Origin of the sequence: Polaribacter sp. WD7 (genome assembly GCF_003335085.1) — a bacterium.
Classification (GTDB): domain Bacteria; phylum Bacteroidota; class Bacteroidia; order Flavobacteriales; family Flavobacteriaceae; genus Polaribacter.
The window spans coordinates 1-230686 of record NZ_QPEJ01000015.1; the positions used below are offsets into that span (position 1 = coordinate 1).

The 230686-nt window shown below is 30.7% G+C and carries 204 protein-coding genes, 1 tRNA gene and 1 pseudogene (1 of these 206 cut by a window edge); 109 read left to right on the forward strand and 97 right to left on the reverse strand.

All coding sequences use genetic code 11. From position 1 onward, the window contains the following. Positions 1 to 115 precede the first annotated feature (115 nt). Positions 116 to 514: pseudogene (locus tag DUT90_RS02575) on the forward strand (leucyl/phenylalanyl-tRNA--protein transferase); the annotation flags it as partial. A gap of 15 nt (positions 515 to 529) precedes the next feature. Here the strand turns inward: DUT90_RS02575 and DUT90_RS13320 are convergent. The 5 genes from DUT90_RS13320 to DUT90_RS02595 form a co-directional block, all read right to left on the reverse strand. Then, positions 530 to 679 carry a hypothetical protein gene (locus tag DUT90_RS13320; RefSeq protein WP_181858129.1) on the reverse strand — a complete coding sequence of 50 codons (150 nt, stop codon included), beginning with the start codon at positions 677 to 679 and terminating at the stop codon, positions 530 to 532. A 30-nt stretch (positions 680 to 709) separates the two neighbouring features. Then, positions 710 to 2545: a YcaO-like family protein gene (locus DUT90_RS02580; protein WP_114425161.1), complete on the reverse strand. Its 1836-nt coding sequence runs from the start codon at positions 2543 to 2545 to the stop codon at positions 710 to 712. A gap of 179 nt (positions 2546 to 2724) precedes the next feature. Continuing rightward, positions 2725 to 3132 carry a large-conductance mechanosensitive channel protein MscL gene (mscL, locus tag DUT90_RS02585; RefSeq protein WP_181858141.1) on the reverse strand — a complete coding sequence of 136 codons (408 nt, stop codon included), beginning with the start codon at positions 3130 to 3132 and terminating at the stop codon, positions 2725 to 2727. Between the two features lie 55 nt (positions 3133 to 3187). Then, positions 3188 to 4285 carry an alanine racemase gene (alr, locus tag DUT90_RS02590; protein WP_114425163.1) on the reverse strand — a complete coding sequence of 366 codons (1098 nt, stop codon included), beginning with the start codon at positions 4283 to 4285 and terminating at the stop codon, positions 3188 to 3190. A gap of 38 nt (positions 4286 to 4323) precedes the next feature. Then, positions 4324 to 4968, reverse strand: a complete 645-nt coding sequence (locus tag DUT90_RS02595) for a thymidine kinase (RefSeq protein WP_114425164.1) — start codon at positions 4966 to 4968, stop codon at positions 4324 to 4326. A gap of 100 nt (positions 4969 to 5068) precedes the next feature. Here DUT90_RS02595 and DUT90_RS02600 point away from each other — a divergent pair, with 100 nt between their 5' ends. Both DUT90_RS02600 and DUT90_RS02605 read left to right on the forward strand, forming a co-directional pair. After that, complete coding sequence (locus tag DUT90_RS02600) at positions 5069 to 5857, forward strand: hypothetical protein (RefSeq protein WP_114425165.1); 789 nt, start codon at positions 5069 to 5071, stop codon at positions 5855 to 5857. A gap of 30 nt (positions 5858 to 5887) precedes the next feature. After that, entirely contained in the window at positions 5888 to 6871 is a 984-nt protein-coding gene (locus tag DUT90_RS02605) for a glycosyltransferase family 4 protein (protein ID WP_114425166.1), read from the forward strand. A 110-nt stretch (positions 6872 to 6981) separates the two neighbouring features. On the opposite strand, the gene DUT90_RS02610 is transcribed toward DUT90_RS02605, so the two are convergent. Continuing rightward, positions 6982 to 7329 (reverse strand): arsenate reductase family protein, encoded by a 348-nt coding sequence (locus DUT90_RS02610; RefSeq protein ID WP_114425167.1) that lies wholly within the window; start codon positions 7327 to 7329, stop codon positions 6982 to 6984. A gap of 42 nt (positions 7330 to 7371) precedes the next feature. On the opposite strand from DUT90_RS02610, the gene DUT90_RS02615 reads away from it, so the two are divergent. Together DUT90_RS02615 and DUT90_RS02620 are read left to right on the forward strand one after the other, a co-directional pair. Then, positions 7372 to 7827, forward strand: a complete 456-nt coding sequence (locus DUT90_RS02615) for a DinB family protein (protein ID WP_114425168.1) — start codon at positions 7372 to 7374, stop codon at positions 7825 to 7827. Positions 7828 to 8006: 179 nt separating this feature from the next. Next, a complete protein-coding gene (locus tag DUT90_RS02620) occupies positions 8007 to 9155 on the forward strand; it encodes a cystathionine gamma-synthase (protein ID WP_114425169.1) in 1149 nt (382 codons plus the stop codon). 80 nt (positions 9156 to 9235) lie between these two features. Here the strand turns inward: DUT90_RS02620 and DUT90_RS02625 are convergent, their stop codons facing one another. From DUT90_RS02625 to DUT90_RS02635, 3 genes are read right to left on the reverse strand one after another with little or no spacing between them, the layout of a single operon-like run. Continuing rightward, entirely contained in the window at positions 9236 to 10027 is a 792-nt protein-coding gene (locus tag DUT90_RS02625; RefSeq protein WP_114425170.1) for a THC0290_0291 family protein, read from the reverse strand. A gap of 57 nt (positions 10028 to 10084) precedes the next feature. Then, positions 10085 to 11710 (reverse strand): Ig-like domain-containing protein, encoded by a 1626-nt coding sequence (locus DUT90_RS02630; RefSeq protein WP_114425171.1) that lies wholly within the window; start codon positions 11708 to 11710, stop codon positions 10085 to 10087. Between the two features lie 56 nt (positions 11711 to 11766). Then, complete coding sequence (locus tag DUT90_RS02635; protein WP_114425172.1) at positions 11767 to 12453, reverse strand: ComF family protein; 687 nt, start codon at positions 12451 to 12453, stop codon at positions 11767 to 11769. A gap of 126 nt (positions 12454 to 12579) precedes the next feature. Between DUT90_RS02635 and DUT90_RS02640 the strand changes: the two genes are divergently transcribed. Beyond that, positions 12580 to 14121, forward strand: a complete 1542-nt coding sequence (locus DUT90_RS02640) for a glycine--tRNA ligase (protein WP_114425173.1) — start codon at positions 12580 to 12582, stop codon at positions 14119 to 14121. Positions 14122 to 14188: 67 nt separating this feature from the next. Here DUT90_RS02640 and DUT90_RS02645 read toward each other — a convergent pair whose 3' ends face one another. Further along, on the reverse strand, positions 14189 to 14662 hold the full coding sequence (locus tag DUT90_RS02645) for a cation transporter (protein ID WP_114425174.1): 474 nt from the start codon (positions 14660 to 14662) through the stop codon (positions 14189 to 14191). Between the two features lie 92 nt (positions 14663 to 14754). Here DUT90_RS02645 and DUT90_RS02650 point away from each other — a divergent pair, with 92 nt between their 5' ends. The 5 genes from DUT90_RS02650 (at position 14755) to DUT90_RS02670 (ending at position 19488) form a co-directional block, all read left to right on the forward strand. Beyond that, on the forward strand, positions 14755 to 15627 hold the full coding sequence (locus DUT90_RS02650; RefSeq protein WP_114425175.1) for a DMT family transporter: 873 nt from the start codon (positions 14755 to 14757) through the stop codon (positions 15625 to 15627). A gap of 119 nt (positions 15628 to 15746) precedes the next feature. Continuing rightward, entirely contained in the window at positions 15747 to 17948 is a 2202-nt protein-coding gene (locus DUT90_RS02655) for an ATP-binding protein (RefSeq protein WP_114425176.1), read from the forward strand. A gap of 2 nt (positions 17949 to 17950) precedes the next feature. Further along, positions 17951 to 18364, forward strand: a complete 414-nt coding sequence (locus DUT90_RS02660) for a response regulator (RefSeq protein WP_114425177.1) — start codon at positions 17951 to 17953, stop codon at positions 18362 to 18364. Positions 18365 to 18371: 7 nt separating this feature from the next. Next, a complete protein-coding gene (locus DUT90_RS02665; protein ID WP_114425178.1) occupies positions 18372 to 18932 on the forward strand; it encodes a response regulator in 561 nt (186 codons plus the stop codon). Beyond that, positions 18913 to 19488, forward strand: a complete 576-nt coding sequence (locus DUT90_RS02670; protein ID WP_181858130.1) for a biliverdin-producing heme oxygenase — start codon at positions 18913 to 18915, stop codon at positions 19486 to 19488. The genes DUT90_RS02665 and DUT90_RS02670 overlap by 20 nt, the downstream gene beginning before the upstream one ends. 53 nt (positions 19489 to 19541) lie before the next feature. Here DUT90_RS02670 and DUT90_RS02675 read toward each other — a convergent pair whose 3' ends face one another. Continuing rightward, on the reverse strand, positions 19542 to 21587 hold the full coding sequence (locus tag DUT90_RS02675) for a pitrilysin family protein (protein ID WP_114425180.1): 2046 nt from the start codon (positions 21585 to 21587) through the stop codon (positions 19542 to 19544). Positions 21588 to 21611: 24 nt separating this feature from the next. Next, positions 21612 to 22931 (reverse strand): pitrilysin family protein, encoded by a 1320-nt coding sequence (locus DUT90_RS02680; RefSeq protein WP_114425181.1) that lies wholly within the window; start codon positions 22929 to 22931, stop codon positions 21612 to 21614. Between the two features lie 265 nt (positions 22932 to 23196). Between DUT90_RS02680 and rplU the strand changes: the two genes are divergently transcribed. The 11 genes from rplU (at position 23197) to DUT90_RS02735 (ending at position 32887) form a co-directional block, all read left to right on the forward strand. Further along, on the forward strand, positions 23197 to 23865 hold the full coding sequence (rplU, locus tag DUT90_RS02685) for a 50S ribosomal protein L21 (RefSeq protein ID WP_114425182.1): 669 nt from the start codon (positions 23197 to 23199) through the stop codon (positions 23863 to 23865). A gap of 40 nt (positions 23866 to 23905) precedes the next feature. After that, positions 23906 to 24166: a 50S ribosomal protein L27 gene (gene rpmA / locus DUT90_RS02690; protein WP_114425183.1), complete on the forward strand. Its 261-nt coding sequence runs from the start codon at positions 23906 to 23908 to the stop codon at positions 24164 to 24166. 200 nt (positions 24167 to 24366) lie between these two features. Beyond that, positions 24367 to 25599 (forward strand): 3-deoxy-D-manno-octulosonic acid transferase, encoded by a 1233-nt coding sequence (locus DUT90_RS02695; protein WP_114425184.1) that lies wholly within the window; start codon positions 24367 to 24369, stop codon positions 25597 to 25599. A gap of 3 nt (positions 25600 to 25602) precedes the next feature. Further along, on the forward strand, positions 25603 to 26160 hold the full coding sequence (locus DUT90_RS02700; protein WP_114425185.1) for a YeeE/YedE family protein: 558 nt from the start codon (positions 25603 to 25605) through the stop codon (positions 26158 to 26160). Between the two features lie 3 nt (positions 26161 to 26163). Beyond that, positions 26164 to 26577, forward strand: coding sequence for a YeeE/YedE thiosulfate transporter family protein (locus tag DUT90_RS02705; protein WP_114425186.1), 414 nt, complete (start codon positions 26164 to 26166; stop codon positions 26575 to 26577). Beyond that, a complete protein-coding gene (moaA, locus tag DUT90_RS02710; RefSeq protein ID WP_114425187.1) occupies positions 26578 to 27570 on the forward strand; it encodes a GTP 3',8-cyclase MoaA in 993 nt (330 codons plus the stop codon). It abuts the gene before it with no gap. 52 nt (positions 27571 to 27622) lie between these two features. Beyond that, entirely contained in the window at positions 27623 to 28810 is a 1188-nt protein-coding gene (locus DUT90_RS02715) for a molybdopterin molybdotransferase MoeA (protein WP_114425188.1), read from the forward strand. A 214-nt stretch (positions 28811 to 29024) separates the two neighbouring features. Beyond that, on the forward strand, positions 29025 to 29498 hold the full coding sequence (gene moaC / locus DUT90_RS02720) for a cyclic pyranopterin monophosphate synthase MoaC (protein ID WP_114425189.1): 474 nt from the start codon (positions 29025 to 29027) through the stop codon (positions 29496 to 29498). Further along, a complete protein-coding gene (locus DUT90_RS02725; RefSeq protein WP_114425190.1) occupies positions 29491 to 30597 on the forward strand; it encodes a molybdenum cofactor guanylyltransferase in 1107 nt (368 codons plus the stop codon). Before moaC ends, DUT90_RS02725 begins: the two co-directional genes overlap by 8 nt. Before the next feature lie 136 nt (positions 30598 to 30733). Further along, complete coding sequence (locus DUT90_RS02730) at positions 30734 to 31108, forward strand: rhodanese-like domain-containing protein (protein WP_181858131.1); 375 nt, start codon at positions 30734 to 30736, stop codon at positions 31106 to 31108. A 6-nt stretch (positions 31109 to 31114) separates the two neighbouring features. Next, positions 31115 to 32887, forward strand: a complete 1773-nt coding sequence (locus DUT90_RS02735; RefSeq protein WP_258848486.1) for a MutS-related protein — start codon at positions 31115 to 31117, stop codon at positions 32885 to 32887. Between the two features lie 4 nt (positions 32888 to 32891). Here DUT90_RS02735 and mfd read toward each other — a convergent pair whose 3' ends face one another. Continuing rightward, the gene (gene mfd / locus DUT90_RS02740) at positions 32892 to 36230 is read right to left on the reverse strand and encodes a transcription-repair coupling factor (RefSeq protein ID WP_114425191.1); all 3339 of its coding nucleotides are present in this window, start codon (positions 36228 to 36230) and stop codon (positions 32892 to 32894) included. 232 nt (positions 36231 to 36462) lie between these two features. On the opposite strand from mfd, the gene DUT90_RS02745 reads away from it, so the two are divergent. Beyond that, positions 36463 to 37011 carry a hypothetical protein gene (locus DUT90_RS02745; RefSeq protein WP_147266194.1) on the forward strand — a complete coding sequence of 183 codons (549 nt, stop codon included), beginning with the start codon at positions 36463 to 36465 and terminating at the stop codon, positions 37009 to 37011. Between the two features lie 55 nt (positions 37012 to 37066). Here the strand turns inward: DUT90_RS02745 and DUT90_RS02750 are convergent, their stop codons facing one another. Beyond that, complete coding sequence (locus DUT90_RS02750) at positions 37067 to 37543, reverse strand: DUF255 domain-containing protein (RefSeq protein ID WP_114425193.1); 477 nt, start codon at positions 37541 to 37543, stop codon at positions 37067 to 37069. Between the two features lie 3 nt (positions 37544 to 37546). Next, positions 37547 to 39895, reverse strand: a complete 2349-nt coding sequence (locus DUT90_RS02755) for a TonB-dependent receptor (protein ID WP_114425194.1) — start codon at positions 39893 to 39895, stop codon at positions 37547 to 37549. A 101-nt stretch (positions 39896 to 39996) separates the two neighbouring features. Here DUT90_RS02755 and DUT90_RS02760 point away from each other — a divergent pair, with 101 nt between their 5' ends. From DUT90_RS02760 to DUT90_RS02805, 10 genes are all read left to right on the forward strand, one after another. Beyond that, on the forward strand, positions 39997 to 40653 hold the full coding sequence (locus DUT90_RS02760; protein ID WP_114425195.1) for a metal-dependent transcriptional regulator: 657 nt from the start codon (positions 39997 to 39999) through the stop codon (positions 40651 to 40653). Further along, positions 40650 to 41486 carry a ZIP family metal transporter gene (locus DUT90_RS02765; RefSeq protein ID WP_114425196.1) on the forward strand — a complete coding sequence of 279 codons (837 nt, stop codon included), beginning with the start codon at positions 40650 to 40652 and terminating at the stop codon, positions 41484 to 41486. The genes DUT90_RS02760 and DUT90_RS02765 overlap by 4 nt, the downstream gene beginning before the upstream one ends. A 114-nt stretch (positions 41487 to 41600) precedes the next feature. Beyond that, on the forward strand, positions 41601 to 44726 hold the full coding sequence (locus tag DUT90_RS02770) for an exodeoxyribonuclease V subunit beta (protein WP_114425197.1): 3126 nt from the start codon (positions 41601 to 41603) through the stop codon (positions 44724 to 44726). A gap of 48 nt (positions 44727 to 44774) precedes the next feature. Next, positions 44775 to 45968, forward strand: coding sequence for a glycine C-acetyltransferase (gene kbl / locus DUT90_RS02775; protein WP_114425198.1), 1194 nt, complete (start codon positions 44775 to 44777; stop codon positions 45966 to 45968). Positions 45969 to 46070: 102 nt separating this feature from the next. Then, complete coding sequence (locus tag DUT90_RS02780) at positions 46071 to 47426, forward strand: OmpA family protein (protein WP_114425199.1); 1356 nt, start codon at positions 46071 to 46073, stop codon at positions 47424 to 47426. Positions 47427 to 47658: 232 nt separating this feature from the next. Beyond that, positions 47659 to 49014, forward strand: coding sequence for an OmpA family protein (locus DUT90_RS02785; protein WP_114425200.1), 1356 nt, complete (start codon positions 47659 to 47661; stop codon positions 49012 to 49014). A gap of 181 nt (positions 49015 to 49195) precedes the next feature. Beyond that, positions 49196 to 50704 carry a F0F1 ATP synthase subunit beta gene (gene atpD, locus DUT90_RS02790; RefSeq protein ID WP_114425201.1) on the forward strand — a complete coding sequence of 503 codons (1509 nt, stop codon included), beginning with the start codon at positions 49196 to 49198 and terminating at the stop codon, positions 50702 to 50704. Between the two features lie 46 nt (positions 50705 to 50750). Next, a complete protein-coding gene (locus DUT90_RS02795) occupies positions 50751 to 51044 on the forward strand; it encodes a F0F1 ATP synthase subunit epsilon (RefSeq protein WP_114425202.1) in 294 nt (97 codons plus the stop codon). 83 nt (positions 51045 to 51127) lie between these two features. Further along, positions 51128 to 51523, forward strand: a complete 396-nt coding sequence (rbfA, locus tag DUT90_RS02800) for a 30S ribosome-binding factor RbfA (protein WP_114425203.1) — start codon at positions 51128 to 51130, stop codon at positions 51521 to 51523. A gap of 9 nt (positions 51524 to 51532) precedes the next feature. Further along, positions 51533 to 52735 (forward strand): ABC transporter permease, encoded by a 1203-nt coding sequence (locus DUT90_RS02805; RefSeq protein ID WP_114425204.1) that lies wholly within the window; start codon positions 51533 to 51535, stop codon positions 52733 to 52735. Between the two features lie 7 nt (positions 52736 to 52742). On the opposite strand, the gene dusB is transcribed toward DUT90_RS02805, so the two are convergent. Beyond that, positions 52743 to 53741 (reverse strand): tRNA dihydrouridine synthase DusB, encoded by a 999-nt coding sequence (gene dusB, locus DUT90_RS02810; RefSeq protein WP_114425205.1) that lies wholly within the window; start codon positions 53739 to 53741, stop codon positions 52743 to 52745. Between the two features lie 127 nt (positions 53742 to 53868). After that, positions 53869 to 55092, reverse strand: a complete 1224-nt coding sequence (locus tag DUT90_RS02815) for a M20/M25/M40 family metallo-hydrolase (RefSeq protein ID WP_114425206.1) — start codon at positions 55090 to 55092, stop codon at positions 53869 to 53871. 239 nt (positions 55093 to 55331) lie between these two features. Here DUT90_RS02815 and lepA point away from each other — a divergent pair, with 239 nt between their 5' ends. Continuing rightward, a complete protein-coding gene (lepA, locus tag DUT90_RS02820; RefSeq protein ID WP_114425207.1) occupies positions 55332 to 57128 on the forward strand; it encodes a translation elongation factor 4 in 1797 nt (598 codons plus the stop codon). A gap of 82 nt (positions 57129 to 57210) precedes the next feature. Here lepA and DUT90_RS02825 read toward each other — a convergent pair whose 3' ends face one another. From DUT90_RS02825 to DUT90_RS02845, 4 genes are all read right to left on the reverse strand, one after another. Further along, positions 57211 to 57711: a hypothetical protein gene (locus tag DUT90_RS02825; RefSeq protein WP_258848487.1), complete on the reverse strand. Its 501-nt coding sequence runs from the start codon at positions 57709 to 57711 to the stop codon at positions 57211 to 57213. 67 nt (positions 57712 to 57778) lie between these two features. Then, entirely contained in the window at positions 57779 to 57928 is a 150-nt protein-coding gene (locus DUT90_RS13550) for a LytTR family transcriptional regulator DNA-binding domain-containing protein (protein WP_114425622.1), read from the reverse strand. Between the two features lie 339 nt (positions 57929 to 58267). Next, the gene (locus DUT90_RS02840) at positions 58268 to 58630 is read right to left on the reverse strand and encodes a DUF2237 family protein (protein WP_114425209.1); all 363 of its coding nucleotides are present in this window, start codon (positions 58628 to 58630) and stop codon (positions 58268 to 58270) included. A gap of 111 nt (positions 58631 to 58741) precedes the next feature. Continuing rightward, positions 58742 to 59440 (reverse strand): zinc metallopeptidase, encoded by a 699-nt coding sequence (locus tag DUT90_RS02845; protein ID WP_114425210.1) that lies wholly within the window; start codon positions 59438 to 59440, stop codon positions 58742 to 58744. Between the two features lie 89 nt (positions 59441 to 59529). On the opposite strand from DUT90_RS02845, the gene DUT90_RS02850 reads away from it, so the two are divergent. From DUT90_RS02850 to DUT90_RS02875, 6 genes are all read left to right on the forward strand, one after another. Continuing rightward, positions 59530 to 60570 (forward strand): asparaginase, encoded by a 1041-nt coding sequence (locus DUT90_RS02850; protein WP_114425211.1) that lies wholly within the window; start codon positions 59530 to 59532, stop codon positions 60568 to 60570. Positions 60571 to 60785: 215 nt separating this feature from the next. Then, positions 60786 to 61508, forward strand: a complete 723-nt coding sequence (locus tag DUT90_RS02855) for a MotA/TolQ/ExbB proton channel family protein (protein WP_114425212.1) — start codon at positions 60786 to 60788, stop codon at positions 61506 to 61508. 6 nt (positions 61509 to 61514) lie between these two features. After that, on the forward strand, positions 61515 to 61985 hold the full coding sequence (locus DUT90_RS02860) for a hypothetical protein (protein ID WP_114425213.1): 471 nt from the start codon (positions 61515 to 61517) through the stop codon (positions 61983 to 61985). Positions 61986 to 61989: 4 nt separating this feature from the next. Then, positions 61990 to 62613 (forward strand): biopolymer transporter ExbD, encoded by a 624-nt coding sequence (locus DUT90_RS02865; RefSeq protein ID WP_114425214.1) that lies wholly within the window; start codon positions 61990 to 61992, stop codon positions 62611 to 62613. An 18-nt stretch (positions 62614 to 62631) separates the two neighbouring features. Then, complete coding sequence (locus tag DUT90_RS02870; RefSeq protein WP_114425215.1) at positions 62632 to 63102, forward strand: biopolymer transporter ExbD; 471 nt, start codon at positions 62632 to 62634, stop codon at positions 63100 to 63102. Positions 63103 to 63167: 65 nt separating this feature from the next. Next, positions 63168 to 63899, forward strand: a complete 732-nt coding sequence (locus DUT90_RS02875; protein WP_258848488.1) for a porin family protein — start codon at positions 63168 to 63170, stop codon at positions 63897 to 63899. Here DUT90_RS02875 and DUT90_RS02880 read toward each other — a convergent pair. The 10 genes from DUT90_RS02880 to rplM all read right to left on the reverse strand — a co-directional run bounded on the left by DUT90_RS02880 (position 63894) and on the right by rplM (position 74177). Beyond that, entirely contained in the window at positions 63894 to 64493 is a 600-nt protein-coding gene (locus DUT90_RS02880; RefSeq protein WP_181858132.1) for a hypothetical protein, read from the reverse strand. The genes DUT90_RS02875 and DUT90_RS02880 overlap by 6 nt on opposite strands. Continuing rightward, the gene (rpoN, locus tag DUT90_RS02885) at positions 64493 to 65950 is read right to left on the reverse strand and encodes an RNA polymerase factor sigma-54 (RefSeq protein WP_114425217.1); all 1458 of its coding nucleotides are present in this window, start codon (positions 65948 to 65950) and stop codon (positions 64493 to 64495) included. Before rpoN ends, DUT90_RS02880 begins: the two co-directional genes overlap by 1 nt. Before the next feature lie 24 nt (positions 65951 to 65974). After that, entirely contained in the window at positions 65975 to 67411 is a 1437-nt protein-coding gene (gene asnS, locus DUT90_RS02890; protein ID WP_114425218.1) for an asparagine--tRNA ligase, read from the reverse strand. Positions 67412 to 67508: 97 nt separating this feature from the next. Further along, positions 67509 to 69887, reverse strand: coding sequence for an RND family transporter (locus DUT90_RS02895; RefSeq protein WP_114425219.1), 2379 nt, complete (start codon positions 69885 to 69887; stop codon positions 67509 to 67511). A gap of 84 nt (positions 69888 to 69971) precedes the next feature. Continuing rightward, positions 69972 to 70526 (reverse strand): ribosome recycling factor, encoded by a 555-nt coding sequence (gene frr / locus DUT90_RS02900; protein WP_114425220.1) that lies wholly within the window; start codon positions 70524 to 70526, stop codon positions 69972 to 69974. A 27-nt stretch (positions 70527 to 70553) separates the two neighbouring features. Then, a complete protein-coding gene (gene pyrH, locus DUT90_RS02905; RefSeq protein ID WP_114425221.1) occupies positions 70554 to 71264 on the reverse strand; it encodes a UMP kinase in 711 nt (236 codons plus the stop codon). Between the two features lie 134 nt (positions 71265 to 71398). Continuing rightward, positions 71399 to 72364 carry a translation elongation factor Ts gene (tsf, locus tag DUT90_RS02910; RefSeq protein ID WP_114425222.1) on the reverse strand — a complete coding sequence of 322 codons (966 nt, stop codon included), beginning with the start codon at positions 72362 to 72364 and terminating at the stop codon, positions 71399 to 71401. A gap of 48 nt (positions 72365 to 72412) precedes the next feature. Beyond that, a complete protein-coding gene (gene rpsB, locus DUT90_RS02915) occupies positions 72413 to 73192 on the reverse strand; it encodes a 30S ribosomal protein S2 (protein ID WP_114425223.1) in 780 nt (259 codons plus the stop codon). Positions 73193 to 73335: 143 nt separating this feature from the next. Then, positions 73336 to 73722 (reverse strand): 30S ribosomal protein S9, encoded by a 387-nt coding sequence (gene rpsI, locus DUT90_RS02920; RefSeq protein WP_114425224.1) that lies wholly within the window; start codon positions 73720 to 73722, stop codon positions 73336 to 73338. Then, complete coding sequence (gene rplM / locus DUT90_RS02925; protein ID WP_114425225.1) at positions 73722 to 74177, reverse strand: 50S ribosomal protein L13; 456 nt, start codon at positions 74175 to 74177, stop codon at positions 73722 to 73724. Before rplM ends, rpsI begins: the two co-directional genes overlap by 1 nt. A 230-nt stretch (positions 74178 to 74407) precedes the next feature. Between rplM and DUT90_RS02930 the strand changes: the two genes are divergently transcribed. The 10 genes from DUT90_RS02930 (at position 74408) to DUT90_RS02975 (ending at position 88136) form a co-directional block, all read left to right on the forward strand. Next, a complete protein-coding gene (locus DUT90_RS02930; protein ID WP_114425226.1) occupies positions 74408 to 77089 on the forward strand; it encodes a DUF5916 domain-containing protein in 2682 nt (893 codons plus the stop codon). A 334-nt stretch (positions 77090 to 77423) separates the two neighbouring features. Further along, a complete protein-coding gene (locus DUT90_RS02935; RefSeq protein ID WP_114425227.1) occupies positions 77424 to 78251 on the forward strand; it encodes a prephenate dehydratase in 828 nt (275 codons plus the stop codon). 40 nt (positions 78252 to 78291) lie between these two features. Further along, complete coding sequence (locus DUT90_RS02940) at positions 78292 to 79446, forward strand: pyridoxal phosphate-dependent aminotransferase (RefSeq protein ID WP_114425228.1); 1155 nt, start codon at positions 78292 to 78294, stop codon at positions 79444 to 79446. After that, positions 79443 to 80294, forward strand: coding sequence for a prephenate dehydrogenase (locus DUT90_RS02945; protein ID WP_114425229.1), 852 nt, complete (start codon positions 79443 to 79445; stop codon positions 80292 to 80294). Before DUT90_RS02940 ends, DUT90_RS02945 begins: the two co-directional genes overlap by 4 nt. Positions 80295 to 80381: 87 nt before the next feature. Continuing rightward, a complete protein-coding gene (locus tag DUT90_RS02950; protein ID WP_114425230.1) occupies positions 80382 to 81464 on the forward strand; it encodes a bifunctional 3-deoxy-7-phosphoheptulonate synthase/chorismate mutase type II in 1083 nt (360 codons plus the stop codon). 394 nt (positions 81465 to 81858) lie between these two features. Next, entirely contained in the window at positions 81859 to 82821 is a 963-nt protein-coding gene (rsgA, locus tag DUT90_RS02955) for a ribosome small subunit-dependent GTPase A (protein WP_114425231.1), read from the forward strand. Between the two features lie 3 nt (positions 82822 to 82824). After that, positions 82825 to 83277 (forward strand): D-aminoacyl-tRNA deacylase, encoded by a 453-nt coding sequence (dtd, locus tag DUT90_RS02960; RefSeq protein WP_114425232.1) that lies wholly within the window; start codon positions 82825 to 82827, stop codon positions 83275 to 83277. 115 nt (positions 83278 to 83392) lie between these two features. Beyond that, positions 83393 to 84031: a YceI family protein gene (locus DUT90_RS02965; RefSeq protein ID WP_114425234.1), complete on the forward strand. Its 639-nt coding sequence runs from the start codon at positions 83393 to 83395 to the stop codon at positions 84029 to 84031. A 224-nt stretch (positions 84032 to 84255) separates the two neighbouring features. Beyond that, the gene (locus tag DUT90_RS02970) at positions 84256 to 86172 is read left to right on the forward strand and encodes a DUF3857 domain-containing protein (RefSeq protein WP_114425236.1); all 1917 of its coding nucleotides are present in this window, start codon (positions 84256 to 84258) and stop codon (positions 86170 to 86172) included. 2 nt (positions 86173 to 86174) lie between these two features. After that, complete coding sequence (locus DUT90_RS02975) at positions 86175 to 88136, forward strand: transglutaminase domain-containing protein (protein WP_114425238.1); 1962 nt, start codon at positions 86175 to 86177, stop codon at positions 88134 to 88136. A 10-nt stretch (positions 88137 to 88146) separates the two neighbouring features. Here the strand turns inward: DUT90_RS02975 and DUT90_RS02980 are convergent, their stop codons facing one another. After that, entirely contained in the window at positions 88147 to 89169 is a 1023-nt protein-coding gene (locus DUT90_RS02980) for a metal-dependent hydrolase (protein WP_114425240.1), read from the reverse strand. A 79-nt stretch (positions 89170 to 89248) separates the two neighbouring features. On the opposite strand from DUT90_RS02980, the gene nhaC reads away from it, so the two are divergent. Continuing rightward, positions 89249 to 90718 (forward strand): Na+/H+ antiporter NhaC, encoded by a 1470-nt coding sequence (gene nhaC, locus DUT90_RS02985; RefSeq protein ID WP_114425242.1) that lies wholly within the window; start codon positions 89249 to 89251, stop codon positions 90716 to 90718. A gap of 130 nt (positions 90719 to 90848) precedes the next feature. Further along, on the forward strand, positions 90849 to 91172 hold the full coding sequence (locus DUT90_RS02990) for a GNAT family N-acetyltransferase (RefSeq protein WP_258848489.1): 324 nt from the start codon (positions 90849 to 90851) through the stop codon (positions 91170 to 91172). A 228-nt stretch (positions 91173 to 91400) separates the two neighbouring features. Here DUT90_RS02990 and DUT90_RS03000 read toward each other — a convergent pair whose 3' ends face one another. Further along, positions 91401 to 93359 carry a putative porin gene (locus DUT90_RS03000; RefSeq protein WP_114425245.1) on the reverse strand — a complete coding sequence of 653 codons (1959 nt, stop codon included), beginning with the start codon at positions 93357 to 93359 and terminating at the stop codon, positions 91401 to 91403. A 160-nt stretch (positions 93360 to 93519) separates the two neighbouring features. On the opposite strand from DUT90_RS03000, the gene DUT90_RS03005 reads away from it, so the two are divergent. Together DUT90_RS03005 and DUT90_RS03010 are read left to right on the forward strand one after the other, a co-directional pair. Then, positions 93520 to 94119: a ribonuclease HII gene (locus DUT90_RS03005; protein ID WP_114425247.1), complete on the forward strand. Its 600-nt coding sequence runs from the start codon at positions 93520 to 93522 to the stop codon at positions 94117 to 94119. Positions 94120 to 94270: 151 nt separating this feature from the next. Next, positions 94271 to 95323 (forward strand): nucleoid-associated protein, encoded by a 1053-nt coding sequence (locus DUT90_RS03010; RefSeq protein WP_114425249.1) that lies wholly within the window; start codon positions 94271 to 94273, stop codon positions 95321 to 95323. Positions 95324 to 95442: 119 nt separating this feature from the next. On the opposite strand, the gene lipB is transcribed toward DUT90_RS03010, so the two are convergent. Then, positions 95443 to 96150, reverse strand: a complete 708-nt coding sequence (gene lipB / locus DUT90_RS03015; RefSeq protein ID WP_114425251.1) for a lipoyl(octanoyl) transferase LipB — start codon at positions 96148 to 96150, stop codon at positions 95443 to 95445. Between the two features lie 144 nt (positions 96151 to 96294). Here lipB and DUT90_RS03020 point away from each other — a divergent pair, with 144 nt between their 5' ends. The 6 genes from DUT90_RS03020 (at position 96295) to pdeM (ending at position 106082) form a co-directional block, all read left to right on the forward strand. After that, positions 96295 to 99489 (forward strand): reprolysin-like metallopeptidase, encoded by a 3195-nt coding sequence (locus DUT90_RS03020; RefSeq protein WP_114425253.1) that lies wholly within the window; start codon positions 96295 to 96297, stop codon positions 99487 to 99489. A gap of 156 nt (positions 99490 to 99645) precedes the next feature. Then, complete coding sequence (locus tag DUT90_RS03025) at positions 99646 to 100044, forward strand: VOC family protein (protein WP_114425255.1); 399 nt, start codon at positions 99646 to 99648, stop codon at positions 100042 to 100044. A gap of 75 nt (positions 100045 to 100119) precedes the next feature. Beyond that, positions 100120 to 101139 carry a ligase-associated DNA damage response exonuclease gene (locus tag DUT90_RS03030; RefSeq protein ID WP_114425257.1) on the forward strand — a complete coding sequence of 340 codons (1020 nt, stop codon included), beginning with the start codon at positions 100120 to 100122 and terminating at the stop codon, positions 101137 to 101139. A 3-nt stretch (positions 101140 to 101142) separates the two neighbouring features. Then, positions 101143 to 102720, forward strand: a complete 1578-nt coding sequence (locus DUT90_RS03035) for an ATP-dependent DNA ligase (protein ID WP_114425259.1) — start codon at positions 101143 to 101145, stop codon at positions 102718 to 102720. A gap of 138 nt (positions 102721 to 102858) precedes the next feature. Then, a complete protein-coding gene (locus tag DUT90_RS03040) occupies positions 102859 to 105306 on the forward strand; it encodes a ligase-associated DNA damage response DEXH box helicase (RefSeq protein WP_258848490.1) in 2448 nt (815 codons plus the stop codon). Between the two features lie 125 nt (positions 105307 to 105431). Further along, complete coding sequence (gene pdeM, locus DUT90_RS03045; RefSeq protein WP_114425626.1) at positions 105432 to 106082, forward strand: ligase-associated DNA damage response endonuclease PdeM; 651 nt, start codon at positions 105432 to 105434, stop codon at positions 106080 to 106082. Positions 106083 to 106161: 79 nt separating this feature from the next. On the opposite strand, the gene thrC is transcribed toward pdeM, so the two are convergent. The 4 genes from thrC to DUT90_RS03065 all read right to left on the reverse strand — a co-directional run bounded on the left by thrC (position 106162) and on the right by DUT90_RS03065 (position 112760). Further along, on the reverse strand, positions 106162 to 107448 hold the full coding sequence (gene thrC, locus DUT90_RS03050; RefSeq protein WP_114425263.1) for a threonine synthase: 1287 nt from the start codon (positions 107446 to 107448) through the stop codon (positions 106162 to 106164). Positions 107449 to 107514: 66 nt separating this feature from the next. After that, on the reverse strand, positions 107515 to 108441 hold the full coding sequence (locus DUT90_RS03055; protein WP_114425265.1) for a homoserine kinase: 927 nt from the start codon (positions 108439 to 108441) through the stop codon (positions 107515 to 107517). 5 nt (positions 108442 to 108446) lie between these two features. After that, a complete protein-coding gene (thrA, locus tag DUT90_RS03060; RefSeq protein ID WP_114425267.1) occupies positions 108447 to 110888 on the reverse strand; it encodes a bifunctional aspartate kinase/homoserine dehydrogenase I in 2442 nt (813 codons plus the stop codon). 312 nt (positions 110889 to 111200) lie between these two features. Continuing rightward, positions 111201 to 112760, reverse strand: a complete 1560-nt coding sequence (locus tag DUT90_RS03065; RefSeq protein WP_114425269.1) for a hypothetical protein — start codon at positions 112758 to 112760, stop codon at positions 111201 to 111203. A 133-nt stretch (positions 112761 to 112893) separates the two neighbouring features. Here DUT90_RS03065 and DUT90_RS03070 point away from each other — a divergent pair, with 133 nt between their 5' ends. The 10 genes from DUT90_RS03070 (at position 112894) to DUT90_RS03115 (ending at position 126088) form a co-directional block, all read left to right on the forward strand. Next, positions 112894 to 114069, forward strand: coding sequence for a 2-isopropylmalate synthase (locus DUT90_RS03070; RefSeq protein ID WP_114425271.1), 1176 nt, complete (start codon positions 112894 to 112896; stop codon positions 114067 to 114069). Positions 114070 to 114176: 107 nt separating this feature from the next. Then, the gene (gene leuB, locus DUT90_RS03075) at positions 114177 to 115298 is read left to right on the forward strand and encodes a 3-isopropylmalate dehydrogenase (RefSeq protein ID WP_114425273.1); all 1122 of its coding nucleotides are present in this window, start codon (positions 114177 to 114179) and stop codon (positions 115296 to 115298) included. 353 nt (positions 115299 to 115651) lie between these two features. Continuing rightward, the gene (ilvD, locus tag DUT90_RS03080) at positions 115652 to 117328 is read left to right on the forward strand and encodes a dihydroxy-acid dehydratase (protein WP_114425275.1); all 1677 of its coding nucleotides are present in this window, start codon (positions 115652 to 115654) and stop codon (positions 117326 to 117328) included. Positions 117329 to 117338: 10 nt separating this feature from the next. After that, entirely contained in the window at positions 117339 to 119072 is a 1734-nt protein-coding gene (gene ilvB / locus DUT90_RS03085; protein ID WP_114425277.1) for a biosynthetic-type acetolactate synthase large subunit, read from the forward strand. A gap of 1 nt (position 119073) precedes the next feature. Continuing rightward, complete coding sequence (gene ilvN, locus DUT90_RS03090; protein ID WP_114425279.1) at positions 119074 to 119607, forward strand: acetolactate synthase small subunit; 534 nt, start codon at positions 119074 to 119076, stop codon at positions 119605 to 119607. Between the two features lie 10 nt (positions 119608 to 119617). Further along, positions 119618 to 121096, forward strand: coding sequence for a ketol-acid reductoisomerase (gene ilvC / locus DUT90_RS03095; protein WP_114425281.1), 1479 nt, complete (start codon positions 119618 to 119620; stop codon positions 121094 to 121096). Positions 121097 to 121168: 72 nt separating this feature from the next. Continuing rightward, entirely contained in the window at positions 121169 to 122431 is a 1263-nt protein-coding gene (ilvA, locus tag DUT90_RS03100) for a threonine ammonia-lyase IlvA (protein ID WP_114425283.1), read from the forward strand. A 129-nt stretch (positions 122432 to 122560) separates the two neighbouring features. Beyond that, positions 122561 to 124153 (forward strand): NADP-dependent glyceraldehyde-3-phosphate dehydrogenase, encoded by a 1593-nt coding sequence (locus tag DUT90_RS03105; RefSeq protein WP_114425286.1) that lies wholly within the window; start codon positions 122561 to 122563, stop codon positions 124151 to 124153. Positions 124154 to 124300: 147 nt separating this feature from the next. After that, on the forward strand, positions 124301 to 124753 hold the full coding sequence (locus tag DUT90_RS03110) for a hypothetical protein (protein WP_114425288.1): 453 nt from the start codon (positions 124301 to 124303) through the stop codon (positions 124751 to 124753). Between the two features lie 189 nt (positions 124754 to 124942). Then, the gene (locus DUT90_RS03115) at positions 124943 to 126088 is read left to right on the forward strand and encodes a BamA/TamA family outer membrane protein (protein WP_114425628.1); all 1146 of its coding nucleotides are present in this window, start codon (positions 124943 to 124945) and stop codon (positions 126086 to 126088) included. A 5-nt stretch (positions 126089 to 126093) separates the two neighbouring features. On the opposite strand, the gene arfB is transcribed toward DUT90_RS03115, so the two are convergent. From arfB to DUT90_RS03140, 5 genes are all read right to left on the reverse strand, one after another. Beyond that, positions 126094 to 126498: an alternative ribosome rescue aminoacyl-tRNA hydrolase ArfB gene (arfB, locus tag DUT90_RS03120; protein ID WP_114425290.1), complete on the reverse strand. Its 405-nt coding sequence runs from the start codon at positions 126496 to 126498 to the stop codon at positions 126094 to 126096. Further along, positions 126498 to 127085, reverse strand: a complete 588-nt coding sequence (locus DUT90_RS03125) for an AAA family ATPase (protein ID WP_114425292.1) — start codon at positions 127083 to 127085, stop codon at positions 126498 to 126500. Before DUT90_RS03125 ends, arfB begins: the two co-directional genes overlap by 1 nt. Continuing rightward, the gene (gene pnuC / locus DUT90_RS03130) at positions 127046 to 127678 is read right to left on the reverse strand and encodes a nicotinamide riboside transporter PnuC (protein ID WP_114425294.1); all 633 of its coding nucleotides are present in this window, start codon (positions 127676 to 127678) and stop codon (positions 127046 to 127048) included. Before pnuC ends, DUT90_RS03125 begins: the two co-directional genes overlap by 40 nt. Before the next feature lie 3 nt (positions 127679 to 127681). After that, positions 127682 to 128434, reverse strand: a complete 753-nt coding sequence (locus tag DUT90_RS03135; protein WP_114425296.1) for a geranylgeranylglyceryl/heptaprenylglyceryl phosphate synthase — start codon at positions 128432 to 128434, stop codon at positions 127682 to 127684. A gap of 63 nt (positions 128435 to 128497) precedes the next feature. Continuing rightward, complete coding sequence (locus DUT90_RS03140) at positions 128498 to 129124, reverse strand: 4'-phosphopantetheinyl transferase superfamily protein (protein WP_114425297.1); 627 nt, start codon at positions 129122 to 129124, stop codon at positions 128498 to 128500. A 64-nt stretch (positions 129125 to 129188) separates the two neighbouring features. On the opposite strand from DUT90_RS03140, the gene ahcY reads away from it, so the two are divergent. Next, the gene (gene ahcY / locus DUT90_RS03145; protein ID WP_114425299.1) at positions 129189 to 130502 is read left to right on the forward strand and encodes an adenosylhomocysteinase; all 1314 of its coding nucleotides are present in this window, start codon (positions 129189 to 129191) and stop codon (positions 130500 to 130502) included. A 31-nt stretch (positions 130503 to 130533) separates the two neighbouring features. Here the strand turns inward: ahcY and DUT90_RS03150 are convergent, their stop codons facing one another. Further along, on the reverse strand, positions 130534 to 131133 hold the full coding sequence (locus DUT90_RS03150) for a hypothetical protein (RefSeq protein ID WP_114425301.1): 600 nt from the start codon (positions 131131 to 131133) through the stop codon (positions 130534 to 130536). A 30-nt stretch (positions 131134 to 131163) separates the two neighbouring features. Here DUT90_RS03150 and DUT90_RS03155 point away from each other — a divergent pair, with 30 nt between their 5' ends. From DUT90_RS03155 to DUT90_RS03165, 3 genes are all read left to right on the forward strand, one after another. Next, positions 131164 to 131634, forward strand: a complete 471-nt coding sequence (locus tag DUT90_RS03155) for a DUF1569 domain-containing protein (protein WP_114425303.1) — start codon at positions 131164 to 131166, stop codon at positions 131632 to 131634. A gap of 28 nt (positions 131635 to 131662) precedes the next feature. Beyond that, entirely contained in the window at positions 131663 to 133093 is a 1431-nt protein-coding gene (locus DUT90_RS03160; RefSeq protein ID WP_114425305.1) for a DASS family sodium-coupled anion symporter, read from the forward strand. Between the two features lie 101 nt (positions 133094 to 133194). Continuing rightward, positions 133195 to 134304, forward strand: a complete 1110-nt coding sequence (locus tag DUT90_RS03165; protein ID WP_114425307.1) for a DUF2911 domain-containing protein — start codon at positions 133195 to 133197, stop codon at positions 134302 to 134304. Between the two features lie 64 nt (positions 134305 to 134368). Here the strand turns inward: DUT90_RS03165 and DUT90_RS03170 are convergent, their stop codons facing one another. From DUT90_RS03170 to DUT90_RS03195, 6 genes are all read right to left on the reverse strand, one after another. Then, on the reverse strand, positions 134369 to 135904 hold the full coding sequence (locus DUT90_RS03170; protein WP_114425309.1) for a YifB family Mg chelatase-like AAA ATPase: 1536 nt from the start codon (positions 135902 to 135904) through the stop codon (positions 134369 to 134371). A gap of 219 nt (positions 135905 to 136123) precedes the next feature. Further along, entirely contained in the window at positions 136124 to 138706 is a 2583-nt protein-coding gene (locus tag DUT90_RS03175) for a phosphoenolpyruvate carboxylase (RefSeq protein WP_114425311.1), read from the reverse strand. A gap of 194 nt (positions 138707 to 138900) precedes the next feature. Beyond that, entirely contained in the window at positions 138901 to 140229 is a 1329-nt protein-coding gene (gene tilS / locus DUT90_RS03180; RefSeq protein ID WP_114425312.1) for a tRNA lysidine(34) synthetase TilS, read from the reverse strand. A 22-nt stretch (positions 140230 to 140251) separates the two neighbouring features. Then, a complete protein-coding gene (locus tag DUT90_RS03185; protein WP_114425314.1) occupies positions 140252 to 140488 on the reverse strand; it encodes a hypothetical protein in 237 nt (78 codons plus the stop codon). A gap of 4 nt (positions 140489 to 140492) precedes the next feature. Beyond that, on the reverse strand, positions 140493 to 141797 hold the full coding sequence (locus DUT90_RS03190; RefSeq protein ID WP_114425316.1) for an anthranilate synthase component I family protein: 1305 nt from the start codon (positions 141795 to 141797) through the stop codon (positions 140493 to 140495). 29 nt (positions 141798 to 141826) lie between these two features. After that, the gene (locus DUT90_RS03195; protein WP_114425318.1) at positions 141827 to 143050 is read right to left on the reverse strand and encodes an acyloxyacyl hydrolase; all 1224 of its coding nucleotides are present in this window, start codon (positions 143048 to 143050) and stop codon (positions 141827 to 141829) included. A 92-nt stretch (positions 143051 to 143142) separates the two neighbouring features. On the opposite strand from DUT90_RS03195, the gene DUT90_RS03200 reads away from it, so the two are divergent. Then, the gene (locus tag DUT90_RS03200; protein WP_114425320.1) at positions 143143 to 143859 is read left to right on the forward strand and encodes a 3'-5' exonuclease; all 717 of its coding nucleotides are present in this window, start codon (positions 143143 to 143145) and stop codon (positions 143857 to 143859) included. On the opposite strand, the gene DUT90_RS03205 is transcribed toward DUT90_RS03200, so the two are convergent. From DUT90_RS03205 to DUT90_RS03225, 5 genes are all read right to left on the reverse strand, one after another. Then, positions 143856 to 146522: a TonB-dependent receptor gene (locus DUT90_RS03205; protein WP_258848491.1), complete on the reverse strand. Its 2667-nt coding sequence runs from the start codon at positions 146520 to 146522 to the stop codon at positions 143856 to 143858. The two genes, DUT90_RS03200 and DUT90_RS03205, sit on opposite strands and share 4 nt — an antisense overlap. Then, positions 146515 to 147147, reverse strand: a complete 633-nt coding sequence (locus tag DUT90_RS03210) for a GLPGLI family protein (protein ID WP_181858134.1) — start codon at positions 147145 to 147147, stop codon at positions 146515 to 146517. The genes DUT90_RS03205 and DUT90_RS03210 overlap by 8 nt, the downstream gene beginning before the upstream one ends. A 133-nt stretch (positions 147148 to 147280) precedes the next feature. After that, positions 147281 to 148066 carry a GLPGLI family protein gene (locus DUT90_RS03215; RefSeq protein WP_114425323.1) on the reverse strand — a complete coding sequence of 262 codons (786 nt, stop codon included), beginning with the start codon at positions 148064 to 148066 and terminating at the stop codon, positions 147281 to 147283. Between the two features lie 57 nt (positions 148067 to 148123). After that, positions 148124 to 148369 carry a hypothetical protein gene (locus DUT90_RS03220; RefSeq protein ID WP_114425325.1) on the reverse strand — a complete coding sequence of 82 codons (246 nt, stop codon included), beginning with the start codon at positions 148367 to 148369 and terminating at the stop codon, positions 148124 to 148126. A gap of 333 nt (positions 148370 to 148702) precedes the next feature. Further along, positions 148703 to 150565 carry an ABC-F family ATP-binding cassette domain-containing protein gene (locus DUT90_RS03225; protein ID WP_114425632.1) on the reverse strand — a complete coding sequence of 621 codons (1863 nt, stop codon included), beginning with the start codon at positions 150563 to 150565 and terminating at the stop codon, positions 148703 to 148705. 290 nt (positions 150566 to 150855) lie between these two features. On the opposite strand from DUT90_RS03225, the gene DUT90_RS03230 reads away from it, so the two are divergent. The 5 genes from DUT90_RS03230 to DUT90_RS03250 all read left to right on the forward strand — a co-directional run bounded on the left by DUT90_RS03230 (position 150856) and on the right by DUT90_RS03250 (position 155549). After that, positions 150856 to 151872 carry a sugar phosphate nucleotidyltransferase gene (locus DUT90_RS03230; protein ID WP_114425327.1) on the forward strand — a complete coding sequence of 339 codons (1017 nt, stop codon included), beginning with the start codon at positions 150856 to 150858 and terminating at the stop codon, positions 151870 to 151872. Positions 151873 to 151875: 3 nt separating this feature from the next. Continuing rightward, positions 151876 to 152856, forward strand: a complete 981-nt coding sequence (locus DUT90_RS03235) for a lipopolysaccharide assembly protein LapB (protein ID WP_114425329.1) — start codon at positions 151876 to 151878, stop codon at positions 152854 to 152856. Then, positions 152857 to 153627: a DUF4292 domain-containing protein gene (locus tag DUT90_RS03240; RefSeq protein ID WP_114425330.1), complete on the forward strand. Its 771-nt coding sequence runs from the start codon at positions 152857 to 152859 to the stop codon at positions 153625 to 153627. Between the two features lie 113 nt (positions 153628 to 153740). Then, complete coding sequence (locus DUT90_RS03245) at positions 153741 to 154862, forward strand: murein hydrolase activator EnvC (protein ID WP_114425634.1); 1122 nt, start codon at positions 153741 to 153743, stop codon at positions 154860 to 154862. 126 nt (positions 154863 to 154988) lie between these two features. After that, entirely contained in the window at positions 154989 to 155549 is a 561-nt protein-coding gene (locus DUT90_RS03250) for a type 1 glutamine amidotransferase domain-containing protein (protein ID WP_114425332.1), read from the forward strand. 55 nt (positions 155550 to 155604) lie between these two features. Here DUT90_RS03250 and DUT90_RS03255 read toward each other — a convergent pair whose 3' ends face one another. From DUT90_RS03255 to DUT90_RS03265, 3 genes are all read right to left on the reverse strand, one after another. Next, positions 155605 to 156093: a mechanosensitive ion channel domain-containing protein gene (locus DUT90_RS03255; RefSeq protein ID WP_114425334.1), complete on the reverse strand. Its 489-nt coding sequence runs from the start codon at positions 156091 to 156093 to the stop codon at positions 155605 to 155607. A 10-nt stretch (positions 156094 to 156103) separates the two neighbouring features. Then, positions 156104 to 156613, reverse strand: a complete 510-nt coding sequence (locus DUT90_RS03260) for an acyl-CoA thioesterase (protein ID WP_114425336.1) — start codon at positions 156611 to 156613, stop codon at positions 156104 to 156106. Positions 156614 to 156693: 80 nt separating this feature from the next. Next, positions 156694 to 157593: an SPOR domain-containing protein gene (locus DUT90_RS03265; protein ID WP_114425338.1), complete on the reverse strand. Its 900-nt coding sequence runs from the start codon at positions 157591 to 157593 to the stop codon at positions 156694 to 156696. Between the two features lie 200 nt (positions 157594 to 157793). Between DUT90_RS03265 and dprA the strand changes: the two genes are divergently transcribed. Then, a complete protein-coding gene (dprA, locus tag DUT90_RS03270; RefSeq protein ID WP_114425340.1) occupies positions 157794 to 158894 on the forward strand; it encodes a DNA-processing protein DprA in 1101 nt (366 codons plus the stop codon). 34 nt (positions 158895 to 158928) lie between these two features. Next, positions 158929 to 159996, forward strand: a complete 1068-nt coding sequence (locus tag DUT90_RS03275) for a hypothetical protein (protein ID WP_114425342.1) — start codon at positions 158929 to 158931, stop codon at positions 159994 to 159996. Between the two features lie 18 nt (positions 159997 to 160014). Here the strand turns inward: DUT90_RS03275 and DUT90_RS03280 are convergent, their stop codons facing one another. The 6 genes from DUT90_RS03280 to mutY all read right to left on the reverse strand — a co-directional run bounded on the left by DUT90_RS03280 (position 160015) and on the right by mutY (position 166133). Then, positions 160015 to 160890, reverse strand: a complete 876-nt coding sequence (locus DUT90_RS03280; protein ID WP_114425344.1) for a DMT family transporter — start codon at positions 160888 to 160890, stop codon at positions 160015 to 160017. 122 nt (positions 160891 to 161012) lie between these two features. Further along, positions 161013 to 162581, reverse strand: a complete 1569-nt coding sequence (locus DUT90_RS03285; protein WP_114425345.1) for a hypothetical protein — start codon at positions 162579 to 162581, stop codon at positions 161013 to 161015. 94 nt (positions 162582 to 162675) lie between these two features. Further along, positions 162676 to 163200 carry a gliding motility lipoprotein GldD gene (gene gldD, locus DUT90_RS03290; protein ID WP_309477128.1) on the reverse strand — a complete coding sequence of 175 codons (525 nt, stop codon included), beginning with the start codon at positions 163198 to 163200 and terminating at the stop codon, positions 162676 to 162678. Positions 163201 to 163219: 19 nt separating this feature from the next. After that, positions 163220 to 164548, reverse strand: a complete 1329-nt coding sequence (locus DUT90_RS03295; protein WP_114425349.1) for a gliding motility-associated protein GldE — start codon at positions 164546 to 164548, stop codon at positions 163220 to 163222. Between the two features lie 19 nt (positions 164549 to 164567). After that, a complete protein-coding gene (locus DUT90_RS03300) occupies positions 164568 to 164999 on the reverse strand; it encodes a single-stranded DNA-binding protein (RefSeq protein ID WP_114425351.1) in 432 nt (143 codons plus the stop codon). Between the two features lie 96 nt (positions 165000 to 165095). Beyond that, on the reverse strand, positions 165096 to 166133 hold the full coding sequence (gene mutY, locus DUT90_RS03305; RefSeq protein WP_114425353.1) for an A/G-specific adenine glycosylase: 1038 nt from the start codon (positions 166131 to 166133) through the stop codon (positions 165096 to 165098). Between the two features lie 129 nt (positions 166134 to 166262). On the opposite strand from mutY, the gene DUT90_RS03310 reads away from it, so the two are divergent. Both DUT90_RS03310 and DUT90_RS03315 read left to right on the forward strand, forming a co-directional pair. Continuing rightward, a complete protein-coding gene (locus DUT90_RS03310) occupies positions 166263 to 166553 on the forward strand; it encodes an HU family DNA-binding protein (protein WP_114425636.1) in 291 nt (96 codons plus the stop codon). A gap of 286 nt (positions 166554 to 166839) precedes the next feature. Next, positions 166840 to 168378 (forward strand): Rne/Rng family ribonuclease, encoded by a 1539-nt coding sequence (locus DUT90_RS03315; protein WP_114425355.1) that lies wholly within the window; start codon positions 166840 to 166842, stop codon positions 168376 to 168378. Between the two features lie 90 nt (positions 168379 to 168468). Here the strand turns inward: DUT90_RS03315 and DUT90_RS03320 are convergent, their stop codons facing one another. Continuing rightward, positions 168469 to 169521 (reverse strand): endonuclease/exonuclease/phosphatase family protein, encoded by a 1053-nt coding sequence (locus DUT90_RS03320; protein WP_114425357.1) that lies wholly within the window; start codon positions 169519 to 169521, stop codon positions 168469 to 168471. 136 nt (positions 169522 to 169657) lie between these two features. Between DUT90_RS03320 and DUT90_RS03325 the strand changes: the two genes are divergently transcribed. Further along, positions 169658 to 172408, forward strand: a complete 2751-nt coding sequence (locus DUT90_RS03325) for a TonB-dependent receptor (RefSeq protein ID WP_114425638.1) — start codon at positions 169658 to 169660, stop codon at positions 172406 to 172408. A gap of 13 nt (positions 172409 to 172421) precedes the next feature. Next, entirely contained in the window at positions 172422 to 173831 is a 1410-nt protein-coding gene (locus tag DUT90_RS03330) for a DUF5689 domain-containing protein (protein ID WP_114425360.1), read from the forward strand. A 76-nt stretch (positions 173832 to 173907) separates the two neighbouring features. Here the strand turns inward: DUT90_RS03330 and DUT90_RS03335 are convergent, their stop codons facing one another. From DUT90_RS03335 to DUT90_RS03350, 4 genes are all read right to left on the reverse strand, one after another. Continuing rightward, entirely contained in the window at positions 173908 to 174552 is a 645-nt protein-coding gene (locus DUT90_RS03335) for a response regulator transcription factor (RefSeq protein WP_114425362.1), read from the reverse strand. Next, positions 174549 to 175187: an ATP-binding protein gene (locus DUT90_RS03340; RefSeq protein ID WP_309477129.1), complete on the reverse strand. Its 639-nt coding sequence runs from the start codon at positions 175185 to 175187 to the stop codon at positions 174549 to 174551. Before DUT90_RS03340 ends, DUT90_RS03335 begins: the two co-directional genes overlap by 4 nt. Positions 175188 to 175276: 89 nt before the next feature. Next, on the reverse strand, positions 175277 to 175855 hold the full coding sequence (locus tag DUT90_RS03345) for a hypothetical protein (protein WP_114425365.1): 579 nt from the start codon (positions 175853 to 175855) through the stop codon (positions 175277 to 175279). Positions 175856 to 175926: 71 nt separating this feature from the next. Beyond that, the gene (locus tag DUT90_RS03350; RefSeq protein ID WP_114425366.1) at positions 175927 to 176511 is read right to left on the reverse strand and encodes a hypothetical protein; all 585 of its coding nucleotides are present in this window, start codon (positions 176509 to 176511) and stop codon (positions 175927 to 175929) included. A gap of 424 nt (positions 176512 to 176935) precedes the next feature. On the opposite strand from DUT90_RS03350, the gene mce reads away from it, so the two are divergent. The 10 genes from mce (at position 176936) to dnaG (ending at position 186306) form a co-directional block, all read left to right on the forward strand. Then, positions 176936 to 177337, forward strand: a complete 402-nt coding sequence (gene mce, locus DUT90_RS03355) for a methylmalonyl-CoA epimerase (RefSeq protein ID WP_114425368.1) — start codon at positions 176936 to 176938, stop codon at positions 177335 to 177337. A gap of 75 nt (positions 177338 to 177412) precedes the next feature. Continuing rightward, positions 177413 to 178291, forward strand: a complete 879-nt coding sequence (locus tag DUT90_RS03360; RefSeq protein WP_114425369.1) for an ABC transporter permease — start codon at positions 177413 to 177415, stop codon at positions 178289 to 178291. Between the two features lie 4 nt (positions 178292 to 178295). Then, the gene (locus DUT90_RS03365) at positions 178296 to 178538 is read left to right on the forward strand and encodes a DUF3098 domain-containing protein (protein WP_114425371.1); all 243 of its coding nucleotides are present in this window, start codon (positions 178296 to 178298) and stop codon (positions 178536 to 178538) included. 1 nt (position 178539) lies between these two features. Continuing rightward, a complete protein-coding gene (locus DUT90_RS03370) occupies positions 178540 to 179334 on the forward strand; it encodes an undecaprenyl-diphosphate phosphatase (RefSeq protein ID WP_114425373.1) in 795 nt (264 codons plus the stop codon). 22 nt (positions 179335 to 179356) lie between these two features. Continuing rightward, complete coding sequence (truB, locus tag DUT90_RS03375; protein ID WP_114425375.1) at positions 179357 to 180055, forward strand: tRNA pseudouridine(55) synthase TruB; 699 nt, start codon at positions 179357 to 179359, stop codon at positions 180053 to 180055. A gap of 86 nt (positions 180056 to 180141) precedes the next feature. Continuing rightward, on the forward strand, positions 180142 to 180498 hold the full coding sequence (locus DUT90_RS03380; RefSeq protein WP_114425377.1) for a phage holin family protein: 357 nt from the start codon (positions 180142 to 180144) through the stop codon (positions 180496 to 180498). An 87-nt stretch (positions 180499 to 180585) separates the two neighbouring features. Then, on the forward strand, positions 180586 to 181908 hold the full coding sequence (gene tig / locus DUT90_RS03385) for a trigger factor (protein WP_114425379.1): 1323 nt from the start codon (positions 180586 to 180588) through the stop codon (positions 181906 to 181908). Positions 181909 to 182082: 174 nt separating this feature from the next. Continuing rightward, positions 182083 to 182742, forward strand: a complete 660-nt coding sequence (gene clpP / locus DUT90_RS03390) for an ATP-dependent Clp endopeptidase proteolytic subunit ClpP (RefSeq protein WP_114425381.1) — start codon at positions 182083 to 182085, stop codon at positions 182740 to 182742. A 77-nt stretch (positions 182743 to 182819) separates the two neighbouring features. Then, positions 182820 to 184058, forward strand: a complete 1239-nt coding sequence (gene clpX, locus DUT90_RS03395; protein ID WP_114425640.1) for an ATP-dependent Clp protease ATP-binding subunit ClpX — start codon at positions 182820 to 182822, stop codon at positions 184056 to 184058. A 235-nt stretch (positions 184059 to 184293) separates the two neighbouring features. Further along, entirely contained in the window at positions 184294 to 186306 is a 2013-nt protein-coding gene (dnaG, locus tag DUT90_RS03400; protein ID WP_114425383.1) for a DNA primase, read from the forward strand. Positions 186307 to 186962: 656 nt separating this feature from the next. Here the strand turns inward: dnaG and nadE are convergent. After that, positions 186963 to 187751, reverse strand: coding sequence for an NAD(+) synthase (gene nadE, locus DUT90_RS03405; protein WP_114425385.1), 789 nt, complete (start codon positions 187749 to 187751; stop codon positions 186963 to 186965). A gap of 59 nt (positions 187752 to 187810) precedes the next feature. Between nadE and gldB the strand changes: the two genes are divergently transcribed. Together gldB and gldC are read left to right on the forward strand one after the other, a co-directional pair. Further along, on the forward strand, positions 187811 to 188770 hold the full coding sequence (gene gldB / locus DUT90_RS03410; RefSeq protein ID WP_114425387.1) for a gliding motility lipoprotein GldB: 960 nt from the start codon (positions 187811 to 187813) through the stop codon (positions 188768 to 188770). Then, a complete protein-coding gene (gldC, locus tag DUT90_RS03415; RefSeq protein WP_114425389.1) occupies positions 188770 to 189108 on the forward strand; it encodes a gliding motility protein GldC in 339 nt (112 codons plus the stop codon). The genes gldB and gldC overlap by 1 nt, the downstream gene beginning before the upstream one ends. Positions 189109 to 189329: 221 nt before the next feature. Here the strand turns inward: gldC and DUT90_RS03420 are convergent, their stop codons facing one another. From DUT90_RS03420 to DUT90_RS03455, 7 genes are all read right to left on the reverse strand, one after another. Beyond that, positions 189330 to 190844, reverse strand: coding sequence for an OmpA family protein (locus DUT90_RS03420; RefSeq protein WP_181858136.1), 1515 nt, complete (start codon positions 190842 to 190844; stop codon positions 189330 to 189332). Between the two features lie 68 nt (positions 190845 to 190912). Next, positions 190913 to 192037: a 2-amino-4-hydroxy-6-hydroxymethyldihydropteridine diphosphokinase gene (folK, locus tag DUT90_RS03425; RefSeq protein ID WP_114425393.1), complete on the reverse strand. Its 1125-nt coding sequence runs from the start codon at positions 192035 to 192037 to the stop codon at positions 190913 to 190915. 107 nt (positions 192038 to 192144) lie between these two features. After that, positions 192145 to 194382 carry a polyribonucleotide nucleotidyltransferase gene (locus DUT90_RS03430; protein ID WP_114425395.1) on the reverse strand — a complete coding sequence of 746 codons (2238 nt, stop codon included), beginning with the start codon at positions 194380 to 194382 and terminating at the stop codon, positions 192145 to 192147. 312 nt (positions 194383 to 194694) lie between these two features. Continuing rightward, the gene (gene rpsO, locus DUT90_RS03440) at positions 194695 to 194964 is read right to left on the reverse strand and encodes a 30S ribosomal protein S15 (RefSeq protein WP_114425399.1); all 270 of its coding nucleotides are present in this window, start codon (positions 194962 to 194964) and stop codon (positions 194695 to 194697) included. 150 nt (positions 194965 to 195114) lie between these two features. Next, positions 195115 to 195987 carry an acetyl-CoA carboxylase, carboxyltransferase subunit beta gene (accD, locus tag DUT90_RS03445; RefSeq protein WP_114425401.1) on the reverse strand — a complete coding sequence of 291 codons (873 nt, stop codon included), beginning with the start codon at positions 195985 to 195987 and terminating at the stop codon, positions 195115 to 195117. A 161-nt stretch (positions 195988 to 196148) separates the two neighbouring features. Continuing rightward, entirely contained in the window at positions 196149 to 197216 is a 1068-nt protein-coding gene (gene fbaA, locus DUT90_RS03450; RefSeq protein ID WP_114425403.1) for a class II fructose-bisphosphate aldolase, read from the reverse strand. 94 nt (positions 197217 to 197310) lie between these two features. Next, the gene (locus tag DUT90_RS03455) at positions 197311 to 199812 is read right to left on the reverse strand and encodes a BamA/TamA family outer membrane protein (protein ID WP_114425405.1); all 2502 of its coding nucleotides are present in this window, start codon (positions 199810 to 199812) and stop codon (positions 197311 to 197313) included. 69 nt (positions 199813 to 199881) lie between these two features. Between DUT90_RS03455 and DUT90_RS03460 the strand changes: the two genes are divergently transcribed. Next, positions 199882 to 200610, forward strand: coding sequence for an RNA methyltransferase (locus tag DUT90_RS03460; RefSeq protein ID WP_114425407.1), 729 nt, complete (start codon positions 199882 to 199884; stop codon positions 200608 to 200610). A 144-nt stretch (positions 200611 to 200754) separates the two neighbouring features. Here DUT90_RS03460 and DUT90_RS03465 read toward each other — a convergent pair whose 3' ends face one another. The 5 genes from DUT90_RS03465 to DUT90_RS03485 form a co-directional block, all read right to left on the reverse strand. After that, entirely contained in the window at positions 200755 to 201462 is a 708-nt protein-coding gene (locus DUT90_RS03465; protein WP_114425409.1) for a porin family protein, read from the reverse strand. Positions 201463 to 201464: 2 nt separating this feature from the next. After that, entirely contained in the window at positions 201465 to 202193 is a 729-nt protein-coding gene (ubiE, locus tag DUT90_RS03470; protein ID WP_114425411.1) for a bifunctional demethylmenaquinone methyltransferase/2-methoxy-6-polyprenyl-1,4-benzoquinol methylase UbiE, read from the reverse strand. 9 nt (positions 202194 to 202202) lie between these two features. Then, positions 202203 to 203111 carry a NifU family protein gene (locus DUT90_RS03475; RefSeq protein WP_114425642.1) on the reverse strand — a complete coding sequence of 303 codons (909 nt, stop codon included), beginning with the start codon at positions 203109 to 203111 and terminating at the stop codon, positions 202203 to 202205. A gap of 109 nt (positions 203112 to 203220) precedes the next feature. Beyond that, positions 203221 to 204645, reverse strand: a complete 1425-nt coding sequence (locus tag DUT90_RS03480) for an OmpP1/FadL family transporter (protein ID WP_114425413.1) — start codon at positions 204643 to 204645, stop codon at positions 203221 to 203223. Positions 204646 to 204680: 35 nt separating this feature from the next. After that, the gene (locus DUT90_RS03485; protein ID WP_114425415.1) at positions 204681 to 205925 is read right to left on the reverse strand and encodes a hypothetical protein; all 1245 of its coding nucleotides are present in this window, start codon (positions 205923 to 205925) and stop codon (positions 204681 to 204683) included. Positions 205926 to 206080: 155 nt separating this feature from the next. Between DUT90_RS03485 and proS the strand changes: the two genes are divergently transcribed. The 3 genes from proS (at position 206081) to rpsT (ending at position 207998) form a co-directional block, all read left to right on the forward strand. Then, the gene (gene proS / locus DUT90_RS03490) at positions 206081 to 207556 is read left to right on the forward strand and encodes a proline--tRNA ligase (protein ID WP_114425417.1); all 1476 of its coding nucleotides are present in this window, start codon (positions 206081 to 206083) and stop codon (positions 207554 to 207556) included. An 86-nt stretch (positions 207557 to 207642) separates the two neighbouring features. Continuing rightward, a tRNA-Glu gene (locus DUT90_RS03495) sits at positions 207643 to 207714 on the forward strand. Positions 207715 to 207746: 32 nt separating this feature from the next. After that, positions 207747 to 207998: a 30S ribosomal protein S20 gene (rpsT, locus tag DUT90_RS03500; protein ID WP_114425418.1), complete on the forward strand. Its 252-nt coding sequence runs from the start codon at positions 207747 to 207749 to the stop codon at positions 207996 to 207998. Between the two features lie 80 nt (positions 207999 to 208078). Here the strand turns inward: rpsT and rodA are convergent, their stop codons facing one another. From rodA to DUT90_RS03535, 7 genes are all read right to left on the reverse strand, one after another. Continuing rightward, on the reverse strand, positions 208079 to 209359 hold the full coding sequence (gene rodA, locus DUT90_RS03505; RefSeq protein WP_114425420.1) for a rod shape-determining protein RodA: 1281 nt from the start codon (positions 209357 to 209359) through the stop codon (positions 208079 to 208081). After that, positions 209340 to 211226, reverse strand: a complete 1887-nt coding sequence (gene mrdA, locus DUT90_RS03510; RefSeq protein ID WP_114425422.1) for a penicillin-binding protein 2 — start codon at positions 211224 to 211226, stop codon at positions 209340 to 209342. The genes rodA and mrdA overlap by 20 nt, the downstream gene beginning before the upstream one ends. A 495-nt stretch (positions 211227 to 211721) precedes the next feature. Next, complete coding sequence (mreC, locus tag DUT90_RS03520; protein WP_114425425.1) at positions 211722 to 212549, reverse strand: rod shape-determining protein MreC; 828 nt, start codon at positions 212547 to 212549, stop codon at positions 211722 to 211724. A 15-nt stretch (positions 212550 to 212564) separates the two neighbouring features. Continuing rightward, positions 212565 to 213593: a rod shape-determining protein gene (locus DUT90_RS03525; protein ID WP_114425427.1), complete on the reverse strand. Its 1029-nt coding sequence runs from the start codon at positions 213591 to 213593 to the stop codon at positions 212565 to 212567. A gap of 70 nt (positions 213594 to 213663) precedes the next feature. Continuing rightward, positions 213664 to 215190, reverse strand: coding sequence for a bifunctional phosphoribosylaminoimidazolecarboxamide formyltransferase/IMP cyclohydrolase (gene purH, locus DUT90_RS03530; RefSeq protein ID WP_114425429.1), 1527 nt, complete (start codon positions 215188 to 215190; stop codon positions 213664 to 213666). Positions 215191 to 215447: 257 nt separating this feature from the next. Then, the gene (locus DUT90_RS13470; protein WP_258848492.1) at positions 215448 to 215576 is read right to left on the reverse strand and encodes a hypothetical protein; all 129 of its coding nucleotides are present in this window, start codon (positions 215574 to 215576) and stop codon (positions 215448 to 215450) included. Between the two features lie 88 nt (positions 215577 to 215664). Next, on the reverse strand, positions 215665 to 216117 hold the full coding sequence (locus DUT90_RS03535) for a GAF domain-containing protein (RefSeq protein WP_114425430.1): 453 nt from the start codon (positions 216115 to 216117) through the stop codon (positions 215665 to 215667). Positions 216118 to 216168: 51 nt separating this feature from the next. Between DUT90_RS03535 and xrtF the strand changes: the two genes are divergently transcribed. The 6 genes from xrtF to DUT90_RS03565 all read left to right on the forward strand — a co-directional run bounded on the left by xrtF (position 216169) and on the right by DUT90_RS03565 (position 221199). Continuing rightward, positions 216169 to 216705: an exosortase family protein XrtF gene (gene xrtF / locus DUT90_RS03540; RefSeq protein ID WP_114425432.1), complete on the forward strand. Its 537-nt coding sequence runs from the start codon at positions 216169 to 216171 to the stop codon at positions 216703 to 216705. After that, on the forward strand, positions 216702 to 217133 hold the full coding sequence (locus DUT90_RS03545) for an exosortase F system-associated membrane protein (protein WP_114425434.1): 432 nt from the start codon (positions 216702 to 216704) through the stop codon (positions 217131 to 217133). The genes xrtF and DUT90_RS03545 overlap by 4 nt, the downstream gene beginning before the upstream one ends. Positions 217134 to 217173: 40 nt before the next feature. After that, positions 217174 to 217566: an HYC_CC_PP family protein gene (locus DUT90_RS03550; RefSeq protein WP_258848493.1), complete on the forward strand. Its 393-nt coding sequence runs from the start codon at positions 217174 to 217176 to the stop codon at positions 217564 to 217566. Positions 217567 to 217643: 77 nt separating this feature from the next. Then, positions 217644 to 219887, forward strand: a complete 2244-nt coding sequence (locus tag DUT90_RS03555; RefSeq protein WP_114425436.1) for a TonB-dependent receptor domain-containing protein — start codon at positions 217644 to 217646, stop codon at positions 219885 to 219887. Positions 219888 to 220018: 131 nt separating this feature from the next. Beyond that, positions 220019 to 220414 (forward strand): heavy-metal-associated domain-containing protein, encoded by a 396-nt coding sequence (locus DUT90_RS03560; RefSeq protein ID WP_114425646.1) that lies wholly within the window; start codon positions 220019 to 220021, stop codon positions 220412 to 220414. A gap of 68 nt (positions 220415 to 220482) precedes the next feature. Further along, positions 220483 to 221199 carry a heavy-metal-associated domain-containing protein gene (locus DUT90_RS03565; protein ID WP_114425438.1) on the forward strand — a complete coding sequence of 239 codons (717 nt, stop codon included), beginning with the start codon at positions 220483 to 220485 and terminating at the stop codon, positions 221197 to 221199. Positions 221200 to 221303: 104 nt separating this feature from the next. Here DUT90_RS03565 and groL read toward each other — a convergent pair whose 3' ends face one another. The 8 genes from groL to miaB all read right to left on the reverse strand — a co-directional run bounded on the left by groL (position 221304) and on the right by miaB (position 228167). Beyond that, entirely contained in the window at positions 221304 to 222941 is a 1638-nt protein-coding gene (gene groL / locus DUT90_RS03570; protein WP_114425440.1) for a chaperonin GroEL, read from the reverse strand. 108 nt (positions 222942 to 223049) lie between these two features. Then, positions 223050 to 223325, reverse strand: coding sequence for a co-chaperone GroES (gene groES / locus DUT90_RS03575; RefSeq protein WP_109405488.1), 276 nt, complete (start codon positions 223323 to 223325; stop codon positions 223050 to 223052). Between the two features lie 173 nt (positions 223326 to 223498). Continuing rightward, entirely contained in the window at positions 223499 to 223828 is a 330-nt protein-coding gene (secG, locus tag DUT90_RS03580) for a preprotein translocase subunit SecG (protein WP_114425442.1), read from the reverse strand. After that, complete coding sequence (locus DUT90_RS03585; RefSeq protein WP_114425444.1) at positions 223825 to 224616, reverse strand: hypothetical protein; 792 nt, start codon at positions 224614 to 224616, stop codon at positions 223825 to 223827. Before DUT90_RS03585 ends, secG begins: the two co-directional genes overlap by 4 nt. 11 nt (positions 224617 to 224627) lie before the next feature. Then, positions 224628 to 225134 (reverse strand): LptE family protein, encoded by a 507-nt coding sequence (locus DUT90_RS03590; protein ID WP_114425648.1) that lies wholly within the window; start codon positions 225132 to 225134, stop codon positions 224628 to 224630. 4 nt (positions 225135 to 225138) lie between these two features. Next, complete coding sequence (locus DUT90_RS03595) at positions 225139 to 226365, reverse strand: sigma 54-interacting transcriptional regulator (protein ID WP_114425446.1); 1227 nt, start codon at positions 226363 to 226365, stop codon at positions 225139 to 225141. A gap of 3 nt (positions 226366 to 226368) precedes the next feature. Further along, entirely contained in the window at positions 226369 to 226710 is a 342-nt protein-coding gene (locus DUT90_RS03600; RefSeq protein ID WP_114425448.1) for a hypothetical protein, read from the reverse strand. A 2-nt stretch (positions 226711 to 226712) separates the two neighbouring features. Next, positions 226713 to 228167 (reverse strand): tRNA (N6-isopentenyl adenosine(37)-C2)-methylthiotransferase MiaB, encoded by a 1455-nt coding sequence (miaB, locus tag DUT90_RS03605; protein WP_114425450.1) that lies wholly within the window; start codon positions 228165 to 228167, stop codon positions 226713 to 226715. Between the two features lie 201 nt (positions 228168 to 228368). Between miaB and topA the strand changes: the two genes are divergently transcribed. Further along, positions 228369 to 230686, forward strand: the 5' portion of a protein-coding gene (gene topA, locus DUT90_RS03610; RefSeq protein WP_114425452.1) for a type I DNA topoisomerase. Its footprint extends 181 nt past the window's final position; the window shows 2318 of its 2499 coding nt (coding positions 1-2318); the start codon lies at positions 228369 to 228371; the stop codon falls past the right edge of the window.

A 230686-nucleotide genomic window follows, 5' to 3' on the forward strand; every position in this document is an offset into this window, starting at 1 on the left:
TCGTCAGAAATCATAAGCAGAGTATTTGTTAATAAATTGAAATTCAGTACTTTAATTTACTAAATATTCTGCTTTTTTCATAATAATAAATCATCTATTTTACATCGAACTCACGTTAATTAATAAAAATACATTTATAATTACGCAAAATAAAGCGTTTGAAAAAGTAATTTACAATTGTAAAAATATCGATAGAAAAGATGGTTTTGGCACTTGGATTACAAATGATATGGAAAAAGCGTATATAGCTTTACATAAAAGAGGGGTTGCCAAATCTATAGAAATATGGCAGAATAATGAACTAGTGGGTGGTTTATACGGAGTAGAGATAAATACTATTTTCTGTGGAGAAAGTATGTTTAGTAAAGTATCTAATGCGTCTAAATTGGCCTTTATTCATTTAGTAAACAACAACAATTATAAGTTGATAGATTGTCAGGTGTATACCAATCATCTAGCAAGTTTAGGAGCTAGGGAAATAGATAGAGCTTTATTTTTAAAGTTCTTAAAATAAAATGCTAATTACCAATTAGCACTCGCCACTTTGTGCTTGAGCTTTTTTGGGATCTAGCATTATATAAGTGCCTAATGCCGTAAGAGCCGCATATTTTCCGTAATTCCCAATTTTTTTGATTGCGTCTTTTCTAGTAATTTCGTTCTGTTGTTTCTTGTTTTTCATAAAAGAATGTTTATCGCAAAAATAAATAAATTAATTTAATATCGTTGTGTTTTCATTTTTTAGGTTGTATTCTTCTTGTTTTGTTTGTATTATTTTTAATAAGCTCATCACATTAAAATATTCACAAGAATATATAAGTTTGCATTCTTCACAGTTAAAACATGTAGGAAAATTTAAGATGTGAAGAGCCTTTTCTGGATTCTCAAAATCTCTCATAACTTCATTAATAAGATGATTTTCATAAAATTGAGTCAAGATTTTAAAACTTTCTACACTGTTTTTTTTATCAATTTTTAATCTTATAAAATCTCTGAAAACAAAAAAATATAAAAAAGAAGAAATTTCATTTTCATAGGTGCTAATAAGTTTGCTAATGTAATATTCAGTTTTTTTTAAATCATGTAGTTTGTAAAAAGATAATGCTAAAAATAAATTTATTTCTAAGTAGGACAATTCGTTGTCTGTATGTGGTAGGTATTGAGAAGTTAGTATATTTTTCCAAAATTCCGAATCTATTTTCTGCCATTTTTCAATTGAAAAAATAAGTTTTGTAAATCTCTCCTTAGATAAAAAATTAATATTTAAAAGGTTATTTTTTATTTCATAAAAATCTGAAAATAAAGAGTAATCATTACTCTCTAGATACTTGATTTTACTTAAAGCAGGTATTATGACATAGAATGATGGAAATCCCAAAAATGAAACATCACGTACGTATATTTCTGAGTTTAATTTTTTTACGAGTTTTTTTAAAAAATTAATGTCTTCTTCATGAGATTTACCAAGGTTAAAATTCAACGATTTAAACTTATATGACGGCTTTATATCAAATAATTCTTTGTGATGATAACCAGAACTATTACCAATGATTTTAAGAAAGTTTAAAACGTTATTATGTTTGTTACTATTGGTATCAATATTTTTCCAGCCTTTGATTTTATTTAGTTTAATTACTTTTGACGTTTGATGAAATTCTGTTAGACATCTTTCTAAAGCAATTTCTGGTCTCAAGTCTGAAGCTGCCTTAAAATTATACCTGTGATTTTTTTTATCGACTATTAGTAGACCTATAACAGGTAAGTCTTTACCTAAAGATAAGTCTTTGATGGTGATAGTTAACCCATTAGATTCCAAATCATTTATCTTTTGAATTATAGAAAAATTATTAAAAACCTCTTTTGGTATTGTTGGTGGTGTAATTTTTTTAGTATAAATTTCTTTTACTGCATAACGTTCAAAAATTTCGCAGACACCTTGTATTATAGCTTCTTGATTAGTATTTCCTGCACACATTCCATTCGACCCAACTACTTTAAAGAGCAATTCTATTGGTAGATGAATTTTAGATTTAGAACTTATTGCGTGGAAAGGAACACATAGTAGTTCTTTAAAATTTAATTTTTTATGAATGATTTCAAGAAGTTTATCGGCATCTCTTACATCCAGTAGTTTACTAAGAAAACTAATATTTTCATTAATGTAATTTTTTGAATTATATGTTTCTTCACATGGATCGTATAAAAAGTTTAAGACCCCATTTTTATCCTTCAACTTCTTAGAAAATAAGTTGTCAGATAACTTTTCTTTTAAGGCAAATTTTTGATGATTAATTAAAATTCCATTTTGTAATCTCTCCATCAATTCTGCATAAGCACTAGCTAAAGAATATTCAAAACTTCGACCCTTTCCATTAGCGCTTATATGTTTTGTTAATAAACCAAGATTTCCATTAGATATCTTTACTGTAGAGGAGTATAAACCATTATTTTTAAAATTATATTCTTCAGTTTTAATATTTAAGTCCCCAAGTAGTTTTTTTATTTTCTCAATTGTATTACTAGGTGTATCATCTTTATAAGGTTTCATATTTTTAGTATCTATGATAATTTTTTGTAAAAAATCTTTTAGTATCGTAAAACTACTATTTTATCAAGAAAGTTCTTTTGAGATAAATCTACGATGCCTCAAAATCTAACTTTAAATTAAGATACCCTAACATAAAAAACCCAAGCATTAGCTTGGGTTTTATACGTATTAATTTTTTTTTATTTATTTTTAGCCAATAGGTCTCTTATTTCTGCCAATAAATCTTCTTGACTTGGTCCTTTTGGAGCCTCTGGTTTAGGTTCTTCTTTCTTTTTAGTAGAATTAACACCTTTTACAATTAAGAACATTACAAAAGCAACAATAATAAAGTCAATAATATTAGTTATAAAGTCTCCGTACAATACCGCTACTTCTCCAACCATTTTACCAGCATCATCGGCTACACCTTCTTTAACAATCCATTTTAGATCTTTAAAGTCAGCATTAAATATTAATCCTATTAAAGGAGAAACAATTCCTCCAGTAAATGAAGTAACCACTTGTTTAAAAGCAGCACCCATAACAAAACCTACTGCAATGTCAACAAGGTTTCCCTTCATTGCAAAGTCTTTAAACTCTTTAAGCATTCCCATTTTGTATTGATTTTTATGTATTAGTAAAACAAATGTAATAAAAAAAAATTTACATTAACACTTTCTTAACACGTTGAGAAATTGCTGTCAATGTTTCATAAACAATAGTCTCAGATGCGTTAGCAATTGCTTCTAACATTTCTTGATTGTTAAAAATGATAACTTCATCTCCCTCTTTACAATCTATTTTAGTAACATCTACCATAATCATATCCATACAAATATTTCCAATAATTTTTGCCTTTTTATTGTTAATGAGTACATACCCTTTTTTGTTGCCTAACTTTCTAGACAACCCATCTGCATGACCTACAGGAATGGTAGCAGATTTAGTAGGTCTTTTAGCTACAAAGGCTCTGTTATAGCCTACAGTTTCTCCGGGTTGAATGAAATGAATTTGAGAAATGATAGATTTTAGATTATGAGTGTTTTTTAGTTGAAGTGTTTCTTGAATATCATTACCAAAACCGTATAAACCTATACCAATTCTAACCATGTCAAACTGAGCTTTTGCATAATTTACAACACCAGAAGTATTTAAAATATGCAACATAGGTTCATAGCCCAAATGTTTGTAAAATTGCTGCGCAATGTATGCAAAATTATTAATTTGGTTAATTGTAAAATCGTGTTCCTCTATATCTTCACTAGCAGCTAGGTGAGAGAATAATGATTGTACTTTAACATGGTTTGTTTCTTTTAAAGTACTTATAATTTTAGGAATATCTGTATGCCAAAACCCAAGTCTGTTTAAACCCGTATTAAATTTTATATGTATGGGATAATTCATTAGAGGGGTTTCATCTGCCAATTTTAAAAAAGCATTAAAAATTTTAAAATTGTACAAATTTGGCTCTAAACGGTGTTTAACAATGGCAGTTAAATTTGGTATTTGAGGATGCAAAACTAAAATAGGAGTTTTTACACCAGCATCTCTAATTGCAATGCCTTCATGGGTGTATGCAACAGCAAAATAATCAACTTTGTCTTCTAAAAATTGTGCAACTTGTACACCATCACTTCCATAGCCAAAGGCTTTAACCACAGCTAAAATTTTGGTATTGGGTTGTAGTTTTTGTTTAAAATAATTTAAGTTATGCAACAATGCATTTCCATCAATTTCTAAAACGGTAACATGGTTGTTCATTGTTATACTCAATTTAATTAAGAGTTTTGTAATCTATTTTAGTCTTCAGAAGAGTTTTTTGGTAATGATTTCTTAGTAGTACCTGAAATTGCATTCTCTTTTTGCTGATTTCTAATGGCTTTATAATAAGCTGCTCTACTTAACGGTTCATATTCTTGCGTTTCTCCTAACATTACAATGTCATCATTTTGAGCTTTTCTAAAACTGTAATGAGCTAAATTTCCTGTATGTGTGCAAACTGCATGCACTTTAGTAACATACTCTGCAGTTGCCATTAGTGCTGGCATAGGACCAAAAGGATTTCCTTTAAAATCCATATCTAAACCCGCAACAATAACACGAATTCCCCTGTTTGCCAAATCGTTACAAACAGATACAATTTCATCATCAAAAAACTGAGCTTCATCAATACCAACAACGTCAACATCATTGGCAAGCAATCTAATATTAGACGAAACTGGTACGGGTGTAGAACGAATTCTATTGTCGTTATGAGAAACTACTTCATCATCATCATAGCGCACATCAACCGCAGGTTTAAAAATTTCTACACGCTGTTTTGCAAACTGCGCACGCTTTAAACGTCTAATTAACTCTTCTGTTTTTCCTGAAAACATAGAACCACAGATGACTTCAATCCATCCAAATTGTTCTGTATGATTTACGGTATTTTCAAGAAACATTTTGTAATTTTAGGCGTTAGATAATAAAATTTCTTGTTACTTTGAGTTTTAGCAAATTTAGGAATATTTACGGGTAAAAATTAAAATCAACTTACAACTTATGCACAAAAGATTAGAAACCGATTTAATGTCTCTTGCTCATGAGATTTTGAAAATGAAAGATAAAGATGATGTATTTGTTTTGAAAGAAAAATCGAAACAAATCTATGAAAAATTATCATTGCTAGCTTTTGTAGAAGAGTATGTAAATACAACCCCTAATCTTGAAGGAACTAAAGATGAATTGCTTATAAGAGTAACAAAAGGTATTGCTTTAAAAGAAACTGAGATAGCTTTAGGTGTTGATGGGGTAAAAAGCAATGAAGCGCAAGAAAAGGTAGTACATCACTTAATAGATGAACCCAAAGTAGTAGTTGAAGAAACATCTGAAAAAGAAAATACACCAACAGTTCCAGAAATCATAGAACAGCCTTTTGACGAATTGGAATCTTTAATGTTTACCCAAGAAAAATTAGAAAATATTGAAGAAAAAGAGGTGAACAATCTTACACAACCTAAAATACCAACTTTAGAAGAGGAACTAGAAGATACTATTTCTGTAGACACAATTGCTAATTTATTTGATACTCCTGCTCCTGCAAAATCGTTAAATGATAAACTTTCTACAAACATCCAGATAGGGTTAAATGATAGGATTGCTTTTGTAAAAAACTTGTTTGAGGGAAGTCAAGAAGATTTTAATAGAGTAGTATCTCAACTCAATACGTTTAAAACAGAAAAAGAAGCCAAAAAATTTATAGAAAAAGTTGTTAAACCAGATTATAATTGGTCTGACCAAGAAGAGCTAGAGGCAAGATTTATACAAATTATTACAAGAAGATTTGCCTAAATACATTTTTAAGACTTGTAAATTTTACTGTTGAAACCCATTTTAATTCATACACATTTTCATAGAAGAAGAACTGGTATAACCAGAAGTATAGAAAATGTAATGCCTTATTTTAAGGAGTGTTTTGAAACTTATGTGTACGGTTACAACGTAGACGGAAAAAAAATATTAAAATCTCAACTTAGAAAAATACTTTTTTCTAATAGCAAAGTTGTAGTGCATTGTCATAGAAATAACGAAATTTTAAAAATGTTATTTTGGCGTCTTCTAGGAGCTAAATTTACACTAATTGCCACACGTCATGCAGAAACCAAGCCTTCTAATGTAAGTGTTACATTACTAAAAAAAGCAGATAAAGTAGTAACACTTATCAATAGTATGGGCAATGCTTTAGGAATAGATAATATTGTAGTTGGCCATGGAATTAATATAGACTTATTTGTACCCAACACTTCAAAAAAAATAGCTCATATTACGCAGCAAAATCTCATAATTTGTGCAGGAAGAGTAAGAGAAGCCAAGGGGCAAATTACGTTATTAGAAGCCTCAAGCGTTTTACAAAAACACAAAAATTGGGCATTGGCTATTGTAGGCAAAGTAGACAAACCACCTTTTTTAGAATTGCTAAAAAGCATAGCTAAAAAGCACAACATTCAAAATCAAGTTTATTTTATAGACGAAACATCAGACATCATTTCCTATTATCAAGCGGCTAAAATAGCAGTGGTACCTAGTTTTTCTGAAGGCTTTTCTTTAGTTACTGCAGAAGCTATGGCATGCCAATGTTCTGTTATAGCTACAAAAAATGTAGGAGTACATTCAGAGCTAATAGCACACCATAAAAATGGCTATTTATTTGAGGCAGGTAACATAGAGGCATTACAAGAATTGCTAGAAAAATCGATAAACCAACAAATCCCCAACCTAGGTGAACAAGCAAGAGCAGAAATTGTGAAAAATTGGAGTGCTCAGAAAGAAGCTAGAGAGTTGATACAATTATATCAATCCAAATAAAAGTAAGTGAACTATTGTTATTTGTAGTATTTGACTAAAATTTTGTCAATTAAGGTATATTTTACGATTGAAATGAGTAAAATTTATATTCAGCTTAATAAAATAAAATATTAACCAATCTTCTCTTTAAGTTTTTCAATAACAGTTTTACTGTTTCCAATAAAAATATCGTTTTCAACAATAAAAACAGGACGTTTCAAAAAAGTATACTCTTCTAATAGGTATTGTTTAAAATCGGCTTCAGACAAATCTTTGTTTTTCAAATCCATAGACTTATACAACCTAGCGCGTTTATTAAACAAGGCTTCATAACTTCCAGAAAGTTTATACATTTCATCTAACTGAGCAGTGGTAATAGCATTGGTTTTAATTTCTTGCTGTTCAAAACCATCAATATTTACCTCTTTTAAAATTCTTCGGCAAGTATCACAAGTTTGTAAAAAGTAAACTTTCTTCATTTTAATCAATTATATTTACAACATCAAAATTAATAATAAAAAATGAAGATACAATTTGATGTTTTAAGAAAATCTCGCGAGCTTGTTTTAAAAGAATTAGAAGGTTTAACTATAGCGCAAATTCATACAACTCCTATAGGCTTTAAAAACAATATTGCTTGGAATGTGGCACACTTAGTTGTTACACAGCAATTACTGCACTACAAATTATCAGGGTTAAACCCTTTATGTCCAGACGATTTGATAGAAGCACACAAAAAAGGAACAATGCCAACCAAGACGTTTACAGCAGAAGAGTTTGAAGAAGTAAAAGAATTATTGGTAGCATTACCAGACACTTTAGAAGAAGATTACCAAGCAGGTATTTTTAAAAACTATCAAGAATACCCAACAAGTACAGGTTTTGTATTAAATGCTATAGAAAATGCCATACCGTTTAACAATTTTCATGAAGGAATTCATTACGGAATTATAAGATCTATTAAAAAGTTTTTGTAGAAGCTATTTCCCGCTTTCCGCACTCGCTTTTTATTCGTGCCTCATAAAAGAGCTCAAACAAATGCTACAATCGGGGCTAAACCAATCTGCTAGTTTTCAGAATTATAGTAGTTGTAAGTATCTTTAAAAACATCAGACAAAACAAAAGCTAAATTTACATTAGTACAAAAACGTAAAACATGAAATTTAATACAAAAACTATTCACGGAGGCCAACAACCAGAAGCCGCAACAGGAGCAGTAATGCCTCCCGTTTTTCTAACATCAACATATGCGCAATCCAGTCCAGGTGAGCACCAAGGGTATGAATATTCTAGAGGAGCAAACCCAACAAGAACAGCCTTAGAAAATAGTTTTGCGGCTATAGAAAATGGTACCCACGGTTTTGCATTTTCATCAGGTTTATCTGCTATAGATTGTGTTTTACGTCTTTTAAATCCTGGTGATGAGGTTATTGCAGGCGATGATTTGTATGGAGGAACATATAGAATGTTTACGCGTTTGTTTAAAAAATACGGACTAGAATTTACGTTTGTAGATATGAATTCTGTAGCCAATGTAACCAGTGCTATTACAGAAAAAACAAAACTAGTTTGGCTAGAAACACCTACAAATCCGTTAATGAAAATTGCAGATATAGCAGCAATATCATCAGCAGTAAAAAATAAAAATGAAGCTATTTTAATAACGGTAGACAATACCTTTGCTACACCCTACTTACAACAACCCTTAAATTTAGGTGCAGATATTGTAATGCATTCTGCAACCAAATATTTAGGAGGTCACTCAGATTTAGTTATGGGCGCTTTAATGGTAAAAGACCAAAAATTAGCAGAAGACATTCATTTTATACAATTTGCAGCAGGGGCAATTGCAGGACCTATGGATTCTTTTTTGGCACTTAGAGGTATAAAAACATTACACATAAGAATGCAACGTCATTGCGAAAATGGAAAAGCAGTAGCTCATTTTTTAAAGAATCATCCAAAAGTAGGTAAAGTATATTACCCAGGTTTTGAGAGTCATCCTAATCATGAAGTTGCAAAAAAACAAATGAAAGATTTTGGTGGTATGGTGTCGTTTAGATTAAAAGACCAAAGTAAAGAAGCTGCTTTTAAATTTTTAGAAAATACCCATGTATTTACGCTAGCAGAATCTTTAGGAGGTGTAGAAAGTTTGGTAAATCATCCAACCACAATGACACATGCATCTATACCAGAACCAGAACGTTTAAAAATAGGAATTACAGATTCTTTAATACGTTTAAGTGTGGGTATAGAAGATGAAGAAGATTTATTGGCAGATTTAGATAAAGCTCTAAGTTTATAAAAAAAAAGAGAGCCAATTGGCTCTCTTTTTTTTGTATTTGAATAATTTAGGGGGCTCATTCAAATAAGCTTTAGTTTTTTTTAATAGAACAGAGGTGTATTAAAGTTAAGATGGTAAACGAAACCAAACTGAATATTAACCAACCACTCATTATTTTTGTTTTCAATAACATTAGCCTGTAGTCCATCAATTTTATCAGAAAAAAAGTACTGATAATTAAACTGAGTTACCAAATCTATTTTGGGGGCTACTTTAAACCTAGCACCTAAGCCTAAGGCTAATGAAATAGCATCTCCAGGTCCTATGTCTAACGCACCGGGAAACCTATATTTTTCAGGAAGTACAGAAATATCCTCTGTCCAATCTCCTAAATCAGACCGTAAACCAGTAGTATACGAAACATATTTTACACCAAAAGTAAAATAAGGGTTTACCCAAATATCTGAATAAGGATACACAAATTCTTCTAATGGTCTATAATAATACTCTAAATGAAGACCAAGATTTAACATTCTTAAAGATCCTTTCATGGCTCTTAACTGTTCTCCTGCTTGAGAAGTAGACCTTGCCCATTTACCATGGTGCTCTAATTTAATATTACTTAAATACTGTAGTTCTGTCTTAACCATCAAATGATTATGAAGCACGTTGTTAGGATCCCATCTAAGCGTTCTATTATAGAAACTAAGGTAGTGTGCAACAGAGAAGGAAATTCCGTTGTTATTCCATTCGCTTGCAAAGTTGCCTCTTTGGCCGTAATCTGCTTGTAAACTAGAGGTGCCAACAAATACTCCAATATCATGAGTGTAGTGTTGAGCCTTAAATTCTAGAATAGAAACAATTACAAAAATAATTGTTATTAGGGGTTTCAAGATTTAGGGGTCTTAAAGTAAAATTCAAATATAATGATATTTTTATAATTACAAAATTTATTCAGATAAATTTACCGTAAATACATTACCATCAAGATAATAGTTTGCTCTTAACTCTAATTTTCCTTCAAAGTAAATAATAGTTTCAGGTTGCTTTTTTTCTAAGAAATTACCAGTATCCCATCTGCCATTTTTGTTAGTATCTATAATGGCTCTAACAAAATAAGTTTTAGGTTCTAGCATATCAAAAACTAAATTTTTTGAGGATTTTGTAACAATATTTCGTTCTATTAGCTCTTCTTTATTTTTACCAGATAAGAGATCTATAATAAGATTTTTGTTAGTTTTATTGTTTATTGTAAAGGTTATTCTACCATAATCTTCGATTTCTTTGGTGTTAAACCCAAGCTGAAGCGTGTCATTCTGTTGTGCATAGATATCTGTAAATGCAGCAGGCAAAATAGTCATCTTATAGGTTTGCTCTGGTTTTTTCTTAAAAATAAAAGCAGTTTTATTCTCTTTATCAGAATCAATTTTTTTATAAGGTACAGGTATGCTATCTTTAGTTATAAGAGTAATCTTGGTAGTGTCTACCTCTACCATAGGATTGTTAGACATAATAAATAGCGTATCTCTAAAGTTTAAAGTTCTACTTATGGTAGACTGGAGTAGTAATGAATCTATTTTCTTCTTTCTTAATTTAACTGTAACAGTATCTAAAAAATTGTCATTAGAAATAATAAAATTTAATGAATCTGCTTCAAAAGGAGTAAACCAGTAATTTAAAGTATCTGTTTTTGTTTCAAATTTTGAAATGCTTTTAAAGTTATTAGGGGTATTAGAAGTTAGTTTTACACTAAAATTTTTAGGTTCACCTTCGTATCCAAAAACAATTTTACCCTTACTTACCTCTTTGGCTCTTTTAAATTTATATTGAGAAATCTCTTTAAAAACCATTATAGGTTTGTCTATAATACTGTCTTTAGGTAATGTTATAGTATCTGAATAAAATCCTATCTTATCAGTTTTTGGGTCAAATATATAATCACTAGACTTTTCTTTTAAAGCAACCATTAGGTATTTTCCTTTTCTAAGATTGGTAAATATAAAGTTGGTCGTATCTAAAGTATTGGTAACGTAATTGGGTTTTTTTTTATAAATAATAGAATCTGTATATGCAGTATCTATTTTATAAAGTAAAACATTTGTACTTTTTAAATCTTCTGTAGTAAAAGCATCTTTTACAGTACCTGTTGTTGTTAAAGAGTCTATGTAGCTTCCTGTAGAAAATACATATTTAAAGGCTTCAAGCGTGTTGCCTTCGTTATTGTCTTCAACTGCATTTCCAAAATTAATAATATAGGTAGTATTCTCTCTGAGAGTATCTAGTATTTTAAGGCTTAATTTTTTGGTAGCAGCTCCTTGCGGAGTTATTAATAAAGGATTTTTTAAAGGTGGAGAAACAATAAGTTGTTTATTAATATCTTTAAGTTTTATAAACTCATTAAATGTAAGTTTAATTTCTTTTCCTTTAAATTCAATGGTTTCGTAAGGAGGGTTTGCTATGACAAATAACGGAGGTGTCTCATCTCTTGGCCCACCTTCTGGTCTTCCCGTTCTTGCACAACTAGTTAAAATGATTATAGTTAAACTGATATAAAAAAATCGAAAAAAAGTGTTCACTACCAAATATTTTACTACAAATTAACAATATATTTTTCATTTAAAAATCATAAAATTTATTCAGTATATGCCATGGTTAAGGTGCTAATTTTTGTATTTGTAGCTTTTAGAAGCTCTTTTGCACAAGCTTCTAAAGTTGCACCTGTAGTAAGTACATCATCAATTAATAAAATATGTTTGTTTTGTATAGAAGCTGCATTTTTTAAAAGAAAGGTTGAGTCTATGCTTCTAAAGCGTTCAAAACGAGACTTAAAGGTTTGTGTTTGAGAAGAAGAAGTTTTTATCAAAACATCATTTATAATTGGTTTTTTTAAGTAGAGACTCAATTGTTCTCCAAATTTAGTAAGCTGATTGTACCCTCTTTTTTTTATTTTTTTTGAGTGAAGAGGAACAGGTATAATACAATCTATTTCTGAAAATTCTTTTTCATCTACTAATTTTTGACCTAACCAATTTCCTAAAAAAACGCCAATTTGTTCATTTCCTTTATATTTTAATTGATGAATAAGTTTCTTGGTACTGCTTTCTTGCCTAAAATATAGTAGCGCATTGGCTTTTTCAATAGGAATTCTACCATAAAAGGTTTGGGTAATTTTGTTATTTGTATAATCTGTAAAGTTAATAATTGGTAAGTCGTGTCTACAAAACGTACAGAGTATTTCTTCATTTGGTGTTAATTGATTATCACAACCAACACACAGCTCAGGATAAAATATACCTAAAAGGTGATGTAAAATATTCATTTTTCTCAGCAATTCAGTATAAAGATAATTAAATTTTCGTGTAAAAAATTATCTTGTAAATAAGAAAACAACAAGAGTTCTTTTTTACTTGAAAAATATGAGTAAACGTTTATCTTTGCGCTCATTATGGCAAAACAAGAAGATCAATTTAAAAAAGTATTATCTCACGCTAAAGAATACGGTTATGTATTTCAATCCTCAGAAATTTATGATGGATTAAGTGCGGTATACGACTATGCTCAGAATGGAGTAGAATTAAAGAAAAATATTAGAGAATATTGGTGGAAAGCAATGGTGCAATTGCATGAAAATATTGTTGGTATAGACGCTGCAATTTTAATGCATCCAACAACTTGGAAAGCATCTGGGCATGTAGATGCTTTTAATGATCCTTTAATAGATAATAAAGATTCTAAAAAACGCTATAGAGCAGATGTTTTGGTTGAAGATTTTAGAGAAAAAATCAACGAAAAAATTAACAAAGACATTGCAAAAGCAAAAAAGCGTTTTGGAGATGCTTTTAATGAAGATGAGTTTAGAGCTACCAATACAAATGTATTGCGTCGTCAAAAACAAATAGACGAAATTACTGCAGAATTAACCAGAGTTCAAGAAGAAAATGATTTGGTTGGTTTTAAACAATTAATTGAAGACTTGGGTATCAATTGTCCTGTTTCTGGTTCTAAAAATTGGACAGAAGTAAAACAATTTAATTTAATGTTTGGTACCAAAATAGGAGCATCCGCAGAAAATTCTACTCAGGTTTATTTGCGTCCAGAAACTGCGCAAGGTATTTTTGTTAATTTCTTAAACGTTCAAAAAACAGGACGTATGAAAATTCCTTTTGGAATAGCACAAACAGGAAAAGCTTTTCGAAACGAAATTGTGGCAAGACAATTTATTTTTAGAATGCGTGAGTTTGAGCAAATGGAAATGCAATTTTTTGTTAAACCAGGCACGCAAAAAGAATGGTACGAAAAATGGAAAGAAACTCGTTTAAAATGGCATTTAAGTTTAGGAATGGGATCCGAAAATTACCGTTTTCATGACCACGACAAATTAGCGCATTATGCAGATGCTGCCGCTGATATAGAATTTCAGTTTCCATTTGGCTTTAAAGAACTAGAAGGTATTCATTCTAGAACAGATTTTGACTTAAAAGCGCATGAAGAATACTCTGGAAAAAAATTACAGTATTTTGATCATGAAGAAAACAAAAGTTATGTGCCTTATGTTGTAGAAACTTCTATAGGCTTAGATAGAATGTTTTTAGCAGTATTTTCTAATGCTTTACAAGAAGAAGCTTTAGATAATGGTACTACAAGAACAGTGTTAAAATTACCAGCAGTTTTAGCACCTTTTAAAGCAGCAGTGTTGCCACTTGTTAAAAAAGACGGCTTGCCAGAAGTTGCGCGTAAAATTGTAAATGATTTAAAGTGGGATTTTAATGTTTTTTATGACGAAAAAGATGCTGTGGGTAAGCGCTATAGAAGGCAAGATGCTGCAGGAACACCGTTTTGTATTACTGTAGATCATGATTCTTTAGAAGATGAGGCAGTAACCATAAGACATAGAGATACTATGGAGCAAAAACGAGTTGCAATTGCAGACTTAAAAGAAATTATAAAACAAGAAGTAGATGTAAAAACTTGGTTGCAAAAAATGTAGTCATAAATAATTTACAATAAAAAAGGAGTCTAAATTTAGACTCCTTTTTTATTGTAAATTGTATAAATTATGAGTTTTTATCAGCGCAACATGCCATTTTACAATTTTTTAAACAACTCATTTTACCATCATCTTTTTTAATACAACATTCTTTTTTAGCGGTGTGCAATTCGCAATTTTCTTTGCAATTATCAGTGCAAGTATGTTTTTTTTCATTCGTTTTAATAGAAGCTTTATACATACCTCCACCAGCTATACCATCTACAAAAGCTATCAACTCTTTTTTAGAGATAGCATTGGCATTGTATTGAATAGTAGCAATACTATCTTTAAAAACTACTTTAGCATCTAAAACACCTTCTTTTTTAGATAATTTTGAGGCTATAGTTTTGGCACAACCAATCTCGCAAGTCATACCAGAAATTGCTAAAGAAACTTTTTCTTTTTTAACAGGAGCGGTATTTTTGGGAGTTTCTTTTTTGCACCCAATTATTACAAAACAAGCAATAATTATAGATAGAAATATGTGTTTAATTTTCATCAGAAATTGTTATTAGAATATTATACAAATTTATAAATAAAAGAGCTTACTTTTATAGAATTGTAAGAGTTTTGTTTAAAAGTAAATTGGTTATGAATAATCATCAACAAAAATGGTTTTACCTTATTAGTCTTTCAATTGTTTGGGGGAGTTCTTTTATTTTGATGAAAAAAGCATTGTTAGGAGTAACTCCTATACAATTAGGGGCTTTACGTATTTTATGTACAGCTTTTTTTATGTTGATAATAGGTTTTTCATCACTAAAAAAAATAAAAAAACAACACTGGAAATTTATTATCTACACAGCCTTGGCAAGTACTTTTTTTCCTGTTTTTTTATTTGCATATGCTATACATTTTATAGACAGTTCCATAGCTTCAATTTTAAATTCGTTAACACCATTTAATGCTTTATTATTAGGATTCTGGTTTTTTGGTTATACTTTTAAAAAGAATCAAATTATTGGTGTTTTAGTAGGTTTGTTAGGTACTCTTGGTTTAATTTTAGAAGGGGCAGATATCAACCCTGATCAAAATTACTGGTATGCTTTATTAGTTGTAATTGCTTCTTTGGGGTATGCTTTAAATGCTAATATTGTTAAAAAATACTTGTCAGATTTAGATGCTTTGGCCATTACCACAGGAAATTTTTTATTACTAATTGTACCTACATTTGTAATTCTCTTTTGTACAGATTTTTTTATCACATTTAAAGGAACAGAAGTAGAGGTTAATTCTTTATTATGGATTGTTGTTTTGGCATTATTTGGTACAGGTTTGGCTAAGGTAATGTATAACAAAATGGTGCAAATATCATCGCCTATTTTTGCAACCTCTGTGGCTTACATTATTCCAATTGTAGCGGTTTTTTGGGGTATTTTAGATGGTGAAAAGCTTAGTTATGTCCAAGTTATAGCAGGAGTTTTAATTTTATTTGGGGTGTACCTTGTAAATAAAAATCGATAATATACCAACCTGTAGATTTATAGTGTAATTTAAAATTAATAGCTAAACATTACTTTTTTTACATTAAAAACAATATCCTATCTTTGTAAGATAACAATTTCATAAAATATTAACATATTTTGAAAGTTACAGCGTACCCTAAAGTAGTTGATTTACAAAATTGTGAAGATGAACCTATACATGTATTGCCTCAAATACAGAGTCATGGTTTTCTGCTCGTAGTTGATAAAAGCCATAAAATAATTCAATTTTCTGAAAACAGTTTGTTGGCTTTAGAAATTGAAGAAGAAAAGTTATTAAATGAAGATTTATCTACAATTTTAGAAAAAGAACAATATGTTTTTTTTAAAGAATGGGCCACAAAGCCTGTAAGTCAATATTCATTTAAAGTTAGTATTAAAGAAAAACATTTTTTATGTATACCTCATAAAAAAGATAATCAATATATTTTAGATTTTGAGTTGTATGATAACCAACAAAGTGTAAATGTACTACAACAAGATTTACTGCGTTTTTTTTCAAATTTATCCAACACTCTCACCTTACAAAATTTGTGTGATCAGACAGCTGTTCACATTAAAAGCATTACAGGGTATGACAGAGTAATGATTTATCAATTTGATAAAGAATGGAACGGATTGGTTGTTTCAGAGGCAAAACAAGAAAATCAAACTTCTTTTAAAGGTTTAAAATATCCAGCATCAGACATACCAAAGCAAGCAAGAGCGTTATTTTTAGAACAAGGCGTTCGTATAATTTCCGATGTTTATGATAATTACCATAGATTAATTCCACCTATAAATACAGAAACCAGATCATTAACCAATGTAGGTAATTCTCATTTGCGAGGTTCTAGTCCAATTCATCTAGAATACTTAAAAAACATGAAAGTGGCCGCTTCAATGAGTTGCGCTATTGTACATGAGGGTAAATTGTGGGGGTTAATTTCTTGTCATCATAACACAAAGAAATTTGTTGATTATAGAAATAGACAATCTTGCGCAATTTTGGCTAACATGTTTTCTGCACAAATAGGACAAAAACTTTCGAGCAATTATATAGAACGACTTAATAAAGCAAGTGAAATTAGAGCTGTTATTACTAAGAACATTAGTAAAAATTGGGATATTATTGAAGGGTTAACAGCACATCAAATTAACGCTGCCTCTCTATTTAGCTGTTCAGGATTTGCTGTTTTACATAATGATGAAATTGTTACCTTGGGTAATACTCCTCCTAAAAAAGAGATATTAGATATTTTAGAAAAATTACATCTTGCAAATAAATTTAATAAAGATTATTTTGTAACACAATGCTTATCTAAAGAAATAGCCTTACCAAATAAAGAGGATGAAAAGAAGTACTCTGGTATGTTTGTTTGTAAATTATCTAACGCTATACATGAGGCTTTGGTTTGGTTTAGGCCAGAACAGATAAGTGAAATAAACTGGGGTGGAGACCCACATAGTAAAGCTCTAGATAGATTGAGTCCTAGAAAATCTTTTGAAAAATGGACAGAAAAAGTGCGCAATACCTCCGTTGCTTGGACGGATTATGAAATATCTAATGGTAGGGCACTTAATAGTGATATTAAGAACGTTATCATCACTAAATTTGGTGAGTTAGAATTACTCAATAAGAAATTGTCTAATTTAAACCAAGAATTAGAAAGTTTTAGTTACAGCGTTAGTCATGATCTTCGTGGACCTCTCAGAGGTATAGATGGTTTTGCTCAAATTTTATTAGAAGATTATGGTGATGTTTTAGATGAAGAAGGCAAAGAATCTTTGCATGTTATCATAAACTCTGCTGATAAAATGAATGTTTTAATGGATGAGATTCTAAATTATAGTAGCATAAATCAACATGAAATTATTTACAATCAAATAGATGTTTATAAATTGTGCCAGGAAATAATCAAAGATTTTCGTTTGCAAAGTATATATCCAAATACTGAGTTGGTAATTAAACCAGATATATCACCTATTCATGGAGATAAAACCATGACGTATCAATTGTTTGCAAACCTTGTTACCAATGCATACAAATACTCAAGTTTACACCCCACACCTAAAATAGAAATAGGAAGTTACGTTCAAAATAAAAGTGTTGTTTACACGGTTTCAGATAACGGAATTGGTTTTGATCAAAAATATGCTCAGAAAATTTTTGGAGTTTTTACCAGATTAGAAACAGATAAGTACGAGGGTACTGGTGTTGGTCTTGCTATAGCACAGCGTGTTGTAATTAAACATAATGGTAATATTTGGGTAACAAGTAAAAAAGGAGAAGGAACAACATTTTATTTTCAATACGAATAAAAATGCAAAAAAAAACAGTAGTCTACATAGAGGATAGAAAAGAAGATATTCTTTTGTTAGAGAGAGTCGTAAAGAGAGAGTTTAATACTATAGAATTAGTTACTTTTAGCAATTCTGAAGATGTGTTAAAAAGTATCAAAAATGAAAGTTTTAATAAGCTTTCAGCAAGTGCAGTACTTATAGATATTAATATGCCAAAAATTAGTGGATTAGAATTGCTAAAAGCGTTTAGTGAAAATAAAATATATAACAAATTGCCAAAAATAATATTTAGTAGTAGTAAAGAAAGAACTGATATTAGTACAGCATACCAATATCACTGTAACAGTTTTATAGAAAAACCCAAAAGTTTTACAACGCTAAAACTAACTGTTAAAGAAACTCTTGATTATTGGCTTAATATAAACTTAAATTAATACGGTTATGATTAAGTTATCACCCAGAATTTTAATTGTAGAAGACTCATACACAGACGCAGCATTATTGCAACGTCAATTAGAAAAAATATTTGAAGAGCCAGAAATAGTAATGGCAAATTCTATAGATAATTTGAGCTTTACGACAAAAACGTTTGTACCAGAAATTATTTTTACAGATTTTGATTTAGGAAATTTTACAGCAGAAGATGTACTTATTTCTATTCGAAATCTCTTTAAAGACATACCTATTATTGTAGTAACAGGCACTATAGGTAATGAGGAAATTGCAACAAATATTATTTTAAAAAGGGCAAATGGTTTTTTTCTAAAAAAAGACATGAAAAATCTACATGTTAGAATGGAACCTTTGTTACTAGACATTTTAGAAAAAAATAAGTTTGCCTTAGCAAAAATAGCCAAAGAAAAAGAACGTTTAGAAAAATTAAACAGAATACATAGTATTTTAAAAGGAGCTGCACAACCTAATAAACCAAAAGGAGTAGAGGAGTATTACGAGAAATTATTAAAAGAGATAGAAGAAAATATTGAAACAATTATTAGATAAAGAAATACTTAAAGTACTAAAGGAAGAAACTAAACTACTACACGATATTGTAGACAAAAGTAGTGGTGCAGATAAAATTATTTCTCACACCATTAGTGTGCAAGAATTTACAAAACTTTTAGAAAAAAACTATTTAGCATATTCTCATATAGAAGCCAACATCTGTTGCTTTAAACAAGAAAATCTTGTAAAGCAAGTTTACTTTTTACCAAGAATTTCAAATTGGGTACTAAAAGACCTAAAAAAGATTTCCTTTTCATTGCTTACTAAAAATACTTCTATTTTTTTAAATAATAAATTTGAAGCCTTAGGTGCAATTTACGTAACAGAAGGTTCTTTGTTAGGAGGATTAGTTTTAGGAAAGCATCTCACAGAATGTAATCAATTATCAAATACAACCACTTTAGAGTTTTATAAGTTTGATAAAGACAGATTAATGCGTTGGGAAAAATTTAGGAAACACATGACGCAAAGTCAATTTTCTGCCGAAGAACGCAACCAAATCGTACAAGGTGCCAAAAAAACATTTAAAGCATTTATTAAGTATTTTAAATAAAAAAGCGCTTAAATTATTTAATTTAAGCGCTTTTTTATTTAAAATGCTATCGGTTATTCAAAATCTTTATCAGAAACTCCTTCATTTATTTTTATTATCTCTACTTCAAAATTTAAATCCATAGGTCCCATTTTTGCATTAACAGCGTGTGGAAATAAAACACCGTTAACTGCTTTGTAATTGCCGTATGTTGTAGGTACTTTTACTTCTCCTTGCGGCCCTTTTACAGTTCTAATTTCTTTGGTTTTTAAACCGGTGGCTACATCATAAAATATTTCTGAGCTATTGTGTTGTATTACGTAGCAGTTTTTACCATCTATAGGTTCTATTCTATCTAATTTTCCGCTAGTATAGCTCATATCTGTAAATGGTATTGTAGTCGCTTTAATTTCATCAACCTGTTCTGTAGTCATATCCATTTTTCTACCTTGTACCTCGTTGTATCCTTTTGTTCCGTTAAAAACTGTTTTTTGAAAAACTTGTCCCATTCCAGAGATAGTTTTAGACATTTTGTTAGGAGCCATCATTTTATCTTCTGCTGTAACTTCTATGCCTTGTACTTTTCCTTTAGAAACCATTAATACAGATTTTATAGCCATTACTTTGTCTTTACCACCAATAGCTTTAATGTAATTGTCAACTACTTTTTTAGCATTCATACCGTCTGGAATTGGAAATACCATTTCTGGTTTTTCAGTAGCATTAGCCTCTTTGTCAAAATATTTAATAGTATACCCTACTTTTTCTAGGTTAGGCATTACATCTATTGCCTTACCAGTTACAATTATTCTTGCTTTATCACTTTTAAAATGTTTTTTTGCTGCCTTTTGAACATCTTCAACAGTTACGGCGTTAATATTTTTGATGTAATTAGCATAAAAATTTTCTGGTAAATTATACCTGGCAATGTTTAATGCATATCTTGCAGCAGTTGCTGGTTTTTGAACATCCATAACAAAACCTCCAATATATTCTTCTTTAGCATCGTTTAATTCTTTTGCAGATACTTTATTATTTTTAATGTTGTCAATTTCTTTTTTAATCTCAACAATAGCACTGTCTGTAACTATATTTCTAACACTTGCAAAAGCTCTAAAACTACCTGTTCTTCTACTTTGAGATATGCTTGAGTAAGAGCCATAGGTGTACCCCTTATCTTCACGCAGATTGTTAAATAACCTTGCAGATCCGCCTCCACCTAAAATTTTATTAGCAAGCAATGTTGCATAGTAATCACTATCACCCAACGTTAAATTAGTTGTATTCATTACAGTAACCTCAGATTGTACTGCATTTGGCATATTCACAAAGTTAATTTCTGTGTTTTCTACGTTGGTTGGCTTTGTGTAATTTGTAGTTGGAATATCACCCGATTTCCAATCTTTAAACAAGGATTTTATTAGTTTTTTGGTCTTTTTAGGATTAATGTCTCCAATAATTACCAAATATGCGTTGTTAGGTTTGTAGTACGTGTTAAAATTTTCTTTAACGTCTGTTAATGTAATATTGTTTACAGTTTCTTTTGTAACAAACTCTCCATCAGGATGATTTTTACCATACGTTAGTGCGCTTTCAACTCTTCTCGCTGTTGTGGTAACATCTTTTTCTTGAGATTTTAATCCTTCTAGTGTTACTTTTTTCTCTTTGTCAAATTCTTCTTGAGTAAATTCAGAATTTTTAACACCATCGGCTAATAAGCCTAAAACTTCAGTAAAATATTTAGTTAAAGATCTTGCAGAAGCACCTGAACTGTAAAAATTGATATTTGCACCCAGATAATCTACTTTTTCGTTAAAATCATCTTTAGATATATTAGCGGTTCCTCTACCTAATAAACTTCCCATTATAGAAGAAACACCAGCTTTATCACCTTCTACGTATGGTGTATTATCAATGGTTAAATTTGCAGAAACTCTAGGTAATTTATGGTTTTCTACCATAATTACTTTCAGTCCGTTTTTTAATGAGAATTTGATAGTTTCTCCAAGTTTTATTTCAGGATCTGGTCCTGGTTTTGGCATTTTATTTAAATCTCTTTGGGCATTTACAGCTAAAGATGTTGCTATAAATACGATAAAAGCTATAAGTTTTGTTTTCATAATAATGTCTTGATCTTTTTTCTGTTATTGTTTGTCTTCTGGTAAATATTCTAATACTAACCTTTGGTTAGAATTTAAATATTTTTTGGCAATAGCTCTTATTTCTTCTCTAGTAATATTTCTATAAATATCTATTTCTGTGTTAATTAAATTTGTGTCTCCAAACAAAACATGATATCTGGCTAAAGAATTGGCAATACCTTCTACAGAAGAATTTGAACTCACAAAATTATTTTCAAATTGATTTTGTAATTTTTGATAATCTTTTTCAGAAATCAAATTGGTTTGAAGCTTTACAATTTCCTCATCAATTTCTTTGACCAAATCATTTAATGATACGTCTCCTAATGGAAGTGCAAATAAAATATAGGTTCCATAGTCTTCTTGACTTAAATTGATGGCCCCAGCTTGTAATGCCATCTTTTTAGTATCAACCAATTTTTTGTACAAAACAGAGCTTTTTCCACCACTTAAATAAGCAGAAATCATGTCTAAAACACGAGAATCTCTAGTTTTCATAGAAGGAGTTCTAAATGCTTGAATTATTGCTGGAATTTGAATGTTAGGATCGTATGCTTTCGCATTAATTTGTGTTGTAATTGGATCTTCTTTCGGAAAATTTCTCTCGATTTTTTCACCTCTTGGAATTCTAGCAAAATACGCGTCAATCCATTTTTTTGCTTGGTCTTTGTCAATATCACCAGCAACTACCAGTGTAGCATTGTTTGGTGAGTAATATTTTTTATTAAACGCTAAAAATTCTTCTAAAGTAGCGGCGTCTAAATGTTCCATTTTTCCAATGGTTGTGCCTTTGTATGGATGCTTTTTAAACATATGTAACTTTACGTTTTCTAAAAAACGAGAGTATGGTTGGTTGTCTACACGTAGTCGTTTCTCTTCTTTAACCACTTCATTTTGTGTATCTACACCACCTTGCTTAATAATTGGGTGCAACAAGCGTTCAGATTCCATCCACAAACCTAGTTCTAATTTGTTAGATGGAAATATTTCGTAATAATATGTTCTGTCATCTGTAGTGTTGGCGTTATTTCTACCACCGTTAGAAGATACAATTTTAAACCAATCTCCTTTATTTATGTTTTTAGTTCCTTCAAACAACAAGTGTTCAAAAAAGTGTGCCATTCCTGTTCTATCGGGTTGCTCATCTTTAGCTCCAACATGATACATTACAGAGGTAATTACAACAGGTGCAGCATTGTCTTGGTGTAATATTACATGCATCCCATTAGCTAAATCATACTCTTCAAACGCTACCTTTTGTGCATTTATACTAAATACAAACAATAAGGAAGCAAGAGATAAAATACTTTTACTTTTCTTCATTTAATTAAATTTAATCAGTTATAATTTTTTGTTTGACGCTCTTTTTATAGAAGTGTTACACAATTTTTAATTCAATTTTACGTCAAATCAAAAATAAAGAAACTCAACAAAATAAAATGTTAAACTAAAAGTAAATAAGTTGTCAATTTGTACGTAATTATTTTTTTGCGAATACATTGTTCAAAAATAAAAAATATGTATATTTGCATCCGCATTTTCAGTAGGTTAGTGCAATAAATAAGTATAAATACGCAAAACAAATAGTATGTACGCAATCGTAGAGATAGCAGGGCAGCAGTTTAAAGTAGCAAAAGACCAAAAAGTATACGTACACCGTTTACAGGGAGAAGAAGGATCAAAAGTAACTTTTGATAACGTTCTTTTGACTGAAGATAAAGGCAACGTAACTATTGGCGCCCCAGCTATAGAAGGAGCCGCAGTAACGGCGAAAATTCTAAGTCACCTACAAGGTGATAAGGTAATCGTTTTCAAAAAGAAAAGAAGAAAAGGTTACAGAAAGAAAAATGGACACAGACAAGCTTTAAGTGAGATTCAAATAGAATCTATTGCAGCTTCAGGTGCTAAGAAAGCAACTAAAAAAGCAGCTCCTAAAAAGGAAGAAGTTAAAGTAGAAGCTTCAAAGGTAGTAGCAAAAAAAGCTGCTCCTAAAAAAGTTAAGGCTGACGATTTAAAGAAAATCGAAGGTGCAGGACCTAAAGCTGCAGAAGCTTTAGTAAATGCAGGTGTAGATACTTTTGCAAAAGTAGCTAACACTGATGCTGCTAAATTAAGTGAAATTTTATCTGAAGCGAGTTCAAGATTATCTCATATAGTAACAGATACTTGGCCAAAACAAGCTGCTTTAGCTGCAGAAGGTAAATGGGACGAATTAAAAGAATTACAAGATAGATTAGACGGAGGTATTGAAAAATAATTCCTAAAAATTTAACTTTAACCTATAAAAACTCAAGAAAATGGCACATAAAAAAGGTGTAGGTAGTTCGAAAAATGGTAGAGAATCAGAATCGAAACGTCTAGGAGTAAAAATATTTGGTGGGCAAGCTGCAATTGCAGGTAACATTATTGTTCGTCAAAGAGGAACCAATCACAATCCAGGAGAAAACGTTTACATGGGTAAAGATCATACTTTACATGCAAAAGTTGATGGAGTTGTAGAATTTACTAAAAAAAGAGATAACAAATCTTATGTATCTGTTACTCCTTTTGAGGCTTAAAATTAGCTTCTTATAAAAGTATAAAGCGCTTAAACATAACATGTTTAAGCGCTTTTTTGTAATATCTATTTTAATAATACTTGTATTGTATTTTTTAGAAAATACCACGTCATAAGAGTTAATTTATTTTTTAAAATTCAAGTATTTATTCTAGTTAGCTTTTTTTCTCTTACTACCTAGTATTTCGTATTTTTACATCAATGATGTTTATCTATAATATTCTAATCTTTTTGACTTCTTTAGGTTTAAAAATTGCAAAATTTTTTAATAAAAAATTAAAGCTTTTTGTAGATGGAAGAAAAGATACGTTTACTAAAATTTCTGAATTAAAAAATCAAGATGTTATTTGGTTTCATGTTGCTTCTTTAGGAGAATTTGAGCAAGCAAGACCGATCATAGAAGAGGTCAAGAAAAAGTATAAGAATTATAAAATTCTAATTACTTTTTTTTCACCTTCTGGTTATGAGGTAAGAAAAAATTATATATTAGCTGATGTAGTTTGTTATTTACCTTTAGATTCTAAATATAATGCCAGAAGATTTGTAAAAGAAGTAAATCCTAAGTTAGTGGTTTTTATCAAGTACGAATTTTGGCCAAATTTGTTAAATGAACTGCATAAAAAAGAAATTACTACAATTTTAGTATCAGGAATTCTAAGGCAAAATCAACTATTTTTTGCATGGTATGGTGGTTTTATGAGAAAGGCTTTACAAGTGTTTGATTACTTTTTTGTTCAGGATATTGCATCGCAGAAATTGTTAAAAACTATCAATTATACAAATGTTTCCGTTGCTGGAGACACACGTTTTGACAGGGTTTCAAAAATTTTAGAACAAAACAATTCGCTTGAATTTATCAATCAATTTAAAGATAATAAATACACAATTGTAGCAGGGAGTACTTGGGCTTCAGATGAAGAATTACTGATACATTACATCAATACAAAATCATCGGAAAATGAAAAATTTATAATAGCTCCTCATAACATTAAAAGTGAGAAAATTTTAGATTTAAAAAAATTAATACACAAAAAAACGGTTTTATACTCAGAAAAAGAAGGTAAGAATTTAGAGAGTTATCAAGTTTTTATAGTTGATACTATTGGTATTTTAACCAAAATATATGCAACTGCAGATATTGCTTATGTTGGTGGAGGGTTAAAAACAGGCTTACATAATATTTTAGAACCAGCAACTTTTGGAATTCCTGTTGTTATTGGTAATAAATACGACAAATTTAAAGAAGCTGTAGATTTGGTAAGAATTGGTGGGTGTATTTCAATCAAAAATCAAGAAGAACTTGTAAAAACCTTAGATCAACTTAAAGAAGATAAAAGTTTAAGAAATTTAACAGGAATCATCAATAAAAAATACATTCAAGACAACTTGGGTGCTACACAATTAATTATGAATTATTTAAATAAAAAACTTTAACATATGGATTTTATACTACAACCTTGGGCTTGGTATGTTGGAGGGCCTTTAATAGCACTCTCCTTATTTTTATATTTTTATTTTGGTCAAAATTTTGGTGCTTCTACCAATTTTGAAACATTATGTACTATGGCTGGTGCAGGTAAAGTATCTGATTACTTCAAGAAAGATTGGAAACAAAGAGATTTTGCATTGCTTTTTGTAGTGGGTTTAATTATTGGAGGATTTATTTCGGCCAATTTTTTAACACCAAATCAAGCAATAGATGTAAATGTTAGCACTATACAAGCGTTAAGTGATTTAGGATTTACAAACATTGCAAATCAATATTTTCCTGACGAAATTTTTAGTACTGATGCATTGTTTTCTATAAAAGGATTTTTAATCTTATTTATATCTGGTGTATTGGTTGGTTTTGGTACACGTTATGCAGGAGGGTGCACTTCTGGGCATGCAATTACAGGTTTAAGTAGTTTGCAATTACCATCTTTACTAGCTGTTATTGGGTTTTTTATTGGCGGTATTATTGCGGTTTGGTTTATAATTCCTTTATTATTTTAAGATATGAAAAATATTAAATTTTTAGTTTTAGGAATCTTTTTTGCTATTGTATTAAGCAAAAGTCAAGCAATTTCTTGGTATCGTTTTTATGAGATGTTTCGCTTTGAATCTTTTCATATGTTTGGTATTATAGGTAGTGCTGTTGTAATATCTGCCATTATAATGCAATTATTTAAAAGTGGAAAGATAAAAGATGTTAATGGTAATAAAATCGTACCAAAACCAAAACAAAAAGGAGTTGTTAGAACTTTAGTAGGCGGAACTTTTTTTGGCTTGGGTTGGGGAATATCAGGAGCCTGTGCAGCACCTATTTTTGTAATTCTTGGGTTTAAATCTTTACCAGCATTGGTGTTGCTAATAGGGGCTTTGTTAGGTGCATTTATTTACGGAATTTTGAGTAAGAAACTTCCACATTAAATGAGCACATTAATAGACAATTTTGGCAGACAAATAGAGTATGTTAGGTTAGCGGTTACAGACCGTTGCAACTTACGTTGCCAATACTGCATGCCTGCTCACGGAATTGATATTGTTGCAAGACAAGAATTACTCACGTTCAAAGAAATGTATCGGTTAATACGAGTTTTGACAGAGCTGGGTATTCGTAAAGTACGTCTCACTGGTGGTGAACCTTTTGTGCGTAAAGATTTTGTAGGATTTTTAGAAATGTTGTCTTTCAATGATTTGTTAGAGGCTATAAATATTACCACAAATGGCGCCTTAATTTCGCATCATATCGCTAAAATTGAACAACTTAAAAAGGTAAAAAACATCAATTTAAGTATAGATAGTTTACAACCAGATAAGTTTGCTAAAATAACAAGAAGAGATGTGTTTCCTGAAGTGTATAAAACTTTTGAATCACTTGAAAAAAGTAGTTTGCATTTAAAACTAAATGTGGTTGTACAATCTGGTTTTAATACTGATGAGATTGTTGATTTTGTAAGATTAACAAAAGACAAAAATGTTGCAGTTAGATTTATTGAAGAGATGCCTTTTAATGGAAAAGGACAGCGTCAAATGCAGGAAAATTGGACGTTTAAAAAGATTCTGAACGAAATCAAAACAGAGTTTGATGTACAAGAGATTCCCTCAGAAAAATCATCAACATCTAGAAATTATAAGATTGACAATCATATAGGTACCGTAGGAATAATACCAGCATTTACAAGAACAATCTGTAATGATTGTAATAGAATAAGAATAACAAGTACAGGAACGTTTAAAAATTGTTTATTTGATGATGGTGTGTTTAATTTACGTGACTTTATTAGAAACGGAGCAAGCAATGAAGATTTAAAAGAACTTTTTTTAAGTCTTGTAAAAACAAAGCCAGAAAATGGTTTTATAGCAGAAGCAAATAGAAAAAAAGGAAATGTTTCTGAAAGTATGAGTACGATTGGAGGATAAAGATTTTCATATTTTAAAAAGAGAAAAGAATAGATTTATATAGTATTTATAGATGATTTCAGTAGAAGAAGCAAAAAATATTATTTTAAATTCAACTCAAAATTTTGGAGTTGAAGAAATTCCGTTTATAAATTCTGTTGGTAGAATTGTAAAAGAAGATATTGTTGCAGATAGAGATTTTCCACCCTTTAATAGAGTATCTATGGATGGTATAGCAATTGATTTTCAGTCTTTTAAAAACGGACAAAGAACGTTTGTAATAGAAGGAATTCAACCGGCGGGAAGTCCGCAAATAACACTTCAAAGTAAAGAAAATTGTATAGAAGTAATGACTGGAGCTGTATTGCCAAACAACTGCAATACCGTTATTCGTTATGAAGATTTAGAAATTAATAACGGTTTTGCAAGAGTAATACCAGAAGGTATTTGCGATGCTCAAAATGTTCACCCAAAGGGAAAAGACAGAAAGCAAGGAGACGTTTTAATTCACAAAAACAAACTCATATCAGCATCAGAAATTGGAGTTTTTGCAACAGTGGGTAAATCCAAAGCAAAAGTATCAAAACTCCCCAAAATACTAATTATTTCTACAGGTGATGAATTGGTTGGTGTTGATGAAATCCCTTTAGAACATCAAATACGTAGGAGCAATGTATTTACCTTAGTTTCTTTGTTAGAGCGATTAAATATTCCTTCAGAAACTACACATATTACAGACGATAAACCTATTTTAAAATCTAAAATTGAAGGTTTTTTAAATGAATATGACGTTTTATTATTTAGTGGCGCAGTTAGCAAAGGAAAGTTTGACTTTTTGCCTGAAGTTTTTGAAGAGTTAGGCGTTACAAAATTGTTTCATAAAATAACACAAAGACCAGGAAAACCATTTTTCTATGGAAAAACGGAGACATGTAATGTGTTTGGTTTTCCAGGAAACCCTATTTCAACCTTTGTAAATTGTTTGGTTTATTTTTATCCTTGGTATTACAACTCTGTTGGATTAAGGGTTGAAGAAGAAACTGCAATTTTAACAGACAATGTTATTTTCAAACCAAATTTATCGTACTTTTTACAGGTAAAATTAAGTGATAAGTTTGGGCATTTATTAGCAACACCAATTACAGGAAACGGTTCAGGAGATTTAGCAAGTTTGGTGAATGCAGATGCTTTTATAGTGTTACCAAAAGAACAGAACGAATTTAAAAAAGGAGAGAATTATCCTGTAATAAGATATAGGTAGCTCTGTTTTATCAGTAAATATATTTGTTGTCAGTTTGAGTAAATTTGAGAAGAATGAACAAATTTGTATCGAGAACTAATTAAATAAACTTCTTAATACAATTTCTTTTAAAATCCAAAATGACTAGAAGAGACAAAGCTTAAGATCAGTTTTTGCAAATCTTAGAAAACGAGAAATTAGTAACCAAATACATATGAAACTAAAAACTATTTAAATGAGCTTTTCACATTTAAATTCAAAGAACAATCCTAAAATGGTAAATGTTTCAGATAAGAACATTACCAAAAGAACAGCTGTTGCAAAAGCTACAATGTTTCTAGGAAAAGAAGTAATTGCTCATTTTACAAATGATGAGTTAACCACCAAAAAAGGACCCGTTTTTCAAACTGCAATTATTGCAGGAATTCAAGGAGTTAAAAAAACTTCTGAATTGATACCTATGTGCCACCCTTTATTAATCAATGGAGTAGATGTTGATATTAATATAATAGATAATGAAAATATTGAAATCTTTTGCAAGGTAACTATAGAGGGAAAAACAGGTGTAGAAATGGAAGCATTAACGGGTGTAAATATTACTTGTTTAACCATCTATGACATGTGTAAAAGTATCAGTCAAAAAATGATGATTAAAGAAGTTAAATTAGTAGAAAAAACAGGAGGAAAATCAGATATAAAAAATGTTTAAACATCAAAAACATACCAATTTAGTAAAAAGAGATAATGATATTTTTGCACCCAACGAAATTGCAATTTTAGGAACCAACTGCGCTGTTATTTCTAATTTCGTCTCTGCGGTTTCTAAAAAATTGAGTCAATATAAATTAGCTTATTTTGATGCATCACATGCAAAAGATGTAGAAATAAATCAAATTTCTGAATATACTTTTCATCATCAAGGTAATTTACAAATTACAACTACTGGAAACATAAATAAATTTGTACAACGATTGCAATTTGCACAATACGACTACGTTTTTATTAACGGAAACCACTATCAAGGTGCAAAACAGATTTTAATTTTAGATGAGGCCAAGGAAGCTTCTGTGTTAAAACGATTAGACCAATTAGATCGTATTCAGTTTATTGTAAAATTAAAAGAAGAAACAGGTTTTTTTGATGGTTTGGTTGATCGATACCCAAATATCAAAAATTGTACTTGCTATACTATTAACCAAGTTGATGCAATTGCAAATCATATTCATCATTTAATTCAAGAAAAAGTTGCACCAATAAAAGGTTTGGTGTTGGTTGGTGGAAAAAGCACAAGAATGGGGCAAGATAAGTCAGAACTAAATTACTTTGGAAAGCCACAGAAACAAGTAGCTAAAGAACTCTTAGAACATTATAATTTAGAAACATATTACTCGGTTCAAAATGCTGATAATGATAATGAAATTGCAGATACATTTTATAATCTAGGTCCTTTTGGAGGTATTTGTTCTGCGTTTCAAAAAGACCCAAACGCAGCTTGGTTTGTATTGGCAACTGATGTGCCTTTTGTAACAAAAGAGCTTTTAAAGTTGATTTTAGAAAAGAGAAATACTAGTAAAGTAGCTACTGCAATTAAAGGAAAAGGCAAAGAATTTGTAGAGCCTTTAATTACAATATACGAACCCAAAGCGTATCCTATTTTATTACAATATTTAGCACAAGGTTATTCTTGTCCTCGTAAAATGTTAATCAATTCTGATGTAGAAATTGTAGAAATTGATGATGATTTTATCAGAAATATAAATACACCAGAGGAGTTTGAAGCAGCAAAAAAAGAAATACAAAAATTATAAACGTAGCTAAAAAGCTTATAAAAATATCTTTGTTAATTTTGATAAAAAGTAGTAAAAAGGTTACAATTATTTAAATTTCAAACTATTTATCAATCAACTTCGTATATGTAGTATCTTGTAAAACTGATATTTAACAATGAAATTAAAATCTACTTTTTCTAAAAATAAAATTACAAAATTCTTTAAAATTCAGACCTATGTTAATGCTGCCTGTATAGGGCAAAATGCAGATTGGCAAATATCGCCAAAAGAATTAAAAGCAAAATTAGGAGAAAAAAATTTAGAAATTATAGCTGTTTTAGCAAATTTAAAACTGCCTTTTAAAGTACAAAAAACAATACCTATCAATCAATTTAATGCTAAAAAGATAGAAGTGGATTTTAATAAAACATATGTAATGGTTTGTCAAAGAGGGGTAAATAGTTATAGAGCTGTATCTAAACTTAAAAAAGAATATCCAGCATTAAAAGTATTAAATTTAACTGGTGGAATTTCTAGCTACAAACATTAACAGTTTATGATTGATAACCCGTTAGAATTTTATATTAGTCAACAACAAGAATTAGAGTTGACAGTATTTAAACTTAAAAAGCAACTTATTGCTATTGGTGTTTTTAGATTGTTTGTTTTTTTAATAACATTTTTTTTAATCTACCTAACTTTTGGTATGTATCCAGATGTTTTTATACTTGGTTTTTTGGGTATATGTGCATTTTCTTTTTTGGTGATACAGTATAGTAATTTCAAAAGAGCAAAAGATATTGTAGAAGCAAAAATTGAGATTTGTAAAACAGAAATTAAGGTTTTACAAGACGATTTTTTTCATTTAGATAATGGCGTGGAATTTTTAAATCATAATCATTTTTATAGCAACGATATTGATTTATTTGGTAAAGGTTCTTTTTTTCAATATACCAACAGAACTAAAACAATAGAAGGCAAACATACCTATGCAAAACTTCTAACAGAGAACATTGTAGACACTATAAGAGAAAAGCAAAAAGTTATTGAGGAGCTTTCAGAAAAAGTAAATTGGCGCCAACATTTTTCAGCCTTAGCAAGTTTGGTAAATGTAAAAAATAAATCGAGCCTTGCAAAAAAATGGCTTATTCATTACAAAACAATTTTGCCAAAATATCTGTCAATAATTCAAAGTATCTTTTCTTTAATTTCATTAGTTCTTTTAGGGTTGGTGTTTTTTAGCATTATTTCATTTTCGTATCTCTTATGTTGGTTTTTTATAGGGCTTTTTATTACGGGTAGTTATGTAAAAAAAACAACAAAACTATATGTTGATACTAACGATATCAGAGCGGTTTTTAAACAATATTACCCCCTTTTACGTGAGATTGAAAAAGAAAGTTTTGATGCAAAAAACTTATTAGAACAGCAAAAAATAATTCAATCAAAACACAAAAAAGCTTCAAAAATTTTTAAGGAATTTTCAAAAATATTAGATGCATTTGATAATAGAAATAATATTATTATAGCTGTTTTGGGTAACGGACTGTTTTTAGTAGAAATTTACAATACGTATAGAATTGAAAAATGGATTAACAAGTACAAACATACCGTAGAAAAATGGTTTGAAGTTGTGGCATATTTTGATGCTCAAAATTCTTTAGCCAATTTTAAATTTAATCATCCAACCTATGTTTTTCCTCAGTTAAAGGATACAAAAAGAATTATACAAGCTACCAGCTTAGGCCACCCTTTATTAAAGGCTAATAAAAGAGTAGCTAATGATTTTAACCTAAATGATGAGCAATTTTTTATCATTACAGGAGCTAATATGGCAGGAAAAAGTACTTTTTTAAGAACAGTTTCTTTATCTATTGTAATGGCGAATTGTGGGTTACCTGTTTGTGCAGAAAAATTTGTGTACCAACCAATAAAATTAATCACCAGTATGCGTACTTCAGATTCTTTATCAGAAGATGAGTCTTATTTTTATTCTGAATTGAAACGATTAAAATTTATTGTTGATTCAATTAAAACAGAGAAATACTTTGTCATTTTAGATGAAATATTAAAAGGTACCAATAGTAAAGATAAAGCTACTGGTTCTAAACAATTTGTAGAGAAATTAACGCAATCTAAATCTACAGGCATCATAGCAACACATGATGTAAGTCTGTGCGAATTAGAGCAGCAATTTACTACAATTAAAAACTACTATTTTGATGCAGAAATTTATAATGATGAATTGCATTTTGACTACACTTTAAAAAGTGGGATATGTAAAAATATGAATGCCTCTTTTTTATTAAAAAAGATGGATATTGTATAACAACTTACACTTTTTGCAAAGTCTCTAATGCTTTTTTTACTGAATCAATTTTAATAAAAGTAATCAACAAACGCAATCCGTTTTTAGTTTGTTTTTCTTTCATAACACAACTTTTAGAGTTTAGTTGTACATACTTTAACATCTTTGTAAATGCTGCAGTTTGGTAAAAATCACTTTGTTGATTGGCTATAAAATAACCAATCATTCTTTTTTGTTTTAAAATAATTTTTTCTAAACCTAGTTGTTTTGCAAGCCATTTTATTCTTACAGAATCTAGCAAATCTTCTACTTGTGTTGGTGTCTCGCCAAAACGATCTACTATTTCAGTTTCAAACGTTTGCAACTCTTCTTCGGTTTCTAATGTAGATAATGTATTGTACAAACTTAGACGCTCTGTAACAGAGTTTATATAATCATCAGGAAACAAAATTTCAAAATCAGTATCAATTTGCACCTCTTTTACAAATTCTTTTTGGGTGTCATTGTCACCTGTATGATACAACTCTTTAAATTCATTTTCTTTCAATTCCTCTATGGCTTCTTGTAGTATTTTTTGATAAGTATCAAACCCAATATCGTTGATAAACCCACTCTGCTCACCACCTAATAAATCTCCAGCACCGCGAATTTCCAAATCTTTCATGGCAATATTAATTCCGCTTCCTAAATCAGAAAACAACTCTAGAGCCTGAATACGTTTACGCGCATCATCTGTCATCATATGATAAGGAGGTGTAATAAAATAGCAGAATGCTTTTTTATTAGAACGCCCAACTCTACCGCGCATTTGGTGTAAGTCTGACAACCCAAAATTGTTGGCATTGTTAATAAAAATTGTGTTCGCGTTAGGTACATCTAAACCACTTTCTATAATGGTTGTAGATACTAAAACATCAAAATCATTATTCATAAAACTGAGCATTAATTCCTCAAGTTTTTTACCTTCCATTTGCCCATGCCCAATACCAATTTTTGCAGCGGGCACTAATCTTTGTAATAACCCTGCAACTTCTTTAATATTTTCAATTCTATTATGAATAAAAAATACTTGACCACCTCTAGAAATTTCATAAGAAATAGCATCTCTTATCGTTTCTTCAGAAAAACGAATTACGTTACTTTCTATAGGATGTCTATTTGGTGGAGGTGTTTTGATGACAGATAAGTCTCTTGCAGCCATTAAACTAAATTGTAAAGTTCTTGGAATGGGAGTGGCTGTTAACGTTAAAGTATCTACGTTTTCTTTAAGAGTTTTGAGTTTATCTTTAACAGCAACACCAAATTTTTGCTCTTCATCTATAATTAACAAGCCTAAATCTTTAAATTTTATACGTTTGTTTGTTAATTGATGTGTACCAATAATAATGTCTACAGATCCATCATTTACACCATCAATTGCAATGGTTTTTTGTTTAGCTGTTTTAAAACGATTTAAGTAATCAATTTTAATAGGGAAATCTTTTAAGCGCTCAGAAAAAGTTTTGTAATGTTGAAAAGCTAAAATTGTGGTAGGTACTAAAATAGCAACTTGTTTACCATTATCTACAGCTTTAAAAGCAGCTCTAACAGCTACTTCAGTCTTTCCAAAACCAACATCTCCACAAACCAATCTGTCCATTGGTTGTGCTTTTTCCATGTCTGTTTTTACATCTTGCGTAGCTGTAAATTGATCTGGAGTATCTTCATACATAAAACTACCTTCTAACTCATGTTGCATATGCGTATCTGGACCAAAGGAAAATCCTTTTTGTAATTTTCTTTTGGCATACAACTGAATTAAATTAAAGGCAATATGTTTAACTCTGGCTTTGGTTTTTTGTTTGATTTTTTTCCAAGCTCCAGAACCTAATTTGTATATTTTTGGAGGTTTACCATCTTTACCATTAAATTTAGAGATTTTATGCAAAGAGTGAATGCTTACGTAGAGAATATCTCGCTCTCCATAAATTAATTTAATAGCTTCTTGCTTTTTCCCCTGAACATCTATTTTTTGCAAACCACCAAATTTCCCAATTCCGTGATCCATATGCGTTACATAATCACCAATTTCTAATTTATTAAGTTCTTTTAGAGTAATGGCTTGCTTTTTAGCATAGCCATTTTTTAATCTAAATTTATGGTAACGTTCAAAAATTTGATGGTCTGTATAGCACACCAATTTTTGATCAACATCTACAAATCCTTGATACAATGGAAAAACTAAAGTTTCAAAATGGACTTCTTGTTCTGCGTCATTAAAAATATCATGAAAACGTTTTGCTTGTTGGTTATTAGCGCAAAAAATATAGTTGGTAAAACCTGCTTTATGGTATTCGTTTAAATTTTCTATTAATAAATTAAATTGTTTGTTAAACGATGGCTGCGGGTGAATATTGAATTTAATGAGATCATCAGTGCTATTGGTTTGGTTGTTTCCAAAATTGACCAATGTAAAATCTTGAATTTGTTGTTTTATAAAATTTCCATCACAAAATAATTCTGATGGTTTTGCATGATTCAATTCTTTAGATAAATCTTGAAAAGCATCTTCTGCTTTTTTAAAAAACTTATCTAAATTACCCGTTAGTAAATCAATATTTTTTGCAAAAATTACTGTTTTTGACGAAATATATTTAATAAAACTCTCTCTATTTTCTTGGAGTGTTTTATTCTCAACATTTGGCATAATAGAAACTTTTTTCAGTTTCTCTTTAGAAAGTTGTGTTTCTACATCAAAAGTTCTTATGCTATCAATTTCATCACCAAAAAACTCTATTCTGTAAGGTTCATCATTAGAAAAGGAGAAAATGTCTATAATACCTCCTCTTACAGAAAAATCTCCAGGTTCTGTTACAAAATCTACACGTTTAAATTTATATTCAAACAAAACTTCGTTTACAAAGTCTAAAGATAAATTTTCGCCAACAGCAACTTTTAAAGTGCTTTTTTCAAGCTCTTTTTTAGTTACTACTTTTTCAAATAAGGCCGTTGGATAAGTAACAATTATTGCTGGTTTTTTTCGTGAGTTAACTCTGTTTAATACCTCAGATCTTAATAAAACATTAGCATTGTCAGTTTCATCTATAATGTATGGTCTTCTGTAAGAGCCAGGGTAAAAAAGCACATTTTTATCCCCAAGAAGTTGTTCTAAATCATTTAAATAATAAGCAGCTTCTTCTTTATCATTAAAAATTAATAAATAGGGTTTATCTACCTTTTTAAAAGTTTCTGAAATAACAAAAGACAACGAAGAACCTACCAAATTCGAAAGCTGAAAATGGTTTTTATCTTGTTGAAGCTGTTTGATAATCTGCGCTACACTTGCAGATTGTTGATATTGATTTACAATGCTCTGCTTACTCAACTGAAATAAATTTATGCAAATATATTAATTTGATTTAGGTGTAGCTTAGTGTCTTATTTTAAATTTACTTTAAAATAGGATGCCTTCATGTTTAGTGAATTTTTAGGTTAAAATACTCAATATTTAAAACTTAACATTAAAAATAGGTATATGTGTTTTGTTTTTTAAAAGATTACAATATATTTGTTGCACAACAATTTAATAATTGTTTAACATAATTACCCCTAATATTATGAAAAAAATACACAATTACTTTGCAATTGTTTTTTTGTTTTTTGCACTGCACGCTGTAGGGCAAACAAAAGACAACAAATGGACCTTTGGTATGGACATTGCCTGGGTAAGTTACTCAGAAGCAGATAAAATAGCTGTCGGAGGTAAATTTATTAACCAAACTCCAAGATTTTCTCTAGCCAAATACATGTTTAAAAATGTGGTTTTCGTTGGTAGTGTTTCTACAGCAATTGGAGATAATCAAACATATACTACATTTGATGGTGCTGCACGTTATGATTTTGGTACATCTCAAAATAAAGTGGTGCCTTATGCCTTAATAGGTGGAAGCTTTATAAATGCAAGGATATTAACGCCAACTTTAAATTTTGGAGCAGGTAGTACTCTTTGGTTTTCTCCAAAATATGGTTTAAATGTACAGTTATTGTATAAGTTTTCTGAAGAAAGATTTAGCAGTCAGCGATCTCATATAATGCCATCTATAGGTTTGGTATACAGTTTTGGTGCTAGAGATATGAATCCCAGAATTTGGAGTAGCACGCGCTAAGATTTTAATCTTATTAAGTTTCAAATTAGATGCTTGACTTTTTTTAAGTGATGTACTATTGGCTAAGAATTTCAATTAATTTTTTGGGAGATAAATATTCAAAATATCTTTGTGTTATTTTAAAATTCTTATCCAAAAAAATATGAACAGGTAAAGAGAAAGGTTTATTGTTTCTAGAAGCCAATAACAAAGGTATTTGATGTGTAGGTCTTCTACTTTTACCTAGATTCTCATTTATATAAGAGACTCCATCAAAAACAATAGTGTCTTTAGATTCTGCATTCATTTCTACGGCATAGTATTCCTTATTTAAAATAGAAATGATGGTTTTGTTTTTAAATGAGGTTTTCTTCATTTTTTTACAAAAAACACACCAATCTGCATTAAAAGAAATGAACACTTTCTTTTTTTGAACTCTAAGAGAGTCCTCTAATTGCTCAAATGTTAGCCAGTTAATTTTTGGTTCCTGGGCATTGGATGTTGGTGAACAAAGCAGAATTAAAACACAAATAACTAAAAGAAGATTTTTCATTGATTAATGTAGTTTTCCAAATTTTAAACCAATAAAAAACGTTCTAGGTGCTCCAGGGCCATATACATAATCTGAATCTCTTGTTGCACCCACATCAAAATCATCTTGATAACTATTAAATATATTTTTAGCTCCTAAAGAGAGGGTAGCCATAAAATTTTCAGTAAAATCAAAATGAGATTCTAGTTTTAAATTAAGGTCTAAAAAAGAATTTACCTCGTTTAATTGTAAAAAGCCAGTATCGCTGACTACCAAAGGTACAATCATGCTTCCTGTATAGGTTCCTGTCAAATCTATATTAAATCTTTCATTCGGAATCCAACTAGTATTAAAATATCCATAGAAGTCTGGTGTTCTTACAAATTCGTCAACAACAATATCTTGCTCACCAAAAGTTCCATCAGTTTCAAAAATAACTTGAGGTTTATCATATTTGGTAGTCTGTAATGTTCCACCTATTTGAAATTGCCATTTGTTGTTTGGAGATGCCCCAAATTCAAAATTAGTTCCGTAAACCCTAGCACCAGATCCATTTCTTACCTCCTCTAAAATAGAACCATTTTGTAATACAGCACCTGTACTTACCAAAGTAAACGGATTTTCTAAAGTGGTATAAAATCCTTCTAGTAAAAAATCAAGTTGTAGTAAATTAATATTTTTAGAGTAATTAAGAGAACCTGTATACGCATTAGAAAATTCACTTTTTAAACCTTCACTAAGAATTACAAATTGAGGTTCTCCACCAACACTAGAAATGTGTAAATCTTCATTAAAAGCTTGTGACGCTCTAAAACCTCTAGCGTAACCACCTCTAAATTTTAAGGCATTAGTAAATTGATAAGATAAAGTTAAACGGGGAGAAATAGCAGTTTGGTTTACATCTACATTTCTTTCTATACCACCTACAGAATATATTCCGTTTACGTTAACATTGTCAATTCTAGAACCTAATAAAGCTGTAAATTTTTCTGACGGTTTCCATTCATATTGAGCGTAATTTCCAAAAGAGTTTACAGTTTGATCGATTAATCTATTGTAACCTAAAATTTCATCTCTAGTACTTGTATGATTGTATTCAGAACCAACAGTTAAGACATCATTATTCTGAAATGATTTTGTAAACTGAACCCCATTTATCCAAGCTAAATCTTTTGTGGTTCCAAAGGCATTGTTGGCAGTTATACTATCTTGCCGGGTTCTTCCTCCTCCAAGACCACCGTAATAACTATCTCTATTAGTGTTAGAAACAGAGGTGTATACTTTTATTTTGGAGGAGTCATCTTTACTAAACGCTTCGTAATCTAGACCACCAATAAATGTGTCGTGATCTAATTCCTCTGTGATATCTGTAAATTGTGGTGCTAAATTCAAGGCGTTTCCTCCTCTTCTGTACTCTTGAATGGAAGCTAAGTTTAATGAAAAACGACTTTTTTCAGTAGGTTTTAGAAATGCATTTGCACCTACGGTAGTGTTTCTCAACTCTACAAGTTCAGTAAAACCATCATTATTTGCGTCGTAACTATCTCTATTTCGGTATGTTCCAAAAAATGAGATTCCACTATTTAAATCATCAGCAACTAAAGAGTTGTTAAACGTTAAGGTTCTATCTGCAGAAGAACCATCAATTAATGCAAAATTTGTTCCAATTTCCCAAGTGTTAATTACGGGATCTTTTGTAATTACATTAACTGTTCCTGCAATTGCACTAGAACCGTACAATGCAGATCCTCCGCTTCTAACAACCTCTATTCGTTCTATAATATTTGTAGGAATTTGTTCTAAACCATAAACACCAATTAAAGAAGTAAAAATAGCTTTACTATCTAGTAAAATTTGGGTATAACCACCCCCTAAACCATTCAACCTTACTTGGGTAAAACCACAATTTTGGCAATTGGTTTCTACGCGAATTCCTGGTGCATAGTTTAATCCGTCAGCCATAGATACAGACTGTGTTGCCTGTAATAACCTTGGTTTTATTGTAGAAACAACTATGGGAGCTTTGTGTTTTTCTACACGATTTCGTGTTGCTGTAACCACAACTTCTTCTAGTCCTAGTAAATCTTCGTATAAAGTAAAATTAAGAATGATGTTTTTCTCTGGATTGATAAAAACACTTTTATTTATTTTTCGATATCCTTGATAACTTACTTCTACAATAACATTACCTTTAAGATTGTCTAATTTGTAAAATCCTTGTTCATCTGTATTTGTGCCTATTGTTCCGTTTTTTTCATATACAAAGGCATACGGAATCCCATTTCCCTTCTCAGTTGTTACTCTGCCCGATATAGATTGGCCAAACGATATGACAGAAAAAAACAATAGACTTAAACAGGTTAAAGACTTCATTATTCAATATTTTTTGACAAATATAATTTAATTTTTAGACATGTCTAAAAAAATATTTTGATAAAAATAAAAATGATATATTTGCGACAGAAAATTGAATTATGTTTACCCTTTCTGAAGAAAATTATTTAAAGGCAATCTATCATTTAGAACTAAGTTCTGATAAGGGAATTAGTACAAACGCCATTGCAGAACAACTGACAACTAAAGCTTCTTCTGTAACAGATATGATAAAAAAATTGTCTGAAAAAAAAGTAGTGGTTTATAAAAAATATAAAGGGGTAACGTTAACAAATACGGGTAAAAAAATTGCTTCTAATATTGTAAGAAAGCACAGACTGTGGGAGGTTTTTTTGGTTGAAAAGTTAAATTTTTCTTGGGATGAAGTGCATGATGTGGCAGAACAGTTAGAACATATAAAGTCTCCCAAATTAATAAATCAGTTAGATGCTTTATTGGGTTTTCCAACACATGACCCTCATGGAGATCCTATTCCTGACGAGGATGGAAATTTAAAAACAATAGAAAAGAGTTTACTATCTACATTACAAAAAAATGAAAGCGGAATTTGCGTGGGTGTCGATGATTCTTCATCAGAATTTTTACAATTTTTAGATAAAAAAGGTATCATCTTAGGCAAAAAAATAACCGTTTTAGAAAAAGAAGATTTTGATAATTCATTCGCTATTCAAATTGATGATAAAAAATTATCAATCTCAAATAAAATTGCAAACAATTTATACATAAGAAAGATATGAGCACATTTGATCAACTTGTTGCTTTTGGAAAAGAACACCCAATTCAAGCAGCTTTATATGCATCACTTTTTACATGGGGATTAACAGCAGCAGGCGCTGGTTTGGTTTTTTTCTTTAAGAAAATGAACAGAGCAGTTTTAGACGGTATGTTAGGTTTTACAGGAGGGGTTATGGTGGCAGCAAGTTTTTGGAGTTTGTTAGCGCCTGCTATAGATAACAGTCCTGGAGAAGGTTTTGTAAAAGTAATTCCATCTGCAATTGGTTTTGCAATGGGGGCTTTAGCCTTATTTGGCATGGACAAATGGCTGCCGCATTTGCATATAAACTTTAAGGAAAGTGAAAAAGAAGGTGTAAAGACTGATTGGCATAGAACCACTTTATTGGTTTTGGCTATAACCCTACATAATATTCCAGAAGGTTTAGCAGTTGGTGTACTTTTTGGAGCAGCATCTACTTTAGTAGGGGTAGAACAAACAGAAATGATCATTGCAGCTATTTCTTTGGCTATTGGTATTGGAATTCAGAATTTTCCCGAAGGTTTTGCAGTAGCAATGCCTTTAAGAAGGCAAGGTGTTAGCAGGTTCAAAAGTTTTTGGTTTGGGCAATTATCTGCAATTGTAGAGCCGATTGCTGCAGTTTTAGGTGCTTTAGCAGTTTCATTTTTTACCCCAATTTTACCTTATGCTCTTGCTTTTGCTGCTGGTGCAATGATTTTTGTAGTTATAGAAGAGGTAGTGCCAGAAACACAAAGAGACAAATATACAGATGTGGCCACATTAGGTTTTATAGGAGGGTTTATTGTAATGATGTCTTTAGATGTTGGTCTTGGATAAATCTGTAAAATTTGCAAAATAACAAAAGCAGTACTGTAAAAAAGTGCTGCTTTTCTTTTTACTTGAATCTTGTGTTTTGCCTCTAAAAAGATTATTTTGCAATAAAATTAATCTGTGCAACAACCATCTACGTTTCAAGTTTATAATGCCTCTGCCGGAAGTGGAAAAACATTTACTTTGGTAAAACAATATCTTAAAGTTTTATTGACTTCAGAAGATATTTATACGTTTCAAAAAATATTGGCAGTTACGTTTACCAACAAAGCTGCAGGTGAAATGAAAGAGCGAGTTTTGCAAAATTTAGAAGATTTTGCAGAAGGACAAGAAAACGATTTGCAACAAGTTATTTTACAAGAAATAGCAGTAGACAAAGAGATAATTAAAGAAAGAAGTGGTAAAATTTTAGATGCTATTTTGCAAAATTATTCAGCATTTTCAATTACTACAATTGATAGTTTTACCCACAAAATTATAAAAAACTTTGCTTATGATTTAGGATTGTCACTCAATTTTGAAGTGGAAATGGATGCTATTTCTTTGCTCAAAGAAGCTGTAGATGTGTTAATCTCAAAAATTGGAACTGATAAAGAACTTACCAACCTTTTAATTGATTATTCTTTAGATAAAACAGATGATGATAAATCTTGGGATATTACCAAAGATTTAAATGAGTTTGCTAAAATACTCTTAAATGAAGATGATGTAAAACACTTTAGAGAGTTGGCGGATAAAAAATTGGATGATTTTACCAATTTAAAAACAAAACTTCTTGCCAATCAAAAACAATTGCAAACATCATTTCAAAATGTAGGATCAAATTGTTTGGAATTATTTACCAAAAATAGTTTAGAACCCAAAGATTTTATGCGAGGTAGCATACCAAAGTTCTTTGCAGATATTGCTCAAAAAGGTTTCAATTTTAACTTTACAACACGAAGTGAAACAATAACAAAAGCAATTCAAAATCATCAATATTATTCAAAGTCAACCCCAGATGCAATTGCGCAGTCTATAGAAAATATTGTTCCTGATATTGTGTCATTTTATGAACAAGCAAAAGAGATATATGGTCAATTTATATTGCATAAACTCGCTCTAAAAAGTATCATACCACTGGCTGTTTTAAACAATATCCATCAAGAATTAGAAATCATAAAAACCGATAATAATTTAAGATTGAATGCAGAGTTCAATCAACTTATTTCCGACCATATAAAAGATGAGCCAGCTCCATTTATTTACGAAAGGATAGGGCAGCGTTTTCAGCATTATTTTATTGATGAAATGCAAGATACCTCTGTACTGCAATGGCAGAATCTAATTCCGCTAATAGATAATGCTTTGGCACAAGAAAATAGTACCTTACTATTGGTTGGCGATGGTAAGCAAGCTATTTACAGATGGAGAGGAGGAAAAGCAGAACAGTTTATAGATTTAGGATCTGATGGCAAAAGTCCTTTTTTTATAAATAAAGAAATTAAGCATTTAGAAACCAACTTTAGAAGCTACTCTGAAATCATACACCTTAATAACTCATTTTTTCAACACACTGCAAATTTCTTTCAAAATGAATCTTATAAGAATTTATTTTTAGAAGGAAACCAACAACTTGAAAACGCTAAAAAAGGAGGTTATGTAAGTTTAGATTTTTTAAAAAAACACGAAGATAAAGAAGAGGATAGCGTAAAGTTTCCAAAAATGGTTTTGGAGAAAATCAATGAACTTAAAAATGATTTTTTTCTGAATGAAATTTGCGTGTTAACCAGAACAAAAAAAGACGGAATTGCAATTGCAAATTACCTATCTGAAAAAGGAGTTGCAATTGTGTCTTCAGAAACTTTACTTTTACAAAATAGCAGTAAAATTAAGTTTATTATTGATGTATTACAGATTATTCAAAATCCTTCAGACGAAGAAGCACAGTTTGAAATTTTATCTTTTTTATACCAACATTTAGATGTTGAAGAAACTAAGCATCAATTTTATCAAAATCATGTAAAATTAGATAATGAATCTCTATTTCATCAACTTAAAAAATATAAAGTAACTTTTAATCTTTTTACTTTTTATCAATTACCATTTTATGAGAAAATTGAAGAAATTATTAGAGGCTTTCAGCTCATAGATACTTCAGATGCCTACATTCAATTCTTTTTAGATGTTGTTTTAGAGCAACAACGAAAAGGAACTACCATTTTAGATTTTTTAGATTTTTGGGATCTTAAAAAAGATAAATTAAGCATTGTTGCTCCAGAAAGTGCAAATGCAGTTCAAATAATGACTATTCATAAATCTAAAGGATTAGAATTTCCAGTGGTAATTTTTCCTTATGATGTAGATATTTATCGTCAAATAAATCCAAAAGTTTGGTTAGATCAATTACCCGATGAGTTTGAAAAATTTAATGAACTTTTGGTCTCTTTTAATAAAGATTTGAGTTTGGTAAGTAGTAGAGGTTTGTCCATTTATAATCAGCAAAGAGAAGAGTTAGAATTAGACGGTTTTAATATGTTATATGTTGCGCTAACCAGAGCAGTAGAACAATTGTATATTATTACAGCGTATAAAATAACTACAAAAGGAGAAGAAAATACAAATTTTTATTCGGGTGTTTTTATCAATTATTTAAAAGAAAAACAACTGTGGAATAATGAAGTATTGACATACAATTTTGGAGAAAAGGATAGAATGAGTGCAAAAGATAATAAAGAAATTATTGCAGAAGTTCAAGAAGATTTTATTTCTACTCCCTGGCAAGATCACAATCTAGTGCTACTAGCAAACTCTTCTAAATTGTGGAACACAGAACAAGGTAACGCAATAGACTTTGGTAACTTATTACATGAAATGTTGGCTAAAGTTTTTAGAAAAGAAGATGCAAATAAAGTTATTTTACAGTATCATAAACAAGGTTTTTTTAATGATGATGAGTTTAAAAAAATTAAAGATATTGTCAATAATATTGTAAACCATCCTAGGTTGAGTAATTATTTTTCCAACACTGCAATTGTATACAATGAAAGAGAAATTGTAGATGTAGATAATCAAATTATTATTCCAGATCGTTTGGTTTTTATAGATGATGAAATTGTTATTATAGATTATAAAACAGGAAAGCCCTCTAAAGAACACCATCAGCAACTTTTAAAATATGCTAAGGTTTTAGAAGCAATGAACTTTAAGGTTTCAAAAAAATTACTCGTTTACATAAATGATAAAATTCGTCTTGTTGAAGTTTAATCAATAGAAAGAAACTTTGTAACTTTGTTTTTCTTAAATTGATAAAAAATGTACGGAAAAATTAAAGATACCCTAAAAAAAGAACTACAAGAACTAAAAGAAGCAGGACTGTATAAATCTGAAAGAATTATATCTTCTTCGCAAGATGCAGTTATTAAGACATCTACAGGAGAAGAAGTAATTAATTTTTGTGCAAATAATTATTTAGGATTGTCTAATCATCCAGAAGTAATTCAAGCTGCTAAAGACACCATTGATTCTCATGGTTTTGGTATGTCTTCGGTTCGTTTTATCTGCGGAACTCAAGATATTCATAAGCAGTTAGAAGAAAAAATTGCCGATTTTTATCATACGGAAGATACTATACTATATGCAGCGTGCTTTGATGCTAACGGAGGCGTTTTTGAACCGCTACTGACAAAAGATGATGCTATTATTTCAGACAGTTTAAATCACGCCTCAATAATAGACGGAGTGCGTTTATGTAAGGCAGCCCGTTATCGCTATAATAACAATGATATGAGTTCTTTAGAAGAACAATTAATTGAGGCAAACAAACAAAATCATCGCTTTAAAATTATTGTAACTGATGGTGTTTTTTCAATGGATGGAATTGTTGCTAAACTAGATGAAATTTGTGACTTGGCAGATAAATACGACGCACTGGTTATGGTTGATGAGTGTCATGCTACTGGTTTTATAGGTAAAACGGGCAGGGGAACAGTTGAACTAAAAAATGTGATGGATAGAGTTGATATTATTACAGGAACATTAGGGAAAGCATTAGGAGGCGCAATGGGAGGGTATACCACAGGTAAAAAGGAAATTATTGAAATTTTACGCCAACGTTCTAGACCTTATTTATTTTCTAACTCTTTAGCACCAGCAATAGTGGGAGCTTCCCTAAAAGTGTTTGACTTGATTTCTAACGACACTAGTTTAAGAGACTCATTGGAATGGAATACAAGTTATTTTAGAACAGAAATGGAAAAAGCAGGTTTTGATTTGGTTGGGGCAGATGCAGCTATTGTTCCTGTAATGTTGTATGATGCTAAGCTCTCTCAAGTTATGGCAGACAAACTCTTAGAAGAAGGCATTTATGTCATAGGTTTCTTTTTTCCGGTAGTTCCTGAAGAAAAAGCGAGAATAAGAGTACAGTTGTCTGCAGCTCATACTAAAGAACACTTAGACAATGCTATCAGAGCATTTGTTAAAGTGGGTAAAGAGTTGAAAATTGTTTAGTGTTTTGTTAAAAAACTTAAAAATTTTATAAAACTTCATGAAATATAGGTTTAAGATGGTATTTTTGTTTCACTAACAAAGATTAATTCAAATAACTATAATATGAAATATTTAAAATTACTTTTTTCAGTAGTGTTTTTTTTAACAACAGTTTTCCATATCAATGCTCAAGACGAAAACAATCCTTGGGTTGTTGGTTTTGGAGTAAACTCTGTAGATATTTATAGCAATCCTGATGATTTTACGGATCAATTAAAAGATTTATTAGGTAATTCTGATTGGAACATTTTACCTGCTATTTCAAGAATTTCAGTAGATAGATACATAAAAAATGGATTTTCTGTTCAGTTAGCTGGAAGTTTGAATGAAATAACAACAGTTCAAGCAGAAAATGATTCAGATTTTTTTTATTGGGCTGTTGATGCTATTGCAAAATACGATTTAAATTATCTGTTTGGAGAGACAGGTTGGTTTGATCCTTATGTCTATTTAGGTGGTGGTTACACTTCACTAGACGGTGTTGGAGAAGTATTGTTAAATGGGGGTGTAGGCTTCAATATCTGGATTAATGAAAAATTGGGTATAAATTTTCAACACGGTACTAAAGCAGGTTTTGCAGATAAAGTAAATGCGCATTATCAAAATGCATTAGGCTTGGTAATACGTTTTGGGGCTAAAGATTCAGATGGAGACGGTATAAGTGATAAATTAGATGAATGTCCAAACGTACCAGGATTAAAAGTGTTTAAAGGTTGCCCAGATTCAGATGGAGATGGAATTAAAGATTCAGATGATGCGTGCCCTAATGTAGCAGGTTTAGCAGCAATGAATGGTTGTCCAGATTCAGATGGAGACGGTATTGCAGATAATAATGATATGTGTCCTAATGCTAAAGGAACAAAAGCAAATAAAGGATGTCCTGATGCAGACGGAGATGGTGTTTTAGACAAGAATGATAAATGTGTGTCTGTTGCTGGCCCTTCTGCAAATACAGGTTGTCCTTGGCCAGACACAGATGGTGATGGTGTATTAGATAAAGATGACAAATGTCCAAATAAGGCTGGAGTTGCATCTGAAATGGGATGTCCAGCAGGAGGAAAATTAGGTGATGCTAATGCAGAAGATTTTGAAAATGAAGTTTATTTTGAATTTGATAAAAAAATATTCAAACCAGGTAGTACCAAGAAACTTGATGAAATTGTGAAAGCAATGAAAGAGAATAAAAATGTAATTTTATTGTTAGAAGGTCATACGGATAGTATAGGTACAGAAACATATAATTACGACTTGTCTAAAGATAGAGCAAATACAGTTAGAGATTATATGATTAGAAAAGGAATAGATTCTTCAAGACTTCAGTCAAAATATTTTGGAGAAACAAAACCTGTAGCAACCAATACTACAGCAAAAGGAAGAAAAGAAAATAGAAGAGTTGAAATTAAACTTTCATTAAATTAAACTATAACATTTTTTTTAAAAAACTAGTTTAGATAATTCTAAACTAGTTTTTTTCGTTTATACGCTAATCTATTTGAAAGTTAGCAATGCAGCTTTTAAACGATAGAAGTGAGGTATTTTAAAACGCGATAAGGTCTAAATTTCAAAAAAATAGAGTTTTTATTCTATAGAAAAAATTAATTACTTACTTTTGCTACTAATAATAACGAACTTTTAATTTAAAAATTTGATAATGAAACGATTAAAATTAGCTGTGATAGCTTTGTTTACGTTGGTAACAATTAGTAGCGTAAGCGCACAGGATGAAAACAACCCATGGGCTGTAGGTTTTGGTGTTAATGTTGTAGATTTCTATAACGGATCAGACTTTACAGATCAAGTAAAAGATTTATTAGGTAATCAAGACTGGAATATCTTACCTTCAATATCTAGAATTTCTGCTGAGAAATATATTGAAAAAGGTTTTTCTATACAATTGGCAGGATCTTTAAACAAAATTGAAACAATCAGAGCAGAAAACGATTCAGACTTTTTATACTGGGCTGTAGATGCGATTGTAAAGTATGATTTAAATAACTTAATTGGTGAAACAGCATGGTTTGATCCTTTTGTTTATGCAGGTGGAGGATATACATCTCTTGATTCTGAAGGTGAATTAATGGCCAATGTTGGAGTAGGGTTCAATGCTTGGTTGAATAACAATTTAGGATTAAACTTTCAAACAGGAACAAAAATAGGTTTTGCAGACAATGTTGGGTCTCACTACCAAACAGCTCTTGGATTAGTTGTTAAATTTGGTGGAACAGATACAGATGGTGATGGTGTTTATGATAAAAATGATGCTTGTCCAGAAGTTGCAGGTTTAAAAGAATTTAATGGTTGTCCTGATGCAGACGGTGACGGAATCAAAGATTCTGATGATGCTTGTCCTAATGTAGCAGGTTTAGCAGCTATGAATGGTTGTCCTGACTCTGACGGAGATGGTGTTGCAGATAATGATGATATGTGTCCAAATGCTAAAGGAACTAAAGCAAACAAAGGTTGTCCTGATACAGATGGAGATGGTACTGTAGATAAAGATGATAAGTGTGTATCTGTTGCTGGTCCTTCTGCAAATGCAGGTTGTCCTTGGCCAGATACAGATGGAGATGGTGTATTAGATAAAGATGACAAATGTCCAAACGAAGCAGGTGTTGCTTCTGAAATGGGATGTCCTGAAAAAGTAATTAGTAATACTGCTAAAATGGGAGTTGATACTTTTGCAAAGGCAATATTGTTTAACTCTAATAGAACTAGCTTTAAGCCAGGAGTAACTAAGCAATTAGATGGAATGGCTCAGATTATGAAAGAATTCCCAAAAGCTAATTTCCTTATCAAAGGATATACAGATAATACTGGAGCTGCGTCTTATAACTTAAAGTTATCAGAAAGAAGAGCTAATGTTGTTATGAAATACTTAATTAAAAAAGGTGTTGATGCATCAAGATTAGAATCTAAAGGTTATGGTATTGAGTCTCCAATAGCTACTAATGCAACTAGAGCAGGAAGAGCTAAAAACAGAAGAGTAGAAGTTAAAGTTACTAACTAAGAGTAGCAGTAAAACAAATTATAAAATGCCTTATCATAATTGATAAGGCATTTTTGTTTTTTTACAATATAACTTTTAACCAAAAAAAACTTTTTTAATTCTAATCAAAAAATTACCTTTGCATCCTGAAAACGAGACGTAAAATTTCGTTAATAATATAATAACTATAATTAGATACATAATGTCTACAACAACAGGTAAAGTTTCTCAAATTATTGGACCAGTAATTGATGTTGAATTCAATACAGAAAATGAGTTGCCTCAAATCTACGATTCGTTAGAAATAAAAAAATCTGACGGTTCTACTTTAGTTCTAGAAGTTCAACAGCACATAGGTGAAGATACCGTTAGAACTATTTCTATGGATGCTACTGATGGTTTAAGTAGAGGAGTAGAAGTAATTGCTACAGGAAACCCAATTCAAATGCCAATAGGTAATGATATTTACGGACGTTTATTTAACGTTACAGGAGACGCTATTGATGGTCTTGGTAATTTAAAGAAAGAAGGTAAAGATGGTTTGCCAATTCATAGAACAGCACCTAAGTTTGAAGATTTATCTGTATCTACAGAAGTTTTATTTACAGGGATTAAAGTTATTGATTTAATTGAGCCGTATGCAAAAGGAGGTAAAATTGGATTATTTGGTGGAGCAGGAGTAGGTAAAACAGTTTTAATACAAGAGTTAATTAACAACATTGCAAAAGGACATGGTGGTTTATCAGTTTTTGCAGGAGTTGGAGAAAGAACTCGTGAAGGAAATGATTTATTAAGAGAGATGTTAGAATCAGGAATTATCAAATATGGTGATGATTTTATGCATTCTATGGAAGAAGGAGGATGGGATTTATCTAAAGTTGACAAACCAGGAATGAGAGATTCTAAAGCGACTTTTGTATTTGGACAAATGAATGAGCCTCCTGGAGCACGTGCTAGAGTTGCTTTATCAGGTTTAACAATTGCTGAATATTTCAGAGACGGTGCCGGAGAAGCTCAAGGTAAAGATGTACTTTTCTTTGTAGATAACATTTTTAGATTTACTCAGGCAGGTTCAGAGGTTTCAGCACTTTTAGGACGTATGCCTTCTGCAGTAGGTTATCAACCAACTTTAGCAACAGAAATGGGTGCAATGCAAGAACGTATTACATCAACTAAAAAAGGTTCTATTACATCTGTACAAGCAGTTTATGTACCTGCAGATGATTTAACAGATCCAGCACCTGCTACAACTTTTGCGCATTTAGATGCTACAACAGTATTATCTCGTAAAATTGCTGAGTTAGGTATATATCCTGCTGTAGATCCATTAGATTCTACTTCAAGAATTTTAACTGCTGATATTTTAGGAGATGATCATTACGATTGTGCTCAGAGAGTAAAAGAAATTTTACAACGTTATAAGGAGTTACAAGATATCATTGCCATTTTAGGTATGGAAGAATTATCTGAAGAAGATAAGTTAGTAGTTCATAGAGCAAGACGTGTACAACGCTTCTTATCTCAACCTTTTCACGTAGCAGAACAATTTACTGGTATACCTGGTGTTTTGGTAGATATTAAAGACACAATTAAAGGATTTAATATGATTATGGATGGTGAGTTAGATAAGTATCCTGAAGCTGCATTTAACTTAAGAGGATCAATTCAAGATGCAATTGATGCTGGAGAAAAAATGTTAGCAGAAGCATAATTAACCGCTTAAAGTTTAAAAAACTTAAAGCTATAAAGTATTAAAGATGTACTTAGAAATCGTAACACCAGAAGCTATCTTATTTTCATCAGAAGTAGATTCTATATTTGTACCTGGAGTAAATGGAGAGTTTCAAATGCTAAACAATCATGCACCAATTGTTTCTAATTTAAAAGAAGGTACCGTTAAAATTCATATTCATTCTCAATCTAGTATAGAGTTAGATGATTTACATGGAAAATTAGTGCCTCATGAAGATGATGATAAAGTGTTAACTTTAGCTATAAATTCTGGTACCTTAGAATTAAATGATAATAAAGCTATTATTTTAGCTGATTAATAATTCATATAAATACTAAAAAATCTCAAAGTGTATTTTACATTTTGAGATTTTTTGTTTTAAAAAAATTGTAAATTTACTTTATGGAAGAAACAAACAGACAACGTAAAATTGCAGGTGTTTTGCAAAAAGACTTAGTAGATGTTTTACAGAAAGCAGCTCAAAATGGTATGAAAGGTGTTATTATATCTGTATCTAAAGTTACTGTTACTTCAGATTTAGGAGTTGCTAAGGTATACTTGAGCGTTTTTCCATCAGATAAAAGAGATGTCATTATTAAAGGTGTGCAATCTAATACAGTCTTAATACGTCATGAAATGGCATCTAGAACTAGAAACCAATTGCGTAGAATGCCTGAATTACTTTTTTTTGGAGATGATACTTTAGATTATAATGAAGAGATAGATAATTCGCTTCAAGGAAAAGATGAAAACCCTATATTAAATCCAGAAATATTGCCCAAAAGACAAAAAAAATAGTTTCTTTTTTTGAAGTTTTCTCTTTACATAGCCAAAAGATACTTGTTTTCTAAAACAAGTAACAATGCTATTAATATTATTACTATTATAGCATCTTTTGGTGTTATTGTGGGTACTCTAGCACTTTTTATAGTACTATCTGGTTTATCTGGTTTAAGAACATTTAGTTATAATCTATTAGATATTTCTGATCCTGATATAAAAATTACTTCATTAAAAGGGAAAAGCTTTTTATTAAATAATAATATACAATCTCTATTAGATAAAAATGTTGATATCAAAGAAAATACAAAAGTAATTGAAGAACGCGTTTTTCTAGAATACAAAGACAAAAACGAAATTGCTTTTATTAAAGGTGTAGATGAAAATTATACTAATGTTACCAAAATTGATTCTGCCGTAACGATTGGGACTTGGCTAGATAAAAAATTTCAAAGCACTGCTGTTATTGGTGAAGGTATTTCAAGGAAATTATCTCTTGGAATTTTAAATTTTGGAGAACCTTTATCTATAATGATTCCTAAACCAGGCAAAGGTTTTATAAATCCATCTAATGCGTTTTATACACTAGATACCCAAATTACAGGTGTTTATTCGGGTACTGAAGAATTCACAAATAGATTCATTTTTGTTCAAATTGATGATGCTAGAAGACTGTTACGGTATAAAGCGAATGAAGTTACAGGTATAGAACTTAAATTAGCAGCCAAAACAAAGAATGATGATGTTTCTAGTGAACTGCAAAAACTATTAGGTAAAGATTTTAAAGTACAAACCAAAGAACAATTAAACGAAGTTTATTTTAAGGTATTAAATACGGAAACATTTGTAATTTACTTAATCTTTACACTCATCATTATTATAGCGTTATTTAATCTTATTGGTGCTATTATTATGATGATAATTGATAAAAAGAGCAATTTAAAAACGCTACATAGTTTAGGAACTTCTGTAAAGGAAATTAAAAATATTTTTGTGTTTCAAGGATTTTTGCTTACGGTTTTAGGAATGGTAGTTGGTTTGATTTTAGGAATAATCTTAGTTTTATTACAAAAACAATTTGGGTTATTTATGATAACTCAAAACTTACCTTACCCTGTAGAGTTTACATTTTTTAACTTGTTGATAGTAATGTTAACTATAATTATTCTAGGATATGTAGCTTCAAAAGTAGCGAGTAGCAGAATATCAAAAGAATTTATAGAGCGTTAACTGTTAACTATATTTCTGTAATAAGGGTGTTGCCAAATTTGGTTTCAACCTCTTTAAAAACATCAAACACATCTTTAGGATCATCAGAAGTAACCATTTTAGTTCTATACTCTTTAAAATGCGGAATCCCTTTAAAGTAATTGGTATAATGTCTTCTAGTTTCTACAACACCTAAACGTTCACCTTTCCAGTCAATAGCCATTTGTAAATGACGTCTTGCCATTTCTGTTCTCTCTACAATTGTAGGTTTTGGTAGATGTTCTCCTGTTTTAAAGAAGTGTTTTATTTCATTAAAAAACCATGGATATCCAATAGAGGCTCTACCAATCATAGCACCATCTAAACCATATTTATCACGCATTTCCATAGCTTTTTCAGGAGTTGTAACATCTCCATTTCCAAAAACAGGAATATGCATTCTTGGGTTATTTTTAACAGCTGCTATTGGTTTCCAATCTGCATCACCTTTATACATTTGCGCTCGTGTTCTACCATGTATAGAAATAGCTTTACACCCTACATCTTGTAAACGTTCTGCAACTTCAACTATTTTTATAGAGTCATGATCCCAACCCAAACGTGTTTTAACCGTAATGGGCAAATTGGTGTGCTTTACCATGGCTTCTGTAAGCGAAACCATTAAATCTATGTCTTTTAAAATTCCTGCCCCAGCTCCTTTTGAAACTACTTTTTTTACAGGACAACCAAAGTTGATGTCAATAATATCTGGTTTGGTTTTTTCAACAATTTCTACAGATTTTAACATCGATTCTAAATTGGCTCCAAATATTTGAATACCAACAGGACGTTCTTTTTCGTAAATGTCTAATTTCATGACGCTTTTAGCAGCATCTCTTATTAAACCTTCTGAAGATATGAACTCTGTATACACAACATCTGCACCGTTTTCTTTACACAACGCTCTAAACGGAGGGTCAGAAACATCTTCCATAGGTGCAAGTAATAATGGAAAGTCAGGAAGTTCTATATTGTCTATTTTTACCAAAAATCTAATTTTGTGCAAAAATAACTTTTTTATTGCTTATAAACCAATATCCTTAAAATCATAAATAATCATTATGTGAAGAGTGTATTTTAAGATTAGTAGATTATTGTGGAGTATTTTTATATTTTTAAAAATTAATTTCTTTCTCAACCTCTTTTTCATCACGTTTTACGATTACTTTTGTAGTATCTCCTTTATCAAAAACAGATAATGCACGCATATAACTCATCATATTTACAACCAAACTATCACCAAGTTTTATGACAATATCACCTTTTGTAAGTCCAGCTTTTTGTGCAGGTTTGTTTTCAGAGATACCATCAATACGCATTCCTTTTCCATCAAAAAGATAATCAGGAATTACACCCAGACCAACTTTAAATCTTGGTGTGTTTTCGCTTTCATTTTTGGTTTTTCTAAACGCAAGTTTTTTCTGATTATTTAAATTAGAAATAATATCAAAAATATAATCAGATATTAACTCCATTCCCTCGTAATTCAATTTTTCTGCATCATCGCTAGGTTTATGATAATCTTCATGTTGCCCTGTAAAAAAATGCAATACAGGAATATCTGCTAAATAAAAAGAAGTGTGATCAGAAGGGCCAACACCAGATTCATTCTGAATCAATTTAAAATTATCGTTATGAGATTTTAAAACTTGCTTAAAACTTGGCGAAGTTCCAGTTCCGTAAACCGCTAAAGTAGTATCTTTTTTCATACGCCCTACCATATCCATATTAATCATGTACGATATTTTTTTGGTATCAATTGTTGGATTTTTCACAAAATAGTTAGAACCCAAAAGACCCATTTCTTCTCCAGAAAAAGCTATAAAAAGATAATTGTTATTCGTGTTTTTGTCTTTTAATATTGTTGCTAAATGTAACATTACTGCAACTCCAGACGCATTATCATCAGCACCATTATGTACAGCTTTGATAGAGTCTTTATATAAAGATCCTTCACCTCCATAACCTAAATGATCATAATGTGCTCCAATAACAATAGTATTTTCTGCGGTATTGTCTAAAAAACCGATTACATTATTTCCTGTAATTCTTCCATCTCCATTTTCAGTAAACTTTATTTCTTCATGCGGATTCGTTTTTGACTTAAAAGAAAATGGCTGTAAATACCCATCAGTTCCTTTTGGAGATAAACCTAATTGAATAAATCGATTAGAAATATAATTTGCAGCTATTTTTTCCCCTTTTGTACCTGTTTGTCTTCCTTCCAAATCGTCAGAAGCTAAAAAAATAACGTCATCTTGTATTTTATTTTTTGGGTTGATATTAGAATTACAATGTATAAAGGCGTAGCATATAGATAACAATAGTACTTTTTTCATAGAAGCTTAGAGTTTTTATACATTTATATTGTATGGTTAAAAACGGATGAAGACAGTTTATGATTTTATTAAAAAAACATCAAATTATTTATTTTTTAGTAAAAATAATAAAAAAAGGAAAGATAGATTTTTTATGTCTTATTATGACAATAATATTGATACTCAGCTTCTTATTTTTTGAATAAAAGCTCAATTAATTGAAGTATATTTGTTGAGATAAAAAAGAAGTATATAAACGAATGAAGAATATTAGAAACTTTTGCATTATCGCACACATAGATCATGGTAAAAGTACGTTAGCAGATAGATTGTTAGATTATACAGGTTCTGTAACTGAGCGCGAAAAGCAAAATCAGTTATTAGATAATATGGATTTAGAGCGTGAGCGTGGAATTACCATTAAAAGTCATGCCATACAGATGGATTATGTTTTTGAAGGGGAAGAGTATATTTTAAATTTAATTGACACTCCAGGTCACGTAGATTTCTCTTACGAGGTTTCACGTTCAATTGCAGCCTGTGAAGGTGCATTGCTAATTGTAGATGCAGCACAAAGCATACAAGCACAAACTATTTCTAATTTATATTTGGCATTAGAAAATGATTTAGAAATTATTCCTGTGTTAAATAAAGTAGATTTGCCATCAGCAAATCCAGAAGAAGTAACTGATGATATTGTAGATTTATTAGGCTGTGAAGCAGAAGAAGTTATACATGCCAGTGGAAAAACAGGTTTTGGTGTAGACAATATTTTAAAAGCTATTATAGAACGCGTTCCTGCACCAAAAGGAAACCCTGATGCGCCGTTAAAAGCTTTAATTTTTGATTCGGTCTACAATTCTTACCGAGGAATAGAAACTTATTTTAGAGTGATAGATGGTTCTATTAAAAAGAATCAACTAATAAAGTTTATGGCAACTGGCAAAGAATATGGAGCTGATGAAGTTGGAACCTTAAAGCTAGAACAAGTTGTTAAAAAAGAAATAAAAACTGGCGACGTTGGATATTTAATTACAGGAATTAAAGCTGCAAAAGAAGTAAAAGTAGGTGATACAATTACAGATTTTGAGAACCCAACAACAGATAGTATTGATGGTTTTGAAGATGTAAAGCCTATGGTTTTTGCAGGAATTTATCCTGTAGATACAGAAGATTACGAAGAGTTGCGTAACTCTATGGAAAAATTACAATTAAATGATGCTTCTTTGGTGTTTCAACCAGAAAGTTCGGCAGCATTAGGGTTTGGTTTTCGATGTGGATTCTTAGGAATGTTGCATATGGAAATCATTCAAGAGCGTTTAGAACGTGAGTTTAATATGACTGTAATTACTACAGTGCCTAACGTATCGTATCACGCATTTACCAATAAAAACCCAGATGAAGTTGTTATAGTAAACAATCCTTCTGATTTACCAGAACCATCAAAATTAAATAGAGTAGAAGAACCTTTTATCAAAGCTTCAATCATTACAAAATCTGATTTTGTGGGTCAAGTAATGAGCTTGTGTATTGAAAAACGTGGTCAAATTGTAAATCAAACGTATTTAACTACACAAAGAGTTGAGTTGATCTTTGATATGCCTTTGGCAGAAATTGTATTTGACTTTTACGATAGATTAAAAACTGTTTCTAAAGGATATGCTTCTTTTGATTATCACCCCATAGGTATGCAAACCTCTAAATTGGTTAGGGTAGATATTTTATTAAACGGACAAACAGTAGATGCACTTTCTGCTCTTTTACATGCAGATAATGCATACACCATAGGAAAAAAGATTGTTGAAAAGTTAAAAACGTTAATACCAAGACAACAGTTTGATATTCCTATACAAGCTGCAATTGGAGCTAAAATTATAGCTAGAGAAACAACAAAAGCTTTACGTAAAGACGTAACTGCAAAATGTTATGGAGGTGATATTTCTAGAAAGCGTAAATTATTAGAAAAACAGAAAAAGGGTAAAAAGAGAATGCGTCAAGTTGGTAATGTAGAAATTCCGCAAGAAGCGTTTATGGCAGTTTTAAAGTTAAATGATTAAATTTTTCTAAAATCAAATAACATAAAAAAACCTTTTTGAGAGATCAAAAAGGTTTTTTAGTAGAATTTTACTCTCTAAATTCTTAAATTTTCTGTAATAGCGTTTCTTTTTTTTTAGGTTGTTCTTTTATGGGCTTTTTTCCTGGAAAGACTAAAGATGTACTTGAAAACGTTGTCCCAAAATTAATACTACCATAATATACTTGGCTTATGGCATCTAAAACTTGTTCTTCTGTTAGTTCTTTTAAAGGGTGTATATATACACACCATAAAACATTGTCAGAAATAGCGTATTTAACATCTAAAGCAGTGTGAAAATTGGCAATTAATGAGGCTTCTTTTAACTTGTCGTCTAAAGCATCACTATCAGATATTGGAGACATAATTCGCATTCTATTATGAGTAGAATCTGCAATGCTAATAAAAAACACATCTTTAATTTTAAAACGCCATTGACTTTTATTGCTTACAATACTGTCACTAACAGTAAGATACATTGTGTTTAGTTTGTCTATACTCATGTTTTGACTTACGATATTTTGAAAGGTGCAAAAAATAATAAGAATGAGAAGTGATTTTTTCATAATGGTTGATTTTAAAAAAAGAGTCGTTTTAGAAAGAAAAAACTTACAGTATTACTTAGTTTTCTAATCATTTTCTAAATTCAGAAGTTGTTGAAGAACTTGTCATTACCTTTTCTGTATAGTTTTTAATTGTAATTAATAGTCTGTTTTTAAAATGAGATTTTATATTTTTTATAAAATCAATATTTATAATTTTACTTCTATGTATTTTAAAAATGAATTGTTAAATAAATGAAGAAACAGTAGTAAAGATCAAAGCACAGTTCTAATCCAATTTCTTAAAACCAATATCTCAAGCAACTTTTTATCAGATTTACCATCAGAGATTTTAAAATGAAGAGGAGCAAAAAATAAATAAAAGTAAATACCCATAAAAATAGAACAATAAACAAGGCGATAATATGTAGTGTATTTTTTATGCCAAACAATTAAATTTTCTTAGTATAAGAAACCAAGATAAATAATAAGTTGTACCATCCATATTTAAAACAACCAAACCAAAATCAATCAAAAGAGAGATAGTTATATATCATTCAGGTAAGATTCCATTTGTGAGTTATATAGGGTAAGTATATTGCTTTAAAACCTTTAAAGAAGTGTATTGTAAAGATTTTATGTGGGTAGCTTCAAGAATAATGTAAGGTGCTTTCCCTGCTTTTTCTGCTTCAAGCCATCTAGATATGCAAAGGCACCATTTGTCACCAGGTTGTAATCCTGGGAAATTCCAATGAGGTATAGGAGTCGTTAAAACATTACCCTTAGAAGCAGAATATTCTAAAAATTCTTTGGTAACTATTGCGCACACGGTGTGCGTGCCATAATCTGTTTTAGTAGTTCTACAAAAACCATCTCTAAAGTAGCCTGTAGCTGGTGAAGAGCAACAACATTGTAAGGGAGTATTTAGTACGTTTAATTCCAAAAAAAATACGACTTAATTATTTTGTTAAAGATACAAAACGTTATGTACAGTTGTAAAAAAAGCTTCGATTATATTGAAGCTTTATATGTGTTATAAGTTTAGAAGTTTTACCTAATCTCTACTACCCAAAACTTGAAGCCCCCAATACAACAACATAGCTAAAGACCCTATAGCTGCAACTAAATACGTTCTAGCAGCCCATTTAAGGGCATCTTTAGAGCCTTCAAATTCTTGTTGAGTAACCATGTTTTTGTTTTTTAACCAAGCAAGTGCTCTATTACTAGCGTCATATTCTACAGGTAAGGTTACAAAACTAAATAATGTAGCTAAAGACATCATTATCAAACCAGCAACAGCAATGTAAAATCCAATTCCTGCTCCACCAGAAGCTGCTCCCATAACCAAACCACCAATAACCAGCCATTGTGAAAATCGAGAAGAAATACTAACTACAGGAACCAATTTAGAACGCATAGTTAACCAATCGTAAGCAGTTGCATGTTGTACAGCATGTCCTACCTCATGAGCTGCAACAGCAGCGGCAGCAGCATTTCGTTGATTGTATACAGCTTCACTTAAGTTAACAGTTTTATCTTTAGGATTGTAATGGTCTGTTAATCTTCCAGGAGTAGAAATTACTTTTACATCATAAATACCATTATCTGCCAACATTTTTTCGGCAATTTCAGCACCACTCATTCCGTTTCTAAGAGAAATTTCAGAATATTTTTTAAACTTACTTTTTAATCTATTGCTAACTAACATACTCACTAAAGAGATAATACCAATTAGTACATAAAATCCTATCATAATTTATTATGTTTTAAAAATTGTATTTCATTTTTGTTTGATAAATTTACAACATAAAGTATTCCAAATCAATTTTCGATTCATAAAAAATGACAAACCCGCCAAACATTCTACTTATCTATACTGGAGGAACTATAGGAATGGTTAAAGATTATAAGACAAATGCTTTAAAAGCCTTTGATTTTAGTCAGATTGTAGATAATATACCAGAATTACAGCAACTTAATTGTCATATAAAAAGTATTTCTTTTAAAGAGCCTATAGATTCTTCTAACATGAATATAAAGTATTATGTTGATATTGTTGAGCTTATAGAAAAAAACTATACTAAATTTGATGGTTTTGTTATTTTAACAGGTTCAGATACTATGTCTTACGTGTCATCTGCGGTTAGTTTTATGTTAAAGAATTTAAAAAAACCAATCATCTTTACAGGGTCTCAATTGCCAATAGGGGATTTAAGAACAGATGCTAAAGAGAACTTAATAACATCAATTCAAATAGCAGCTTCACAAGAAGATGGAAAACCCGTACTAGCAGAAGTTTGTTTGTATTTTGAATACAAATTATATAGAGCAAACAGAACTACAAAAATTAGTGCAGAACAATTTGAAGCATTTACATCTATGAATTACCCTCCATTAGCAGAAAGTGGAGTACATTTAAATTTTAACAAACATTTAATTCATCAACCTAAAAATAAGCATGATGAATTAATAGTTAGAAAACAATTAGCGAACGACATTGTAATTCTTAAGCTTTTTCCAGGTATTAGAAAAGAAGTAGTACAAAGTATTTTAGAAATACCAAACCTAAAAGGAGTAGTTTTAGAAACATATGGTTCTGGTAATGCCCCAACATCAAAATCTTTTATAAAATTGCTAGAAGATGCAATTGACAAAGGAATTAAGATTGTAAACGTTACACAATGTGCAGGAGGTAGCGTTATTCAAGGTCATTATGAAACCAGTGTAGCACTCAATAAAATAGGAGTTATTAACGGAAAAGATATCACTACAGAAGCTGCTATTGCTAAGTTAATGCACCTTTTAAATAAGAACCTTACTGTATTAGATTTTAAATTTTTGTTCGAAAAATCTATGAGAGGAGAAATCACAGAAGTTGAATAACTTCTGTATCAGTAATTTAATACAAAAAGAATTTCTGCACCCAAATACATCACATTTTTTTTTAAAGGCTCAATATTTTTTTGTTACTTGCCACTCTCAAAAGAGAAATTAAGTTTTTTTCTTTACTTTAATAGTTAAAGTAAATAACAGATTCTTTTTTTGAGTTGAAAATTTATATCTTTAACCCGTTAACTATTAAAATAATTATAACAACGATGAAAAAAGTAGTAAATATCCTAACTGTAACAGGATTTATGTTTTTTGGAGCTATTCAATCAACCTTTGCACAAGAAGCAGCTGAAGAATCAAGAACTTTTCACCAAGAATTAAAACTACGTTTTATAGAAGGTGGTCCTGTATTTATGGGGATTGTATTGGTAGCACTAATTTTAGGATTAGCTATTGCAATCGAAAGAATCATTTATTTAAATATGGCTAGTACTAACACTAAAAAATTAGTAGCTAAAGTAGATGATGCATTGAGTTCTGGTGGTATAGAGGCTGCAAAAGAAGTTTGTAGAAACTCAAAAGGACCAGTAGCATCTATTTTTTACCAAGGATTAGATAGAGTTGATGAAGGAGTTGATGCTGCAGAAAAAGCAGTAGTTTCTTATGGTGGAGTTCAAATGGGGCTTTTAGAGAAAAACATCTCTTGGTTATCTTTATTTATTGCATTAGCACCAATGTTAGGGTTTATGGGTACTGTAATTGGTATGATTGGAGCTTTTGATGCAATTGCTGTAGCAAATGATATTTCTCCAGCCGTAGTGGCAGATGGAATTAAAGTAGCCTTATTAACAACAGTATTTGGTTTAGTTGTGGCAATTATATTACAAATTTTCTATAATTACATAGTATCTAAAGTAGATAGTATTGTAAATAATATGGAAGACGCTTCTATTTCTTTAATAGATTTATTAGTTAAATACAAAAAATAAGATAGCATGGAGAGCAATAAATTAGCAAATATTATTAAAATTGTTGTTACCGTTATTGCCGTAATTGGAGCTATCTTATTAGTAAGAGTTCTAATGGCAGGAGAGCAAGAAATTACTGATAGTGTGGAGTTACAAAATAGTTTAGTAAGTCCTTTAGTATATTTTTCTCAAATGCTTTTCTTTGCGGCTGTAATTATTACAGTAATTTTATCTTTACTTGGGTTGTTTAAAAACCCAGAGAACTTAAAGAAAACTTTATTAGGTTTAGGAGTTTTTGGTGTGTTATTTATCATCGCATACTTCTCAGCAGACTCAAACGCAGTTTTAGATAATGCAGGTAAAGTTTTAGAAGGAGGAGAAGCTGGATCTAGTATCAACAAATTGGTTGGTGCAGGTATTGTTTTTAGTTTAATATTAGGAGCAATAGGTTTGGTATTCTTTTTGTACGATTTAGGAAAAGGTTTAATAAAATCATAAAAAAATGGCAAGAAGAGATACTCCAGAAATTAATGCAGGTTCGATGGCAGATATTGCTTTCTTGCTTCTAATTTTCTTTCTGGTAACAACTACTATGAATGTAGATTCTGGTGTTTCTAAGAAACTATCAGAAAAACCACCACCAGATTATGTTCCGCCAATTATTAAAGAGAAGAATATTTTCGAAGTAAATATCAACAGAAATAATGAATTGTTGGTAGAAGGTGAAAGAATGGAAATTAAAGACCTTAAAGATGCTGCACTAAAATTTATTGATAATGGAGGCGGTATAGGTAAAGTTGAAGAAGGTGTTGCTACTGGTCCTTGTAATTATTGTAAAGGAGAAAGAAGTGATAAATCTTCAGATCACCCTAACAAAGCTATTATATCTGTACAGTCAGATAGGTTAACAGAATACGGTACTTACTTAAGAGTTCAAAATGAATTACTTAGAGCTTATTCAGAGTTGCGTAATAGACTTAGTATGGAGAGATATAAAGTTCCTTTTGCAGAATTGGAAGAAGCTTACAAAGAAAATAGAGATAATGAAGGTTTAAAAAGAAGAGTTGAAGATATCAAAAAAAGTTATCCTCAAATTATTTCTGACGCAGAACCTACATCTAACTAGTTTTTAAAATATAACAATATGTCTAAATTTAGAAAAAAGAAAAAAGGAATGCCAGCAGTAAATACAGCTGCATTACCTGATATTGTTTTTATGTTGTTATTTTTCTTTATGGTTACTACAACCATGAGAGAAACAGATTTAAGAATTGAAAACCCTAGATTACCAGCAGCTACAGAAGTAAAAAAATTGGAGCATAAAAGTTTGGTAAGCACTATCTATGTTGGTAAATCAAAAACACCAGAAAAACATGGACAAAGTTTTAATAGAATTCAATTAAACGACAAAATAGCAACGGCAGATCAAGTACCTGCTTTTATTATTAACGCTAGATCTAAAGTTTCTGAAGCAGAAGTGCCTTTTATGACAACTTCAATTAAAGCAGATAGAGAAGCTAATGTAGGAACTATTATTGATATAAGATTGAAATTAAGAGATGTTAATGCACTTAAGTTAAGTTACTCAGCATCTAATTCTTCTGGAGATAATTAATACTACAAATGATATATATAAAGGGATAATTCGAAAGAATTATCCTTTTTTTATTTCATATAACTATGGCAAAGAATTTAAAAATGAAATATTGTACATTTAACAAACGTTATTTAAAAATGTTAAGAGTAGGTTTATATATTTTATTTTGTTGTATTACTACAATTTGTTATTCTCAAAGAGACTCTCTTAAATTGGGAGATAGATATGCAGAGGACCAAATTTATGCATCGGTTTCTTATGCCCAGTTTTACAATCAACCTTCTCAAATCTCTAAGAGTGATTTTTCTTTTTCATTATCAACAGGTTTTATAAAAGATATTATTTTAAATAATCGAGGTAATTTTTCTTTAGCATTGGGGGTTGGTTATGGTTTAGATTCTTTTAATCATAAACTAAAAATAGCAGAAGTAAACAACGCTATTGTTTTTAGTGCAGATAATACAATTACTAATAATGTGCTGCAATTGCATAATATAGAAATTCCTTTTCAAATTAGATGGAGGACATCTACTGCCCAAAAATATAATTTTTGGCGTATATATACAGGTGTAAAATTACTTTATAATTTAAGCAATACCTTTAAGTATTTAGATGCTAATGACACTTCATTTTTACTTAAAAATATACCAAATTATAACAAAATTCAGTATGGTTTAACCTTTTCTGCAGGTTATGACGAATTTAATATTAATGTATTTTACGGAGTATCTCCTATATTAAATAATGCTTTTATTAATAATGAACCTATAAATACTAGAATTTTAAAATTTGGTTTGATCTTCTTTCTCTTATAAAAAAAAATAGATAATTATAGGGCTAATTAAACCTAAAAAGAAACCCAAATATACTTCTTTACTAGTATGAGCTTTTAAATGTAATCTAGCACTAGCAACAATACCAGACAATAAAATTAATATAACGATTACTGGTAAAAAAGAAATACTATATAAGGAGTCTATCATTAAAAAAAAACCCAAAGAAACTCCTAATGAAAGCAAATGAATGCTTACTTTCAGTCTAAAGAAAAAAAGAATATATATGATTGTTAATCCAAGACTTGTTGCATAAAATAACAATCCGAAATCTCTAAAATTTGGAGTAGAAAATAGCGTATTACCTAAAAGATAGAATAGAATTATCATCATAGTTATAGGAATCTTCCGTTCTTTAATACTTTCTGCATGATAAGAAGTAATTACTTTTAATTTTTTAAAAAGTATAAGAATTAGTAGTGGTATAATATAGGTAGTTACAAAAGTGAGTCCTATAATAGCTAAACGTTGTTGGCTACTAAACATTTTTCTAACAAATAGAAAATAAATAAAAACACCTACAGTAGGTATTACTATAGGATGTAGAATAATAGATATGAATTTGTGAAACTTCACTAAATTTCTTTTCTTAAACGAGCTACAGGTAAATCTAATTGCTCTCTATATTTGGCAACTGTTCTTCTTGCAATAGGGTATCCTTTTTCTTTTAAAATACCAGCAAGTTTTTCATCTGTTAAAGGTTTTTTCTTGTTTTCATCTGCAATTACATTTTCAAGGATTTTTTTTATTTCTTTGGTAGATACATCTTCTCCTTGATCATTTTTCATAGATTCAGAGAAGAATTCTTTGATTAATTTTGTACCATATGGAGTAGAAACGTATTTGCTGTTTGCAACTCTAGAAACGGTAGAAACATCCATGTTAATTTGATCTGCAATATCTTTTAAAATCATGGGCTTTAACTTGCGTTCATCACCAGTTAAAAAGTAGTCGTATTGATAGTGCATAATAGTATTCATAGTCACTAACAATGTTTGTTGACGTTGTTTTATAGCATCTATAAACCATTTTGCTGCGTCTAATTTTTGTTTGATAAAGAAGACCGCATCTTTTTGTGATTTACTTTTGGTTTTAGATTCTTGATAGCCTTTTAGCATGTTGTTATACTCTCTAGAAATATGTAATTCAGGAGCATTTCTAGAATTCAACGTTAAATCCAACTCTCCATCAATAATTTTAATGGAAAAATCGGGTACAATTTGTTCTGCAATTTTATTGTTACCCGCGTAAGAGCTACCTGGTTTAGGGTTTAGTTTAGAAATTTCTTTATTTACTTCTTTAAGCTCATCTTCAGAAATATTAAATTTTTCGAGTAATCTGGTATAATGTTTTTTTACAAAATGATCAAAGGCGCTTTCTAAAATACTTATAGCTAAACTTCTTATTTTGTTGGTTTCTTTTGTTTTTAATTGTATGATTAAGCATTCTTTTAAATCTCTAGCCCCAACACCTATAGGATCTAAAGAATGTATAACTTTTGTCAGAATTTCTAAGACTCTTTCTTCTGTGGTAAAAATGTTTGCTGTAAAAGCCAAATCATCTACCAAATCTAAAATATCTCTTCTAATGTAACCACTGTCGTCTATACTACCTACTAAAAATTCTGCAATGGCTTTTCCTTCATCATCAAAGGAATACGTATTTAATTGATTTTTTAAAGATTGATGAAAACTGGTTCCTGCTGCATAAGGCATATTCTTTTCATCGTCATCAGAAGAATAGTTGTTCGCCTGAGTTTTGTAGGACGGAATCTCATCATCGCTCAAATACTCGTCTATGTTAATATCTTCTGCTTCAATTTTTTCGTTGCCAGTATCGTCATATTCATCAGCAAAATCATCCTCAAAACTATCTATTTCCTCTTTACCAGTATCTAAGGCAGGATTTTCTTCAATTTCTTGTTTTAAACGTTCCTCAAAAGCTTGTGTAGGCAATTGAATCAGCTTCATCAACTGAATTTGTTGAGGAGATAATTTTTGTAATAATTTGTATTGTAAACTTTGCTTTAACATAGACTTAAAGATACAAAAAATGGATTAAAATTCGGCATTTTGAGGAGTTCTTGGAAAAGGAATTACGTCTCTTATATTACTCATTCCTGTAACAAATTGTACCAATCTTTCAAACCCCAAACCAAAACCAGAGTGAACAGCTGTTCCAAATTTTCTCAAATCTAAATACCACCATAATTCTTCTTCAGGTATGTCTAAAGCCTTCATTTTTTCTACTAAAACATCATAACGTTCTTCTCTTTGAGATCCTCCAACAATTTCTCCGATACCAGGAAACAGAACATCCATAGCTCTAACTGTTTTTCCATCATCATTAAGACGCATGTAAAATGCTTTTATGTTTGCTGGATAATCAAACAAAATAACAGGACATTTAAAATGTTTTTCTACTAAAAAACGCTCGTGTTCAGATTGTAAATCTGCACCCCATTCATTTATTGGAAATTGAAATTTCTTCTTTTTATTGGGTTTAGAATTGCGTAAAATATCTATAGCTTCTGTGTAAGAAACGCGTTTAAAGTTGTTGTCTACCACAAATTTTAGTTTTTCTAATAAGGTCATTTCACTCCTTTGAGCTTGTGGTTTGCTTTTTTCTTCTTGCGTTAAACGTTGCTGTAAGAAGTCTAAATCATCTTTACAACTAATTAAAATAGAGTTTATTACGTTTTTAATGAAATCTTCAGCCAAATCCATATTGCCATCTAGATCCATAAAAGCAACCTCTGGTTCTATCATCCAGAATTCTGCTAAATGGCGGGTGGTATTAGAATTTTCTGCTCTAAATGTGGGGCCAAAGGTATAAGCTTTACCTAAAGACATGGCAAAGGTTTCTGCTTCTAATTGTCCTGATACGGTTAAGTTTGTTTCTTTACCAAAGAAATCTTTAGTGTAATCTATTTTTCCATCTTCGGTTACAGGTGCTTCATTATCTTTAAAGTTGGTAACTCTAAACATTTCTCCAGCGCCTTCAGCATCAGAGCCTGTAATTATTGGTGTATTTACGTAGTTGAAGTTTCTTTCTTGAAAATATTGATGAACAGCAAAAGATAATTTAGAACGAACTCTCATCACAGCACTAAAGGTGTTTGTTCTCGTACGAAGGTGTGCATTTTCGCGTAAAAATTCGAAACTATGTTTTTTGGGTTGGATAGGGTACTCATCTGGATTAGAATCGCCTAAAATTTCAATTTCAGAAACTTGAATTTCTACAGATTGCCCTTTTCCCTGACTTTCAGTTAGTGTTCCTTTTATAGCAATAGCAGCTCCGGTATTAATTCTTTTTAAAGTGTCTTCTGGTGTGTTTTCAAAATCGATAACACATTGAATATTTTTAATAGTAGAACCATCATTTAAAGCAATAAAACGATTGCTTCTAAAAGTTCTTACCCATCCTTTTAATTCAATTTTTTGTAACAATAAGGTATTATTATCTAAAATTTCTACAACGTTTGTCTTCATCATTAATATAATATTTATGTAAAAATTACATTTAAGAAGTAAAGATACTTTTTTGTAGTAAGACTAGCAATGTAGAAAATGTCAATAAAAAGATAAAATTTTAACTTTTTGTTTTAACTTCTTCTTCTGGAGGTATTATTCTCATTGAAGGTTCTTTAAAAACCTTTTTATTGGCGATTTTCTTTTCAAAAGAAAGCAATAAAGAAGGCAATAACAATAAGTTAGATACCATAGCTAATAAAAGTGTAATGGAAACCAAACCACCTAATGCTATAGTACCTCCAAAACTAGAGAGTGTAAAGGTTAAAAACCCGAAGAATAAAACAATAGAAGTATAAAACATACTTACACCTGTTTCTTTAAGAGCAGCATAAACAGAAGGTTTAACACGCCACTTATTTGCTATTAATTCTTGTCTATATTTGGCAAGAAAATGAATAGTATCATCTACAGAAATACCAAAGGCAATACTAAATACTAAAATTGTTGATGGTTTTATAGGAATATCAAAAAAGCCCATTAAACCTGCTGTTATTAGAAGTGGTAGTATGTTTGGTATAAGAGATATAAAAATCATTCTTAAAGATCTAAACATCCAAGCCATAAAAAGTGCAATTAAAATGATGGCTAATGATAATGAAAAAACTAAATTTTTAATTAAATAATTGGTTCCTTTTATAAATACTAGTGCTTTACCAGTTAAAGAAACTTCATAGTTTTTTGATGGAAATTCTTTAGCAATTACAGTTTTTAAACGCTCTTGAATAACGTCCATTTTATCTGTACCAATATCTTTCATGTAGGTGGTTATCCTAGCATATCGTCCAGTAGAATCTACAAAACTTTTGAGCATATTAGCATCATTACTAGAGTTTTTAGTGTATGCAAAAATATAACTTTGTTCTTGACTTGTAGGTAGTTGATAGTATTTAGGATTACCCTTATAATAGGCTTGTTTAGAGTATTTAACTAAATTGGTTACAGAAATAGGTTTTGACAGCTCCGGAAAGGTTTCAATGGTTTCATTTAGCTCTTCCATCTTTTTTAAGGTAGCTAGTTTCATTACTCCTTTTTCCTTTTTAGTATCCACTAAAATTTCTAAAGGCATAATACCTCCAAACTCATTTTCAAAAAATTTAATGTCTTTATAAAATTGAAGACTTTTAGGCATATCTTCTATTAAACTTCCAGATACTCTAATTTTATAGACTCCAATTATTCCTGCTATAATTACAATAACGGTGGCAAAATAGATAGATATTCTATGATTTTTTACCATTCTTTCCATCCAATCTACCACATTTTCAATCCATCTTCTTTCTAAATGATTTAAATGTTTTTTCTTTGGCAACGGCATAAAACTGTAGATGATGGGAATAATCAATAAAGCCAAAATAAAGATACTAATGATGTTTACAGAAGCTAAAATTCCGAATTCTCTTAAAAGGTTGCTTTTTACAAAAACAAAGGTTGCAAAACCAGATGCAGTTGTAATATTGGTCATTAAAGTTGCATTACCAATTTTAGAAATTACACGTTGTAAAGACTTTGCTTGATTACCATGTTTTTTAATTTCCTGTTGATATTTATTGATGAGAAATACTGCATTTGGTACACCAATTACTATAATTAGAGGCGGAATTAAAGCTGATAGTACTGTAATTTCATAACGAAATAAACCAATAAAACCAAAAGCCCAAGTAACTCCAATCATAACTACTAAAAGCGTTATAAATGTTGCTCTATAGGATCTAAAAAAGAAAAAGAATATTAGTGCAGTTATGGCTAGCGCACCAACTACAAACAATAAAATTTCGTCTTGAATGTTTTGTGCATTTAATGTTCTGATATAAGGCATACCAGAAATACGAATGTCAATTTTATTTTCTTTTTCGAAAGTTTCTATTTCAGGAATTAAAGTATTAAAAATGAAATCTCTTCTTTTTGGCGTATTTATAATATCCTTTTTAATATAAATGGCGGTTTGTAGTGTTCCAGTTTCTTTATTGTAAAGAAGATTGTCATAAAAAGGGAGTTTCTCAAAAAGTTGTTTTTTGATGTTTAAAACTTCTTGAGCTGTTTTTGGTGCTTCTTCATAGAGTGGTTCTAAAACAAATTTTCTACTTTTTCTGTCTGCTTTTAATTTTTGAATATCAGCAATAGAAATTGTAAAATCTATTTCTTCTAAATCATCAAATTTTTTAACTAAGTTATTCCAAGCATTAAACTTTTTTGGTGTAAAAATGGTGGAATCTTTTACACCAAGAATAACAAGATTACCTTCTTCACCAAAAATATCTAGAAATTTATTGTATTGCTGATTTGCAATGTGATCTTCTGGTAGTAAGTTGGCTTCAGTATATGAAAATTTCATATACTTCATTTGTGTAGCTAGTAAACCAGTTATAATGGCAATTCCTAATAAAACTAAATATCGGTTTCTTAAGATGATGCTTGCTACTTTTGTCCAGAAGTTCATTTGTAAAGTTTATTCCTTAGAAATTTAAAATAAGAGAAGTATATAACAAAAGAGAGTGTTGTAAACACTCTCTTTTGTAAATTATTAGATGGTTAAAATTTCTTTTTCTTTAGTAGCTAACTTATCGTCTATTAGTTTAATATATTTATTGGTTAATTCTTGTACATCAGCTTCAGAATTTTTTAGTAAATCCTCAGAAATATCAGCTTTTTTTAGATCGTTATTTGCTTCTTTACGAGCGCTTCTAATACCAACTTTTGCATCTTCAGCTTCAGCTTTTGCTTGTTTAGCTAAGTTTTTTCTGCGTTCTTCAGTCAGTGGTGGAACGTTAATCATAATCACATCACCGTTATTCATTGGATTAAAACCAAGATTTGCTATTTGAATTGCTTTTTCAATCTCTTGCAACATATTTTTTTCCCAAGGCTGTATGCTTAGCGTTCTTGCATCTGGTGTATTTACATTAGCCACTTGAGATAATGGAGTTTGAGAACCATAGTAATCTACCATTACTGTGCTTAACATTGCAGATGTAGCTTTACCTGCTCTAATGGTTTTTAGTTCTTTTTCTAAGTGAGCAATGGCTTTATCCATAGCTTCTTTAGCAGTGTCTAGAATAAATTCAATTTCTTCGTTCATCTTTAGTTTATTTTAAAAAGATTCTAATTATTGAGTATCAACAACAGTACCAATTTTTTCTCCAGAAAGTAACTTCATTAAATTCCCTTTTGTGTTCATATCAAATACAATAATTGGTAGTTTATTTTCTTCACTTAATGTAAAGGCAGTCATATCCATAACTTTTAGTCCTTTTTCTATTACCTGTTTAAAGGTTATGTTCTCAAACTTAATAGCATCTTTATCTTTTTCAGGATCGGCGTTGTATATTCCGTCTACACGAGTTCCTTTTAAAATTGCATCAGCATGAATTTCAATAGCTCTTAAAACTGCAGCAGTATCTGTTGTAAAATAAGGATTTCCGGTACCGGCTCCAAAGATCACAACACGTCCTTTTTCTAAATGTCTAATTGCTTTTCTTTTAATATAAGGTTCTGCTACTTCTTTAATTTCTAAAGCAGTTTGCAAACGTGTGTGAACATTTTCATCTTCTAGAGCACTTTGTAAAGCCAAACCATTAATACAGGTTGCTAACATACCCATATGATCTCCTTGAACACGATCCATACCATTAGCAGCTCCGGCAACACCTCTAAAGATATTTCCACCACCAATAACAATGGCAACTTCTATACCTTTATGTACAACTTGTTTTATTTCTTTAGCGTATTCAGAAAGACGTTTAGGATCTATCCCATATTGTCTATCACCCATTAAAGCTTCACCACTTAATTTTAGCAGCACTCTTTTGTATTGCATAGTTCTATTTAAAAGTTGTGCAAAACTACTATTTTTTTTGGAGTTTTTCTTTTTCTAGGAAATAAAAAAACCTCGCAAATTTGCGAGGTTATATATATCAGTTTAAGAAACACTGAAACAAGTTCAGTATAAAATTATCCTAATGTTACTCTTTTAAAAGAAGAAACTTCAACATCACCATATGTCTTAACATAGTCAGCTACATTTTTCTTTTCATCTTTAATAAAAGTTTGATCTAGTAAACATTGTTCTTTGTCTAATGTAGTGTTGTCAGAAACAAATCTTTCCATTTTACCTGGTAAAATTCTATCCCAGATTTTTTCTGGTTTTCCTTCAGCAGCTAATTCTGCTTTAGCAGCTTCTTCAGCTTTAGCTAAAACCTCATCAGTAATTTGAGACATAGAAATATATTGAGGTACATTTTTTAATGTTTTACCTAATCTTCCTAATTCAATGTTATCTTTTTCTATCACTGCAATTCTAGCTTCAGTTTCTGCAGCAACATATGCAGGATCAAAATCTTTGTAAGATAAAGTTGTAGCTCCCATAGAAGCAACTTGCATAGCAACATCTTTTGCTAGCGTTTCTGCATTGTCTACAACAGCAGATAAACCTACTAAAGCAGCAATTTTACCAATGTGAGTATACGCACCAACATAGGCAGCCTCTATTTTTTCAAAAGCTGTAATTTCTAATTTTTCACCAATTACACCAGTTTGTTCAACTAATTTATCAGCAACACTCATTCCTCCAAAATCAGCAGCTAAAAATTCTTCTTTAGTAGCGTAGTTTAAAGCAATGTCTGCAAATTGACCTCCTAATGCAACAAATTTTTCGTTTTTACCAACAAAGTCAGTTTCACAAGCCAATACAATAGCAACTCCTTGAGTTTTATCATCATTAATTCTTGTTACTGCAACACCTTCTGTAGATTCTCTATCAGCTCTTTTTGCAGCAATTTTCTGACCTTTTTTACGTAAAACATCAATTGCTGTATCAAAATCACCTTCTGCTTCTACTAATGCCTTTTTACAGTCCATCATACCAGCTCCGGTTGCTTCTCTTAATTTTTTTACGTCAGCAGCACTAATTTTTGCCATTTTTTTAATTTTTGTAAGAAAACAATTGTTTCTAATTATTTATTAAAATTACTTTTTTTCTTCTGTAGTTTCAGCAACTTCAGCTTTAGCTTCTTCTTTTTTAGGAGCTTCTTTTACGTCTTTTGCTTTTTCTTTATCAGCTTTTCTGTCTGATAAACCTTCTGCAATTGCATCTGTAACAAAACCTAAAACTTTGTCTATAGATTTAGAAGCATCATCATTTGCAGGAATTACAAAATCTACTTGTCTTGGGTCAGAGTTTGTATCTACCATTGCAAAAATTGGAATGTTTAATTTTTGAGCTTCAGCTACAGCAATGTGTTCTTTTTTGATATCGATAACAAACAAAGCACCTGGTAAACGTGTCATATCAGAAATAGAACCTAAATTCTTTTCTAATTTTTCACGCTGACGGTTAATTTGTAATTTTTCTCTTTTAGATAAAGCATCAAAAGATCCATCAGTTTTCATTCTATCAATAGAAGCCATTTTTTTAACAGCTTTTCTGATAGTAACAAAGTTAGTTAACATACCCCCTGGCCATCTTTCTGTAATGTAAGGCATGTTTACTGCTTTTGCTTTTTCTGCAACAATATCTTTAGCTTGTTTTTTTGTAGCTACAAATAAAATTTTACGTCCAGAGTTAGCAATCTTTTTTAAAGCTTCTGAAGTTTCTTCTATTTTAGCTGCAGTTTTATACAAATCGATGATGTGTACACCATTACGTTCTGTATAGATATAAGGAGCCATGTTAGGATCCCATTTTCTAGTTAAGTGTCCAAAGTGTACACCACTGTCTAATAATTCTTGAATGTTTACGTTTGCCATTTTTTAAATGTGTTTACTTTCTGTTTTGAAACCAATGGTTAAGTAGTCTTAAGAGTCTTAACCATTTAGATACTAAACTGTTATTAATATTTGATAACAGTCTCTTACAGTAAATAGTTGCTGATACAAGTTCAGCATAACCATTAACGTTTAGAGAACTGGAATTTCTTACGTGCTTTCTTCTGACCGAATTTTTTACGTTCAACCATTCTAGGATCACGTGTTAACAATCCTTCTGGCTTTAATACAGTTCTGTGCTCTTCGTTTATAGAAACTAAGGCTCTTGTAATTGCCAAACGAATTGCTTCTGCTTGTCCTGTTACACCACCACCGTATACATTTACTTTAATGTCATAAGACGTTAAGTTTTCTGTTAACATTAATGGTTGTTGTACTTTATATTGTAAAGTTCCTGTTGTAAAGTAACTTTTATAATCTTTTTTATTAACTGTAATGTTACCTGTACCTTCAGAAAGATAAATACGTGCAACTGCAGTTTTTCTTCTACCGATTTTGTGAACTATTTCCATTATTTATAATCGTTAAGGTTAATTGCTTTAGGTTCTTGACCTGCTTGTTTGTGCTCTGAACCTGCATAAACATACAAGTTTCTGTATAAAGCGCTACCTAATTTGTTTTTTGGTAACATTCCTTTTACTGCTTTTTCGATTAATCTTGTAGGATCTTTCTCAAACATTTCTGTCGCAGTTAACGATCTTTGTCCTCCTGGATATCCTGTGTGACGGATGTAAGACTTGTCTGTCCATTTTTTACCAGTTAGGTTAATTTTTTCTGCGTTGATAATAACCACGTTATCTCCACAATCTACGTGAGGAGTATAGTTTGGTTTGTATTTACCTCTAATTAGCTTAGCTACTTTAGAAGCTAGACGACCCAACGTTTGCCCGTCTGCATCAACTAAAACCCACTCCTTATTTACGGTAGCTGCGTTTGCTGATACTGTTTTGTAACTTAATGTGTTCATAATTACACTTTTAGTCTTTGTGCTATATTAATAATTTAATTTTTCCTTAAAAAAGGAGTGCAAATGTACCGCTTTTTATTGGATTGACAAATAGTGCGTTAGATTTATTACTTAGTTAAAAGTCTAGAATTAGAATTAACAAAAACTTAAGAGAATAGCGCTTTACTTTTGCCCTATGAAAATTGATGGTAATTTTATGTGATTGCTGTCTTTTAAATAACAATCTATTCATGAAATTTACCGCAGTTTTTGTTGTTCTATTTATTTGTTTTTCATCAAACGTTTTCACTCAGACTGAACAAGCTGTAAAAGTTCCAAAAAGAATATATACCACAAAGAGACTAATTAAAACACCTGTAATAGATGGTAAAATTAACGAAGGTGCTTGGGATGCCGTAGAGTGGTCTTCAGACTTTACAGAAAAAAACCCAGATGAAGGAACGCCACCCGCATATCAAACAAAATTTAAAGTAATGTATGATAAGAAATTCTTGTATGTTGCTATAAGAGCTTTTGATGACGAGCCAGAGTTGATTCAACAAAGATTAAGCAGAAGAGATGGTTTTCAAGGAGATCGGGTAAATGTTATTATAGACAGCTATCATGACAAAAGAACTGCTTTTGTATTTACTACAACAGCTGCAGGAGTAAAGGGAGAAGAGATTGTAAGTCAGAATGGGAACAATTGGGATGCCAGTTGGAATCCTATTTGGTATACAAATGCTGCTGTAGATGATAAAGGATACACTATAGAAATGAAAATTCCTTTTAGTCAATTGCGTTTTGGGAAAGCTAAAGAGCAAATTTGGGGTTTTAATATTAACAGAACCATTTTTAGATTACAAGAACGTTCTTTATGGCAAAGAATTCCGAACAATCAAGCAGGTTTTATTAGTGAATCAGGAGAGTTACATGGGTTAAAAAATTTGGTATCTCAAAAACAATTAGAAATTCAACCTTTTACGGTTTTACAATATGACAAATATCCAGCAGAACCAGGAAACCCTTTTAGAGATGGTAGTGATTTGACTTTAAATGCAGGTTTAGATGCCAAAATTGGAATTACAAACGATTTGACTTTAGATTTAACCATTAATCCAGATTTTGGACAAGTAGAAGCAGACCCTGGCGCTATTGCTTTAGATGGGTTTCAAATATTTTTTAGAGAACAACGTCCTTTTTTTGTTGAAAACTTCAATATTTTTGATTTTGAATTTGCTAACGGTCAAGACAATGTATTTTATAGTAGAAGAATTGGTAGAAATCCACACAGAAGCGCTAGTTTGCAAGATGGTGAGTTTGCAGACGTACCTCAAAATTCAACAATATTAGGTGCTGCTAAATTTTCTGGTAAAACTAAAAATGGTTGGTCTATTGGCGTTTTAGAAAGTGTAACGGCTAATGAATACGCTACCATAAGACAAACAGACGGAACTGAAAGAGAGCAAATTGTAGAGCCTTTAACCAACTTCTTTGTGGCAAGAGCGCAAAAAGATTTTAATAAGCGAAATTCTTTTATTGGCGGAATTTTTACAGCTACCAATCGTTTTTTGAATGGCGATTTTAATGAGCTTCATAAGGCAGCCTACACAGGTGGTGTAGATTTTCAGCACAATTGGAAAAATAGAGAGTACTACTTAGATGGTAATGTAGTTTTTAGTAAAGTTTTAGGAAGTGAAGAAGCTATTACAGCAACACAAAAAACGTTACGTCATAATTTTCAAAGAGTAGATGCAGATTATCTTTCTTTAGATGAAACAAAAACCTCATTAACAGGAACAGGGGGTAGACTCGAGTTGGGTAAAAATGGTGGAGGAAACTGGCGTTATAGTGGAGGTGCAATTTGGAGATCTCCTGAATTGGAATTAAATGATGTCGGATTTTTAAGACAAACAGATGAGATTATTCAGTTTGGAAACTTAAATTACTTATGGCAAGTTCCTACGGAAACATATAGAAATATAAACATTGGTTTCGAACAATTTTCAATATATGATTTTGGAGGTAACCTAAATAGAATAGGTTTAGAAGGAAAAGGTGAAATTAGTTGGATAAACAATTGGTGGACAGAAGGGGGTTATGGGATAAATACTAATTTTTTTGATAACTTTTTTTTAAGAGGAGGTCCAAGGTGGAAACGACCTAATACGGCTTTCGCATATCTTTTCTTTGGCTCTGACAGAAGTAAATTATTTAGCTTTACTTTAGGATATTCTAATAGACATTCTCAAGAAAGCGTTGTTGGTAGAGATCGTTTTGTAGTCAGAACCAACTATCAGCCTACAGATGCCTTTAGTATGTCTTTTAATGTTGAATATGCAAATTTATTTGACAGAACCCAATACGTAACAGAAACCGCTTTTAATAACGATGCACGTTATATTTTAGGTAGAATTCAAAATCAGACATTAACCACTACGTTACGCCTAAATTATAGTTTTACACCAGATATTTCACTTCAATTTTATGGGCAACCTTTTATTTCTAAAGGAAAATTTTCCAATCTAAATTACGTTTTAAATCCTTTAGGAAATAGTATTAATGATAGGATAGCTGTGTATGATGAAACCCAAATTTTGCTGACAGATGATGCAATTGCTATAGATGCTAACAATGATGGTGTGCAAGATTTCAATTTACCTAACGGAGGATATTTGGTAGATGAAAACCGAGATGGTGATGCTGATTATGCCTTTAGAAACCCTGATTTTTCGTTTGTACAACTGCAAACTAATTTAGTGGCAAGGTGGGAATATATTCCAGGTTCTGAATTATTTTTAGTTTGGGCTAGAGGTTCTGTAGGAAATACAGACACCGATACTGATTTGTTAAATAGCGTCTCAGACCAAGTATTCAGAGAACCAGCAAACGATACTTTTTTGGTAAAATTTACCTATCGTTTTGCTAGATGATTGAAACAAATGAACTGCTTATCTTTTCGATTTTTCAATAAAAAAGGTTTAAATTTCAATAAATTACTGAATCTTTTGGTAAATATTTAACAATATTTATCATTTTGTCAAATCTTTAATAAAAAATAAAATATAGTTTGTATATCTGAATATAATCTTTAGATTTGTCGCTCAAAACAAGAGCATTAAGATGTTAACTAACAATTTTACACGTTTCTATTTTTACTTTTACTTTTTTAGTAAAAGAAGAGACTTTGTATCATATTGTTAATCAAAACATAAAATATATAAAGTCTCGAATTAACTTCGAGGCTTTTTTTTTGATATCAAATTAATGAATAAAGTAATCGCTATACAAGGAGCAGAAGGCTCAAATCATCATAAAGTTGCTCGTGACTTTTACGGAGATAACATTCAACTAAAAGAATGCATGTCTTTTGATGCTTTGGTAGATAGTTTGTTAGATAAATCTGCAGATTTAGGAGTCATGGCTTTAGAAAATACGATTGCAGGGTCTATCATCCCAAATTATGCATTAATAGATAAAAATAATTTGCACATTATAGATGAAGAATATTTAAATATTCATCATCATTTAATGGCATTAAAAGGACAACAAATTCATGATATTCATGAAGTTTGGTCTCATCCCATGGCATTGTTGCAATGCAAAGAGTTTTTTAAACAATATCCTGAGATTAAATTGGTAGAAGATGTAGATACAGCTGAGGTAGCCAAGAGAATTTCAAAAGAAAACTTAAAAGGAATTGCAGCAATAGCACCAAAAATTGCCGCAGAAATTTTTGACTTGGCAATTTTAGAAGATGAGATACAAACCATAAAGGAGAATTCAACAAGATTTGTAATGGTACAAACCAAAGAGCCCAATAACGGAATAGATACTATTAACAAAGCTTCTTTAAAATTTCAATTAAATCATAAACGAGGTAGTTTAGCAGCTATTTTAAATGTATTGAGCGATTGTAAAATGAATTTAACCAAAATTCAATCATTACCCGTTATAGAAATGCCTTGGAAATATTCATTTTTTGTAGATGTTACTTTTGACGATTATTCAAATTATAAAAAAGCAGAGTCTATTATTCAAATAATGGCAGAAGAATTTAAAATTTTAGGAACCTATAAAAACGGCAGGCAATAGCCTAGAGTTGAACCTGTTTCCGAACCAAAAAATAAAGCAAATGATACAACCTGCTAAAAGATTAGACACCGTACAAGAATACTATTTTTCTAAAAAATTAAGAGAAGTAAGAAACCTTGTAGCTGCAGGAAAACCAATAATTAATATGGGTATTGGTTCTCCAGACTTACTGCCTTCGGCCGAAGTCTTATCGGCAATAGCCAACAGTTTACAAGATGCTACAGCACACAAATACCAATCTTACCAAGGTTTACCAGAGTTAAGAAACGCTATTTCTAGTTTTTATAACAATAAGTTTGCTGTTCACACGAATCCAGATGATGAAGTATTACCACTAATGGGAAGTAAAGAAGGGATAATGCACATTTCTATGGCTTTTTTAAATAAAGGCGATAAAGTATTAATCCCAAACCCTGGTTACCCAACATATACTTCAGTTACCAAATTAGTAGGATCAGAACCTTTATTTTATAATTTAGATCAGGCCAACAATTGGCAACCTAATTTAGATGAAATAGAAAACAAACTATTTTCTGACGATTTAACCGACGTAAAAATTATGTGGGTAAACTATCCGCATATGCCAACAGGAGCAAACGGAACGTTAGAAACCTATAAAGAGTTGGTTGCTTTTGGTAAAAAACACAATATTTTAATTGTAAATGATAATCCGTACAGCTTTATATTAAACGATAATCCTACCAGTATTTTACAAGTAGAAGGCGCAAAAGAAACTGCTTTAGAGTTAAATTCTTTAAGTAAAACTTTTGCAATGGCAGGATGGAGAGTTGGAATGTTGTTAGGGAATTCAAACTTAATAAACCAGGTTTTAAAAGTAAAAAGCAATATGGATTCTGGTATGTTTTATGGCATCCAAAAAGGAGCAATTGAAGCATTGCAAATTTCTGAAGATTGGTATACAAATCAAAATAAAATATACAAAGAGCGTAGAGCCTTAATTTGGCAGTTGGCAGATAAACTCAATACAACGTATGATAAAAATGCTTCAGGAATGTTTGTTTGGGCAAAAATACCAGAAGGAAAAAAATCTGAAGAAGTTACAGACTTTGTACTTTACGAAAAAGATATTTTTATTACACCAGGTACTGTTTTTGGAAGTCAAGGTGAAGGTTATATACGTTTTTCTTTATGTGTAGATTCAGAAACCATTAAAAAGGCAATAGCTAGATTATGAAAAATATCTATATGATTGGTATTGGTTTAATTGGCGGTAGTTTTGCAATCGACTTTAAAAAACACAATCCAGAAGTTATCGTACATGGAATTAGTAGAAAAGACGAAACACTAAACAAAGCGTTAGAATTAAAGTTGATTGACAAAAAAGCAACCTTAGATGATTTAGAAAAAGCAGATTTGGTTGTCATTTCAATTCCTGTAGATGCTACTGTAAAATTGTTGCCTACTATTTTAGATAAAATATCAGACAATACTTTAGTTATAGATGCGGGTTCAACAAAAGAAGCCATTTGTAAATCGGTTGAACATCATAAAAGAAGACGTAATTTTTTAGCATGTCATCCAATTGCAGGAACAGAAAATTCTGGACCAACAGCAGCTATATCTGGCTTATACAAAGGGAAAACAAATATTATTTGTGAAGTAGAAAAGACAACTTTTAAATTACAAGAAAAAGCTTTAGACCTTTTTAGAGCTATTGGAATGCGTATTAGATATATGGATGCAGTTTCTCATGACAAACATATTGCGTATGTTTCGCACCTTTCTCACATAAGTTCATTTATGTTAGGAAAAACAGTGCTAGAAAAAGAGAAAAATGAACGTGATATTTTTGATATGGCAGGTTCAGGTTTTGCGTCTACTGTTCGTTTGGCAAAAAGTTCGCCAGCAATGTGGACCCCAATTTTTAAACAAAATAAAAACAACGTTATAGAAACGTTAGAAGAATACATCAATAATTTACAAAGTTTTAAAGAGTTGATGCAACAAGATAATTTCTCTGAAATTTTTAACGAAATGGAGAATACAAATTATATAAAACAAATTTTAAACGGCATAAAATAAGAAGCCAAAATCGTTGAATATCAAGTTAAGAGTACATTTGTAATTCTGAGCTTGTCAAAGAATCTCAACACAAATTAATTATTAAAAATGAAGAATACAAAAGAATTAAGAACATGGTTGGATGATATGAATTTGCCACATCCACTAGTAATAGCAGGGCCTTGTAGTGCAGAAACCGAAGAGCAGGTTTTAAAAATTGCACACGAATTAAAAGATTCTGATGTAAACTATTATAGAGCAGGTATTTGGAAACCTAGAACAAGGCCAGGAAACTTTGAAGGTGTAGGTGCTTTAGGTTTAGGTTGGTTAAAAAAAGTAAAAGAAGAAACAGGTATGAAAACCTGTACAGAAGTTGCCAATGCTGCACACTGTAAATTGGCTATAGAAAATGACGTAGATTTACTTTGGATTGGTGCACGTTCTACGGTATCTCCTTTTATCATGCAAGAAATTGCAGATGCTTTACAAGGTACAGACAAAATTGTATTGGTAAAAAATCCAGTAAACCCAGATTTAGCATTGTGGTTAGGAGGTATAGAGCGTTTGTATACTGCAGGTATTAAAAACTTAGGAGCAATTCATAGAGGGTTTTCTACTTATGAAAAAACTAAATACAGAAATATACCAGAATGGCAATTGGCTATAGAGTTTCAAAATAAATTTCCAGATTTACCATTAATTTGTGATCCTTCTCACATTACAGGAAATAGAGAAATGATTCAAGAAGTATCTCAAACAGCTTTAGACTTAAACTTTGATGGTTTAATGATAGAAACTCATTTTGACCCAGATAATGCTTGGTCTGATGCTGCACAACAAGTTACACCAGATACGTTAAAGCAAATTATGCAAGATTTGCGTATAAAGAAGGAAACAAATACAGAGGTGGCTTACCAGAGTTCTTTAGATAATTTACGTGCTCAAATTAATGTTGCAGACAATCAATTGTTAGAAACTTTAGGAAAGAGAATGAAAGTTGCAGATCAAATAGGTGCGTTAAAAAAAGAAAAAAACGTTGCGGTTTTGCAATCTAAACGTTGGAATGAAATCTTAGGAAACATGATTTTAGAAGGAGAACAAAAAGGATTAAGTGAAGAGTTTGTTTTAAAAATGTTTAAAGCAATTCACCAAGAATCTATTAATCATCAAGAAAAGATTATTAACGGATAATTTTTGGGCGTTACCACAAGGGTCAGGCTTTCACTACTCACTTTTTTTGCAAAAGGCAAAAAAGAGTTCAAACAAACCGTTCAATCCTTAACGCGTATTGCTTCCAAAAAAAGCAAGTAATTAAAATTTACTTTTAGATTTTATAAAAACCCTTCAGATTTTCAAAACCTGAAGGTTTTTTTTTACGTCAAAACTATGCTTTCTAATATGTTTAATTGGTTAAAAACTAACCTTTCTATCAATACTATCACTTCCAGTAAAATTTCTTTTTCAAAAATTTTGTATCGAGAAGATTTTTAAATTTAACTAGTTCTCGATATAATTTTCTTATAAAATCGAAAATCACTCCAACTGACATTGTCGTTTTTACCTAAAATTCTGCATCTTTGTAATAATGACAGGAATCGTATATAAATCTACAGGAAGTTGGTATTGGGTAAAATCAGAGGATGGTATTTTACACCAATGCAGAATCAAAGGAAAATTTAGAATTAAGGGTATTAAAAGTACCAATCCAATTGCTGTAGGAGATAAAGTAGTTTTCGATTTAGAAAAAAAGGGAGATGAAGAAATTGGTGTCATAAAAAAAATACAAGACAGAGAAAATTTTATTGTCCGTAAGTCTGTAAACCTTTCCAAACAAACACATATTATTGCTGCAAACGTAGATCAAGTTTTTTTACTCATTACCATAAATAATCCACCAACATTTACAGCTTTTATAGATCGATTTTTAGTCACTACAAGGGCTTACAGAGTAGATACCGTTTTAATTTTTAATAAGATAGATGCCTATGAAATTGAAGAGCGAGCAGAAATATTGTATCTTAAAGACATTTATGAAGCTATTGGTTATACCTGTTTAGAAGTATCTGCAACACAACATAAAAATATAGATAAAATTAAAGAAATGATGTTAGGTAAAACATCAATGTTTGTAGGACATTCTGGGGTTGGCAAAACAACTTTGGTAAACGCTATTGAACCTTCTTTAGACCTTAAAACAAAAGAAATTTCTGAGCAACACAAACAAGGACAACACACAACCACCTTTGCAGAAATGTTTGATTTACCTTTTGATGCAAGAATTATTGATACCCCAGGGATAAAAGGTTTTGGTGTAGTAGATATGAATAAGTATGAGTTAGGAGATTATTTTCCAGAGTTTTTTGAATTAAAACAATATTGTAAATTTAACAATTGCTTGCATTTAAAAGAACCCAATTGTGCTGTTAAAGAAGCTTTAGAAGGTGAAGAAATTTCTTGGTCTAGATACAGAAGTTATTTGCAAATTATAGAAGGAGAAGAAGAAACAGAACATTATAGAACAGATATTTGGAATGAAGATGAAGAGTAACCTATGAAAATTGTAATTCAAAGAGTTTTAGAAGCAAGTGTTACTGTTGATGATAAAAAAATAGCATCAATACATGAAGGAATCTTGATTCTGCTAGGTATTGTTAATGATGACAATCAAGAGGATATTGATTGGTTAGTAAGGAAAATTATCAACCTTAGAATTTTTAACGATGATTTAGGTGTCATGAACAAATCTATCTTAGACGTTCTAGGAGATATTATTGTTGTAAGTCAATTTACCTTACACGCATCAACCAAAAAAGGGAATAGACCAAGTTATATAAAGGCTGCAAAACCAGCTATTGCTATGCCATTGTACAAAGAGTTTGTAGCCAAACTAGAAAGTGAAACCTCAAAAAAAGTGCAAACAGGTATTTTTGGCGCAGACATGAAAATAGCACTTCTTAATGATGGTCCTGTAACTATAATTATAGACTCTAAGAATAAACAATAAAGTCTCTTTGTTAAATTTCTATTAAAAATGGATTAAATATTTTCCTTGGAAAATAAATTAACCATATATTTGCCATGGAAAATAAATCCAAAAAAAAGAATCAAATCAAACAATTATGAAGAAAATAGTTTTATCGTTAGTAGTTATCGCCTCAGCTTTAACAGCTTGTAAAGAAAAAAAAGAAAAAGTAGAAGTTAAAGAAGAAGCAAAAGTAGAAGTAAAGGTTTCTGACTTAAATAACGTAGATGTAGCTGCATCAACTTTGTATTGGAAAGGTACTAAACCAACAGGTGCTCATAACGGAACAGTAGCAATTAAAGATGGAGATTTATTAATAGAAGAAGGTAGTATTAAAGGTGGCGAATTCGTAATAGACATGACGTCTATTAAGGTTTTAGACATACCTGCAGATAATGAAGGTAATGGAAAGTTAGTAGGACATTTGAGTAGTCCAGACTTTTTTGATGTTGCAAGCTATCCAACATCTACTTTTGTGATTACTAATGTAGAAAGTAAAGAAGGTAAAGTGCATGTTACAGGAAATTTAACTTTAAAAGATGTAACAAAAAGTATTACAATACCTGCAACTGTTTCTACAGAAAATGGTGTGACAACTTTTACTAGTGAAAAATTTATGGTAGATAGAGCAGACTTTAACATTAAATATGGATCAAAATCGTTTTTTGATAACCTTAAAGACAAGTTTATAGATGATAATATGGAATTGTCATTTGTAGTAAAAACAAAAGCTTAATAACCTGAAAATGAAACCTACAAAAAATATGAAAGCAGATAGACCAAAATGTGGATGTGGACTTACATCTGATAAAGATGGGTATTGTGATGGTTCGCATGTAAATAAATAGTAAGACTTCTAAATATTCATTTAGAATCAATTCAAATTCAATGATTAAGCCTAAAACTTTCAGTTTTAGGCTTTTTTTTTTAGATTTGGTGCTTACTATGATTAACAATTGCATGAAAAAGTATTTTTACATCACTATTCTTTTACCATTATTTAGTTACTTCTCTATTTGTGCTCAAGTAGTAGATTATTCCTCCTTATCAATCTCTCCCGAATTAAAAGAGAATGCAAATGCAGTAATTAGAAACCAATCTACAGAAATAATTATTGAGGATATCAATCAAATGGTAGTCAGAAAGTCTAAAACTGTTACTGTCTTAAATAAAATGGGAAATGCAGATGCGAGACTTGGAGAGAGTTATGATAATGATACCAAAATAACCAATTTATCTGTATTGATTTATAATGCTTTAGGAGAAGAAGTAAACAAGTTTAAAGAGAAAGACTTTAATGATGTTAGTGCAGTAGAAGGAGGTACTTTATACTCAGACTCTAGAGTTAAATACTTAGATTACACACCAGTTTCTTACCCTTACACTGTAGTTTTTTTATCAGAATATAAAACATCAACAACAGGTTTTATTCCATGGTGGTTTCCAGTAAATGGATATTATGTTTCTGTAGAGAATAGCTCATACGTAATTAAAAACCCTAACCAAATACCTTGGCGAAAAAAGCAATTTAATTTTGAAGGTTTTAACATAGAAGAGCAAGAATCTAAAAATGAGATAAGTTACGTTTTACAAAATCAACAAGCTTATGTGTATGAGAGAAACGCAATACATTATAGAGATTTTTTACCAAAGGTTATAATTGCTCTAGATAAGTTTCAATTAAAAGGTGTAGAAGGTAACTATTCTAATTGGAAAGAATTTGGCAAGTGGATGTACGAAAAATTATTGCTAGGTAGAAATGAATTAGATCAAGTAACTGTGGCAAAAGTAAAATCTTTAGTAGAAAGAGAAACAGACCCTATACAAAAAGCAAAAATTGTTTACGAGTATATGCAAAGTAAAACACGTTATATTAGTGTTCAAGTTGGTATTGGTGGCTGGGAGCCTATAGCATCTAACAGAGTAGATCAGGTTGGTTATGGAGATTGTAAGGGGCTAACCAATTATATGAAAGCACTTTTAGACGCAGTTGGGGTTACCTCTTATTATACTGTAGTTTACGCAGATGAAAAAAGAGATATAGATAAAGAATTTTCATCAATTCAAGGAAATCATGTTATTTTAAATATTCCAGATTCAAGTGGTAAAGATATTTGGCTAGAATGCACAAGTCAAACAATACCTTTTGGTTTTTTGGGAGACTTTACTCATGATAGAAATGTATTGGTGATAACTCCAGAAGGTGGGGTTATTAAACGTACAACATCTTATAAAGGAGAAGACAATATTCAAACTTCAAATGCAAGAATTACACTTTTACCTACAGGAGATGTAAAAGCTGTTTTAAAGAGAGTTTCTAAGGGTTTACGTTATGACGATAAGTTTAATTGGGAATCAGAATCTCAAGAAGATTTGATTAAAAAATACAAATCTGAAATTTGGAGCTATAATAATAATTTGGAAGTAGAAACTTTAGGACTACATAACAATAAAGAAGAAGTAACCTTTACAGAAAAACTAGAGATTAGTATTCAAAATTATGCAACTCTCAATGAAAATGAATTTTTATTTCGTGTAAACGTTTTTAATAAAAAAAGTTTTGTACCTAAAAGATATAGAGAAAGAAAATTACCATTAAAAATAAGTGAAGGTTATAAAGACGTTGACCAATATTCATTTGAACTGCCAAATGGTTATGTGTTAGATATCTTACCTCCAGAAAAAAAACTAACTACAAAATTTGGTAGTTACAATGTACTCTTTACAAAAGTAGACGATACCCATTTTAATTTTAAAAAAACTATAGAAATAAAAGAAGGTGTTTATCCAAAAGAAGATTACAAGGCATACAGAAGTTTTAGAAGAAGTATAGCCAAATATGAAAACTTAAGAATAGCAATTAAAAAGGAAAAATAATCATGAAAAAAATAATAGTAATAGTTTTCTTACTAAGTCAAGTTGTAGTAAAAGCACAAGATGCTAAATTTGGAAAAGTTTCTCAAGAAGCTCTAGAAGAAAAATTTTATGAGTTAGATTCTACAGCAGAAGCTGCTTACTTAATGAAAAAAAGATGGAGTTATTTTGATTATATGCCATCAGAAGGTAGTTTTCAATTATATACAGAATATCATCTTAGAATTAAAATTTATACAAAAGAAGGTTTTGATTATGCTACAAAATTAATTACTTATTATACACCAGATTCAGGAGAAAATGAATCTGTAAGTTCTATTAAAGGATATACATTTTTTCTAGAAGAGAATAATGTTATGAAAGAAAAACTGTCCAAAAAAAGCATTTTTAAAGAGAAGGTTAATGATAACTTTAGTCAAGTAAAAATAACAATGCCTAAGATAAAAGAAGGGTGTATTTTAGATTTAAAATATACAGTAACTTCTCCTTATGCTTTTTATATAGATGATGTTCAGTTTCAATTAGGAATACCAATAAAATATCTAGAAACTAAAATAGATATTCCTGAATTTTACAAATACAATAAAAAACGAAAAGGATATTACATTTTACCAGTAGTAAATAATTCTAAACCATCAAAAATTGGTGATACAGATTATACTACTGAAACTTTTACCTACAAAGGAAATAATATACCTGCTTTAAAAGATGATGAAGCATTTGTATATAATGTAGATAACTATAGAGGTGGTATAAAATTTGAGCTGGCACAGACAGATTTTCTTCAATTTCAAGGAGGTATAAAAAATTACAATACATCCTGGAGTGCTGTTGCCAAACAAATATATGATGTGTCTTCTTTTGGAGGTGAGTTAAGAAAATCTGCATACTATAAAGATGAAATTGAAGCCCTTTTGGCAACTAGAAATAACGATTATGAAAAAATAGCAGCAATTTTTCAGTACGTAAAGAAAAATATAAGATGGAACAAAAGTTATAATAAATATGCTCAAAATGGAGTAAAAAAGGCATTCAAAGAAAAAACGGGTAATGTTGCAGATATAAATTTAATGTTAACCTCTATGTTACGTTTTGCAGGTTTAGATGCAAACCCTGTATTAGTAAGTTCTAGAGGAAACGGTATTCCATTATTTCCAACAAGTAGAGGTTTTGATTATGTTATTTCTTCGGTTACATTTTCAGATGGTAAGTATTTACTTTTAGATGCAACAGAATTTTACAGTATGCCAAACCTTCTGCCAACAAGAGCTTCAAATTGGAAAGGAAGACTAGTGAAAAAAGGAGGTGCTTCTAAGTGGGTAAGCCTACAATCTAGTAAATCTGCTACAGAAGATACTACAATGATGATTAAATTTGATGAAGATTTGATTGCTCAAGGAAGAATTAGAACCAAATTTGATAACTTAAACGCGTTGCGATATAGAAGAAACTCTAATCATGTTAAAGAAGAAAGCTTGATTGCCAATTATGAAGATAAAAATAACATTGAAGTTGAAGAGTTTTCTGTTGATAATAAATTAAATATATCTAAGCCAATCGTTAGAAATGTAAAATTTGAAAGTGAAGACTTAGTAGAAGGAATAGGAAATAAATTGTACATAGAGCCCTTACTATTTTTTACTGAAAGAGAAAATCCTTTTAAATTAGATGAAAGAAAATTCCCTATAGAGTTTGATGCTAAAAGTAAAGAAGCTTATAATGTTTTAATTGATATTCCTGAAGGTTATCAAATAGAAAAGTTACCAGAACCTTTAGCTATTGGAATGCCAAATAATATGGGGATTTTTAAATATCAAGTACGTAAAATGGGTAACAAGATTAAAACGAGTTGCGTTTTAGAATTTAAAACGCCTACAATTGCGCCTCAATACTATCCTTATTTAAAAGAATTTTACAATCAAATTGTAAAAAAAGAATCTGAAAAGATTGTTTTAAGTAAAATTTAGATTTGTAAAGTTAAATCCCCTGTAAACGTTTAATAAATTTTGAAAAATCTTCTTTATTGGGTGGAGAACCATCAAAAGGTAAAATATCCCATTTTCCATTTTCAAAAAAGATTGTAAAATTAAAAACGGAGGTAGATGAATCTTCAGGGTTTAACATTGGGTAGCGTAAATCTACATATTTATAAGTACCTACTTTTTCCTTTTTAGAAAGGTTAAAGTAGTCATTACTAAACCAAGCTAAAGTTTTTAGATTAGTATCAGACATATCAATCAAATCGTGATTTTTATCAACAGTAATAATATTATCAGAAGTAGCACTTTTATCAAATAATGAATAAAAAGCTAAATGATATTGCGTTTCAGTTTCTGCAACTGCATACCATAAAATATTGTTTAAAATAGTTGGTTGTGAAGAAAAACGTTGATAGGTTATATTTGCTTTTTTAAATGATTTTTTAAAAACACTATTAATATAAAATTTATTGATAATGGTAAAAATCATATATGCAGAACTTAGGTAAATTCCTGCTTTTAGCCACCAAGTTCTTCTAATTGTTGTTCGTTTAAAAAACATCATAACAATTAAACTCAATAAAAAAGGAACAGTATAAAGAGGGTCTGCAACAGAAATATTATTAAAAGCTACCCTGTAGTTAGAAAAAGGAGCAAAGAGCTGTGTGCCATAAGGCGTAAAACAATCTAAAATTGGATGTGTAAAAATAGATAAAAAGAAAAGCCAAATCCAGTTTTTTAACGTAGTAGAACCTTTTCTTTTCCCCCAATTATAAAGCGTGTAAGTAATCCATCCAAAGAGAAAAGAACCCAAAATAGCAAAAAGAATAGAGTGCATAACCCCTCTATGAAAGGCCATGGCTTCTATTTCGTTACTATACAACCATCGTCCAATAAAAACATCTAAATCTGGTATGGTGCCGCCAATTGCTCCAAACAATAAAGCTTTGTTACCAATTTTTTTACCAAGTGCAATCTCACCACAAGCAGCACCCAAAACAATTTGAGTTAAAGAATCCATTATTGCAAATGTAAGTCAACCAAATCAATTTGCATAACACGGTCTAAAATCGTAACATTACAATACAAAAATAGAGACAATGTCAGATCAAAAAAACCTTTCTGAAATAGATATAGAAGATCAAAAACTAATAGATAACAAAGAGTTAAATTTGTTAGAATCTTTAGTTCCTGTTGTTATTTTAATGGCATTATTAGCGTACAATATCTTTTTTATAGAAGGGCAAGAGTGGTTTGGAGCGTACACAAACCAATATATTTTGTTAATGGGCGGTGTTGTTGCGGCAGTAGTAGGTTTTTTTAATAAAGTCTCTTTAAAAACAATGTTTGTAGAAGTTTGGGAGAACTGGAAAAGTGTTTTTGTACCTATTATGATCCTTTTTTTAGTGGGTGCTTTAGCGGGTACTTGGCTAGTAAGCGGTATTATTCCTGCCATGGTATATTATGGATTACAAGTATTAAGTCCGTCTATATTTTTACCAGCATCTGTAATTATTGCAGCTATAATTTCTGTAGCTACAGGAAGTTCTTGGACAACCTCTGCTACTGTTGGTATTGCTTTGGTAGGTATTGGGAGTGCACTTGGTATACCTACAGGAATGATAGCAGGAGCAGTAATTTCTGGAGCGTATTTTGGTGATAAAATGTCTCCACTTTCAGACACCACAAACTTAGCCCCAGCAATGGCAGGTACAGATTTGTTTACACATATCAAATATATGGCGTATACTACTATACCAACTATTATAGTAACACTAATAATTTTTACCATTTTGAGTGCAACAACTCAAACAACAGGTAGTACAGATGTATCTAATTTATTAGTTTCTATAGATAATACATTTCATATTACGCCTTGGTTATTTGTAGTTCCTATAATTGTTATTGCTATGATTTTAAAGAAAACGAAACCTTTGCTTGCTTTAGGTGTAGGTGTATTATTAGCAGGTGTTTTTGCGTTTATATTTCAAGGTGACGTTTTACTAAATTTATCAGATTCAAAAATAGAAACCGTTATTACTTCAATTTTAACGGACACTCAAGTGCAAACAGATAATGAAAAGTTAACAGAATTATTTGCTTCAGGAGGAATGAACGGAATGTTATGGACTATTTTTTTAATCATTTGTGCTATGGTTTTTGGAGGTGTTATGGATGCAATAGGCGCATTAGCTAAAATAACAAAGAGTTTATTAGCAGTAGCTACATCTATCTTTGGGTTGTTTGCCAGTACTGTTATAAGCTGCTTAGGATTAAACATAATAGCATCAGATCAATATTTGGCATTGGTAATACCTGGAAAAATGTTCAAAAAAGCTTATGAAGACAAAGATTTAGCTCCAGAAAATTTGAGCAGAACTTTAGAAGATTCTGGTACGGTAACATCTGTTTTAATTCCTTGGAATACCTGTGGAGCGTATCAATCTAGCGTGTTAGGAGTTTCGGTTGCAGATTACTTTATATATGCAATGTTTAACTATTTAAGTCCGTTTACAACGTTATTATTTGTCGCATTAAATATTAAAATTAAGCAGCTAATCAAACGCTAAAACGATTAGTGTTGCAAAAATAAAAGATGCAAATAAACTTACAGAAATTGCTTTAAAATTAAAAGCTTATTGGGGGTATTCTAATCATTTAATTGAGAGTTGGCAAGAAGATTTAACAATAACTTCAGTAATGATTTCTGAGTCATATATTTTTAAATTTCTAGTTGATGATACAATCGTTAGTTTTTATTTTTTAAATCCTCTAATAGAAAAATCAATAGAATTAGAAATGTTATTTGTCCTGCCAGCGTTTATCGGAAAAGGAATTGGGAAACAATTGTTAATACATGCTTTTCAAAAAGCAAGAACACTAAAAGCTAGTACTATGACATTGTTGGCAGACCCAAATGCAGTTCTTTCTTATAATTCGCAAGGGTTTTATCCAATTGACAACAAAGAAAGTTCAATCATTGGGTGTTTTTTACCTGTAATGCAAAAAGATTTAGAAGAATAGATATTAAGAGCAAAACCCAAGGTGTTCGGTGTAATAAAACATCAAACCAATCTTTAAATTGCATTCCATTCAGAGAAAAGCATGTTCATCTAAAATCCATCCTTTTTTGCCCAAAATATAAGGTGGATTAAAAGGAGCTAATCTAATGTTAAGCTAGCTATAAAAAATTTCTAGTTTAGTTTTGTTTAATTACTATCATAAAGAAATACCTTATGTATTACATTGCGACTAGATAAACCAATTCCAAACCAAACCAAAGCGTATTGTAAAATCTCTAAAAGGATAATTTGGGGCAGAAAAATAATCTCTATTGCTACTAAATCTAGAGGTAACATTGTCTATTTTAAAAAACAAACGTGTTCTTCTTACCTGTGCGTTAAAGAAAACATCAACAGTAGAAAACCCAATTTCTTGAGAGTTTTGAAGCGTAAACTCAGCAATGAGTGGGTTGTAAGCATTCATTTGGTATTTGGTAAAATACTTAAAGGTAGCACCAATATTTACCAACATTGGTTTTCCTTTAAACCAATAATCTTGGTAGTATAATGTGTTTCTTGTAACAATATCAGGTACTCTAAAAACCTCATTTCCGCTACTCACATTTTGATACATTACTGTATTGTCTAAGGCAATTTTCCAATATTTAATTTCTTTATTTACTTTAGCTTTTAAGTAAATAATTTGATCAGAAAATTGTTGCGGTAAATTATTTTCATCAAAATAAGTATAGTTATCTATATTGGTTAAGTTTACTCCAGCATTAAGCCATTTAGATTTTAAATTAAAACCCAAATCTCTTGTGTTTACATTGCTAAAATCATTCTGCCAATTGTAATCATCATATCTACTTTGGTGTAAAAGCATATTAAAATTTGGCGATTTAGAACTTAATAATAAACTTCCTTTAATACTAAAAACACTGTCTTTTTCATATAAGGCCTCACCTTTTAAAAAAGATCCAGATAATCTACTGCTCCCAGGTGTTAAATTACCAGCAGCATTTAGTTTAAAATTTTTAATTCTAGCATTCCAGTCTGCACCAAAAGAAATTGCTTTACCTGTTAACCTAGTTTTAGAAATAAGCGTATTGGTGTTTAAAATGGTATCATAACCATAAGAATAATTTGTAAAATTAACTTTTGCCTTAATTTTACCTAGAACATATTTTGAATTAAACTCTAGATTAAGTTCATTATTATTAAAAACTTCTTCTACTTTATTTTTAGAAGTTCCTGTAGGGCTTGCCTCACCAAATAATGGAGATACTGTACCTTGTATAAATCTATAATCTTTAATCTCATTGGTTAATGTATGTCCAATTTTTAAATTGCTAAAATCTTTGGTATTGGTAGAGTCTTTACTAGAGAGTAACTTATAACTTTGTTCTAGATAAAAACGGCTACTATCAAACTGATTTTCAGTATCGTTTAAATTTACATCAATTCTTGCTCTATTTTCAAAGTCAGGATCGTTGCTTTGAAAGTTTTCTATAGAACTTTCAGGCAATCCTCCACTTTCCTCATTAAAAAAATCTTGAGTAGTAAAATGTCCACGTATTTGGTACTGATCATTTTTTGTTCTGTAATGATAAGTACCCCTAAAATTTCCGTTACTTACTAAAGATCTTCTGTAGGCACCTAAAGATCTAATGCCTTTATAAGATAATGATACATTAAACCTTCTCGAAAAGTTTAAGGTAAAAATAGCATCCAAAACCTGTCCTTGTTGTAAACCCGTTCTGTACGTAATTTCTGTGGTAGGTGTAGGAACTTCGTAATACTTAATATCTTCAATATTTAAATAACTAAACTGTTTTGCTGTAAAACCAAGATCAGGAAAAAGATCTAAATTACTAAAATCATAGCCTAGGGTGGTAAACGTTTGTCCTTGGTTATGAAACTCTAACAACTCAAAATTATCTTTTCGTAACCAGTTAAATTTATAATCTTTTTGAATAGATAAAGTTGTATCTATGTAGGTGGTATCTCTATTATGAGAAAAAATTTTATAATCTGTATATTTTGTTTTACCAGATAAGGTAACTGTTATTTCACCAGAATTAGGTATACTATCATTACCGTTGTTTAGAAGGTCATTAGGATTTACAATACCATTAGCACCTTGAGAAAAACCAACCTGAAAGGCAACAAAAAGAAATATAAAAAATAAAGATACTTTTGTATTCATAGTAGATTTCTACAGAGGCAAATGTAAAATAATAAAACGAAAATATGAGTGAATAAGTATGCGTAAATCTACGAATTTATACAAGTTTTTCAATTTTTTATCAAATTGTATTCTTAAGCAAAAAAGAAGGTAAACAAAAAAGTTTTCTTTTCTTTGTACTATGCTCAAATCAAATTATAGTGGTTGCGCTTTAGAAGTAGGTACAGATGAAGCCGGAAGAGGCTGTTTGTCTGGACCAGTAGTAGCCGCTGCGGTTATATTACCAAAAGATTTTTCGCATCCGTTTTTAAACGATTCTAAACAATTATCAGAAAAAAAGAGAGATGAGTTAAGACCATTTATAGAAGAAAATGCCATTGCCTTTGAGGTCTGTTTTGTGTGGCAAGAAGAAGTAGATGCAATTAATGTGTTGCAAGCTTCTATTGCAGGCATGCATCGTTCTATAGCAAAGTTAAAAACCCAACCAGAATTTATCATTGTAGACGGTAATAAATTTAAAAACTACAAAGAAATTCCGCATAAAACCATCGTAAAAGGAGATGCAAAGTATCTAAGTATTGCCGCAGCTTCTATTTTGGCAAAAACGTATAGAGATGAATATATGGCTACAATTCATCAAGAATTTCCGCAATACAATTGGCAAAAAAACAAAGGATACCCAACCAAGCAACACAGAGCCGCAATTAGAGAGTTTGGAGTCACAAAATACCACAGAAAATCCTTTAAATTATTGCCAGAACAATTAAAGTTAAATTTTTAGAAGCTATTTCCTGTTTTCACTACTCGCTGTTTCGTACCTCAACGAGCTCAAACAAACCGTTCAATCAGGGCTAAACCTGTTTATAAACTTTTAGAAATAACTAGAATTATTTAAAAACTTAAATTATTTTTACGTTCCAAATTTTTACATGATGATTAAAAAAACCAGAGCAGAAATTACCAAGTGTATTTTACACAAAGTCGCTAACAAATTCAATAGCGGTCAAAACGTATTTTCTGAAGATTTAATTCGTTTTGATCAAGAAAGCTACGACTTAATGAAAGGGTTTTTACTAAAACCATTTGGCAACTTAACGCAAAGTTATCGCTTTACACATCATGCAGATGTACGTTTAAATGAGCTTAACAATTATGCCTCAGAAATTTTTTCAGATGAAAGTACCTTTGTAGAATATTCTAAAAACATGGTAAATCATTTATACGAGCAATCTAACTCTGCCCAAATTAAAACAGGTGATGTTATTGTTGTTTTTATAGAAGGACTAGAGTATAAAGATGTGTTAACAGAAGCTGTAGGAGTATTTAAAATTGAAAATAAAGTAGATTTTTTTCAAACCTATTTAGATGATAATGAAAGTTGGGATGTTGTGGTTCAAAAAGGAATTTCTACAAAAAGAATAGACAAAGGATGTTTAATTTTAAACACCTCAGACCCAGAAGGAACTGTAGTTTTTTCTGTAGACAACAACAACTACGATGCACAATATTGGATTAAAAATTTCTTAAGCGTAAAGCTTGCAGACGATTACAACTCGCATACTCATAACTATTTAGAGCTGTGTAAAGAGTTTTCTGAAGAAGTAATTAAACCAGAATTAGGAATGCATGAACAAGGTAATTTTTTAGCAAATACAGTAGATTACTTTAAAGAGCACGAAGCTGTAGATTACCATAATTTTAAAGATGAAGTTTTTGAAGAAGACAAACACAAAGAATTATTTGACGATTATAAAAAACACTTTGAAACCCTAAACGATGTTTTAATCAGAAATAACTTTGATGTATCTGGTGTGGTTTTAAAAAAAGAAAAAAGTAAGCTAAAAACAGAAATAAAGTTAGATACTAACATCAATATAAAGTTAGATGTAGATGCCCCAGAAGCAGCTTCAGAATACTTAGAAAGAGGGTATGATGAAGAAAAGAAAATGAAATATTACAAAGTCTATTTTAATGAAGAAAAGTAGTTTTGTTGGTTGTTGGTTGTTGGTTGTTAGTTGTTAGTTGTTATAGTTGTTAGTTGTTGAGGTTTTATTATTTACCATAAACCATAAACCATAAACCATAAACCATAAACTACCAACCATTAATCTCTAATCAAAAACTCATCAACCTCAAATAACGTTTTAAAATGCTTTAAGATTTTGGCTTTTACCTCCTCCAAATCAACTTTAGTATTCAATTCAGCTTCCATAGAAGTCACCGCTTTTCCTTTTATACCACAAGGAATAATATGATCAAAATACCCTAAATCTACATTAGCATTTAAAGCAAAACCATGCATGGTAACCCAACGTGAAGATCGAATGCCCATAGCACAAATTTTACGAGCAAAAGGAGTACCAACATCTAGCCAAACACCAGTTTCACCTTCGCTTCGTGTACCTTTAATTCCGTATTCTGCAATGGTAAGAATAATAGTTTCTTCTAGCAAACGTAGGTATTTGTGAATGTCAGTAAAAAAATTTTCTAAATCTAAAATTGGGTAACCAACAATTTGTCCAGGGCCATGATAGGTAATATCTCCACCACGATTTATTTTATAAAAATTAGCTCCTTTATCTTCAAGCTGTTGTTCAGTCAGTAATAAATTACTCAAATCACCACTTTTTCCGAGGGTGTAAACATGTGGGTGCTCTACAAAGAGAAAATGATTTTTGGTAGCTTCTGTAGCGTCATTTCTTCTATTGCTAATTTTTACATCTACAATTTCTTGAAGAAGAGAGGTTTGAAAATCCCAAGTTTCTTTATAATCTCTAAAAGATAAATCTTGAAGTAGTATGTTTCTATTCATATTTGCGACTACAAAGATAAATAATTCCTTATATTTGGTAGGTTTTTAGTCTTTTGAATAATCGTAAAACGTATGAAAATTAAATTATCCTTTTTTTTACTACTCTGTTTTCTTTTTTTGAACACAAATAGCTCACTAGGGCAAATGGTTTGGAAAAAGCTTGAAAAAGCTAGCAATACACAAGAAGCAGCAGTTTTGATGAAGACAGAAAAATTGCCAAAAAAGTATGATTTATTTTCGTTAAATACTAAAGAACTTATCATAGTAGATAATACCCAAATTGAGTTGCCTAATGCCAATGGTGGTTTTTCAAAATTTATCATTAAAGAAAGTACCAATTTATCATCAAAATTGGCAGAAAAATTTCCGATGATAAAATCTTATACAGCCTATGGTCTAGATGATCCAACAGCTGTGGCAAAGATAAGTTTAGGAACAGACGGTTTGCATGCAGTTATTTTTTCAGCAACAAGAAATACATTTTATATAGACCCTTACACAAAAGATAAAAGTACGTTTATAGCCTACAAAAGAGCCGATTTGGATGCAAGTCAAGATGAGTTTACCTGTCAAGTAGAAGAATTTGGTAAAAACTCTGCATTAGAGCAAGGTTTCTTAAAAACAGTAAACGATGGTAATTTAAGAACTTATAGAATGGCCATAGTTTGTAGTGGAGAATATGCTCAATTTCATTTAAGCAATCAAAATATTCCAGAATCGGCAACAATTCAGGTAAAAAAAGCAGCAGTTTTATCGGCCATGAATACAACTTTGGCAAGAGTAAACGGCATTTTTGAAAAAGACCTTTCTGTAAAAATGGAACTTGTAGATAATAATGATGAAATCATTTTTTTAGATGCTGACAATGATGGTATTACAGACGGAAACCCTAATACAATGATTAATGAGGTACAAACTATTTGCGATAATAGAATTGGAAATGCAAATTACGATATTGGTCATATTTTTAGTATTGGAGGAGATGGTTTAGCAAGTTTAGGTGTAGTTTGTGAAACAGGAAGCAAAGCAAGAGGTGTTACAGGAAGAAATGAACCTATAGGAGATCCTTATGATATCGATTTTGTAGTACATGAAATTGGTCATCAGTTTGGTGCTACCCATACACAAAATAGTTCGTGTCAGAGATCTAATATAAGTGCTGTAGAACCTGGTAGTGGCTCTACAATTATGGGGTATGCAGGTATCTGTTCTCCAAATGTACAAGGCAGTAGTGATGATTATTTTCACGCCGTAAGTATCGCCCAAATGCAAAATGTCATTACATCCACGGCTACATGTGCAATACTAACTGAAACTAATAACTCAGCTCCAACTGCAGATGCAGGAGCCGCATACAGCATTCCTAAATCTACGCCATTTGTATTAAGAGGTACAGCAACAGATGCAGACGGTATATCCTCATTAACCTATAATTGGGAGCAAACAGATAACGAAGCTGCAACTATGCCCCCTCTAACCACAAATACTGTAGGCCCAATGTTTAGATCTTTGCCTTCAAAAACATCTCCAAATCGTTTTATGCCAGATTTAGCGACTGTAGTTGCGGGCAATTTAGGCACAACTTGGGAAGTTTTACCTTCTGTAGCAAGAGAATTAAGTTTCTCTTTCTTAGTAAGAGATAATAATAGTAGTGGAGGGGCAACTGCTAGAGATAACGTTGTTATCACAGTTGCAGATGCAGAAGCTTTTACGGTTACTGCTCCAAGTGGAGTTGTTTCTTGGAATGCCGGTTCTTCTCAAACAATTTCATGGAATGTAGGAGTAACAAATACAGCGCCAATAAACTGCAAAAATGTAAATATTAAGCTTTCTATAGATGGTGGTTTAACGTTTCCAATCATACTAAAAGAAAACACGCCAAATGATGGTGCAGAAGAAATTTTAATACCAAACAATCCTACAGAACAGGCAAGAATTATAGTAGAAGCAGCAGATAATATTTTCTATAATATAAATACATCAAATTTCATAATTAATTCTACCGAGCCTACATTTTTAGTAGAAACAAATACTATGAGCCAAACAGTGTGTAATTCTGGAAATCAAATAGCTAATTACGAGTTAAGTGTAGATTTTATTAACGGATTTTCAGAAGAGGTTACTTTTTCTACAACAGGACAACCTACAAATGCTGTAGCAACATTTAGCCCAACATCAATTACTAATGATGGTAATGTAATAATGCAGATTTCTAATTTAGATACTGCTACAGCACAAAACTATACCATAACCGTTACAGGTCACTCTAATACAGTATCACAAAAAATAGTATTAGAATTAAATGTACAATCTAATACAATTCAAAACTCCATATTAAATACACCAGCTAATAATGCCACAGAAGTTGCGCTGACTCCAATATTAACATGGTCAGCAGATTCAAATGCGTCTAGTTATGAAGTGCAAATAGCCAATGATGTTAATTTTGTAGATATTGTTTCTAATACTACTGTTGCAACCAGTTCATTTTCAGCGAATCGTCTGTTGGGAGATACAAGTTATTTTTGGAGGGTGAAACCTAAAAATCTGTGTGGTGAGGGTAGTTTTTCTGAAATTTTTACTTTCACAACATTAACCCCTTCATACTGTATGTCAACCTTTACAGATGAACAAGGAGGTACAGAGCATATTACTAACGTAACTTTTAATACTATAAATAATAACTCTGGAAATGATACAGTAGATGGTTATCAAGATTTTACATCCTTTTCAACAAGTTTAGAAAGAGGAGGTACATATGAAGTTAGCGTAACTTTAGATACAGGAGGATTTCAAGATAAATGTATGGTATTTATAGATTGGAATCAAGATTTTGAATTTGATAAAACCACAGAAAAATACGATTTAGGAGTAGAATTTGAAAATGTAGGTACTCGAATATTCAGAATTACAGTACCTAATGATGCGCCATATGGCACTACAAGAATGAGAGTTGTCATAGAATATGAAGATCCTGATGATGGAGCAGGAGATGGAGCTTGTGATGAAGATCATCAAACAGAATGGGGAGAAACAGAAGATTATAATATTTCTATTGTTGATGTAGCTTCTATTGATGACAGTACTTTTGACGGATTTAACTTATATCCAAACCCTATAAATGGAGAATTTAATTTAAATTTTGTTACTTCAGATCAAAGTAAAGTATCTCTTCAATTGTATGATGTAAGAGGTAGGTTGATAGAAGAAAAAGAATACCTAAATATTGGTTCATTTTTCTCTAAAAAAATACTTTTTCAGAAAACAACTACAGGACTGTATTTGCTTAAAATTACAAACGGTGATGAGCAAACAACCCGAAAAATTATTTTTGAGTAAACTATTTAATGTAAAAATATGTAAGAAACGCTTTATATTCATGAAGCGTTTTTTGTTTTACCCTCAAAAGAGTCATCAATAGTAGCATATAAGCAAAGAAAAATAGTAGCTCAATTTTATTTTTGTTACAAGTTTAATACCATAAAAAATTTAATAATGAGAATACAAGCATATTTAACATTTGATGGAAATTGTCAGGAAGCATTAAATTTTTATAGTGAAATATTTAATGCTGACGTTACCAATAGAATTACTTATGAAGACAAAAAAATTGATGTACCACTATCTTTCAGAAACAAATTGCAGCATGCAGAGTTAAAAGGAAAAGGTATTCACTTCATGGCATACGATGCCTCACCAGACACTCCTCTAACACAGGGTAGTAATATGCATATGAGTGTAGATATTACCACCAAAGAAGAAGCAGAAGATATCTTTAACGATCTTTGTAAAAGAGGTACCATACACCATCAGTTTAAAGAGAGAGAATGGGGTTATTTCGGAAGATGTACAGATAAGTACGGTATCAATTGGATGGTAAATTGTAATTGTTAAAAGAATACTAATCAACACAATGGATTACATTAATTTGTAATCCATTTTTTATATTTACGAAAAGCCATATCCATTTTGAAACTTGTAAAATTCACAAAAAAAGGCATTTACTGTATTCCTGGAAAGTTTTACTTAGATCCATGGTATCCTGTAGATTATGCGATTATTTCTCACGCACATGCAGATCATGCAAGGTGGGGGAACAAACATTATTTGTGTCACCACCATTCTAAAGCAGTATTACAACATAGAATAGGTAAAGATATTTCTATAGAAAGTTTAGGTTATAAAGAATCCAAAACTATTAATGAGGTAAAGGTTAGTTTTTATCCCGCTGGTCATATTATTGGTTCTGCACAAATCAGATTAGAGTATAAAGGCTACATAGTTGTTTTTTCTGGAGATTATAAGACACAACCTGATTTTTTGACTACTCCTTTTGAACCCGTAAAATGTCACGAATTTATCACCGAAAGTACTTTTGGTTTGCCAGTTTACAAATGGAAAGAAGAAACAGAATTGCAAGAAGAATTGCAAAATTGGGTATATCAAAATCAACAAAATAATAGAACCAGTGTTTTTTTTGGGTACAGCTTAGGTAAAGCACAACGCTTACTAAAATTGTTAGAAGGTGTGGATGATATTTTTGTACATTCTGCTATTCATAATCTAAACGAAGCAATTGTTTCATCAGGTATACTATTACCCAAATCTACATTAATTACTAACGATTTTAAAAAAGACGCAATTCAAAATAAAATTGTCATTCTGCCGCCAGCATTGTTGGGGTCTAAATTATTAAAACGAATACCAAATGCAGCAACAGCTATTTGCTCTGGTTGGATGCACATTCGTGGAAACCGACGTTGGAAAGGAGTTGATGCGGGATTTGCAGTTAGCGATCATGCAGATTGGGATGGATTGCTATCTGCTGTAAAAGCAACAGAAGCTGAAAAAGTTTATGTCACTCACGGTTCGCAAGCTGTATTTTCTAAATATTTAAATGAAATTGGTATTGAAGCTCACGAGTTAAAAACGGAGTTTGGAGAAGACGAATTGGCACAAAAAGAAGAGCAAAAACAAGAAACGATATAGCAGATGAAAGACTTCTCTAATTTAATCAGTGCTATAGAAATTACCAATAAAACCAATGCCAAGATAGAAGCTTTGGTTGCTTATTTTAAAACAGCACCAGATAAAGATAAACTTTGGTTAATCGCTTTATTTACGGGTAAAAGACCATCAAGACCCGTAAAATCGACTTTGATGAAAGAATGGTGTATGGAAATTACCCAGCTTCCAGAATGGTTATTTTTAGAAAGTTATAGTACTGTAGGAGATTTAGGAGAAACGTTAGCGCTGTTACTGCCAAATCCAGAAAATCAAATTGAAAAACCACTACATATTTGGATTGAAGAACTCATCCATCTAAAAAATAAAACAGACCTAGAAAAAAAGGAATACGTTTTACATGCTTGGAATGGACTGAATGCACAAGATAGGTTGATTTTTAACAAATTGATTGGTGGAAGTTTCAGGATTGGCGTGTCTAAAAAAACGTTGGTAAATGCACTTTCTAAACTATCGGGTATAGACGGAAACCAGATGATGCACAGTATTATCGGAAATTGGACGCCAGAAAATATCACTTTTGAAGCGTTGTTAAATGGAGAGCATATCAACTACGATAATTCTAAACCTTATCCTTTTTGTTTGGCCTATGCTTTAGAAAAAGAATTAAATGATTTAGGTGACGAAGACGAATGGCAAGTTGAATACAAATGGGATGGAATTCGTGGACAAATCATCAAAAGAAAAGATGAGGTTTTTATTTGGTCTAGAGGAGAAGAATTGGTTACGCAGCAGTTTCCAGAAATCGTTGCTGCGGTCTCTCAATTTAAAGATGATTTTGTGATCGATGGAGAAATTTTAGCTATAAAAGATACTGCCGTTTTACTTTTTAACGATTTGCAAAAACGTTTAAATCGAAAAAATGTTACCAAAAAATTATTAGAAGAAGTTCCTGTAGGTTTGTATATCTACGATATATTAGAATTAAATGGTAAAGATTTACGTGCACATGCTATGGAAGACAGAAGAAATGAACTAGAACAATTGTTTCTTCAAAATAGTAGTAAGATGTTGCAATTATCAGAAGTCATTGATTTTAAAAATTGGAACGAACTAGATGAATTAAGAAATAAAGCAAGAGCTTTTAATTCGGAAGGGTTAATGTTGAAAAAGAAATCGTCAGATTATCATGTGGGCAGAAAAAAAGGAGATTGGTGGAAATGGAAAGTAGATCCGTTAACGATTGATGTAGTCATGATTTACGCTCAAAAAGGAAGTGGAAGGCGAAGTTCTAAATACACCGATTACACTTTTGCTGTAAAAAAAGAAGATAAATTGGTAACGGTTGCCAAGGCTTATTCAGGGTTAACCGATAAAGAAATTACCGAAATTTCTCGTTGGGTAAATAAAAACGCCATAGAAAAATTTGGACCTGTACGCACTGTAAAACCAGAATTAGTTTTTGAAATTGCTTTTGAAGGAATTGCATTAAGTAATCGTCACAAAAGTGGAGTAGCTTTGCGCTTTCCGAGAATGAAGCGTTGGCGAAAAGATAAAACGGTAAAAGATATTGATACGATTGAAAGTGTAAAAGCTTTAATTTAGTCTGTCATTTCGAGCGAAACGAAGTAAAGTCGAGAAATCTTTTTTATTAAGTTAAATTATTATAAGATTTCTCCATAAAATTAAAATGACCAAAAGACCATCAACGAACAACCAAAAACCATCAACCAAAAACTAATAGTGAGCAACTTCAAACAAACCCAAGGCTACCAAATCATTCAAAATTGGATGGAAGAAAAAGGACAGGCTCCTTTTGGTTTTCAGGCTCAAACTTGGGAGCGTTACCATAATAATTATAGCGGAATGGTAGTGGCTCCTACTGGATTTGGAAAAACATTTTCAGTTTTTTTAGCGGTAGTTATCGATTACTTCAATCATCCAGAAAAATACAAAAAGGGATTAAAATTGATATGGATTAGTCCCTTACGATCCTTAGCAAAAGACTTGGCAAAAGCAATGAATCAAGCGGTGGAAGAAATTGGTTTAGATTGGGAAGTTGCCGTTAGAAACGGAGATACACCGACCAATATCCGCAGAAAACAAGAGCGTTTAATGCCAGACGTTTTGTTAACAACACCAGAAACGTTACACCTGTTATTTTCCCAGAAGAAAAATTCGCGTTGGTTTAAAAATACAAACTGTATTGCTGTAGATGAATGGCATGAACTGTTGGGTTCTAAACGAGGAGTAATTACAGAATTGGCTATCGCTAGAATTCGAAGTTTGGCTCCAAAATTACGTGTATGGGGCATCACAGCTACCATCGGTAACTTAGAAGAAGCAAAAAATGTTTTAATGCCTTATCAGGGATTAAAAACAACCATGATAAAAGCCAAAGAGAAAAAGAAAATAGACATTGTTTCTGTATTGCCGGATGAAGTAGAAGAATTGTCTTGGGCAGGACATTTAGGAAAAAAAATGAGTCATAAAATCATTCCGATTATTTATGAACACAATACCACACTTATTTTTACAAATACCAGAAATCAAAGTGAATTATGGTACCAAATTATTATTGAAGAGGCACCAGACTTAATCGGTCAAATTGCTATTCACCATGGATCTATAGATAAAAAGCAACGAAATTTTATTGAAGAAGCTATTTCAGAAGGCATATTAAAAGCAGTAGTTTGTACGTCTTCTTTAGATTTGGGTGTCGATTTTAAACCAGTAGATTGCGTCATTCAAATTGGTTCTGCCAAAGGAATTGCTCGTTTTTTACAACGAGCAGGACGTAGTGGACATTCTCCTTTCGAAGTATCTAAAATGTATGCAGTTCCCACCCATTCGTTGCAATTGATAGAAGTGGCTGCTGTAAAGGAAGCAGTAAAACAAAACGAAATTGAAGCCAGGTATCCCTATGTGTTAACGTACGATATTTTGGTACAATTTTTAGTGACTTTAGCGGTAGGCGAAGGTTTTAAATCAGATGAAACTTTTGAGTTGGTTAAACAAATTCATGCATTTCATTATCTAACAAAAGAAGAATTTGATTGGTGTATTCATTTTATTACCCAAGGAGGACATACGTTGAAGGCGTATGAAGAATTTCATAAAGTAGTGCTAGATGAAGACGGTTTTTATCGGGTAAAAAGTAGAAGAATAGCCATGATGCACCGAATGAATATCGGAGTAATTGTTGGTGAAGTGATGTTGTATGTAAAATTCTTTTCGGGAGGATATATTGGAATGATTGAAGAATTTTTCTTGTCTAAATTAAAAAAAGGAGATGCTTTTGTTTTGGGCGGAAAAGTTGTGGAGCTTAAGCAAATAAAAGACATGACTGCTTTGGTAAAACGTAGTAAATCTAAAAAGGCAATCACACCAAGTTGGTTGGGAGGGAGATTACCCCTAACGTCTTATTTGACTCATTTTTTACGTTTAAAGTTAAGCGATGCCATTACTGCAAAAAAGAAAGAAAAAGAACTCAATTTTTTATTTCCTCTGTTAAAACGTCAAGAAGACAAATCGCACATTCCTAGGCACGACGAATTTTTAACAGAGCTGATTAAAACTAAAGATGGTTACCATCTATTTATGTATCCGTTTGAAGGAAGATTGGTGCATGAAATAATGGCGAGTTTAATTGCGTACAGAATAAGTAAACTAAAACCTTTAACCTTTACAATCGCTCAGAATGATTATGGTTTTGAATTGCTTTCTGATCAAGAAATTCCGATAAACGAATCTAACCTAGCCAATATTTTATCTAAAGAAAATTTAATGCAAGACATTACCGCTAGTATAAATGCCAGCGAAATGGCTTCTCGGAAATTTAGAGATATTGCAGTTATTGCTGGCTTGGTGATTCAATCGCAACCGGGTAATAGAAAAACCAACAAAAGTTTACAATCTTCATCGGGATTAATTTTTAGAGTATTAAGCGATCATGAACCCAATAATTTATTGTTAAAACAAGCGTATAATGAGGTGTTTGATTATGAATTGGAAAAAGTACGATTACAGAAAGCTTTTCAGCGAATATCTGAAAGTAAAATTATTTTGAAAGAAGCTAAAGATTTTACACCTTTGAGCTTTCCTTTAAAGGTAGATAGTTTACGAGGAACTATGAGTAATGAAGAACTCAGTAAACGTATTCAGCGCATTCAAAAACAAGCGTTAAAGTAGTTTTTATCAAGTAAACAGAATGAGGAACGAATGACGAAACATCTTTTTTGTATTAGACTCTTCCTAGGTTCTAGCCTGTTTACCTACAAAGGCATGTTCGGAATGATAAAATGATAAGAATGATTATGAAGATTGTAACTAAAAAGATACAATGCGATAACGAAACTTTAGAAATAACCAACCAAAGAGTAGTTTTTTGGCAAAAAGAAAAAGCCTTAATTTTAAGTGATTTACATATCGGCAAATCTGCTCACTTTCAAAAAAATGGTATTCCGATTCCTTCTTCTATTTTAAGAGAAGATTTATTGCGCTTAGAAAACCTAATTCTTCATTTTAAAGCCACAACTTTACTTATTGTTGGCGATTTGTTTCATGCTGAATACAATACCGATTTAGACGAATTCAAAGTTTGGTTACAACAATTTGAAAATTTGAAAATTCGATTGATAAAAGGGAATCATGATCGATTGTCAAATCGAATTTATAATCAATTTAATATTGAAGTAACTAGTAAAGAATTACAATTATGTTCACTTAAATTTGTACACGATTTTACTTCGATAGACAAAGATTATTTTACAATTTCTGGACATACCCATCCTGGAGTTTTTATAAAAGGAAAAGCAAAGCAACGCATTAAATTACCTTGTTTTCAGGTAACTAAAAACCAACTAATTCTGCCAGCTTTTAGTCTGTTTACAGGGTTAAATACTAAAGGTGCACCCAATAAGTGTAAAAATTATTGCTTTACAGATGATGGGATTTTTGAAGTTTAAATTTCAAAAAACAAGAAACCCTTCAAGATTATTAAAACCTGAAGGGTCTGATATTTAAAAATTTGTGAATCAGTGGCAGTTATTCTTTTATTAAAAAAGCTTTCAAATCTTCATAAGAAGAAGCTTTAATGGCTACTTTTTCTTTGTCAATTACTTTTTTAATTTGTTCAGGAATGCCCACTTTAACAGGAATTACGTCTTCTACAACATCTAAAAATTTTACAGGATGTGCAGTTTCTAAAAATACCCCATATTCGTTTTCTTGTAAACCATACTTTTGCAATCCTAAATAACCTACAGCACCATGAGGGTCTGCAACATAATTAGCGCTGTCGTAAATTTGCTTCATTTTTACACGAGTTTCATCGTCTGTAAAACTATATGAAGAAAATTTATTTTTTAATGCTTCAAAGTTGTTGTCAAATAACTGCTGTATTCTAATAAAATTACTTGGGTTACCCACATCCATAGCATTAGAAATAGTAGCTTTAGAAGGTTTTGGCGTGTAAATTCCTTCTTTCATGTAATTAGGTACAGTGTCGTTTACGTTGGTAGCCGCTACAAAATGTTTAATGGGTAAACCTAATTTTTGAGCTACAATTCCTGCGCAAATATTTCCAAAGTTTCCACTTGGAACAGAAAAAACAATATCTTTATGTTTTTGGTGCAGTTGTTTATAAGCGTAGAAAAAATAGAACATTTGTGGTAACCAACGCGCAATATTTATAGAGTTTGCAGAGGTTAAGGTTCTGCTAATTTCATCATCCAAGAAAGCAGTTTTTACCATGTCTTGGCAATCGTCAAAAACACCATCAACTTCAAGTGCTGTAATATTTTGACCTAAGGTAGTTAATTGTTTTTCTTGAATATCGCTTACTTTTCCCGAAGGATATAAGATAACTACATTAACACCTTTTGCACCTAAAAATCCATTTGCTACTGCACCACCCGTATCTCCAGAAGTAGCTACTAAAACAGTTACTTCATCATCATTACCTTGGTTAAAATATTCCAAGCATTTTGCCATAAATTTAGCACCAACATCTTTAAACGCCATTGTTGGTCCGTGGAATAATTCTAAAGTTCCAATATTTTTATCTACGGGAACTACAGGAAAATCAAAGGAAATTGTTTCTGCTATGATTTCTTTTAGCTTATCCTCAGGAATTTCATTGCCTACAAATTGCTTAATCGCTTCAAATGCAATTTCGTGATTGGAATAATCGGCAATATTATCAATAAATTCTTTTGAAAGTGGTGTAATGTTTTCTGGAAAATATAAACCTCTGTCTGGTGCAATTCCGTTAACAACAGCATGTTTAAATGTTGTTTTTGGTGATTTATGGTGTAAACTGTAATAGTTCATTTGTTTTTTTTTTGATTTTAATTGGTGTTTTTTGTTAGATTATGATCTAAAACAACCAAGCAATAACTACGATAATATTTTTATTCCTTTTTGATTGATTTTAGATATATGAACATCAAAATCAATCCCTATGTTTTTATAGACATTACTCATGCTTTCGGCAACTTTTTTTGCAGTTGCTTCACCCTTACTTAATGCAAATATTGAGGGACCAGAACCAGATATACCGCTGCCTAAGGCACCAGCTTTTATACATTTTTGCTTTACTTCTTCAAAACCCGGAATTAATATAGAACGATAAGGTTCTACGATTTCATCGTGTAATGAATTGCTAATTAAATTATAATCTTCTGTAAATAATCCGCTAATAAGCCCACCTAAATTTCCCATCTGTTTTACAGCTAACTTTAAGGTAACTTGTTGTTTTAATACAGATCTGGAATCTGCTGTTTTAATCTCTATCTGAGGATGAATTACTGTAGCGTACAATTCTTTAGGAGAATTTATTTTAATAACCTCTAATGAAGGTTCATAACTTCTTACCAAGGTAAAACCACCCAATAGTGCAGGTGCTACATTATCTGCATGTGCAGAGCCACTTGCTAATTTTTCGCCTTCCATTGCAAAAGATACCAATTCTTTTGTAATAAAGGGCTCTCCTAATAATGCATTAATACCAAAAACAGCTCCTGCTGCACTAGCAGCAGAACTTCCAATACCGCTTCCTGGTTTTATGTTTTTATAAATTTCAATATCAAAACCAAAATCTGAATCTATTTTTTCTAATAAAGCTAATGCAGCAACCCCAGCTACATTTTTTTTTGCTTCTAAGGGCAATGTTTGTCCTACTATTTTACTAATGGTTATGCCTTTTTCTTTGGTTTTTTTAATAACCATTTCATCACCAACAGTATCTAAGCATAAGCCTAATATGTCAAAACCACAAGATACATTAGCAATGGTTGCAGGTGCAAAAATTTTGATAGAATCCATACCTTTTAAATATTTCCTATTCTAATAATATCTGCAAAAATACCAGAAGCAGTAACATCTGCACCAGCACCAGCACCTTTAATTAATAAAGGGTTTTCTGGATATCTATCTGTAAAGAACAATACGATGTTGTCACTACCTTCTAAATTGTAAAAAGGATGGTCTGAAGGAATGTGTTGCAAACCTACATTTGCTTTTCCATCAACAAATTCGGCAACATATTTTAAGCGACAATCTTTAACATCAGCAGCCTTAAAAATATTTTGAAAGTGTGCTTCATTTTTAGTTAAAGATGCATAAAAATCATCATTGTTGTTCGTATTCAAACTTTCTTCAGGTAAAAAAGCAATCTTTTCTATGTCTCCTAATTCTAAATCATAACCACTTTCTCTTGCAAGAATCAAAATTTTTCTAGCAACATCAACTCCGCTTAAATCAATTTTTGGATCTGGTTCTGTATATCCTTCCTTTTGAGCCTGAGCAACAACATCATGAAACGTAGCATTTTCATTAAAATTATTAAAAACAAAGTTTAAACTTCCAGATAATACTGCTTGAATTTTATGAACTCTATCACCTGAATTGATAAGGTTTTTTAAAGTATCAATAATAGGCAAACCCGCACCAACATTAGTTTCAAATAAAAAAGGTGCATTGTATTTTCTAGAAACAGCTTTTAATGTTTTATAGTTGTCTAACAAAGAAGCACACGCAATTTTATTACATGTAACAACGCCTATACTTTGTCTTAAATAACTTTCATAAACTTCTGATACAGATTGGTTGGCTGTATTGTCTACAAAAACAGAATTTCTTAAATTCATAGATTTTGTTTTATTGTAGAAGTTTTCTAGACTAGTAGGTTCTCCGTTAGCCAAAAGCTCTTTCCAGTTTTTTAAATCAATTCCAGATTCATCAAAAACCATTTTTCTAGAGTTAGATAACCCTATAACTCTAACATTTAGTTTCAAATTCTTTTTAAGAAACTTTTTTTGTTGTGCCAATTGTGCTAACAAACGTTCACCTACATTTCCAACACCTGTTACAAATAAGTTTACTTGTTTTGTTTTTTCTTCAAAAAATTGTTCATGTAAAGTATTTAAAGCCTTTTTAGCATCACTTTTATTAATTACTGCAGAAATATTTTTTTCTGTAGAACCTTGAGCAATTGCTCTAATATTTACGTTATTTTTTCCAAGCGCACTAAACATTTGTCCGCTTAAACCCTGATGATTTTTCATGTTATCACCCACTAAGGCAATAATGCATAAATCTTGTTCTAAAACCACAGGATTAACCTTTTGTTGCTGAATTTCAAATTCAAAAGCTTCATCAATTATAATTTTAGCTTTAGTAGCATCTTCATCTGCAATACCAATGCATATAGACAACTCTGAAGAAGCCTGAGTAATTAAAATAATATTGATATTATGTAGTGAAAGTGCCTCAAACAACCGTTTAGAAAAACCGGGTATACCAACCATTCCACTACCTTCTAAGGTAATTAAGGTAATGTTTTCTACATGACTAATTCCTTTAATGGGTTTTTTAGTGCCTGTTTCTTTCGCTATTAGAGTTCCTTCTTCTTCAGGTTTAAAGGTGTTTTTTATTAAAATTGGAATTTCTTTTTCTAACACAGGTTGTATGGTAGGCGGGTAAATTACTTTGGCACCAAAATGAGACAATTCCATAGCTTCTTGGTAAGAAATGTGAGCAATTGGAAAAGCCTGTTTTACAACACTTGGGTTGGCAGTATACATTCCGCTTACATCTGTCCAAATTTGTAATTCTGTTGCGTTTATTGCTGCGGCTATAATAGCTGCGGTATAATCAGAACCACCTCTTCCTAAGGTTGTTGTAATATTTTCTGCTGTTTTTGCAACAAAACCAGGTAGTAAAGTAACTTGCTTCTGATTACCATTAAAGTAGTTTTGTAGGTTTGCATTTGTAGTAGCAAAATCTACAGTAGCACTTAAATATGTATTAGAAGCAACTATTAATTCTCTTGAATCTTTGTATGCTGTTTCAAAGGACAAATTAGCGGCTTTTGCTATAATGTAAGATGAAAGTAACTCACCAAAACTAGAAATCTTAGCCAATGTTTTTGGAGAAAGTTCTTGCAGTAAAAAACATCCTTCATAAATAGTTTCTAAATGATTGAACAGCTGTTTTACATAACTTATAATGCTACTTTGGTCTTGAATAGGTATTAAGTTTTTAATAACAGAAAAATGATGATTTTCTAAATCTTGTAATATTTTGGTATATTTTTCATCTTTATTTGCCGCTAAATGTGCACCTTCTATTAGTGTATTTGTGGTCTTTCCAAAAGCAGAAACTACCACTGCTATTTTTTGGTTCTTAGATGCTGTCTCTACTATAGCTAAGACCTTTTTTATGTTTTCTGAGTTTGCGACAGATGAACCGCCAAATTTTAATACTTTCATTGGTAATGAATAGTTTGTGTAATTTAAATTGTATTGAACATGTTTCATTTTAATGAAACGATAGATAACCTTTTATGATATGAATATAGTAAAACCCCTAAAGGGTAATTGTAGTATTTGTGCGATTTGTGCGCATAGAAGTACCAACTACAGAAGTAGTTATGGTTGAATTAATATGTAATGGTGCTGTATTCACAAGGCAAAAATAGCAGTATTATTTAATTTTTAGTCTTTCAGTAGTAATTATTTCTTAATTTTAACTAATTTATACAGATTTGTTAAAAATTAAAGGTTTCTAATACGTATCTAATATCATTTAGCAATTTGATTCGTTTTTTCTTTAATGATTAATGCGATAGGTTTGTTTTGAATTTTACTTTCTAGCCAAGATAAAATATCTAAATATAAAAAAGCTCTTTTTTCATAAGGATGATTTTCAAATACCTTTAATTTGGTATGAATCTTTTTAAATTCGTTTTTTATTTCATGCGGAAAAACATCACTTAAATCTCTAATGGAAGTTAAGAATACCTTTTGTACCTCCTGTAAATTTTCCATTTTTAAAAGAAATTTATAGGTATCAACAAATTGCCTTTCTAAGTCATAATCTAAACCACATTCATAGTGTGCTATAAGGTTTAAAATTCTGGCAAAACATTGTAAATCCTCTGCAGAACTTAGGTTTTTAGATTTAATGATTTTTTGTAGATATGCAATACATAACTTGTTTTTGCCCATTCCAAAGTATAAACAAGCTATTTTATAGTAGAGTAAAACAACATAATGATTGTCTAATCTGTTTTTATATTTATCTATTTTAGAATTGATGATTTCAACCAAATATTCACCTTTGTCAAAAGAACCTTCCAAAAAGTGTAAGTGTAATTTATTAGAATAAAAATACAGAAAAATTAAGAGTTCTGTATTGGTGTTCATAGGAATTAATTTCTGGTCTATCTCAGACTCAAAATGACTTAATTCTTTCTTAAAAGTAGTTAAATTTTTAATTAAAAAAGAAGCCTCTAAAAGATAATTCTTAGACTTTAAATAAAATACAGGATGTAAATTAATGAGTTTTTGGCTATTAAAAAGAGCAACACATTTACGAGCATATTTATAACTAAGTAAAAAATCTTGAATTAAAAAACTATGCCACAGATGTGCTTTGTTTAACCACAACCTTTCACGAAAACCCAATTTTTGATAATCATACTTAGGCATTCTTCCGTTAAAATAAGTATCTATAAACTTTAATTCTTTTTTATTTTTTACATACCCGTTTTGTAATAGATGACTATAGAGTTGTAATGATAAGTTAGACAACTTACTAGCAATAACATTTTGCTGGCTTAATTCTTTTGCTTGGATAGATAGTTGGTCTGCTCTATTACTTAAACTTCTTGTAATATATTGTGTTTCTATTACTTTTTCAAGCTCTACAATCTCATAGGCAATGTTTTTTTCTTCATTTTCTAAAGCCATATTTTTGGCTTTATCTAGTAATTTTAAACTTTGTTTATACAAGCCTTTTTGATACAAAACGGTAGCAAAATCTAATTGCTCTCTAATTTGAATACGTACATTTTTATGAGCAGGATTTAAGCGTAGGCTAATTAAAATTTGTTTATACAAATGAGCTTTTAAGTTAGAAAGTTGCTGCTTAGATACAATTCCGCTTCCAATAATTACTTTTTCATCATAAACCTTTAATTTTTCTAAAAATTTAAACAGAGAGAAAAATTTTGCATCAACATTACCGCCTAATCTACCTACATACAAATTAAATTGTCTCTTTTCAGATTTTGTTAAAGATTTAATTAAAACAAAAAGAGCATCATTTTGTTGATTGGCTGATGTAACACTTTTACTCATAAAAAACTAATAATTAGGTGTTTATGTTTTTTTTAATGAAATTAGAAATCGTATAGAACTGTAAAAATAACTATTTATTTTTATCTCTATACTATATATTTGATATATAAATAAGATAATCTTTACAGAAATTATGCAAGATAATAAAGTTCAAATTTTTGATACTACTTTAAGAGATGGAGAGCAAGTTCCTGGTTGTAAATTAGATACGGGTCAGAAGTTGGTAATTGCTGAAAGATTAGATATTTTAGGCGTAAACGTTATTGAAGCAGGTTTTCCTGTTTCTAGTCCTGGAGATTTTAATTCGGTTACAGAAATAGCAAAAATTGTAAAAAATGCCACAGTTTGTGGGTTAACAAGAGCTGTAGAAAATGATATAAAAGTGGCTGCAGAAGCCTTGAAATATGCAAAAATTCCTAGAATTCATACAGGTATAGGTACTAGTGATTCTCATATACAATTTAAATTTAAATCTAATAGAGAAGCTGTTATAGAGCGTGCCGTAAAAGCTGTTTCTTATGCAAAATCTTTTGTTGAAGATGTAGAGTTTTATGCAGAAGATGCAGGAAGAACAGATAATGAATACTTAGCTAAAGTTTGTGAAGCGGTAATAAAAGCAGGAGCAACTGTACTTAACATTCCAGACACCACAGGATATTGCCTACCAGAAGAATATGGTGCAAAAATGAAGTACTTACGAGAGAACGTTAAAGGAATAGACAGGGTAACACTTTCTTGTCATTGTCATAACGATTTAGGTATGGCTACTGCAAATTCAATTTCAGGAGTTATTAATGGAGCTCGTCAAATAGAATGTACTATTAATGGTATTGGAGAAAGAGCAGGAAATACAGCCTTAGAAGAGGTGGTAATGGTGTTAAAACAACATCCATATTTAAATTTAGAAACAAGTATCAATACAAAATTGTTGTATGATACAAGTATCATGGTTCGTGAGAGCATGGGAATGCCAGTACAACCTAACAAAGCTATTGTAGGAGCAAATGCTTTTGCACACAGTTCAGGAATCCATCAAGACGGAGTCATAAAAAATAGAGAAACCTATGAAATTATGAACCCAGAAGATGTAGGTGTTACTGAGAGTGCCATTGTATTAACTGCTAGAAGTGGTAGGGCAGCCTTAGCTTATAGGTCAAAAAAAATTGGTTATGAACTAACTAAATTACAATTAGATGTTGCTTACAAAGAATTTTTACAAACTGCAGATCAACAAAAAGAAGTAAAAGATGAGGATATTCATAATATTATGAAAGAAGTGAATAAAACTTCAAAAATTGCATTGCCATAGAAAAAAAATCAACCTTAAACTTTGTCTTCATTGGTAGTTGTGAGTTTTAAGTTAACTATTTAAAATAAACAGCTACCTTTGATTAGACAAACAAGAGTAAGATCATAATGAAATTTACATTCGCAGTTATCTCAGGAGATGGTATTGGTCCAGAAGTAACCAATCAAGCAAAAAAAGCCTTGGAAGCAGTTGCAGAGGTTTACAATCATGTTTTTTTATATAAAGATGCAAAGATAGGAGCATGTGCAATAGATGAAAAAGGAGTGCCGCTTCCAGAAGAAACCATAAAAATTTGTAAAGAAGCAGACGCTATTTTATATGGTGCAGTAGGAGATATCAAATACGACAACAATCCGTCTTCTAAAATAAGACCAGAACAAGGTATATTACAGTTAAGACAAGAATTAAAATTGTTTTGTAATATCAGGCCTATAAAAGCTTACAATAAACTTCTTAAAAATTCTCCTCTAAAAAGAGAGGTAGTTTCAGGAACAGATGTAGCTATTTTTAGAGAATTAACAGGAGGAATTTACTTTGGTAAAAAAGAACTGAGTAAAGACGGTAAGATAGCTTTTGATGGTTGTCAATACTCAGAAGAAGAGATTTTAAGAGTTGCACATTTGGCGTTTAAAGCAGCAGGTGAGAGAAGAAAAAAAGTAACTTTGGTAGATAAGGCAAATGTGCTAGAAACCTCAAGACTTTGGAGAAGAGTAGTTACAGAGGTTGCTAAAGAGTATGAAGATGTATCTCTAGATTTTATGTTGGTAGACAACGCAACAATGCAGATAGTTCTAAACCCAAAACAGTTTGATGTTATCTTAACAGAAAATCTTTTTGGAGATATCATTTCTGATGTTGCCACGGTTATTGGTGGTTCTATTGGTATGCTAGCAGCAAGTTCTATAGGTGAAAAACATGCTTTGTTTGAACCAATTCATGGGTCTTACCCACAAGCAGCAGGTAAAGATATTGCCAATCCGTTGGCTTCTATTATATCTGCAGCAATGATGTTAGAGTACTTGGGCTTAGAAGATGAGGCAGATGCTATACATAGAGCAGTTCAAAAATCTTTAGATTTAGGAATTACCACAAAAGACTTAAAAGCAAAAAATCAAACAGCAGCATTAACTTCTAAAGTAGGAGATTTTATTGCTGATTATATAGAGAATCAAGAAGATAGTAATATGAATTTTAAAAACATTCATATGGGACAAAGTACAATCATATAAATAATTACAATATTATTTGGAAAGTTAAATTTATTTTTCAAATATTTGAACTCACTATGATAAAACAATTTGTAAATATAATTTCTATTATCGTTGTCATCGTAATTATTACGACATGATAAGGAAGTGATATTTTTACATAAAATTTAAATAAAAACCTTCCACTAATATGGAAGGTTTTTTATTGCATTTATTTAAACGATTGGACATCATAATAGAGTATGGTTAAATAATTAAATAACAGCATTTTATGTATTATTTTTAACACTTGAAATTAAAGTATTTCATTGAATTTTATGCAAAGAAAATAGAGAAATAGAATAATTTAGTCAACAAAATTAAGATTTAATTAAATGAAACTTAACAAACATAGTAGCAGATTAACACAAGACGAATCTCAACCAGCATCTCAAGCCATGTTGTATGCAGCAGGTTTAACGGATGAAGATATGCAGAAAGCACAAGTTGGTATTGCTAGTACAGGATATGATGGAAATCCATGTAATATGCATTTAAATCGTCTAAAAGACGAGGTCAAAATAGAGTGTAATATTGCTGATATGGTAGGGTTAGGATTCAATACCATTGGTGTTTCTGATGGAATTTCTATGGGAACTTCTGGTATGAATTACTCACTAGTTTCTAGAGATATTATTGCAGATTCTATGGAAACTGTAATGAACGCTCAAAGTTACGATGCATTAGTGGCTATTGTTGGTTGCGATAAAAATATGCCTGGAGCCATTATGGCAATGTTACGTTTAAATCGTCCATCAATTATGATGTATGGTGGTTCTACTGCATCAGGTAAATACAAAGGTAAAAAATTAAATATAGTTTCTGCTTTTGAAGCATTAGGTCAAAAGGTAGCAGGAGAAATTGATGAAGCAGAATATAAAGAAATTATTAAAAGAGCAATTCCAGGAGCAGGAGCTTGTGGGGGTATGTATACTGCAAATACAATGGCTTCTGCTATAGAGTGTATGGGATTTGCATTGCCTTACAATTCATCTATTCCTGCTGAGAATCCTAACAAATTATCAGAAGCAGAAAGAACAGCAAGAGCTATTAAAAATTTACTAGAGTTAGATTTAAAACCTTTAGATATCATCTCTAAAAAATCTATAGAAAATGCAGTTACTTTAGTTAATGCTTTAGGAGGTTCTACCAACGCTGTATTACATTTTTTAGCGATTGCGCATGCTGCTGATATCGATTTTAAGTTAGAAGATTTTCAAAGAGTTTCTGATAGAACACCTTTAATAGGCGATTTAAAACCTTCAGGTAAATACTTAATGGAAGATGTTCATGGAATTGGAGGAATTCCTGCAATTATGAAATATTTATTAGATAATGGGTATTTGCATGGAGATTGTATGACGGTTACAGGTAAAACATTAGCCGAAAATTTAGCAGATGTAGAAGCAATTGAATTTGAAGAACAAGATATTGTATATCAAAAAGAAAATGCATTAAAGAAATCTGGAAACTTACAGATCTTATATGGAAATCTTGCTGAAGAAGGGGCAGTGGCCAAAATTTCAGGAAACGAAGGTTTATTGTTTGAAGGAAAGGCAGTAGTTTACGATGGTGAGCAAGCTGCAAATACAGGAATTTCAAACGGAGAAGTAGAAAGAGGAGATGTGGTTGTCATTAGGTATGTTGGACCAAAAGGAGGCCCAGGAATGCCAGAAATGCTAAAGCCAACATCATTAATTATGGGAGCAGGTTTAGGGAAATCTGTAGCATTAATTACAGATGGTCGTTTCTCAGGAGGTACTCATGGTTTTGTTGTGGGTCATATTACACCAGAAGCTATTAATGGCGGAGCTATTGGGCTCATAGAAACAGGAGATAAAATTAGAATTAGTGCAGAAGATAACACTATAAATGTTTTAATTTCTGATGAAGAATTGGCAGAAAGAAGAGCAAAATGGACAGCTCCTGAGCCAAAACATAAAAAAGGAATTTTATATAAATACGCAAAAACTGTAGCATCCGCATCTAAAGGATGTGTTACAGATGCTTAAAAATAAGAATATGGATACACAAACCATAAAAACAGCACAAAAATCTACCAAAGCTACAGAGCGTATTTCTGGTAGTGAGGCCATTGTAAGATGTTTGATAGAAGAAGGTGTAGATATCATCTACGGTTATCCTGGAGGAGCAATTATGCCTGTATATGATGAATTGTATAAGTATCAAGATAAAATTCATCACGTTTTAACAAGGCATGAGCAAGGTGCAACACATTCTGCTCAAGGATATGCAAGAATTTCTGGAAAAGTTGGAGTAGCTATGGCTACTTCTGGACCCGGAGCAACCAATTTAATTACTGGTATTGCAGACGCACAAATAGACTCTACACCAATGGTGTGCATTACTGGGCAAGTACCATCACATTTATTGGGTTCAGATGCATTTCAAGAAACAGATATTGTTGGTATTTCTACGCCAGTAACAAAATGGAATTGTCAAGTAACCAGAGCTGAAGATATTCCTGTAGCTATTGCAAAAGCATTTTACATAGCAAAAAGCGGAAGACCAGGGCCAGTTTTAGTAGATATTACTAAAGATGCGCAGTTTAACGAGTTTGATTTTTCGTATGAAAAGTGTACAAAAGTTAGAAGTTACAATCCTGTACCAAAAACAGATATTACAAAAGTAGAAGCAGCAGCACAATTAATTAACAATGCAAAAAAACCATTAATTGTTTGGGGGCAAGGTGTAATTTTAAGTGAAGCAGAACAACAATTAAAAGCAGTTGTAGAAAAAGGAGGGATTCCTGCAGCTTGGACTATCTTAGGTGCCTCTGCAATTCCAACTTCTCATCCCTTAAATGTAGGTATGGTAGGTATGCATGGTAATTATGCACCCAACATGTTAACCAATGAATGCGATGTTTTAATTGCTATAGGAATGCGTTTTGATGATCGTGTTACGGGTAGTTTAAATACCTATGCAAAACAAGCTAAAGTTATTCATTTTGAAATTGATCCTGCAGAAATTGATAAAAATGTAAAAACTGATGTAGCTGTTTTAGGTGATGCAAAAACAAGTTTAGACATGTTATTGCCAATACTAGATAAAAAAGAACATAAAGATTGGCATCAGCAATTTAAAGATTTATATGCTATAGAATATGATAAGGTAATTAAAGATGATATTCATCCAACCAAAGAAGGTTTAACAATGGGTGAAGTTTTAAAAGAAATAAATAGTCAAACAAAAGGAGAAGCCGCAATTGTAACCGATGTAGGTCAGCACCAAATGGTAGCGTGTAGATATGCAGATTTTAACGTGTCAAAAAGTAACATTACTTCTGGAGGATTAGGTACTATGGGCTTTGGTTTACCAGCAGCAATTGGAGCAAAAATGGCAGCACCAGAGCGCGAGGTAGTTTCTATTTCTGGTGATGGAGGATATCAAATGACTATTCAAGAATTGGGTACTATCTTTCAACAAAAAGCAGCGGTTAAAGTAGTGGTGTTAAATAATGACTTTTTAGGTATGGTACGTCAATGGCAGCAATTATTTTTTGACAAACGTTACGCCTCTACAGAAATGGTAAATCCTAATTTTGTAGCCATTGCAGAAGGGTATTATATCAAAGCAAAAAAAGTAACAAAAAGAGAAGAATTGGCAGATGCAGTAGCAGAAATGATAGCAAGTAAAGAAGCGTATTTCTTAGAAGTTTGTGTAGAGAAAGAAGACAATGTATTTCCAATGATTCCATCAGGAGCAAGTGTTTCAGATATAAGATTAGAATAAGATGAGTACAGAAGAAAAACAGCTTTATACAGTATCAATTTATACTGAAAACAATATAGGATTGTTGAATAGAATTTCAGCAATCTTTCAAAGAAGACATATTAATATAGAAAGTTTAAATACTTCTCCTTCAGAAATAGAAGGCGTTTCTAAATTTATAATTGTTGTAAACGTAACAGAAGATAGTATTAAAAAAATTATTGGTCAAATAGAAAAACAAGTAGAGGTAATAAAAGCTTACTACCACAGTCTTGATGAAATTATTTATCAAATAACAGGTTTATTTAAAATTAAATCAGAATTGTTATTTGAAGAGCGCCAAATCCAAAATATTATTAAAGAAAGTAACGCAAGAATAGTTACTGTAAATAAAGAATTTTTTGTTTTAGAAAAAGCAGGGAAGAAAGAAGAGGTTGTAGATTTATACAACCAATTAAGTCAATTTGGTATCATGCAATACACAAGAACAGGATTAATTGCTGTTACCAAAGAAGAAATGAAAATATCATCATTATTACAAACATTCAACAATTAAATATACAACAATGTCAAATTATTTTAACACACTAACATTAAGAGAAAAATTAGAGCAGTTAGGAAAATGTCGTTTTATGGACGCTTCAGAATTTGAAGGCGGAGTAGCAGCATTAAAAGGAAAGAAAATTGTTATTGTGGGCTGTGGAGCTCAAGGTTTAAACCAAGGGCTTAACATGAGAGATTCTGGTTTAGATATTTCTTATGCATTACGTCAAGCAGCTATAGATCAAAAAAGAGATTCTTTTGTAAATGCATCTTCTAACAATTTTACTGTTGGTACTTATGAAGATTTATTACCATCTGCAGATTTAGTAATCAATCTTACTCCAGATAAACAACACACCAATGTTGTAAAAACGGTAATGCCGTTAATGAAAAAAGGAGCAACATTAAGTTATTCTCACGGTTTTAACATTGTTGAAGAAGGAATGCAAATTCGTGAAGACTTAACTGTAATTATGGTTGCACCAAAATGTCCTGGTTCTGAGGTTCGTGAAGAATACAAAAGAGGATTTGGAGTACCAACCTTAATTGCTGTTCACCCAAATAACGACCCAGAAAATAAAGGTTGGGCACAAGCAAAAGCTTACGCAGTTGCAACAGGTGGTCATAGAGCTGGTGTATTAGAATCTTCTTTCGTAGCAGAGGTAAAGTCAGACTTAATGGGAGAACAAACTATTTTGTGTGGTTTGTTACAAACAGGTGCAATTTTGTCTTTTGATAAAATGGTAGAAGAAGGTATAGATGCTGGTTATGCTGCAAAGTTAATTCAATACGGTTGGGAAACTGTAACAGAGGCTTTAAAACATGGTGGTATCACAAACATGATGGACAGATTGTCTAACCCTGCAAAAGTAGAGGCTTTTAGAATTTCTGAAGAATTGAAAGACATCATGCGTCCATTATTCCAAAAGCATATGGATGATATTATGACCGGTCATTTCTCTAAAACAATGATGGAAGATTGGGCAAATGGTGATGCTAATTTATTAAAATGGAGAGCTGCTACAGGTGAAACTGCTTTTGAAAAACAAGAAATAACTTCTGATGAAATTTCTGAGCAAGAGTATTTTGATCATGGTACGTTACTAGTTGCTTTTGTAAGAGCTGGTGTAGAATTAGCGTTTGAGGCAATGACAGAATCTGGAATTATAGAAGCATCTGCTTACTATGAGTCTTTACACGAAACACCATTAATTGCAAATACAATTGCACGTAAGAAATTATTTGAGATGAATCGTGTAATTTCTGATACTGCAGAATATGGTTGTTATTTATTTGATCATGCGTGTAAACCTTTATTAACAGACTTTATGAAAACCGTTTCTACAAACGTAATTGGTAAGTCATTTAGTTCAAATAATGGTGTAGACAACCAAGAGTTAATTAAAATTAACGCAATTATTAGAAATCATCCAGTAGAAATTGTAGGAGAGCAACTTAGAGCTTCTATGACAGCTATGAAAGTAATAAAATCTGAAGCTTAATAACTAAGATTTTTAATCATAATAAACCTGTCAGAAGTAAAAACCTGACAGGTTTTCTTTTATATTAGAGTTATGTACACCAACCCAACTTATTTTCCAACGGTAGACAATGTAAAGAAAGCAGCTAAAAACTTACACGGAGTTGCTTCTAAAACTCCTTTAAGTAAAAATAATAACCTTTCTAAACAATTTGATGCAAGTGTTTTCTTTAAAAGAGAAGATTTACAAGTAGTTCGGTCTTATAAAATTAGAGGAGCTTATAATAAAATGTCTTTTTTAAGTGATGTTGAAAAGCAACGCGGAATTGTATGTGCAAGTGCAGGAAATCATGCACAAGGAGTAGCGTTGTCTTGTAAGTTGTTGCAAATAAAAGGAACTATTTTTATGCCATTACCAACTCCAAATCAAAAGATAGAACAAGTAAAGATGTTTGGAGAAAATTTTATTGAGGTAATTATAGAGGGAGATACATTTGATGATGCTTACAATGCTGCAAAGGTAGAATGCGATCAAAAAAATAAAACTTTTATTCATCCTTTTGATGATGAAAAGGTTATTGAGGGGCAAGCAACAGTTGGTTTAGAAATTTTAGAGCAAATTAATGGTAATATTGATTATGTTTTTGTGCCTATTGGAGGAGGAGGATTATCATCAGGATTGTCATCAATATTTAAAGAATTATCACCAAAGACAAAAATTATTGGTGTAGAACCAGAAGGAGCCCCATCAATGTTAACCTCTATCAACAATAATAAAAATACAATTTTAGAGAAAATAGATCCGTTTGTAGATGGTGCAGCTGTAAAAAAAGTAGGAGCTTTAAATTTTGAAATCTGTAAGAAGAATTTGTATGAAGTAATTACGGTTCCTGAAGGAAAAATCTGTCAGACCATTTTAGATTTATACAATAAAGATGCTATTGTAGTAGAGCCTGCAGGGGCATTAAGTATAGCCGCCTTAGATTATTTTGCTGATGATATTAAAGGTAAAAATATAGTTTGTGTAGTTAGCGGAAGTAATAATGATATTACTAGAACTGCAGAAATTAAAGAACGAGCCTTATTGCATGCGAATTTAAAACACTATTTTATTGTAAAATTTCCTCAAAGAGCAGGAGCGTTAAAAGAATTTGTGGTAGAAATCTTAGGTCCCAATGATGACATTACGCATTTTGAATATACTAAGAAAAATAATAGAACAAACGGAGCAGCTGTGGTAGGTTTAGAACTAAAATCGGCTAAAGATTTGGTACCATTAATTCAAAGAATGAAAGACAATGATTTCTTTGGAGATTATTTAAACGATAAGCCAGATTTATTTCAGTTTTTAGTTTAAAACAGCAAGACTAAATTTTACGAAAACTCGAAATCATTTTCGTTAATAATTGCAAATATCTAGCAATAACCTACAATTTTTTGCTAATTTCGTTGAAAAATATCGACTAAAATTGATAAAAAACAATTTATGAAAACTAACTTTCAAGAAATACCTGATAAGTATCAAGTTACAGAATTAAAACATCAAAAAACTTATTTGGTAGGAGGAGAATTAAAAGAATGGAAAGGTGAAATGGCAGAAGTATATTCTACAATTTCATCTACAGAAAAATACAAACCTACACTTTTAGGTACCGTACCAAACCTAACAGAAAAGGAAGGTCTAGAGGCCTTACATTCTGCATATAGAGCTTATGATAAAGGTCAGGGTTTATGGCCTACAATGCGTGTTGCCGATAGAATAGAATGTATGGAGGAGTTTGCTTCTCAAATGAAAACAAAACGTGATGAGGTTGTAAAGTTATTAATGTGGGAAATTGGAAAATCTTTACCAGATTCTCAAAAAGAATTTGATAGAACTGTAGAGTATATTTACGATACTATTGAAGATTATAAACAAATGGATAGAGACTCTGCTAAGTTTGAAAAAAACAGTGGAGTATATGCACATGTAAGACGTGGACCAGTTGGAGTTGTTTTGTGTTTAGGGCCTTACAATTACCCATTAAACGAAACGTTTGCACTGCTTATACCTGCCCTAATTATGGGTAATACGGCTATCTTTAAACCTGCAAAACATGGAGTATTATTATTATCTCCATTAATGGAAGCATTTCAAAACTCTTTTCCAGAAGGTGTAGTAAATGTTATCTATGGTAGAGGTAGAGTTTTAGCAACTCCTATAATGAAAACAGGTAAAATAGATGTGTTGGCTTTAATTGGTAATAGCAAATCTGCTAACGCTATACAGGCAAATCATCCATACAAAAATAGGTTACGTTTAGTATTAGGTTTAGAAGCTAAAAACCCTGGAATTGTATTACCAGATGCCGATTTAGATTTAGCAATTAATGAATGTGTTACAGGTAGTACTTCTTTTAACGGACAAAGATGTACTGCATTAAAAGTATTGTATGTACATGAGCATATTGTAGATAAATTTAATAAACGATTTGCAGAAAAAATTGATGCTCTAAAATTTGGAAATCCTTGGGAAGATGGTGTAAAGTTAACTCCACTACCAGAACCAGGAAAACCAGCATATATTCAAGAGTTGATAGATGATGCTAAAGAAAAAGGTGCAAAAATTATTAATAAAAAAGGAGGAGAAACTACAGATAATTACATTTTTCCTGCAGTAATATATCCTGTATCTAAAGATATGAGAGTGTATGAAGAGGAACAATTTGGTCCTATTATACCTATAGTTTCTTTTAAGAATATTCAAGAGCCTTTAGATGACATGGCAGAGTCTAATTATGGGCAACAAGTAAGTGTTTTTGGTAGTGATGTTAGAACTTTAGCTCCTTTAATAGATACCTTGGTAAACCTTGTATGTAGAGTAAACTTAAATAGTGCAGCACAAAGAGGTCCAGATGTGTATCCATTTACAGGTAGAAAAGATTCTGCAGTTGGTACTTTAAGTGTGCATGACGCTTTACGTTCTTTTTCTATTAGAACTTTTGTAGCTTCTAAAGATACAGAATATAACAATGCAATTTTAGAAGAGTTATTAGATAAAAAAGCATCTAACTTTATAAGTACAGATTACCTTTTGTAAGAAAAAAAACATATAAATTTTTTAAAACCTCGCTTTTAGCGAGGTTTTTCATTTGCAATATTTTAAATGAGTACAGATTTAATTTGTATGAGTTCAGTAAAGAAATCCATCTAATTTACCTTTGAATTGAACTTAAAAACAAATAAAATGAAAACTATAAAGATATTAGTAGTGGCTGCAACAGTGGCGTTTACATCTTGTAATACAAAAAATGAAAAAACAAACATAGAGCTAAAAGATGGTACAAATGTATATTACAATGCATATGATGAAACAGCATTATCCATTGACGGATGGAACGCTTTTGCAGATGCTAATGAAACACTGTTAGGTTTAGATAAAAAATCTTATGAAATTTCAACAGAACGTATAGAAAATTTAGATGAATCAATTACTAATCTGTCAGGTACAATTCCTGCATCTTTAAAGACAGAAGAAGTTTTAGAAGATATAAGTGATGTAAATGAAGAATATAGAAAATTGGTGGATGAGCTAAATGAACCCCAAAAAAATATAAAACAAAATATAGAAGAATTGGTAGAGAAGTTTGACGATTTACGTGAAGAACTAAATGAAACTGTAGAAGATTATGTTTCGTAATTAATGGTTATGTGATTAAAAGGGAGGCTATGTGGTCTTCCTTTTTTTTTTTTAATTAAACCATAACAATTAACAAAAATTTTATATGAGTTAATGTAAAGGTTAATGACCATTTATTTTTGTACAAAATTATATACAATCATGAAAAATTACCTCTCAAAAATTACACTAAAAACCACAATACTATTAATGACACTATTTCTTTGCATTAGTTTTTTAAGAGCACAAGAAAAGAAAAAATCTAGTGGATTAGACAACTTTGTAGAAACATTTACTTTTTATCCAAATAAGAATAAAGTAGCGCAAGACTCAACCCTATACCTTTCAAAAATTATTACAGCTCCTATTATTAGTTATTCACCAGAAACAAGTTTAGGTTTTGGCCTTGGAGCAAAATATTTATTTAAATTTAAAGGAAGTGGAGAGGAAACAAGAACTTCTAATATGCCCGTTTCTTTATTATATACTTTAAACAATCAGTTTTTTATCTATTCTGGATTTGAGATTTTTACAAACCAAGAAAAGTGGGTCATTTCGGGTAATATTGCTTTTCAAAATTATCCAAGGTTTTACTACGGAATAGGAAGAAATACACCAAAAACAAATGAAGAAATTTATGATAACTTTCAAGTTCTTGTAGAACCTATTCTTTTAAAAAGAGCGTTTGCAAGATATTTATTTTTAGGAGGTGGTTTTAGATTTAATAAAATTTATGATACTGAAGTAGAACCTGGTGGATTGTTAGATACAAACAGACCTTCAGGTTTTGACGGTTCTACATCAACTGGTTTAGAATTGGCATTATTGTACGATAGTAGAGATAATATCTTAAATGCTTCTAAAGGATGGTATTTTGAACTTACTAAAGGTTTTTATAACACCTCTTTAGGCGGTACGCATAACTTTGATTTAACTCGTTTTGACCTACGTCACTATATAAAAGTTTCTAAAAAAAATGATGATGTTTTGGCTTTTCAAGCTGTAGGACATTTTTCTAATGGAGATGTCCCTTTAGCAGAACTTGCTCTATTAGGAAATGAGCGTATTATGAGAGGATATATTGAAGGTAGGTTTATAGAAGAAAATTTAGTAGCGGCTCAGGTAGAATATAGAAAAACATTTAAAGATAGTCGTTTTGGTTTTGTAGCTTTTTTAGGTGCAGGAGACGTATTTAACAAATCAAGAGATCTAAAAGTTAACGACTTAAAATTGAATTACGGAGCAGGTTTACGCTTTATGTTAGATAAAAAAGAAAGATTAAATATAAGATTTGATTTTGGATCAGGTAACGAAACAGATGGTAATTTCTATATCAACATTGCAGAGGCGTACTAGTTTTTTTAATCGAGTCGTGGTTTTTTGCGCAACGCTTTTTTAACACCAACTTTTTTCTTAGCTTCTATTCTTTTTTTAATAGCTGCTTTAGTAGGTTTTGTTTTTTTTCTTTGCTTTGGAAGAATTAAATTAGTTTTTATAATTGTTAAAAAACGAGCAATTGCGATGTCTTTATTTCTATGTTGAGATCTAGTTTCATCACAAAAGGTAATTAAAACATTTTCTTTACTTAATCTAGATTGTAATTTGGTTTTTAATAAACTTTTTTCTTGAATAGATAAAGCAGCAGAGTTTTCTAAATCAAAAGTCAGCTCTATTTTAGAAGAAACTTTATTTACATGTTGCCCACCAGCACCAGAACTTCTAATAGCTTTAAATGTAATTTCTTTTAAAAGTGTTTCTGTGTTCATTACGTAAGTGGGTTAGCGAAATTAAAACCAGATAATAATCTGTCAATTGCCTTTACTGCTTTTTGTAAACGTTGTGTTTTAGTACCTTTTAATACAATGTAAGGTCTGTCGTGTTCTTTTAACGCCTTTTCAAAAGCAGTAAACATTTCTAAACGTTGTTGGGGTCTATCACGTAAATCATCTGCAACCCAAGGTGTATCAATATACGTCAAAAAATAAAGATCATATTGGTTTTTTCTAGCGGCTTCGTCCAAGCGCTTATCAACAAAACCATCATAAAACTCCTGAGAATATACCTTGGTCTCAAGCAAATCTGTATCACAAATTAAAACTGTATTAGCTTTTTTAGTCAATTTATTTTCTAGATTCATTTGACCAATAGCAATCGGAATTATATCTTCTTTTTCACAAATTTTACGTTCATTGTCCCATTTTTCTTGCAAATATGTTCTCGCATATTCCGGTACCCAAACGGTATTGTAATGGCGAGCTAAATCGCGAGAAAGTGTAGTTTTTCCCGTAGATTCTGGTCCAAAAAGAACAATTTTTACAATGTTGTTGGGTTCTTGATTAAGCTTTTTTTCCATGAGATATACCCAAAGATAGCAATAAAAGTAAAACCGAAATACTGAAAACTTGTAAACGTAAATCCTTTATAGAAATATAAAGGAACAGAAATTATATCTCCTACAATCCAAAATACCCAGTTTTCAATTTTACGTTTTGCCATCAACCACATACCTACAAAGAAAATTGCTGTGGTTAATGTATCTACATAAGCTACCCAGTTTGTCCATTTATCAAACGTAGAATAGACCAAATAAACAAAAAATAAGGTAGCTATAAATATAAATGCAGCTGTTTTTTGTTCTTTTTTAGTAGTTTTAGAAATAGGAGTAACACTGGTTTTGTCTACTTTTCGAGTCCAAATATACCAACCGTAAATACTCATAACAAAGTAATATCCGTTTATCATCATATCTCCTAAAAGTTGCCATTTTAAGAGTAGATAAACAAATAATAAAGTACTTACCATGCCTGTAGGAAATACCCAAATTTTATTTTGCTTAGAAAACCAAACCGATAAAAAACCAAAGACTACAGCAATAATTTCAAGAACAATATCTACAGTCTCGTAAGTATTATATTGCTGAAAAAAGAAATCTAAAATTGCAGACATTTCTTATTTTTTTAATTGCTCAAAAAAACGCGCGTCATTTTCAAAAGCAGTACCAATAACCACTAGATCTGCACCTGCACTAAAAGCATTTTCTAATTGATGTTTGCTGCGAATACCACCACCAACAATTAGAGGAATAGATACATTGTTTTTTACGGTGGTAATAATAGCGGTTTCTACAGGTATTTTAGCGCCACTTCCTGCTTCTAAATACATAAGTTTTTGCCCTAATAATTCTCCTGCAAGAGCAGTATGTAGTATTAATTCTTGATTATTTTGAGAAATGGGTTTGGTATTGCTTACTTTTTGAGTTGCTGTTTCTTTAGCGCCATCAATTAAAAGATATCCTGTAGATATAATTTCTAAATCTGTATTTTTTAAAACAGGAACTGCTTTAATTTGTTGCTCAATTAAATATTCAGGATTCCTGCCAGAAAGCAAGCTTAAAAATAAAATTCCGTCTGCTTTGTTTGTAATTTGAGACACATCACCAGGAAACAAAAGTACAGGTAAATGAGTAACTTGTTTAATAGCAGAAACAACTTTTTCTGTTTGGTTGTGTATGTCTGTACTGCCACCAACAAAAATATGTGTTGTTATAGATTGATGCACTTTTTCAAAAAAAGCAGGAATAGTGTTAATTTCAATCTTTTCAGGATCAATTAAAACAGCCAAAAGTTTTTTGTTCTCTTTTTTGGCTTGTACAATGTTTTTGTAGATGTTCACGAATGCGAAAATAAGAAGTTCTCTATACATTTTTCCTTATTCTTCAGAAAAACACTCTAACTAACAGTTTACCACTAGACTTTACAACTATTTTTAATATGCAAAAACACAGGTAAAACCTTCAAACTCTAAAAATTCAACAGTATAAGAATTTTTATCACCATTAAACCGAATTTCACCCGAAGTTTTACCATCATCAAATTTAAAATTATCAATATAAATATGGTGTAAAAACAACAGTTTTTTCTTACCATAAATTTTATACAAACTCTCTTTTGCACCCCAAACAATGGTCAATTTAGAAATCATAGCATCAACGTTAGCTATCGTTTTGTATTCTTCAATTGGAGTAAATTTATGTGCTATTTTTAAAATCTTTTCACGCTGTTTTTCAATATCAATACCAACTTCAGTTTTGTTAGAAAAAATGATAGCAGTAAAATTAAAAGAATGTGTAATCGAAATAAACCTTCCTTGGTTTAAATGAGGTTTTCCAAATTCATCATATTGTAAGTCAGCATCTGTCAACCCAATAATATTTAGCAAGTGTCTAATAGATAAAAAACCTTTTTGATGAATTTCAGATTTCATTGATTGTAACCGTAACTCGCTGTTTTCAGATAAAGTAATGCCATGTTTCAATTGGTCAACTGTCTCTTCAATCTTCCAAATCAATACTTTAGTTGTAGGATTAACCGTTAAAGTTTTATAAAGTGCCATATTATTTTAAAAAGGATGTCGTATCTTTGCAATCTCAAAAAATAGAATATAAATATACATAAATATGAGTGCAACTACAGCATACGTACCATTTAAAGTTAAAGATATTTCTTTAGCAGATTGGGGTAGAAAAGAAATTGAATTGGCAGAAGCAGAAATGCCAGGGCTAATGAGTTTGAGGGAAGAATATGGAGACGCTCAACCTTTAAAAGGAGCACGAATTGCAGGATGTTTGCACATGACTATCCAAACTGCAGTTTTAATAGAAACTTTACAAGCTTTAGGGGCAGAGGTAACTTGGAGTTCTTGTAACATATTTTCAACACAAGACCAAGCTGCTGCTGCAATTGCTGCTGCTGGTACACCAGTGTATGCTTGGAAAGGAATGAACGAAGAAGAATTTGATTGGTGTATAGAGCAAACTTTGTTTTTTGGTGAAGACAAAAAACCATTAAATATGATTTTAGATGATGGTGGAGATTTAACCAATATGGTTTTAGACAAATATCCAGAATTGGCTGCAGGAATTAACGGTTTATCTGAAGAAACAACCACAGGAGTTCACAGATTATATGAGCGTGTAAAAAACGGAACGTTACCAATGCCGGCAATCAATATCAACGATTCTGTTACAAAATCTAAGTTTGATAACAAATACGGTTGTAAAGAATCTGCTGTGGATGCAATAAGAAGAGCAACAGATATTATGTTAGCAGGTAAAAGAGTTGTTGTTTGTGGTTATGGAGATGTAGGTAAAGGTACAGCAGCTTCTTTTAAAGGTGCAGGTTCTATTGTTACAGTTACAGAAATTGATCCTATTTGTGCATTACAAGCAGCCATGGACGGTTTTGAAGTAAAAAAATTAGAAACTGTTATGGGTAATGCAGATATTATTATTACTACTACAGGTAATAAAGATATTGTAACTGCAGAACACTTTAAAGGCGTAAAAGACAAGACAATTATCTGTAACATTGGGCATTTTGATAATGAATTAGACATTGCTTGGTTAAATGAAAACTATGGTGATACCAAAGTAGAAATTAAACCTCAAGTAGATAAATATACTATTAATGGTAATGATATTATCATTTTAGCAGAAGGACGTTTGGTAAATTTAGGTTGTGCAACAGGTCATCCAAGTTTTGTAATGAGTAACTCATTTACCAACCAAACTTTAGCTCAAATAGAATTGTGGAACAACGCAGATGCTTACGAAAATAAAGTATACATGTTACCAAAGCATTTAGATGAAAAAGTAGCAAAATTACACTTAGAAAAAATTGGTGTAGAGTTAACAGAATTACGTTCTGATCAAGCAGAATACATTGGTGTAACTGTAGAAGGACCTTATAAGCCAGAGCATTATAGGTATTAATCTTTATTGATTTTTTAATATTTAAAACCTCTCAATTTTGAGAGGTTTTTGTTTTGTATTCTTCGTTTATTTTATCCATATAGTTAATTGCGATTTCAACAAAATCTACCAAAAAATCTATATTTCTCATTCTAATCATATTGCAACTTGGACCAAAATAAATATTATATTCTGACATTATTTTTATTGGTTTTTTTACTATTCCATACTCGTGAATTATGCAGTTTCTAACACTATTAAAACCCATTAGTTTAATCCAATTATTACTTTGATTTTCTGCGTTTTCAATTTTACATATTAGGTTTAGATATTTTCTATACTTATCAATATTATTTTTACCATTTATATCTGAAATTTTTATTTTGGAATTATTTTCCTTTTCCGCGAATTTTGCTGCCGATCTCATAAAATTTTCAAAATAGGAAAAACTTGATATGAATAGAGAATGAAGTAAAATCCAATTGAAATTATTTTTATAAAGTGATAAGTTTTTAAAAGTATCATCTTTTCTATTTTCTAAATATTCCTCAATAAATTCTTTTTCTTTTGATTCTCTAATTTTGATAGAATCGTTATATATAGAAATTAAATCTTTTAAGTTAGAAGAGTGTACTTTGAATGATAAATCCATTATAGTTTGTATTTTGCCTAAAATTTCAAAATGAAAGATACAAAAATATCAGCCCTAGAAAATAAATTAAATTCAATCGAAAATTACATTTCAGATTTTGAGAAAAAGAATTTAAAAATTTCTAAAGCCACTGTAGGTTGGCATTTAGACCATAGTTTAAAAGTCATAAACACTGTGGTTTCTTCAATGGAAAAATCAGACCCAAACTTATATAAAGATAATTTTAAGTTTTTGGGTAAACTATTATTAAGCCTCAACTTTTTTCCAAAAGGGAAAGCCAAAGCACCAAAATACGTACTGCCACCAAATGTTGTTTTAAAAGAAGAAATTGCATCTCAATTAAAATTAGCAAAAGAGAATATCAACAAAATAGAAAAACTTGATACGAATGCTTTTTTTAAACATCCTTTGTTTGGGAATGTTAACAAAAAAAGGGTACTAACTTTTTTAAATGTACACACAAATCATCATTTAAAAATTATAAAAAATATTTTGAAATAGTTATTTTGCCAAAGATTAATCTACTAAAATGCAACTAACTAAAAAAATAGGCCTATTACTTGGTCCCATTTTATTTATCATTATTCATTTTCTACCAGTTACATTGGTTTCAGAAAAAGGAGATGCAGTTATAGCGGTTGCTGTTTGGATGGTCATTTGGTGGATTACAGAAACAGTTCACATTGCTGTTACTGCTTTATTACCTTTACTATTATTCCCTTTGTTAAAAGTAATGCCCATTGCAGATGTTGGTGCCAATTATGGCAGTCCTATTATCTTTTTATTCTTTGGAGGTTTTGTATTGGCTTTGGCTTTAGAGAAAGTAAATCTGCATAAAAGAATCGCTTTAAACATTGTAAAATTTACGGGTACAACTCCAGAAAGAGTAGTATTAGGCTTTATGCTAGCAACCGCTTTTATGAGTATGTGGATTAGCAATACAGCAAGTACAGTTGTAATGTTACCGATTGCAATTTCTGTGATTAAACTCTTAATTGATGACAAAGACGGATTTACAAAACGCGATAAAAACTTTGCATTAAGCATAATGTTAGGTATTGCTTTTGCAGCAAATGCAGGTGGAATAGCAACGGTTATTGGAACACCACCAAACTCTGTTTTAATAGGACTATTAGAAAATCAGTATGATATTCAAATATCTTTTTTAACGTGGATGAGTTTTGGATTGCCATTTTCAATGATAATGATCACTACTGTTTATTTTGTACTTGTGAAATGGATGTTTCCTTGTAAAGGTATTCTGTTTACATCCTCAGCCAATTTAATTCACGAAGAAGTTGAGAAACTAGGTAAAATTTCCAAAACTGAAAAACGAGTGTTAACTGTTTTTGCAATCACTGTTTTTTTATGGATTACAAGAACATTAATCAATAGTGTTTTTACTGAATTGAAATTGTCAGATACTATTATTAGTTTAATAGGTGCAGTTTCCTTATTTGCAATTCCTATGAGTTTTAAAAAAAGAGATTTTATTTTAGAATGGAATGATACTAGCAAATTAGCTTGGGGAATTTTATTGTTATTTGGAGGGGGTTTAGCACTCGCCAAAGGAATGGCTTCTTCTGGTTTGGTAGCATTAATTACTGATACCATTGCAGCAGGAAATTTCCCTATTTTGCTTACGGTTTCTTTATTAATTGTTTTGATGTTGTTTATGACAGAATTGATGAGTAATGTGGCTTTGGTAGCCGTTTTAGCTCCAGTTGTAGCAGGAATAGCTATTGGGTTAAATATCTCAATTTTAAACTTATTAATTCCTGTAACCATGGCAAGTAGTTGTGCATTTATGCTGCCAATGGCAACTCCACCAAATGCAATTGTTTTTGCAAGTGGTTATGTAAAAGTAAATCAAATGGTTAGAGCAGGAGTTGTCTTAAACCTTATTGCAGTTGGTTTATTAATTTTGTATTATCAATTTGTGATTCCGTTGTTTTTTTAAATTAGTTAAACTTTTTTAGGCTATAAAATTTTAACGTACTTATAACACATACTGCATTTGCAGAGATTGTAAATTGCCATTTTAATTAAAATAAAACTACAATGAAATTTTTTACAAGTAAAACCCTATGGTTTTTAGCGTTAGGTTTGTCTTTCCTTTTCGCTAATGAAACAACAGCACAACTTACACTTCCTGCAAGAAGTCAAGAAGCAGAAGTAACGCAACGTGTTGGTATTACAGATATTACCATTCATTACAATAGACCGTTAACTAGAGGTAGAAAAATATGGGGAGCTTTGGTGCCTTATGGCTTTAATAATTTGGGTTTTGGTACTTCTAAATCTGCACCATGGAGAGCAGGAGCTGATTATAACACAACAATAGCGTTTGCACATGATGTAAAATTAGAAGGAAAAGATGTGAAAGCTGGCAAATATGCTCTGTTTATGGCACCTAAAGAAGACGGAACAGTTACCATAGTTTTATCTTCTAACACAACTTCTTGGGGAAGTTATTATTATGACGAATCTGAAGATGTACTTAGAGTAGAAGTAACCTCTAAAGATGTTGAAGAAAGCAAAGAGCTGTTGACCTATGAATTTAATACCGTAGAGGCAAACGCTACTATTGCATCTTTGCACTGGGGCAAAAAGAGAATTCCTTTTAAAATTGAAGTAGCCGTAACTGATATTGTAATGGCAGGTATTGAGAACGATTTACGAAATCCTAAAGGATTTCAACAAACCACTTGGGACCAAGCTGCAGGATATGCATTTAGAGCTGGTAATTTAGAAAAGGCTTTAGAGTGGACAAATGCATCTATTAAGGGTAATTTCTTTAGCAAAGAAAATTTTTCAAATTTATCATTAAAAGGACAAATTTTAATGAAGCAAGGGAAAAATAAGGAAGCTATTGCGTCTATGCAAAAAGCTGCTACACATGCCACAAATAATCAAACTTATGGTTTGGTAAATCAGTTAATCACTGCTGGAGAAAAAAAGATAGCATTAAAAATTGCCAAAGCAAACGTAAAAAAATATGACGGAGCATTTCCTTCAAATTATAGTTTAACAAGAGTTTATTCTTCTCAAGGAGACTTTAAAAAAGCGATAAAGGCTGCTAACGCATCTTTAAAAATAGCGCCTGCAAACTTTAAAACTCGTTTGAATAATGAGATAGAAAAGTTAAAAAAAGGAGAGGATATTAATTAGAAAATGTTCTTTAGATATTCTAAAAAACCCATGAGATAACCATGGGTTTTTTGTGTTGATAATTTTACCCTAACCAACCCTCTCTATCCAAACTTCTGTATTGTATAGCTTCAGCAATATGATCTGGAGAAATATCTTTAGAATTTGCTAAATCCGCAATAGTTCTTGCTACTTTTAAAATGCGGTCATAAGCTCTGGCAGAAAGGTTCAGTTTTTCCATAGCTGTCTTTAAAAGTGATAAACTTTCTTTGGATAATTTACAAAATGCGCGAATTTGTTTTACATTCATTTGTGCATTGTAATGAACGTTGTCAAAACCTAAAAAACGCTGAGATTGAATTTCTCTTGCTGCAGTAACTCGTTTTCTTATGACTACTGATGATTCTCCTTTTCTATCATCAGATAGTTTATCAAAAGGAACAGGTGTCACCTCAATATGAATGTCTATTCTATCTAATAACGGACCAGAAATCTTACTCAAATAACGTTGCATTTCTTGAGGAGATGAAGTCATAGGCGAATCTGGATTGTTAAAAAAACCAGAAGGACTAGGATTCATACTTGCTACTAGCATAAAAGAACTCGGATACGTAATGGTAAATTTTGCTCTAGAAATAGTAACTTCTCTATCTTCTAAAGGTTGTCGCATTACTTCTAAAACGCTTCTTTTAAATTCGGGCAGTTCGTCTAAAAACAAAATACCGTTATGAGATAATGAAATTTCACCTGGTTGCGGATATTGTCCGCCACCAACAAGAGCCACGTCACTTATGGTATGATGCGGACTTCTAAACGGACGTTGTACCATTAATCCGTTTTCTTTTGTTTTACCAACTACAGAATGAATTTTTGTAGTTTCTAAAGCTTCATGCAATGTCATTGGTGGTAATATAGAAGGTAACCTTTTGGCCAACATGGTTTTTCCAGAACCAGGAGGACCAATTAAAATGATATTATGACCACCAGCAGCAGCAATTTCCATACATCGTTTTATAGATTCTTGTCCTTTTACATCAGAAAAATCAAACTCAGGGAAATCAATATGTTTGTAAAACTCTGCTCTTGTATCAATAATTGTTGGTTCAATTTTTTTATCATCATTAAAATGACGGATGACTTCTAAAATAGTATCAACCCCTAAAACTTCTAAATCGTTAACTATAGCAGCTTCTTTTGCATTTTCTTTAGGGAGAATAAAATGTTTAAAACCTTCTTCTCTAGCTTTTATGGCAATGGGTAAAGCACCTTTTATGGGTTGTAAACTTCCATCTAAAGAAAGTTCGCCCATGATAACATAATCTTTAATGTTGTTGGATTGAATTTGATTTGAGGCTGCTAAAATTCCCACAGCTAAGGTTAAATCATAAGCAGCACCTTCTTTTCGAATATCTGCAGGAGCCATATTAATAATGATTTTCTTTCCAGGAAGTTTGTAGTTATTGTTATTTAAAGCGGCAGAAATTCGATAAGAACTCTCACTTACAGCTTTGTCGGGTAAACCTACTAAATGATAACCAATTCCTTTATCAATATTAACTTCAACAGTAATGGTAGTGGCTTCTATACCAAAGACGGCAGAACCATGAACTTTTACTAGCATTTTTTTCTTTAAAGATAAAGAAAATTAGTCAAGATTAAGTTTTTTGAAAATACAAATGAGTTAAATTCTGTTCTTACAAGAATCTTTTTTTTAAGTTTAAATTTTTTTATGGGTTTGTAGGATATGTAAATATTGAAATAGATATAAAAAATGATAGTTATGTACGTAAGGAGCATACAATAACTATCATTTTAAAAATTTGTGTTTCGAATGAAAATATTAAGCAGAATTTCTGCTTGCATTAATATTTCCAAACAAAGAACGCATTACCATTTTTTCGTAAATTTCAATTTTATCAGTATCCATATTTTCAGATTTCTGAAGTTCTTGTATCTTTTTTAATGCATATTGCTGTATGGTTAATAAAGGCAAAACAATCCGTTCTCTAATTTCTATAGAAGCTTTTCCTACAGGGAAATTCTCCATCAATTCTGTATGACCAGTTAATTTTAGAAGTAATCTTTTTGTAGTTTTATATTCTTCGTAAATCAATGTCCAAAACTCTCCAAACTCTTCATCTTCTGCCATATACGCTGTTAACCCAAAGAAAGATTTTGTCAAACTCATAACACTATTTTCTAATAGTGTTCTAAAGAAATCTGAGGCATTGTAAAATTCTACAACTTCATCAAATCTACCAGCATCTTCATATTTTTTGAGAGCTGTACCCACGCCAAAGAAACCAGGAACATTTTGTTTTAATTGGCTCCAACTTCCTACAAACGGAATAGCGCGTAACTGAGAAAAATCTAACGTATCAGAATTTGAACGTTTGCTTGGTCTACTACCAATATTTGTTTTCGCATAATATTTTAAGGTACTCATTTTCTCTAAGTACGGTAAAAATTTAGGATGATTTTTAAAGTTAACATAACTTTTGTAACTTATATCAGCCAAGTCATTCATTAACGTTCTATGCTCTTCGTTTAACTGGTCTTTGGTAAAAATATCATTTTTAATACCAGAACTTAACAGTTGTTCTAAGTTATATTGAGAAGAATCTACAGTACCAAAATTAGAGCTAATAGTTTGTCCTTGTACCGTTAATTGTATTTCTTTATCTTCTATAGTTGGTCCTAAAGAAGCATAAAACTGATGTGTTTTACCTCCACCACGTGCAGGAGGTCCTCCACGTCCGTCAAAGAAAATTACCTCTATATCATATTCTCTAGAAACTCTAGTTAAGGCTTCTTTTGCTTTAAAAATTCCCCAGTTTGCCATCAAGTAACCACCATCTTTTGTTCCGTCAGAAAAGCCACACATAATGGTTTGCTTATTTTTTCTTTTTAATAAATGGTGTCTATAAACCCTATTAGAATATAGTGTACGCATTACCTCTTCTGCATTTTCTAAATCTTCTACGGTTTCAAAAAGCGGAATAACATCTACAGGCAATTCATTTTCAAAACCGCATAAATTTAACATTGCAAACGTTTCCATTACGTTTAATGCTGTCTGATTATTACTTATAATATACCTGTTTGCACCGCGTTCTCCATTTCTTTGCTGAATGGTTTTTAGAGCATAAATAGATTCTATAGTTTTAACAGAAATATCGTCTGTTAAAATGCTAGAATCTATGCTTCCCTTCACTACAGAAAGGATTTTTATTTGTTCTTCTTCAGAAAGACTTAGATAATTTTCAGGAAAAGTAGTGTCTCCTTGAGATTGTAAATCTTTTACGATTTGCACAAAAGCTTTGTGATGCACTCTACTGTCTTGTCTAATATCCAAAGTTGCAAAATGGAATCCAAAAATTCTTACTTTATTGATAAAGTCATTCAACTCTTCAACAAATAAAGATTGATGCTCATTTACAATAATTTCTCTGGCTGCATATAATTCTTCTAAAAGAATTTTTTGAGAGAAATTTACTTTAGTGTAACTTCTAACAACATGCTTATACAAGCGTTTTTCAACTCTTGCTAAAATGTCTTGAACGCCGTCAAAAGTGAATCTTCTTTTTAAACGTCTTACATCCCTGTAGTAGCTTCTTAATACAGTTTGACGTAATCTTTCTGCTACATTTAAGGTTATTTCTGTAGTTACAAAAGGGTTTCCATCTCTATCTCCCCCAGGCCAAAATCCTAAATCAATAATTTCATTATCTATAGGTTTACCATCGTATACATGATGCTGAATATAATTGTATATCTTTGGAACAGAGTGATAAAAAACATGTTCTAAATACCAAACCAAACTTACGGCTTCATCAAAAGGAGTAGGTTTTTCTTTTTTGTAAAAAGGAGTTCTACCTAATTGAGCTAGTAATTTTTTAATCAATAATAAATCATCATTTTGAATGGCTTTATCTAAATCTGTAATAATACCCAAAACGCTACCAGGATAGAATTGAGTAGGATGTGCAGTTAATACTATTCTTACCTTAAAGTCTTCTAAATAGGCTCTTAGTTGATCTTTTTTATTGCTTAAAGTGGCAGATTCTTTAGAGCTTCTTAAGGTTCCAAAACCATCCATATTATTTACAATAGGAAAAGCAGCATCTTCTATAGCGTCAAACAAAACAACTTGGCGTTCTATAAACTGAATAAAACGAAATAATAAGTCTGTTTTTTCTTTTTCTGTTGGATTTTCTTGATATTTCTTAAAAAAATGTTCTACAATTTCTGTCGGATTTTTATTTAAATCAAAACCTTTTTCACAAACTTTGTGCAAAAGGGGTAATAAAACTCCTGTATCATCTATAGTATCAAAAGGCAACGTTATAAAAATACTATTGTAAATTTGATACTTAGAAAGTACATTTTCATTAAATCTTTGTAACTTAGGTAAACTACTCATAATTGGTTGATTTTACATTTTAAAATTACAAAAAACGAAAATCATAGAACCTAACTTTTTATCAATAATCAGTTGTTTTTAGTGAGAAAAATATATTAATATGAGGAGTTTTTAGTGAAATGTTCATTTTCTATTTTTAATCTTAGTTTTTGTTTTTATTCAAACAAAAAATAAAAAACAAAGAAATACTGTTTTTAGCCTAAAAAAGATATTTTTAAAGCAGTTTTAGTGTTTTTTGTTGCCAAAAATTTACGGTCTTTTCGGTAACTAACAATCCAGATAATAGCATTGTTATTATTGCAGAGCAGCCATGTATTTTGTTTCTGAAAAAGAGAAAACTTTTCATCTTTAAAAAATTTACTTACTTTCTTTTTACCTTCCATTCCATAGGGATAAAAAATATCTCCATTTTGCCACTTTCTAAGTTTTAGAGGAAATTGAATTTTACTTGTATCTATAAAAATACTTTGTTTGTCTTGCAGCTCTTGGTATTGACATTCTTCTAATTTTAGATGGATAGGATTAGTGAGCTCAATTTGATTTTTTTGGATTTCAATTTCAGTAGAAGCACTATTTTCTGATTTTTTGAATAGAATTAAGAATTCTCTATCTTTAAGTAAAACATGCGTTTTAGAAAAAACATGTTTACCAGATTGTGCAGAAAGTAGCTTGTAGATATCATTCCACTCTGTAAAATGATAGGGCTTTAAAAGTTGATATAAATATGCTTTTGGATTGGAAAGTTGATTGATTTTTTGAATATCAAGTTTACAATTTTTTTTATCTAAATCCAATGTTTCAGAATGTCCTACATTTTCAGAAACCTCTTGTATTTTATCTGTTATAATTTCCTGACTATCTTGTAAATACGTTATAGTTTTAGCAAAAGAATCTAACAAGCTAGGATTGATTTCTTTTAAAATAGGAATGACTTGGTGTCTAATTTTATTTCTGATATATTTTGTAGATGCGTTACTTTTATCTTCTCTCCATTCAATATTTTTATCTTTAGCATAAGCTAAAATAGTTGTACGTGAAAAAGGTAAAAGAGGTCTAATAATTGTGTTATTTATTGCAGGAATACCTGTTAAACCTTCCAAACCTGTACCTCTAGTTAGGTTAATTAAAAAAGTTTCTAAATTGTCATCTGCGTGATGGGCGGTTAAAACATAACTAAATTGTTCTTCTTTTAATAGTTTTTGAAACCAATTGTATCGTAATGATCTGGCTGCTAATTGTGTAGATAATTTCTGCTTTTGGGCAAATTTAGTTGTTTCAAATCGAATGCAATATGTTGCAATGTTTAAAGATTTTCCTAAATCTTTAATAAAAACTTCATCTAAAGTGCTTTCTTCTTTTCGTAGTTGAAAATTGCAATGTGCTAAAGCTATTTGATATCCTTCTTTGTGCAATAGGTGGGTTAAAACCACAGAATCAATCCCGCCAGAAATTGCAATCAGTAATTTTTGGTCCTTTAAAAAAGGAAATTTTGCACGAATATGATGTGTAAATTGTTGTTGCATCTCTTATCCAAAAATACCATTTTTATTTTTGAGATTTTAACCAAACACGAATCTCTTTTTTAAGGAAAACTTCTGGCTTTGGTAGCGGAATAGTTCTACCAAATTGCTTACTTCTATTAAATTTAGAAAAGTTGGTTTTAAGTTGTTTCCACTCTTCAGGGTATATTTTTAAAAAAGCGGTAAACATAGTTTGTTCTGTAACTTTTTCTTTTAAAGAATGTAAGGTGTTTTTAAAAAGTAGGTCTTTATTTACAATCATAATTCTATTTAGAATTCAGTAAAACATATTTCATCGCTTTTGCTTTTAGCAAGCATTCTTCGTATTCTTTTTCGGGTTTTGATTTTGCAGTAATGGCTCCTCCAACAGAATAAGAAATATATTTTTTTTCTTGGTTGTACAGTATACTTCTAATAATTACATTAAAATCAAAGTCATTGTTTGGGGTAAAGTAACCAATGGTTCCAGAATACAAACCGCGTTTGGTTTCTTCTAGATGCTCAATAATTTTCATAGCAGAAACTTTTGGTGCGCCTGTCATGCTTCCCATAGGAAATGTATCTTGTAAAACATCTATTGGGTTTGTTTTGGTTTCATCAATCTCAGAAACTACTGTAGAAATCATTTGATGTACTTGTTTAAAAGCGTATACTTTACAAAGTTCTTCAACATATACAGTTCCTTTTTTGGCAGATTTAGACAAATCATTTCTAACCAAATCTACAATCATCACATTTTCTGCACGTTCTTTATCATCACGCATCAAATCGTTTGCAATTTTGACGTCGTCTATTGGGCTAATTAGTCGTTTTGCAGTTCCTTTTATGGGTTGAGAAATAATTTTAGTTCCTTCTTTTTTTAGATACCTTTCTGGTGATGCACATAAGGCATAATGGTTGTCTATTTTTAAAAAAGAAGCAAAAGGAGGCTCAGAAATCTCGTTAAGATGTGTGTAAACTTCAATCGGATTAATTTCACTATTTTCAGCATAAAACTCTTGGCAAAAATTGGCTTCGTAAATATCTCCTTTATGAATATGCTCTAAAATTTTTGTCACTTTTGCATGGTATTCATCTTTATGAATTCTTAGTTTTATCTTAATAGTGTTTATAGAAGGTAAGATGGTTTGTTTTTTAAATTGGTGTATGATTTTAAAATCCGATTCAATTTCATCATCAACCATAGATAAGTATTGAAATTCTACCTGATTGCCTCTAATAAAAATGAGTTTTTTGGGTTGAAAAAAATACAAGTCTGGAAAGTTTAATCCATCAAAATTTGACGATGAAAGTTGCTCTACATCGTTTTTAACATCATAAGTAATGTATCCAAAAATATAATCTTTAGTAACTTCTTGATATTCTTTTAGTTTTTCAAAAGCGTTTTGATAGTCTGTCTTTATAGAAGTAAAATCATCTGCAGCCAAAGCGCAATCAAAGTTAGAATATTGTTGTTTGTATTGATTAGAATCTAACCAAATGATGTTTTCAAACTCTTGAGACCAACACAAAAGATTGTGTTTAAAATCATCAATAGTAGCAACAGAAAAAGTTCTTGTAGTTCTTTGCATATGTACTGCAAAAATACAAATCTTATTGGTTAAAAAGTCTTTCCGAATGTGAATTGAATAGGAACTGCAATTCCTGCATTGTTTGTAAAAATATTTCCGTTTGAATAATGCATTATTCGCATTTCAAAATTATATTTTCTTTGTTTTCCTAAGAAAAAGCCTAATCCTATTTTGTCTTGATAAGTAATTTTAGGTCCCGTATTAATGCCATCAATATTACTTTTTGTTAAATATGTTGGCCCTATGATAGAATAATTGGTGTACATATCAAAGTTCTTTTTACGTAACAAATAAAAACGCAAAACAGGAAAGATGGAAAAAGCGTAAATAGCATCATTGCTAGCTTCTGTTTGAAACGCTGTGGCGCTAACTCCCCAATCTAAAGAAAAATGTTTTTTAGACCTGTATGCAGTTTTTTGATAGGTAACCGAAAAAGAATTTGTGGTTTTTAATTTACCCAACCAGAAAACAGGAATTCCAAAACTTTCAAAATTACCTATGGTGGTATTCATGCTTAAAAACCTATTTACACCGTAACCAATTTTGTTTGTTCCGTAACCTATTTGTAAAATACTTTTTGGAAAATAATGTTCTTGTTTTTTTGCAATTTCTATAGCTTCGTCATCAGATTTTTTTTGCAAATGGTATTCAAAACCTAGAGAAAACTGAGAGATGGCAGGTTGATTTTCCTTGTCTGATTTTGGTATAAAAGTACTGTTTAACGCTAACCTCCATTTTTTACTAAATTTATAATTTAGTCCAACACCGTATAGTAAGCTAAAAAAACGGGTGCTTGAATAAATTTCTTCGTTGTTAATTTCAAAACCTATTCTACTCACATTTACAGGGCCAGCTTCTACATAAAAAGATAATTTGTTGCTTAGATAAAGGTTCTTTTTTAATGACAAAGACCAAGCATTTATCCAAACACTTCTGTCATAACCAATATTATTAATATTGTCATACTTAAACCAAGAAGCAGGTCTTATTACCCCAAATTGAATAGCTAAATTTGGTTTTATTTTGTATCCTAAAAATATAATTCTACCAGAAAAAGCATTTTTACTAAATGTTTCTGTTGCAAACTCCTTTTTTAAATTGTCATTAGAAAACGGATAAAAAATACCACCAAGATTAACACTGTAGTATGATTTAGATAAAAAGTCTGAAAGTTGGGTGTTTGGTAGTTTTTCTTTTTGACTATAGCTATTGATTGAAAAAATAATAATTACAAGTAAAATTTTATTTTTCATTTGTTAAAAGTACGCTAAACTTTAAAAAGAAAAAAGTGTTGTAGTTTTAGGTAAATCTTATATCTTTAAACAAGAAAAAGAATTTGTATGCTATGAACTTACCACAGAAACTTACTGATATTTTGTTTTTAGATATAGAAACTGTACCGCAAGCGGAAAATTGGACAGCCCTTTCTAAAGAAAACCAAGTACTTTTTGAGCAAAAAACCCAATACCAAAGAAAAGACCAAATAAGTGTGGAAGACTTTTATGAACGAGCAGGAATTTGGGCAGAATTTGGAAAAATAATCTGTATTTCAGTAGCATATTTTGTAGAGGTAAATACCAGAAAACAGCTAAGAATTACTTCTTTTTTTGGGGATGATGAGCATAAAGTATTGGAAGATTTTAAAGAGCTGTTAGACAAACATTTTACTAAAAAGAATACTATTTTATGTGCCCACAATGGTAAGGAATTTGATTTTCCTTTTCTTGCTAGAAGAATGATTATACATCAAATAGCTTTACCAAAAAAACTCAATTTATTTGGAAAAAAACCTTGGGATGTTCCACATTTAGATACCTTAGAATTATGGAAATTTGGAGATTATAAACACTACACTTCGTTAAAGTTATTGACCAGTATTTTAGGAATACCATCACCCAAAGACGATATTGATGGGAGCGAAGTGGCTAAAGTGTATTATGAAGAACAAGACTTAGAACGAATTGTAAAGTACTGCGAAAAAGATACTATTGCAGTTGCTCAAATTCTCTTGCGTTTTAATAATGAGGAATTGTTGAGTGAAACTGATATTGTTAGGGTTTAAAAACGATACTCTAATTTTATAACTACAAAACGTGGTAGTAATTTGTATTCTACAGTAGAACTTCCAAAATCACTGATATTAAAGTTTCGAAAAAGGGAAGTATTAAATAAGTTTTTTCCAACCAAACCTAAAGTCATTTTGTTTTTGAAGAGTTTATACCTTGCTTCAAAATCTAAGAAATAATACGTATTGTCGGTTTGTAAATTGCCAAAGAAGTAACGTTCAGCTTGTAGTTCTACATCAAAATTATCATTAAAAATAAAGGATAAGTCTAAAAAAATATTGTTATCTGTAAATGAGTTATTAATTGTCGTTCGTATTTCAGAGGTTATCCACTTTGTTCCAAAATGATAATTAAAAATACTACTAAAACCAGAGCGTAACTCAAAACCGTAATTATAATTTATAGAAGATACATTTCGTAAATCAGAATTGTTGATAATATTCTTAAACTGACTTTGAGAATATCCTAAATTGAGTTTTAAGTTTGATATTATCCATTTAAAATAGTAATCAATAGTCGTATCAGCACTTATGAATTCTCGGTCTTTTATAACTATTTTTTCTGTTTGTGTAAAGTTTTGATTGATGATGCTATTGGTAGAAAAGAAATCTTGATTTTTACTGTAAATAAAAAATGTATTTGCAAAAAATCGGTCACTCCAATTTCCTAATTGATAATTGAAAGTCAAACTTGAGGCATCCAATTGATTAAATGTTCCGGTACCTTTTAAGAAACTTCGAAAACCTGTCAATACAAAATTGGGATATACGTCTAATACTCTAGCATTTGTTCTATTGAAAGCATAAGAAGTCGTTAACTTATTCTTAGAATTGATTTCCCAATCTACACCAAAACTTGGATTAATGAAAAGTGTATTTTGATTTTCATCAATTTGATTGGTTTGTAGTCTATTAAACAATTGATGAACATTTAAATTTCCAACTAATTTCAACTTATTCAACGCCAATAAGTATTTTGTTTTGATGTATAAATCATTTACACTGTAAGTTGTATTATTTTGATAATCAGTTGGATTATTCACAATAGTATCATCATCTAACAATGAAAACTCAGAAATCAATTTATCTTGTCTAAATTCATTGCCAATTTGTACCTCAAACAAGTTTTCATTTTCTTTTCTATCTAACAAATGCGCATTGATGCCAGCAAAAAGCAGTTGGTCTTCACTTTGTTGCTGAACATTATCAGCATTGATTTGATTGGGAAACAAATCTTCATAAAAAAACTGATTAATACGATACGATTGTGGTGCTTTTTCATCGATAAAACGCCCTGTGAGTAATAATACTTTTTTATCTGTAAACTTGTTTGTGTAACTTATTTTTTGGTTAAAAAGCGTATTTTGATGTTGTAAATTTTCAATAGTTGAGTTACTATTAAATAATAAATTCGTATTGTCAAAAAAGTCGCCATTATTGTATTTGGAGATGGCTTCTAACATTTGTGTTTGAGAAAAGTTATAGGTAATGTCTAACTTTCCAAAAGCAATTTGCTTGGTGTTTCTTACAGTATAGTCTTCTGTATTGGTAAAGTTGGTGTTGTTGGCAGTAAAAGTCTCTGAGGTATTTTGAAAAAAGTCATTTTCATCCCAATTGAAAAAACCGAGCGTTTTTATTTTTAGTTTTTTGGTAGGATTAAAAATGGCATTCAACGAAATCAACTCAGCATTGTTAAAATTGGTTCTACTTTTTTTAAAATTACCTTGTCCAAAACGCAAGCTGAGTAAACTTTGCATTTGTTGGTTGTCGCCAATACTAGCAGGTTCTCCAAAACGAAAAGGTCGTATTAAGTGGTTGATGTCACCTGTAGCATCATAACCCAAATTATTAAAGTTGGCTAGTAATATGTATTTGTTTTTCTTCCCAAAATTCATAGCATAGGTCTTGAGTTCATATCTATTTTCAGAAACCAAACCATAATTGGCTGAGAAGTTGCCAAACCATTGTCTTTTAGCATCTTCTTTTAAGACTAAGTTTAGGGCAACTTTATCGCTTTCTTCTATGTCTTTGAGTAATCGATTGTTAGAGTATTTTTGTAGTATTTGTATTTTCTCTAATTGGTCTGGAGGCATATTTTTAGAAAGGATTTTATAACCTCTTTCAAAAAAGTCGTCACCATCTATCATAAGTTTTTCTATTTCTTGGTTACCAACTTTTATAGTACCTTCACTATCTACAGTGACTCCTGGTATTTTTTTGAGTAAATCTTCTACAGCCGCATCGTTAGGGTCTAAAAATTTACTAACAGCAATTTCAACCGTATCTTTTTTTACTTTGATGGGTTTTTCTGCTTCTATAATTACCTCTTTAAGCACAAAGGTTTGTTCTTCTAAAGTTACATTTTGTGTTAACGTTTTTGTCTCTTTAGTTATGGTTATAGGAATTTTTACAGTTTTGTATCCTAAAGCAGAAAAAATTAGGATAAAATCGCCTGTTTTGTCTGTTTCTAAAATATAAGTTCCTTTATCATTAGAATAGGTGTATGAAGTAATATTGTTTAGTGAGTCTTTTAAAACAATATTTACAAATGTGAGTTCTTTTTTTAAGTTATCATAAATAATACCTTTTATGTTTTTTTGGGAAAAACTATTGAAAGTAATAATTACAAACAAAAAGAAAAAGCCAATTGATTTATTCAAAATCTGTAAATATTTCTAATCTCTGTTTATCACAATCTTCACAATTTTTAGCTCTTTTTAAAGATTTTGAACCTTTGGGTAATTTATCTGAAAATTTTTCAAAGAAAAGGCCTTCTAATTTATCTAACTCTTTTAAATACATTTCAATACTTATGGCATTTGTAATTTCTTTATCAACTGCTGGTTTTTCGCATTTTTGTTGTTTATCAACTAAAATGGTTTGTGCAATGATGCTAAAAACTCCTGTATTTTCCTGTAATTCAAGTGTCAAACTAGGCAAACCTCTTGTTTTCCATGAACCAAAAGGTAAAGGGATATTTGTCGTGTAACAAGCTATATAAATACGACCCCTAAAACCTGTTGTTGCTTTTTGAGTTTTTAGATTACTAATTATTTTCATTTTGTTTATAAATGTCCAATTAGGGAAATTAGGTTCATCTTTAACCACAAAATCACTATCGTTATGTATATCTTTAAATAAGAAATTTTCTTTTTTATTGTAAAAATATCTTGGTATTAAGTTTTTTCTACCAGAAATTATAGTATTAGTTGTCCTTTTAGTATTGCTCTCATTTAAGTTTCTATTATCAGTTTTTTTATATTTATTTCTTTGTAAAAAGACCAATGGCTGCTTAATATTAAGTTAAAAAAAATCTATACGTTCGTAAACAAAATTTTTAGTTTGCTTGTAGTTTATTTTACTATAGATCTTATGTTGTTGAGATACTATTTTTATAAAGGAAAATATAAAAAGTATACTAATTTTCCACTTCAAAGTTTTCGAGTTTTATGTCTTTTGGACAGTCTTCACATTCTGAACCAATAATAAATCGTTTAGCTCCTTTTGGTAATTTTGCGTTAAGTTGTTTGAAATAAGCAATATCTTTTTGTTTTTCTCTTTTTAAAAAATCTGGAATTGAGATAGCCTTTGTGAGGTCAATTTTTTCTGCGTAATCAAAATTACATTTTTTATTGTTTTCAATTGTAATTTTGGTAGCATTCATATGTGTTAAACCATTGTCATCATATAGTTCTAAAATTAACCCAGGTAAGTCTTTTGATTTCCAGGGACCAAATGGAACTGGGATTTCTGTTGTAAACCAAGCTGTAAAATTACTTCCTCTAAATTTTGTTCTTGCCTTTTGGCAAACGAAACCGCCTATTTTCTTTTTTTCTTGTAAAATTTTCCAAGACCATTTACTCATATTTTCTTTAATAATGTCTATACTTCCATCTATATATTCAGAGTTATAATAAAAATCATTTTTATTGTTTAAAAAGAAAGCAGGTTTTATATTTTTTGAGCCAAGGATAGTATTTTTTTGTACATTGCCACTATTTTTGATAACAACTTCCTCTTTGTTTTTAAAATTAGTTTCTTCTCTTATTATTTGTAAATTAAATGATTTATTTTTGTCAAAGTTCATTTCATAGTTCAATTCAATATAGCCTTTAATTTTGTAGATAGCTTTTCCACAAAAATTTTGTGTAAACATTGCTGTTGAAAAAAAGAAGAAAAATAACTGAATCTGAATTTTTAACATAATTGTGTTTTAAAATAAGGATTGTCTAAAAATCATTTTTAGACAATCCGATTTAATTTAAGCTCTAATTATAACTTCATCAAGACTACCTCCATCACAAGTCCAGTCAGTGCAACCTTTTAATCTTCTTTCACCTGTTCGTGTATTCACAAGATAAGTGCATTCTCTTACACATCTTTCAACATCAATGCTTGTTTCTTGGTTTCTCAGAATATTTGCCGTTTTGTTTGTATTAGATATATTAGTAAAACTCATAAATGCAAATGTTACAAGAGTCAACATCGAAAAAAATAATTTCTTCATTTTTAAAAATTTAATATTTAAAATTTAAGTTAGTACAGGACATAAAAATCCATATAAACATCCAAGAAAAATCTTGGTAAAAGTTCAATAAATTTTAAAAAAGAAGGTGCGCAATTTTTTATAAGCCTTCTTCTTTTCGCTAGCAAGTTTTTAAGAAAGGGCAATTACTTCTTTCCTGAAAACGAAATAAATGTAAAAAAAAAAAGAATCCGAAAAGAAAAACCTCACTTTTATTTAAAAAATGACTATATACGCAGACAAAACTTAGAAAAGTTCTATAATATTTTTAAAATTATTTAGTTATTGGAGACTGTATATTGCCCACTCTGCAAATTAACCTTCCATTTTCATAGACAATTCTAGCCAACGCTCTTCTTTCTGCTCTAAAGCAACAATAATGTTTTGTAATTCTTCTGATTTTTTTGCAATATCATCAGGAGCAATCTCTACGTTTAAAAACTGTTTTTCTATTCTTGATTTTTGATTTTGTAGTCGTTCAATTTCATCCTCTAGAGCTCCAAACTCTCTCTTTTCATTATAACTTAAGGTGTTTTTAGTGGTGTTCTTTTGGGTTTTTTCTACTTTTGATTCAACAATTGTTTCTTTTTCATAGGGATTAGAATTGTCGTAGCTTCTAAAATCAGAATAATTACCAGGAAAATTTTCTACAACTCCATCACCTCTAAAAACAAATAAAGCATCAACAATTTTATCCATAAAATAACGATCGTGTGAAACTACAATTAAATTTCCAGGATAATCTAATAAAAAGTTTTCTAGGACATTTAAAGTAACAACATCTAAATCGTTGGTAGGCTCATCTAAAATTAAAAAATTTGGGTTTTGAATTAAGACGGCACACAAATACAAACGTTTTTGTTCTCCTCCAGATAATTTTTCTACAAAATCGTATTGTTTTTTTTTATCAAATAAAAATCGTTCTAGTAATTGCGCTGCAGAAATTCTTCTACCTTTTGTTAGTGGTATTTCTTCTCCAAACTCTTTTACAACTTCAATTACTTTTTGGCCTTCTTTTATATTAATTCCTTTTTGGGTATAGTAGCCAAATTTTACGGTTTCACCCACAACAACTTTTCCTGCGTCTAAAGGAATTTGTTGGGTAATAATATTTAAAAAAGAAGATTTTCCTGTTCCGTTTTTTCCAATAATACCTATGCGTTCTCCTCGTTTAAAAACATAATCAAAACCATCAAGTATTTTTTTGTCATCAAAAGACTTATACAATTTATGTAGTTCTAGAATTTTACTTCCTAAACGTTCCATATTAATTTCTAATTGTACTTGGTGGTCTTGTCTTCGTTGATGTGCTTTTTTCTTGATTTCAAAAAAATCATCAATTCTAGATTTCGATTTTGTGGTTCTTGCCTTGGGTTGTCTTCGCATCCAATCCAATTCTTTTTTAAATAAGCTTTTTGCTTTACCTAAATTGGTGGCTTCCAAAGCCAAACGCTCTTCTTTATTTTGTAAATAATAAGAGTAATTACCTTTGTATTTGTAAATTTTTCCTTGATCTAATTCTAAGATTTCATTACACACTCGCTCTAAAAAATATCGATCATGAGTTACCATAAACAAGGTAATTTTTTCTTTAGCAAAAAAAGCTTCTAACCATTCAATCATTTCTAAATCTAAATGATTGGTAGGTTCATCTAAAATTAACAAATCTGGCTTGTTAATTAAAACAATAGCCAAAGACAATCTTTTGCGCTGACCACCGGACAATTTGCCTACTTTTAAAGTTAAATTATCTAGTTTTAATTTGGATAATATTTGACGATATTGGGTTTCAAAATCCCATGCATTGTATTGCTCCATTTGCTCAAAAGCAAGTTGATAGGCTTCTGTGTTCTCTGGGTTTTCTAACGCTTTTTCATATTGATTAACGATAGATAAAATTTTATTATCTGTAGCAAAAATGGTTTCTTCTATGGTTAAATTGGTGTCTAAATTGTCTTTTTGGGCTAAATATGCAATAGAAATACCTTTTCTACTAACTATTTGTCCGTTATCAGGGGTGTCTAAACCCGCAATAATATTTAAAATTGATGTTTTTCCACTACCATTTTTAGCAACAAAGGCAATTTTTTGGTCTTTATTAATTCCAAAAGAAATGTCTTCAAATAAAACACGTTCTCCATAAGATTTAGAAATACGCTCTACAGTTAAATAATTCACAGAAATAAAATTTGGAGACAAAGAAACAAAAAACCCAAGTAGAAACTTGGGTTTTTGAAATCATTTAACTTTTTAGGAGGGTTTTTTGGGGGACTTTATTAAATGACGTTATGCTGTTGTAAAGATAGTGTAGTGTTAGGTACTTGTCAATCCCTGAAAATGGGGGAATTTTTTTATCACCGAAAACCGTGAGAGACATACCAGAAAACCGTTAGTATTAATAGATACTAAATTTTTAGAATCTTTTTATTAATAGTATATTGCGTCATAATAAGAACTAAAACTTAGACATGAAAATAATAGTGCCAATGGCAGGAATTGGGTCTCGCTTAAGACCTCATACCTTAACCATACCAAAACCTTTAACAGTAATTGCAGGAAAACCAATTGTGCAACGTTTAGTAGAAGACATCAGTTCTGTTGTAGATCAAAAGATTGAAGAGATTGCATTTATTATTGGTCCTGCTGCTAAAGGTTTTCCTTCTGATACTTCAGATAAATTGATAAAGATCGCAGAAAAATTAGGAGCTAAAGGTTCGGTTTATGTTCAAGAAGAAGCATTAGGAACAGCTCATGCTATTTTTTGTGCAAAAGAGTCTTTGAGTGGACCATGTGTAGTTGCTTTTGCAGATACCTTATTTAAGGCAGATTTTAAGTTAGATGCTAATGCAGACGGTGCAATTTGGGTAAAACAAGTGGACGATCCTAGTGCTTTTGGGGTTGTAAAATTAAAAGATGGTTACATTACAGATTTTGTAGAAAAACCAAAAGATTTTGTATCAGATTTAGCAATTATAGGTATTTATTATTTTAAAGATGGTGAGAAAGTTCGTGAAGAAATTCAACATTTAATAGATAATGATTTAAGAGAAAATGGAGAGTACCAATTAACTAATGTTTTAGAATCTTTGAAACAACAAGGAGCGAAATTTATTCCAGGAAAGGTGAATGCTTGGATGGATTGCGGTAAAAAAGACCCTACTGTAGATACCAATAAACAAGTTTTGGGATTTGAAGCGGCTGTGGGTAATAACTTAGTAGCGAGTAATGTAGTTTTAAATAATTCTGAAATAATACAACCTTGTTTTATTGGAGAAAACGTAGTTTTTAATGATAGTAAAATAGGACCATATGTTTCTATTGGTGCAAATAGTGTTGTTCATAATTCTACAATAAAAAATTCTCTAATTCAAACCAACGTAGAAATCTCTAACGCTACTCTAGATAATGCAATGATTGGTAATCATGCAAAATATAATGCAAAATATACTTCTGTAAGTATTGGTGATTATACTGAATTAACCTAACGTATGTTTAGCATAATAAAACAAGAAAACAACCAAAAAAGACAAGTAAAGTATTCTAAATTGTCTCTTTTGGTTTTGTTATTTATGCTAACCACTATTCAATTTTTTGGACAAGATAGTATTCCTGCTGCAAAAGATTTAACAGAAGAAAAAGAATTACAATTTCAACAGTTTTTCTTTAAAGCTTTGTCAGAAAAATCAATAGGAAATCATCAGAAAGCAATAGAGAATTTAGAAAGTTGTAATCAAATTTTAGAAAATGATGCTACTGTATTTTTTGAATTCTCTAAAAACTATTTTGAGCTTCATAAAATGTTGCTTGCTAAAGAATATATAAACAGAGCTTTACAAAAAGAACCTAAAAATGTTTGGATGTTAAAGCATTTGATTAAAATTCAAATAAAAAAAAGAGAATACAAAGAAGCTATAACCAATCAACAAAAATTGATTGAAAAAAATATTGAAGAAAAAGAGTTTCTAATACAATTGTATTTGTATGATAGCGATTACGATAAAGCAATTTTATTGATGGATGAAATGGAGTCTAAAAATGCGTTGTCTTCAAATCTAAAAAAGCTCAAAACTAATTTAGAAAATCGAAGAGAAAAAAAGGTAGTAAAAAAGAATACGTTACTTGATTCTACATCTTTAAAAGAACAGTTTAAATCTAATAAAACCTATGTTGTTTTAAAGCAGATTTTAGATGCTTCTATAAACAATAAAGAAGAGCTACTAAGATATTCTGCAGAAGGTATCGCACTTTTTCCTGCACAACCTTATGTATATTTGGTACAAGCGAAAGCCTTAAATGGTCAAAAAAATTATCAAAAAGCATTGTTAGTACTAAAGAGTGGTATCGATTTTGTTATTGAAGACGATATGGAAGCCAGTTTTTACAAAGAAATGGCAATATCTTACAAAGGTTTGGGTAAATTGGAAGAGGAAAAAAAATTCTTAGAAAAGTCAAAAAAAGTAAAAAGCTAAATGAAATTTATAAAATATTTTCTTGTTTTTACATTGATATTTACATCTTGTAAATCAAAAAAAAATGTTACCGATGTTAAAGAAATAGTCAGAAATATGTCTGCTAAAAAAGTAGCTAGAAAACATGTTGCCGCTAATTTTGATAAAAAATCTGTAAATGCGAAGTTAAAAGCAAATTTTAATAACGGAAAAGTAAAACAAAGTATTTCTGTGAGTTTACGAATGAAAAAAGATGAGGTTATTTGGTTAAAAGGGACTAAGTTTATTACTGTTTTTAAAGCTAAAATAACGCCAACATCAGTTAGCTATTATTCACCATTTGCAAAGAATTATTTTGAAGGAGATTTTAACATGTTAAAAAAAATCCTAGGAGTAGATATTAATTTTGAACAACTTCAAAATCTATTACTGGGTCAATCTGTATTAAATGTCAAAGAACAAAAACAAAATGTTATTATTAAAGACAATTCTTATATTTTGTCTCCAGAAATACAAGCACATATATTTGCTATTTTCTTTGCTGTAAATCCTACACACTTTAAATTAGACAATCAATCTATAGTAAACCCTTTAAAGAATCAGCGATTAGATGTTACTTATCCTTCTTATAGTTTGATAGATAATGTTCTTTTTCCTGCTACAATCAAAATCAAAGCAAAACAAGCTAATAGGTTTACAAATGTAAATTTTTTTCTAAAATCTGTAGCGTTTGATACTGATTTTGAAACCCCTTTTACAATACCTAATGGATATAAAGAGTTAAAGTTATAGTGATTCAAAAATATTTTTACATATCGGTTGCATTTGTATTTATCTGTATTTTTTCTATATCTGCTCAGACTAGAAAACAGTTAGAAGCACAGCGTAAAAAACTGAATTTAGAAATGAAGCAAGTAAACAACTTGTTGTTTAAAGAACAGAAAAAAGAAAAAAATGCATTAGAGGATTTAAAAGATATCAACAAAAAAATAGATTTAAGAGAAAAACTTATTGCAACCATTAATTCTGAAGCCACAATTTTATCTAAAGAAATTACTAAAAACGAATCTGAAATACAACAGCTTAATAAAAAATTAGCCGATTTAAAAAAAGATTATGCTGATATGATTTTTAAATCATACAAAAGTAAATCGCAACAAAGTAGGTTTATGTTTTTATTGTCTTCTAAAAATTTCTACCAAGCTTATAAGCGTTTAGAGTACATGAAACAGTACACTAGGTTTAGAAAAAAACAGGGTGAAGAAATTACGATTCAGTCAAAAATTATCCAAAAATTAAATGATTCTTTAGCGTATCAAAAAAGAGTAAAAGACACTTTAATTCTATCCGAAAAAGAACAGAAAGAGCAGATAGAAACAGATAAGAAGAAGCAAGAGAATCTAATATCTACCATAAAGAAGCGAGAAAGTAAATACAAAAGAGATCTTCAGAAAAAGATTAAAGAAGAGAAAAAAATTACTGCAAGAATAGATAAACTTATTAGAGAAGAAATTGCTAGAGCCAATAGAATTGCAAAAGAAAAATTAAAATCTAAGGGAAATACAGTTAAAAAAAATGAGTTTTTACTAAGTCCAGAAGCCAAAGCTTTGGCAGCAAAATTTGAATTGAATAGAGGAAAACTGCCTTGGCCTGTAGATGAAGGTTTAATTGTAAGACGTTTTGGCAATCAACCCCATCCAACTTTTCCAGGAATAACTGTAAACGGAACAGGTTTGCATATTGTAACTAAAACAGGCAATAGTGCTAAAGCTATTTTTAACGGAAAAGTTTTGAATGTCTTGGTGAACTCAGAAGGAAGAAGAAATGTATTAATACAGCATGGTAATTATATTTCTTCATATAATAACCTTGAGAAATCCTTTGTAAAGAAAGGAGATGCTGTAGAGACAGGGCAAGAATTAGGGCAAATTTTTACGGATAAAGTCTCTAAAAAAACGAAATTAATATTTGTTCTATTTAAAAATACCACACGTTTAAATCCATCTTCTTGGATTTTGAAAAGATAAAATTTTTTAAAGTATCATTTGTGTTAATTGTAGTATCATATGCATTAAAAGATTACTTTCATCTTCTTTAGCTTTGTAATGAGGTTAAGAAAATCTTGACCATGTAATGAATAAAAATTTTTACAAATGGAAAATTTGAATAGAAAGAAAGTTGCAATTTTAGCAACAAATGGTTTTGAAGAAAGCGAATTAAGAGAACCTAAAAGAGCATTAGAAGAAGCAGGCGCAGATGTTGATATTATATCTTTACAACCTGGAGAAATCAAGTCTTGGGCAGATGGAGACTGGGGAAAAAAATATCAGGTAGACAAAACTTTAAATGAAGTTACTCAAGATGATTACAATGCATTGGTTCTACCGGGAGGAGTTATAAATCCTGATTTGTTGAGAAGAGAAGAAAAAGCGATAGATTTTGTGCGTTCATTTTTTGATCATCATAAACCAGTAGCGGCTATTTGTCATGCACCATGGTTGTTAGCAGAAGCAGGTGTGTTAAAAGGAAGAGAAGTTACCTCATTTAGCTCAATTAAAACAGACATTATAAATGCAGGAGCAAATTGGAGAGATGAAGAAGTAGTTGTAGATTCAGGTCTTGTAACAAGTAGAAAGCCAGATGATTTACCAGCATTTAACTCAAAATTGGTAGAAGAGGTTTACGAAGGGAAACATGAAGAACAAACTGTCTAATATTATAGCTATTAGAAGTATCAATAAAAAAAGTGTGGGTTTACCCACACTTTTTTTATTGATACTTAATCATTTTTTGAAGAATCATTGAATTGGGTAAACTGATATGTTTACCCTCTTTTGTTTTTAGTGTTATAAAAAAAGCTCCAATATCTTTTATTTCTCCAATAATATCGTTGTCTTTTTCCATAATAGTTATCGTGTCTCCAATCTTTACAGGGTAATTTATAAAAAGTATAATACCAGCAGTAATATTAGAAAGAATAGACCATTGTGCAAAAAAAGCAATACCTAAAACGGTTAAAAAAGAGGAGATAAATAATAGCAATTGTTCTTCGCTAACCCCCCAAATAAAAGCAATTATAATAAATGAAGTAACGTAAATGACTACGCTTATAACTTTATTGGTAACAATTATTCTAGATTTTTGAAAGCCAAATTTTGCTTGTATTTTTCGTAAAGAGTTTGTAATCAACAAACGCAAAAGAATAGCAACAACAAAAATTGCTACAGAAAGTATTAATTTGTGATTGTCTAAAAACATAATATTTAATTTAACTAAATAGAGCCTTTAACTCAGTGGCTTCATCAGGATTTAATTTATTAGCCAATACTAAACTGAGTTGTTTTCTGCGCAAGGCACTATCAAAGCGCTCTTTTTCTAACTTAGTTTTGGGAATAATTTGAGGAATAACAACTGGCTTTCCTGTTTCATCAACTGCTACAAAAGTATAAATACCCTCATTAACTTTGGTTTTAGAAAGCGATTGTCTGTCTTCTATCCAAACATCAACATAAATTTCCATAGAGGTTGTAAACGCTCTAGAAACTTTTGCTTCAATAGTAACTACACTTCCTACCGGTACAGATTTATTAAAAGCAACATGGTTTACAGAGGCTGTTACTACAATTCTTCTAGAATGTCTTCTAGCAGCTATACTGCATGCTCTATCCATTCTTGCCAAAAGTTCACCACCAAAAAGATTGTCTAAGTAATTAGTTTCACCAGGTAAAACAAGGTCTGTGAGAATCGTTAAAGATTCTGAAGGTGTTTTTGCTTCCATCAAATATTTTCTGCAAAGATAAGTATCACTTATGTAAAAGTGAAGTTAAAATATTTGAAAAGAAAAAGTATATTTTAAAATTACTTAATTAACAACCAAGCGTCTTTAGAAACTGTATCTTGAATTTTATACAATTCATTTGTAGCTTTATATCTGTTACTGTAACTGTTAAAACTTACTTGAGTTAAACCCCATTTATTGGTGCCAATAATTTTTGAGTCGTACCCTTTAGCTTTTAATTCTTTAACCTTTTTTTCTGCATTTTCTACATATTGAAAAGCACCAGCAACTACATGAAAAGGTTTAGAAATTTCTTTAGAAACATTTAATTCTAAAGTTGGTAAAGGATTAGAGATAACAAAAGTTGCAGTCTGAATTTTTTTTTCTAAAGCTTTTTGTTGATTTGCAAAATGTTGTTCCTCTTGATAGTTGTCATAACCATTATAACTAACGAAACCTAAAGTTAGTAAAATAGCAGCTGTAGCAGCGTATTTTATAAATGCAGGCACTCCTTTTTTCTCTTCTTTTTGAAGAATCGGTACTACTAGCTTACTATTGGTTGCTCTAGAAATACTAGAAGATTCAAAAGAAGCAAGACCAAATGAAGCAGTTAAATAGTTATTAGCGGTATTAGGTTCAAAAACCAATTGCTTTTCTTCGTTTAAGGATAACATACCAATATTATCTATATGAATAGAAGAAGATTGTAACTCATTTTTCCACTTTATTACACATAAAGAGATAGCTGTAGCTGCTTTTTCAAAAGAAATATTTTCTGAAGAAGCAATATAATTGGCTAATAAACCATCGTTATGCTTTAAATGGCTATTAAACATTAATTGTTTTGTTGGCGGATAAAAAGAATGGTTTTCTGTATTTATTTTTGCGCCAATTCGATTGGTTATAAAACCTCCAAAATCAGGTACAATTACACAATCGTATCTGTACAATAAATCGTTAATATAGTTAGCTATTGTCATTATAACAAAATTAAAAAAATACTAATAGGATAGCATAAAATTATAAAAAATTTATTCACAAATTTTTAAATATATAAACATGAAAAACAAATGACATCCTAGTGTATTGAAAATCAAACTTAAAACAGATATACGACTTACATTGTTTATTTTTTTAGATTTTTTACAAATATTTGTACATTGTTGTTAATTGTTATGAAATGAAAGAAAAAGAATTACTTGCTGTTTTAAGACTGCAAAAATCTAAAGCTATTGGAGATATTTTAGCTAAAAAACTTATTGCTAATGTAGGTTGTGCAGAAGATGTATTTAATGAGAAACCTGCTTTTTTGCAAAAAATTAACGGTATTGGAGCAAATACATTAAAACATCTTTTTGATAAGAAAAACATACATTTAGCAGAAGAAGAATTAAAATATATTCAAAATAAAAAAATTGAATACACTTATTTTTTAGAAAATGACTATCCAAAACATTTGCAAAATTGTATTGATAGCCCAATATTGATGTTTAAAGATGGAAATTTAGATTTTTCTAACCGAAAGATAATTTCTATCGTTGGCACAAGAAATATAAGTTCTTATGGAAGGACATTTTGTAACCAATTGATTGATGAACTTGCAACTTATGATCCAATAATTGTTAGCGGATTTGCTTATGGTGTAGATATTTGTGCTCACAAAGCAGCAATACAAAACAAATTACAAACCATAGCTGTTTTAGCACATGGATTTGAGCAGATTTACCCTAAAATACACAAGAAATACATACATCAAGTTAACGAAAAAGGAGGTTTTTTAACTGAGTTTTGGAGTAATGAAAACCCATTAAGAGAAAATTTTCTAAAAAGAAATAGAGTAGTAGCGGGTATTTCTGAAGCTACAATAATAATAGAATCTGCATCTAAAGGAGGTTCATTAGTCACCGCAGATATTGCCAATTCTTATAGTAGAGATGTATTTGCTGTTCCTGGTAGAGTTACAGATGTATATAGTAAAGGATGCAACAGTCTTATAAAAAATAACAAGGCACATTTGCTAAGTTCTGCTTCAGATTTGGTTAAAATGCTAAATTGGGATCTTCAAGAAAAATCTACACCAATACAAAAAGAATTATTTGTAGATTTAGATGAAAATGAACAAAAAATCTATGACATTTTAAAAGAACAAGGAGCTTTATTAATAGATATTATTGCACTAAAAAGCAACATCCCTAATTATCAATTATCTTCAATTTTATTGCAAATGGAGTTAAAAGGTGTTCTAAAACCTTTACCAGGAAAGATGTTTGAAATCTTCTAAATATCCCTATTTTTGTGAAAGATCAGTCTGTAAAATGTCAACTAAGCAAAAATTAATTTCAAAAAAAAAACCCACTTTTCCTATTAGCGAAGAGTTAAACACTTTTTTAACAAAGTATAAAAGAAGTACAAAAATTAATATTTTGTATAACGATTTGTTGCGTTTTCAAGGCTCAGTATCTGTCTATGATAAAAATGATATAGATACACTTTGGATAAGAACATACTATTCTGAATGGGATAGAGAAGAAATAGATAATAGTCTAAAAAAGATTTATACCATTTTACATTCTGATGGAAATGACAACACCATTCCGTTTTTAAATGTAGATGCTATTGATTATTGTACGTTTGGAAATTCGAAACCCTTTAGAATAAAAATCAGAAATATTTTAAATGATAATTTCACCTACTTTTACGTAAAAAAAGCTGATGCTTCTCGTGTTTATGGTTTAGAATTAGAACATATTTTGTCTCCTTATACCATCAATTATCTAGTTTATAAAGACACTTTAATAGAAGAGCATATCTCTGGAATTCCAGGAGACGATTTTATTAAAAATATTTTACCAAACTGCTCTAGTACAGAAAAATCTCAAATTGCAAAGGAGTTTGTGAAATTTAAAGAAAGATGTATGATTCGGCTTTTGGGAGACATGAGGTCTTACAATTATGTTATTACTCCGATTCATGATTTTGACCAGATTATTTATAAAATAAGAGCTATAGATTTTGATCAGCAATCTTTTGAAGGTAGCCTTAAAGTATACAATCTTCAGTTTATGAAAGAGAACTTTAATATGGTAGAGATGGTGGGCAGAAAGTTGCAAAACAGCTCTATAGAGCAATATAAGATTGAAGAACGTTCTTTTATTGCCAAAAGGATGATCACTCTACCTAACAGGACAGAGAGGCTGATTAATTGTATGAAGAAAGACAATATTTCTTTTCATAAAAATGTAGAGCAACTTAAAAAAGACTTAATTGCCTATGTGGGTGATGTAGCGTTTAAAAAGTGTGAAAATATGGGAGAGATTTTAGAAACAATTCTTGCTTTTGTAAAGCGCAACTATTTAGATATCAGTAATAAAGAATTGTTTTAACAGCCATCTAAATTATTTTTATTTTGTTTGTTTTGATGATTTCTTACTTCTAATACTTTCTATGACAACAGTAAGCAAAATTAAACTACCACCTATATATGTGTTTTTGTTCGGAATTTCATTGATAAAAATATAAGCAATGATAATTCCAAAAATTGGCTGAATACTACCTATAATACTAGCCGTAGAAACGGAGAAGTTTTGCAGCGAGTTAACCAGCATTGTATGCCCAATAGCAGTAGTTAACAAAGCAACAAGTAGTAAAAATGGGAACTGACTGTTAAAATTAGAAATATCACTAAAAAAGAGAACAGGCAATAATAAAACAGAAACAATAATTAATTGAAAAAGCATAATTGCACTACTATTATAATTTGTAACACTTTTTTTGGTAATTAAATTTCTTAGAGAATAGCACAAGGCAGAAAAAACACCCAATAGAATCCCTTTTGCTTCATCATTTTCTATAGAAAAATTGGGTACTAAAAAGTAAACGCCTAATAAAACTAAAAGTGCTAAGAGTACATGTACTCCATTTAACTTTTGTTTTGAAAAAAAGGGTTCTAGTAGAGCCGTCATTACAGGAAAAGTAAACATAGATAACATTCCAATAGCAACGTTAGAAAGTTTAAGAGCATAAAAATAGGTTACCCAATGCGCGCCCATAAAAAAACCGCCAATTAAAAACGAGAGTTTATCTTTTTTAGAGTGTATAGATAAATCAATCTTTTTTATTCTACAAAACAGATAAATAAATGCAGCTGCAAATAACGCTCTAAATAAAATAATAGCTTCTGGAGGCATTGCAATGTATTTACCTAAAACACCAGATGTGCTTATAAAAAGCGTAGCTAAAAGTAGAAATGCTAAGTTTTTGGTGTGGTTATTTTGCATTTTAAAATTTTGACAAAAGTAATCAAAAATGAAGCCCCAAAGCGGAATAATTAAGAGAATAAAATAAGAAAAGGTAGCTAACTATTTAGTTGAGCTACCTTATTAAGAGTATTAATTTGATTTTAAAACTGTTTTTGTAAAGCTACCTTCCAAACCGTGTTGGAAGCTCTAGATTTTGTGGTTCCGTAAGTTCCTGGGTGAGAATCAAAAGCTTCAATTCCTCCAAAAATATAACCTATTTCAACTGTTTTATCTTTGCCAGAAAAAGTAGAGCTAACATCTAAAATATCTGGAGATACTTGAGTACTTGTATATGATGAAGCAGGAAAGAAAATTGCTTCTGCACCATGATAAGGTTTAGTGTTTGTACTAGATTCTCTAAAAATATTTTGACTAAAAACACTATTTGTGCTTTTTAATGGGCTACTATCAACTGGCAATTGAATATGTAAACCAGTATTTGTAAAACCAGACAAACGTACTTCTTTACTTGTGTTGCCATCTCCAATTCCGCCCAATAAAAAGGTATGTAAAATTTTTGTAGAATCGTCATATGCTACTACACTCGGACAAGAATAAACATTGTAGTTTTTTTGATTGTATGTTGAGTCATAAGTATACAGTTTATTATTGTTGTTTGCCCAATTTGGATGAATGTAAATTGCATCATTCCACGCTTCTAAATCCTCTCCAGGTTTAAAAACACCAGCGTAAAAGGCAATACTTTCTTCTAATCTTTGTTCTAAAGAGTTAAAGTACAAAGATGGGGTAATGGGGCCGTCTCTTCTTCTAAAAATAGAGTTGTTGTCAGAAGAAGTTCCGTTAGGATCGCTTACATCTGAGATAGATGAATTTAAGCTAATAGATAGAGCATGTTTTATAGTATCTTTATTAATTAGCTTAGGTCCTATACCAAATGGATATACAGCATCTAAGTATTTTTGACCGTTAGAAAAATTAGGAGCAGATTTACCAAAGTTATGACCTCCAGCCAAGTAAAAAGTTCCTGCACTAGTTGTGTTTCCGCCAATATAATGTAGTTCTCCACCTGTACTTACTAAGTCTTTGTTTTGAGCAAAAGCAAATAATTTATCACTATTTACTTTGGCATAATCTTTTCTTATAAGGTTGATAAGTGACGGAATGTGAATTTTTGCAATATGATTGTAAGTAATGTAACCATTGCTAGGGTTGTTAAAATCTAAAGGGCCATAACCACCAATAACAAATAAATAGTCTCCTACTTGTTTTACAAGCGGATTCGTATTTTTAAAAACAGTTTTATATTTAGCTAAAGTATCTAAATTGTATTCAGGATATTTCTCTATGACTACTCCAATCATTTCATCAATAGAAATACTTCCAATACTATCTTTTGCAGGATTGTAAACATAAATGTTTTCATTATAAGAAGGCGGAGGAAAGGATTCTTCAGAATAATCACTTTTTTTTGTCATGTCATGAAGTCCTCCGTTATCATCTTTTTGATTAGTTCTTCCAGAAAATAATAACCATTTTCCTTTATAAACTCCGTGAGCAAAAGATTGTAAAGTAGGTGCATTACTATTGTTTGTAGAGTCTACTAAAATTGTATATTCAGGTATTAGAATTACTTTTTTGCCTTTATGGCAAGCCAAAAATAAACACAATAAAATACTGATAGATAGGCAGTAAATAATATTTTTTTTCATAATAAATAAGTTTGGTTAGTAAACTAAGGTTATTACAAAAGTATAAATTTATAAACCAGTTTTGCTTATGTTTTATAAAAACAGGGATATCTACCTACTTTGTCCACTCTAGCGTTTCTATTAAATGTAAAATATCTTTTTTAAGATAAGAAATAGCTGGTAAAATAGAATCGTAATTGGGTTTTGCGTAAAAGTACAAACTTCCTTTTATAAAATGTGAAGTACTATCTGTCAGATGAAATTGAAGCTGAGAAGCGGCATTACCTGTAATTTCATAGAGGCTTCCAAAAACTCTTTTGTCAGGATTCACGAAATCTTTAGGTATAATTTGTTCTGCTTTAACAGTGTGTTTAAAAACCAATTTTTCTGCTTCGGTTAGTAATTCTTTCAAGTTATTTTCTACAGGTCTGTAGGTTATATCTATAGAGGCTTTTAAATTAGGATACTTAATTTTTAACCAATTATTAGTGTCCTTTATAACTTTAGCATTAGATGCAATTTCAAAAAAATAAGGTCTTTCTATACTTAGTTTTTGATACGATTTTTTAGGATATTCTAAACTTAAATATCCTTTAGGTTTTGGTAAAATAGCATCGTTACAACCTAAAATTATTGTCAAAAAAAAGAGTATGTAAAGATTACGCATTTCTAGTGGCTTTTACTTGTTTTATACGTTTTTTGTCTAAAGCTTCAATAGTAAACGTATAATTCTTGAAGTTTATTTTCTCTCCTTTTTTGGGAAACTTCCCAGAAATTTCTAGTAAAAAACCAGCTAAAGTTTCGCTTTCTCCTTTTTCTTTTTCAAAAATATCTTCATCCTCATCATCTAAAACTCTGCAAAAATCTTTTATTGTGGTTTTACCATCAAAGATATAGTTGTTAATATCAATTTTAGAATAAGACAAATCATCATCATCAAATTCGTCATTAATATCTCCAACAATCTCTTCAATAACATCTTCTAAAGTAACCAAACCACTTGTACCCCCGTACTCATCTACCACAATAGCCAAATGGTTTTTTTTCTCTCTAAAATCGCCCAGTAAGTCATCTAGCTTTTTGTTTTCAGGCACAAAAAAGGGTTCACGTATTAGGTTTTGCCATTTTAACGCTTTTTTATTTAGATGAGCAAGTAAATCTTTAGCGTATAAAACACCAATAATATTGTCTATATTGTCTTTGTAAACAGGGTTTCTTGAGTATCCGTTTTCAAGAATTTTTTGAAGAACTGTTTCGTAGGTCTCTTCATCAGAAAGTGCAAAAATATCAATACGCGGTTTCATGATTTGAACCGTTTCTGTGTTTCCAAAACTAACAATTCCTTCTAATATTTTTTGTTCGTCTTTTGTTGTTGCGCCTTCAGAGGTAAGCTCTAATGCTTGAGATAAAGTTTCTACGGAAAAATTAGAATTTTTATTACCCAATCTGTTTTCTATCCACTTGGTTATTGTAATTAGAGGTAAACTAAAAGGGGTAAGTAAAATGTTAATACTATGTATAAATTTAGACATGGTTTTAGAAAAACGCAATGCGTTTCTAGAAGCATAAACTTTAGGTAAAACCTCTCCAAATAATAAAATTAAAAAGGTAACCAAAACAATTTCTATCAGAAATCTAACAGAAGTACTAAAGAAGTAAAAGTTAAAATGATAATCAAAATCACTGAATAAAGTATCTGATAATGATGCAAATAACAGTACAATTAAAATATTGATAAAATTATTAGTAATAAGTATTGTAGCTAGTAATTTTCTAGGTTTATCTAATAATTGAACAACAACATTCTCTTCTTTTCCGTTGTTGGAGAGTTCATTTAAATCTGTCTGAGAGAGTGAGAAAAATGCAACTTCTGCTCCAGATACTAATGCAGAACTTATAAGTAAAAAAATAAGCGCAATAAGGTTAAGACTTGTTAAAAAATCTATGTTGGCTAAGAAAATAAATAAAGGTTCAGGATCTGGATCCAAGCTGAATAATTTAGATTATTTAAAAAGGTAAATCATCATTTTCTTCTGTTGCATTAGGTTTAGATTCTGCAACAGGAGGTTGTTTTTGCTGAGGTATATTAGAACTTTCAGCATTCTTTTTGGTACTTAACATTGTCATTTCTAAAACTTGAACTTCAGTAGCATAGCGTTTTACACCATCTTGTTCCCATTGACGGTTTTTTAACTTTCCTTCTACATAAACTTTATCTCCTTTGGTCAAGTACTTTTCACATACTTTAGCCAAACCATTTCGTACCACAATATTATGCCAATCTGTGTTGGTTATTTTTTCTCCCGTTTGCTTGTTTGTGTAACTTTCACTTGTAGCAATAGGAAAACGACCAACACAATTTTGATCATCAAAATAATGCATTTTCACATCATCACCTAAGTTACCTATTAAAATTACTTTATTTATTGTTCCTGCCATAATTTGTGATACAATTTTTAACTTATCAATTCAAAAAACAGAAGAACTGATGTTTAGAATATCTATATCAAAAGTAATAAAAATATCGATTACTTTTTAAGAGAGATACAAATTCAAAAAATTAGCAATAAGTACAGGAACAGGATATTTTTCTACCCTAGACCATTGCGTATTTGCGGCTTTTAATCTTTTTATTTCTACAATCCAAAATTGTGTGTATAAATGTTGATGAGATAATTTGTGTACAATTTCTTTTTTATTGAATAATGAAACTGTAGTTTCTTCTGGAAATAAATTTTGAAACTCTTGAGTTGCCGCCAAATCATTCATGTCAATAATTTTATTACTCTCAATTAGCGGAAATTGATATAAACCTTGCCATATTCCTTTCCCTTTTCGTTCAGATAAAATGGTTTTATTATCATCTGTTTTTATCACAATATAATTAAAGTATCTCTTTTTTATTTTGATTTTTTTCTCCTTTACAGGCAGTTTTTCAACTGTATTTTTTTGTAAAGCAACGCAACTATCCGCAAGCGGACAAAACATACACAAAGGATTTTTAGGTTTGCATTGTATTGCACCAAACTCCATTATAGCCTGATTGTAGTTTGCAGGATCCTTTTTGTGTAGTAGAGAATCTGCCAATGTTTTAAACGCTTTAATTCCTGCGGATGAATTAATTGGAGTATCAATACCAAAATAGCGAGATAAAACACGGTATACATTTCCGTCTACAACCGCTTTTGGTTCATCAAAACTAAAAGATGCTATTGCAGCAGCTGTATAATCCCCTATGCCTTTTAGTTTAATAATTTCTGTATACGTTGTTGGAAACACTCCATTTAACTCATTTGCAATATATTTGGCAGTAAAATGTAAGTTTCTTGCACGAGAGTAATACCCTAAACCTTGCCACATTTTTAAAACGGTACTTTCATCAGCTTTAGCAAGGTCAAAAACAGTCGGAAAAGTGGTGGTAAATTTCAAATAATAAGACAAACCTTGAGCAACTCTTGTTTGTTGTAGCATGATTTCGCTTAACCAAATAAAATAAGGGTTCTTAGTTTTGCGCCAAGGCAATTCTCTTTTGTTTTGTAAATACCAGTTTATGAGAGTGTTAGAAAAAGTCATTATTAAAAAATAGAATTGCGAAATTACGTTATAAAATTCATATAATTTTACTCTTTATTATTTTTGGAATTGATTAATTATCATATATTTGCATCCGCATTTTTGAAATTAAATAATAAAAATATAGACATGACGAAAGCAGATATCGTATCAAAAATTTCAGACAAATCAGGAATTGAAAAAACAGATGTTTTGGCAACTGTTGAAGCATTTATGGCTGAGGTTAAAGATGCATTAGAAAATGGTGATAACGTTTATTTAAGAGGTTTTGGTAGTTTTATTATCAAAACAAGAGCAGAAAAGACAGGTAGAAATATTTCTAAAAATACTACTATTAAAATTCCTGCTCACAACATTCCAGCTTTTAAACCAGCAAAAACTTTTACAGAAGGAGTAAAAAGTAAAGTAGCGGTTAAGTAATAAAAACATTAATCTAAACCTTAAAAGGTTTACAAAACAACGGAACATTATGCCAAGTGGTAAAAAAAGAAAGAGAGCTAAGATCTCTACACACAAAAGAAAGAAAAGAGCTAGAGCAAATAGACACAAGAAAAAGTAAGCAATCGCTTACTTTTTCGTTTATAGTTTAGCGAAAACAAAAAAGTTCATTGACATAGAGGTTAAACTAACCTCGTACGGTATTATAAATACCTGACAATAATAATCCATCTGCACAATACAGTGCAGTGTTAAAACCATTTTCAGCATGAAAACAGAATTAATAATTCGTTCAAATTCATCTGATATTGATTTTGCCTTATTAAGAGATGGAAAACTTATTGAATTAAATAATGAAACAACCGATAATAAATTTTCTGTTGGCGATATTTTTTTAGCCAAAATAGGAAAAGTGTTAACGGGTTTAAATGCATCCTTTGTAAATGTAGGCTATGAAAAAGATGGCTTTTTACATTATCATGATTTAGGGGCGCAAGTAAATTCATTAAACAAATTCATTAAGAAAGTAAGCACAGGTAAGTATAAAGAATTCACTTTAAAAAATTTCCAAAAGGAAAACGACATTAACAAAGACGGTAGTATTAATGAAGTACTAAAAACAGGGCAAAACCTATTGGTACAAATTGTAAAAGAACCAATTTCTACAAAAGGACCTAGATTAAGTTCAGAGTTGTCTATAGCAGGTAGATTTTTGGTCTTAGTTCCTTTTTCTAACCGAGTTTCTGTTTCACAAAAAATAGCAGACCCAAAAGAAAAAGAACGTTTAAAAAGATTAGCAAAAAGTATTAAACCTAAAGGTTTTGGAGTTATTTTAAGAACTGTTGCAGAAGGTAAAAAAGTAGCAGAATTAGATAAAGATTTACAAAACTCTTTAGATAGATGGAAAACAATGTGTAAACGTATTGCAAATACAAATACACCAACCAAAATCTTAAGTGAATTAAATAGAGCATCTTCTATTTTAAGAGATGTAATGAACGAATCTTTTACTAACATTGTTACTAATGATGATAGTTTAAAATTAGAGATTAAAGAGTATTTGCAAGAGATTTATCCTGAAAAGGAAAATATTGTAAAATTACACAGATCTCAAGTACCAATTTTTGAAAAATATGGTATAGAAAGACAAATTAAAACATCGTTCGGAAAAACAGTTTCTATGAGTAAGGGTGCTTATTTGGTAATAGAGCACACAGAAGCGTTGCATGTTATAGATGTAAACAGTGGAAACCGTTCTAACAAAGCAGGCTCTCAAGAAGAAACGGCATTAGAAGTAAATTTAATTGCAGCATCCGAGATTGCACGACAGTTACAACTGCGTGACATGGGAGGAATAATTGTAGTAGATTTTATTGATATGCACAAATCTGAAAACAGAAACAAACTGTATCAGCATTTAAAAGAGCAAATGGCTTTGGATAGAACAAAGCACAAAATATTACCTCCAAGTAAATTTGGATTGATACAAATTACAAGACAAAGGGTAAGACCAGAGTTGAGTATAAAAACTACCGAAGACAATCCAAATAAAAATGGACAAGTAGAAGCTCCAATCGTTTTGTTAGACAAAATTGAAGCAGATTTAGAGAAATTTATGTCAAACTCTAAAGAAAATAAAAAGATACAATTACACGTACATCCTTTTATAGCTGCTTATTTAACAAAAGGAGTAAACTCTATACGTTTTAAATGGTATTTAAAACACAAAAAGTGGATTACAATTATACCTCGTGACGCTTACACATACTTATATTATAGATTCAAAGCAGTTAAAAACAGAGCTTAAACTGTAATGTAAAGGCAATAATTTTTTATCAAAAAACCCTGTAACTTAAAAGTTACAGGGTTTTGTTGTTTATAATAGACTTTTTGTTAGCTAAATTTTCTCTTTAATTAAGTATATATATACAGGAAAGTGATCAGAATACCCGCCAGTATAACCCCCGTTAGAAAAGCTGCGTAAAGGATAACCTTTGTATTGACCGTTTGCTTGCATCATAAAACGCTTGTTAAAAATCATAGCTCTAAACATTTTATATGTAGAATAGTCTTTCTTTCCTGTATCTACTAAAGATGATGATATCAAAATTTGATCAAATAAACTTATATTATCTCTATAAGCACCAGTATTTAATCCTCTTTTAAACATTTCTTCATAAGGGTTGTAAAGATCTCCTTCTTTTAAATTTTTCTTTTTTTCTTTAGTTTTTAAAACCTTTTTTAAACTAGATTCAATAGGGTCATCATTAAAATCTCCCATCGTTAAAATTTTTGCATCAGCATCTTTTTCTCTTATTTGAGCTATTATTTTTGTGTTTTCATATGCTGCTTTTTCTCTAAGAGGAATACTGCTAGTACCACCCCTTTTAGAAGGCCAGTGGTTTACAATTATATGAATCAATTCATTATCTAAATAACCAGAAACTAAGAGTTGATCTCTTGTGTATACTTTTCTATTGTTCCTATAAATATTAGGATTAATAGCTTCATGATGAATAGGTTTAAAATACCTTTCTTGGTATAATAAAGCAACATCTATACCTCTTTTATCTGGAGAATCATAATGTATAATTCCATAACGTTTCTGAACTAAATGTTTAGAGGCTATTAAATCTTCTAAAACACTGAGGTTTTCTACTTCGGCTACACCAATAATTGCTGGACTAGTTTTTGCCTTATCTAAACCAATTTTCGAAATTACACTGGCTAGTTTGTCAATCTTATCCCAGTATACTTTAGACCTATTAGATTTCAACTCCATAATAGGGCTTGCTTCGTCGTTTTTTGTAACATCATTAATGGTGTCAAACAAATTTTCAAGATTGTAAAAAGCAACGGTTCTTATATTGTATTGCTTGCCTTTTTTTTGGCTGAAAGAACATAGAGAAGCCATTAAAAACACAAAAAGTAAAGTAGGATTTTTTTTCATAGAATTTTAATTTGAAAACAAATTTATAAAACAATATAGATGTCAGAATAATATAATTTCTATTTCATATTAAAAATTATTAAATTTGAAACAGGTTTCTATGAAACTTAAAAAAAAAAATTGCAAATCAACATACATGAAAAAAAATTTCATTGCAGTGTTTCTAACGCTGTTTTCTGTCTATGGAATGTTATCACAGTACAGAGTAAGAGGAATTGTTGTAGATGCAGATTCTGAAAAACCTTTAGTAGATGTTTTAGTATCTGTCATCAATACAACTATAAAATTAAAGACCAATGCAGATGGAAGTTTTAGTATCAAAAATTTATCTAATGGTAGTTATATTTTGCAAATTTCTGCAAAGACATATGAAACCCAAAACTTTCCTGTAGAAATTAATGGAAACACAATAGATTTAGGGCAAATACCTTTATATCATGATATTGCAGAAGATCAAGATTTGAGTTTAATTACCATTACAGATGACGAATTAAATGATGATGCAAGTGCTGCTGATAATATTTCGGGTTTATTACAAGCTACTAGAGATGTTTTTTTAAGAACCGCTGCTTTTGAGTTTAGCGCTTCCTTTTTCAGGATAAAAGGGTTAGATTCTGGTAATGGTAAAGTACTAATAAATGGTGTAGAAATGAATAAGCTTTTAGATGGAAGAGCACAATGGAGTAATTGGGGAGGATTGAATGATGTGCTAAGAAATCAAGAATTTAGCAATGGATTAGCACCCTCTAGTTTTACATTTGGTGGTGTTTTAGGTTCTACAAATATGAACACTAGAGCATCAGAACAAAGAGCAGGAACTAGGGTTTCTTACGCTTCATCAAATAGAAGTTATGTACATAGAGTTATGGCAACGCATTCTACAGGTATTTTAAATGGTGGTTGGGCGTTCGTATTCTCTGGAAGTAGAAGATCAGGTCTAGAAGGGTTTAATGAAGGAACAACCTATAATGCATATTCTTTATTTGCTGCTGTAGATAAAAAATGGAATGATACTCACAGTCTAAATTTTACAGGAATTTTTGCACCTAACAGAAGAGGTAAATCATCACCAAACACACAAGAAGTATTCGACTTAAAGGGGATACGCTACAATGATTATTGGGGGTATCTAAACGGAAAAAGAATAAATTCTAGAATAAAAGAAGTTATAGAACCCATTTTAATGCTTAATCATTACTGGAATTTTTCAGAAAATACAACCTTACAAAACAACATCTCATATCAATTTGGTCAAATAGGCAATAGTCGTATAGATTTTAACGGAGGGGCAAACCCAAGCCCTTCATATTATCAAACCCTACCAAGTTTCTTTTTACAAAATAACGATTTTGAAAGTGCTTTTAAAGCAAGAGAAACGTTTATTAATGAAGGTCAGTTAGATTGGAATCGCTTTTTTGACGCCAATATAACCAATAGAAATGCAGGAGTAAGCGACGCTTTTGTGTTGTATGAAGATAGAAATGACGATAAACAATTTACCTTTAATAGTATTTTAAATTCGGTTCTCACAGATAACATCACTTTAAATGCTAAAATAGAATATAGACAATTGCGTTCTAGCGCTTTTGCAGAGGTGATAGATGTATTAGGCGGAAATGGTTATTTAGATATAAATCCTTTTGCAGATACAGAGATAAAAAAACAGAACAATCTTTTAAACCCTAACAGAGTGGTTGGGGTTGGAGACAAATTTAGATACAATTATACATTAGATTCTGATATTGCTAATGCCTTTGTACAGACTCAATTTAAATATAAAAAGGTTGATTTTTATACGGCTTTAAGTCTATCTCAAACAAGTCATCAAAGAGAAGGTTTGTATCAAAATGGACGATTTGAAAATAATTCTTTAGGGCGTTCAGAAAAATTAAACTTTACTAATTACGGTATAAAAGGGGGTATAACATATAAAATTACAGGACGTCATATTATAGATGCAAATGTGGGCTACTTAACTAATGCCCCTACAATTAGAAATTCTTTTTCAAATGTTAGAGAAAACAACAATACTGTAGAAAATATAGAGAGTGAAAAAATTTTCACCTCAGATATTAGCTACATTTTAAGAAGTCCAATAGTCATTTCTAGAATTACAGGATATTATACAAACATACAAGATGCAACAGAAATTTCTTTCTTTTTTGCTGATGGAATAGGTGGTGATAATACAGCATTTGTACAAGAAGTACTTTCTGGTATAGCCAAAAGACATATGGGTTTAGAGGTGGGTATAGAAGCTCAAATTACACCAACAATTACCTTAAAAGCAGCTGCTTCTATAGGGCAGTTTACCTATGCAAATAACCCTGATTTATACTTAACTTCTGATGTGGCTAATGTTGGAGGTTTTGATAGCGATTTTAGATCAAAAGATTATGTATCGCTTCTTAAAAACCTTAGAATAGCTTCAGGACCACAACAAGCTTTCTCAGTTGGTTTTGAATATAGAGATCCAGATTATTGGTGGATAGGAGCAACAACAAACTTTTTTGCAGATACTTTTGTAGATGTAGCGCCATTAAATAGGTCTGCAAACTTTTATGAAGACACAGACGGACTTCCATTTACAGATTACGATCCAGTTTTAGCCAGAGTATTGTTACAACAAGAACGTTTTAAAGACTATATGGTTGTAAATCTGGTAGGAGGTAAATCATGGAAGATAGGAGATAAATTTGTAAGCATTTTTGCTACAGTTAATAACTTATTAAATAAAGAATATAGATCTGGTGGTTTTGAGCAAGGTAGAAATGCCAATTTTAGACAATTAAGAAACGATAAAGCCTTAGATAACCCAATATTTGGAAATAGGTATTGGTATGGTAGAGGTACAACATACTTTTTAAATGTAAACTTCAGATTTTAAAAAATAAAGAATTATGAAAATAAATAAATTACTCATCATTTTATTAGCTTTAGGGGTTTTTATTTCTCTAAAATCTTGTGTAGAGGATGCTGATTTTGAAATACCTCAAGATTTAAATACTACAGAAAATCAAGAGGTAGTTAAAATTGAAGCAGAAATTAACAACCCTAATGGGGTATTAGACTCTATATCTGTAAGCGGACTTAAAAAGGTTTTTGTTCCAGGAGCAGCAACAGAAATTACATCTGATTTAGTTTTAATTGGTTATGTATCTTCTTCAGACAGAACAGGTAATTTTTTTAGAGAAATTTTTATTCAAGATCGTTTTGAAGCAGCGGAATCAGGAATAAAAGTTGTTTTGAATTTAAATGATACTTACAATAAATTTAATTTAGGTAGAAAAATTTATATTAAATTAAAAGGATTATTTATAGGAGAAGTAAGATCTGGTGATGGTGTAATAACTATTGGTAGAGATAATGGAAATACAGTTGATGATATCATATTGTCTGATATAGACGATTTTATTTTTAGGTCTGTAGAAACGCAAACCTTAGTGCCTAAAAAAATTGAAATTTCAGATATAAATGATGCCAGAATAGGAACGTATATACAAATAGAAAACGCGCAATTTCTTAAAAGTTTAATAGGAGAAAATTTTACAGATAGTGATGAGCGTTTTGATACTCGAAGAACCATACAAAGTTGCACAACAGCAGGCAGTATATCTATAGAAACTAGTTCTTTTTCTAGTTTTAAATCCTCTCCTTTACCTACAAAAAGTTTTACTATAAATGCGGTAGTGTCTAAAACGTTTAATGGTATCGATATCATATTGGTTTTAAACGATAAAAATGAGATTAGGGAAACAGGAGAAAGATGTGATCCTGAAGTTTTAGAGTGTACAGGAACGGTTTCAGACAGCAGCGTTATTTTTGAAGAAAATTTTAACAATATTACAAATGAAAGACAACTTGATAATATGGGATGGACCAACATAAATGTATCTGGTGGTTCAGAACGATATGAAAGAAATGCATTTAGTGGAAATTCTTATCTAAAAATTTCTGCTTTTGGTACTAACGAATCACCGCTAAATGCTTGGTTGGTTTCGCCTGCTATAAATTTAGATAATTCTACTGACGAAGAGCTTTCATTTCAAATTTTTTCAAATTTTGAAACAGGAAAAGCCTTAGAGGTTTTTGTAACCGAAAATTATACTGGAGATCCTACAACTACCAATTGGATACTTACAGATGCTAATGTACCTGTTGGAGATGGTGGTTTTGGAGATTTTGTTCAATCTAAAATAAATATATCTTGTTTAAATGGAAACATACATGTAGCATTTAAATATTTTGGTGCAGATGGAGGAGTAGAAACAAGATATCATATAGATGATATTAAAGTTACAGGAAATTAAATTGTAAAAATTATAATCATAAAAAAACACTCTATTATAAAATACAGTGGTTTTTTATTTTAAAAAGAAATGTAGACTAAGGTATGTAGATTTTATTTTTTATAGCATACATAACCAAACCAACTCTGTTTTTTACATTTAACTTTGTAAATAAAACGTCTCTATAACCATCAATAGTTTTAGGGCTTAAAAACATTTCATCTGCAATTTCTTTATAGGTCATTTCAGAACAAGCATATTTCATAAATGTTAGTTCTCTTTCCTTTAAAGTAACAGTCTCTTCAGATTTTCCAGAAAGCGATTCTAACAAAAGGGTTGTCACTTTTTTTGTATGAAAAAAACCATTTTCTACAGTTTCTAAAAGGCCTTTTTCTAGCACATCTTTATCAGTATCTTTTAAGAGATACCCTATAGCACCAGCTTTTAACATTCTTAAAACAGTTGCATTGTCATCTTCTACAGATAGTGCCATGACATGAACAGAATTATAGTGCTTTGTAATCCACTCTGTAGCTTCAATTCCGTTTAATATAGGCATATTAATGTCCATCAACACAATATCTGGAATATTTTTAGGAGAAGAAGTAAATTTATTAATAAGCTCTTGTCCGTTTTTACAAGTGTATAAAACTTTAAACTTATCAAAAGTATTTACCATAGTTGCAATTGCTTGCGAAAGTAATGTGTGGTCGTCTACAATTACTGCCGAATATTTTGTCATAAGTTGTAACTAATATGAAGTGTTGTGCCTTTGTTTTTTTCTGATAAAAATGTAGCCTCAGCATTAATCAATTTAGCTCTATTTTTAATGTTTTGTAAACCTATGCCTTGAATTTTATTTTGGTTTATTTCAAAACCGATTCCGTTATCACAAGCAGAAATTAAAATGTTTTTTTCTGTGAAATCTAGAATTACTTTTAATTCTGATGCTTTTGAATGTTTTATAGTATTCGAAAAAAACTCTTGTAAAATTCTAAAAATTATAATACTATGTTTTTTATTAATTTTTTGTTCTGTACCTTTGATAATTAACGAAGATGCTATAAAGTTTAGGCGATTAAAACGATCAATTTCTAACTGAATAGCCTCTTTTAAATTGATATTTTTTATAGCCTCAGGGTTTATCAATTTAGATAAAGCTCTTATTTCTGTCAAACTTTTAGAAATAGTGTCAGAAACTTCATGTATATTTTTATCAGTTACGCTTTGAAGCTGAATTTTAGCAAGCGTTAACAACTGGCCAATGTTATCATGAAGTTCCCAGCTTATATTTCTTAGAGTTTCTTCACGTATTTCTATTTGAGTCTCTGCAATCTCTCTTTCAAAACGTTTTTTACTTTCTTCTCTTTCTATCAAAAGTTTATTTTTTCTTTTTTGAAAAATAGAAAATAAAAATATAACTAAAAGAATTGCCAAGACAATTATTAAAGTAGTGGTAATTAAAATTATTTTACTTCTTTCCAGCTCCATATAAATCCTATAATAAAGCAAATATGCATAAAAATAGTGAGTCCATTCATAATCAAAAACAAATCGATTACTTCTGGCATCTCTTTCATGTAATTTATAATGGCTGTAAATGGCATACCTCCAATGTAGTAGATTAATAAGCCTATAGTAAACCAAAAAGTAACATCTTTCTTATAATTAATTACTTTGTCAGATAGTAGAAATTCTCTTAAATATATAACACAAATACAGCCAACTAAAGCAGATCCTAAAAGGGCTGAAATAGCGTTGTAAATTAAATAGATATTTTTGAAACCATAATAAAATATAGATAGAACATATGTAAAATTAAAAAGAATCAAACTTAATTTAATAATTTGTAAAGAAGATTTTCTGCTTACAATTTGAATAAAAAATAAGAATAAAAAATTGAATTCTAGAAATATTAAACAATTGTAAAGTATTAAAGTAGTTCCACCATTTTTAAGAATGATACCTGCAGCATAATCAATTAAGACTATAGCTAATAAATAACAGAAAAAATAGAACACCCCATTTTTATTACGATTTTTCAAGTAATATAATAAACAAATAAAAACAGAAAGAAAAGTTAAGACATTTAGTAGTATTTGCATTAATGTATTCCTTATAGAGGTGGACTCATATGATTTTTATTACCCGCAGAACTTTCTAAATCAAAGTCACTAGACTTTAGCATTTGTCTTTTTAGCATAGTTGGGTTTTTGTAAGAATCGTAACCCCAATTATAATTAAAATCTAACAGTAATTCTCTTAACGATTTAGGATTACCTACAGAGGAGTGTAGTGGGTCAAAACTAACTCTATCTTCTCCGTTAATAGTAGTTGCCGGCATATAAAAAAACGTTTGATAGTTTTGTAATTTTGAATCACTATAATTAGCAGGGTAAGCACTCATTATAAAATTAATACCTGTAATATCAATTTCTTTTTCTCTAGATAATTTTTCTACATACGCAATGTAATTTTTAAGCTGCTCTAGAGGAATATTAATAATTCTAGCATCTTCTTTAGTATTATTTGCATCTAAAAATCTTTTTTTAGTGGTATCATACTGTCTTAACATAGAAGATATTTCTTTATACGTTAGCAAATTAGTAGGTTTAGATACCTTTTTTTCTGATGTAATACAAGAGGATAATGTAGATAAGCTTAATAACATTAAAAAAGTTATTTTATTTATTTTTTTCATGATAGTGGTTAATTAAATTTTCAACAATTTACAATTTAATATATTATTTAAAGCATACGTTATTTATATTATTTATTTAATGCTCTCAATATTAGTATTTTATTTTTTTCTAATTTTAGAAAATAGGAGAGTACACCTTAAATGAAAAGGTGTTTTTCCTGTATAAATAAGAAGTATTTAACGGGTGTTTTTTTTAATCTAATGTGTGAGATTTGCATTGTATAAACGTACTACTATAATTTAATTTTAAGGGGGAATTGCTAACCAAACACCTTGCAGATTTTCGGTAAGGTGTTTTTATTTTTAAAAAGAAATCCAAAAAAATAGTTCTGTTGAAAAAGTACTTGCCTAATAAATAATTTTAAAATTAGTTTTTAAAGAAAATATTTATCAAAAAACATAAAATGATTTTTACTTTTACACTATGAAAAAAATAGAGCATATTGGAATAGCGGTAAAAGATTTGGAAACATCAAATCATTTATTCGCTTCAATTTTTGGAAAAGAACATTACAAGATAGAAGAAGTTATTTCTGAAGGAGTTAAAACTTCCTTCTTTAAATCTGGACCAAATAAAATAGAACTTTTGCAAGCAACTAAACCAGGAAGTGCCATTGCAAAATTTATCGAAAAAAAAGGCGAGGGTATACATCATATTGCATTTGCTGTAGATGATATAAAAGCAGAAATAAAACGATTAAAAAAGGAAGGGTTTACCGTTTTAAATACAATACCTAAAAAGGGAGCAGACAATAAATTAGTCGCTTTTTTACATCCAAAATCTACCAACGGTGTTTTAATAGAGTTGTGTCAAGAAGTCAGTTAGTTAAAATACTATTAACAGGTAGTGTCAACTAAATCCTAATTATTATCTTGCGTTCATAATAAAACAACTAAATTAATGTCTTCAAAATTTGATTCTTATCAGAAAAGACGCTTGCGATCATCTTACTTTTCAGTAGTAGTAAGTATTGCTTTAGTGTTATTTATGGTAGGGGTTTTAGGTTTAATTTTATTAAAATCAACTAGGGTTGCCAATACTGTAAAAGAAAAGGTTGCCATGACATTGTTTTTAAAAGACGAAGTTACAAACGAAAAAATTTTCAAATTTAAAGAGACCTTAAAAAAAGAATCTTACGCAAAAAAAGTATTGTATATAAGCAAAGAAAATGCAGCAAAACAATACAGTAAAGAAATTGGCGAAGATTTTTTAAAATTTTTAGGAGAAAATCCACTAAAAAACGGTATCGATATTTATTTAAAAGCAGATTTTGTTACTCCAGAAAAAATGCATGAGTTAGAAACTAGGTTTTTAAAAAATGCTTTTGTTGCAGATGTTTCTTACGATAAACCTTTGATTAATCTTTTAACAAAAAATATAAAAAGAATAAGTTTTTGGATATTAGTTGTGAGTGGCTTTTTTGCGTTAATAGCTATTGTTCTAATTAACAGTTCTATACGATTGTCTATTTATTCTAAAAGATTTAATATAAAAACAATGCAAATGGTTGGTGCAACCAAAAGTTTTATAAGAAAGCCATTTATTTGGCAAGGTATTAAACTAGGAATAATAGGTGCTTTTGTCGCACTTGTAGGCCTGAGTATTGTTGTTTTTTATATAGATAAGTACGTACCTTCTTTAGAGATTTTAAAAGATTACAGCGCTTTAGCCTTTTTAGGGTTAGGTGTTTTGTTGTCTTCTTTTATAGTTACTTGGGTAAGTACTTTTTTTGCAACACAACGCTTTTTAAATTTACAAACAGATCAACTTTATTATTAATACAATGAGTGAAGAAAAAATAGAAAAACCAGAATTTTTATTTGGTAAAAAAAATTACCTTTTTATGATTATTGGTTTAGTTGTTATTACTTTAGGATTTATTTTAATGTCTGGAGGAGGTAGTGATAATCCTCAAGTCTTTAATGAAGAAATATACAATTGGCAGAGAATCCGTTTAGCACCCACATTAGTAATAGTTGGGTTAGGAATAGAAATTTACGCCATTCTTTTAAATCCTAAAAAATAATATGGATATTATAGAAGCAATTATATTAGGTATAATTCAAGGGCTAACAGAATTTTTACCAGTTTCTTCAAGTGGTCACTTAGAATTGGCCAAAGTCATTTTAGGAGATACTTCAGTACCAGAAGAAAGCTTAACGTTTACTGTAGTATTGCATTTTGCTACGGCCTTAAGTACGCTTGTTATTTTTAGAAAAGAAGTTTTTGAAATAATAAAGGGATTATTGCAATTTAAGTGGAATGAAGAATTTAAGTTTTCTGTAAAAATTATTTTATCTATGATTCCTGCAGTTGCAGTAGGTCTTTTGTTTGAAGAAGAGTTAGAGTCTTTTTTTGGAGGAAAAATACTGGTAGTAGGGGCAATGTTGTTAGTTACTGCGGTACTTTTGTTATTGGCAGATAAAGCAAAAAATACAAATAAAAACGTTTCTTTTAGCAACTCAGTAATCATAGGGATTTCTCAAGCCATTGCCATGTTGCCAGGAATCTCTCGTTCAGGAGCAACAATTTCAACTTCAGTATTGTTAGGAGTAGATAGAACTAAAGCGGCACGTTTTTCTTTTTTAATGGTAGTTCCATTAATTTTTGGAAAAATAGGAAAAGATGTTTTAAGTGGCGATTTAAATTTTCAATCTTCAGAAACTTTACCTATAGCTATTGGCTTTATTGCAGCATTTCTATCAGGTTTATTGGCTTGTAAATGGATGATTGCTTTGGTTAAAAAAAGTAAACTTTCCTATTTCTCTCTATATTGCGCCATAGTTGGTGTTATTGCTATTGGATATGCAATAATGTATTAATTTCTGTAAAACATTACAGTACATGACAGGAGAAGACTTTAAATCTGGACAAGTTTTATTAATTGACAAACCTCTACATTGGACTTCCTTTCAAGCCGTAAATAAGTTACGTTGGCATATAAAACAACGCTTTAATATAAAAAAAATTAAAGTAGGTCATGCAGGTACTTTAGACCCTTTAGCTACAGGTTTATTAATAATTTGCACAGGTAAACAAACCAAAGAAATTAATACCTATCAAGGGCAGATAAAAGAGTATACAGGAACTTTTACGCTAGGTGCCACAACACCTAGTTACGACTTAGAAACACAAATCAATGCAACCTTTGCAACAGATCACATTTCAGAAGACCTACTTATCAAAACCACCAAGGATTTTTTAGGAGATATTCAGCAAAAACCACCTATATTTTCAGCAATTAAAAAAGATGGAAAACGGTTATACGAGTTAGCTCGAAAAGGTGAAACTACAGAAATACAATCAAGAACTGTTAGCATTTTAGAGTTTGAAATAACTCGCGTAAATTTACCCAATGTAGAATTTAGAGTGGTATGTAGCAAAGGCACATATATTCGTTCTTTGGCAAACGATTTTGGTGCAGCTATAAACTCTGGAGCTCACCTATCTGCATTGAGAAGAACTAAAATAGGAGATTTTTCAGTCAACAATGCGCAAACAATAGAAGATTTTATTACAGAACTATCAGTAGTAGATTCTTAAAAATTTTATTTTACTGCCAAAAAATCAGTTTTTTAGAAATGGTATGGTTTTCGTAATTTACAAATTGAATTAAAAAAATCATAACCATGAAAACTTTTTTAAAAATATTATTAACAGCCTTGGCTGTTGTTGTCTTAGCAAATATCTTACCAGGTATTTCTGTAGCGGGTTATTTTTCAGCAATTATTGTAGCTGTAGTCATTGCACTATTAAATATGTTTATTCGTCCACTTTTAATATTTTTTACATTACCCGCTACTATTGTAACTTTAGGGTTGTTTCTCTTCGTTATCAACGCATGTATTATTTTATTAGCAGATAAATTGATAGATGGTTTTGCAGTATCAGGTTTTTGGGCAGCACTGTTTTTCAGTATTTTACTGTCAATTTTTAGGGCTGCATTATTCTCTCTAATCAAGGAAGAAAAAAAATCATTAAAATAACTGAAATAGAACTGTTTAAAGAGTTGTTAAATCAATTTAATTGATTAATTTTGCACTCGATTTTTTTAAGAACAAGAGAACAAAGAAATGAATATTACAAAAGAAAACATAGATGCGTTAAACGCAGTTGTAAAAGTTGATATTGTTGCAGATGATTACCAAGAAAAGGTAACAAAAGTATTAACAGATTATCGTAAAAAAGCAGATATACCTGGTTTTAGAAAAGGGCATGTGCCAATGGGTATGGTAAAAAAACAATACGGAAAATCTGTAATGATAGATGAAGTAAATAAGCTTTTACAAGACTCTTTAAATAAATTTATCACAGAAGAAAAACTAGATATTTTAGGAAATCCTTTACCTAGAGTTCAAGACGATTTTAACTGGGATGCAGACACATTTTCTTTTGAGTTCGAATTAGGATTAGCTCCAGAATTTGATGTAGATTTAAAAGGAAAAAATAAAGTAATACAGTACAACATAGTTGCTACAGATGATTTACTTGATGAAGAGGTAAAGAATCTACAAACGCGTTACGGTAAGGTATCTTCTTTAGATGAAGCTACAGTAGAGGCTAATGTAACTGGGACTTTTGTAAATGAAGAGCATGAGATAAACAAAAAAACTACGTTTTTAGTTAAAGACTTAAAAGGAAAGAAAAACGAAAAGAAAGTTGTTGGTGCCAAAGTTGGAGACGTTATTGAGTTAGATACTAAAAAGTTGTTTGAAGACGATAATAAATTACAATACATTTTAGGTGTATCTCAAGACGTTGCTAAAGATTTAAATACTACTGTTACATTAACTATAGAAGAAATTACCAAAACAGAACCTGCAGATTTAGACAAAGAATTGTTTGATAAATTATTTACAGACGGAAGTGTTTCTACGGCTACAGAATTAAGAGAAAAAATTAAAGAAGACGCAGAAAAGCAATTTCAACAGCAAGCAGACCAACAATTATTAAACGCAGTAACAGAGCACTTAATAGAAAATACAAAGTTTGATTTACCAGCATCATTTTTACAAAAATGGCTACAAACAGCTGGTGAAAAAGAATTGACTACAGAAGAGGCCTTAGCAGAATATGAAAAGTCAGAAAAAGGACTGCGTTATCAGTTAATTGAAGGTAAGATTATGAAAGATAATGACATCAAGCTAGAATATCAAGAATTGGTAGATTATGCAAAAGGATTTATCAGAACGCAAATGGCACAATTTGGTAACATGAATCCAGAGGAAAAAGAATTGGATGACATTGCTGGTAGAATCTTACAAAACCAAGAAGAAGCTCAAAAATTACAATCTCAATTAATTAGTCAAAAATTAATGACTTTCTTTAAAGAGAATATGAAATTTAAAACTAAAGAGGTTTCTTACGAAGACTTTATTAAAGAAGTTTACAAATAAATAGATATAAATTTTATCATTGTTCTAAAACCAATATTATTATTTTGAACAAAGTTAGAAATCTAAAAAAACCTGAATTGATAGATTCAGGTTTTTTTAGCGACTAACACTAACAAAATAGTAACAAAATAGTTCTTATCTTTACATTATTAAACTTAAAACAGAATCACGAAAATGGATTACGGAAAAGAGTTCGAAAAATACGCAACAAAACATCACGGTATAAACAGTACATATTACAATAAAATAACAAGTAGTTTAACGCCTTACATCATGGAAGAACGTCAGATGAACATCACACAAATGGATGTTTTCTCTCGTTTAATGATGGATAGAATTATATTTTTAGGTACAGGTATTAATGATCAAGTAGCCAATATTATTCAAGCACAATTGTTATTTTTAGAAAGTGTAGATGCCAACAAAGACATTTCAATTTATATAAATTCCCCAGGAGGAGGAGTGTACGCAGGTTTAGGTATTTATGATACCATGCAGTTTATAAAGCCAGACGTAGCTACAATTTGTACAGGAATGGCAGCTTCTATGGGGGCAGTGTTAATGTGTGCAGGAGAAAAAGGAAAACGTTCTGCATTACCACATTCTAGAATTATGATTCACCAACCTTTAGGTGGGGCTCAAGGTCAAGCTTCAGATATAGAAATTACAGCAAGAGAAATCTTAAAGTTAAAAGACGAGTTGTATCAAATTATTGCAAATCATTCTGGTCAAACTGTAGAAAAAGTACACAACGATTCAGATAGAGATTATTGGATGAAAGCAGATGAAGCGAAAGCTTACGGAATGATTGATGAAGTTTTAGCAAGAAAATAAAATAGTATTTAGTTTTTGGTTGATGGTTTTTGGTTTTTAACCGACAACTACCAACTAATAACCAAAAACCAAGTCAAATGTCAAAAGAAGAAAACTTAGAATGTTCGTTCTGTGGACGTAAAAAAGCAGAAACAGATTTACTAATTGCAGGTATGGATGCGCATATATGCGATAAATGTATAGAACAAGCTCACGGAATTGTAGAAGAAGAAATCTCTGAAGCAAAATCCAACAGTTTATCTAAAGATTTAACGCTAAAAAAACCATTAGAAATCAAAACGTTTTTAGATCAATACATTATTGGTCAAGATGAAACAAAACGAGCAATGGCTGTAGCAGTTTACAATCACTATAAAAGATTGTTGCAAGAAAAAAATGAAGAAGATGAGGTAGAGATTGAAAAATCTAACATCGTTTTAGTAGGTGAAACAGGAACAGGAAAAACATTAGTAGCAAGAACAATAGCAAAAATGTTAAACGTTCCTTTTTCAATTGTAGATGCAACAGTACTCACCCAAGCAGGTTATGTAGGTGAAGATGTAGAAAGTATTTTAAGTAGACTATTACAAGCTGCAGATTACGACGTAGAAAAAGCACAAAGAGGCATCGTTTTTATTGACGAAATAGACAAAATTGCCAGAAAAGGAGACAACCCATCCATTACTAGAGACGTTTCTGGAGAAGGTGTTCAGCAAGCCTTATTAAAGTTATTAGAAGGTGCCGTTGTAAATGTTGCACCAAAAGGAGGTAGAAAACATCCTGAGCAAAAATTTATAGAAGTAGACACCAAAGATATCCTATTTATTGCAGGTGGTGCTTTTTCAGGTATAGACAAAACCATAAGCAAACGTTTAAATAGACAAGCGGTTGGTTTTGGAGCATCTTTAGAAGAAGATAAAATAGACGAAGAAAACTTATTGCAATACATAACTCCCTTAGATTTAAAATCATTTGGGTTAATCCCAGAAATCATTGGACGTTTACCTGTACTAAGTTACATGAATCCTTTAGATGCAAAAACGCTAAGAGCCATTTTAACAGAACCTAAAAATTCAATCATCAAACAATATGCAAAATTATTTCATATGGATGAAGTTGATTTTACCATAGAGGAAGATGCACTAAATTATATCGTAGAAAAAGCAGTAGAATATAAGTTGGGCGCAAGAGGGTTACGCTCTCTATGTGAAGCTATTTTTACAGATGCTATGTTTGATTTGCCAAGTTCAGACCAAGAGGAATTTAATGTAACCAAAGAATATGCAGAGGCAAAACTAACAAATACAACACTAAAAAAGTTAAGAGCAGCTTCTTAAAATATTTTGGGCGTTCCCCTTCAGGTCAGGCTTTCGCACTCGCTTTTTTTGTCAAAAAACAAAAAAGAGCTCAAACAGTTGCTCAATCCTTAACGCATACAGCATATCCTAAACAATAGTGAGCAAAATAAACTACAGTAAATTAAATACTGTTTTTATTGGATAAAGACCTCACAGGTTTTCAAAACCTGTGAGGTCTTCTTATATTTGTCTTCACTTTTCCTAACAAATAATAATGATATCAAGAAGTACCATAGACCGTGTTTTCGAATCTGCAAGAGTAGAAGAGGTTATTGGTGAATTTGTACAACTCAAAAAAGCAGGAAGCAACTTTAAAGGATTAAGTCCGTTTACAGACGAAAAATCTCCATCTTTTATGGTATCACCAGTAAAACAAATCTGGAAAGATTTTTCTACAGGAAAAGGAGGAAACGCTGTTTCTTTTTTAATGGAGCATGAGCATTATACCTATCCAGAGGCTTTAAGATGGTTAGCAAAAAAATACAATATAGAAATTGAAGAAACAGAGCAAACATCAGAAGAAAAAGCGCAGATGAATGAAAGAGAAAGTATGTTTTTGGTCTCTAATTTTGCCAAAGACTATTTTCATGATATCATGCTAAACTCTAATAAAGGAAAAGCCATAGGTTTAAGCTACTTTAAAGAAAGAGGTTTTAGAGAAGAAACCATAAAAAAGTTTGATTTAGGATATTGTATAGACGAGTGGGATAATTTTACAAAAGCAGCACTAGCTAAAGGCTACGATTTAAAATATTTAGCGTCAACAGGTCTAACTATAGTTAAAGAAAACAAACAATTTGACCGTTTTAAAGGCAGAGTAATGTTTCCAATTCATTCTATGTCTGGGCGTATTTTAGGTTTTGGAGGCAGAATTTTAACCAATGATAAAAAAGCGGCTAAATATTTAAATTCTCCAGAAAGCGATATCTATCATAAAAGTAAAATTCTTTACGGAATTTATCAAGCTAAAAAAGAAATTGCAAAACAAGACAATTGTTTCTTAGTAGAAGGCTATACAGATGTTATTTCTTTTCATCAATCTGGTATTCAAAATGTGGTAGCTTCTTCAGGTACAGCTTTAACACCAGATCAAATAAGATTGGTAAATCGTCTCACAAAAAACATCACTGTTTTATTTGATGGTGATGCTGCAGGAGTTAGAGCTTCTATTAGAGGAATCGATTTAATTTTAGAGCAAGGAATGAACGTAAAGGTTGTTCAATTTCCTGATGGAGAAGATCCAGATAGTTTTGCAAAATCACACTCATCTAAAGAATTAAAGGACTATTTAGAAAACTCAGCCCAAGATTTTATCAATTTTAAAGTATCACTCTTACTAAAAGATGCAAAAAATGATCCTGTTAAAAAAGCAGGCTTAATTAGAGATATTGTTACTAGTATTTCAAAAATTCCAGATGGTATTCAACGAGAAGTATATGTACAAGAATGTGCACGAATTATGGATATTTCAGAAAGAGTACTATTTAGTGAGTTAGCACAACTTTTAAAGAAAGAAACAACCCAAAGAAACAGACCAACAAAGTCTAAACAACATACTAATGTAGATCTTAATCAGCCACCTCCAGAATACTTTTTAGAGCAAGAACAGGCTCAAATGGGTATGGTAAAAGTAGGTAATGTAACACCACAGAAAATTGACCAGTTATCAATTTTAGAAAAGGAGATTATTAGAATTTTATTGTTGTATGGTAATGAAGAGGTAGAGTTTACAGAAGAAATTGTAAATGTAGACGAAGATGGAAAAGAGACTATAACTATTAGAAAGTACCAAAATACGGTATCAGCAGAAATTTATTTACACATTCAGGATGATGAAATAGTCTTTTCTAATCCAGTTTTTCAAGAAATTTATACAGAAATTATTCATCAGTTAAATCAGTCAGAACAACTAAATACAGATCTCTTAATCAATCATAGTAATCCAAATATAGCCACAACAGTCACTTCTATTTTAATGGACGAAGAGAAGCATCAATTAAGTAGATGGGATTCTCAAAACATCTTTGTTGCCGATGCTATAGAAGTATTACACAAATTGGTTAACGACTCAGTCTTTAATCTAAGGCGAATTTTAATTGGCGAAAAAATTGATGAGTTAATGAGTCAAGCAACTCAGGAAGAAAGTGTAGTTATAGATTTAGAAGTGATTCAAAATTACACAAATTTAAAAATGAGACTTTTTGAAAAGTTAAATAGAGTAGTATAATCTAAAGATTAAAAAAAAACAAATACTCTACGCAACCTTTTTCTACTTTCTTCATCTAAAGTAAAACAACTTACTTTAACCAAACCGCAATATGAAAAAAATCTTAGCCTTATTAAAGATTGTTTTACTCTTTATTACCCTACCATTTGAAATTTCTAAAGGCTCAAAAAGAAGAGCGCACAAAAAAATTAATGCATTAATTGTATCAGTTTTCTTTTAAGAAATTGTTATTTCTACTGCTAAAATTGTCTAAGATTAGAGAGCTAGATTATCATTTTAATTTGTGTTTAAGGCTATATGAAATTATATTTATCTGTAAATAAATCTTTTAAGTTAAAATAAATTTAACCTCAGATATTATGAAAATATAAAAACAGGTATTTTCCCCTATCAGTTAAATTTATGATTAAATTATAAATTCTTATATTGCAGACTCTAACAAAACAAGTTTCTCAACTATGAAAAAATTTTTACAATTATTAAGAATTGCTCAATTGTTTATCTTGTTACCCTTTGAGATATCAAAAGGTTCCAAAAAAAGAGCTTACATGAAAATTAAAGAAATGATGGTAGCAGCTAATTTGCTATAACTATAATTAAAAAATAAAAAATGCCTTAATCTTAGATTAAGGCATTTTTAATAAAAGAAGAATTTATTATTTCAGTTCTTTTGGAATTTCACAAACAGGAATTGGCAACATTTTATGTTGGTTTATGCGGTTTAAACGAGCATAAATTTTGAATACTTCTTGTTGTCTTCCATTAAAATTATCTTCGGTTTTACCAGCATCTTGCATTTGCATTGCCCACTCTAATTCATCATAAGAGGCTCCGAGCTGGTCTTCATCTGTCCTACTATCTCCAAACAAACCGTCAGTTGGTTGTGCTGTTTGTATAGAATTAGGAACTTCTAAAAAAGCAGCTAGAGCATATACTTCAGACTTCATTAAGTCTGCAATAGGACTTAAATCTACACCACCATCTCCATATTTAGTATAAAATCCAACGCCAAAATCCTCAACTTTATTTCCTGTACCAGCCACTAATAAGCCGTGTATACCTGCTAAATAATACAAACTAGTCATTCTAAGTCTAGCTCTCGTGTTGGCTAAAGATAAATCTACTTTAGAAGTATCATTTGTAATAGGAACAACTTTTTTAAAGGTTTCAAAAGTATTTGTTAGATCAACTCTTACATCAGAAACATTCTTAAATTTTGCTTTTAATTGCCTTATGTGCTCTTGAGCTCTACTAACTTGACTTTCTGCTTGATGAATAGGCATTTCTACACATAAAGTAGGTAAACCTGTTTTTGCGCATAATGTAGAGGTTAATGCAGAATCTATTCCACCAGACACACCTACAACAAAGCCATTAACGTTTGCATTTTCAGCATATTCTTTTAACCAACCAATAATATGTTTTGAAACTTTTTCGGTATTCATTGATAAACTATTTTAGTAATTTTGTCGTTCTTAAATCCAGATACTAAGATACAAAGATTATGAGATTTTTTTTAAGAGTATTAATAGTTTTGCCCTTGTTTTTTTCATGTTCTGATAAAAAAAAGACCCAAATTGATGTTTCTAATATTAATGTTGATTTTTCGGTAAAAAGGTTTGATGTTGATTTTTATAATGCAAACAAATTTTCTTTAAAAGGCGTAAAAGAAAAATATCCATTTTTATTTCCACCTTCTTTTAGTGATAGTCTAGCACTATCTAAAATCAATGATAGTACAGAACAAGAATTGTTTATTGAATCACAAAAAATATATCAAGATTTTTCAGGCGTTAAAACGCAACTTGGTTCTCTATTTAAACATATAAAATATTACAATAGAAAATTTAGAGCTCCAAATGTTATTACACTATTGACAAATATAGATTACTCAAATAGAGTTATTTATACAGATAGTTTGCTGTTAATCTCTGTAGACGCTTATTTAGGTAAGAAACATCCTTTCTACTCAGACTATCCTTCATATATTAAAGAAAATAATACAAAAGACAATATTGTTGTAGACGTTGCAAAATCTATTATTTCTACTCAAATTCTAAATAATAATAACAGAAGTTTTATAAACAAAATAATTTATGAAGGAAAGAAAATGTACTTGCTAGATCTATATTTACCTCTAGTTTCAAATAAATTGAAAATTGGATATACTATAGATAAGTTACATTGGGCTGAAGAGAATGAAGAAAACATTTGGCAATATTTTATAGAAAAGAAAATTTTATACAGTACAAGTACAAAATTAAATAAACGGTTTATAGAAGATGCTCCGTTTTCAAAATTCTATTTAGAAGCAGATCAAATGTCTCCTGGTAAAATAGGAGTATGGGTTGGTTGGCAAATTGTTAATTCTTACATGCAAAATAATGATGTATCTTTGCAGGAGTTTTTAAAAATTAAACCAGAAGATTTATTTAAAAAATCTAAATACAAACCCAGAAAATAATGTCAATAAAACACCATTCAAAAATTGAATTTAATGTAGGTTTAGATGAAAATAAAGTACCAGAAGAAATTTCTTGGTCTGCAAAAGATGGAGGAATAAATAATGAGGCTTCTAAGGCAATTATGATTTCAGTTTGGGATCATAAGAGTAAAGATACTTTGCGTATGGATTTATGGACAAAAGATATGCCTGTAGATGAAATGAAACAGTTTTATCATCAAACTTTAGTTTCTATGGCAGATACATTTGAACGAGCTACTGATGACCAAAAAATGAGTGCTACAATGCGCGATTTCTGTGATTATTTTGCAGAAAAATTAGAGTTAAAAAAACAATAATTTAGTTAACAAATATTTAAAAAAGATCTTTAAAATTAATTTTAAAGGTCTTTTTTTAATAAGCTCTATTTGCTTAGTCTATTGTGGCTATTAAAGAGTAGACTGTCATTATGCTTGAAAATTGTTAAATGCTTATTTAACGATATAAGGTAAAATAATTCAAATGAAAAAGAGGCTACTTTTAAAAGTAGCCTCTTTTATATTTTATGAAGTTGTTTCTTTTATTCTAAACCACCTACTGGTTTAATTTCAACTCTTCTGTTTAATTGTCTACCACCGGCATTTTCATTAGAGAACTTAGGTCTAGATTCACCATAACCTTTAGATTCTAATCTTTCAGCAGGTATACCTTGGTTAATCATATACTTTCTAACACTAGCTGCTCTTCTTTGAGATAGGTACAAGTTATATCTATCACTATTTCTATTGTCTGTATGTCCTTCGATAATAAAATTAACATCTGGAACTTTTTTCATTAAGTTGATAATCTTATCAATAGTTCCAAAAGAAATACTCTTAATTCTATCACTATTTGTATCAAAGTATATGCTAGCGGCTAATAATCCAATTTGTTGGGTTACATTAGTAGGTGCACTTGCATCTTGCTTAGGACAACCTTTGTTTTCGACAACACCAGGGGTATTAGGACATAAATCTTCTCCGTCCATAATTCCATCACCATCAGCATCTGTATTTAAAGGACAACCTTGGTTAGAGATTGGTCCGTATTTTAATGGACATTTGTCTTTGTAGTCAGGTAAACCGTCTTTGTCAGAATCCACAGCTTTACCATTACCATACACCATTACACCTGCGGGGGTATTTGGTTCAATATCTAATTGATCCATTACACCATCATTATCTGTATCAACAATTTTAAACTGGTTTCCACCACCGTTTTCATCACCCCAAATGGTAAATATTTTCTTCTTACCAAGTTTAACGGCTAAACCAATACTAGTAACAAAAAATGTTTCCCAATCTTGTTTTCTTGTAATGGCTGCATCTAAATGGTCTTCATAGTTGAAGTACATCCCTGTTCTAAATTCTAAATCTACACGTTTACTAATTCTTCTTTTTATACCTAATTGAGCAGATAAATAGATAGAACTAGCATTATCTACACTATTTCTTGCAGGATTGCTACCAAAATCTGCATCTGGAAAAAATACTTCTCCATTAGGACTATCCGTTCTATTTCTTTCTCCTAATTTAGAATTGTAAAAATGATACCCTACACCAAAATAACCAGCAGCATGCCATTTACTTGCATTTGTTTGATATAAGTTAGTGAAACTAAAAATCAAATTTAATTCAGCACCAATAGCTCTACCTTCAAAGAAAAGATTATCCAAATCGCGAACAAAGTTATCACTATTAGGATTATTAATATTTACGTAAGAAGGAGTATGGTTATCTGGGTCATTATTAAAATATTGTGCTCCACCAGAAATTTGGGTATACGTAAGCTTTGCTTCTAAACCTAATAGAGGATTAAACATTTTGTCAATGTAGACCATAGCACCAAAATTCCAATAATTGGTGTCATCGCTAGTACCAATAGAACGTAAATCACCATGCATGATAAAATTTGTGATACCACCACCGATAGCCCAACTGTTGCTGTTTTCTAGATCAATTCTATTTCCATATGTAATTTCGTCTGTTGTAAACTGACTGTAAGATTTAGCTACTATTAAAGTGCTAAGCAAGATAAATAAAAAAATTCTCCTCATTTTAAAGTATAATTTCCTGTTTGAATAATCGGGGGGAATCATTTGAACGCAAAAGTATCATTTTTTTTTTAAAAACACTTTATTTTGTCCACAATGTAATGATAATCTTCATTTTTTTTGATAAAATCTTTTTCAGACACATCAATTAATAAAATTTTCAAGTTTTCTTCTGTTTTTATAAAACCTTGATAACCTTCTTGAATTTTTTTTAAATATGAAGATGTTATACGTTGTTCATAAGATCTTCCCCTTGTTTTAATATTTTCTAATAAACGTTCTGTATTCTGATATAAATAAATGTATAAATCTGGTTTTGTAATTTCTTTATACATGATGTTAAATATTTTCCTAAGTAAAAGATATTCATCTTTTTGTAAAGTTACTTGAGCAAATATTAACGATTTAAAAATATAATAATCTGAGATAATAAAACTCTTAAATAAGTCGAATTGTCCTAAATCATCGGTTAATTGTTGATATCTATCTGCTAAAAAACTCATCTCCAAAGGAAAAGCAAAACGCTCTTTGTCATTATAGAATTTTGGTAAAAAGGCATTTTCTGCAAAACGCTCTAATATAATTTTTGCATTAAAATCTTCTGAAAGTTTTTTTGTTAATGATGTTTTACCTGCTCCTATGTTCCCCTCAATAGCAATATAATTATACTTATCTGAAATAGATACAGGTTGTAGGAGTTTTATATCTATTGATTGAATTTCTGAATTGTCATTACATTTTTTAGCAGAATTAGTAATTTGCTCTTTTGCAATGGGATGAATTATTGATGGAGCAATTTCTGCTAATGGAATCATAACAAACCTACGCGCTAACATCTTAGCATGAGGAATAATTAAATCTTTAGATAAAATAACATCATTGTTAAAAAGTAATATATCTATATCTATTATTCGATCTTCGTATTCTTCTTTGGTTTTTTGTTGTCTTCCTAAATCTTTTTCTATGATTAATAAAGTTTCTAAGAGTTTATATGCATCTAATTTAGTAACAGCTTTTATACATATATTGTAAAAATCGTCACTATTAAACCCCCATGAAGCTGTTTTATAAATAGATGAAATTTGTAAAACATTGCCTACTTTTTTGTCTATTTGGTTAATAGCATTTTGTAAGTTTTTTGCTTTATCACCTTGGTTTGTACCAAGGGAAAGGTATGTAATGTTTTGAGTTTGCATATAGGATTACAAAGAAAATAAAAGGATTTTAATTATTGAATTTAAATTGTATTAATAAAAAAAATCGTCAAAATTAATTGACGATTTTTTTTTTAGTAAAAAAGAAATTAATCTTTTTTGTCTTCTCTAGGTTTTCTATCGTCACGTCTGTTGTCACGTCCACGGTTATCTCTACCTCTATTGTCACGTCCACGATTGTTATCTCTTGGAGGTCTTGGAGTCCAACCTTCTGGTTTTTCTAATAAAGCTTTTCTAGAAACTTTTTCTTTACGCGTTTTAGGGTCTATACCAAAGTATTTAACATCTAAAACATCGCCTAATTTTACTACATCAGAAACATTGTCTGTACGTTCCCAAGCTAATTCACTTACATGCAATAAAACTTCGTTTCCAGGAGCTTCTGTATATTCTACAACTGCACCAAAATCTAACATTTTAATTACTTTTACTTCGTAAACAGAACCTTTTTCTGGCTTAAATAGCATAGATTCTATTTTAGCAATTACAGCGTCCATTCCTTCAGGTTTTGTTCCTAAAATTTCAATAATACCTTCTTCTGTTACTGGATCTTCTGTAATTACAATAGTAGTTTCAGTTTCTTTTTGTAATTCTTGTATGTGTTTTCCTCCAGGGCCAATAAATGCACCAATTAAGTCATTAGGAATTCTTCTGGTAATCATTTTAGGAGCGTGAGCCTTAACATCTGCATTTGGCGTTTCAATAGTATCGGTTAGTTTACTTAAAATATGTAAACGACCGTCTCTTGCTTGCTTTAATGCATTTACTAAAATCTCGTAACTTAATCCTTTGATTTTAATATCCATTTGACAAGCTGTAATACCATCTGCAGTTCCTGTTACTTTAAAGTCCATATCACCTAAATGATCTTCATCACCTAAAATATCAGATAAAACCGCATAGTTATCACCATCAGAAATTAATCCCATTGCAATACCAGAAACAGGTTTCTTTAATTGAACCCCAGCATCCATTAATGCCATTGTTCCAGAACAAACTGTTGCCATAGAAGAAGAACCATTAGATTCTAATACTTCACTTACAACTCTTACTGTATAAGGGCAATCTGCAGGAATCATTCCTTTTAACGCTCTTTGTGCTAAATTTCCATGCCCAACTTCTCTTCTAGAAGTACCTCTAATTGGACGTGCTTCTCCTGTTGAGAATGGTGGAAAATTATAGTGTAAATAGAATGTTTCTTCACCTTCGTAAGATGGCATGTCTATTTGATTTGCCTCTCTAGAAGTTCCTAAAGTTACTGTAGCTAACGCTTGTGTTTCTCCTCTTGTAAAGATTGATGAACCGTGTGTAGATGGTAAATAATCTACCTCACACCAAATTGGTCTAATATCAGTAGTTTTTCTTCCGTCTAAACGTAATCCCTCTTGTAAAGTTAAATCACGAATAGCCGTTTTCTGTGCTTTTGCAACATACTTACCGATTAGTTTTCCGAATTCAGCTTGCTCTTCTTCCGAAAATGAATTGAAAACCTCATCCTTAATTTCGCTAAATGCAGCACTTCTTTCATGTTTAGCAGAACCTGCTTTTGCAATTGCGTAGGTTTTATCGTAAACTAATTCTTTAATTTTAGCTGCTAACTCTTCATCTTCTACTTCTGGTTCGTATTCACGAGTTTCTTTCTTTCCAAAAGCTTCAGCCAATGCAACTTGAGCAGCACATTGTACTTTAATGGCTTCGTGTGCAACTTTTATTGCTTCTGCCATTTCTTCTTCAGAACATTCATCCATTTCACCTTCTACCATCATTACTGAATCTTCAGAAGCACCAACCATCATGTCGATATCTGCGTCTTCTAATTGAGCTCTTGTGGGGTTAATTACAAATTCTCCATTTATTCTAGCTACTCTTACTTCAGAGATTGGGCATTCGAATGGTAAATCTGATAACTGAATAGCCGCAGAAGCTGCTAAACCAGCCATTGCATCAGGCATAACATCATCATCATGAGACATCATTTGAATCATAACCTGAGTTTCTGCATGGTAATCTTTTGGAAATAATGGACGTAATACACGGTCTACCAAACGCATGGTTAATACTTCTCCGTCACTTGGTCTTGCTTCTCTTTTAAAGAAACCACCAGGATAACGTCCTGCAGCAGCAAATTTTTCTCTATAATCTACTGTTAATGGTAAAAAATCTACGTCTGCTTGGTTGTAGTTAGAAACTACAGTACACAATAACATACATTTACCTGATTGAACAACAACGGAACCGTGCGCTTGTTTGGCTAATTTACCGGTTTCTAATGTGATGGTTCTTCCATCTCCAAGGTCTATAACCTCTTTAAATACTTTTGGAATCATAAGTTTTTAAAATTCTAAATTTTTAATTTGTTTGTTGTTGTGTTGTACTGAAATAAAAATCAGCATAAATAGTTGTTGTGTGTTTTCCAATGGAAATTCAAAAGGATTGTTAGTTCTTTTGATTTTTTTTCTTACTGTTGTAAGAAGTAAAGCTAATTTGAGATTAACTTTATTATAGTTCTGTTTGTTAGACAGAATTGTGTTTTTTATAAGTTCCCATTTCATGGGGATGATTGCCTACCTATTTTAAAAAGGTAAGATATTTATTACTAAAAAAGAGGCACATTTGTACCTCTTTTTTAATAATCAGAATTATTTTCTAATTCCTAATTCTTTGATTATTGCACGATATCTTGCAATATCTTTTTTCTTTAAATAGTCTAATAAACTTCTACGTTTACCTACTAATCTTACTAAAGAACGCTCTGTGTTAAAATCTTTACGATTTTGCTTTAGGTGCTCTGTTAAATGATTAATTCTGTGCGTAAATAACGCAATTTGACCTTCTGAAGTACCCGTATCATTTTTTCCTTTACCGTGTTTTTCGAAGATTCCTTCTTTAATTTCTTTTGTTAAGTACATGCCAATATTATTTAAATGATTTTTATGCGTACCAACGAGTTTTTCGTTGAGGCTGCAAATATAGAATTATTTTTTATAATATAAAGCTGTAATTTCTTTCTTTTTAGAAAGTTATCGTAATAAAAAAGCTAGCAATTGCTAGCTTTTTTATTACGATATTACCTCTTCTTTTCTTAAAGGCAGGTTTTGAATCAAATCGATATATAAATTTACTTGTTTCTTCAAGTCTTTTCGTTCATAAATTGCGTCTAAAAAACCATGTTCTAGCACAAATTCAGATTTTTGAAATCCTTCAGGTAATTCTTTACCAGTTGTATCTTTTACTACTCTTGGGCCTGCAAAGGCAATTAAAGCATTGGGCTCTGCAATATTAATATCTCCCAACATGGCATAAGAAGCTGTTGTACCGCCAGTAGTAGGATCTGTACATAATGAAATATATGGAATTTTTGCATCTGCTAATTGTGCCAATTTTGCTGATGTTTTTACAAGCTGCATTAATGATAGTGAAGCTTCCATCATTCTTGCTCCACCAGATTTTGAAATCATTAAAAAAGGAATTTTATTTTGGATGGAATAGTTAATTGCTCTTGCAATTTTTTCTCCAACTACAGAGCCCATAGATCCTCCAATAAAAGAAAAATCCATTGCGGCAATAACCAAATCTTTTCCTAAAGACTTACCAACTGCAGTTCTAACAGCATCTTTTAGTTTGGTTTTTTCTTGTGCTGCTTTAAGTCTATCTGGATACTTTTTGGTGTCTTCAAACTTTAAAGGGTCTTTTGAGGTTAGGTTTTTATCTAATTCTGTAAAGGTGTTATTATCAAAAAATAGCTCAAAATAATGTTTGCTTCCAATTCTAACATGATATCCATCCTCAGGACTTACATATAGGTTTCTTTTTAATTCTTCGGTGTCTATGATTTTGCCACTCGGAGTCTTATACCACAAACCTTTAGGAGTATCTTTTTTATCTTCTGTAGAGGTTTGTATACCTTTATCTGTTCTTTTAAACCAAGCCATAGTTGTTGTATTTATAGATTGTTTTCTATTTTTTTTAACAAATAAATAGAATTACAAATGTAAAAGATTTTTCTTTAAACTCTTATTAAGATTAAAGTAATGTCGTAAAAAAAGCATTTTGAAAAAATCAAAATGCTTATAAAAATAAATTGTACTCGTGTTTATAAAGTATCTACATTGTTTAAGTCTGCAAAAGCTTGCTTTAAACGTGTTTTAAAAGTTTCTTCACCTAAACGTAACCATTTTCTAGGGTCATAATGTTTTTTATTAGGTTGGTCTGCACCATCAGGGTTTCCAATTTGAGTTGCTAAATACGCTGCTTTTTCTTGCATATAGTCTCTAATTCCTTCTGTAAATGCAAATTGTAAATCAGTATCAATATTCATTTTAATTACTCCATATCCAATTGCTTCTCTAATTTCTTCTAAAGTAGAACCAGAACCACCATGAAATACAAAGTCTATTGTATTGTGTGGTACATTGTATTTTTTAGAGATATATTCTTGTGAGTTTTTTAGAATTTTTGGAGTCAATTTTACATTTCCTGGTTTATAAACCCCGTGTACATTACCAAAAGCAGCAGCTATAGTAAACTGAGGAGAAATTTTTAATAACTCTTCATAAGCGTAGGCAACTTCTTCTGGTTGCGTATATAGTTTAGAAGCGTCTACATCTGTATTGTCTACTCCATCTTCTTCACCACCAGTAATCCCTAGTTCAATCTCTAAAGTCATACCCATTTTGCTCATTCTAGCTAAGTATTCTTTACAGATTTCAATGTTTTCTTCTATAGATTCTTCAGATAAATCTATCATATGAGAACTATATAAAGGTTTGCCTGTTTCTTCAAAATGTTTTTCAGAAGCGTCTAGCAAACCGTCAATCCATGGTAGTAATTTCTTAGCACAATGATCTGTGTGTAAAATTACAGGAACACCGTAAGCTAAAGACAATTCGTGTACATGTTTTGCTCCTGCAATGGCACCAGCAATTGCAGATTGTTGCCCTTCATTAGATAATCCTTTTCCAGCATTAAATTGTGCACCACTATTAGAAAATTGAATGATTACTGGAGAATTTAAATCTCTAGCAGTTTCTAAAACTCCATTGATTGTATTAGAACCTACAACATTAATAGCAGGTAATGCAAATCCTTTTTCTTTAGCAAGATTAAAAATTGCTTGAACTTCTTTACCTGTTGCAACCCCTGGTTTTATATTATGACTCATATTTATCTGGTTTATCAATTTATAACCAAAAGTACTAAAATAACGACGATTATGCCTATAAAAAAACGAAAACGTTATAGGATTTATGTGAAATTTAGAAAGGGTAGTTAATACCTATGTTTAAAACTGAGTTTGGAAAGTTAAAATTTCTAAGCCATTTACTACCCTCTAAATAAGGTTCATAGGTTTTAAAACCAACATCTAAACGAAGAATAAGAAAACTAAAGTCTAATCTAGCACCAAAACCGCTACCTACCGCAATATCTTGTAAAGAAGATAGATTATTAAAGCGGGCTTCAGAATTTTCAAATTCAGTATTAGATATATCCCAAATGTTACCAGCATCAACAAAAAGAGCTCCTTTTAGTTTTCCAAAAACTGGAAAACGATATTCTGCACTGGTTAAAAATTTTAGACTTCCAATGTTAAATTCTAATCCGCTGTTTGTTCCTCCAGGACCCAGTTCATAAGTTTGCCACGCTCTAATATCATTAGAACCACCTGCAAAATAACTTTTTGTAAAGGGTATGTCTGAATTGTCATAAGGGATAATAGCACCTAAAAAAGTTCTAAAACCCAATACAGAGGTAGCGCCTATATCCCAAAATTGTTTGTATTCTATATCTGTTTTAAAATACTGAGCTAAAGGTATGTTTGCAAAGGTCTTTTTGTTGTTTTCATTTTCTTTATTTGATAAAAGGCCCAAGACGTTACCTGAGTTTGCCACACGAATTCTAAAAAAGGAAAATTTATTGTCTTTAAAATCTGTTTGACTATTATAGGTATAGGTATATGCTAAAGTTGGAATTAAAAAATCTGATGTAATGATGTTGTACCTGTTTAAAATGTTTAAAGCAGTATTGTATTCTTCTGGATTAGATCTTAAAAAATTGGTATTATTGGCAACAATGTTCATAAAACGTAATGCATTACTTACTTGATTTTCTATATTGTCATTTAACGGAGCAAAAGAGGTTCCGTTTACATTATCGTATACTTGAGCAACATTGTCTAAATTTCTAAATTCAGAACCATAAATATTAAAATAACTACTAACATTTAAGTTTTGAATATATTGTGTATTAAAAATTTCTAACTGAATTGTTTTTTTTGAATTAAACTGCCATTTGTAATCAGATAAAAAAGTAAACGTTTGTCTGTCTAATCCTATATTTCTTTGAAAACTAGATCCTAAAGAAAATAGTGTTCTTGGAGACATTCTTTTAGGGACAAGCCTATTTAATCCAAAAGGTGCTAAAAACCTCGGTATTTCTAAAGAGGCATCTGCACCAATTTCCCAACCTGGACCATTGTTTGATGTAAAGTAAGAGCCTAAAAAGGATAATTTTAACAATTCTGCTCCTCTAAATGTATTTCTATTGGTTATAGAAAATTTAGCGGAAGCACCTATTTCTCTTATATTAGAGTGAGTAAGTTCAGTTTCTAAACCCAAAGTATACTTTTCTATAGGAGCTAAAAAAACTTGCATTTTTAATTCATCATCCGTTCCGGGAATTAAGCTGAACTTAATGTTTGTAGATTTGAAATTTTTAAGACCTTTTAAATGATTTCTAGTTAAGTTTCTTAGAGTGTCTTTATAAATTTTATCAGGTTTTAAAAAGATAGACTTAGATAAAAATTTAGGATTGTACTTTACTTTATTATGAGCTATAAAATTTATTCCTTCATAATTTAAAGAGTCTAAAAAGGGTTCACCAATTTTGCTAAAAGCATAATCTGTAAAAACATCTACTTTAGATACTTTATGAACTTTAAAAGGAATATTCTCATACCTACCTGTTTTTTCTACCAATCTATCACCAGATATTAAAAAATCTACATTGGTTTTGTAGTCTAATCTCGTAGAGTCTACATAAAAACCCAAAGCAGATTCAGAAAAATTATAAATTCCGTTATTTCTAAATAGTTTTACAACTCTTGCAGCCTCGTTTCTAAATGTGTTGTCATTATATTGATTGCCTGAAATAAGAAGCGACTCGGAACTTTCATTTTTGTAAATACTATCTAAAACGGCAGATTTTAGGTTAATATTTATAGTATCTAGTAGGGTAGGTTGCCCTGGTGATATGTGGTAAGCTACAGTAGCTTTTTTATTTTTATATTCATTTACAACAGTATCTACCTTAGCTTTAAAAAAACCTTGCGTTTTGTAATAAGCCCAAAGGTTATCTGCTGTTTGTTTAGCTTTTCTTTTATTTATGATTTCTGGTTCAGGATAATCTAAAAACCAATTGTTTACTCCAATAAACCATTTTGAGTATGCAATACTTTGTTTCTCTGAGAAAATGGTTTTTATAAAATTATATGATCTACGATTTTTTAATCCCCATTCAGAAGGTGTTTTTGGTTTGTTGTGGTTTCCTAAATTGTGCATATATAAACCAAAGGGTAAACCTAAAAAACGTGGGTTAGGTTTTTGTAGAATGTAATTTTCTAAATCACCACTTTTATCTTTTACACTATCTACGTATATAAAATTATGTGTTAGCATATGCTCATCTTCAGCCACGTGCTTTGTAGAATTACAAGAAGCCAAAATAAGAAGTGTAAATAAATAAAAAGAAAGTTTTTTCATTAATTTAGCAATGCTGTCAGCCTCAAAAATAGTATTTTTCGGCGGTTTATTTCTAATTAGAATCAATTAATGAATATCTCAAAAAATCAACTTAAATTAATAACAAGTTTATCACAAAAAAAGTATAGACAAAAGCATAAATTATTTATTGCTGAAGGTATAAAAGTTGTGCAAGAATTTTTGAATTCTAAATTTAAATTGGAAATGTTATTTTGTGTAGATTCTGTTTTGTTTGATGTTTCTGAAGAAAAAATGACAGTAATTTCTGAGGTTGAATTAAAAAAAATTAGTACACTAAAAAATCCTAATAAAGTCTTGGCGTTGTTTAAAATTCCAGAAGGACAGGAGTTTGTGAATAAAGGTTTTTGTGTTGCTTTAGACGGTGTAAATGACCCCGGTAATTTAGGAACCATTATTAGATTATGTGATTGGTTTGGTGTTGAAGAGCTCATTTGTTCTAAAGACACTGTAGATTGTTATAACTCTAAAGTGGTACAAGCAAGTATGGGATCTTTGACTAGGATTGCAGTTCGATATTTAGATTTAGAAAATTTTATAAACAATAGCAAATTACCAGCATTTATAGCAGAGATGGATGGTGAAAATGTATATAAAACTACATTGCCAAAAGAGGCTATTTTGTTAATGGGTAATGAAGCGAACGGAGTTTCTGCAAAACTTAAAAACCTTATTGAAAATAGTATATCCATTCCAAGATTTGGAAAAAATCAAGCTACTGAAAGTTTAAATGTTGCTACTGCAACAGCAGTTTTACTAAGTGAATTTAGAAGAAATTAGTAAGTAAATATCTTAATTAACGTGAGTTTGATTTAAAATACAATGCTAAAAAAACTACTGAATTGTCTGGTTTTTAGGAGTGATATAGATAAAAATTGAATTGAAATCAAGTTTTTATAGGCCGAATTCAAGTTAACTGATAAATTACTCAAAAGCAAAACTTAGAAATACACCTCTAGTACCCATGAAATTTATAGGAGCAGTCCATCTACTGTTAGGGTCATCATCATAAACAACTTCATTGTTTATCGCAAAAACACCTCTAATTGACGGTGAAAATTTAAAGAAGTATAGGTAAATGTCAATTCCAATTCCAACTTCATACATAAAATTGTGAGTTTGCATTCTAAATTGTCCTGCAGAATTATCGTCTTGATTATCTTGATTGCTCGATAAATTGTAATCATAAGAAATACCACCTAAGATGTAAGGTCGTATGTTTCTATATCTATCTGTGCTAAATTTTAACAATAAAGGAACATGAAAATAGGTAGAGCTTACATCTCTAGCGCTATCTTGAGGTCTGGTGATTAAGTCGTTATTAAAAATTAACCTTTTAGAATTGGTCATTAAACCAGGTTCAAGACGTAAGTTTAGATTTTTATGCAGGCGCAAATCAGCAATTAAACCTACATTAAAACCCGCTTGAGGCTCAACAGAGATACTAGCATTTGGTACATTAGGGTTGTCTCTCAAACTAAACTTAAAATCATTTTGATTTAAGCCTAAGTAAAATCCGTAATGTACTTTCCTTTTATCAAAAGTTGGTAAATAATCAACATTTTTTCTTTGCGCAAAAAAAGTAGCCGTGGCAAAAAGAAAATAACCTACTATTAAAATTTTATTTTTCATGTTTATTGACGTGCAGTGTAAATTGTAGCAACTCCAAAAGTTACAGGTTTATCATCTGTATTTGTAAACCCATTTTTTTGTAAAATATTGTTAAATGCTTCTCCAAAAGGAAAAGAATTTGCAGATTCTGACAAATAGGAATAAGCAACCTTGTCTTTTGAAAAAAGTTTTCCAATAATAGGTAAAATAAAATTAGTATAAAATTTATAACCTTGTTTAAAAGGAAATTTTGTTGGATTTGAAGTTTCTAAGATAACCAAAACACCTGATGGTTTTAGTACTCTAGCTATTTCACGAATACCTTTGTCTAGGTTGGCAAAATTTCTGACACCAAAGGAAACAGTAATAGCATCAAAGGTGTTGTCTTGAAAAGGCATGTCTTCAGAATCTCCAACAACCATTTCTATCTTTTTAGCTAAATTAGCTTTAGCAATCTTTTGTTTACCTACTTCTAACATTCCTTCAGAAATGTCTAAACCTACAATCCTGTCAGGTTGTAAGTTTGCCATCATCAGCGCTAAATCTCCTGTTCCTGTTGCAATATCTAAAATTTGTTTTGGGTTGTCTTTACCTACAATTTTTACAACTTTTTTACGCCATTTTACATCAATTCCTAAAGAAATAACTCTGTTTAATCCATCATAGTTTTTAGAAATGGTATTAAACATATGTGCCACTTGTTCTTTTTTTCCAAGTTCAGAGTTTTTATAAGGCTTGACGATTTTTGACATATGATATATTTATCCGTTAAGGGCAACTACTTCATTAATTTGGTTAGGAAGCATTTCTTTTAGTAAGTTTTCTATTCCGTTTTTTAACGTTGCAGTAGAAGAAGGGCAACCACTACAAGCTCCCTGTAAAATAACACTAACTATTTTGTTTTTTTCATCATAAGAACGAAAAGCTATATTGCCTCCATCACCAGCTACAGCAGGTTTTATGTATTCGTCTAAAATGTCTACTATCTGTGCAGAAATACCTTCTAATTTTATTTCAGGTTGTGTTTCTTTTGTATCGGATACTTTTTCTGATGCTTCTGGTAGCTCTTCAATAATAATTTTTCCTTCAACAAGGTATTCTCTTATAAAAGATCTTACTTCTGCAAAAACTTCTTTCCATTCTACCATGTCATATTTTGTAATAGAGATATAATTATCAGAGATAAATACTTCTTTTACAAAAGGAAAATTAAAAATAGCTACCGCTAGAGGCGATGATGCATGTGCTTCATCTATGTTTTTATACTCTACGTCAGTCTGAGTTAGAGGTTTATTAGTGCCAAATTTCATTACTGAAGGGTTTGGAGTAGCCTCTGCATAAACTTCTATTGGTTCTTTTTTAGTGGCAACTGTATCCTCATGAACAACAATACCATTATCATTTAAATAACTTTGTAGTTGTTCTTTAATTTCATCTTGTACATCACCCCATTCTACAATATCATAACGTTGTACAGCAATAAAATTTGCAGTTATAAATACCTTTTTGATAAAAGGAAGGTAAAATAATTGTTGTGCTAAAGGAGAGTTTTTAGCTTCATCTATATTTGCATATTCATAACTACCACCATTTATAAGTATTTTACTACTGTTAAATTTAATAATGGTATTGTTGGTAGTTTCTTGAATTGTAATTTTTACATCTTGCATCATTCTAAAAATTAAGTTGCAAAATTACGGCAAAAAAGGGAAACTTACCTCTTTTTAATTTGTTAAATAAATGATGTGTTGTACATAAAAACTATTCAAATTTAGAGCATTAAAGATTAATAGTAATTGTAGCTGTAACAATTCTGTTGTCAGTAATTATATTTGCTCTAGGTTGTGCATTGCCAACATCAATTCCGTTATAAAGGTTGTATGTACTTTCTCTATTGTTATCGCTATATGCAAAATCTAATTTAAACGAACCAAAATTATATCCAGCTCCAAAAGAATAACCCTCTACATCATTAAAATTAAGAACATTAGTACTGGTTAGTGGCGTGTCTATAAAAGGACTTTCTTCAAAGCTATACCCGCCTCTTACACTAAATTTTTGAAGCCTCCATTCTGTACCAATATTGTAAGAATGTGTAGTTTTTAAACGATTTTGAAAAAATTGGTTGTCTTGGGCAAAAAAGTTTCCTGAAAAATTAAGATTATTATAATTTCTAATAATGTAATCTAAACTTAAAAGACCATTTTTACCAAATATAAATGCAGCACTTCCTGTTAATTTACTTGGTGTTCTTAGTCTGTAATTTAATAATTGAAAATTGTTAGACTCTGTAAAAGCATTTTCTTCTTCAGGAAAATAAGTTACTTCCCCAAAATTGGTATCATCATTAGGAATAAAATTGGTTTCTTGAATAACTTCATTGAACCAAGTAGGTGTTTGATAAGAAGCACCAAATCTAAATTGTTTGCTTAATTTGTATATAAAACCAAGGTTAGCAGAAAAGCCAGTGCCTGTAATAAAATTTTCTTGAGACAGCTCAACATCTAACAATCTATTGTCTTGGCTACTATTTAATTCTGTTAACAAAGATTGTTGTGAAAAATTTAAATCATAAAAATTCAAACCTAATCCTACATATATTTTGTTTTGGTAAACAGATGAAAATGCAAAATTTATCTCTGTTAAATCACCGTTTAAGGTAGTTTCAAAAGCTTGTCCATCAGTAAAATTAAAGATTGTTTGTGGGTCATTAGTGTCATTAGGATTTGTCTCAAAAGTAGTAATTGCAGCATTACCTTCGGTTGCAAAACTATCAGAAAAATCTTTTGTAATTCTATAGTTAAAACCTAGCGCAAACTTGCTCCAATCTGAATTAGAGTAGGCACTGTCAAACACTAATACCGCACCAGCATGAGAGAGATTAAAAAAATTATTGCTAAAATTTAATGATCTCCTATCATTAAAACTAGCATCACCATAAAATGTAGCAGTTTCTGTATCTCTAGAGTTAAATGTTCCTGAAAAAGAACTGTTATTAAAAACGGCTATACCAGCAGGATTTATATTCATAACAGAAAGATCGCCTCCTAGAGCTCCAAAAGCACCGCCCATAGCTCTAAATCTTGCAGATCCATTTTGGTCATCTTGAGAGAAAAGAATTCCCAGATCTTTAAACTCAAGTGATTGAGAATAGGATGTTAATGTAACAGCGATAAACATCGCAAGTGATAAAATTTTCTTCATGTTGCTAAAATTGATGTCGTTAAATAATCTAAATTTTATCCTCTTCTTCGAGATGAACTTCTAGAAGATGAACTTCGTGAACTGTTCCTACTAGGAGCGCTTCTTCTAGTAGAAGAACTTCCTGAAGAATTTCTGTAAGACGATCTAGAAGATGTACTTCTTGTAGATGATGGTCTTGTGTTTCTATTGTTATTAGAAGATTTGTTATAACTTCTTCTAGAGTTGTTTGATGAGCTCGCCGTATTGTTATTTCTTGAAGAGGTATTACTTCTAGTGTAGGTTCTTGTATTATTTCTTACGGTATTATTAGCACTTCCATTAGTGTTTCTTCTAACCACAACAACTTGTCTATTACTTCTATTTGTATTATTAATACTTGCACTGTTATTACCTCTTCTAGAAGATGAACTTCTTCTTGTAGGTGTTGTGCTTCTTCGTGTTGTTGTAGAACTTCTTCTAGAAGTAGGGTAAGAACTACGTCTAGATGTGGTAGTACTCCTTCTCTGTGAAGTAGTTGTTGAGCCTCTTCTAGTAGAAGTAGAAGTTCTATTGTTTGTAGAGCTATTTCTTCTAGATGTTACAGATCTGCTTGTTCTATTGGTATTAGCATCTCTTCTGTTGGTTGTGTTATATATTGGTCTTCTGGTATATCTGGAATTTCTGTAAAAATTTGTGTAGTACCTGTTATATAAAAAACGATTGTTGAATCCCCAGCGGCCAGTTATAAATCCGCCTCCGAAACCATAAAAATTATTGTATGGATGCCAATAAGGATTTCCCCAAACACCCCAGCGCCCAAACCTCCATGGGTTACCTCCCCAAGCGATATTATTAAACCCCCAATTGTTAAATCCCCAACCAAATCCTCCATTCCATAACCAAGGATCGTTAAAATAAGGGTTTTGGTTGATGTTTACGACTACATCATTATTGTCATTATAGCCCCATGGTTGGTTAGGAGTATAGTTTATATTGTTGCCATTTTCGTCAACATAAATCGTATCTACAGTGTTGTAATCATCAACATTAGTAAAAATATCAGTATTATTTATTCTTTCTAAGCTATCTAATTTTCTTAAAAAGTAATTTTCTTGGTAATCATTATATTGTTCTTCATTAGCTACAACTACTTTTTCTGTTTGTCTAACCACAGGCGTATCATCATAAATACCATCACTGTAGGAAACATTTTGATACGTTCCGCAAGAGATTAATACAAAATTTACAGCAAGTAACAGTACTATTTGATTTAATCTAGGATTTATATCTACTTGTTTCATATTGATGAGATTTAAAGGATTGTATTTTATTGATAAATTCTTGCTATAAACTCTTATAAATGTACTAATTTTGTACCGTTTTTGTAAATACAAGTATTATTTTTAACAGAACTTTCGCTTAAAAAAGTAACAATATTTGTGCCAAACTATTAAATATGAGTAAACACTTAACAAAAAGAACTGATGACTATTCTAAATGGTATAATGAATTGGTAGTCAGAGCAGACTTAGCAGAAAATTCAGCAGTAAGAGGGTGTATGGTTATTAAACCTTATGGTTTTGCTATTTGGGAGAAAATGCAAGCAGAGTTAGATAGAATGTTTAAAGAAACAGGTCATCAAAATGCTTATTTTCCACTTTTTGTACCCAAAAGTTTATTTGAAGCAGAAGAAAAAAATGCAGAAGGATTCGCCAAAGAATGTGCGGTTGTTACTCATTACAGGCTTCAAAATGATCCTGATAATGAAGGAAAATTACGAGTAGATCCTGAAGCAAAATTAGAAGAAGAATTGGTAGTTAGACCAACATCTGAAGCTATTATCTGGAATACTTATAAAGGTTGGATTCAGTCTTATAGAGATTTACCATTACTTATTAATCAATGGGCAAATGTTGTAAGATGGGAAATGAGAACACGTTTGTTTTTACGTACGGCAGAATTTTTATGGCAAGAAGGGCATACAGCCCACTCAACAAAGGCAGAAGCTGTTATAGAGGCAAAACAAATGCAAGATGTATATGCAGAATTTGCTGAGAATTTTATGGCAATGCCTGTTGTTAAGGGGGTAAAGTCAGATAGTGAGCGTTTTGCTGGCGCAGAAGATACTTATACTATAGAAGCTTTAATGCAAGACGGAAAAGCGCTGCAAGCAGGTACAAGCCATTTTTTAGGGCAAAATTTTGCAGAAGCTTTTGATGTAAAATTTACCTCTAAAGAAGGTAAACAAGAATACGTTTGGGCAACTTCATGGGGAGTGTCTACACGTTTGATAGGAGGATTAATCATGACGCATTCAGATGACAATGGTTTGGTATTACCGCCTAAATTAGCGCCCATACAAGTTGTAATTGTTCCTATTTATAAAGGAGAAGAGCAATTAGAAGCTATTTCTAAGAAAGTTAATGAAATTGTAAAAGAGTTGCGTAAAAAAGGAATTTCTGTAAAATTTGATAATAGAGATACTTTTAGACCTGGAGCAAAATTTGCAGAATATGAATTAAAAGGAGTTCCTGTAAGAATTGCAATAGGAAATCGTGATTTAGAAAATGGAACTTTAGAAATTGCAAGAAGAGATACTTTTGAAAAGCAAACTATAAACCAAGCAGGTGTAAGTGATGTTGTAGAGAAATTGTTAGATGAAATTCAAGAAAATTTATTTCAAAAAGCAATAAATTTTAGAAGCGAAAATACTACAGTTGTAAACGATTTTAAAGAGTTTAAAAAAGCAATTAAAAAAGGAGGTTTTGTATCTGCACATTGGGACGGCACAGAAGAAACAGAAGATAGAATAAAAGAGTATACAAAAGCTACCATTAGATGTATTCCTAATGAGGCTAAAGAAGAGTCAGGAGCTTGTGTTTTAACAGGAAAACCTTCTGTAAAAAGAGTACTTTTTGCTAAAGCTTATTAAAATTTTAAAAAAAAATAAAAAAATATTGCAGAATTTAAAAAACGTTGTATATTTGCATCCGCAATTGAGAGATATTTAATTGTTATGGTCCGTTCGTCTAGGGGTTAGGACGCCAGGTTTTCATCCTGGTAACACGGGTTCGATTCCCGTACGGACTACAAAGTTTTAATTTTAAAGAAACAAAAAAGTAATGGCAAATCATAAGTCAGCATTAAAAAGAATTAGAAGTAACGAAGCAAAAAGGTTACGTAACAAATATCAGCACAAAACAACTCGTAATGCTGTTAGAAACTTACGTACTATAGAAGATAAAAAGGAAGCCGAAGGGAAATTAGGTAGTGTTATTTCTATGTTAGATAAATTAGCTAAAAATAATATTATTCATAAGAATAAAGCAGCTAATTTAAAATCTAAATTAACAAAACACGTAGCTGCTTTATAAAGCAGAATAATATAAAATATAAAAAAAAGCTCTAAATTTATTTAGAGCTTTTTTTTTGTTATAATTTTATTTAAACTTTTTTACCAATCGTAATTTTTATGTGCATCAAGTCTTATAAAAATGAAGAGTAATATTGTAAAACCCCAAAGAGAAGAACCACCATAACTAAAAAAGGGTAGTGGTATTCCTACGGTGGGCAAAAGGCCAATTACCATACCTATGTTTACAATAATATGAAAAAAGAGTATAGATGCTACACTGTAGCCGTAAATTCTTCCAAACTTATTTGTGTGAGTGTCTGCCAAATAAATAATTCTAAAAAGCATTAATATAAAGGTAATAATTACCAAACTGCTTCCTAAAAAACCCCATTCTTCTCCCACAGTACTAAATATATAGTCTGTGTGTTGTTCAGGTACAAAATCTCCTTTTGTAATATCTCCATTTAAAAAACCTTTACCAGAAAATCCTCCAGAACTTATAGTGAGTTCTGATTGATATGAATTATAACCAATCGTTTTTGTGTCGGTTTTAAGGCCTAAAAGGATTTCAAAGCGGTCTCTATGGTGTTGTTTAAAGATGTTGTTGTATGAGAAATTAGTACCAAAAATAAATAAACTCATAACAGCATAAAGACCAAAAATTTTAAGCCAATTAAACCGTAAAAATCTTTTTCCAGATTTATAGGTAATATAAGTAATTATAAGAGTTGTTAAACCTAATAGAATAGCTAAAATTAGTGTAGGACCTAGAAGTATAGAAAAAATAAAAATGAAAATAGCAATAGTACCTATAATAAGGTAATTAAGTGTTAGACCTTCTCTATTTAATACAAAGAAGAATGCTAGGTAAATTAATGCAGAACCTGCATCTGGTTGAAGCGTAATTAATAGAGCTGGTGTAAAGATGATTACAAATGCTTTGATTTGATTTTTTATGAGCTTTAAGTTATATTGTCTGTCACTTAGTAATTTTGCTACAGCTAAGGCTGTAAAAGCTTTAACAAATTCTGATGGTTGTAATCCTAGTACTCCAAAATTATACCAAGATTTAGCTCCGTTTATTTCTTTTCCAAAGACAAATAAACCTATAAGAGATAACAGCGAAATGATATAAAAAAGACTGGCAAATTGTTCGTAAAACTTAGCATTAAAGAAGAGAACTGTAACTATCAACGGAACTGTTAAGAAAATAAAAACGGCTTGTTTTCCGTATTTTGTTGAAAAGTTTAAAAGTTGAAAATCTTCATCTGCTTTTGAAGCCGCGTAAATGTTCATCCAACCAAAGCAAACAAGAATGATAAAAAGAATAATCAATATCCAATCTATACCGACAAAAATATTATTTCGTTCCTGACGCAAATTCTTCTGGTTTTTGATTTAATTTAGCGTAAATATCTTCTAAACTTAAGTTTAACATGTTCTTTTCTCTATATCTATTTTTGTCAGATATCTTTCCGTTCAAATATTTTTCAATCATAAGACTTGTTATAGGTGCTGCAATTGTAGATCCGTAACCTCCATTCTCCACAAAAATAGCCAATGCAATTTTAGGATTTTCCTTGGGTGCAAAAGCAACTAATATGGAGTGGTCTGGAAGTTGTATTTTTTGATCATCTATTATCGCAAAATTTTCTGCAGTTCCTGTTTTTCCACAAATATCAATTCCGTCTACTTGACTCCATTTACCTGTACCTGTTTTAAATACCTGATGCATCGCCTCTATAACAGGTGAAAAATGTTTTGAATCTATAGTCGTTTGTTTTGAAGTAGTGTATTTTGGATTATCTATTGCCCTTTTACTTACTTCTTTTAATATATGTGGGGTGTAAAAAAAACCTTTATTTGCAATAGCAGCTGTAAAATTTGCGAGTTGAATAGGAGTTGTTAAAATTTCTCCTTGCCCAATAGCATTTGATATATTTGTAGAAGCATTCCAAGAATATTTGTACCATTTATCGTAATATTTACCATCAGGTATTAAACCAGGGCTTCCTGCAGGTAAGTCGTATCCTAGATAATTTCCCAACCCAAAACTAGTTACATGCTTATGCCAACTATCTAATCCGGCAGAGGGTTTGTTATCTTTTTCAACTATCCTTTTATAAGTATTAGAAAAATAGCTATTACAAGATCTTGCTATAGCAGTTTTTAACCGAATGGGTTTAGCATAAATACCACAATGACATCCCATAAAAGCATCTTTAGACCTTCCGTATTTGTAACCATTATAGCAAAAGAAATGTGTTTTTTCATTGATAACACCCTCTTGAAGTCCTATGAGAGCATTCATCATTTTAAATGGAGAACCAGGTGGATAAGCAGCTAAAAGGCCTCTATCAAAAGAAGGTTTACTAACGGTGTCATTAAAAAGTAATACAGAGTTTTTAGAACGTTTTCGTCCAACTAACATGTTAGGGTTATAGGAGGGAGCTGTGATTAAGGCTAATATTTCTCCGGTTGCAGGTTCTATTGCTACAATTCCTCCTCTTTTGCCAGACATTAATTTTTGACCATAGCGTTGTAAATCTATATCAAGCGTTAGCGTAAGGTCTTTTCCATTTTCTGGTAATGTGTCAAAAACACCATTTTTATAACTACCGGTTACTTTGTTAAGATTGTTTCGTTGTAAGTACTTTTTACCTTTTTCACCTCTTAAGAAACTTTCATATTGGCGTTCAATGCCATCTTTGCCTATCAATTCTCCAGCTTCGTAATAGTTGCTCTTTATAGCTAGAGCTTCGCTAACTTCTCCAATGTAACCCAAAACATTAGCCGCAGCATTAAATGGGTATTCTCTTATAATTCTTTTTTGAATATAGAAGCCTTGGTATTTATGAAGTTTTTCTTGTAAATAAGCAAAGTCTTCTTTTGCCAATTGTTTTAAAAAAACAGAAGGTAGGTAAGAAGCATATTTTTTTGCTTTATCAAGTCTTTTTAAGAAGCTTTTTTTATCAATCTTTAAAAGATTACAAAACTCTAAAGTATCTATAGATTTTACTTGGTTGGGTTGCACCATAACGTCATAAGAAAGTTCATTGGCAACTAAGAGTTTTCTGTTTCTATCGTAAATATATCCTCTTTCTGGGTAATCATATTCAATTTTTACAGCAGAATTTCGTATTGGGTCATAATTTGAGCCTTTTACAATTTGCAATTGAAAGAGTCTTCCAATAAAAACAACACCCACCAGTGTAATTAAAAAGTAAAGTATAAAACTTCTTTGCATTATTATTTTTTGGTAAAAATATAAGTTCCTAAGAAAAATAATATCAGTGTAAAAATACTTGAGTAAAGTGTATTTAGTAAAACTACTGATATATTTTGAAAACTAAAATTAATAAAAGAAAAATAGATAAGATGATGTATAATTGTTAAAGTTGTTACATAGTTAAAAACTTTACCAAAAGCTTCTGATTTTAAATTGAAAAAAGGATAATCTGCAACTACTTTTCTAAAATATAAGCGAACAAAAAATAATCTTACATAAGCAATTACAATAATTGAAAAGGCATGAATTCCACCTGAGTCCGAAAAAAAATCAACAGAAACTCCCAGTAAAAAACTATAAAATAGAAAAGGGATTCTATTTTCTTTTAGAGGGTATAAAAAAACAAACGCAATGTATAAATATGGGTTTATATACCCTAGAAACAAGATGTTATTCAGAATAAATACTTGTAGCAAGAGCAATGAGAAGAATAATATTGGAAGGTTTAAAGGTTTATTCATCCTGAAGCGCTTCTAAAGATTTAATTTCTACTTTATCTAAATTTTTAATTACGTACACATAGCCTAAGTTACTCATATCATTAAATAAAGTAACATCAACTTTATTGTCTGCTGTATTTCCTTTATTAATTTTAGAAACAACACCAATTAAAATTCCCTCAGGAAAAATAGTTGACATTCCACCAGTTTCAATTGTATCTCCAATTTTAAGAGGTGCTTGCCTAGGAATATCAGAGAGTTGCACAATATTATAATGAATTCCATCCCAACCTAAAGAACCAAAGTAATTGCTGTTTTTTAAGCGCGCATTTATTTTACTGTTTCTATTTAGAATAGATTGTACTGTGGAATACCCATTTGATGGACTATCAGTAATACCAATAACTCCTTTACTATTTACAACAGCCATTTCTTTAAAAACACCATCATTTTGACCTTTGTTAATGGTTAGAAAATTAAAGTTTTTACTGTAACTATTTTTGATAACTTTAGCTGTTGTGTAAGTGTATTTTTGATGGTATTTTATAGAATCTGTAACTGTAGAATCACTATCGATAACTGCAAAACTCTTTTTTTCTAAAAGATTTTTTAATCGTGTATTTTCTTCTGCGAGGATTTTATTTTCTGATTTTAAGTTCCAGTATTCAGAAATACTTGAAGCTTGTGAATACAAACCACCAGTAACAAAGTTTGCTGAGTTTACAAATTTACTTTTGTGGTAATTTAAATTATTAAACGTAAAAGTAAGGGCAATGAATCCTAACAATAAGAAAAACAGAAAATACTTAAACTTCTGAAAAAAATAGATAATCTGTTGCATTGCTAGAGGGTACTGCTATTTCATTAACACATTTTTGTACTTGTTTAATTCTTTTAAAGCAATTCCTGTTCCACGCACAACTGCTCTCAACGGATCTTCAGCAACATAAACAGGTAAGTCTGTTTTTCTAGACAAACGTTTGTCTAAACCTCGTAACATAGAACCTCCGCCTGCTAAGTAAATACCCGTATTATATATGTCTGCGGCTAACTCCGGTGGAGTTTTAGATAGAGTTTCCATAACCGCATCTTCAATTCTTAAAATAGATTTATCTAATGCTTTGGCAATTTCTCTAAAAGAAACTTGAACTTGTTTAGGTTTACCACTTAATAAGTCTCTACCCTGAACCAACATTTCTTCTGGTGGTGTTTCTAAATCTTCTGTAGCAGCTCCAATTTGAATTTTTATTTTTTCTGCAGTAGTTTCTCCAACATGCAAATTGTGTTGTGTACGCATGTAATACATAATGTCACTGGTAAATAAATCACCAGCAACTTTTACAGATTGATCACAAACAATACCTCCTAATGCTATTACGGCAATCTCTGTAGTTCCTCCACCTATATCTATAATCATGTTACCTTTTGGCTCCATAATATCTATGCCAACACCAATCGCAGCAGCCATAGGTTCATAAATTAAATAAATTTCTTTTGCATTCATGTGTTTTGCAGAATCACGAACGGCTCGTTTTTCTACTTCAGTAATTCCAGAAGGAATACAAATTACCATACGTAATGCGGGTGGAAAAAGCTTCTTTTTGATAGAAGGAATTTGCTTTACAAATTCTTTAATCATTTGTTCTGAAGCTTCAAAATCTGCGATAACTCCGTCTTTTAAAGGACGAATTGTCTTGATATTTTCATGGGTTTTTCCTTGCATTAAATTGGCTTCTTTACCAATTGCAATGATATTGCCAGAGATTCTATTTCTTGCAACAATAGACGGACTGTCAATAACCACTTTTCCATTGTGGATTATTAAAGTATTTGCGGTTCCTAAATCAATCGCAATATCTTCCGTCATAAAATCGAAAAAACCCATAAAATATCTTTATTTTGATGTACTCTTACAAACTTACTAAATTTCTGTTTGTGAATTACATATAATTTATTTAATGTTTAAAGTGTCTTGTTCCTGTCATTACCATAGACAAGTCATTTTCATTACAATAATCTATACTTAGTTGATCTTTAATAGAACCTCCTGGTTGTATGACACTTTTAACTCCTGCTTTATCAGCAATTTCTACACAATCGGGGAAAGGGAAAAATGCATCACTAGCCATAACAGCTCCGTTTAAGTCAAAACCAAAAGAATTGGCTTTTTCAATAGCTTGATTTAGTGCGTCAACTCTACTTGTTTGCCCTGTTCCGCCAGCTAACAATTGTTTGTTTTTAACTAAAATTATTGTGTTAGATTTTGTGTTTTTACATAGTTTAGAGGCAAATAACAAATCATCTAACTCACTTTCAGATGGTTTGTGGTTGGTTACATATTTTAAATCTTCTAACTTATCTGTAATGTTATCTTTATCTTGAACCAAAGTTCCGTTTAAACAAGTTCTTACTGTAGTTTTAGGTAATGCAACTTCTTTTTGAACTAAAATAATTCTATTTTTCTTTCCTTTTAAGATGGTTAATGCTTCTTCAGAAAATGAAGGTGCTATAACTACTTCACAAAATAAAGAATGAATCTCATTGGAAGTATCTGCATCAATTTCTGTGTTTGCAATCAAAATACCTCCAAAAGCAGAAACAGGATCACCGGCTAAAGCATCTATATATGCTTTTTTTATAGTATCTCTTTGCGCAAAACCACAAGCATTGTTGTGTTTTAAAATAGCAAAGGTTGGTGCTTCTCCTTTAAACTCCTCAATTAAATTAACGGCTGCATCTACATCTAAAAGATTGTTGTAGCTCAACTCTTTACCATGCAATTTATCAAACATAGCTTCTAAATCTCCGAAAAAGTATCCTTTTTGGTGCGGGTTTTCTCCATATCGTAATACTTTAGAGTTTTGTTCACTGGTTTTTAGAACTACTTCATCCTCATTAAAATAATTGAAAATTGCAGTGTCATAATGAGAGGAAACATTAAAAGATTTAGCAGCAAATTTCTTTCTTTGTGCAAGAGTTGTTTCTCCGTTGTTTTTAGAGATTACTTCTAGGAACTCGTCATATTGCTCCATAGAAGAAACAATAAACGTATCTTTAAAATTTTTAGCAGCAGCTCTAATTAAAGATATTCCACCAATATCTATTTTTTCTACAATATCTTGTTCAGATGCTCCAGAAGCAACTGTTTTTTCAAATGGGTACAAATCAACAATTACTAAATCTATTTGCGGAATGTTGTACTCCGCCAACTCAGCAACATCACCTTCATGGTCTTGTCTGTTTAAAATACCTCCAAAAACTTTTGGGTGTAACGTTTTTACACGACCTCCCAAAATAGATGGATATGACGTAACATCTTCTACAGGAATTACATTTACTCCTAAATCTTTAATAAACCTTTCTGTTCCTCCTGTAGAGTAGATGGTTACGTTTAACTCATTTAATTTTTTCACAATAGGTTCTAAACCATCTTTGTGAAATACCGAAATTAATGCGGATTTAATTGTTTTTGAAGTGCTCATTTCTGTTGTCTTGTTAAGCCTGCAAATTTAATAAAAGCATTCTTTCAAGGCAATAAAAGATAGTAACAAAAAGAGCAAATAGTTAACAACTATTCTACTTGAAATCGGGTTTTAAAATGTTCTACAAGAGTTGAGTAGTCTCTAGGGGTTCTTCGGTCTTGCTTTTTTTGCAAAAACGGTAGCATTTTCAGCAAAATGCTGGAGGGTTGTTTTCTCATAATTTAGGGGTTTAAATAAATAAAAAATAAATAAAAAACTTACTCTGCATTTTCAACAAAGTCTCTAAACCAATGCACGCATCGTTCTAAAAAAGATTGTTTCTTTACTTTAAAGTTTCTAGATAAGTTGCCTGATGCAACCAACGGTGTAGTATGTTCTTTTCTCATTATTTAGGGGGTTAATGATATTAGAATTAAAATATTTATCTTAAACGATGAAACAAATATATAAAAAATCTCTTAAAAAGCAAGAAAATTATAAAATCATTGAAATTTTTTTACAAATATATTCCAGGAGTTCTTCATCTTTTGCTGTAAAAGTGTTTTTAGTATGAGAGTCTATGTCTATTTGCCCAATATTTTCTCCGTTTACAAAAATAGGAATTACAATTTCTGATTTTACCTTCCATCCACATGAAATGTAATTGTCCTGTGCACTTACATCTTGAACCACAAAGTTTTGATTGCTTACGGCTACTTGACCACAAATACCTCTACCAAACGGTATGATAGTGTGTTCTGTTTCCTCTCCTGTATATTGTGCAAGTTTTAATTCTTCTTTATCTCCGTTTTTAAAATAGAATCCTACCCAATCGTAATAAGAAATCTCATTCTCTAAATAATCACAAATGCTTTGTAATTTTTCTGCTGTTGATGAGTTTGAAGCAATAATAATATCAACCTGTTTCTGTAAAATATTTATATTCATTTTGTATATTCGTTATTGTAATTAAGTAGCAAAATTAATCTAAAATATATTGTGAGAAAACATAAAAATATTATCATTTTCTTGATTAAATTTTTTGTGACCTATTTTATATTAGTATCTGTTTATAATTTTTACTTACATAAATCTCAGCAAAAAGAAGGTAGTTTTAAAACATCTTCAATAACAAAAGCAGTTGCAGATCAAACTATAGAAGTCTTAACTTTTTTTGACTACAACGTAAAAGCGATACAAAATGATAAAGAACTTTCTATTCAACTTATTGTTGAAGATAGTTATACGGCACGTGTTATAGAGGGGTGCAACTCAATAAGTATAATTATTTTATTTATAGCTTTTGTTGTGGCCTTTTCGGGTAGTTTACAAGTTACACTAGTTTATGTTCTATTAGGAAGTCTTTTTATTTATATTATAAACGTATTAAGAATTGCCTTTTTAACTGTAATGATTTATAAATATCCGCATAAAGTAGAAATTTTACATGACCTAGTGTTTCCTGCTATTATTTATGGAACAGTTTTTCTACTTTGGATAATTTGGGTTAATAAATTTTCGAATTTTAAAAAATGAATAAGTACGTAAAAATAACATTTTTGGGTATTTTATTTTCTTTATTTCTTATTATAAGAGCTTATGGTAAGGTTGTATTTTATGATCCTTTAGCGGTTTATTTTAAAAACGATTACCTGCATACCTCTTTACCAAAAATAGATACTTGGCATTTGTTAATGCACATGTTATACAGGTATATATTAAATTCTTTGGTATCTCTAGGCATTATTTGGGTTGTTTTTCAAAAAAAAGAATACCTAAAGTTTTCTATAGTTTTTTTTACAATAGCATTTATTATTTTGATAGCGGCTTTTGTATTCTTATTAAGAAATAATTTTGCAGATGGATATTTACTACCATTTTATGTCAGAAGATTTATCATACACCCTTTGTTTTTGTTGCTGTTGTTACCGGCGTTCTATTACCAAAGGCTTAGTAAAGAATAATTTAACATCATTTTAAATTTTCAAAGTGTACATTTGTAATGTGAAACAAGTTTTTGTAAAAATAACGTCAATTATACTTGCACTGTTTGTGTTGTTTTCTACTTTTTCTTTTACAGTAGAAAAGCATTACTGTGGTGATTTTTTGATGGACGTTTCTTTTACAGGTGATGCAGATGATTGCACAACAGTAATGAAAGCATCAAAAAGTAAATGTTGTAAAGATGAAGTGTACCAAATAGAAGGTCAAGATGAATTGCAGCAGTTTACCTCTCATAATTTTGATTTTGAGAAAACACAGTTTTTAGTCGCTTTTTACATCTCTTATCAAGATTTATTTGTTGTAGATGAGTCAGATAAGGTCATTCATATAGATTTTCCTCCACCAGATATACCTAAAAACTTTCAGGTATTACACCAATCATTTTTAATCTGATTTAATTTTTTAACATAGAACAAGCATCATTTTTAGATGCCAAAAAAATCATGTTTTTAAATTAAATCTAAAACGTAATGAAAAAATATTTAGTAAGCAGTTTTCTTCTGCTTGCTCCGCTACTTAATTTTTCTCAAACATCCTTAAAAGGGATGATTATGGATAGAGAAAACCCTAAAGATAATTTAGGTGTAGAAGGTGCAACTGTACACTGGTTAAACACTAGTGTAAGTGCCATTACAAATGCAAAAGGATGGTTTGTAATCTCTTACAAGCCAGAATATAAAAATCTAATAGTTAGTTATTTGGGTTTTAAAACAGATACAATTGCTATAAATGAGGCAAAGCCCATTCACTATTTTTTAACTCCAGAAAGTGAGTTAGAAGAAGTAACGGTTAGAGCCGAAAAGAAAAGTACGTTTCGCTCAACCTTAACAACAGCAAATGTATTTACTGTAAACTCTGAAGAATTGTTAAAAGCTGCTTGCTGTAATTTAGCAGAAAGTTTTGAAACAAATCCGTCTATAGATATTAGTTTTTCTGATGCTTTAACGGGTACAAGACAAATTGAAATGTTAGGGTTAACGAGTCCGTATTTATTAATTACCCAAGAAAATATACCTTCGGTAAGAGGTGCGAGTCAAGTTTTTGGGCTCACATTTACACCAGGCACATGGGTAGAAAGTATTCAAATTAGTAAAGGAGCAGGTTCTGTTGTTAACGGATTTGAAAGTATTTCTGGACAAATAAATGCAGAATTGGTAAAGCCCTTTTCTGATAATAAATTCTTTGTAAACACCTACTCTTCTGTAAACGGAAGGCTAGAATTAAATACTCATTTTAACCAAAATGTATCAGACAAATGGCAAACAGGTTTGTATATTCATGGTAACCATAGAGGACAAAAATTTGATAGAAACGGAGATAACTTTTTAGATATACCTTTAGCAAATCAAATAAACGTTATGAACCGTTGGCAATTTACAGATGCAGAAAAAGGTTGGGTAAGTTTTCTAAATTTTCGTTTTCTGAATGATGAAAAGCAAACAGGAGAATTAAATTTTAATCCAGATATAGATCGCGGTACACAAAATAGTTGGGGTAGTGAAATTGAAACCAAGCGTTTTGATGCTTCTGCAAAGTTAGGTTATGTTTTTCCTGAGTTGCCATACCAAAGTATAGGTTTTCAAATGGCATATAGTAATCATCAACAAGACTCTTATTTCGGATTAAGAACTTATGACATTCAGCACGAGAGTGTATATTCTAATCTAATTTTCAATTCGATAATAGGGGATACTAGAAGCAAATTTAAAACAGGACTTAGTTTTACTTTAGATGTATACGATGAACTTGTAGATGTGCGTACTTTTAAAAGAAAAGAACAATCTTTAGGGGCCTTTTTTGAATATGCTTATGATAATTTAGATAATTTTAGCATAACGGCTGGTATTCGTGTAGATACACATAATTTATTAGGTAATTTTATTACGCCACGTTTGCATTTGAGATATGTACCTTGGAAAAACGGCGTACTTAGAACTTCTATAGGAAGAGGTAAACGAAGTGCTAATATTTTTGCAGAAAATCAGCAATTATTTGCGAGTTCTAGACAAATTAGTATAGATGATGTTGGGGGTAATATTTACGGATTAAACCCTGAAATAGCATGGAATTACGGGATTTCTTACATGCAAAAATTTAAGATTTTTGATAGGAGAGGAGATATTACTTTTGATTTTTATCAAACAGATTTTCAAAATCAAATTGTTGTAGATTGGGAAAATCCTCAAGAAATTTCCTTTTACGATCTAGATGGTAAAAGTAGTGCAAGTAGTTTTCAAGCAGAAGTGAGTTATAATATAGCAAAACGATTTAATTTAAGAACAGCATTTAAATATTTTGATGTTTCTACAGATTTTAAAAGTGGAAATTTACAAAAACCTATTCAGCCAAGAACTCGTTTTTTCGCAAACCTGTCTTATGAAACAGAAATTAAAGATAATGGACAACAATGGAGGTTTGATACAACGTTTAATATTATAGGTACACAACGATTGCCTGATACAAGTTCAAATACAACTCAGTATCAATTGCCTGAGTTTTCAAGTACTTATCAATTATTAAATGCGCAAGTAACTAAAGTATTTTCCAAACGCTTTGAAATTTATGTTGGTGGAGAAAATATAACAAATGTACAGCAGGAAAACCCTATTATAGGTAGCGATAATCCTTTTGGTGCAAATTTTGATACCACAATAGTGTATGCTCCTATTTTTGGACGTGCTGTTTATTTAGGATTACGATTTAAAGTAAAATAACGCACTCAGAGATAAATAGTATCAATAATTAACAAAATGTGTCATGTAAATTAAATTTAGTAGAAGAGGATATGTTTTCCTACTTCTTTTTAATTTTAAAATTACTTGAAGACACGTTAAAACATAAAAAAATGAAAAAAAACATAATAGGAATAGTATTGTTGTGTATTGCGTTTTCAATACAAGCGCAAGACGTAAAAAAGAAAAGAAATGCTAAAGTTACTTTTGAAGTAGACGGAGTTTGTGGTATGTGTAAAAAAAGAATAGAAACAGCAGCCCTAAAAACAAAAGGTGTAAAATTTGCGCTTTGGAATCCTGCAACACATCAACTAAACTTAATTATAGATGAACATAAAACTGAAGTAAACAAGGTACAGAAGAACATTACAGAAGTTGGTCATGATATAGTTCTAACCAAAGAGAAAAAGATAATAGCACCAGCAAAGGCATACAATGCGGTGCATCCTTGTTGTAAATATAGAGAAGAAAAAGTGATACAAGACCACAAAGAAACTAAAAACGACTAAGCATTACATAAATTAAAGTGCTACATAATCTAAGGTTATAATTTTAGAGATTTTTTATTTTTATAGTGATGAAACAAATATTTAATATTGATGGAATGACCTGTCAAGGGTGCAGGTCTTCTGTAGAAAATGCCTTAAATACTTTTGATAAAGTAACTAATGCAATTGTAGATTTAGATAAAAAAGAAGCTATTGTAGCGTCAGAGTCAAAAATTTCTAAATCAGAAATACAAACAATTATTGGTAAAAAATATACAGTTTCAGAAAAAACAACTGTTCATTCAGGTTTACCTGATGCAGAAGAAAAATCTACGCTAAAACAACTTTACCCATTATTTTTAATTTTTGGGTTCATTACCACAGCATCTATTTTAATACATACAAACCCATGGAGTATTTCTGAGTTTATGTTGACTTTTATGGGGTTGTTTTACGTAGTTTTTAGTTTTTTTAAATTGTTAGATATTAAAGGTTTTGCAACAAGTTTTGCAATGTATGATCCTGTTGCTAAAAAAATATATAAATACGGTCTAATTTATCCATTTATAGAATTATGTTTAGGTGTTTTCTTTCTGATGAGAATTCAAACATCAGTAGCCTTAGTTTTTACTTTAATTATTTTAGGAATTACAACAATAGGCGTAACAAAATCTTTGATAAATAAACAGGCAATACAATGCGCTTGTTTAGGATCTGTGCTTAATTTACCAATGACAAAAGCAACTTTTATAGAAAATACAATTATGATTGTAATGGCAGTTTTTATGTTGATTGATATGTTCTAATTGTATATAATATAATTACAAAAAAAATCCGATTGAAACTTCAATCGGATTTTTTTTAATAGTAATTTTTTTGATAAAAAATATCACTTATCAATAGTGTTGATTTACATCATCCCTGGCATTCCACCACCCATTGGAGGCATTCCGCCACCAGCAGGAGCATCTTCTTTAATGTCAACTAAAGCACATTCTGTAGTTAAAATCATACCAGCAACAGAGGCTGCATTTTCTAAAGCGACTCTAGTTACTTTTTTAGGATCTATAATTCCGGCATCTAGCATATCTACGTAATTGTCAGATTTAGCATCATAACCAAAATCTTTTTTACCTTCTAATACTTTGTTGATTACAACAGAGCCTTCACCACCTGCATTTTCTACGATAGTTCTTAGAGGTGCTTCAATAGCTTTGTTTACAATTTGTACACCTGTAGTTTCGTCTAAATTATCTGTAGCTAATTTTTCTAACACTTTTTTAGCTCTAACCAAAGCAACACCACCACCAGCAACAATACCTTCTTCTACAGCTGCTCTTGTAGCGTGTAAAGCATCGTCAACTCTATCTTTCTTTTCTTTCATTTCTACTTCAGAAGCAGCACCAACATATAAAACAGCAACACCGCCAGCTAATTTAGCCAAACGTTCTTGTAGTTTTTCTTTATCGTAGTCAGAAGTTGTTGTTTCTATTTGAGATTTAATTTGGTTTACTCTAGCTTTAATAGCTTCTGCATCACCAGAACCATTTACAATTGTAGTGTTGTCTTTATCTATAGTTACCGTTTCTGCAGTACCTAATAAATCTAAAGTTGCATTTTCTAAAGAAAATCCTCTTTCTTCAGAAATTACAGTACCGCCTGTTAAAATAGCAATGTCTTCTAACATCGCTTTTCTTCTATCTCCAAAACCAGGAGCTTTAACAGCAGCAATTTTTAATCCACCTCTTAATTTGTTTACTACTAAAGTAGCTAAGGCTTGTCCATCAACGTCTTCAGCAATAATTAATAAAGGTCTGCTAGATTGAGCAACAGGTTCTAAAATTGGAAGAATTTCTTGTAAGTTAGAAATCTTTTTGTCAAATAATAAAATGTAAGGATTTTCTAAATCAGCAATCATTTTATCAGCATCAGTTACAAAGTAAGGAGATAAATATCCTCTATCAAACTGCATACCTTCTACAACATCTACATACGTATCTGTTCCTTTAGCTTCTTCTACAGTAATAACTCCTTCTTTACCTACTTTACCAAAAGCAGTGGCAATTAAATCTCCTATAACAGCATCGTTATTTGCAGAAATAGAGGCAACTTGTTGAATTTTATCAGAAGAATTACCAACTTTTTGAGTTTGCTTTTCTAAGTCAGATACTATAGCTTCAACAGCTTTGTCAATTCCGCGTTTCAAATCCATAGGGTTTGCACCTGCCGCTACATTTTTTAACCCTTCTTTTACGATAGCCTGAGCTAAAACAGTTGCAGTTGTTGTTCCGTCTCCAGCTAAGTCATTTGTTTTAGAGGCTACTTCTTTAACCATTTGAGCTCCCATGTTTTCAAGCTCGTTTTCTAACTCAACTTCTTTTGCAACAGAAACACCATCTTTGGTTACTGTTGGAGCACCAAAAGATTTAGAAATAATTACATTTCTTCCTTTTGGTCCTAAAGTTACTTTTACAGCATTTGCTAAAGCGTCTACACCACGTTTTAAACCATCTCTAGCTTCTATATCAAATTTTATATCTTTTGCCATTTTTTTAAATTTTGCATTTAGCTTGTAGCACTTGGCTGTTCGCTAAAAAGATTTTACTAATTTTTGTTTTTCTTGCTAAGGCAAATCGCCAAAAGCAAATCGATTTTTTTAAATAATTGCTAAAATATCAGATTCTCGCATCATTAAATAATCTGTACCTTCTAACTTTAAATCTGTTCCACCGTATTTGCTATATAAAACGGTATCTCCAACTTTAACGGTTAAAGGCTCATCTTTTTTACCATTACCAACGGCAACAACAGTTCCTTTTTGCGGTTTTTCTTTGGCATTATCAGGGATAATGATTCCTGAAGCTGTTTTTGTTTCTGCTGGGGCAGGTTCTACAAGAACTCTGTCTGCTAAAGGTTTAATGTTTACACTCATTTTTATATAAATTTTGATTTAATAAATTAATTTTCTTCAACTAATTTGACAGAAATTATGCCATGTGCAAAAAACTGACAATTTTTCTTTGGATTATTTTCTAATTGAATTTAAAGCAAAAAAAAATGCCAACGTGTCATTTTCGTTGGCATTTTTGGTATTGTATTTTTTACTTAGATACTATCGTTAGTTGTTAAAGGAGTAGTATCTTCAACAGGTGCAGAAGTTTCTACACCTTCTAAAGTGTTGTCTAATTTAAAATTGTTTTCACCGTCTCTAGGAATGGCAAAATTTGCTAATAAAATTAAAGCAAACATAGCTATGGCTAAGGTCCATGTAGTTCTGTCTAAAAAGTTATTTGTGTTTTGTACACCACCCAAAGACTGAGCGCCACCACCAAAAGAAGAAGATAATCCTCCTCCTTTAGGATTTTGAACCATAACTATTAAGATTAGAGCGATAGCTACAATCAAAATTAAGATTAAAAATGCTGTATAACTCATAATTTATTTTTTTGTAAAATTTGTACTCTTTTAATTTGGTCTGCAAAGAAACCACTTTTTTCTGGATATTTCAAACTTAAAATTCTGTAGGCCTGTACTGCACTTTCATATTTTTTTTGTTCTAAATACACTTTAGCCAACGTTTCTGTCATTAATGCAGCGTCTTGTTTGTTTTCTTTTATAGGTATTGTAATATTTTTACCCTTCGGAAGCGATTCTATCTTAGGGTTTTCTTCTATAAATCTATTAATGAGCGCTACTTTTTTAGATGTCGGTTTTATAGTTTTTGTTACTAATTTTTCTGTTTTTGATCTTTCAATAGGTTTTTTGGTAGATAACTTTAACCATTCATTAAAAGAGTAACTTTCTGTTGAATTAAAAGAAATAGGTGTTCCTAATTGAAGCTTTTTAGTTTCTTGGGTGCTTTGGTTTATAATTTTAGCATTGTCATCAGTTTTGGTGTGGCTTACTTTTTCTGCAGCAAAAGTGTTTTTTGTTTCTGCTAAGATTTTGTTTGAAATCTGTTTATGAATGCCCTCTTTTTGTGCGTTAAAATTGTTAGAAGTGATAAAATCAAAAAGTACTGTTCTGTCTGATGTATAGGCAGCAGTTAACTTTAATTCGTTGTTATATTTAAAGCTGTCTTTGTTTTTTAATCCTTTTAAATACAGTGCTCTAGCAGCTTGAAAATATGGAAATTTTTCTACAATAGATTTTAATTCTACCGTATCTATGTGCCCGATAGTTTCTTGGTGTTTTAAAATTGATGTAAATCTGTCTGTATTCAAAATATATTTGGTTACCAGCCTCCAACAGAAGCATTAAAAATATCTTGCGTAATTCTTTCTAAAATCTCATCTAGAGCAGCCTCTAAAACCCCACCAGACAATTGAGCATTGGCAGCAAAATCTGAATAAAAAGAGAATTGTTGTTCAAAATCTTTCTTTTCGTCTTTCTTATTTTCATACCTAACATTAACAGTTATTGTAAGTCTGTTTTGTGATGCGGTTTGGTTAGAATTTGCACTCATTGGTGTAACTCTATAACCTGTAATTTCTCCACTAAAATACAAATCTCCGTTAGATTTGGTTAGCGTTAAATTAGTTTGTCTTAAAAATAAATCTTGTAAATCTTGTGTAAAACGCTGGCTAAGAATAGGCTCTATTAAAGAAGCTTGATTAGGGAAAAAATCTACCTGAAGCGTTTTTGCGTCACCTGTACTTCCTCCTGTAAAAGAATATACCCCACAACCTACTAATACAAGTGAACTTATTGTAAAAAAACTGATAAATAATATTCTTTTCATGTGATTATAAATCATACTGTTTAATTTTTCTATATAAGGTTCTCTCTGAAATACCTAATTCTTTAGCGGCCAACTTTCGTTTGTTGTTATTTTTTTCTAATGATTTTTTAATCATTTCTATTTCTTTGTCTTGTAAAGATAACGATTCATCTTCTTCAATTGTCTCAATAAAATCGTACTCTTTTTCTGTAGAAGAGTTTTGAGGTATATTTAAAACTTCTACATTGGTTTTCTCAGTATCTTGGTTGCCATATATTTTTTCTATCAACCTATGATGTTCTTCTTGTACTTCTTCTATATTGCCGTTTTTCATCAAATCTAAAGTCAATTTTTTTAGATCGTTGATGTCATTACGCATATCAAACAAGATTTTATACATGATATCTCGTTCTGAAGAAAAATCATTTTCTTTTTTGTTACCGCCAACAATGGCAGGTAAATTACCGTTGTTGTCAGGTAAATATTGTTTTAGTTTTAGTGCTGTAATTGTTCTTTCTTCTTCGATAACTGAAATTTGTTCTGCTAAGTTTTTTAACTGACGTATATTTCCTGGAAAAGAATAATTCAATAATATATTTACAGCATTGTCATCTAAGCGTATTGAAGGCATTCTGTATTTTTGAGCAAAATCTGATGCAAATTTTCTAAATAGTAGATGAATGTCTTGGTTACGATCTCTTAGTGCTGGTAAACTTATTTCTACAGTACTTAATCTGTAATACAAATCTTCTCTAAACTTTTCTTTTTCAATTGCATACTGCATGTTAACATTTGTAGCTGCAACAATTCTAACATTGGTTTTTAATACTTTAGAAGAACCCACTTTAATAAATTCTCCGTTTTCCAAAACACGAAGTAAACGCACTTGGGTAGTTAATGGTAATTCGCCAACTTCATCTAAAAAAATGGTTCCGCCATCAGCAACTTCAAAATATCCTTTTCTGTCTTGTGTTGCTCCTGTAAATGCTCCTTTTTCGTGTCCAAATAATTCACTGTCTATGGTTCCTTCAGGAATAGCACCGCAGTTTACAGCAATGTATTTTGCATGTTTTCTATGTGATAATGAGTGTATAATTTTTGGAATACTTTCTTTACCAACTCCACTTTCTCCAGTAACTAAAACAGAAATATCAGTAGGAGCAACTCTTACTGCTTTTTCTAAGGCTCTGTTTAGGTGGATATCGTTTCCTATAATACCAAAACGTTGTTTTAAAGCTTGTAAATTTTCCATAGTCTATTTCTCTATATATTCAGAAACTCCTTTTTCAAGTTTTCCTGTAAGCCATTGCCGATTTAGTTTTAATAACATTTTATTACTTTTGGTAAAACTAATTTTTGCAGTAGCTTTTCCTGCTTTTAATTCATTTTCTAGTGTAACACATTGGTATAGCATATGTAAAATATCATTATCAAGTGTTGCAATTATTTTTCCGTGTTTTACGGTTCCTCCAGAATAATTAGCGGTTACGATATTGTCTTCTTGTTGATAGTTAAAAACAGTATCTGCATTTACTTTTCCATTTTTAGAGTTTTCTACTAAGTAAAAAGTTTTATTATGAAAATTAAACACACTCATTTTTAATTATTATCAGAATATCCTACTGCGGTTCCAATCAATGTAGCAGAAGTACAGTCTTCTACTTTAACATTTACAAAATCGCCTAATTTGTAATGTTCTTTAGGAAAAACAATTACGGTGTTTTGTGTGTTTCTCCCTTTCCATTGGTTAGAGTTTTTCTTAGAAGTTCCTTCAATTAAAACTTCTTCAGTTTTTCCTAAATGCTGTTTTGTTCTGTATAAAGCATGTTTTTGTTGCAAATCGATAACTTCTGTTAAACGACGTTTTTTAACATCCGCAGGCACATCATCTTCCATTTTTTTACCAGCCAAAGTTCCTGGTCTTTCAGAGTAAGCAAACATAAAACCAAAGTCGTATTTTACATATTCCATCAACTCTAAAGTATCTTTATGGTCTTGTTCTGTTTCGCCACAAAACCCAACAATCATGTCTTGAGACAAAGCCATTTCTGGAATAATTTTAAAAATAGTATCCACCAACTCCATATACTCTTCACGCGTATGTTGTCTGTTCATGGCTTTTAACATAGCGTTACTTCCGCTTTGTACAGGTAAGTGTATGTATTTGCAAATATTTTTGTGTTTAGCCATAGTGTGTATAACATCTAAACTCATGTCTTGAGGATTAGAGGTAGAAAAACGAAAACGAGTTTTTGGAAATTCAGTAGCACACATGTCTAACAATTGAGCAAAATCTACTGCCGTGGCTTGAGCCATTTCTGACGCTTTGTTGAAATCTTTTTTCAAACCACCTCCATACCATAAAAAACTATCTACGTTTTGACCTAAAAGTGTAATTTCTTTATAGTTTTTAGCAACCATTTGACGAATCTCTTCTAAAATACTTTTTGGGTCTCTACTTCGCTCACGTCCACGGGTAAAAGGAACTACACAAAATGTACACATATTATCGCAACCCCTTGTAATAGATACAAATGCAGAAACCCCATTAGAATTTAAACGAACAGGTGCAATATCTCCGTAGGTTTCTTCTTTGGACAAAATAACATTAACGGCATCTTTACCCTCATTTACTTCTTCTAGTAAATTAGGTAAATCTTTATAAGCATCTGGACCCACAACTAGGTCTACAATTTTTTCTTCTTCTAAAAACTTTTCTTTCAAGCGTTCTGCCATACAACCTAAAACGCCAACTTTCATTTTTTTATTAACTTGTTTTACAGCATTGTACTTTTGCAATCTTTTACGAACCGTAGTTTCTGCTTTTTCTCGAATAGAGCAAGTATTTACCAAAACCAAATCTGCTTCTTCTAAAACTTGGGTAGTATTGTATCCTTGCTTGTCTAAAATAGCAGCAACAATTTCACTATCATTCATATTCATTTGACAGCCATAACTTTCTATGAATAGTTTTTTAGTATTTTCTTTTTTATTTTCGGTTACAAGGGCTTTACCTTGTATTTTTTCGTCAATAATTTTTTCTACGTGTTCCATCTTTCAATTTATCATTAGAAGGTGGGCAAAGATACAACCAAAAATACTTTTTTATGACAAATTGGCAGAAAAAATAATGCTCTAAATCTGTTAATTATTTCTTGAAAATTGATGAAATAATTTTTTTTATCAAAAAACTAACTACTTTTGCAGTCTGAAAACATGAGTATTTAGGGCGTTTTCACAGATAAAAGAAGATAAATGGCAAAGAATTTAGTAATAGTTGAGTCTCCTGCAAAAGCAAAAACGATTGAAAAATTTCTTGGAAAAGAATTTCAAGTAGAATCGAGTTACGGACACATCGCAGATTTACCGTCTAAAGAATTAGGGATAGATGTAGAGGGAGATTTTAGTCCTAAATACATCATTTCTGATGATAAAAAACCCGTAGTAAAAAAATTAAAATCGTTAGCTAAAAAAGCAAAAACAATTTGGTTAGCAAGTGATGAGGATAGAGAAGGAGAAGCTATTGCGTGGCATTTAAAAGAGCAACTAGAGTTGAATGATGACAATACCAAACGTATTGTTTTTCATGAAATTACGAAAAAAGCCATTTTAAAAGCTGTAGAAAACCCTAGAGATATTGATTATAATATGGTTAACGCTCAACAAGCGCGTAGGGTTCTAGACAGATTAGTTGGGTATGAACTTTCACCTGTCCTATGGCGCAAAGTAAAAGGAGGTTTGTCTGCAGGTAGAGTACAATCTGTAGCTGTAAGGTTGATAGTAGAAAGAGAACGAAGTATTCAAGAATTTAAGGCAGAGTCTCATTATAAAGTAATTGCAGAATTTTTAACTGTAGAAGGAAAAAAGTTTAAAGCAACTATTCCTAAAAACTTCAATTCTAAATCATCTGCAGAAGCATTTTTAAAATCTTGTGCAGATGCAAATTTTTCTATAGCAGATTTAACAAAAAAGCCTGCAAAAAAATCTCCAGCAGCTCCATTTACAACGTCAACATTACAACAAGAGGCTTCTCGTAAATTAGGTTTTCCGGTAGGTAAAACCATGCAAGTTGCTCAACGTTTGTATGAAGCAGGTTTGATTACCTATATGAGAACAGATAGTGTAAATTTGTCTGTAGATGCAAGAAATGAGGCCGAAGAAGAAATTGTAAATTATTACGGTAAAGAATACAGTAAACAACGTGTGTTTAAGTCGAAAGCTAAAGGAGCACAAGAAGCCCATGAAGCAATTCGTCCTACAAACATGAAAATGCACGGGATTGATACAGAATACGATCAAAATAGATTGTATGATTTAATTTGGAAAAGAACATTGGCGTCTCAAATGAGTGATGCGCAGTTGGAAAGAACCAATGTAAAAATTCAAAATTCAAATAATGATAAGATTTTTACTGCTAATGGAGAGATGATAAAGTTTGAAGGATTCTTAAAAGTGTATTTAGAAGGTACTGATAATGAGGAAGAAGAACAAGCAGGGATGTTGCCAAATTTGAAAGTTAATGACAATTTAACGTATAATTTTATAAACGCTACGCAGCGTTTTACGAGCCCGCCTTATCGTTTTACAGAGGCTTCTTTGGTAAAGCAATTAGAAGAATTAGGTATTGGTAGACCTTCTACATACGCACCAACAATTTCTACAGTACAAAGAAGAGGTTACATAGAGAAAGGGCAAGACGAGGGTAAAGAGAGAAATTATGAGCAGTTAATTTTAACTGACGGCACTATAAAAAGCAAATCTTTAACAGAAAAAACTGGTGCTAATAAAAATAAGTTAGTTCCTACAGATATTGGTAACATAGTAAACGATTTTCTAGTGGCTAATTTTTCGAATATTTTAGATTTTGGGTTTACAGCTAAAGTAGAAAATTCTTTTGATGATATTTCTGAAGGTGAAGAAAATTGGACAGAAATGATAAAAGATTTCTACATTAAATTTCATGATAATGTAGAAGATGTAAAAGAAAATGCAGAAAGAGAAAGCGGAGAACGTATTTTAGGAAAGCACCCAGAAAGTGGTAAAACAGTATTGGTTAGACTTGGTAAATTTGGTCCGATTGCACAAATAGGAGCTCCAGAAGACGAAGAAAAACAGTTTGCAAGTTTAAATAAAGATCAGAATTTAGGAACAATAACTCTAGAAGAGGCATTAGAATTGTTTTTATTACCTAAAACTTTAGGAGTTTACGAAGGTGAAGAAGTTATAGTTTCTAATGGCCGTTTTGGACCTTATGTAAAATTTGGTAAGATGTATGTTTCTTTAGATAAAGGTGAAAATCCGATGGAGGTTGATCTCAATAGAGCAGAAGAACTTATAGAGGCTAAGAAAAAAGCAGATGCACCAATTTATCATCATGAAGATTTGCCTGTTCAAAAAGGTGTAGGGCGTTTTGGACCTTTTTTAAAGTGGAATGGGATGTTTATCAATGTAAACAAAAAATATGACTTTGATAACTTGTCTGATATTGATATTGTTACTTTAATAGAAGAAAAGAAACAAAAAGAAATAGATAAGGTAATTCATAACTGGGAAGATGTTGGAATTAAGGTTGA

Excerpts from the sequence above, each read along its gene's own strand:
- mce (WP_114425368.1), top strand. The coding sequence starts at position 176,936 with ATGAAAAAAATAGAGCATATTGGAATAGCGGTAAAAGATTTGGAAACA.
- DUT90_RS03125 (WP_114425292.1), bottom strand. The coding sequence starts at position 127,085 with ATGGAAAAAAAGCTTAATCAAGAACCCAACAACATTGTAAAAATTGTT.
- DUT90_RS02785 (WP_114425200.1), top strand. The coding sequence starts at position 47,659 with ATGAAACGATTAAAATTAGCTGTGATAGCTTTGTTTACGTTGGTAACA.
- DUT90_RS02965 (WP_114425234.1), top strand. The coding sequence starts at position 83,393 with ATGAAGAAAATAGTTTTATCGTTAGTAGTTATCGCCTCAGCTTTAACA.
- DUT90_RS03310 (WP_114425636.1), top strand. The coding sequence starts at position 166,263 with ATGACGAAAGCAGATATCGTATCAAAAATTTCAGACAAATCAGGAATT.
- DUT90_RS02675 (WP_114425180.1), bottom strand. The coding sequence starts at position 21,587 with ATGAAAACAAAACTTATAGCTTTTATCGTATTTATAGCAACATCTTTA.
- fbaA (WP_114425403.1), bottom strand. The coding sequence starts at position 197,216 with ATGAGTCATAATATAAAACCAGGGGTTGCAACAGGTAAAGAAGTTCAA.
- DUT90_RS02855 (WP_114425212.1), top strand. The coding sequence starts at position 60,786 with ATGAAAAAAGTAGTAAATATCCTAACTGTAACAGGATTTATGTTTTTT.
- DUT90_RS02760 (WP_114425195.1), top strand. The coding sequence starts at position 39,997 with ATGTTTACCCTTTCTGAAGAAAATTATTTAAAGGCAATCTATCATTTA.
- DUT90_RS02615 (WP_114425168.1), top strand. The coding sequence starts at position 7,372 with ATGAAGATACAATTTGATGTTTTAAGAAAATCTCGCGAGCTTGTTTTA.
- DUT90_RS03460 (WP_114425407.1), top strand. The coding sequence starts at position 199,882 with ATGAATATCTCAAAAAATCAACTTAAATTAATAACAAGTTTATCACAA.
- DUT90_RS02860 (WP_114425213.1), top strand. The coding sequence starts at position 61,515 with ATGGAGAGCAATAAATTAGCAAATATTATTAAAATTGTTGTTACCGTT.
- DUT90_RS03240 (WP_114425330.1), top strand. The coding sequence starts at position 152,857 with ATGAAATTTATAAAATATTTTCTTGTTTTTACATTGATATTTACATCT.
- DUT90_RS13320 (WP_181858129.1), bottom strand. The coding sequence starts at position 679 with ATGAAAAACAAGAAACAACAGAACGAAATTACTAGAAAAGACGCAATC.
- DUT90_RS03110 (WP_114425288.1), top strand. The coding sequence starts at position 124,301 with ATGAAAACTATAAAGATATTAGTAGTGGCTGCAACAGTGGCGTTTACA.
- DUT90_RS03360 (WP_114425369.1), top strand. The coding sequence starts at position 177,413 with ATGTCTTCAAAATTTGATTCTTATCAGAAAAGACGCTTGCGATCATCT.
- DUT90_RS03380 (WP_114425377.1), top strand. The coding sequence starts at position 180,142 with ATGAAAACTTTTTTAAAAATATTATTAACAGCCTTGGCTGTTGTTGTC.
- DUT90_RS03200 (WP_114425320.1), top strand. The coding sequence starts at position 143,143 with ATGAACTTACCACAGAAACTTACTGATATTTTGTTTTTAGATATAGAA.
- DUT90_RS02870 (WP_114425215.1), top strand. The coding sequence starts at position 62,632 with ATGTCTAAATTTAGAAAAAAGAAAAAAGGAATGCCAGCAGTAAATACA.
- ilvD (WP_114425275.1), top strand. The coding sequence starts at position 115,652 with ATGAAACTTAACAAACATAGTAGCAGATTAACACAAGACGAATCTCAA.
- DUT90_RS03560 (WP_114425646.1), top strand. The coding sequence starts at position 220,019 with ATGAAAAAAAACATAATAGGAATAGTATTGTTGTGTATTGCGTTTTCA.
- rplM (WP_114425225.1), bottom strand. The coding sequence starts at position 74,177 with ATGAACACATTAAGTTACAAAACAGTATCAGCAAACGCAGCTACCGTA.
- DUT90_RS02620 (WP_114425169.1), top strand. The coding sequence starts at position 8,007 with ATGAAATTTAATACAAAAACTATTCACGGAGGCCAACAACCAGAAGCC.
- rplU (WP_114425182.1), top strand. The coding sequence starts at position 23,197 with ATGTACGCAATCGTAGAGATAGCAGGGCAGCAGTTTAAAGTAGCAAAA.
- pnuC (WP_114425294.1), bottom strand. The coding sequence starts at position 127,678 with ATGTCTGCAATTTTAGATTTCTTTTTTCAGCAATATAATACTTACGAG.
- DUT90_RS03300 (WP_114425351.1), bottom strand. The coding sequence starts at position 164,999 with ATGGCAGGAACAATAAATAAAGTAATTTTAATAGGTAACTTAGGTGAT.
- rpsT (WP_114425418.1), top strand. The coding sequence starts at position 207,747 with ATGGCAAATCATAAGTCAGCATTAAAAAGAATTAGAAGTAACGAAGCA.
- DUT90_RS03245 (WP_114425634.1), top strand. The coding sequence starts at position 153,741 with ATGAAGCAAGTAAACAACTTGTTGTTTAAAGAACAGAAAAAAGAAAAA.
- DUT90_RS02845 (WP_114425210.1), bottom strand. The coding sequence starts at position 59,440 with ATGATAGGATTTTATGTACTAATTGGTATTATCTCTTTAGTGAGTATG.
- mscL (WP_181858141.1), bottom strand. The coding sequence starts at position 3,132 with ATGCTTAAAGAGTTTAAAGACTTTGCAATGAAGGGAAACCTTGTTGAC.
- rbfA (WP_114425203.1), top strand. The coding sequence starts at position 51,128 with ATGGAAGAAACAAACAGACAACGTAAAATTGCAGGTGTTTTGCAAAAA.
- ilvA (WP_114425283.1), top strand. The coding sequence starts at position 121,169 with ATGTACACCAACCCAACTTATTTTCCAACGGTAGACAATGTAAAGAAA.
- DUT90_RS02715 (WP_114425188.1), top strand. The coding sequence starts at position 27,623 with ATGATTTCAGTAGAAGAAGCAAAAAATATTATTTTAAATTCAACTCAA.
- DUT90_RS03420 (WP_181858136.1), bottom strand. The coding sequence starts at position 190,844 with ATGAGGAGAATTTTTTTATTTATCTTGCTTAGCACTTTAATAGTAGCT.
- gldC (WP_114425389.1), top strand. The coding sequence starts at position 188,770 with ATGTCAATAAAACACCATTCAAAAATTGAATTTAATGTAGGTTTAGAT.
- dtd (WP_114425232.1), top strand. The coding sequence starts at position 82,825 with ATGAAAATTGTAATTCAAAGAGTTTTAGAAGCAAGTGTTACTGTTGAT.
- DUT90_RS03220 (WP_114425325.1), bottom strand. The coding sequence starts at position 148,369 with ATGAAGAAATTATTTTTTTCGATGTTGACTCTTGTAACATTTGCATTT.
- DUT90_RS03160 (WP_114425305.1), top strand. The coding sequence starts at position 131,663 with ATGCAACTAACTAAAAAAATAGGCCTATTACTTGGTCCCATTTTATTT.
- DUT90_RS02875 (WP_258848488.1), top strand. The coding sequence starts at position 63,168 with ATGGCAAAGAATTTAAAAATGAAATATTGTACATTTAACAAACGTTAT.
- DUT90_RS03525 (WP_114425427.1), bottom strand. The coding sequence starts at position 213,593 with ATGGGTTTTTTCGATTTTATGACGGAAGATATTGCGATTGATTTAGGA.
- DUT90_RS03565 (WP_114425438.1), top strand. The coding sequence starts at position 220,483 with ATGAAACAAATATTTAATATTGATGGAATGACCTGTCAAGGGTGCAGG.
- mreC (WP_114425425.1), bottom strand. The coding sequence starts at position 212,549 with ATGCAACAGATTATCTATTTTTTTCAGAAGTTTAAGTATTTTCTGTTT.
- dnaG (WP_114425383.1), top strand. The coding sequence starts at position 184,294 with ATGATATCAAGAAGTACCATAGACCGTGTTTTCGAATCTGCAAGAGTA.
- DUT90_RS03140 (WP_114425297.1), bottom strand. The coding sequence starts at position 129,124 with ATGGCACTTTATAAAACTTTAACGGTTAATCCTACAACTAAAGTATTG.
- DUT90_RS02750 (WP_114425193.1), bottom strand. The coding sequence starts at position 37,543 with ATGAAAAATCTTCTTTTAGTTATTTGTGTTTTAATTCTGCTTTGTTCA.
- DUT90_RS02795 (WP_114425202.1), top strand. The coding sequence starts at position 50,751 with ATGTACTTAGAAATCGTAACACCAGAAGCTATCTTATTTTCATCAGAA.
- DUT90_RS03335 (WP_114425362.1), bottom strand. The coding sequence starts at position 174,552 with ATGACAAAATATTCGGCAGTAATTGTAGACGACCACACATTACTTTCG.
- DUT90_RS03020 (WP_114425253.1), top strand. The coding sequence starts at position 96,295 with ATGGTTTGGAAAAAGCTTGAAAAAGCTAGCAATACACAAGAAGCAGCA.
- ilvB (WP_114425277.1), top strand. The coding sequence starts at position 117,339 with ATGGATACACAAACCATAAAAACAGCACAAAAATCTACCAAAGCTACA.
- DUT90_RS03155 (WP_114425303.1), top strand. The coding sequence starts at position 131,164 with ATGAAAGATACAAAAATATCAGCCCTAGAAAATAAATTAAATTCAATC.
- clpP (WP_114425381.1), top strand. The coding sequence starts at position 182,083 with ATGGATTACGGAAAAGAGTTCGAAAAATACGCAACAAAACATCACGGT.
- DUT90_RS02725 (WP_114425190.1), top strand. The coding sequence starts at position 29,491 with ATGTTTAAACATCAAAAACATACCAATTTAGTAAAAAGAGATAATGAT.
- DUT90_RS03170 (WP_114425309.1), bottom strand. The coding sequence starts at position 135,904 with ATGCTAGTAAAAGTTCATGGTTCTGCCGTCTTTGGTATAGAAGCCACT.
- DUT90_RS02865 (WP_114425214.1), top strand. The coding sequence starts at position 61,990 with ATGGCAAGAAGAGATACTCCAGAAATTAATGCAGGTTCGATGGCAGAT.
- pyrH (WP_114425221.1), bottom strand. The coding sequence starts at position 71,264 with ATGCAATACAAAAGAGTGCTGCTAAAATTAAGTGGTGAAGCTTTAATG.
- DUT90_RS02990 (WP_258848489.1), top strand. The coding sequence starts at position 90,849 with ATGATTTCTGAGTCATATATTTTTAAATTTCTAGTTGATGATACAATC.
- DUT90_RS02975 (WP_114425238.1), top strand. The coding sequence starts at position 86,175 with ATGAAAAAAATAATAGTAATAGTTTTCTTACTAAGTCAAGTTGTAGTA.
- DUT90_RS02970 (WP_114425236.1), top strand. The coding sequence starts at position 84,256 with ATGAAAAAGTATTTTTACATCACTATTCTTTTACCATTATTTAGTTAC.
- ilvC (WP_114425281.1), top strand. The coding sequence starts at position 119,618 with ATGTCAAATTATTTTAACACACTAACATTAAGAGAAAAATTAGAGCAG.
- DUT90_RS03285 (WP_114425345.1), bottom strand. The coding sequence starts at position 162,581 with ATGAAAAAAAATATTATTTACTGCCTATCTATCAGTATTTTATTGTGT.
- DUT90_RS02660 (WP_114425177.1), top strand. The coding sequence starts at position 17,951 with ATGCAAAAAAAAACAGTAGTCTACATAGAGGATAGAAAAGAAGATATT.
- DUT90_RS03590 (WP_114425648.1), bottom strand. The coding sequence starts at position 225,134 with ATGAAAAGAATATTATTTATCAGTTTTTTTACAATAAGTTCACTTGTA.
- DUT90_RS03545 (WP_114425434.1), top strand. The coding sequence starts at position 216,702 with ATGAATAAGTACGTAAAAATAACATTTTTGGGTATTTTATTTTCTTTA.
- DUT90_RS03315 (WP_114425355.1), top strand. The coding sequence starts at position 166,840 with ATGAAAACAGAATTAATAATTCGTTCAAATTCATCTGATATTGATTTT.
- DUT90_RS02735 (WP_258848486.1), top strand. The coding sequence starts at position 31,115 with ATGATTGATAACCCGTTAGAATTTTATATTAGTCAACAACAAGAATTA.
- DUT90_RS03465 (WP_114425409.1), bottom strand. The coding sequence starts at position 201,462 with ATGAAAAATAAAATTTTAATAGTAGGTTATTTTCTTTTTGCCACGGCT.
- DUT90_RS02650 (WP_114425175.1), top strand. The coding sequence starts at position 14,755 with ATGAATAATCATCAACAAAAATGGTTTTACCTTATTAGTCTTTCAATT.
- DUT90_RS03320 (WP_114425357.1), bottom strand. The coding sequence starts at position 169,521 with ATGAAAAAAAATCCTACTTTACTTTTTGTGTTTTTAATGGCTTCTCTA.
- DUT90_RS03215 (WP_114425323.1), bottom strand. The coding sequence starts at position 148,066 with ATGTTAAAAATTCAGATTCAGTTATTTTTCTTCTTTTTTTCAACAGCA.
- DUT90_RS03165 (WP_114425307.1), top strand. The coding sequence starts at position 133,195 with ATGAAATTTTTTACAAGTAAAACCCTATGGTTTTTAGCGTTAGGTTTG.
- DUT90_RS03255 (WP_114425334.1), bottom strand. The coding sequence starts at position 156,093 with ATGTTTTTAGACAATCACAAATTAATACTTTCTGTAGCAATTTTTGTT.
- DUT90_RS03370 (WP_114425373.1), top strand. The coding sequence starts at position 178,540 with ATGGATATTATAGAAGCAATTATATTAGGTATAATTCAAGGGCTAACA.
- secG (WP_114425442.1), bottom strand. The coding sequence starts at position 223,828 with ATGAGTTATACAGCATTTTTAATCTTAATTTTGATTGTAGCTATCGCT.
- ubiE (WP_114425411.1), bottom strand. The coding sequence starts at position 202,193 with ATGTCAAAAATCGTCAAGCCTTATAAAAACTCTGAACTTGGAAAAAAA.
- DUT90_RS02950 (WP_114425230.1), top strand. The coding sequence starts at position 80,382 with ATGAAGAATACAAAAGAATTAAGAACATGGTTGGATGATATGAATTTG.
- DUT90_RS03025 (WP_114425255.1), top strand. The coding sequence starts at position 99,646 with ATGAGAATACAAGCATATTTAACATTTGATGGAAATTGTCAGGAAGCA.
- DUT90_RS02640 (WP_114425173.1), top strand. The coding sequence starts at position 12,580 with ATGGCAAAACAAGAAGATCAATTTAAAAAAGTATTATCTCACGCTAAA.
- DUT90_RS02930 (WP_114425226.1), top strand. The coding sequence starts at position 74,408 with ATGAAATTTACCGCAGTTTTTGTTGTTCTATTTATTTGTTTTTCATCA.
- atpD (WP_114425201.1), top strand. The coding sequence starts at position 49,196 with ATGTCTACAACAACAGGTAAAGTTTCTCAAATTATTGGACCAGTAATT.
- DUT90_RS03230 (WP_114425327.1), top strand. The coding sequence starts at position 150,856 with ATGAAAATAATAGTGCCAATGGCAGGAATTGGGTCTCGCTTAAGACCT.
- DUT90_RS03135 (WP_114425296.1), bottom strand. The coding sequence starts at position 128,434 with ATGTATAGAGAACTTCTTATTTTCGCATTCGTGAACATCTACAAAAAC.
- dprA (WP_114425340.1), top strand. The coding sequence starts at position 157,794 with ATGAAAGAAAAAGAATTACTTGCTGTTTTAAGACTGCAAAAATCTAAA.
- DUT90_RS02895 (WP_114425219.1), bottom strand. The coding sequence starts at position 69,887 with ATGAACTTCTGGACAAAAGTAGCAAGCATCATCTTAAGAAACCGATAT.
- DUT90_RS02580 (WP_114425161.1), bottom strand. The coding sequence starts at position 2,545 with ATGAAACCTTATAAAGATGATACACCTAGTAATACAATTGAGAAAATA.
- DUT90_RS03235 (WP_114425329.1), top strand. The coding sequence starts at position 151,876 with ATGTTTAGCATAATAAAACAAGAAAACAACCAAAAAAGACAAGTAAAG.
- tig (WP_114425379.1), top strand. The coding sequence starts at position 180,586 with ATGAATATTACAAAAGAAAACATAGATGCGTTAAACGCAGTTGTAAAA.
- tsf (WP_114425222.1), bottom strand. The coding sequence starts at position 72,364 with ATGGCAAAAATTAGTGCTGCTGACGTAAAAAAATTAAGAGAAGCAACC.
- DUT90_RS13470 (WP_258848492.1), bottom strand. The coding sequence starts at position 215,576 with ATGAGAAAAGAACATACTACACCGTTGGTTGCATCAGGCAACTTATCT.
- ahcY (WP_114425299.1), top strand. The coding sequence starts at position 129,189 with ATGAGTGCAACTACAGCATACGTACCATTTAAAGTTAAAGATATTTCT.
- DUT90_RS03265 (WP_114425338.1), bottom strand. The coding sequence starts at position 157,593 with ATGACAATAGCTAACTATATTAACGATTTATTGTACAGATACGATTGT.
- DUT90_RS03055 (WP_114425265.1), bottom strand. The coding sequence starts at position 108,441 with ATGGATTCTATCAAAATTTTTGCACCTGCAACCATTGCTAATGTATCT.
- DUT90_RS03595 (WP_114425446.1), bottom strand. The coding sequence starts at position 226,365 with ATGGAAAATTTACAAGCTTTAAAACAACGTTTTGGTATTATAGGAAAC.
- DUT90_RS02595 (WP_114425164.1), bottom strand. The coding sequence starts at position 4,968 with ATGTTTCTTGAAAATACCGTAAATCATACAGAACAATTTGGATGGATT.
- kbl (WP_114425198.1), top strand. The coding sequence starts at position 44,775 with ATGTACGGAAAAATTAAAGATACCCTAAAAAAAGAACTACAAGAACTA.
- DUT90_RS02635 (WP_114425172.1), bottom strand. The coding sequence starts at position 12,453 with ATGAATATTTTACATCACCTTTTAGGTATATTTTATCCTGAGCTGTGT.
- DUT90_RS02825 (WP_258848487.1), bottom strand. The coding sequence starts at position 57,711 with ATGAAAAAATCACTTCTCATTCTTATTATTTTTTGCACCTTTCAAAAT.
- DUT90_RS03185 (WP_114425314.1), bottom strand. The coding sequence starts at position 140,488 with ATGATTGTAAATAAAGACCTACTTTTTAAAAACACCTTACATTCTTTA.
- moaC (WP_114425189.1), top strand. The coding sequence starts at position 29,025 with ATGAGCTTTTCACATTTAAATTCAAAGAACAATCCTAAAATGGTAAAT.
- tilS (WP_114425312.1), bottom strand. The coding sequence starts at position 140,229 with ATGCAACAACAATTTACACATCATATTCGTGCAAAATTTCCTTTTTTA.
- DUT90_RS03600 (WP_114425448.1), bottom strand. The coding sequence starts at position 226,710 with ATGAGTGTGTTTAATTTTCATAATAAAACTTTTTACTTAGTAGAAAAC.
- DUT90_RS03275 (WP_114425342.1), top strand. The coding sequence starts at position 158,929 with ATGTCAACTAAGCAAAAATTAATTTCAAAAAAAAAACCCACTTTTCCT.
- DUT90_RS02850 (WP_114425211.1), top strand. The coding sequence starts at position 59,530 with ATGACAAACCCGCCAAACATTCTACTTATCTATACTGGAGGAACTATA.
- purH (WP_114425429.1), bottom strand. The coding sequence starts at position 215,190 with ATGAGCACTTCAAAAACAATTAAATCCGCATTAATTTCGGTATTTCAC.
- DUT90_RS03325 (WP_114425638.1), top strand. The coding sequence starts at position 169,658 with ATGAAAAAAAATTTCATTGCAGTGTTTCTAACGCTGTTTTCTGTCTAT.
- leuB (WP_114425273.1), top strand. The coding sequence starts at position 114,177 with ATGAAATTTACATTCGCAGTTATCTCAGGAGATGGTATTGGTCCAGAA.
- DUT90_RS03115 (WP_114425628.1), top strand. The coding sequence starts at position 124,943 with ATGACACTATTTCTTTGCATTAGTTTTTTAAGAGCACAAGAAAAGAAA.
- DUT90_RS03175 (WP_114425311.1), bottom strand. The coding sequence starts at position 138,706 with ATGAGTAGTTTACCTAAGTTACAAAGATTTAATGAAAATGTACTTTCT.
- DUT90_RS02935 (WP_114425227.1), top strand. The coding sequence starts at position 77,424 with ATGAATAAAGTAATCGCTATACAAGGAGCAGAAGGCTCAAATCATCAT.
- rpsB (WP_114425223.1), bottom strand. The coding sequence starts at position 73,192 with ATGGCAAACGTAAACATTCAAGAATTATTAGACAGTGGTGTACACTTT.
- rpmA (WP_114425183.1), top strand. The coding sequence starts at position 23,906 with ATGGCACATAAAAAAGGTGTAGGTAGTTCGAAAAATGGTAGAGAATCA.
- DUT90_RS02600 (WP_114425165.1), top strand. The coding sequence starts at position 5,069 with ATGCACAAAAGATTAGAAACCGATTTAATGTCTCTTGCTCATGAGATT.
- DUT90_RS02680 (WP_114425181.1), bottom strand. The coding sequence starts at position 22,931 with ATGAAGAAAAGTAAAAGTATTTTATCTCTTGCTTCCTTATTGTTTGTA.
- DUT90_RS03485 (WP_114425415.1), bottom strand. The coding sequence starts at position 205,925 with ATGAAACAAGTAGATATAAATCCTAGATTAAATCAAATAGTACTGTTA.
- DUT90_RS03475 (WP_114425642.1), bottom strand. The coding sequence starts at position 203,111 with ATGCAAGATGTAAAAATTACAATTCAAGAAACTACCAACAATACCATT.
- DUT90_RS02980 (WP_114425240.1), bottom strand. The coding sequence starts at position 89,169 with ATGGATTCTTTAACTCAAATTGTTTTGGGTGCTGCTTGTGGTGAGATT.
- DUT90_RS03250 (WP_114425332.1), top strand. The coding sequence starts at position 154,989 with ATGGAAAATTTGAATAGAAAGAAAGTTGCAATTTTAGCAACAAATGGT.
- nhaC (WP_114425242.1), top strand. The coding sequence starts at position 89,249 with ATGTCAGATCAAAAAAACCTTTCTGAAATAGATATAGAAGATCAAAAA.
- DUT90_RS03070 (WP_114425271.1), top strand. The coding sequence starts at position 112,894 with ATGCAAGATAATAAAGTTCAAATTTTTGATACTACTTTAAGAGATGGA.
- DUT90_RS03280 (WP_114425344.1), bottom strand. The coding sequence starts at position 160,890 with ATGCAAAATAACCACACCAAAAACTTAGCATTTCTACTTTTAGCTACG.
- DUT90_RS03330 (WP_114425360.1), top strand. The coding sequence starts at position 172,422 with ATGAAAATAAATAAATTACTCATCATTTTATTAGCTTTAGGGGTTTTT.
- accD (WP_114425401.1), bottom strand. The coding sequence starts at position 195,987 with ATGGCTTGGTTTAAAAGAACAGATAAAGGTATACAAACCTCTACAGAA.
- folK (WP_114425393.1), bottom strand. The coding sequence starts at position 192,037 with ATGCAAACTCAAAACATTACATACCTTTCCCTTGGTACAAACCAAGGT.
- DUT90_RS02705 (WP_114425186.1), top strand. The coding sequence starts at position 26,164 with ATGAAAAATATTAAATTTTTAGTTTTAGGAATCTTTTTTGCTATTGTA.
- DUT90_RS02815 (WP_114425206.1), bottom strand. The coding sequence starts at position 55,092 with ATGAAAAAAGTACTATTGTTATCTATATGCTACGCCTTTATACATTGT.
- DUT90_RS03260 (WP_114425336.1), bottom strand. The coding sequence starts at position 156,613 with ATGGAAGCAAAAACACCTTCAGAATCTTTAACGATTCTCACAGACCTT.
- DUT90_RS02700 (WP_114425185.1), top strand. The coding sequence starts at position 25,603 with ATGGATTTTATACTACAACCTTGGGCTTGGTATGTTGGAGGGCCTTTA.
- DUT90_RS03005 (WP_114425247.1), top strand. The coding sequence starts at position 93,520 with ATGCTCAAATCAAATTATAGTGGTTGCGCTTTAGAAGTAGGTACAGAT.
- DUT90_RS02940 (WP_114425228.1), top strand. The coding sequence starts at position 78,292 with ATGATACAACCTGCTAAAAGATTAGACACCGTACAAGAATACTATTTT.
- arfB (WP_114425290.1), bottom strand. The coding sequence starts at position 126,498 with ATGAACACAGAAACACTTTTAAAAGAAATTACATTTAAAGCTATTAGA.
- mrdA (WP_114425422.1), bottom strand. The coding sequence starts at position 211,226 with ATGCAAAGAAGTTTTATACTTTACTTTTTAATTACACTGGTGGGTGTT.
- DUT90_RS03035 (WP_114425259.1), top strand. The coding sequence starts at position 101,143 with ATGAAAGACTTCTCTAATTTAATCAGTGCTATAGAAATTACCAATAAA.
- DUT90_RS03195 (WP_114425318.1), bottom strand. The coding sequence starts at position 143,050 with ATGAAAAATAAAATTTTACTTGTAATTATTATTTTTTCAATCAATAGC.
- DUT90_RS03065 (WP_114425269.1), bottom strand. The coding sequence starts at position 112,760 with ATGAGTAAAAGTGTTACATCAGCCAATCAACAAAATGATGCTCTTTTT.
- alr (WP_114425163.1), bottom strand. The coding sequence starts at position 4,285 with ATGAACAACCATGTTACCGTTTTAGAAATTGATGGAAATGCATTGTTG.
- proS (WP_114425417.1), top strand. The coding sequence starts at position 206,081 with ATGAGTAAACACTTAACAAAAAGAACTGATGACTATTCTAAATGGTAT.
- rsgA (WP_114425231.1), top strand. The coding sequence starts at position 81,859 with ATGACAGGAATCGTATATAAATCTACAGGAAGTTGGTATTGGGTAAAA.
- DUT90_RS03010 (WP_114425249.1), top strand. The coding sequence starts at position 94,271 with ATGATTAAAAAAACCAGAGCAGAAATTACCAAGTGTATTTTACACAAA.
- DUT90_RS03365 (WP_114425371.1), top strand. The coding sequence starts at position 178,296 with ATGAGTGAAGAAAAAATAGAAAAACCAGAATTTTTATTTGGTAAAAAA.
- thrA (WP_114425267.1), bottom strand. The coding sequence starts at position 110,888 with ATGAAAGTATTAAAATTTGGCGGTTCATCTGTCGCAAACTCAGAAAAC.
- DUT90_RS03000 (WP_114425245.1), bottom strand. The coding sequence starts at position 93,359 with ATGAATACAAAAGTATCTTTATTTTTTATATTTCTTTTTGTTGCCTTT.
- lepA (WP_114425207.1), top strand. The coding sequence starts at position 55,332 with ATGAAGAATATTAGAAACTTTTGCATTATCGCACACATAGATCATGGT.
- DUT90_RS03105 (WP_114425286.1), top strand. The coding sequence starts at position 122,561 with ATGAAAACTAACTTTCAAGAAATACCTGATAAGTATCAAGTTACAGAA.
- asnS (WP_114425218.1), bottom strand. The coding sequence starts at position 67,411 with ATGATGAAGACAAACGTTGTAGAAATTTTAGATAATAATACCTTATTG.
- DUT90_RS03430 (WP_114425395.1), bottom strand. The coding sequence starts at position 194,382 with ATGATTCCAAAAGTATTTAAAGAGGTTATAGACCTTGGAGATGGAAGA.
- rpsO (WP_114425399.1), bottom strand. The coding sequence starts at position 194,964 with ATGTACTTAACAAAAGAAATTAAAGAAGGAATCTTCGAAAAACACGGT.
- thrC (WP_114425263.1), bottom strand. The coding sequence starts at position 107,448 with ATGAACTATTACAGTTTACACCATAAATCACCAAAAACAACATTTAAA.
- rpoN (WP_114425217.1), bottom strand. The coding sequence starts at position 65,950 with ATGTTAAAGCAAAGTTTACAATACAAATTATTACAAAAATTATCTCCT.
- clpX (WP_114425640.1), top strand. The coding sequence starts at position 182,820 with ATGTCAAAAGAAGAAAACTTAGAATGTTCGTTCTGTGGACGTAAAAAA.
- pdeM (WP_114425626.1), top strand. The coding sequence starts at position 105,432 with ATGAAGATTGTAACTAAAAAGATACAATGCGATAACGAAACTTTAGAA.
- DUT90_RS02695 (WP_114425184.1), top strand. The coding sequence starts at position 24,367 with ATGATGTTTATCTATAATATTCTAATCTTTTTGACTTCTTTAGGTTTA.
- DUT90_RS02730 (WP_181858131.1), top strand. The coding sequence starts at position 30,734 with ATGAAATTAAAATCTACTTTTTCTAAAAATAAAATTACAAAATTCTTT.
- moaA (WP_114425187.1), top strand. The coding sequence starts at position 26,578 with ATGAGCACATTAATAGACAATTTTGGCAGACAAATAGAGTATGTTAGG.
- frr (WP_114425220.1), bottom strand. The coding sequence starts at position 70,526 with ATGAACGAAGAAATTGAATTTATTCTAGACACTGCTAAAGAAGCTATG.
- DUT90_RS02610 (WP_114425167.1), bottom strand. The coding sequence starts at position 7,329 with ATGAAGAAAGTTTACTTTTTACAAACTTGTGATACTTGCCGAAGAATT.
- DUT90_RS03555 (WP_114425436.1), top strand. The coding sequence starts at position 217,644 with ATGAAAAAATATTTAGTAAGCAGTTTTCTTCTGCTTGCTCCGCTACTT.
- ilvN (WP_114425279.1), top strand. The coding sequence starts at position 119,074 with ATGAGTACAGAAGAAAAACAGCTTTATACAGTATCAATTTATACTGAA.
- DUT90_RS02755 (WP_114425194.1), bottom strand. The coding sequence starts at position 39,895 with ATGAAGTCTTTAACCTGTTTAAGTCTATTGTTTTTTTCTGTCATATCG.
- gldB (WP_114425387.1), top strand. The coding sequence starts at position 187,811 with ATGAGATTTTTTTTAAGAGTATTAATAGTTTTGCCCTTGTTTTTTTCA.
- groL (WP_114425440.1), bottom strand. The coding sequence starts at position 222,941 with ATGGCAAAAGATATAAAATTTGATATAGAAGCTAGAGATGGTTTAAAA.
- DUT90_RS03455 (WP_114425405.1), bottom strand. The coding sequence starts at position 199,812 with ATGAAAAAACTTTCTTTTTATTTATTTACACTTCTTATTTTGGCTTCT.
- miaB (WP_114425450.1), bottom strand. The coding sequence starts at position 228,167 with ATGGAACACGTAGAAAAAATTATTGACGAAAAAATACAAGGTAAAGCC.
- DUT90_RS03150 (WP_114425301.1), bottom strand. The coding sequence starts at position 131,133 with ATGGATTTATCATTCAAAGTACACTCTTCTAACTTAAAAGATTTAATT.
- DUT90_RS02780 (WP_114425199.1), top strand. The coding sequence starts at position 46,071 with ATGAAATATTTAAAATTACTTTTTTCAGTAGTGTTTTTTTTAACAACA.
- DUT90_RS03535 (WP_114425430.1), bottom strand. The coding sequence starts at position 216,117 with ATGAATATAAATATTTTACAGAAACAGGTTGATATTATTATTGCTTCA.
- DUT90_RS02645 (WP_114425174.1), bottom strand. The coding sequence starts at position 14,662 with ATGAAAATTAAACACATATTTCTATCTATAATTATTGCTTGTTTTGTA.
- rpsI (WP_114425224.1), bottom strand. The coding sequence starts at position 73,722 with ATGGAAATAGTTCACAAAATCGGTAGAAGAAAAACTGCAGTTGCACGT.
- DUT90_RS02745 (WP_147266194.1), top strand. The coding sequence starts at position 36,463 with ATGAAAAAAATACACAATTACTTTGCAATTGTTTTTTTGTTTTTTGCA.
- lipB (WP_114425251.1), bottom strand. The coding sequence starts at position 96,150 with ATGAATAGAAACATACTACTTCAAGATTTATCTTTTAGAGATTATAAA.
- nadE (WP_114425385.1), bottom strand. The coding sequence starts at position 187,751 with ATGAATACCGAAAAAGTTTCAAAACATATTATTGGTTGGTTAAAAGAA.
- DUT90_RS03480 (WP_114425413.1), bottom strand. The coding sequence starts at position 204,645 with ATGAAGAAAATTTTATCACTTGCGATGTTTATCGCTGTTACATTAACA.
- DUT90_RS02765 (WP_114425196.1), top strand. The coding sequence starts at position 40,650 with ATGAGCACATTTGATCAACTTGTTGCTTTTGGAAAAGAACACCCAATT.
- groES (WP_109405488.1), bottom strand. The coding sequence starts at position 223,325 with ATGAGTGTAAACATTAAACCTTTAGCAGACAGAGTTCTTGTAGAACCT.
- mutY (WP_114425353.1), bottom strand. The coding sequence starts at position 166,133 with ATGACTTTTTCTAACACTCTCATAAACTGGTATTTACAAAACAAAAGA.
- DUT90_RS02945 (WP_114425229.1), top strand. The coding sequence starts at position 79,443 with ATGAAAAATATCTATATGATTGGTATTGGTTTAATTGGCGGTAGTTTT.
- truB (WP_114425375.1), top strand. The coding sequence starts at position 179,357 with ATGACAGGAGAAGACTTTAAATCTGGACAAGTTTTATTAATTGACAAA.
- DUT90_RS02665 (WP_114425178.1), top strand. The coding sequence starts at position 18,372 with ATGATTAAGTTATCACCCAGAATTTTAATTGTAGAAGACTCATACACA.
- DUT90_RS03350 (WP_114425366.1), bottom strand. The coding sequence starts at position 176,511 with ATGAAAAAAATAAATAAAATAACTTTTTTAATGTTATTAAGCTTATCT.
- DUT90_RS03190 (WP_114425316.1), bottom strand. The coding sequence starts at position 141,797 with ATGCAAAGAACTACAAGAACTTTTTCTGTTGCTACTATTGATGATTTT.